General features: G+C 71.8%; 184 protein-coding genes, 1 other RNA gene, 2 pseudogenes, 1 CRISPR repeat array and 2 riboswitches (1 of these 190 only partly in view). Of the genes and pseudogenes, 104 read left to right on the forward strand and 83 right to left on the reverse strand.

The genetic code is table 11. The annotated features are described in order from the left end of the window. Positions 1-53 precede the first annotated feature (53 nt). From qcrB to ctaE, 4 genes are all read right to left on the reverse strand, one after another. A complete protein-coding gene (qcrB, locus tag F603_RS0109850; RefSeq protein WP_019545841.1) occupies positions 54-1,685 on the reverse strand; it encodes a cytochrome bc1 complex cytochrome b subunit in 1,632 nt (543 codons plus the stop codon). Then, positions 1,682-2,752, reverse strand: coding sequence for a cytochrome bc1 complex Rieske iron-sulfur subunit (gene qcrA / locus F603_RS0109855; protein ID WP_026328288.1), 1,071 nt, complete (start codon positions 2,750-2,752; stop codon positions 1,682-1,684). Before qcrA ends, qcrB begins: the two co-directional genes overlap by 4 nt. Next, positions 2,749-3,561, reverse strand: a complete 813-nt coding sequence (gene qcrC, locus F603_RS0109860; RefSeq protein ID WP_016906925.1) for a cytochrome bc1 complex diheme cytochrome c subunit — start codon at positions 3,559-3,561, stop codon at positions 2,749-2,751. The genes qcrA and qcrC overlap by 4 nt, the downstream gene beginning before the upstream one ends. Before the next feature lie 98 nt (positions 3,562-3,659). Continuing rightward, the gene (ctaE, locus tag F603_RS0109865; RefSeq protein ID WP_019545843.1) at positions 3,660-4,277 is read right to left on the reverse strand and encodes an aa3-type cytochrome oxidase subunit III; all 618 of its coding nucleotides are present in this window, start codon (positions 4,275-4,277) and stop codon (positions 3,660-3,662) included. Between the two features lie 186 nt (positions 4,278-4,463). Here ctaE and F603_RS0109870 point away from each other — a divergent pair, with 186 nt between their 5' ends. Further along, positions 4,464-4,877, forward strand: a complete 414-nt coding sequence (locus F603_RS0109870) for a response regulator transcription factor (RefSeq protein ID WP_019545844.1) — start codon at positions 4,464-4,466, stop codon at positions 4,875-4,877. A gap of 108 nt (positions 4,878-4,985) precedes the next feature. On the opposite strand, the gene F603_RS0109875 is transcribed toward F603_RS0109870, so the two are convergent. From F603_RS0109875 to ctaC, 4 genes are all read right to left on the reverse strand, one after another. After that, entirely contained in the window at positions 4,986-6,197 is a 1,212-nt protein-coding gene (locus F603_RS0109875; RefSeq protein WP_019545845.1) for an Ig-like domain-containing protein, read from the reverse strand. A 174-nt stretch (positions 6,198-6,371) separates the two neighbouring features. Further along, complete coding sequence (locus tag F603_RS0109880) at positions 6,372-6,770, reverse strand: cytochrome c oxidase subunit 4 (RefSeq protein ID WP_019545846.1); 399 nt, start codon at positions 6,768-6,770, stop codon at positions 6,372-6,374. Beyond that, the gene (gene ctaD / locus F603_RS0109885) at positions 6,767-8,494 is read right to left on the reverse strand and encodes an aa3-type cytochrome oxidase subunit I (RefSeq protein ID WP_019545847.1); all 1,728 of its coding nucleotides are present in this window, start codon (positions 8,492-8,494) and stop codon (positions 6,767-6,769) included. Before ctaD ends, F603_RS0109880 begins: the two co-directional genes overlap by 4 nt. Continuing rightward, positions 8,491-9,453, reverse strand: coding sequence for an aa3-type cytochrome oxidase subunit II (ctaC, locus tag F603_RS0109890; protein ID WP_019545848.1), 963 nt, complete (start codon positions 9,451-9,453; stop codon positions 8,491-8,493). The genes ctaD and ctaC overlap by 4 nt, the downstream gene beginning before the upstream one ends. Before the next feature lie 312 nt (positions 9,454-9,765). On the opposite strand from ctaC, the gene F603_RS0109895 reads away from it, so the two are divergent. Then, on the forward strand, positions 9,766-11,157 hold the full coding sequence (locus tag F603_RS0109895; protein ID WP_026328290.1) for a cysteine desulfurase/sulfurtransferase TusA family protein: 1,392 nt from the start codon (positions 9,766-9,768) through the stop codon (positions 11,155-11,157). A gap of 69 nt (positions 11,158-11,226) precedes the next feature. Here the strand turns inward: F603_RS0109895 and F603_RS0109900 are convergent, their stop codons facing one another. Next, a complete protein-coding gene (locus tag F603_RS0109900; protein ID WP_026328291.1) occupies positions 11,227-12,201 on the reverse strand; it encodes a carbohydrate kinase family protein in 975 nt (324 codons plus the stop codon). Positions 12,202-12,668: 467 nt separating this feature from the next. Here F603_RS0109900 and F603_RS0109905 point away from each other — a divergent pair, with 467 nt between their 5' ends. After that, positions 12,669-13,226, forward strand: coding sequence for a hypothetical protein (locus F603_RS0109905; protein ID WP_019545851.1), 558 nt, complete (start codon positions 12,669-12,671; stop codon positions 13,224-13,226). A gap of 142 nt (positions 13,227-13,368) precedes the next feature. Here F603_RS0109905 and F603_RS0109910 read toward each other — a convergent pair whose 3' ends face one another. Next, positions 13,369-13,722 carry a HesB/IscA family protein gene (locus tag F603_RS0109910; RefSeq protein ID WP_019545852.1) on the reverse strand — a complete coding sequence of 118 codons (354 nt, stop codon included), beginning with the start codon at positions 13,720-13,722 and terminating at the stop codon, positions 13,369-13,371. Between the two features lie 364 nt (positions 13,723-14,086). On the opposite strand from F603_RS0109910, the gene nadA reads away from it, so the two are divergent. Beyond that, on the forward strand, positions 14,087-15,268 hold the full coding sequence (gene nadA, locus F603_RS0109915; RefSeq protein WP_051096181.1) for a quinolinate synthase NadA: 1,182 nt from the start codon (positions 14,087-14,089) through the stop codon (positions 15,266-15,268). A gap of 55 nt (positions 15,269-15,323) precedes the next feature. Further along, on the forward strand, positions 15,324-16,223 hold the full coding sequence (locus tag F603_RS0109920) for a GNAT family N-acetyltransferase (RefSeq protein WP_019545854.1): 900 nt from the start codon (positions 15,324-15,326) through the stop codon (positions 16,221-16,223). A 58-nt stretch (positions 16,224-16,281) separates the two neighbouring features. Here F603_RS0109920 and F603_RS0109925 read toward each other — a convergent pair whose 3' ends face one another. The 5 genes from F603_RS0109925 to F603_RS0109945 form a co-directional block, all read right to left on the reverse strand. After that, the gene (locus tag F603_RS0109925) at positions 16,282-19,470 is read right to left on the reverse strand and encodes an efflux RND transporter permease subunit (protein WP_026328292.1); all 3,189 of its coding nucleotides are present in this window, start codon (positions 19,468-19,470) and stop codon (positions 16,282-16,284) included. A 172-nt stretch (positions 19,471-19,642) separates the two neighbouring features. Then, the gene (locus tag F603_RS0109930; protein WP_019545856.1) at positions 19,643-20,338 is read right to left on the reverse strand and encodes a response regulator transcription factor; all 696 of its coding nucleotides are present in this window, start codon (positions 20,336-20,338) and stop codon (positions 19,643-19,645) included. Positions 20,339-20,340: 2 nt separating this feature from the next. Continuing rightward, positions 20,341-21,597, reverse strand: coding sequence for a sensor histidine kinase (locus F603_RS0109935; RefSeq protein WP_019545857.1), 1,257 nt, complete (start codon positions 21,595-21,597; stop codon positions 20,341-20,343). Between the two features lie 64 nt (positions 21,598-21,661). Next, positions 21,662-21,940, reverse strand: a complete 279-nt coding sequence (pspAA, locus tag F603_RS0109940) for a PspA-associated protein PspAA (protein ID WP_016906909.1) — start codon at positions 21,938-21,940, stop codon at positions 21,662-21,664. Positions 21,941-22,058: 118 nt separating this feature from the next. After that, positions 22,059-22,832, reverse strand: a complete 774-nt coding sequence (locus tag F603_RS0109945) for a PspA/IM30 family protein (protein WP_211231056.1) — start codon at positions 22,830-22,832, stop codon at positions 22,059-22,061. Positions 22,833-23,095: 263 nt separating this feature from the next. Between F603_RS0109945 and F603_RS0109950 the strand changes: the two genes are divergently transcribed. Both F603_RS0109950 and F603_RS0109955 read left to right on the forward strand, forming a co-directional pair. After that, entirely contained in the window at positions 23,096-23,686 is a 591-nt protein-coding gene (locus F603_RS0109950) for a DUF3043 domain-containing protein (RefSeq protein ID WP_019545859.1), read from the forward strand. 56 nt (positions 23,687-23,742) lie between these two features. Then, positions 23,743-24,363 (forward strand): methyltransferase domain-containing protein, encoded by a 621-nt coding sequence (locus tag F603_RS0109955; protein ID WP_245600738.1) that lies wholly within the window; start codon positions 23,743-23,745, stop codon positions 24,361-24,363. Positions 24,364-24,402: 39 nt separating this feature from the next. On the opposite strand, the gene F603_RS0109960 is transcribed toward F603_RS0109955, so the two are convergent. Continuing rightward, the gene (locus F603_RS0109960) at positions 24,403-24,621 is read right to left on the reverse strand and encodes a hypothetical protein (protein ID WP_019545861.1); all 219 of its coding nucleotides are present in this window, start codon (positions 24,619-24,621) and stop codon (positions 24,403-24,405) included. Between the two features lie 136 nt (positions 24,622-24,757). Between F603_RS0109960 and F603_RS0109965 the strand changes: the two genes are divergently transcribed. The 9 genes from F603_RS0109965 to aceE all read left to right on the forward strand — a co-directional run bounded on the left by F603_RS0109965 (position 24,758) and on the right by aceE (position 38,456). After that, positions 24,758-25,966 (forward strand): bifunctional adenosylcobinamide kinase/adenosylcobinamide-phosphate guanylyltransferase, encoded by a 1,209-nt coding sequence (locus F603_RS0109965; RefSeq protein ID WP_019545862.1) that lies wholly within the window; start codon positions 24,758-24,760, stop codon positions 25,964-25,966. 100 nt (positions 25,967-26,066) lie between these two features. Then, the gene (locus F603_RS0109970) at positions 26,067-27,182 is read left to right on the forward strand and encodes a nicotinate-nucleotide--dimethylbenzimidazole phosphoribosyltransferase (RefSeq protein WP_019545863.1); all 1,116 of its coding nucleotides are present in this window, start codon (positions 26,067-26,069) and stop codon (positions 27,180-27,182) included. A gap of 25 nt (positions 27,183-27,207) precedes the next feature. Then, positions 27,208-28,011: an adenosylcobinamide-GDP ribazoletransferase gene (locus tag F603_RS0109975; RefSeq protein WP_019545864.1), complete on the forward strand. Its 804-nt coding sequence runs from the start codon at positions 27,208-27,210 to the stop codon at positions 28,009-28,011. 120 nt (positions 28,012-28,131) lie between these two features. Further along, a complete protein-coding gene (locus F603_RS0109980; protein ID WP_019545865.1) occupies positions 28,132-29,481 on the forward strand; it encodes a cytochrome P450 in 1,350 nt (449 codons plus the stop codon). Between the two features lie 160 nt (positions 29,482-29,641). Continuing rightward, positions 29,642-31,213, forward strand: a complete 1,572-nt coding sequence (locus F603_RS0109985; protein ID WP_026328294.1) for a leucyl aminopeptidase — start codon at positions 29,642-29,644, stop codon at positions 31,211-31,213. 222 nt (positions 31,214-31,435) lie between these two features. Then, positions 31,436-32,842: a dihydrolipoyl dehydrogenase gene (gene lpdA / locus F603_RS0109990; protein ID WP_078503620.1), complete on the forward strand. Its 1,407-nt coding sequence runs from the start codon at positions 31,436-31,438 to the stop codon at positions 32,840-32,842. A 51-nt stretch (positions 32,843-32,893) separates the two neighbouring features. Further along, the gene (gene sucB / locus F603_RS0109995) at positions 32,894-34,660 is read left to right on the forward strand and encodes a 2-oxoglutarate dehydrogenase, E2 component, dihydrolipoamide succinyltransferase (protein WP_019545868.1); all 1,767 of its coding nucleotides are present in this window, start codon (positions 32,894-32,896) and stop codon (positions 34,658-34,660) included. A gap of 209 nt (positions 34,661-34,869) precedes the next feature. Next, positions 34,870-35,505: a GntR family transcriptional regulator gene (locus tag F603_RS0110000; protein ID WP_019545869.1), complete on the forward strand. Its 636-nt coding sequence runs from the start codon at positions 34,870-34,872 to the stop codon at positions 35,503-35,505. A gap of 227 nt (positions 35,506-35,732) precedes the next feature. Beyond that, positions 35,733-38,456: a pyruvate dehydrogenase (acetyl-transferring), homodimeric type gene (aceE, locus tag F603_RS0110005; protein ID WP_019545870.1), complete on the forward strand. Its 2,724-nt coding sequence runs from the start codon at positions 35,733-35,735 to the stop codon at positions 38,454-38,456. A gap of 90 nt (positions 38,457-38,546) precedes the next feature. Here the strand turns inward: aceE and F603_RS33950 are convergent, their stop codons facing one another. Together F603_RS33950 and F603_RS0110015 are read right to left on the reverse strand one after the other, a co-directional pair. Beyond that, positions 38,547-38,657 (reverse strand): methionine/alanine import family NSS transporter small subunit, encoded by a 111-nt coding sequence (locus F603_RS33950; RefSeq protein WP_019545871.1) that lies wholly within the window; start codon positions 38,655-38,657, stop codon positions 38,547-38,549. After that, positions 38,657-40,207 (reverse strand): sodium-dependent transporter, encoded by a 1,551-nt coding sequence (locus tag F603_RS0110015; RefSeq protein ID WP_019545872.1) that lies wholly within the window; start codon positions 40,205-40,207, stop codon positions 38,657-38,659. Before F603_RS0110015 ends, F603_RS33950 begins: the two co-directional genes overlap by 1 nt. A 72-nt stretch (positions 40,208-40,279) precedes the next feature. On the opposite strand from F603_RS0110015, the gene F603_RS0110020 reads away from it, so the two are divergent. Next, positions 40,280-41,281 (forward strand): helix-turn-helix transcriptional regulator, encoded by a 1,002-nt coding sequence (locus F603_RS0110020; protein WP_019545873.1) that lies wholly within the window; start codon positions 40,280-40,282, stop codon positions 41,279-41,281. Positions 41,282-41,664: 383 nt separating this feature from the next. Here the strand turns inward: F603_RS0110020 and F603_RS0110025 are convergent, their stop codons facing one another. Continuing rightward, positions 41,665-42,591, reverse strand: coding sequence for an SDR family oxidoreductase (locus F603_RS0110025; protein WP_019545874.1), 927 nt, complete (start codon positions 42,589-42,591; stop codon positions 41,665-41,667). A gap of 180 nt (positions 42,592-42,771) precedes the next feature. On the opposite strand from F603_RS0110025, the gene F603_RS0110030 reads away from it, so the two are divergent. Then, positions 42,772-43,302 carry a DUF4240 domain-containing protein gene (locus F603_RS0110030; RefSeq protein WP_026328296.1) on the forward strand — a complete coding sequence of 177 codons (531 nt, stop codon included), beginning with the start codon at positions 42,772-42,774 and terminating at the stop codon, positions 43,300-43,302. 3 nt (positions 43,303-43,305) lie between these two features. On the opposite strand, the gene F603_RS0110035 is transcribed toward F603_RS0110030, so the two are convergent. Beyond that, positions 43,306-43,821, reverse strand: a complete 516-nt coding sequence (locus F603_RS0110035; protein ID WP_019545876.1) for a GNAT family N-acetyltransferase — start codon at positions 43,819-43,821, stop codon at positions 43,306-43,308. Positions 43,822-43,960: 139 nt separating this feature from the next. Between F603_RS0110035 and F603_RS0110040 the strand changes: the two genes are divergently transcribed. Both F603_RS0110040 and F603_RS0110045 read left to right on the forward strand, forming a co-directional pair. After that, the gene (locus tag F603_RS0110040; protein ID WP_019545877.1) at positions 43,961-44,857 is read left to right on the forward strand and encodes a TIGR01777 family oxidoreductase; all 897 of its coding nucleotides are present in this window, start codon (positions 43,961-43,963) and stop codon (positions 44,855-44,857) included. Between the two features lie 237 nt (positions 44,858-45,094). Next, a complete protein-coding gene (locus F603_RS0110045; protein WP_245600739.1) occupies positions 45,095-46,633 on the forward strand; it encodes an FAD-dependent oxidoreductase in 1,539 nt (512 codons plus the stop codon). Positions 46,634-47,356: 723 nt separating this feature from the next. Here the strand turns inward: F603_RS0110045 and F603_RS0110050 are convergent. Next, a complete protein-coding gene (locus F603_RS0110050) occupies positions 47,357-48,007 on the reverse strand; it encodes a hypothetical protein (RefSeq protein ID WP_078503621.1) in 651 nt (216 codons plus the stop codon). A 713-nt stretch (positions 48,008-48,720) separates the two neighbouring features. Between F603_RS0110050 and F603_RS0110055 the strand changes: the two genes are divergently transcribed. After that, positions 48,721-49,008, forward strand: a complete 288-nt coding sequence (locus F603_RS0110055) for a hypothetical protein (protein ID WP_019545880.1) — start codon at positions 48,721-48,723, stop codon at positions 49,006-49,008. A gap of 57 nt (positions 49,009-49,065) precedes the next feature. Here F603_RS0110055 and cobN read toward each other — a convergent pair whose 3' ends face one another. Further along, positions 49,066-52,698 (reverse strand): cobaltochelatase subunit CobN, encoded by a 3,633-nt coding sequence (cobN, locus tag F603_RS0110060; protein ID WP_019545881.1) that lies wholly within the window; start codon positions 52,696-52,698, stop codon positions 49,066-49,068. Positions 52,699-52,750: 52 nt separating this feature from the next. Next, positions 52,751-52,823: riboswitch (cobalamin riboswitch) on the reverse strand. Positions 52,824-52,961: 138 nt separating this feature from the next. On the opposite strand from cobN, the gene cobG reads away from it, so the two are divergent. Genes cobG through F603_RS0110075 form a run of 3 tightly spaced genes read left to right on the forward strand, consistent with a single transcriptional unit; the run spans position 52,962 to position 56,405 of the window. Next, on the forward strand, positions 52,962-54,203 hold the full coding sequence (gene cobG, locus F603_RS0110065; RefSeq protein ID WP_425426962.1) for a precorrin-3B synthase: 1,242 nt from the start codon (positions 52,962-52,964) through the stop codon (positions 54,201-54,203). Between the two features lie 52 nt (positions 54,204-54,255). Then, positions 54,256-54,882: a precorrin-8X methylmutase gene (locus tag F603_RS0110070; protein ID WP_019545883.1), complete on the forward strand. Its 627-nt coding sequence runs from the start codon at positions 54,256-54,258 to the stop codon at positions 54,880-54,882. After that, positions 54,879-56,405 (forward strand): precorrin-2 C(20)-methyltransferase, encoded by a 1,527-nt coding sequence (locus F603_RS0110075; protein WP_019545884.1) that lies wholly within the window; start codon positions 54,879-54,881, stop codon positions 56,403-56,405. Before F603_RS0110070 ends, F603_RS0110075 begins: the two co-directional genes overlap by 4 nt. A 6-nt stretch (positions 56,406-56,411) precedes the next feature. Here F603_RS0110075 and F603_RS0110080 read toward each other — a convergent pair whose 3' ends face one another. Continuing rightward, positions 56,412-57,176, reverse strand: coding sequence for a cobalt-precorrin-6A reductase (locus tag F603_RS0110080; protein WP_019545885.1), 765 nt, complete (start codon positions 57,174-57,176; stop codon positions 56,412-56,414). 11 nt (positions 57,177-57,187) lie between these two features. On the opposite strand from F603_RS0110080, the gene F603_RS0110085 reads away from it, so the two are divergent. Further along, complete coding sequence (locus tag F603_RS0110085; RefSeq protein ID WP_019545886.1) at positions 57,188-58,333, forward strand: cobalt-precorrin-5B (C(1))-methyltransferase; 1,146 nt, start codon at positions 57,188-57,190, stop codon at positions 58,331-58,333. A gap of 646 nt (positions 58,334-58,979) precedes the next feature. Here F603_RS0110085 and cobM read toward each other — a convergent pair. Together cobM and F603_RS0110095 are read right to left on the reverse strand one after the other, a co-directional pair. Continuing rightward, positions 58,980-59,750 carry a precorrin-4 C(11)-methyltransferase gene (cobM, locus tag F603_RS0110090; protein WP_016906879.1) on the reverse strand — a complete coding sequence of 257 codons (771 nt, stop codon included), beginning with the start codon at positions 59,748-59,750 and terminating at the stop codon, positions 58,980-58,982. Between the two features lie 126 nt (positions 59,751-59,876). After that, on the reverse strand, positions 59,877-61,187 hold the full coding sequence (locus tag F603_RS0110095; RefSeq protein WP_019545887.1) for a bifunctional cobalt-precorrin-7 (C(5))-methyltransferase/cobalt-precorrin-6B (C(15))-methyltransferase: 1,311 nt from the start codon (positions 61,185-61,187) through the stop codon (positions 59,877-59,879). Between the two features lie 304 nt (positions 61,188-61,491). Beyond that, a riboswitch (cobalamin riboswitch) is annotated at positions 61,492-61,673 on the forward strand. Between the two features lie 45 nt (positions 61,674-61,718). On the opposite strand from F603_RS0110095, the gene F603_RS0110100 reads away from it, so the two are divergent. The 6 genes from F603_RS0110100 to F603_RS0110130 all read left to right on the forward strand — a co-directional run bounded on the left by F603_RS0110100 (position 61,719) and on the right by F603_RS0110130 (position 68,370). After that, on the forward strand, positions 61,719-62,777 hold the full coding sequence (locus F603_RS0110100) for an ABC transporter substrate-binding protein (protein WP_469817447.1): 1,059 nt from the start codon (positions 61,719-61,721) through the stop codon (positions 62,775-62,777). 131 nt (positions 62,778-62,908) lie between these two features. Beyond that, positions 62,909-63,952, forward strand: coding sequence for a FecCD family ABC transporter permease (locus F603_RS0110105; RefSeq protein ID WP_245600740.1), 1,044 nt, complete (start codon positions 62,909-62,911; stop codon positions 63,950-63,952). Continuing rightward, positions 63,949-64,764 carry an ABC transporter ATP-binding protein gene (locus tag F603_RS31895; protein WP_019545890.1) on the forward strand — a complete coding sequence of 272 codons (816 nt, stop codon included), beginning with the start codon at positions 63,949-63,951 and terminating at the stop codon, positions 64,762-64,764. The genes F603_RS0110105 and F603_RS31895 overlap by 4 nt, the downstream gene beginning before the upstream one ends. Before the next feature lie 289 nt (positions 64,765-65,053). After that, entirely contained in the window at positions 65,054-65,329 is a 276-nt protein-coding gene (locus F603_RS0110120) for a hypothetical protein (RefSeq protein WP_019545892.1), read from the forward strand. Then, positions 65,316-65,957, forward strand: a complete 642-nt coding sequence (locus F603_RS0110125) for a DUF6879 family protein (RefSeq protein WP_019545893.1) — start codon at positions 65,316-65,318, stop codon at positions 65,955-65,957. Before F603_RS0110120 ends, F603_RS0110125 begins: the two co-directional genes overlap by 14 nt. Continuing rightward, the gene (locus F603_RS0110130) at positions 65,938-68,370 is read left to right on the forward strand and encodes an ATP-binding protein (RefSeq protein WP_019545894.1); all 2,433 of its coding nucleotides are present in this window, start codon (positions 65,938-65,940) and stop codon (positions 68,368-68,370) included. The genes F603_RS0110125 and F603_RS0110130 overlap by 20 nt, the downstream gene beginning before the upstream one ends. A 10-nt stretch (positions 68,371-68,380) precedes the next feature. Here F603_RS0110130 and F603_RS0110135 read toward each other — a convergent pair whose 3' ends face one another. Continuing rightward, positions 68,381-69,301, reverse strand: coding sequence for a methionyl-tRNA formyltransferase (locus F603_RS0110135; protein WP_019545895.1), 921 nt, complete (start codon positions 69,299-69,301; stop codon positions 68,381-68,383). Between the two features lie 107 nt (positions 69,302-69,408). Next, entirely contained in the window at positions 69,409-70,170 is a 762-nt protein-coding gene (locus F603_RS0110140) for an MBL fold metallo-hydrolase (RefSeq protein ID WP_245600741.1), read from the reverse strand. 407 nt (positions 70,171-70,577) lie between these two features. Here F603_RS0110140 and F603_RS0110145 point away from each other — a divergent pair, with 407 nt between their 5' ends. Further along, positions 70,578-71,192, forward strand: a complete 615-nt coding sequence (locus F603_RS0110145) for a hypothetical protein (protein WP_019545897.1) — start codon at positions 70,578-70,580, stop codon at positions 71,190-71,192. A gap of 434 nt (positions 71,193-71,626) precedes the next feature. Here the strand turns inward: F603_RS0110145 and F603_RS0110150 are convergent, their stop codons facing one another. From F603_RS0110150 to F603_RS0110160, 3 genes are all read right to left on the reverse strand, one after another. Next, positions 71,627-72,235, reverse strand: a complete 609-nt coding sequence (locus tag F603_RS0110150) for a class I SAM-dependent methyltransferase (protein WP_019545898.1) — start codon at positions 72,233-72,235, stop codon at positions 71,627-71,629. Positions 72,236-73,420: 1,185 nt separating this feature from the next. After that, a complete protein-coding gene (locus tag F603_RS0110155; protein ID WP_019545899.1) occupies positions 73,421-74,638 on the reverse strand; it encodes a threonine synthase in 1,218 nt (405 codons plus the stop codon). A gap of 70 nt (positions 74,639-74,708) precedes the next feature. Next, positions 74,709-75,896, reverse strand: a complete 1,188-nt coding sequence (locus F603_RS0110160; protein ID WP_019545900.1) for a macrolide family glycosyltransferase — start codon at positions 75,894-75,896, stop codon at positions 74,709-74,711. Between the two features lie 355 nt (positions 75,897-76,251). On the opposite strand from F603_RS0110160, the gene F603_RS0110165 reads away from it, so the two are divergent. The 3 genes from F603_RS0110165 to F603_RS0110175 are packed head-to-tail and all read left to right on the forward strand — an operon-like array spanning position 76,252 to position 79,821. Continuing rightward, positions 76,252-77,118 (forward strand): HalD/BesD family halogenase, encoded by an 867-nt coding sequence (locus F603_RS0110165; protein WP_019545901.1) that lies wholly within the window; start codon positions 76,252-76,254, stop codon positions 77,116-77,118. 34 nt (positions 77,119-77,152) lie between these two features. Then, positions 77,153-77,956, forward strand: a complete 804-nt coding sequence (locus tag F603_RS0110170) for a hypothetical protein (protein WP_019545902.1) — start codon at positions 77,153-77,155, stop codon at positions 77,954-77,956. Continuing rightward, positions 77,953-79,821 carry a choline/carnitine O-acyltransferase gene (locus tag F603_RS0110175; RefSeq protein ID WP_019545903.1) on the forward strand — a complete coding sequence of 623 codons (1,869 nt, stop codon included), beginning with the start codon at positions 77,953-77,955 and terminating at the stop codon, positions 79,819-79,821. Before F603_RS0110170 ends, F603_RS0110175 begins: the two co-directional genes overlap by 4 nt. Positions 79,822-79,987: 166 nt before the next feature. Here the strand turns inward: F603_RS0110175 and F603_RS0110180 are convergent, their stop codons facing one another. Beyond that, entirely contained in the window at positions 79,988-80,551 is a 564-nt protein-coding gene (locus F603_RS0110180; RefSeq protein WP_019545904.1) for a CGNR zinc finger domain-containing protein, read from the reverse strand. Between the two features lie 102 nt (positions 80,552-80,653). Between F603_RS0110180 and F603_RS0110185 the strand changes: the two genes are divergently transcribed. After that, positions 80,654-81,826: an epoxide hydrolase family protein gene (locus F603_RS0110185; RefSeq protein WP_019545905.1), complete on the forward strand. Its 1,173-nt coding sequence runs from the start codon at positions 80,654-80,656 to the stop codon at positions 81,824-81,826. A gap of 148 nt (positions 81,827-81,974) precedes the next feature. On the opposite strand, the gene F603_RS0110190 is transcribed toward F603_RS0110185, so the two are convergent. Further along, the gene (locus F603_RS0110190; protein ID WP_019545906.1) at positions 81,975-84,194 is read right to left on the reverse strand and encodes an NADP-dependent isocitrate dehydrogenase; all 2,220 of its coding nucleotides are present in this window, start codon (positions 84,192-84,194) and stop codon (positions 81,975-81,977) included. Positions 84,195-84,587: 393 nt separating this feature from the next. Between F603_RS0110190 and F603_RS0110195 the strand changes: the two genes are divergently transcribed. From F603_RS0110195 to F603_RS0110240, 10 genes are all read left to right on the forward strand, one after another. After that, on the forward strand, positions 84,588-86,837 hold the full coding sequence (locus tag F603_RS0110195) for a heavy metal translocating P-type ATPase (protein WP_019545907.1): 2,250 nt from the start codon (positions 84,588-84,590) through the stop codon (positions 86,835-86,837). Positions 86,838-87,110: 273 nt separating this feature from the next. Continuing rightward, positions 87,111-88,760, forward strand: a complete 1,650-nt coding sequence (locus tag F603_RS0110200; RefSeq protein ID WP_019545908.1) for an ABC transporter substrate-binding protein — start codon at positions 87,111-87,113, stop codon at positions 88,758-88,760. Continuing rightward, positions 88,757-89,710 carry an ABC transporter permease gene (locus tag F603_RS0110205; protein WP_019545909.1) on the forward strand — a complete coding sequence of 318 codons (954 nt, stop codon included), beginning with the start codon at positions 88,757-88,759 and terminating at the stop codon, positions 89,708-89,710. The genes F603_RS0110200 and F603_RS0110205 overlap by 4 nt, the downstream gene beginning before the upstream one ends. Then, positions 89,707-90,576, forward strand: a complete 870-nt coding sequence (locus F603_RS0110210) for an ABC transporter permease (RefSeq protein WP_019545910.1) — start codon at positions 89,707-89,709, stop codon at positions 90,574-90,576. The genes F603_RS0110205 and F603_RS0110210 overlap by 4 nt, the downstream gene beginning before the upstream one ends. After that, positions 90,573-91,553: an ABC transporter ATP-binding protein gene (locus tag F603_RS0110215; protein ID WP_019545911.1), complete on the forward strand. Its 981-nt coding sequence runs from the start codon at positions 90,573-90,575 to the stop codon at positions 91,551-91,553. The genes F603_RS0110210 and F603_RS0110215 overlap by 4 nt, the downstream gene beginning before the upstream one ends. Beyond that, entirely contained in the window at positions 91,550-92,557 is a 1,008-nt protein-coding gene (locus F603_RS0110220) for an ABC transporter ATP-binding protein (RefSeq protein WP_019545912.1), read from the forward strand. Before F603_RS0110215 ends, F603_RS0110220 begins: the two co-directional genes overlap by 4 nt. Before the next feature lie 36 nt (positions 92,558-92,593). Next, a complete protein-coding gene (locus tag F603_RS0110225; protein ID WP_019545913.1) occupies positions 92,594-94,381 on the forward strand; it encodes a gamma-glutamyltransferase family protein in 1,788 nt (595 codons plus the stop codon). A 277-nt stretch (positions 94,382-94,658) separates the two neighbouring features. Continuing rightward, positions 94,659-94,862: a cold-shock protein gene (locus tag F603_RS0110230; RefSeq protein ID WP_019545914.1), complete on the forward strand. Its 204-nt coding sequence runs from the start codon at positions 94,659-94,661 to the stop codon at positions 94,860-94,862. Between the two features lie 289 nt (positions 94,863-95,151). Then, positions 95,152-96,633, forward strand: coding sequence for a DEAD/DEAH box helicase (locus F603_RS0110235; RefSeq protein ID WP_019545915.1), 1,482 nt, complete (start codon positions 95,152-95,154; stop codon positions 96,631-96,633). A gap of 47 nt (positions 96,634-96,680) precedes the next feature. Further along, complete coding sequence (locus F603_RS0110240; protein ID WP_019545916.1) at positions 96,681-97,103, forward strand: GNAT family N-acetyltransferase; 423 nt, start codon at positions 96,681-96,683, stop codon at positions 97,101-97,103. Between the two features lie 76 nt (positions 97,104-97,179). Here F603_RS0110240 and F603_RS0110245 read toward each other — a convergent pair whose 3' ends face one another. Next, positions 97,180-98,622 carry a glyceraldehyde-3-phosphate dehydrogenase gene (locus F603_RS0110245; protein WP_019545917.1) on the reverse strand — a complete coding sequence of 481 codons (1,443 nt, stop codon included), beginning with the start codon at positions 98,620-98,622 and terminating at the stop codon, positions 97,180-97,182. A 630-nt stretch (positions 98,623-99,252) separates the two neighbouring features. Here F603_RS0110245 and F603_RS0110250 point away from each other — a divergent pair. Beyond that, positions 99,253-100,362: a tetratricopeptide repeat protein gene (locus F603_RS0110250; RefSeq protein ID WP_019545918.1), complete on the forward strand. Its 1,110-nt coding sequence runs from the start codon at positions 99,253-99,255 to the stop codon at positions 100,360-100,362. Continuing rightward, entirely contained in the window at positions 100,359-101,426 is a 1,068-nt protein-coding gene (locus F603_RS0110255; protein ID WP_019545919.1) for a polyprenyl synthetase family protein, read from the forward strand. Before F603_RS0110250 ends, F603_RS0110255 begins: the two co-directional genes overlap by 4 nt. A 420-nt stretch (positions 101,427-101,846) precedes the next feature. On the opposite strand, the gene F603_RS36380 is transcribed toward F603_RS0110255, so the two are convergent. Then, on the reverse strand, positions 101,847-101,993 hold the full coding sequence (locus tag F603_RS36380) for a hypothetical protein (RefSeq protein WP_019545920.1): 147 nt from the start codon (positions 101,991-101,993) through the stop codon (positions 101,847-101,849). 91 nt (positions 101,994-102,084) lie between these two features. After that, complete coding sequence (locus F603_RS0110265; RefSeq protein WP_026328300.1) at positions 102,085-102,996, reverse strand: bifunctional helix-turn-helix transcriptional regulator/GNAT family N-acetyltransferase; 912 nt, start codon at positions 102,994-102,996, stop codon at positions 102,085-102,087. Between the two features lie 942 nt (positions 102,997-103,938). Between F603_RS0110265 and F603_RS33970 the strand changes: the two genes are divergently transcribed. The 3 genes and pseudogenes from F603_RS33970 to F603_RS0110280 all read left to right on the forward strand — a co-directional run bounded on the left by F603_RS33970 (position 103,939) and on the right by F603_RS0110280 (position 107,169). Further along, positions 103,939-104,752 (forward strand): IS5 family transposase gene (locus F603_RS33970; RefSeq protein WP_425426963.1). Its coding sequence is split into 2 segments (ribosomal slippage): positions 103,939-104,291 and positions 104,290-104,752, totalling 816 coding nucleotides; the frame shifts between segments, so codons are not numbered across the junction. A 6-nt stretch (positions 104,753-104,758) separates the two neighbouring features. Then, positions 104,759-106,422 (forward strand): annotated as a pseudogene (locus F603_RS31900) (relaxase/mobilization nuclease domain-containing protein); the annotation flags it as partial. A 195-nt stretch (positions 106,423-106,617) separates the two neighbouring features. Continuing rightward, positions 106,618-107,169, forward strand: a complete 552-nt coding sequence (locus tag F603_RS0110280) for a hypothetical protein (RefSeq protein ID WP_019545925.1) — start codon at positions 106,618-106,620, stop codon at positions 107,167-107,169. Here F603_RS0110280 and F603_RS33445 read toward each other — a convergent pair. Together F603_RS33445 and glnA are read right to left on the reverse strand one after the other, a co-directional pair. Further along, entirely contained in the window at positions 107,166-107,354 is a 189-nt protein-coding gene (locus tag F603_RS33445; RefSeq protein ID WP_019545926.1) for a hypothetical protein, read from the reverse strand. The genes F603_RS0110280 and F603_RS33445 overlap by 4 nt on opposite strands. An 817-nt stretch (positions 107,355-108,171) precedes the next feature. Beyond that, entirely contained in the window at positions 108,172-109,587 is a 1,416-nt protein-coding gene (glnA, locus tag F603_RS0110290; RefSeq protein ID WP_019545927.1) for a type I glutamate--ammonia ligase, read from the reverse strand. Positions 109,588-109,787: 200 nt separating this feature from the next. On the opposite strand from glnA, the gene F603_RS0110295 reads away from it, so the two are divergent. Then, entirely contained in the window at positions 109,788-110,258 is a 471-nt protein-coding gene (locus tag F603_RS0110295; RefSeq protein ID WP_211231058.1) for an RDD family protein, read from the forward strand. A 147-nt stretch (positions 110,259-110,405) separates the two neighbouring features. Here F603_RS0110295 and F603_RS0110300 read toward each other — a convergent pair whose 3' ends face one another. The 4 genes from F603_RS0110300 to lipB all read right to left on the reverse strand — a co-directional run bounded on the left by F603_RS0110300 (position 110,406) and on the right by lipB (position 113,363). Continuing rightward, complete coding sequence (locus F603_RS0110300) at positions 110,406-111,095, reverse strand: DUF4191 domain-containing protein (protein ID WP_026328301.1); 690 nt, start codon at positions 111,093-111,095, stop codon at positions 110,406-110,408. 62 nt (positions 111,096-111,157) lie between these two features. Beyond that, positions 111,158-111,373, reverse strand: a complete 216-nt coding sequence (locus F603_RS0110305; RefSeq protein WP_019545930.1) for a hypothetical protein — start codon at positions 111,371-111,373, stop codon at positions 111,158-111,160. Between the two features lie 92 nt (positions 111,374-111,465). After that, positions 111,466-112,407, reverse strand: a complete 942-nt coding sequence (gene lipA / locus F603_RS0110310; RefSeq protein ID WP_019545931.1) for a lipoyl synthase — start codon at positions 112,405-112,407, stop codon at positions 111,466-111,468. Between the two features lie 98 nt (positions 112,408-112,505). Further along, positions 112,506-113,363, reverse strand: coding sequence for a lipoyl(octanoyl) transferase LipB (gene lipB, locus F603_RS0110315; RefSeq protein WP_019545932.1), 858 nt, complete (start codon positions 113,361-113,363; stop codon positions 112,506-112,508). A 532-nt stretch (positions 113,364-113,895) separates the two neighbouring features. On the opposite strand from lipB, the gene F603_RS0110320 reads away from it, so the two are divergent. After that, on the forward strand, positions 113,896-115,551 hold the full coding sequence (locus F603_RS0110320) for an NsdA family TPR-like regulatory protein (protein WP_019545933.1): 1,656 nt from the start codon (positions 113,896-113,898) through the stop codon (positions 115,549-115,551). Positions 115,552-116,472: 921 nt separating this feature from the next. Here the strand turns inward: F603_RS0110320 and F603_RS0110325 are convergent. The 3 genes from F603_RS0110325 to F603_RS0110335 all read right to left on the reverse strand — a co-directional run bounded on the left by F603_RS0110325 (position 116,473) and on the right by F603_RS0110335 (position 121,274). Continuing rightward, the gene (locus F603_RS0110325; RefSeq protein WP_019545934.1) at positions 116,473-119,625 is read right to left on the reverse strand and encodes an alpha-N-acetylglucosaminidase; all 3,153 of its coding nucleotides are present in this window, start codon (positions 119,623-119,625) and stop codon (positions 116,473-116,475) included. Positions 119,626-119,689: 64 nt separating this feature from the next. Then, positions 119,690-120,337: a LuxR C-terminal-related transcriptional regulator gene (locus F603_RS0110330; RefSeq protein ID WP_019545935.1), complete on the reverse strand. Its 648-nt coding sequence runs from the start codon at positions 120,335-120,337 to the stop codon at positions 119,690-119,692. 49 nt (positions 120,338-120,386) lie between these two features. Then, a complete protein-coding gene (locus F603_RS0110335) occupies positions 120,387-121,274 on the reverse strand; it encodes a Gfo/Idh/MocA family protein (protein WP_019545936.1) in 888 nt (295 codons plus the stop codon). 217 nt (positions 121,275-121,491) lie between these two features. Here F603_RS0110335 and F603_RS0110340 point away from each other — a divergent pair, with 217 nt between their 5' ends. Together F603_RS0110340 and F603_RS0110345 are read left to right on the forward strand one after the other, a co-directional pair. Next, positions 121,492-123,531 (forward strand): hypothetical protein, encoded by a 2,040-nt coding sequence (locus F603_RS0110340; RefSeq protein WP_019545937.1) that lies wholly within the window; start codon positions 121,492-121,494, stop codon positions 123,529-123,531. A gap of 141 nt (positions 123,532-123,672) precedes the next feature. Beyond that, the gene (locus F603_RS0110345; RefSeq protein WP_037955660.1) at positions 123,673-124,377 is read left to right on the forward strand and encodes a TetR/AcrR family transcriptional regulator; all 705 of its coding nucleotides are present in this window, start codon (positions 123,673-123,675) and stop codon (positions 124,375-124,377) included. Between the two features lie 379 nt (positions 124,378-124,756). On the opposite strand, the gene F603_RS0110350 is transcribed toward F603_RS0110345, so the two are convergent. After that, positions 124,757-125,104 carry a VOC family protein gene (locus tag F603_RS0110350; protein WP_019545939.1) on the reverse strand — a complete coding sequence of 116 codons (348 nt, stop codon included), beginning with the start codon at positions 125,102-125,104 and terminating at the stop codon, positions 124,757-124,759. Positions 125,105-125,217: 113 nt separating this feature from the next. Beyond that, entirely contained in the window at positions 125,218-125,997 is a 780-nt protein-coding gene (gene map, locus F603_RS0110355) for a type I methionyl aminopeptidase (protein ID WP_019545940.1), read from the reverse strand. A 66-nt stretch (positions 125,998-126,063) separates the two neighbouring features. On the opposite strand from map (F603_RS0110355), the gene F603_RS0110360 reads away from it, so the two are divergent. Both F603_RS0110360 and F603_RS0110365 read left to right on the forward strand, forming a co-directional pair. Beyond that, positions 126,064-126,363 carry a helix-turn-helix transcriptional regulator gene (locus tag F603_RS0110360; RefSeq protein WP_019545941.1) on the forward strand — a complete coding sequence of 100 codons (300 nt, stop codon included), beginning with the start codon at positions 126,064-126,066 and terminating at the stop codon, positions 126,361-126,363. Positions 126,364-126,433: 70 nt separating this feature from the next. Next, positions 126,434-127,681: a multidrug effflux MFS transporter gene (locus F603_RS0110365; RefSeq protein ID WP_051096166.1), complete on the forward strand. Its 1,248-nt coding sequence runs from the start codon at positions 126,434-126,436 to the stop codon at positions 127,679-127,681. Positions 127,682-130,021: 2,340 nt separating this feature from the next. On the opposite strand, the gene F603_RS0110370 is transcribed toward F603_RS0110365, so the two are convergent. From F603_RS0110370 to F603_RS0110390, 5 genes are all read right to left on the reverse strand, one after another. Further along, positions 130,022-131,065 carry a LacI family DNA-binding transcriptional regulator gene (locus F603_RS0110370; RefSeq protein ID WP_019545943.1) on the reverse strand — a complete coding sequence of 348 codons (1,044 nt, stop codon included), beginning with the start codon at positions 131,063-131,065 and terminating at the stop codon, positions 130,022-130,024. A 32-nt stretch (positions 131,066-131,097) separates the two neighbouring features. Further along, positions 131,098-132,756 (reverse strand): glycoside hydrolase family 13 protein, encoded by a 1,659-nt coding sequence (locus F603_RS0110375; protein ID WP_019545944.1) that lies wholly within the window; start codon positions 132,754-132,756, stop codon positions 131,098-131,100. 157 nt (positions 132,757-132,913) lie between these two features. Continuing rightward, positions 132,914-133,744, reverse strand: a complete 831-nt coding sequence (locus tag F603_RS0110380) for a sugar ABC transporter permease (protein WP_211231070.1) — start codon at positions 133,742-133,744, stop codon at positions 132,914-132,916. A 2-nt stretch (positions 133,745-133,746) separates the two neighbouring features. Beyond that, positions 133,747-134,625 carry a carbohydrate ABC transporter permease gene (locus tag F603_RS0110385; protein ID WP_051096184.1) on the reverse strand — a complete coding sequence of 293 codons (879 nt, stop codon included), beginning with the start codon at positions 134,623-134,625 and terminating at the stop codon, positions 133,747-133,749. A gap of 242 nt (positions 134,626-134,867) precedes the next feature. Further along, positions 134,868-136,136 (reverse strand): extracellular solute-binding protein, encoded by a 1,269-nt coding sequence (locus F603_RS0110390; RefSeq protein ID WP_026328306.1) that lies wholly within the window; start codon positions 136,134-136,136, stop codon positions 134,868-134,870. 286 nt (positions 136,137-136,422) lie between these two features. Here F603_RS0110390 and F603_RS0110395 point away from each other — a divergent pair, with 286 nt between their 5' ends. Beyond that, positions 136,423-137,433, forward strand: coding sequence for a LacI family DNA-binding transcriptional regulator (locus F603_RS0110395; RefSeq protein WP_211231060.1), 1,011 nt, complete (start codon positions 136,423-136,425; stop codon positions 137,431-137,433). Between the two features lie 110 nt (positions 137,434-137,543). After that, positions 137,544-138,518 carry a phosphatase PAP2 family protein gene (locus F603_RS0110400; protein ID WP_019545949.1) on the forward strand — a complete coding sequence of 325 codons (975 nt, stop codon included), beginning with the start codon at positions 137,544-137,546 and terminating at the stop codon, positions 138,516-138,518. A 23-nt stretch (positions 138,519-138,541) separates the two neighbouring features. On the opposite strand, the gene F603_RS0110405 is transcribed toward F603_RS0110400, so the two are convergent. Together F603_RS0110405 and F603_RS0110410 are read right to left on the reverse strand one after the other, a co-directional pair. Further along, positions 138,542-141,511, reverse strand: coding sequence for a bifunctional [glutamine synthetase] adenylyltransferase/[glutamine synthetase]-adenylyl-L-tyrosine phosphorylase (locus F603_RS0110405; RefSeq protein WP_019545950.1), 2,970 nt, complete (start codon positions 141,509-141,511; stop codon positions 138,542-138,544). Between the two features lie 156 nt (positions 141,512-141,667). Further along, positions 141,668-143,029, reverse strand: a complete 1,362-nt coding sequence (locus F603_RS0110410) for a glutamine synthetase family protein (RefSeq protein WP_019545951.1) — start codon at positions 143,027-143,029, stop codon at positions 141,668-141,670. Between the two features lie 398 nt (positions 143,030-143,427). Between F603_RS0110410 and F603_RS0110415 the strand changes: the two genes are divergently transcribed. Together F603_RS0110415 and F603_RS0110420 are read left to right on the forward strand one after the other, a co-directional pair. Continuing rightward, the gene (locus F603_RS0110415) at positions 143,428-144,612 is read left to right on the forward strand and encodes an LLM class flavin-dependent oxidoreductase (RefSeq protein WP_019545952.1); all 1,185 of its coding nucleotides are present in this window, start codon (positions 143,428-143,430) and stop codon (positions 144,610-144,612) included. Between the two features lie 73 nt (positions 144,613-144,685). After that, positions 144,686-145,411, forward strand: coding sequence for a CE1759 family FMN reductase (locus F603_RS0110420; protein ID WP_019545953.1), 726 nt, complete (start codon positions 144,686-144,688; stop codon positions 145,409-145,411). Positions 145,412-145,641: 230 nt separating this feature from the next. On the opposite strand, the gene F603_RS0110425 is transcribed toward F603_RS0110420, so the two are convergent. Then, complete coding sequence (locus tag F603_RS0110425) at positions 145,642-146,841, reverse strand: S8 family peptidase (RefSeq protein ID WP_019545954.1); 1,200 nt, start codon at positions 146,839-146,841, stop codon at positions 145,642-145,644. 106 nt (positions 146,842-146,947) lie between these two features. After that, positions 146,948-147,991 carry a LuxR C-terminal-related transcriptional regulator gene (locus F603_RS0110430; RefSeq protein WP_019545955.1) on the reverse strand — a complete coding sequence of 348 codons (1,044 nt, stop codon included), beginning with the start codon at positions 147,989-147,991 and terminating at the stop codon, positions 146,948-146,950. A 300-nt stretch (positions 147,992-148,291) separates the two neighbouring features. Between F603_RS0110430 and F603_RS0110435 the strand changes: the two genes are divergently transcribed. From F603_RS0110435 to F603_RS0110445, 3 genes are all read left to right on the forward strand, one after another. Then, positions 148,292-148,765 carry a DUF6153 family protein gene (locus F603_RS0110435; RefSeq protein WP_019545956.1) on the forward strand — a complete coding sequence of 158 codons (474 nt, stop codon included), beginning with the start codon at positions 148,292-148,294 and terminating at the stop codon, positions 148,763-148,765. Between the two features lie 267 nt (positions 148,766-149,032). Then, a complete protein-coding gene (locus tag F603_RS0110440) occupies positions 149,033-150,619 on the forward strand; it encodes a multicopper oxidase family protein (protein WP_019545957.1) in 1,587 nt (528 codons plus the stop codon). A gap of 120 nt (positions 150,620-150,739) precedes the next feature. After that, positions 150,740-152,506 carry an NAD+ synthase gene (locus F603_RS0110445; protein WP_019545958.1) on the forward strand — a complete coding sequence of 589 codons (1,767 nt, stop codon included), beginning with the start codon at positions 150,740-150,742 and terminating at the stop codon, positions 152,504-152,506. Positions 152,507-152,551: 45 nt separating this feature from the next. Here F603_RS0110445 and wrbA read toward each other — a convergent pair whose 3' ends face one another. Then, positions 152,552-153,160, reverse strand: a complete 609-nt coding sequence (gene wrbA, locus F603_RS0110450) for an NAD(P)H:quinone oxidoreductase type IV (protein WP_019545959.1) — start codon at positions 153,158-153,160, stop codon at positions 152,552-152,554. A 282-nt stretch (positions 153,161-153,442) separates the two neighbouring features. On the opposite strand from wrbA, the gene F603_RS0110455 reads away from it, so the two are divergent. Further along, positions 153,443-154,063, forward strand: coding sequence for a TetR family transcriptional regulator (locus F603_RS0110455; RefSeq protein WP_019545960.1), 621 nt, complete (start codon positions 153,443-153,445; stop codon positions 154,061-154,063). Positions 154,064-154,081: 18 nt separating this feature from the next. Here the strand turns inward: F603_RS0110455 and F603_RS0110460 are convergent, their stop codons facing one another. After that, on the reverse strand, positions 154,082-155,035 hold the full coding sequence (locus F603_RS0110460) for an endonuclease/exonuclease/phosphatase family protein (protein WP_425426967.1): 954 nt from the start codon (positions 155,033-155,035) through the stop codon (positions 154,082-154,084). A gap of 576 nt (positions 155,036-155,611) precedes the next feature. Between F603_RS0110460 and panB the strand changes: the two genes are divergently transcribed. The 3 genes from panB to F603_RS0110475 all read left to right on the forward strand — a co-directional run bounded on the left by panB (position 155,612) and on the right by F603_RS0110475 (position 158,475). After that, on the forward strand, positions 155,612-156,484 hold the full coding sequence (gene panB, locus F603_RS0110465; protein WP_019545962.1) for a 3-methyl-2-oxobutanoate hydroxymethyltransferase: 873 nt from the start codon (positions 155,612-155,614) through the stop codon (positions 156,482-156,484). 114 nt (positions 156,485-156,598) lie between these two features. Next, positions 156,599-157,612 carry an ATP-binding cassette domain-containing protein gene (locus tag F603_RS0110470; RefSeq protein ID WP_019545963.1) on the forward strand — a complete coding sequence of 338 codons (1,014 nt, stop codon included), beginning with the start codon at positions 156,599-156,601 and terminating at the stop codon, positions 157,610-157,612. Then, positions 157,609-158,475, forward strand: coding sequence for an ABC transporter permease (locus F603_RS0110475; RefSeq protein WP_019545964.1), 867 nt, complete (start codon positions 157,609-157,611; stop codon positions 158,473-158,475). The genes F603_RS0110470 and F603_RS0110475 overlap by 4 nt, the downstream gene beginning before the upstream one ends. 168 nt (positions 158,476-158,643) lie before the next feature. Here the strand turns inward: F603_RS0110475 and F603_RS0110480 are convergent, their stop codons facing one another. Beyond that, a complete protein-coding gene (locus F603_RS0110480; RefSeq protein WP_019545965.1) occupies positions 158,644-162,675 on the reverse strand; it encodes an AfsR/SARP family transcriptional regulator in 4,032 nt (1,343 codons plus the stop codon). A 438-nt stretch (positions 162,676-163,113) separates the two neighbouring features. Further along, positions 163,114-163,383: a CRISPR direct-repeat array (repeat unit 26 nt; unit sequence ACCACCCCCGCATGCGCGGGGACCAC). 864 nt (positions 163,384-164,247) lie between these two features. Here F603_RS0110480 and F603_RS0110485 point away from each other — a divergent pair. Beyond that, entirely contained in the window at positions 164,248-164,892 is a 645-nt protein-coding gene (locus F603_RS0110485) for a class I SAM-dependent DNA methyltransferase (protein ID WP_019545966.1), read from the forward strand. Between the two features lie 20 nt (positions 164,893-164,912). On the opposite strand, the gene F603_RS0110490 is transcribed toward F603_RS0110485, so the two are convergent. After that, positions 164,913-165,356 carry a PPC domain-containing DNA-binding protein gene (locus F603_RS0110490; protein ID WP_019545967.1) on the reverse strand — a complete coding sequence of 148 codons (444 nt, stop codon included), beginning with the start codon at positions 165,354-165,356 and terminating at the stop codon, positions 164,913-164,915. 555 nt (positions 165,357-165,911) lie between these two features. On the opposite strand from F603_RS0110490, the gene F603_RS0110495 reads away from it, so the two are divergent. After that, a complete protein-coding gene (locus F603_RS0110495; RefSeq protein WP_019545968.1) occupies positions 165,912-166,715 on the forward strand; it encodes a site-2 protease family protein in 804 nt (267 codons plus the stop codon). 4 nt (positions 166,716-166,719) lie between these two features. Here F603_RS0110495 and F603_RS0110500 read toward each other — a convergent pair whose 3' ends face one another. The 6 genes from F603_RS0110500 to npdG all read right to left on the reverse strand — a co-directional run bounded on the left by F603_RS0110500 (position 166,720) and on the right by npdG (position 170,136). After that, positions 166,720-166,941, reverse strand: a complete 222-nt coding sequence (locus F603_RS0110500) for a hypothetical protein (protein WP_019545969.1) — start codon at positions 166,939-166,941, stop codon at positions 166,720-166,722. A 146-nt stretch (positions 166,942-167,087) separates the two neighbouring features. Next, positions 167,088-167,462 (reverse strand): roadblock/LC7 domain-containing protein, encoded by a 375-nt coding sequence (locus tag F603_RS0110505; RefSeq protein ID WP_026328308.1) that lies wholly within the window; start codon positions 167,460-167,462, stop codon positions 167,088-167,090. A 37-nt stretch (positions 167,463-167,499) separates the two neighbouring features. Beyond that, positions 167,500-167,868 carry a roadblock/LC7 domain-containing protein gene (locus F603_RS0110510; RefSeq protein WP_019545971.1) on the reverse strand — a complete coding sequence of 123 codons (369 nt, stop codon included), beginning with the start codon at positions 167,866-167,868 and terminating at the stop codon, positions 167,500-167,502. A 112-nt stretch (positions 167,869-167,980) separates the two neighbouring features. Then, positions 167,981-168,802 (reverse strand): hypothetical protein, encoded by an 822-nt coding sequence (locus F603_RS0110515; RefSeq protein WP_019545972.1) that lies wholly within the window; start codon positions 168,800-168,802, stop codon positions 167,981-167,983. Beyond that, positions 168,799-169,182, reverse strand: a complete 384-nt coding sequence (locus tag F603_RS0110520) for a hypothetical protein (RefSeq protein ID WP_019545973.1) — start codon at positions 169,180-169,182, stop codon at positions 168,799-168,801. The genes F603_RS0110515 and F603_RS0110520 overlap by 4 nt, the downstream gene beginning before the upstream one ends. A 231-nt stretch (positions 169,183-169,413) precedes the next feature. After that, positions 169,414-170,136: an NADPH-dependent F420 reductase gene (npdG, locus tag F603_RS0110525; protein ID WP_019545974.1), complete on the reverse strand. Its 723-nt coding sequence runs from the start codon at positions 170,134-170,136 to the stop codon at positions 169,414-169,416. A 174-nt stretch (positions 170,137-170,310) separates the two neighbouring features. Between npdG and F603_RS0110530 the strand changes: the two genes are divergently transcribed. Together F603_RS0110530 and F603_RS0110535 are read left to right on the forward strand one after the other, a co-directional pair. Beyond that, complete coding sequence (locus F603_RS0110530) at positions 170,311-171,345, forward strand: hydroxyacid dehydrogenase (RefSeq protein WP_019545975.1); 1,035 nt, start codon at positions 170,311-170,313, stop codon at positions 171,343-171,345. Beyond that, on the forward strand, positions 171,342-173,231 hold the full coding sequence (locus tag F603_RS0110535; protein WP_019545976.1) for a DUF2264 domain-containing protein: 1,890 nt from the start codon (positions 171,342-171,344) through the stop codon (positions 173,229-173,231). The genes F603_RS0110530 and F603_RS0110535 overlap by 4 nt, the downstream gene beginning before the upstream one ends. Positions 173,232-173,234: 3 nt before the next feature. Here F603_RS0110535 and F603_RS0110540 read toward each other — a convergent pair whose 3' ends face one another. Continuing rightward, on the reverse strand, positions 173,235-173,486 hold the full coding sequence (locus F603_RS0110540) for a hypothetical protein (protein WP_019545977.1): 252 nt from the start codon (positions 173,484-173,486) through the stop codon (positions 173,235-173,237). 91 nt (positions 173,487-173,577) lie between these two features. Between F603_RS0110540 and map (F603_RS0110545) the strand changes: the two genes are divergently transcribed. From map (F603_RS0110545) to F603_RS0110555, 3 genes are all read left to right on the forward strand, one after another. Continuing rightward, positions 173,578-174,435: a type I methionyl aminopeptidase gene (map, locus tag F603_RS0110545; RefSeq protein WP_026328309.1), complete on the forward strand. Its 858-nt coding sequence runs from the start codon at positions 173,578-173,580 to the stop codon at positions 174,433-174,435. 126 nt (positions 174,436-174,561) lie between these two features. Next, a complete protein-coding gene (locus tag F603_RS0110550) occupies positions 174,562-175,257 on the forward strand; it encodes a biliverdin-producing heme oxygenase (RefSeq protein ID WP_019545979.1) in 696 nt (231 codons plus the stop codon). 28 nt (positions 175,258-175,285) lie between these two features. After that, on the forward strand, positions 175,286-175,666 hold the full coding sequence (locus F603_RS0110555) for a VOC family protein (RefSeq protein WP_019545980.1): 381 nt from the start codon (positions 175,286-175,288) through the stop codon (positions 175,664-175,666). Positions 175,667-175,859: 193 nt separating this feature from the next. Here the strand turns inward: F603_RS0110555 and F603_RS0110560 are convergent, their stop codons facing one another. Further along, the gene (locus tag F603_RS0110560) at positions 175,860-176,495 is read right to left on the reverse strand and encodes a TetR/AcrR family transcriptional regulator (RefSeq protein WP_019545981.1); all 636 of its coding nucleotides are present in this window, start codon (positions 176,493-176,495) and stop codon (positions 175,860-175,862) included. A 109-nt stretch (positions 176,496-176,604) separates the two neighbouring features. Between F603_RS0110560 and F603_RS0110565 the strand changes: the two genes are divergently transcribed. Continuing rightward, on the forward strand, positions 176,605-177,561 hold the full coding sequence (locus tag F603_RS0110565; RefSeq protein ID WP_019545982.1) for a zinc-binding dehydrogenase: 957 nt from the start codon (positions 176,605-176,607) through the stop codon (positions 177,559-177,561). A 142-nt stretch (positions 177,562-177,703) separates the two neighbouring features. On the opposite strand, the gene F603_RS0110570 is transcribed toward F603_RS0110565, so the two are convergent. Next, complete coding sequence (locus F603_RS0110570; RefSeq protein WP_019545983.1) at positions 177,704-178,489, reverse strand: class I SAM-dependent methyltransferase; 786 nt, start codon at positions 178,487-178,489, stop codon at positions 177,704-177,706. Positions 178,490-178,677: 188 nt separating this feature from the next. Here F603_RS0110570 and F603_RS0110575 point away from each other — a divergent pair, with 188 nt between their 5' ends. The 3 genes from F603_RS0110575 to F603_RS0110585 all read left to right on the forward strand — a co-directional run bounded on the left by F603_RS0110575 (position 178,678) and on the right by F603_RS0110585 (position 181,702). Continuing rightward, positions 178,678-179,916: a sensor histidine kinase gene (locus F603_RS0110575; RefSeq protein WP_019545984.1), complete on the forward strand. Its 1,239-nt coding sequence runs from the start codon at positions 178,678-178,680 to the stop codon at positions 179,914-179,916. Further along, entirely contained in the window at positions 179,913-180,554 is a 642-nt protein-coding gene (locus tag F603_RS0110580) for a response regulator (protein WP_019545985.1), read from the forward strand. The genes F603_RS0110575 and F603_RS0110580 overlap by 4 nt, the downstream gene beginning before the upstream one ends. Before the next feature lie 125 nt (positions 180,555-180,679). After that, complete coding sequence (locus F603_RS0110585; protein ID WP_026328310.1) at positions 180,680-181,702, forward strand: questin oxidase family protein; 1,023 nt, start codon at positions 180,680-180,682, stop codon at positions 181,700-181,702. A gap of 675 nt (positions 181,703-182,377) precedes the next feature. Here the strand turns inward: F603_RS0110585 and F603_RS0110590 are convergent. Next, positions 182,378-183,541: an L-talarate/galactarate dehydratase gene (locus F603_RS0110590; RefSeq protein ID WP_019545987.1), complete on the reverse strand. Its 1,164-nt coding sequence runs from the start codon at positions 183,539-183,541 to the stop codon at positions 182,378-182,380. 62 nt (positions 183,542-183,603) lie between these two features. Then, entirely contained in the window at positions 183,604-184,557 is a 954-nt protein-coding gene (kdgD, locus tag F603_RS0110595; RefSeq protein WP_019545988.1) for a 5-dehydro-4-deoxyglucarate dehydratase, read from the reverse strand. 135 nt (positions 184,558-184,692) lie between these two features. Between kdgD and F603_RS0110600 the strand changes: the two genes are divergently transcribed. The 3 genes from F603_RS0110600 to F603_RS0110610 all read left to right on the forward strand — a co-directional run bounded on the left by F603_RS0110600 (position 184,693) and on the right by F603_RS0110610 (position 188,367). Continuing rightward, a complete protein-coding gene (locus F603_RS0110600) occupies positions 184,693-185,568 on the forward strand; it encodes a LysR family transcriptional regulator (RefSeq protein WP_019545989.1) in 876 nt (291 codons plus the stop codon). A gap of 215 nt (positions 185,569-185,783) precedes the next feature. Further along, positions 185,784-187,166: an MFS transporter gene (locus F603_RS0110605; RefSeq protein WP_019545990.1), complete on the forward strand. Its 1,383-nt coding sequence runs from the start codon at positions 185,784-185,786 to the stop codon at positions 187,164-187,166. A 217-nt stretch (positions 187,167-187,383) separates the two neighbouring features. Then, positions 187,384-188,367, forward strand: coding sequence for an SCO2278 family lipoprotein (locus F603_RS0110610; RefSeq protein WP_019545991.1), 984 nt, complete (start codon positions 187,384-187,386; stop codon positions 188,365-188,367). Between the two features lie 6 nt (positions 188,368-188,373). Here the strand turns inward: F603_RS0110610 and F603_RS0110615 are convergent, their stop codons facing one another. Continuing rightward, complete coding sequence (locus tag F603_RS0110615) at positions 188,374-189,108, reverse strand: bifunctional DNA primase/polymerase (RefSeq protein ID WP_019545992.1); 735 nt, start codon at positions 189,106-189,108, stop codon at positions 188,374-188,376. A gap of 477 nt (positions 189,109-189,585) precedes the next feature. Here F603_RS0110615 and ddaH point away from each other — a divergent pair, with 477 nt between their 5' ends. Then, entirely contained in the window at positions 189,586-190,395 is an 810-nt protein-coding gene (ddaH, locus tag F603_RS0110620) for a dimethylargininase (protein WP_342665921.1), read from the forward strand. 34 nt (positions 190,396-190,429) lie between these two features. Here the strand turns inward: ddaH and F603_RS0110625 are convergent, their stop codons facing one another. The 3 genes from F603_RS0110625 to F603_RS0110635 are packed head-to-tail and all read right to left on the reverse strand — an operon-like array spanning position 190,430 to position 194,118. Further along, positions 190,430-191,425: a small ribosomal subunit Rsm22 family protein gene (locus F603_RS0110625; RefSeq protein WP_019545994.1), complete on the reverse strand. Its 996-nt coding sequence runs from the start codon at positions 191,423-191,425 to the stop codon at positions 190,430-190,432. Positions 191,426-191,479: 54 nt separating this feature from the next. After that, complete coding sequence (locus F603_RS0110630; protein ID WP_019545995.1) at positions 191,480-192,655, reverse strand: serine hydrolase domain-containing protein; 1,176 nt, start codon at positions 192,653-192,655, stop codon at positions 191,480-191,482. Further along, positions 192,628-194,118, reverse strand: coding sequence for a multidrug effflux MFS transporter (locus tag F603_RS0110635; protein ID WP_019545996.1), 1,491 nt, complete (start codon positions 194,116-194,118; stop codon positions 192,628-192,630). The genes F603_RS0110630 and F603_RS0110635 overlap by 28 nt, the downstream gene beginning before the upstream one ends. Positions 194,119-194,386: 268 nt before the next feature. On the opposite strand from F603_RS0110635, the gene F603_RS0110640 reads away from it, so the two are divergent. Continuing rightward, a complete protein-coding gene (locus F603_RS0110640) occupies positions 194,387-195,577 on the forward strand; it encodes a lactate 2-monooxygenase (RefSeq protein ID WP_019545997.1) in 1,191 nt (396 codons plus the stop codon). A 22-nt stretch (positions 195,578-195,599) separates the two neighbouring features. Here F603_RS0110640 and F603_RS0110645 read toward each other — a convergent pair whose 3' ends face one another. The 3 genes from F603_RS0110645 to F603_RS0110655 are packed head-to-tail and all read right to left on the reverse strand — an operon-like array spanning position 195,600 to position 197,058. Continuing rightward, positions 195,600-196,052 (reverse strand): hypothetical protein, encoded by a 453-nt coding sequence (locus tag F603_RS0110645; RefSeq protein WP_019545998.1) that lies wholly within the window; start codon positions 196,050-196,052, stop codon positions 195,600-195,602. After that, complete coding sequence (locus F603_RS0110650) at positions 196,049-196,351, reverse strand: hypothetical protein (RefSeq protein WP_019545999.1); 303 nt, start codon at positions 196,349-196,351, stop codon at positions 196,049-196,051. The genes F603_RS0110645 and F603_RS0110650 overlap by 4 nt, the downstream gene beginning before the upstream one ends. Positions 196,352-196,377: 26 nt before the next feature. Continuing rightward, positions 196,378-197,058 carry a DJ-1/PfpI family protein gene (locus tag F603_RS0110655; protein WP_019546000.1) on the reverse strand — a complete coding sequence of 227 codons (681 nt, stop codon included), beginning with the start codon at positions 197,056-197,058 and terminating at the stop codon, positions 196,378-196,380. Positions 197,059-197,281: 223 nt separating this feature from the next. Here F603_RS0110655 and F603_RS0110660 point away from each other — a divergent pair, with 223 nt between their 5' ends. Both F603_RS0110660 and rnpB read left to right on the forward strand, forming a co-directional pair. Beyond that, positions 197,282-198,220, forward strand: coding sequence for a GlxA family transcriptional regulator (locus F603_RS0110660; protein WP_019546001.1), 939 nt, complete (start codon positions 197,282-197,284; stop codon positions 198,218-198,220). A 60-nt stretch (positions 198,221-198,280) separates the two neighbouring features. Next, positions 198,281-198,692, forward strand: an RNA gene (gene rnpB, locus F603_RS33460) — RNase P RNA component class A. 1,348 nt (positions 198,693-200,040) lie between these two features. On the opposite strand, the gene F603_RS0110680 is transcribed toward rnpB, so the two are convergent. Then, on the reverse strand, positions 200,041-201,174 hold the full coding sequence (locus tag F603_RS0110680) for an RHS repeat-associated core domain-containing protein (RefSeq protein ID WP_019546005.1): 1,134 nt from the start codon (positions 201,172-201,174) through the stop codon (positions 200,041-200,043). A gap of 822 nt (positions 201,175-201,996) precedes the next feature. Next, positions 201,997-202,959, reverse strand: coding sequence for a transposase (locus F603_RS33985; protein WP_019546006.1), 963 nt, complete (start codon positions 202,957-202,959; stop codon positions 201,997-201,999). A gap of 172 nt (positions 202,960-203,131) precedes the next feature. Between F603_RS33985 and F603_RS0110690 the strand changes: the two genes are divergently transcribed. The 8 genes from F603_RS0110690 to F603_RS0110725 all read left to right on the forward strand — a co-directional run bounded on the left by F603_RS0110690 (position 203,132) and on the right by F603_RS0110725 (position 212,516). After that, a complete protein-coding gene (locus F603_RS0110690; RefSeq protein ID WP_019546007.1) occupies positions 203,132-204,730 on the forward strand; it encodes a peptide ABC transporter substrate-binding protein in 1,599 nt (532 codons plus the stop codon). Positions 204,731-204,800: 70 nt separating this feature from the next. Beyond that, positions 204,801-206,279: a M14 family zinc carboxypeptidase gene (locus tag F603_RS31925; protein ID WP_019546008.1), complete on the forward strand. Its 1,479-nt coding sequence runs from the start codon at positions 204,801-204,803 to the stop codon at positions 206,277-206,279. Next, entirely contained in the window at positions 206,276-207,202 is a 927-nt protein-coding gene (locus tag F603_RS0110700; RefSeq protein ID WP_019546009.1) for an ABC transporter permease, read from the forward strand. Before F603_RS31925 ends, F603_RS0110700 begins: the two co-directional genes overlap by 4 nt. Further along, positions 207,195-208,145 carry an ABC transporter permease gene (locus F603_RS0110705; protein WP_019546010.1) on the forward strand — a complete coding sequence of 317 codons (951 nt, stop codon included), beginning with the start codon at positions 207,195-207,197 and terminating at the stop codon, positions 208,143-208,145. Before F603_RS0110700 ends, F603_RS0110705 begins: the two co-directional genes overlap by 8 nt. Positions 208,146-208,147: 2 nt before the next feature. Further along, on the forward strand, positions 208,148-209,203 hold the full coding sequence (locus F603_RS0110710) for an ABC transporter ATP-binding protein (protein ID WP_019546011.1): 1,056 nt from the start codon (positions 208,148-208,150) through the stop codon (positions 209,201-209,203). Then, a complete protein-coding gene (locus tag F603_RS0110715) occupies positions 209,196-210,233 on the forward strand; it encodes an ABC transporter ATP-binding protein (protein ID WP_019546012.1) in 1,038 nt (345 codons plus the stop codon). Before F603_RS0110710 ends, F603_RS0110715 begins: the two co-directional genes overlap by 8 nt. Before the next feature lie 79 nt (positions 210,234-210,312). Next, positions 210,313-210,972, forward strand: a complete 660-nt coding sequence (locus F603_RS0110720; protein ID WP_019546013.1) for an FMN-binding negative transcriptional regulator — start codon at positions 210,313-210,315, stop codon at positions 210,970-210,972. Next, complete coding sequence (locus F603_RS0110725; protein ID WP_019546014.1) at positions 210,969-212,516, forward strand: amidohydrolase; 1,548 nt, start codon at positions 210,969-210,971, stop codon at positions 212,514-212,516. The genes F603_RS0110720 and F603_RS0110725 overlap by 4 nt, the downstream gene beginning before the upstream one ends. A gap of 282 nt (positions 212,517-212,798) precedes the next feature. Here the strand turns inward: F603_RS0110725 and F603_RS0110730 are convergent, their stop codons facing one another. Further along, entirely contained in the window at positions 212,799-213,707 is a 909-nt protein-coding gene (locus F603_RS0110730) for a LysR family transcriptional regulator (protein ID WP_019546015.1), read from the reverse strand. An 86-nt stretch (positions 213,708-213,793) separates the two neighbouring features. On the opposite strand from F603_RS0110730, the gene F603_RS0110735 reads away from it, so the two are divergent. Further along, positions 213,794-214,846, forward strand: a complete 1,053-nt coding sequence (locus F603_RS0110735; protein ID WP_019546016.1) for a YeiH family protein — start codon at positions 213,794-213,796, stop codon at positions 214,844-214,846. A gap of 281 nt (positions 214,847-215,127) precedes the next feature. After that, a pseudogene (locus F603_RS31930) lies at positions 215,128-215,556 on the forward strand (SAM-dependent methyltransferase); the annotation flags it as partial. A 111-nt stretch (positions 215,557-215,667) separates the two neighbouring features. Here F603_RS31930 and F603_RS0110745 read toward each other — a convergent pair. Further along, positions 215,668-217,353, reverse strand: a complete 1,686-nt coding sequence (locus tag F603_RS0110745; protein WP_019546018.1) for a glycerol-3-phosphate dehydrogenase/oxidase — start codon at positions 217,351-217,353, stop codon at positions 215,668-215,670. A gap of 203 nt (positions 217,354-217,556) precedes the next feature. On the opposite strand from F603_RS0110745, the gene F603_RS0110750 reads away from it, so the two are divergent. Beyond that, a complete protein-coding gene (locus tag F603_RS0110750; protein WP_019546019.1) occupies positions 217,557-218,339 on the forward strand; it encodes an IclR family transcriptional regulator in 783 nt (260 codons plus the stop codon). Positions 218,340-218,366: 27 nt separating this feature from the next. Here the strand turns inward: F603_RS0110750 and F603_RS0110755 are convergent, their stop codons facing one another. Continuing rightward, positions 218,367-219,908, reverse strand: a complete 1,542-nt coding sequence (locus F603_RS0110755; protein ID WP_019546020.1) for an FGGY family carbohydrate kinase — start codon at positions 219,906-219,908, stop codon at positions 218,367-218,369. Between the two features lie 245 nt (positions 219,909-220,153). Between F603_RS0110755 and F603_RS0110760 the strand changes: the two genes are divergently transcribed. Continuing rightward, positions 220,154-221,572, forward strand: a complete 1,419-nt coding sequence (locus tag F603_RS0110760; protein WP_019546021.1) for an FAD-binding oxidoreductase — start codon at positions 220,154-220,156, stop codon at positions 221,570-221,572. Between the two features lie 636 nt (positions 221,573-222,208). Here the strand turns inward: F603_RS0110760 and F603_RS0110770 are convergent. Continuing rightward, positions 222,209-222,898 (reverse strand): GntR family transcriptional regulator, encoded by a 690-nt coding sequence (locus tag F603_RS0110770; protein WP_158678632.1) that lies wholly within the window; start codon positions 222,896-222,898, stop codon positions 222,209-222,211. A gap of 222 nt (positions 222,899-223,120) precedes the next feature. Between F603_RS0110770 and F603_RS0110775 the strand changes: the two genes are divergently transcribed. From F603_RS0110775 to lhgO, 6 genes are all read left to right on the forward strand, one after another. Further along, positions 223,121-224,686, forward strand: coding sequence for a M24 family metallopeptidase (locus F603_RS0110775; RefSeq protein WP_158678633.1), 1,566 nt, complete (start codon positions 223,121-223,123; stop codon positions 224,684-224,686). Positions 224,687-224,693: 7 nt separating this feature from the next. Further along, the gene (locus F603_RS31935; RefSeq protein WP_019546025.1) at positions 224,694-226,358 is read left to right on the forward strand and encodes a thiamine pyrophosphate-dependent enzyme; all 1,665 of its coding nucleotides are present in this window, start codon (positions 224,694-224,696) and stop codon (positions 226,356-226,358) included. After that, complete coding sequence (locus F603_RS0110785; protein WP_026328316.1) at positions 226,355-227,686, forward strand: MFS transporter; 1,332 nt, start codon at positions 226,355-226,357, stop codon at positions 227,684-227,686. Before F603_RS31935 ends, F603_RS0110785 begins: the two co-directional genes overlap by 4 nt. After that, the gene (locus F603_RS0110790) at positions 227,686-228,831 is read left to right on the forward strand and encodes a Glu/Leu/Phe/Val family dehydrogenase (protein WP_019546027.1); all 1,146 of its coding nucleotides are present in this window, start codon (positions 227,686-227,688) and stop codon (positions 228,829-228,831) included. Before F603_RS0110785 ends, F603_RS0110790 begins: the two co-directional genes overlap by 1 nt. A 75-nt stretch (positions 228,832-228,906) precedes the next feature. Further along, positions 228,907-230,331 carry an NAD-dependent succinate-semialdehyde dehydrogenase gene (locus F603_RS0110795; RefSeq protein ID WP_019546028.1) on the forward strand — a complete coding sequence of 475 codons (1,425 nt, stop codon included), beginning with the start codon at positions 228,907-228,909 and terminating at the stop codon, positions 230,329-230,331. A 115-nt stretch (positions 230,332-230,446) separates the two neighbouring features. Further along, positions 230,447-230,686, forward strand: partial view of an L-2-hydroxyglutarate oxidase gene (lhgO, locus tag F603_RS0110800; protein WP_019546029.1) — the 5' portion only. It continues 981 nt past the right edge of the window; only the first 240 of its 1,221 coding nucleotides appear in the window; its start codon is at positions 230,447-230,449; the stop codon falls past the right edge of the window.

Consider the following 230,686-nt stretch of genomic DNA (forward strand, 5'->3'; position numbering starts at 1 on the left):
CGCAGGGCCCCGGAGACGAACTCCGGGGCCCTGCGCGGCGACAGCGGGAGATCTCAGTGGTGGCCGTGGCCGCTGGTGATCTCCTCGTACTCGGATGCGGACGGCTTGGGGATCTGCGCCTGCTCGCCGTAGTACCCCTTGGAGAGCCGCGCCCGCAGCTTCTCCACCCTGCCCACCTTGCGCTCGACGCCGTTGTCGTCGGTCTGCGGGCCGATCTCGCGCGGCTGGTACTGCTCGTGCGCGGTGAGCGTGTGCAGCTCGTCCTGCGTGAGCGGCTCGTGCACCTCGACGAACTCACCGTGCGGCAGCCGCTTGATGATGCCGGACTCGCGCCCGTGGAGCACCTTCTCCCGGTCCCTGCGCTGCAGTCCGAGACAGATGCGCCGGGTGCACCAGAACACGACGAGTGGGACGACGAAGAACCCGATGCGCACGAACCACGTGATCGAGTTGATCGAGAGGTGGAAGTGCGTCGCCCAGAGGTCGTTGCCGCCGCCGACGAGAAGGACGAAGTACCAACTGATCCACGCCGCACCGAAACCGGTACGGGTCGGCGCGTTCCGCGGGCGCTGCGCGATGTGGTGCTCCCGCTTGTCCCCGGTGACCCAGGACTCGATGAACGGGTAGACCGCGATCGCCGCCAGCACCATCGGGAAGATGATCAGCGGGACGAAGACCCCCAGTGCGAGCGTGTGCCCCCACAGGTTGATCTCCCAGCCGGGCATCGCCCGGATCAGCCCCTCCGAGAAGCCCATGTACCAGTCGGGTTGGGCGTTGGTGGAGACTTGATCCGGTCGATAAGGCCCCAGCACCCAGATCGGGTTGATCGTGAAGACCGCGGAGATCACCGCGATCACGCCGAAGACGAGGAAGAAGAACCCTCCGGCCTTCGCCATGTACACCGGCAGCAGCGGCATCCCGACGACGTTCCTGTTGTTCCGTCCGGGACCCGCGAACTGCGTGTGCTTGTGGTAGAAGACCAGGATCAGGTGGGCCACCAACAGCGCCAGCATGATGCCCGGTAGCAGGAGGACGTGCACCGCGAAGAATCGTGGAATGACGTCGTGGCCCGGGAACTCCCCGCCGAAGAGGAACATCGACAGGTAGCTGCCGACGATCGGCACCGAGAGGATCGCGCCCTCCATGAACCGGACGCCGGTGCCGGAGAGCAGGTCGTCGGGGAGCGAGTAACCGGTGAACCCGGTGAACATGCCGAGCACGAACAGCAGGAAGCCGAAGAGCCAGTTGATCTCGCGCGGCTTGCGGAACGCACCCGTGAAGAAGACGCGCATCATGTGCACGAACATCGCCGCGAGGAAGAGCAGCGCCGCCCAGTGGTGGATCTGCCGCATCAGCAGACCGCCGCGCACGTCGAAGCTGATGTCGAGCGTCGACGCGTACGCCTCCGACATCTTGATGCCCTGCATGGGCACGTAGCTGCCGTGGTACTCGATCTCGCCCATGCTCGGCGTGAAGAACAGCGTCAGGTAGACGCCGGTCAGGATGATGATGATGAAGCTGTAGAGCGCGACCTCGCCCAGCATGAAGGACCAGTGGTCCGGGAAGATCTTGCGCATGTTGGCCTTGGCGAGGGTGTAGATCCCCAGCCGGCCGTCCGCCCAGTCGGCGACCCGCTCGCCCGCGGGTGCCTTCTTCTTCTGTGCGGTATCCGTTGCGTTACTCATCCGCGCTCCCAGAAGGACGGGCCGACGGGCTCCTGGAAGTCGTCCTGCGCTTCGAGGTAGCCGTCCTTGTTGACGCTGATCTTCAGCTGCGGGAGCGGGTGTCCCGCGGGCCCGAAGAGCACTCGCGCACCGTCGGTCAGGTCGAAGGTCGACTGGTGGCAGGGGCACAACACGTGGTGGGTCTGCTGCTCGTAGAGGCTCACGGGGCAGCCGACGTGCGTGCAGATCTTGGAGTAGGCGACGATCCCCTCGTGGGACCAGTCGAGCTCCCGCTTGTCCTTGATGTCGTTCGGCTCCAGCCGGACGAGCATCAGCGAAGCCTTGGCGATCTCGCTGTGGAAGTCGTGGTCGTCCTCCTCCAAGCCCTCCGGCTTGGCGAAGGTGAGCGAACCGACCGAGATGTCCTCGGGACGCAGCGGCTGGTTGGTGTTCTCGTTCACCAGCAACTTGCCCTTGGACCACAGCGTGTGGCGCAGCTTGTTCTCAGGCAGCGGGCCGAGGTCCCGCAGCAGCACCACGCCGGAGAGCGGCACGAGGGCCACCGCGCCGAACATCGTGTTCCGGATCAGCTTGCGCCGTCCGAAGCCGGACTCCTTGGCGCCCTGGACGAAGTCGCTCTTGACCTTCGCCTCCATCTCGGGCTCGGCGGCGACCGAGTGCCGCTCGTCGATCATCTCCTGGTCGGACATGAGCGTACGAGCCCAGTGCACCGCACCGGCGCCGATGCAGAAGAGCGCGATGCCCAGCGTCACGCCGAGCGAGAGGTTGAGCGCGCTGACACGGCCGATCGGCCACACGTAAACGATCTTGTCGATCGGGAAGGCCACGTAGGACGCGATGAACGCGACGGTGGCCAGCATCGAGATGGCGAAGAGCAGCGCCACCGCCCGCTCGGACCGCTTGGCGGCCCCCTCGTCGATGTCCTGGATGCGGGGTTCGTGGGGCGGCAGTCCCGGGTCTGCGAACGGGTCGGGGGCGCCACCCCCGCCCGCGCGCTCTACACCGGAGCGGCGCTCCTCCGGCTGCTTGTCTTCTGACACGTTCTCGTCCGGTCCCTGGCTACTCATGACTTCTTGGCCTTTGCTGTCCGCGCGGCGACCCAGACAGCCACACCCACCAGCACACCCATGCCGAAGACCCAGGCGAACATGCCCTCGCTGACGGGGCCGAAGCCGCCGAGCGCGAAGCCACCCGGGCTCTCGGACTTCTCGCCGTTGGCTTCCTTGACGTAAGCGACGATGTCCTTCTTGTCCTTCTCCGGCAGCGCACCGTCGGTGAAGGAAGGCATGTTCTGCGGGCCCGTCTGCATGGCCTCGTAGATGTGCTTCGGTTCGACGCCCTCGAGGTTCGGCGCGGTCTTGCCGTGGGTCAGGGCACCGCCCTGGCCCGTGAAGTTGTGGCACTGCGCGCAGTTGGTGCGGAAGAGCTCACCGCCGTTGGCGACATCGGCACCGCTCGGGTCGTACTGCTCCTTGGTCGGCATGCTCGGGCCGCTGCCCAGCGAAGCGACGTACGAGGCGAGCTGGTCGATCTCGCTCTGCTCGTAGATCTTCGGCTTCGACGGTGCCTGCGCGCCCTGCTGCTGCATCGGCATACGACCGGTACCGACCTGGAAGTCGACGGCCGCCGCACCGACGCCGACGAGGCTGGGACCGTCGGTCGTGCCCTGGCCGCCGGTTCCGTGGCAGCTGGAGCAACCGACGTCGTAGAGCTTCTTGCCCTCCTCGATGGCGAGGGACTGACTCGACTCCTGGTCGGCCTTGGCCTCGCCCGAGGGGGCGAACGCGGTGTACAGCCCCCCGGTGACCGCCAGCGCGAAGAGTAGGACGACGAACGCCGCCAGCGGATGGCGCCGTCGTGCGGAGAGCTTTTTCACGGATTACCCCGGTGTCAGGATCTTCTGCGTCGATGCTTGCTTAAAGTCCATCTGTCGTGCGACACCGCGGAGACGCTGCGGAGCCGCCGCCCGATCAACTACTGGATCAGGTAAATCGTGGCGAAAAGGCCGATCCAGACCACATCGACGAAGTGCCAGTAGTAGGACACGACGATGGCCGCGGTGGCCTGCTGATGCGTGAACCGCCTCGCCGCGTAGGTGCGCCCCAGTACGAACAGAAACGCCATGAGGCCGCACGCCACGTGGATACCGTGGAAGCCGGTGGTGAGGTAGAACGCCGAGCCGTACGGGTCGGAGGAGATCGTCGTCCCCTCCATCACGAGCTCGGTGTACTCGAAGACCTGGCCTCCGATGAAGATGGCACCCATCACGAAGGTGACGATGAACCACGTCCTGAGCTTCTTCACGTCACCGCGCTCGGCAGCGAAGACGCCGAGCTGGCAGGCGAGCGAAGAGAGCACCAGGATCGTGGTGTTCGTCGCCGAGAAGGGAAGGTTCAGCTCACTTGCGTGCTCCTTCCAGAACTCGGCGCCGGTCACCGATCGCAGGGTGAAGTACATCGCGAAGAGGGCCGCGAAGAACATCAGCTCGGAACTCAGCCAGATGATGGTTCCGACACTGGTGAGGTTCGGCCGGTTGACCGACGGGTGCGCGTGCCCGGTTTCTACTGCTGTTGCTGTCGCCACGATCGACATTATGTCGGTCGCTTATCCCGCCCTCACTCCCGGGGTCCCGTTCGGTGTGTCCGTGCCTTGTGCGCTGCTCCGATAACGGCCGCACGCCCGCGTCAACCGGGTGTGCTAACCGGTGTTGACGGGGCGTCGGAGGGAGTAGCATCCGGGCCAGCCGGAGTGAACTCCCCCGACGGAAGCGGAGGAACGATGCAGCCGACCGCCACGGTGCTGGTCTACAGCGACGACGCCAACACCCGCGAGCAGGTGCGGCTTGCCGCCGGAAGGAAGCCGGCAGCCGACGCACCCACCATCGAGTACCTGGAGTGCGCCACCCTGCCCGCGCTGCTGAGCGCGCTGGAAGAAGGCGGCGTCGACGCCTGCGTCCTCGACGGCGAGACCTCCCCCGCAGGAGGCATGGGCGTCTGCCGCCAGATCAAGGACGAGATCTACGAGTGCCCGCCCGTGCTGCTGCTCATCGGCCGTCCGCAGGACGCCTGGCTTGCGACGTGGAGCCGCGCCGAGGCCGTCGTCTCGCACCCGCTCGACCCGGCCGCCGTCGCCTCGTCCCTCGCCGGGCTGCTCGGCCAGCCACGGCCGGGAGGGGCCCTGACCGGCGTCTGAGCCGGGCCCCTGGCCGCACGTACAGGGGCGCCGGGCCGTGTTACGGACGGCCCGGCGCCCCGTCGGTCTGCGCGGGCGGCAGCACCCGCTCCGTCGTTCCCCGCGCCCTCACACCTGCGGCCGCAGCCTCGCGGTTCCGCCCTGGGCGCCGCCCTGTTGGGCCTCGTTCTGCACAGCGCTGCCCTTGACCCAGTCCTTCCACTCCATGTTCCAGTCACCGAAGCCGTTGCCGAACGGGGCCATGTCCTCCCCCGCGGTGTTGACGTGCTCGACGAGGTCGCCCTGGCGGACGTTGTCGAAGAACCACCGGGCGTCCTCGGTGCTCATCCCGGTGCAGCCGTGGCTGACGTTGGAGACGCCCTGGTCCCCTGTCGACCACGGGGCTCCGTGCACGTACTCGCCGCTGTTGGTGAGCCGGGTCGCCCAGTGCACCGGCAGGTCGTACGAGTCGGAGCTGCCCGCGGCTATGCCTATGCTGCCGCTCGTCATCCGTACGAAGGATTCGCGGCCGAGCACGACCTTGATTCCGTTCCTCGTCTCGAAGCCGGACTTCCCTGTCGTTATCGGGAAGGACTTGACGACCTTGCCGTTCTTCTTGAACTTCATCTCCAGCGAGCCCGCGTCCGCGACGGCCTCGACGCGGTCGCCCGTGCTCATGGAGAGCGGCTTGGAGGAGCCGCCGTAGAGGCCCTTGCGGACCTTCAGGCCCTCCAGCGCGGAGTGGACGCGCACGGTGGCGTGCGCCGGCCAGTAGTCGCGGGGGCGGTAGTGCAGCTCCTTGCCGTCGACCCAGTGCCAGGCGCCCTCGGTCCACGGCTTCGTGCGCACCTTCAACGCGCGCTCCACCAGGTCGCGTTGGGCCGGGCTCTTCACCCGGTGGCTCAGCTCCGCCGTGATCGGCTGGCCGACCCCGTACCTCCCCTGCTTGGGTCCGAAGGCGACGGTGAGCTTTTTCCCCGCCGGCTTGGTCTCGAAGTGGAGGACGCGGCGCCCTGGTGCGCCCTCCCCGTTCTCCGTGCTGATGCTGACGGTGTACCGCACCCCGGCCGCCAGCGGGCTGGTGCTCCGCCAGCGCTGCCCGTCGGCGGAGAGCTCGCCCCGCAGAGCCCTGCCGGCCACGTCGGTGGCGAGGACGTCGGTGAGGGCGTCGCCGCCGTCCTTCGCCGTGACCTCCAGCGGCTTGTCCGGGTCGAGTGTGCCTCCGCTCCCCACCGCGTTGACGGCGACGCCGTCGCCCGCCTGGTAGGGACTCCCCGCGAGCGGGTCCTTGCCTCCGCCGGACGAGCAGGCGGCGAGCCCGGCGGCGGTGAGAGGGGCCATCAGCAGCGCGCAGCCGGTGGTTATCCGGCGCTTGGTTCTGTCCGAGCAGTGAGTCATACGGCCATGATGTGAGCGGTGGTCAGCTCCGGCCCGTCGGATGCCTGCAAACGGGTCGGCCCCCGGAGTGTCCGGGGGCCGACCCTTGCCAAAAGCCCTGCGGGGCTGCTCTGCGTGCTACTGGGTGCGGTTCACACCGTGGTAGTACTCGAAGACCCAGCCGAAGAGGCCGATCAGCAGCAGCGGCGCGGAGACGAAGACCAACCACCAGCCGATCGCGACGCCCAGGAAGGCGAAGGCGCCGCCGAGGCCGAGGGAGAGCGGCTGCCAGCTCTGCGGGCTGAAGAAGCCCAGTTCGCCGGCGTCGTCCGCGACGTCCGCCTCCTTGTTGTCCTGCGCTCCCGCGTCGACCCTGCGTGCGGTGAACACCAGGTAGAAGCCGATCATCAGCGCCAGGCCGAAGGCGAGGAAGAGAGCCGTCGTGCCGACGGGCTCCTTCGACCAGAGGCCGTAGGTGGCGGCTACCGCCAGGAGAAAGAGGGAGAGCCACAGGAAGAGCGTGCCCTGGATCTTCACTTCCCGGCCTCCTTGCTGCCGGCGAGGGCTTTGTCGTCCCCGGGCTCACCGAGCTCGTCGAGTGCGGCGATCTCGGGGTGGTGCAGGTCGAACGCCGGGGATTCGGAACGGATACGCGGCAGCGACGTGAAGTTGTGCCGCGGGGGCGGGCAGGAGGTCGCCCACTCCAGCGAACGCCCGTAGCCCCAGGGGTCGTCGACCTCGACCTTCTTCCCGTGCTTCGCCGTCTTCCAGACGTTGTAGAAGAACGGCAGCATCGAGAGGCCGAGCAGGAACGAACTGATCGTCGAGACGGTGTTGAGCGCGGTGAAGCCGTCGGCCGCGAGGTAGTCCGAGTACCGGCGCGGCATGCCCTCGGCACCCAGCCAGTGCTGGACGAGGAAGGTGCCGTGGAAGCCGACGAAGAGCGTCCAGAAAGTAATCTTGCCGAGGCGCTCGTCGAGCATCTTCCCCGTGAACTTCGGCCACCAGAAGTGGAATCCGGCGAACATCGCGAAGACGACGGTGCCGAAGACCACGTAGTGGAAGTGCGCGACGACGAAGTAGGAGTCCGAGACGTGGAAGTCGAGCGGGGGCGAGGCGAGGATGACGCCCGTGAGCCCGCCGAAGAGGAAGGTCACGAGGAAACCGACCGTCCAGAGCATCGGCGTCTCGAAACTCAGCGACCCCTTCCACATCGTGCCGATCCAGTTGAAGAACTTCACACCCGTCGGCACCGCGATGAGGAACGTCATGAAGGAGAAGAACGGTAGGAGTACTCCGCCTGTGACGTACATGTGGTGCGCCCAGACCGTCACCGAGAGGCCCGCGATCGCGATGGTCGCCGCAATCAGCCCGATGTAGCCGAACATCGGCTTCCGGCTGAAGACCGGGATCACTTCGGAGACGATGCCGAAGAACGGCAGGGCGATGATGTAGACCTCGGGATGCCCGAAGAACCAGAAGAGGTGCTGCCACAACAAGGCGCCGCCGTTGGAGGCGTCGAAGATGTTCGCCCCGAATTTTCTGTCCGCTTCCAGCGCGAAGAGCGCGGCGGCGAGCACCGGGAAGGCGAGCAGCACGAGCACACCGGTGAGCAGGACGTTCCAGGTGAAGATCGGCATTCGGAACATCGTCATGCCGGGGGCGCGCATGCAGATGATCGTGGTGATGAAGTTGACCGAACCGAGGATCGTACCGAAGCCGGAGAGCGCGAGGCCCATGATCCACATGTCGGCGCCCATACCGGGCGAGCGCACCGCGTCCGAGAGCGGCGAGTAGGCGAACCAGCCGAAGTCCGCCGCGCCTTGGGGGGTGAGGAAGCCGCCGACCGCGATGACCGAACCGAAGAGGTACAGCCAGTACGCGAACATGTTGAGCCGCGGGAAGGCGACGTCGGGCGACCCGATCTGCAGCGGCATGATCCAGTTGGCGAAGCCGTTGAAGAGCGGGGTGGCGAACATCAGCAGCATGATCGTGCCGTGCATGGTGAACGCCTGGTTGAACTGCTCGTTCGACATGATCTGCGTGCCGGGGCGAGCAAGTTCGGCGCGCATGAAGAGCGCCAGCACGCCGCCGACGCAGAAGAAGATGAACGACGTGACCAGGTAAAGGGTCCCGATCGTCTTGTGGTCCGTGGTGGTCAGCCAGGAGACCACGATGTTGCCGGGCCGCTTACGGGGTCGGGCTGGCGCGCCCTCGTCCGTCGCTGCGGCGGCACCCTGGGGTTCGTTGAGGATGCTCACGGGTTATTCGTCTCCGCATTCTTGGCATCGCCCGTGGTGGCGGTGCCCGCCGGGATGTAGCCGGTCTGGCCCTTGTCCGCCAGATCCTCCAGATGCTTCTGGTAGCGCTCCGGGGAGACGATCTTCACGTTGAAAAGCATCCTGGAGTGATCGGCGCCGCAGAGTTCGGAGCACTTGCCCTTGTAAGTGCCCTCCTTGTCGGGGGTGACCTCGAACCGGTTGACGTGGCCCGGGATGACGTCCTGCTTCATGAGGAAAGGCACCACCCAGAAGGAGTGGATGACATCACGGGAGGTCAGGACGAACTGGACCTTCTCGCCCTTGGGCAGCCAGAGTGTCGGGCCCGGGTCGTTGTTCTGGGGGTTCCGCTCGCCGGGGGTGCCGACGTCGTAGACGCCCTCGGCGCCCTCGGGGAAGCTCTTCACCATCCGGTCGGGGATGGCGTCGAGTTCCTTGTCCGAGGTGTTGTCGGACGACTTGTCGCCGTCCACGTCGGCAATGTAGTTGAAGCCCCAGCTCCACTGGTAGGCGACCACGTTGACGACGTGGTCCGGCTTGTCGGAGGTCTCGATGAGCTTGGACTCGTCGCGTGCCGTGAAGTAGAAGAGCACACCGACGATGAGGATGGGGACCACGGTGTACAACGCCTCGAGCGGCAGGTTGTACCGGGTCTGCGGAGGTACCTCCACCTTGGTGCGCGAGCGCCGGTGGAAGAAGGCGCTCCACAGGATCAGGCCCCAGACCAGCACGCCCACGGCGAGGGCCGCAAACCAGGAGCCCTGCCACAGCGAAAGGATGCGTGGCGCCTCCTCCGTGATCGGAGAGGGCATGCCGAGGCGGGGATAGTCCTTGTATGTGCAACCTGTCGCGGTCGCCAGGACCAGGCCCGCGGCCAACGCCAGGTGCAGCTTCCGCCGCATCGGGCGCCGCGACGAGCGGTCGGAGCCGTTGGGACTCACGTAGCGCCTTCCCGAGAGTCTCGCCCGCGTGGTTTGGGCTCGGTCCTCACAGGTGGTCGAGTGCCGGCCCAGGCGCAGGCAGGGTTTGGATGTTTATGCGGACCAAACCCTACTGGACGAGTTTTGGGGCCGTGCGGGGAGGGTGCTCAACGCGCCGCCCGCCACCCCAATGGGGTGGCGGGACTGGGACCTTGTGCGAACTGACGCCGCACCGGATGTCCCGCAAGGCCCCATCGTCCTGTCCCCGCAGGGTACTTGTGCGTCTTCGACGACTCCGTGCACACGCCGCACCGCGCGGAATATCGTGCCCGCGTGCCCTACTTCGACGCCGCCTCGGCCCTCCCGCTCCACCCCGTCGCACGCCAGGCCCTGCTCGCCGCACTCGACGAGGGATGGGCCGACCCGGCCCGCCCGCACCGCGAAGGCCGAAGGGCCAGACTCCTCCTCGACACCGCGCGCGAGACGGCGGCCGAGGCGATCGGCTGCCGGCCCGACGAACTCTCCTTCACCTCCTCGGGAACCCGAGCCGTCCACACCGGCATCGCCGGCGTGCTCGCCGGGCGGCGCAGGGCGGGTCGTCGGATGGTCGTCTCCGCCGTCGAGCACTCCTCGGTCCTCCACGCCGGCGAGGCACTCCAACAGGAGGGCGGGACCGTCGAGGAGGTGAGCGTGGATCGCGCAGGGCGGGTGGACGCGGGCGAGTTCGGCGCTGCCCTGCGCCCCGGTACGGCCCTGGCGTGCCTCCAGTCGGCCAACCACGAGGTGGGCACGGTGCAACCGGTGGCCGAAGTGGCCGAGGAGTGCGCACGCGCGGAGGTCCCGCTGCTGGTCGACGCGGCGCAGTCGCTGCCATGGGGCCGTGCGCCCGGTGGTTGGTCGGTGCTGACGGGCAGCGCGCACAAGTGGGGCGGGCCGCCCGGCGTCGGGCTGCTCGCGGTGCGCAAGGGGGTGCGGTTCTCGCCGCCCGGGCCCGCCGACGAGCGGGAGCGGGGCAGGGCGCCGGGGTTCGAGGATCTGCCGGCGATCGTTGCGGCCGCCGCCTCGTTGCGTGCCGTCCGCGAGCAGGCCGAGGCGGAGGCGGAGCGGCTGCGCGGACTCGTCGAGCGGGTGCGGGCGCGGGTTCCCCAACTCGTCCCCGACGCCGAGGTGGTGGGCGATGCGGTCCACCGGCTTCCGCACATCGTCACCTTCTCCTGTCTCTACGTCGAGGGCGAGGCCCTGCTCCACGCGCTCGACCGGCAGGACTTCAGCGTCTCCTCCGGTTCCTCCTGCACGTCGAGCACGCTGACCCCGAGCCACGTGCTCCGTGCGATGGGGGTGCTCTCGGAGGGCAACGTCCGCGTCTCGCTGCCGCCCGGTACCGCATCGGGCGACGTCGAGCGCTTCCTCGACGTCCTCCCCCGCGCCGTGCGGAGCGTACGGGAGCAGCTCGGCGTTTCCGACGCCGCTGCCGCACCCGCACTTTCGGGGGTGCGGGGGGACGCGGTCACGGTGGACGCGCTGGGGACGTACTGCCCCGTGCCGGTGATCGAGCTGGCGAAGGTGATCGGCGAAGTGCCGACGGGCGGCGTCGTGACCGTGCTCGCCGACGACGAGGCCGCGCGGCTGGACATCCCCGCCTGGTGCGAGATGACGGGGCACGAGTACCTCGGTAGCGAGGGGAACGGCTTCCGCGTCAGGCGCACGGGCCCGCGCGCGGAGTGAACTCCCCCGCGGCGCGGGCCTGTCGACGTGCGGGCCGCCGGGCCGCCGAGTGGCAGCGGCCCGGAGGCGTCACTTCAGCAGCGACTCGATCTCGGAGGCCGCGTCATGGCCGTACGCCTTGGTGAAGCGGTCGAGGAAGTGGGCGCGGTGGAGCTCGTACTCCTGGGTGCCCACGGTCTCGATCACCAGGGTGGCGAGCATGCAGCCGAGCTGCGCCGAGCGCTCCAGGGGCAGGCCCCAGGAGAGGCCGGAGAGGAAGCCGGCGCGGAAGGCGTCGCCGACGCCCGTCGGGTCGGCCTTGCGCTCCTCCTTGGGCGTGCCGACGACGATCGGCTCCTCGCCCTTGCGCTCGATCCTGACGCCCTTCGCCCCGAGGGTGACGACCCGGGTGCCGACCTTGTCCAGGATCTCGGCGTCGGTCCAGCCGGTCTTCGACTCGATGAGGCCCTTCTCGTACTCGTTGGAGAAGAGGTAGGTCGCGCCGTCGGTGAGGTTGCGGATCTCCTCGCCGTCCATGCGCGCGATCTGCTGCGAGAAGTCGGCGGCGAAGGGGATGTCGCGGGTGCGGCACTCCTCCGTGTGGCGCGCCATCGCCTCGGGGTCGTCGGCGCTGATGCAGACGAGGTCGAAGCCGCCGTTGCGTTCGGCGACGCCGGAGAGTTCGATGAGCCGTGCTTCGCTCATCGCGCCGGTGTAGAAGGAGCCGATCTGGTTCTGCTCGGAGTCGGTTGTGCAGACGAACCGAGCGGTGTGCAGCACCTCGGAGATGTGCACCGAGCTGGTGTCGACACCGTGGCGGTCGAGCCAGGCGCGGTAGTCCTCGAAGTCCTCGCCTGCGGCTCCGACGAGGATGGGGCGGGCGCCGAGTTGGCCCATACCGAAGGCGATGTTGGCTCCCACGCCGCCGCGCCGGATGTCGAGGCGATCGACGAGGAAGGAGAGCGACACCGTGTGGAGCTGGTCGGCGACCAGCTGGTCGGAGAATCGCCCGGGGAAGGTCATCAGGTGGTCGTTAGCGATGGAACCTGTGACTGCAATGCGCACGAAATCTGCTCCTGAGAGACGGATGGCGGCCGCAAACAACGCTACCCCCTCCCCTCACAGATTCGAACAGGGCGTAACTACCAGATAGTAGGGCCTTCCGGACCGGGTTTGGTCTGCGTAACGTCTCCGCCATGGAGCAAAAAACCAAAACCGTACATCTGGCCGGAGGGTCGGAGTCGCTTGAGCAACTCCTCGGTGATTGCGCTCAGATGGCGAGGGAGTGGCCCCGCGGCCCTGAGCCACCGCGGCTGGTCGCCGGGGCCGCAGCCGGAGCCGTCGGAGCCCCCTGGAGCCGGGCCTCCGCCGGCTCGGTCGGGGTCGTCGACGGCCTGTCGGGGTACGGCGTCTGACGTTCCGGAAGGCGCGCCGCCCCAACTGCCGGGAACCGCACGGCTTTCCGCTCCGTCCCACCTGCGTCGCCCCTTCGAGGGGGACGGAAAGAGCAAGCGAGGCCGAAGGAGCACGGCGTGCCTACGACAGACCACTCCCCCCAGCCTGCCAGCGACGACGAGCCCCAACCGGCCGCCGGGAGCCGGCAGTCCGGGCGCAGGCGCGGCCTCGTCGCGACGGCGGCCGCCGCGGTACTGCTCGCCGGCGGCGGCGGTTACTGGGCCGCCGCGGCGAACAATTCCTCCGAACCGCCGCAAGGAGCCTCCGGGTCCCAGGAGCAGACCGGAGCCGACGTCGGCCCGGGTGCGGGCGCAGGCAAGGGCAGCGAGGCGGGTGCGGACCGGAAGCCGGAGAAGGGGAAGCCGTGGCGGGCGGTCGACTCGTACCGCGTCGACGGACGGACGCTCACGGTCACCTTCACCGGCGGTGTCTGCGAAAAGTACCGGGCGCAGGCGAAGGAGACGGACGAGCGCGTCACCGTCGCAGTGAAGCCGGAGAAGCAGGACTCGAAGAAGGTCTGCATCAAGATGGCGAAGAAGCGCTCGGTGAAGGTCGCACTCGAAGGAGGGCTCGGTGAGCGCGAGGTGATCGACGCGCGCAGCGGGAACCCGCTGCCGCGGTCGGCCGCAGGCTGAGGGCCGCGGCCCGCCAGCTCCCCGGCGACTGGGGAAGCCGGGGTGGAAAGACGGCGAGGGCGGCGGGCTCCTGGTGGGGGGAGCCCGCCGCCCTCGTCGGTGACGGCTGCGGCCGGGTGGCTGCACCCGGCGTCGCGCTCGTTCAGTGGAAGGAGTCGCCGCAGGCGCAGGAGCCGGTGGCGTTGGGGTTGTCGATGGTGAAGCCCTGCTTCTCGATGGTGTCGACGAAGTCGATGGATGCGCCGCTGAGGTAGGGGGCGCTCATGCGGTCGGTGACGACCTTCACGCCACCGAAGTCCTTGACCACGTCGCCGTCGAGCGAGCGCTCGTCGAAGAAGAGCTGGTACCTCAGGCCGGAGCAGCCGCCGGGCTGCACCGCGACGCGCAGCGCGAGGTCGTCGCGCCCCTCCTGGTCGAGCAGGCTCTTGACCTTCTCCGCGGCGGCGTCGGACAGGATGATGCCCTCGCTTACAGCGGTCTCGTCCGAAACGGACATGCACTCTCTCCCGGGTTGTACGGACTGCTCTTTACCGTCAGTTGTCAACCGACGGTGCCCCGGATTCATTCCAGGCACGGCACGAGTTTCCGACGTTTTCTCGGAGCCCACGGGGTCCTGAGACGTTCTGCTGTTCTGCCGCTTCTTCATGCTCGCACACGAGACGGTGGCGCGGGAACGCGTCACTTCGACGCTAGGGGCATCGTCGAGGTGACGTGAAGCAGCTATCATGGATCGCGTCACTTAGACGAAAAGGGGCCATGTCACACACGCCCCTCCCGAGCCCTCAGAGTTGGCCCGCGAGACCCGTGCGGCCAGCAGACCTCACAGAGAAAGGGTGGGTGCCGTGAACACCGCCCAGCCCATGGACGTGACCCCGACCCCGCTCGCGCTGCTGCTCCTCGGGCGCGAGGCCGACCCGGCGAGCGAGCGCGGCGTCGACTGCCCCGGCGAACTGCCGGCCTCCTCCGATCCGGACCTCGTCGCCAGGGCGCGCGCCGCCAAGGAGAAGCTGGGCGAGAAGGTCTTCATCCTCGGCCACCACTACCAGCGCGACGAGGTCATCGAGTTCGCCGACGTGACGGGCGACTCCTTCAAGCTCGCCCGGGACGCGGCGGCGCGGCCCGACGCCGAGCACATCGTCTTCTGCGGCGTCCACTTCATGGCCGAGTCGGCCGACATCCTCACCTCCGACGCGCAGCAGGTCATCCTCCCCGACCTCGCGGCCGGCTGCTCGATGGCGGACATGGCCACCGCTGAGCAGGTCGCCGAGTGCTGGGACGCGCTCACCGACGCGGGCGTGGACGAGGCGACGGTGCCCGTCTCGTACATGAACTCCTCGGCCGACATCAAGGCGTTCACCGGGCGCCACGGCGGCACGATCTGCACCTCCTCCAACGCGCGCCGCGCCCTGGAGTGGGCCTTCGCACAGGTTCCCGAGGACGGCGAGGTTCCCTCGAAGGTGCTCTTCCTCCCCGATCAGCACCTCGGCCGGAACACCGCGGTCCGGGACCTCGGCATGTCCCTCGAGGACTGCGTCGTCTACAACCCGCACAAGCCCAACGGCGGCCTCGCACCAGAGGAGTTGCGCAATGCGCGGATGATCCTCTGGCGCGGCCACTGCTCGGTGCACGGACGCTTCTCGCTCGACTCCGTCGAGGACGTGCGCGCCCGCATCCCCGGCGTCAACGTCCTCGTCCACCCGGAGTGCAAGCACGAGGTCGTGGCTGCCGCCGACCTCGTCGGCTCGACGGAGTACATCATCAAGGCACTCGACGCGGCGCCCGCCGGCTCGAAGTGGGCGATCGGCACCGAGCTGAACCTGGTCCGCCGGCTCGCCAACCGGTACGCGGAGCAGGGCAAGGAGATCGTCTTCCTCGACCGCACCGTCTGCTTCTGCTCCACGATGAACAGGATCGACCTGCCGCACCTCGTCTGGGCGTTGGAGTCGCTCGTGGAGGGCCGGACGGTCAATCGGATCAGCGTGGACGAGCAGACCGAGCACTACGCCAAGCTCGCCCTGGAGCGGATGCTGGCACTGCCCTAGGAAGCTTCGTCACCTCGCATCGTCGGGATGCGGCCGCACCGCCTAATCTCGACGCATGCTGCTGCGCCCCGTCCAGGACAGTGAGGACGACGCGGAGTTGCTCCGCTCGCTCGCCGTCGCCGCACTCTCCCCGGGCAACGCGCTCGACGGGCAGCCGCCCACCGAAGCGGCCGCCCGCCGCCGGGCCGGGCGGTGGCGGGAGAGGGCGCGGCACCTCGTGCGCACCGATCCGGCGGGGAGTTGGATCGCCGAGGTGCACGAGGGCGGGCGCAGCCGCCCGGTGGGGGCCGCGCAGTCGGCGATCCGTGAGGGAACGTGGGGGCTGGCGCTCCTCGCCGTCGTGCCCCAGGCCCGGGGGCGGGGCGTCGGCAAGGCGCTGCTGGAGCGCACGAGGGAGTACGGGCGCGGATGCCTGCGCGGGATGGTCCGCTGCTCGCACCACCCGGCGGCGGCCCGCAGCTATGTGCGGGCCGGCTTCGCCCTCCACCCGACGGTGCGGCTGGAGGGGACGCTCACGGCGAGCGGACGCGCTGGGCTTCCCCCGCCGGACGGCGTCGTCGAGGGGAGCGGCGAGCACCGGGACCTGAGGGACTCCGTGGACCGGCTCGTGCGCGGCGGCGCGCACGGTGCGGACCACGAGCTGCTGCTGCGACAGAGCGCCCTCTTCGTCGCCGACGACTTCGCGGGGAGCGGGTACTGCTACGTCGACCCCGAGCGCGGCAAGGTGGAGCTGCTCGCGGCGACGTCGCGCAGGCTCGCCGTGCGGCTGCTCTCGGCGGCACTGCTCAGCCTGCCCGAAGGGTCCCGGGCGAGCGTCCACGGTCTCACCGCTGAGCAGCAGTGGGCCCTCGACGTCGGAGTCCGTGCCGAACTGCCGCTGGAGGCAACCGGGTTCGTCTGCGTGCGGGGGATGCGGCCGCCCTCCCCTTACGTTCCGTCGGACGCCTTCCTCTGAACGACGCGGCCCCGCCCCGGCGGTGCGCCGGAACGGGGCCGCATGGGCGTCCTGCGGACTAGGCGGAACCCGCACCCGCGGGCTGGGGCTCGCGCGGCTGCTCGCCGGGGCCGCCCTCCGGGCCGCCGTCGGACGGGCCCTGGCCCTCGCCGCCCTCGCCCGAGCCGGGCTCGGTCCCGGCGCGCTTCGCGGCCTTCTTCGCCGCCCTGCGCTCCTTGCGGAGCTCGACCATCGCGTAGAGCGTCGGCACGAGGAGCAGCGTGAGCAGCGTCGAGGTGATCAGGCCGCCGATCACCACCACGGCGAGCGGCTGCGAGATGAAGCCGCCGTCGCCCGTGACGGCGAGCGCCATCGGCGTCAGGGCGCAGATCGTGGCGAGCGCCGTCATGAGGATCGGCCGCAGCCGGTGCCTGCCGCCCTCGATCACGGCCTCGATCACGCCGTAGCCGCGGTCGCGGTACTGGTTGACGAGGTCGATCAGGACGATGGCGTTGGTGACGACGATGCCGATGAGCATCAGCATGCCGATCATCGCCGGCACGCCCATCGGCGTCCCGGTGGCGACCAGCAGCCCCACCGCACCCGTCGCCGCGAACGGGATCGACACCAGCAGGATCAACGGCTGGATCAGCGACCGGAACGTGGCGACGAGCAGCATGAAGACGATCGCGATCGCCGCGAGCATCGCGAGGCCGAGCGAGGCGAACGCCTCGTCCTGGTCCTGCGAGAGGCCGCCGATCTCCGCCGAGGCGCCGTTCGGGAGGTCCAACCCGTCGACGGCGGACTGGAGCTCCGTCGCGACCTCCCCGGTGTTCTCCGCCGTCGGCTTGGCGGTGATCGTCGCCGCGCGGGCGCCGTCGATCCGCGTCATCTGGACGGGGCCCTCGACCGTGCGCACCTCGGCGACGTCGCCGAGCTTCGCCTTGCCGACCGGCAGCTTCTTCAACTCGGCGACGGTCGTGGCCGGTTCGGCGGAGCGGACCATGATGTCCCGCTCGGTGTCCTCGAGCACGGCGGTGCCGGACTTGGTGCCGCCGATCGCCTGCGCGACGGCCTGGCCGAGCGCCGCGTCGTTGAGGCCGAACCGGGCAGCCGAGTCCTTCGCCGTGACCGAGACGCGCGGCACCGACTGCGCGAGGTCGCTGGTGACGTCGGTGACGCCGTCGAGGCCCGCGACCTCCTTGCGCACCTGCTCGGACGCCTTCGTGAGCGCGTCGCGCTCGCCCGCCTTGACGACGATGCTGAGGTCCTGGCCGCTGAAGCCGTCCCCGGCGGCGACCTTCGTCTCACCGGCCGAGGAGCCCAACTCGTCGAGCCCGTTGCGGATTTCGTCCTGGAGCGCGTCGGCGTCCGCGCCTTCGTCGAGCTTGACCTGGTAGGAGGCGTGGTTGGTGTCGGTGCCGCCGCCGAAGGCCGCCATGATGCCCGAGGAGCCGACGGTGACCTGGTACTCCTCCACGCCGTCGAGGCCCTCGAGGAGCTTCTCGATCTTCTTCGCCTGACGGTCGGCCGCGCCGAGGCTGGTGCCGGGCGCGAGCTCCTGGTCGACGGTGAGCTGCTGCTGCTCGCCCTGGTCGAAGAAGTTGGTCTTCAGCAGCGGAGCCATGCCGAACGTACCGAGCAACACGGCGACGGCGATCACCAGGCTGGTGACCCGGCGCCGGGTCGCGAAGCGCAGCACGGGCACGTAGATCCGCTGAAGCCTGCTCCTTGCCTCCTGCTCCTCCGCCTTGGCTTGCTGTTCCTCGGGGCTGAGCCCGCGGTGCGACGCGGGCACCCGCAGGAACCAGTACGAGAGCACGGGCACGACGGTGAGCGAGACCACCAGCGACGCGAGGAGCGCGACGGTGATGGTGAGCGAGAACCCGCCGAAGAGGGCCCCGACCATCCCGCCGACGAAAGCCATCGGCAGGAAGACGGCGACGGTGGTGAGCGTCGAGGAGGTGATGGCGCCCGAGACCTCCTTGACGGCGTCGAGGATGGCGCGCTGCCGTTCCTTGCCGTAGCCGAGGTGCCGCTTGATGTTCTCCAGGACGACGATCGAGTCGTCGACGACGCGGCCGATGGCGATCGTCAGCGCGCCCAGCGTCAGCATGTTGAGCGAGAGGTCCTGCGTCCACAGCACGATGAGCGTGAGCAGCACGGAGAGCGGGATCGAGACCGCCGTCACCAGGGTCGACCGCAGCGAGAGGAGGAAGATCAGGATGACCACGACGGCGAAGACGAGGCCGAGGAGCCCCTCCGTCGTCAGCGACTCGATCGACGTGGAGACCTGCGGACCCTGGTCGGCGACGACCGAGAGGTGCGCGCCTGCCCCCAACGCCTGCTGCAGCTCGGGGAGTTTCTCCTCGACGGACTCGGAGATGCCGACCGCGCTGCCGTCGGTGTCCATCGTCATCGCGACGGAGAGGCTGCGCTCGCCGTTGGTGCGGGTGAGCGAGGTGGCGGTGTCGGAGACCTGGCGGACCGAGGCGACGTCGCCGACCGCGACCGTGTCGCCGCCCTCGCCCGGGACCTGGAGCTGCTCGATCTCCTTGAGGGAGCCGAAGCCCGAACCGACCTGCACCGTACGGTTCTTGCCGTCCTCATCGAATGCGCCGGCCGGCACCGAGGCGCCGCCGGCCTCCAGGGCCTTGGAGAGGTCGGCGGGGGTGAGCTGCGCCCGCGCGAGCTTCGCGTCGTCGGGCGTGACGGCGACGACCTGGTCCTGCACGCCGTCGACGGTGACCTGCCCGACGCCGTCGATCTCCTTCAACTCCGGTACCACGGCGGTGTCCAGGGCTTTGCCGAGCGCCTGCTGGTCCTTGGTCTCGGAGGTGGCGGCGAGCACGACCGTCGGGATGTCGTCGGTGCCGCCCGAGACGACCTGCGGGTCGACACCCTCGGGGAGCTGCGCACGTGCCCGGTTGACGGCCTTCTCGATGTCGGAGGCGACCTGTTCCGAGCGGTCGCCGTAGTCGAACTGGGCCATCACGACGGCCGAGCCCTCGCTCGCCGTGGCGGTGACGCCCGTGACACCGTCGACGCCCTGGATGCCGTCCTCGAGCGGTTCGACGACCTGCTTCTCGACGACATCGGGCGAGGCGCCCTGGTACGGCGCGATCACCGACACCATGGGCAGGTCGATGGACGGCAGAAGCTGCTGCTTGAGCTGGGGGATGGCGATGGCGCCGAAGGCGACGGCGACCACGGCCATCAGCGCTATCAACCCCCGCTGTACAAGGCTGATTCTGGACAGCCAGGTCATGTGCGGCCGGCCCTCTCTCGGGGTTCGGGTTCGGTCCCGTGCGGCAACGGCACCGCACGCGGGCGCAGTTGAGCGCCCCCTATACCCTCCACCATCGCCGCGGCGGGACGGTCCGCCCCCGGTGCCCTTCTTGCCGCGGCCATGTACTACGAGCGCAGTACTGAGCTCCGCCCTACCGCCGCGGGCTGACGAGTCCGCTCTCGTACGCGGCGACGACAAGCTGCGCGCGGTCCCGTACGCTCAACTTGGCCATGGTGCGGTTGACATGGGTCTTCACCGTCAGCGGCGAGACCGTGAGGCGGGCGGCGATCTCGTCGTTGGAGAGGCCGCCCGCGACGAGGACGAGCACCTCCCGCTCCCGCACCGTGAGCGCCTGGAGCGACGCCGCGTTCCAGCGCTCCTCCCCTCCCTCCTCGACGTGCGGTGCCGCCGGGTGAGGGCTCTGCGAGAGGAAGCGCTCGATGAGCCCCTTCGTCGCCGACGGCGAGAGCAGCGCCTCGCCGCGCGCCGCCGTGCGTACGGCGGCGAGGAGTTCGGCGGGCTCGGCCCCCTTGCCGAGGAACCCCGACGCGCCGGCGCGCAGCGCCTGCACGACGTAGTCATCCGCCTCGAAGGTGGTGAGGACGACGACCTTCACCTCGGCCAGGTCCGGTTCCGCACTGATCTCCCGCGTCGCCGCGAAACCGTCGGTGCCCGGCATGCGGATGTCCATCAGGACGACGTCCGCGCCGCGCTCGCGCACCAGCGCCACCGCCTCGGCACCGTCGGCCGCCTCACCGACGACCTCCATGTCCTCCTCCGAGTCGACGAGGACGCGGAAGGCGCTGCGCAACAGCGCCTGGTCGTCGGCGAGTACGACGCGGATCATCGTCAGTGCACCTCCGGTGCGTGCGCGCCGCCCTCGAGCGGCAGCCGGACGTGGATGCGGAACCCGGTGTGCGGCAGCGGTCCCGTCCGGCAGCTTCCACCGAGCGCGGCCGCGCGCTCCCGCATCCCGACGAGCCCGTGCCCGCCGCCCTCCTCGCCCGCGCCCGCGGTGGCCGGCGCGCCCGCGCCGTCGTCCTCGACGGTGACCTCGACGGCTCCGTCGGCGGCTGCGATGCGGACCTCGGCGCGGGCGCCGGTGCCCGCGTGCTTCTGCACGTTGGTGAGCGCCTCCTGCACGACGCGGTACGCCGTGAGGTCGACGGCCGAGGGCAGGGTGCCGCTCTCGCCGCGGGACGCGGGCACCTCCGCCAGGTCGAGCTCGACGTCGACGTGGAGACCGGCGCGGCGGAACCCGTCGACGAGGTCGCCGAGGACGTCGAGCCCCGGCGTCGGCTCCGTCGGCGCGCGGCTCTCGCCGGACTGGCGCAACAGGCCCACCGTCGCCTGGAGTTCGCCGAGCGCGTGCCGGCTCGCCTCGCGTACCTGGGAGAGTGCCTGCTTCGCCTGGTCCGGGCGGCTCTCCATGACGTGCGAGGCGACGCCCGCCTGCACGTTGACGAGCGCGATGTGGTGCGCGACGACGTCGTGGAGCTCCCTGGCTATCCGCATCCGCTCCTCCGCGACCCGGTGCCGCGCCTCCTCCTCCCGCGTCCGCTCGGCCCGCTCGGCCCGCTCCCTGATCGCGTCGACGAACGCCCGCCGGCTGCGCACCGCGTCGCCCGCCGCGACCGCCAGCCCCGTCCAGGCGAGCATGCCGAGGTTCTCCTGCATGTACCAGGGACGCGGTCCGAAGAGCAGCGTCCCGACCGTGAGCACGCCGACCGTCCAGGCACCGACGCGCAGACTCGTCGCGCGGTCCGTGCGGTTGGCGACCGTGTAGAGCGAGACGGCGGCGGCGAGGAAGACCGGCGCGAGGTGCTCGGCGCCCGCATCGCTCCGCGCGTCGAGGACGAGCGCGAGGGTGGCGACGAGCGTGGTGACGCAGAGCACCCGGAGCGGGGCGCGGCGCCGCAGCAGCAGGGCGGCCGAGGCGAGCGCCGCGAGCACCACGGACGCTGCGCCCACCTCGCGCTCGCCGAACCGGGGCTTGCCGTCCGGGCCGTGGGGTTCCGTGGCCGCGCCGAGCAGGATCGCGACGAAGACCACCGCCGCGAGGAGCGCGTCCACGGCGAGCGGGTGCGCCCGCAGCCACCGGCGCACGGACTCAAGCGGTGCGCCTGCGCTCTGCGTAGTGGTCACGGAAGAGGCGTGCGGCGGGCGGCGGTCAGCCGGGGATGAGTCCGTCGTCGCTGAGCAGCTCGCGCACCTCGTCGAGGCTCGCCTCGGGGGACGGGAGGATCAGCTCGGACGGTTCGAGGGCGTCGTCGGGGAGCGGGGCGCCGAGGCGGCGCACGGCGTCGAGCAGCGCCTGGAGGGTACGGCGGAACCCCGGGCCGTCGCCCGTCTCCATCTCCTCCAGGAGTTCGTCGTCCAGCTTGTTGAGCTCGGCGAAGTGGCTGTCGTCCAGCTTCACCTGGCCCTCCCCCATGATCCGTACGATCACGTCGGGTCTCCTTCTCGCGCGGGGCCCTCGGGGCCTTGCCGGGTCGGTCCGCTGCGGCCTGCTCCGACCGCGCGGGAGGTGGACGGGGTGCGGCCCGGGAAGCGGGCCGCCCGGTGCCTCACTGCTTGTCGAACTTCGGGCTCTCCTGCTGGCCGCCCTCGATCGCCTGCTGCCCGCCGCCGCTGTCGCCGCCGGCGAGCTCGGACTTCATCCGCTGGAGTTCGAGTTCGACGTCCGAACCGCCGGAGATGCGGTCGAGCTCGGCGGAGAGGTCGTCCTTCGCCGTGCCCGTCTGGTCGTCGAGGGCGCCGGAGGCGAGGAGCTCGTCGATGGCTCCCGAACGGGCCTGCATCTGGGCCGTCTTGTCCTCGGCACGCTGGACGGCCATGCCGACGTCGCCCATCTCCTCGGAGATGCCGGAGAACGCCTCGCCGATCTGCGTCTGCGCCTGGGCCGCCGTGTAAGTGGCCTTGATCGTCTCCTTCTTGGTGCGGAAGGCGTCGACCTTCGCCTGGAGGCGCTGCGCGGCGAGGGTGAGCTTCTGCTCCTCGCCCTGGAGCGTCTCGTGCTGGGTCTGGAGGTCGGTCACCTGCTGCTGGAGGGCCGCACGACGGGAGAGCGCCTCCCGTGCCAGATCCTCGCGGCCGAGCGAGAGCGCCTTCTTCCCCTGCTCCTCCAGCTTCCCCGACTGCTGCTCCAACTGGCTCAGTTGGAGTTCGAGGCGCTTGCGCGAGGTGGCGACGTCGGCGACGCCGCGGCGGACCTTCTGAAGCAGCTCGAGCTGCTTCTGGTACGAGTAATCGAGCGTCTCGCGAGGGTCCTCGGCCCGATCCAGGGCCTTGTTGGCCTTCGAACGGAAGATCATCCCCATACGCTTCATGACACCGCTCATGGGCCTCTAGCGCCCCCTTCGTAACGACTCGACTGACCGACTCGACGCCTCAGCACATCTACTGGGACCCAAGGGTACGGGTCCGCTTTCCATTACCGCACCGTCCGGGCCCTGATCGGCTCCTCCTTGAGGACGATCAACCGCGTGCGCGTCAGGCGCGGGGAGTAGCCGCACCGCGCAGCGTCGGCTGCTGCACACGGTGTTGCCGGATCGTGCCCTTATGCAGTCGGGAGGCGTCGCGCGGCACACCGTACCCTTGTCGTGTGTTCCGAAGCCGTACGAAAGAAGGGCAGGTCTCGACGCCCGTCGACGCCGAGCCCACGCAGCCCCGTGACCCGGAGGCCCCGAAGGGTCGCCCCACGCCGAAGCGCAACGAGGCCCAGCCGCAGCGCAGGTCGTTGACGAAGGCGCCGGCCAACCGCAAGGACGCCGCACGCCGCCAGAAGGAGGCGCGCAGGACGGCCCTCGCCAAGCAGCGCGAGGCGCTCGCCAGCGGTGACGAACGGTACCTGCCCGTCCGCGACAAGGGCCCCGTGCGCCGGTTCGCACGGGACTTCGTCGACTCCCGCTGGACGGTCGCCGAGCTCTTCCTGCCGATCGCCGTGGTCATCCTCGTGCTGAGCATGATGCCGTCGATGCAGTTGAAGAACATCTCGCTGCTGCTGTGGCTCTTCGTGATCGTGCTGATCGTGATCGACTCGGTCGGCATCGCGATCCGCCTCAAGCGCCGGCTGCGCGAGAAGTACCCCGACGAGCCGAAGCGCGGCGCCGTAGCCTACGCGCTGATGCGGACCCTCCAGCTCCGCCGGATGCGCCTGCCCAAGCCGCAGGTCGCTCGCGGCGAACGGCCCTGATCCGGCAGGAGCTGGTCGCCCGGCAGCTCGACGCGCAGATCGCGGCCCACTTCGAGGTGGGTCGCAGGCTGCGGGTGCTCGACGTCGGGCTCGGCCACGGGACGCAGGCGCTCCGCCTGGCCCGTGCCGGACACCGGGTGACCGGCCTGGAGAGCGATCCGGAGCGGCTCGCGCAGGTGGAGAGTGCCGTATCGGCGGAGCCCGAGGGGATACGCGAGCGCTTCCGCACGCTCGCGGCCGGCGGTCAGGACACGGGCGCCCACTTCCTGCCCGGCACCTTCGACCTCGTCCTCTGCCACGACGCGCTGCCGCTGGAGGCCGACCCGTCGACCACGCTCGCGGGTCTGGCCCGGGTCCTCGACTCGGGCGGCCTGCTCTCGCTGGTGGTGGAGAACGCCCTCGCGGCGCCGATCCCGCACGCACGCGCCGGCCGGTGGGACGCCGCGCTCGCCGAATTCGACGGCCGGGACCGGCCGCTCCTCGGCGTCGCGGAGCTGGAGTCGCTGCTGGAGAGGATCGGCACCCCGGTGGAGAACTGGTTCGGGGTGGAGGTCTTCGCGGCGGAGGACGCCCCTGCCGACGACGAGCGGTTGCTCGCCGTCGAGGAACGCGCCGGGCGCACGGAGCCGTACCGCAGGCTCGCGGGACGGCTCCACCTCTGCGCGGTCCGCGGATGACGCACGGCCCGTGCCCGCACGCGGGCACGGGCCGGTCGGTCAGCCCTCGGCCGCCTGCTCGGCGTGGAGGCTCATCGGCCCGTAGACGGTCGTGCCGTCCTCCTCGAGCACCACTTGGTCGGCACCGCCCTCCACGAGGTCGCGCCACGCCTCACCGAGCCACGACTCGGCGTCGCCCTGGGTGGTGAACTCCTCGGGCTCCACGGCCGGTTCGACCTGAGTGCCGTCGGTCTTCTCGAACCGCCACGTCCATGCCATCGGTGCCTCCCCGCACTCTGCGATACGTGCTGTCCGCAGCCTAAGCGCTCCCCGGGGTACGGCGCCGGTACCCCGGGCGCGCAGCAGAAGAGGGGCCCGGCGCGCACGGCCCCGGCCGGCAGGGGACGATCGGGGCGTGGAACTCACACTCCTCGGCACCGCGGCTCCCGAGGGCCTGCCCCGCGTCGACTGCCCCTGCGCCAACTGCTCGACGGCCGTGGGGCCGGAGGCGAGGGCGGCGACCTCGCTGCTCGTCGACGGCACGCTGCTGCTCGACCTCACGCCGGGACCCGCGTTCGCCGCCGCGCGGGCCGGCCACTCGCTCACCGGCGTACGGCAGGTCCTGCTCTCGCACCCGCACGAAGGGCCCGCGCTCGGGGTGCCGGCCGGACTGCCGGCGCCGGTACGAGTGCCGGACGGGCAGGACCTCGCGCTGATCAGCGGCCACCGGGTACGGGCCCTCGCGCTCGACTCGCCCGGCACCGGCTACCTGGTGACGGGGCCCGAGGGCGCCCGGCTGCTCTACCTCCCGCCCGGTGCGGCTCCGGCCGCGCCGGCGGAGCAGGAGGTCGGCGAGTGCGAGACCGCGGTGCTCGACGTCGTGGGGCGGCCCGACGCGCTGGCACGGTTGCGCGAGGCGGGCCTCGTCGGTTCCTCCACGGACGTGCTCGCCGTCCACCTCGACGACACGGTGCCACCGGGGCGCGAACTCCGCCGGCGCCTCGCCGCTGCGGGGGCGCGCGCGGTGCCCGACGGCACGACCGTCACCGTCGGCGCGTACCCCTGGGACCCCGAATCGCCCGGGCTGCCGCGGCGGACGCTGGTCCTCGGCGGGGCGCGCTCGGGCAAGTCGGTCGAGGCCGAGCGACGGCTCGCGGCATGGCCGGACGTCGTCTACGTCGCCACCGCTGGGCGCAGGTCCGACGACACGGACTGGGCGAGCCGCATCGCCGCGCACCGGGAGCGCCGTCCTTCGAGTTGGCGCACCGAGGAGACGTACGACCTGGTGCCGTTGCTGGAGGCCGAGGGGCCGCCGCTGCTCGTCGACTGCCTCTCGCTGTGGCTGACGCGCACGATGGACGAGATCGGCGCCTGGGACGACTCGCTCTGGGCCAAGCGCGGCAAGGCCGAACTGGGCGCGCGCCGCGAGGAGTTGGTCGCCGCACTGCGCGCTACGCGGCGCACCGTCGTCAACGTCAGCAACGAGACGGGGCAGGGTGTCGTGCCCGCGAGCCCCTCGGGGCGGCGGTTCCGCGACGAGCTGGGGCGGCTCAACGCCGCTGTGGCGGGCGAGTCCGAGCACGTGCTGCTGGTGGTGGCCGGGCTCCCCACGGTCCTGCGCTGACGCGCCAACACCCGTACCGGCTCGGGTGGTTGGCCGCAGCGCGCGCCGAGGGGCGGCGGGGCGGAACACGGGAGGCGTGCAGCGGCTACGCTCACTCCCCATGAGCGACGGCACCAGTGACCACGGACTCCACCTCGACGAGTTCTCCGACCTCATCGAGCGCCCGGGCGGCGGCCTGCGGCGCGAGGCCGAGGAGCGGCGGGCGCGGACGGGGCTGCCGCCCGAGGCGCTCGGGCGCCTCGACGAGCTCGGCGAGTGGCTGAGCGCCGGGCAGTTGCGCGTCCCTCCCACCCCCGTCTCGCACCCGCGGCTCGTCGTCTTCGCCGGCGACCACGGGGTCGCGGAGCTCGACGTCTCGAAGCGGGCCGCGGGCACCGCCGTCGCGCTGGTGCGCGAGATGCTCGATGGGAACGCGCCGGCCGCCGTCCTCGCACGGCACGCGCAGGTGCCGCTCCGCGTCGTCGACACCTCGCTCGACTGCGACCCGTCGCAGCTTCCCTCCGAGGTCACGGCGCACCGGGTGCGCCGCTCCTCCGGCCGGTTCGACGTCGAGGACGCGCTCACCCCCGAGGAGGCCGAACTCGCCTTCCGCGCAGGGATGTCGGTCGCCGACGAGGAGGCCGACGCCGGCACCGACCTCGTCGTGCTCGGCGACGTCAGCGTGGGCGGCACCACCGCGGCCGGCACCCTGATCGCCGCGCTCTGCGGCACCGACGCCTCCGTGGTGACGGGCAGGGGCGGCGGCCGGATCGACGACCTGGCGTGGATGCGCAAGTGCGCCGCGATCAGGGACGGGCTGCGCCGTGCGCGCCCCGTCCTCGGGGACCAGTTGAAGCTCCTCGCGGCGATCGGCGGCGCCGACCTCACCGCGGCGACGGGGTTCCTCCTCCAGTGCGCGGTGCGGCGCACGCCCGTGGTGCTCGACGGCGTCGTCTCGGCGGCGTGCGCCCTCGTCGGGCAGCGGATCGCGTTCCGCGCGACCGACTGGTGGGTCGCGGGGCACGTCACCGACGAGCCCGCGCAGGCGAAGGCGCTCGACCGCGTCGCGCTCGACCCGGTGCTCGACCAGGGGTTGCGCGTCGGCGGAGGCGCGGGCGCGCTCCTCGCACTCCCCGTGGTGCGCGCCGCGGCGGCGCTCGCCGCCGAACTCCCCGAAGTGGAGGGCGCGTCGGACGCGGAGGAGCCCTCGGCGGGGGCAGCGCTCGACGCAACCTGACGCCCCCGACCGGTACCGTCCTGCCATGGACGACATACCGCCGCACCCGCAGCCTGCCCGTCTTCTCGACGGCGTCCGCTTCGCGTTCGGCACGCTCACGGTGCTGCCGGTGCGGGTCGAGCGCTGGGACCGCGAGGCGGCGCGCAAGGGCATGGTGTGCGCGCCCCTCGCCGGCCTCGTCGTGGGGCTCTTCGCCGCCGCCGTCGCCGGCGTGCTGCTGGTGCTCGGTGCGGGCGCGCTTCTCGCCGCCTTCGCCACCGTCGCGGTCGGCGCCGTCCTCACCAGGGGGCTGCACCTCGACGGACTCGCCGACGTCGCCGACGGGTTGGGGAGCGGCAAGCCGGCGGACGAGGCGCAGAAGATCATGAAGCGCTCGGACATCGGGCCGTTCGGCACCGTCACGCTCGTCCTCGTCCTCGGCGGGCAGGTGGCCGCGCTGAGCCAGATGTACGCGGCGGGTTGGGCGTACGGGGCGGCCGGGGGCGCCGTCGCCGCCGTGGTGGCGCGTACGGCGCTGACGCTGGCGACGCGCGGCGGGGTGGCGGCGGCACGGCCCGACGGGCTGGGGGCCGCGGTCGCCGAGACGGTCCCCGCACGGACCGCGTACGCGACGTCCGCAGTCGTCGCGCTCGCCGCGGCGGCGACGGGGGCGCTCTTCGGGTGGGCGCCGGTCGTGCAGTTCGCCGCCGCCGCGGTGCTCGGACTCGCGGCTGCCGAGGCGCTGTTGGCGCACTCCGGGCGGCGACTCGGCGGCGTGACGGGTGACGTGCTCGGTGCCGTGGCCGAGACGGCGGGGACGGCCGCACTCGTCGTCCTTGCGCTGGGATGACGCGCCCGCCGACAATCGTCCCGTTCCCTCCGCCGCGCATCCGCGGGGCGGCACAACTCCCTTCGCAGGTCAGCAGGTGAACACCGCACGGCACGTCCCGTCCACGACGTGAGGAGCCGCATGCCGCACGCTGTCCGGCCCCCGCAGCTTTCCGGTGCCCGCCCCTTCGTCGGGCACGCGGCGCCGTTCCTCCGCGACCCGTACGCCGTCCTCAGCCGCGGACAGGCCGAGCACGGCCGCGCGTTCAGCTTCCGCCTCGGCAACAGGCAGGCGACGGCGCTCCTCGGCTCCGAGTACAGCGGGTGGATGCTCAAGGCCCCGGACGACGACCTCTCGATCCGGGCCTCGTACCCCTTCTTCAAGCACATGTTCGGCCCCGACTTCTTCTTCTGGGCCGAGTTCGAGGAGTACAGGCGCCAGCGCGAGCTCGTCCTGCCGCGCTTCAGGGCCGGCCAACTCGACTCCTACCTCGGCCGGATGGAGACCGAGGCGCGGGCGCTGATGGCCCGGCTCGGGGGCGAGGGCGAGATGGAGCTCGTCGAGACGCTGGGCGAGACCGTCATGCACATCTCGGCGCACGCGTTCCTCGGTGCCGACGTCAACGAGCGGATCAGGGGGTTTTTCCCCACTTTCCGCCGGTTCTCCGAGGGCCTCGACCCCGTCCTGCCCGGCTGGGTACCCGCGCCGCACCTGCTGCGCAGCAGGCGGGCCCGCGACTCCCTCCGCCGCGACGTCCTCGCCCTCGTACGCCGGCGGCGCCAACACCCCTGGCAGGAGCCGGACTTCCTGCAAACTCTGGTCGACTCGCACTTCGAGGACGGGGAGCCGGTGCCCGACGCGGTCCTCGTCAACCTGATCCTCATGTTCCTCTGGGCCGGGCACGAGACGACGACGGGGCACCTCGCCTGGGCCCTCGTCGATCTGCTCGAACACCCGGCGCACCTCGCCCGCGTCCGCGCCGAACAGCGGGACGCGGGCCTCGGCGAGGGCGCGTCGGCGCCCCTCACCACGAAGGACCTGCACCGCCTGCCGCTCCTCGCGGCCGCGCTCAAGGAGACGCAGCGCCTCCACCCGGTGGCGCCGATGCTGATGCGCCGCGCACGGCGGGAGTTGACCGTCGACGGCTGGCTCATCCCCCACGGCTCGCTCGTCCTCGTCTCCCCCGCGCTCACGCACCGGCTGCCCGAGGAGTGGCGGCAGCCCGACGCCTACCGGCCCGAGCGCTTCCTCAAGGGCTCGGGCGAGCGCACCCCCGAACTGATCGGTTTCGGCGGCGGGTTGCACCGATGCCTCGGCGAACGCTTCGCGCACCTCGAGATGGAGGCGGTCCTCACCCTCCTCCTCCGCCACTACGAACTCGAGCTCCTCGACTCGCCCGTGCTCCCCGTGCCGGGCTCGACGACGAAGTGGCCGAAGAGCCCCTGCCGCGTGCGGTACCGCGCCAAGTCGGCGGCGGGCGCGGCGGTTTGAGCCGACGCGGAGCCGGTCCGGCGGCGCGGCGACCGCCGGCGCGCGAGCGGGGCGCCGCCAGGGGCTTACGATGCGGCTTCAGTCGGGGCATACGATGCCCAACAACCCCCAAGCCGTACGCAACGAGGGTACGGCCCGAAGGAAGAAGGTCACCGCCACCGTGTCTGCTCTGACTCTCAGCACCTCGTCACCCGCGACGCTGCGCGCGGACGCCGTCGTCGTCGGCGTCACCAAGGGCAGCCCCGAAGGCAGGCCGCCGGCCGTCGCGGCCGGAGGGGAGGCCGTCGACAAGGCGTTCGGCGGCAAGCTCGCGGCAACCCTCGAGACGCTCGGCGCGACGGGCGGAGAGGGCGAGACCACCAAGGTGCCCGCGCCGTCCGGGATGAAGGCCCCGCTGGTCCTCGCCGTCGGCCTCGGCGCCGCCCCGGCCAAGGGTTCCTCCTACGACGCCGAGACGCTCCGCCGCGCCGCCGGCGCCGCCGCCCGTGCGCTCGCCGGCTCGAAGAAGGCCGCGCTCGCGCTGCCCGTCGAGGGCGCCGAGTCCGTGGCGGCGCTCGCCGAGGGCGCGCTCCTGGGTGCGTACTCCTTCACCGACTACCGGGGCGACGACACGGCGAAGACCGGCAAGCCCGCGAAGTCGGCGAAGGCCGCCCAGGCCGAGACGGCGCGCAGCGCGCCGCTCGCCGAGGTGGCGATCCTCGGTGCGAAGCCGCGGGACAAGGCGCACAAGGCCGCGGCCGAGCGGGCCGAGGTCCTCGCCGACGCGGTCGCGCGCGCCCGCGATCTCATCAACACCCCCTCCAACGACCTCACTCCGGCCGCCTTCGTCGCCGAGGCGCAGGATGCGGCGAAGGAGCACGGCCTCAAGATCGAGGTGCTCGACGAGAAGGCGCTCGCCAAGGGCGGCTACGGCGGCATCCTCGGCGTCGGTGTCGGCTCCGAGCAGCCGCCGCGCCTCGTGCGCATCGCTTACGCGCCGGCGAAGGCGAAGAAGTCGCTCGCCCTCGTCGGCAAGGGCATCACCTACGACTCGGGCGGCATCTCGCTGAAGCCGGCCGGCCACAACGAGACGATGAAGAGCGACATGAGCGGCGCCGCCGCCGTCTTCGCCACCGTCGTCGCCGCCGCCAGGCTCCAGCTCGACGTCAAGGTCACCGGCTGGCTGGCGCTCGCCGAGAACATGCCGTCGGGCTCGGCGACACGTCCCGGCGACGTGCTGACGATGTACAGCGGCAAGACCGTCGAGGTCCTCAACACCGACGCGGAGGGCCGCCTCGTCCTCGGGGACGCGCTCACCCGCGCCTGCGAGGAGTCCCCCGACGCCGTCGTCGACATCGCGACCCTCACCGGCGCCATGGTCGTCGCGCTCGGCAACCGCACCTTCGGGATCATGGCCAACGACGACGCCTTCCGCAGCGCCGTCCAGGAGTCCGCCGACGAGGCGGGCGAGCCGTCGTGGCCGATGCCGCTCCCGTCCGAGCTGCGCGCAGCGATCGACTCCCCCGTCGCCGACATCAAGAACGTGGGCGACCGCATGGGCGGTGGCCTCCTCGCCGGCGTCTTCCTGCGGGAGTTCCTCTCCGAGGGGACGACCTGGGCCCATCTCGACATCGCGGGGCCGGCGTTCAACGAGTCGGCGCCGTTCGGCTACACGCCCAAGGGCGGCACCGGCTCCGGCGTCCGCACCATGCTGCGTCTCGCGGAGCGGACGGCGGACGGCGAGGTCCTCTGACGCACAGCGGGCTCCAGGGCGCCGACCGACCGCGGTCGGCGCCCTGACGCGTCTCGGCCAGTGGCTACTGCCGCCCGGCGTCCCGCATTCCGTCGACAAGTGCGAAGATGGGTTTCCGGCAGGACAGGGCCCACCGGCGCGGATCGCGCCGAGTCCAGGGCCGAGTACAGCAGCGGCCGCAATACAGCCGCCCGGTCGAAGGAGACCGGCACCGGCGCACCCATGCATGGAGGACGTGACGTGGCGAACGACGCCAGCACTGTTTTCGACCTAGTGATCCTCGGGGGCGGGAGCGGTGGCTATGCCGCCGCGCTGCGCGCCGCTCAGTTGGGGCTGGACGTCGCCCTGATCGAGAAGGACAAGCTCGGTGGCACCTGCCTGCACCGCGGCTGCATCCCCACCAAGGCCCTGCTGCACGCCGGCGAGGTCGCCGACTCCGCCCGCGAGGGCGCCGAGTTCGGCGTCAAGACCTCCTTCGAGGGCATCGAGATGGCCGGTGTCCACAAGTACAAGGACGGCGTGGTCTCCGGACTCCACAAGGGCCTTCAGGGGCTCGTCGCCTCCCGCAAGGTCACCTACGTCGAGGGGTCCGGGTACCTCTCCTCCCCCACCTCCGTCGACGTCAACGGCCAGCGCTTCGAGGGCCGGCACATCCTGCTCGCGACCGGCTCCGTGCCCAAGTCCCTGCCGGGGCTGGAGATCGACGGCGATCGCATCATCTCCTCCGACCACGCCCTCCAGCTCGACCGCGTGCCGAAGTCCGCCGTCGTCCTCGGAGGCGGCGTGATCGGCGTCGAGTTCGCCTCCGCGTGGACCTCCTTCGGCACGGAGGTCACCGTCGTCGAGGGCCTCAAGCACCTCGTCCCCGCCGAGGACGAGAACAGCTCGAAGCTGCTGGAGCGGGCGTTCCGCAAGCGCGGGATAAAGTCGAACCTCGGCACCTTCTTCGAGCGCGCCGAGTACACGCAGGACGGCGTCAAGGTGGTTCTCGCCGACGGCAAGGAGTTCGAGGCCGAGGTGCTGCTCGTCGCCATCGGACGCGGGCCCGTCTCGCAGGGGCTCGGCTACGAGGAGGCCGGCGTCGCGATCGACCGAGGCTTCGTCCAGGTCGACGAGTACTGCCGGACCAGCGTCCCGACCGTCTCCGCCGTCGGCGACCTCATTCCCACCCTCCAGCTTGCGCACGTCGGCTTCGCCGAGGGCATCCTCGTCGCCGAGCGGCTCGCCGGGCTCAACCCGGTGCCGATCGACTACGACGGTGTCCCGCGGGTCACCTACTGCAACCCCGAGGTCGCCTCGGTCGGCCTGAGCGAGGAGAAGGCCAAGGAGCGGTACGGTGCCGACAAGGTGGTGACCCTCAAGTACAACCTCGCGGGCAACGGCCGCAGCAAGATTCTGAAGACCACGGGCGAGGTGAAGCTCGTCCAGGTCCGTGACGGTGCCGTCGTCGGCGTCCACATGGTCGGTGACCGCATGGGCGAGCAGGTCGGCGAGGCCCAGTTGATCTACAACTGGGAAGCGCTGCCCTCCGAGGTGGCACAGCTCATCCACGCCCACCCCACGCAGACGGAAACACTCGGCGAAGCGCACCTCGCCCTCGCCGGCAAGCCGCTGCATTCGCACGACTGACCACGACCGGGCGCGTTCCATCCGCACATTTCGTTAGGAGCAACAGAAACCATGGCGGTTTCCGTAACCCTGCCGGCGCTCGGCGAGAGCGTCACCGAGGGCACCGTCACCCGCTGGCTGAAGGCCGAGGGTGAGCACGTCGAGGCCGACGAGCCGTTGCTCGAGGTCTCCACCGACAAGGTCGACACCGAGATCCCGTCCCCTGCCGCGGGGACGCTCTCCTCGATCAAGGTCGCCGAGGACGAGACGGTCGAGGTCGGCGCGGAACTCGCGTCGATCGACGACGGTTCGGGCGCCCCCGCGCCTGCCGCGGCACCCCAACAGGAGGCCCCGCAGCAGCAGGCGCCCGCGCAGCCGGCTCCCGCAGAGGCGCCGCAGCAGCAGGCTCCGGCTCAGCCGGCGCCTGCCCCGTCGGGCGGCGCGGCCGAGGGCACCGACGTGACGCTTCCGGCGCTCGGCGAGTCCGTGACCGAGGGCACCGTCACCCGCTGGCTGAAGCAGGTCGGCGAGGAGGTCGCGGCGGACGAGCCGCTGCTCGAGGTCTCCACCGACAAGGTCGACACCGAGATCCCCGCGCCCTCCTCCGGCACCCTGCTGGAGATCACGGTCAACGAGGACGAGACCGCCGAGGTCGGCGCGAAGCTCGCGGTCATCGGCGCCCCCGGCGCGGCCCCGGGCCCCGCTTCGGCACCCGAGGCTCCCGCGCCGACCACCCCGGCACCCGAACCGGCACCCGCACCCGCGGCCCCGGCGCCCGAACCGGCACCGGCGCCCCAGCCGGAGCCCGCCCCGGCACCGGCACCGGCTGCCCCCGCGCAGGCGCAGGCCCCGGCGCAGGCGCAGGCCCCGGCGCCGCAGGCGGCTCCGGCCGCCCCGGCCCCCGAGGCCGAGGGCGCGTACGTCACCCCGCTGGTGCGCAAGCTCGCCGCGGAGCACGGTGTCGACCTGACGCAGGTCAAGGGCACGGGCGTCGGCGGCCGTATCCGCAAGCAGGACGTCGTCGCGGCGGCCGAGGCGAAGCAGGCCCCGGCGGCCCAGGCTCCGGCGGCGGCTCCGGCCGGCGGCAAGAAGGCCCCCGTGATCGAGGCCTCCCCGCTGCGCGGGCAGACGGTGAAGATGCCGCGGATGCGCAAGGTCATCGGCGACAACATGATGAAGGCGCTCCACGGCCAGGCCCAGCTCACCACGGCGATCGAGGTGGACGTCACCAAGATCATGAAGCTGCGGGAGCAGGCGAAGGCGTCCTTCCAGTCGCGTGAGGGCGTGAAGCTCTCGCCGATGCCGTTCTTCGTCAAGGCCGCGGCCCAGGCGCTCAAGGCCCACCCGGCCGTGAACGCCCGGATCAACGAGGACGAGGGCACGATCACCTACTTCGACGTCGAGAACGTCGGCATCGCCGTCGACGCGGAGAAGGGCCTGATGACTCCGGTCGTCAAGGAGGCGGGCAACCTCAACCTCGCCGGCATCGCCAAGAAGACGGCGGAGCTCGCGGGCAAGGTCCGCTCGAACCAGATCTCCCCCGACGACATGTCGGGCGCGACCTTCACGGTGAGCAACACCGGTTCGCGCGGCGCCCTCTTCGACACGGTCATCGTCCCGCCGAACCAGGTCGGCATCCTCGGCATCGGTGCGACGGTCAAGCGCCCGGTCGTCGTCGACCACCCGGATCTCGGGGAGACGATCGCCATCCGGCACATGACCTACGTCACGCTCTCCTACGACCACCGCCTCGTGGACGGCGCCGACGCGGCGCGCTACCTCACGACGGTCAAGGAGATCCTGGAGGCCGGCGAGTTCGAGACCGAGCTCGGTCTCTGACATCCCCTCGCGCAGGCTCCGGCCTGCGTGAACGTCCGGCGCCCGCACCCGGCCACGTGCCGCGGCGGGCGCCGGCAGGCACCCCGCGCCGCGTCCGTCCGACGGCCGCGCGCACGGACCCCGCGCCCTCGCTCGGTTCACCGGGCGGGGGCGCTGCCGTGTCGCGGCGCCGTATCGTTCGGAACACCCATCCTCCAAGGAGCACGCCGATGACCCTGCCCGTCGTCCACTCGCTGCGCGAACAGATCCGCGAGCACCTCGTGGAGGGGATCGTCAGCGGCCGCTGGAAGCCGGGCGAGCGGATCGTGGAGCGACGGATCGCGGTGGAGCTCGAGGTGAGCCAGACGCCGGTGCGCGAGGCGCTCCGGGAGCTGGAGGCGCTGCGCCTGATCGAGTCGGCGCCCAACAAAGGGGTCCGCGTACGGGAGTTGTCACCGGCCGACCTGGAGGAGATCTACCCGGTACGGGCCGGCCTGGAGCGGATCGCGGCGGAGCTGGCCGCCCCGCGGATGGGCGGCGACGTCTCTGCCCTCCGCCCGCATGTGGAGGCGCTCTACGAGGCGGACCGGCTCATGGACGGCGAGGCGCAGGTGCGGCACACCGTCGCCTTCCACCGGGAGCTCGTGCGCGCCTCGGGGAACAGCGTCCTGCTGCACACCTGGGAGTCGCTGGGCATAGAGGTCTGGACTGCGCTGTCGATCCGGTGGCTCGGCACCGTGCAGAAGTCGTACGCGGAGGAGCACCAGGCGGTGCTCGACGCCGTCGAGCGCGGCGATGCGGACCTGGCGGAGCAGTTGAAGCTCCACGTCCTCGGTTGCGCGCCTGCTCCCCGACCGGAGGACTGAACCGCCAAGGCGCGAAAGGGAATTCACCGTACGAACCCCTCGCCCCTCTCGGCACTCGGTGCCCGTTTTCGCGGCACGGAATGCCGATTTCGCAGTACGGGCCGATTTTTCCTTCCGAAGCTTTGATCGATCATCGATCGCGGGCGTAGAGTCGCAGGTCGGGTTCCCCCTGTCCTGCCCCTTCAGGGAAATCCCGCACCGAACCCGCCGTCCGGAGGTGGCCACCCATGCCAGAGTCCGTCAACAAAGAAGTGGCGGCAGCCGCCCTCTCCCGGCAGAGCGAGCTCGACCAGCTCGCCGACCGGGACCCGCAGGAGACCGCCGAATGGCGCGCCTCGCTCGACGCGGTGGCCGCCCACGCGGGCGACGAGCGGGCCTCGTACATAGTCCGCCGCACGGTCGAGCACGCCGCCGCCAGTGGCCTGCGCGTCGCGCAGCCGCTGGAGAGCGAGTACATCAACACCGTCCCCACCGCCGCCGAGCCGGAGTTCCCCGGTGACGAGGCGATGGAGGCGCGGATCACCGCCTGGAACCGGTGGAACGCCGCCGCGATGGTGACCCGTGGGAGCAAGCTCGGCCTCGGCGGCCACATCGCGACCTTCGCCTCGGCCGCCTGGCTCTACGAGACCGGCTTCCAGCACTTCTTCCGCGGCAAGGAGTCCGACGGCTCGGGCGACCAGCTCTTCATCCAGGGCCACGCCTCACCCGGCATCTACGCCCGCGCCTTCCTCGACGGCCGCCTCACCGAGGACCACCTCGACCACTTCCGCCGCGAGGCCGGCGGCGAAGGACTCCCCTCCTACCCGCACCCGCGGCGGCTGCCCTGGCTGTGGGAGTTCCCCACCGTCTCCATGGGCATCGGGCCGATCTCGGCCGTCTATCAGGCGCGGTTCAACCGCTACCTCACGGGCCGCGGCATCAAGGACACCTCCGCCTCCCGCGTGTGGGCGTTCCTCGGCGACGGCGAGATGGACGAGCCCGAATCGACGGCCGCACTCGCGCTCGCCGGTCGGGAGCAGCTCGACAACCTCACCTTCGTGATCAACTGCAACCTCCAGCGGCTCGACGGTCCCGTGCGCGCGAACTTCAAGATCGTGCAGGAGATGGAGGCGCAGTTCAGGGCCGCCGGCTGGAACGTCGTCAAGGCGCTGTGGGGCACTGCCTGGGACGAGGTGCTCCAGCTCGACACCACGGGCGCCCTCGTACGCCGTCTCGGCGAGGTGCCGGACGCGCAGTTCCAGACGTACGCGACGCGCGACGCCGCGTACATCCGCGAGCACTTCTTCGGCGCCGACCCGGCGCTCGTCGAGCTCGGCAGGCTGCTCAGCGACGACAAGCTCATCGAGCTCTTCCACGCCTCGCGCGCGGGGCACGAACCGCGGAAGGTCTACGCCGCCTACCGTGCCGCCGTCGAGCACAAGGGTGCCCCGACGGTGATCCTGGCGCAGACGATCAAGGGCCACACGCTCGGCGCCGGATTCGAGTCCCGGAACGCCAACCACCAGATGAAGAAGCTCACGGGCGACGAGTTCCGCACGATGCGGGACCTGCTCCAACTTCCCATCCCCGACAGCAAGTTGGAGGGCGACCTCCCGCCGTACGTCCACCCGGGTGCCGACTCTCCCGAGGTGCGCTACCTCCAGGAGCGCCGTGCCGCGCTCGGCGGCCCCGCGCCGGCGCGCAAGGTGCACCAGGTGGGCCTGCCTGCGCCGGCCGAGAAGCCGTTCGAGGCGCTGCAGAAGGGCTCGGGCTCGCAGGAGATCGCCACCACGATGGCGTTCGTCCGCCTCGTCAAGGACCTGATGAAGGACAAGGAGACCGGTGCCCGCTGGGTGCCGATCGTCCCCGACGAGGCCCGCACCTTCGGCATGGAGTCGCTCTTCCCCTCCGCGGGCATCTACTCGCCGCTCGGGCAGACCTACGACCCGGTCGACCGCGATCAGTTGATGTACTACAAGGAGTCCGCGAACGGTCAGGTCCTCAACGAGGGGATCACCGAGGCCGGCTCGCTCGCCGACTTCACCGCCGCCGCCACCTCGTACGCGACGCACGGCGAGCCGATGATCCCGTTCTACATCTTCTACTCGATGTTCGGGTTCCAGCGGACCGGCGACCAGTTCTGGGCGCTCGCCGACCAGTTGGGCCGCGGCTTCGTCATCGGCGCGACCGCCGGACGCACCACCATGACCGGCGAGGGCCTCCAGCACGCCGACGGTCACTCGCACCTGCTCGCCTCGACCAACCCCGCGGCGCTCTCGTACGACCCGGCCTTCGCCTACGAGGTGGGCGCCATCGTCAAGGACGGCATTCGCCGGATGTACGGCCCGGACGCGGCGGCGCAGGAGGACGTCTTCTACTACCTCACGGTCTACAACGAGGCCAAGGTGCAGCCCGCGATGCCGGAGCGTCCCGGTGTCGAGGAGGGCATCGTCAAGGGCCTCTACCGGTTCCGGGACGCCGCCGAGCTGGAGGCCGCGCCGGCCGCCGGGGCGCCGGGCATCCAGCTCCTCGCGTCGGGCACCGCGATCCACTGGATTCTCGACGCGCAGCGCATCCTCGCGGAGGAGTGGGGCGTGGCCGCCGACGTGTGGTCCGCGCCGTCCTGGAGCGAGCTGCGGCGCGAGGCGATGGAGTGCGACGCGGCGGCCCTCCGCGGCGAGGAGCGGACGCCGTACGTCACCAGGACGCTCGCCGGAGCCCCCGGCCCCGTCCTCGCCGTCAGCGACTGGATGCGTGCTGTTCCCGACCAGATCAGCCAGTGGGTCGAGCAGGACTGGTCGTCGCTGGGCACGGACGGCTTCGGGCTCTCCGACACCCGTGAGGCCGCGCGGCGCCACTTCGGCGTCGACGCGCAGTCGGTGGTCGTCGCGGCGCTCTCGCGGCTCGCCCTGCGCGGCGAGGTGAAGCACGAGGCGGTCCGCCAGGCGGCGGAGAAGTACGGCCTCGCCTGAGGTCCGGACGGCAAGAGAGACGGCAAGAGAAGGGGCGGGCCCGCGGGCCCGCCCCTTCTTCGTTACGGCCGCCGCCGGCGGTGCTGCGGGTCAGTCCTCGGGCGGGTCCGGGTGGCCGCGCAGCTTGAGGATGGCCGCGACCATTCCGCCCCAGACCACGACGATGGCCACGACCATCATGACGATCGCGCTCGTCGACATCAGCGCTCCTCCTTCCCCGACTCGACCGCGGGCTCGGCGACTTCCTCATCGACGGGGTCCTCGGGCTCGGGCCCGTTGCGCCACGGGATCAGCGCCACGAGAACGCCGAGGATCAGCGCGCCGCCCGCGATCCCCCAGCCCGACCAGATGAGGAACGACGTCGGCATCCCGCCGTAGTTCTCGGAGAACTCCTGCCGCAGGCTGTCCACCATCATCCAGGCGAGGACGAGCGGCGTGACCACACCGAGGCAGATCCGCCACCACAGGCCGAGCCGCACCGCGGAGGTCGCGTCGGCGTTGGCCTGGAGCGGCTTGAGCTTCCGCAGCACCCAGCCGACGACGATGAGGAACGCGAGCGCCGCCAGGACGATGCCGTACTGGTTGATGAAGTGGTCGCACGCGTCGAGGATGTTGAGCCCCGCGTTGGTCGGGAAGACGGCGAGCGAGGCGACGGCGACGAGCCCGCCGACGATCGCCACGGCGGGGCCGCGGCGCATGCCGGTGCGGTCGCGCACCGAGGAGATGACCACCTCGACGATGCTCACCAGCGAGGTGAGCCCCGCGATGGCGAGCGAGAGGAAGAACAGGACGCCGAAGAGCCCCCCGAGCGGCATCTGCGAGATCACCGTGGGGAACGCGATGAAGGCGAGCCCGACCCCGGACTCCGCGACCTCGTTGACGCCGACGCCGCTCGCCTGCGCCATGAAGCCGAGCGTCGCGAAGACGCCGATACCGGCGAGGATCTCGAAGGAGCTGTTGGCGAACCCGGCGACGAGCGCCGAGCCCGTCAGGTCGGACTTCCGCCTCAGGTAGGACGCGTACGTCACCATGATCCCGAAGCCGATGGAGAGCGAGAAGAAGATCTGCCCGTAGGCGGCGACCCAGACGCTTCCGTCGGTGAGCGCGCCCCAGTCCGGGGTGAAGAGGGCGTCGAGGCCCTTCGCCGCTCCGTCGAGGGTGACGGCCCGCACCACCAGCACGACGAAGAAGAGCACGAGGAGCGGGATGAAGAAGATGTTCGCCTTCTCGATGCCCTTGCGCACCCCCAGCCCGAGGATGACGAGGACGACCGCCCACACGAAGAGCAGCGGCCAGAAGACGCCGCCCACGTAGGAGCTGATACCGGCGCCCGGGTCCGAGGACTGGAGGAAGTCACCCGCGAAGAATCCGGCCGGGTCCTCGCCCCAGGCACGGTCGACCGAGAAGAAGGTGTACCGGACCGCCCACGCGACGATCACCGCGTAGTAGCTGGCGATGACGAAGCAGATGAAGACCTGCCACCAGCCGATCGCCTGGGCGGGCTTGGTGAGCTGCCGGAAGGCGGCAGGGGGCGACTTCCGGTACCTGCGCCCGACGGTGTATTCGAGGATCAGCAGCGGGAGGCCCGCCGTCAGCAGCGCGATCAGGTACGGCAGCAGGAAGGCGCCGCCACCGTTGTTGTACGCCTCCCCCGGGAACCTCCAGATGTTCCCGAGCCCGATGGCGGACCCGATCGCGGCGAACAGGAAGCCCACACGGGAGCCCCACTGCTCGCGCGGTTGGTTGGACATAGTCGAAAACCTTTGTTCACACTCTGTTCGATCAACGAACGGTAGCAGCGTCCCCATCGGCAGAATGCCACCATGCGAGCATCCCGACTCCTCAAGATGGTGCTGCTGCTCCAGGCGCACCGCGAGCTGACCGCCGCCGAACTCGCGGACGAGCTGGAGGTGTCGGAGCGCACGGTCGCCAGGGACGTCCTGGCGCTCAACGAGGCCGGCGTCCCCGTTTACGCCGACCGTGGACGCGCGGGCGGCTACCGGCTGCTCGGCGGGTACCGTACGCGCCTCACCGGAATCCACCGCAACGAGGCCGAGGCGCTCTTCCTCTCCGGAGTCCCCGGCGCACTGCGGGAGATGGGTCTCGCGGACACGGCGTCCAGCGCCCGGCTGAAGGTCGCGGCCGCGCTCGACCCGCGGTTCGGCGACGTCCCCGGCACGACGGCGCAGCGCTTCCACCTCGACGCACCGGCCTGGTGGCACGAGCCCGAGGCACCCCCGCTGCTGCCGGAGCTCGCGGGGGCGGTGTGGGACGACCGCACGGTGCACGTCCGGTACCGCGGCAAGTCGGGCGAGGTCGAACGGACGCTGGAGCCGTACGGGCTCGTGCTCAAAGCGGGCGTCTGGTATGCGGCGGCGCGGGTGGCGGCCGAGGGCGGGGAGGCGCGGGACGGTCGGGAGGGGTGGCGGGTGTACCGGGTCGACCGGTTCGTCTCCGTCGAGGTGCTCGGCGAACGCTTCGCGCGCGAGGGGGAGTTCGACCTTCCCGCGTTCTGGCGGGAGCGCGCGGCGGCCTTCGCTCGGTCGCTGCTGCGGACAGAGGTGGAGGTGCGCCTCTCCCCCGCCGGCGTCCGGCAGCTTCCCGCCGTCACGGACCGCTCGGCAGCGGCGGAGGCGCTCGCCGCCGGGCACCTCGACGCGCACGGGTGGACGCGGACCGTGCTCGCCGTCGAGGGCGAGGACGTCGCATTCGCGCAGCTCCTCGGGCTCGGTGCGGAGTGCGAGGTGCTGGCGCCCGAGCGGCTGCGCGGACGGTTCGCGGAGGCGGCGCGGAAGAGCGCGCGCCTCTACGGGGGAGAGCGGTAGTCCGCGTCGGTCCGGTGCACCGTCGTGGGTTCTGTCCCGTTGTGGTGCGCGGCTCCGCAGGAGCCGACGGGGCGGCTTCGTGCGCGCCGACGTCCGACAGTCTGCGGGCAGTTCGCGACGCAGGCCACGAGCGCACCACCCCGACTTCCACCGGTGAAGGAGCACTGTGACTCGACGTCGAGAAAGCCGGGGCCGACGCGCCCGCCGAGCGTCCCGCCGACCCCCGGTCGATCGTCTTCCTGGAGGGCTACGCGGAGGCGCTGAGGCAGCGCGCCCTGTGGGGAAACCACAGAGCGACGGAGGCGCCACCGGTCGTCGAGCCATTCGCGCCGCCGGGCATCTGACGGGCCAACTCCCCGCCGTATGCGTGAAGTTGCGCGCACTCAGCGGTAGCCGGTCGGTTCGGCCGGTTTGCCTGCCTGCTGGACTTCGGCGTAGTAGCGCCAGAAGTCCGGTGCCGAGCCGTCCGCGTCGGTGAAGCCGTACTCACGGGCGAGGCCGCCGCTGGAGAGGGAGGCCCCGTTCCACCGCGCCACCTGCGGGTCGGCTGCGAGGGCGGCGACGGCGCGGCCGATCAGGGCGGGCGACTCGGACATCGCGAAGTGCGGGTCCTGCGCGCACCCTTCGCGCCAGTTCTCCTCGGTGACGCGGAAGGCGGTGTCGAGCATCGCCTCGGAGCGCAGCCAGCCGGGCGTGAGGCAGACCGCCGTGCCGCCGTACTCGGGGAGCTCCTCGGCGAGGTCGTGCGCGATCCGCAGCGGTGCCGTCTTGGCGAGGTCGTAGTAGAACGGCTTGCGGTAGGGACGGTTGGAGTCGGCCGTGCCGTCGGTGATTTCGACCAGGAGACCGCCGGGGCGGCTGACGAGCAGCGGGAGCGCGCAGGCCGCGGCGACGAGGTGCGTCTCGACGCCGAGCCTCAGCATGCGCAGCCCCGCCTCCAAGTCGTGCTCCCACATGCGTTTCTTCCACTCGACGAGGTGGTCACCTCCCCATGCGTTGGAGACGAGCACGTCGAGCCGGCCCCGCTCGGCGTCGATCCGCTCGACGACCGCGGCGACCTGCGCTGCGTCGAGGAGGTCGGCCTCGACGGCGACGCCTTCGCCACCCGCAGCGGTGACGAGTGCGGCCGTCTCCTCGATCGTCTCCGTCGGACGCCGCACCTCGCTCGTCCGGGAGCGGGTGGTGCGCCCCACGGCGTAGACCGCGGCGCCCGCCCTCCCCAGCTCGACGGCGATCGCCCGCCCCGCGCCGCGCGTCGCTCCCGCGACGAGTGCGGTGCAGCCGGCGAGCGGCCGGTGTTCCTCCGCCATCTGCGCTCCTCTCCTTGTGGCGTCGCCGCGGAAGCGGCGCCGTACGCCGACACCCTGCCGGGGATACCGGACACCTCCCGTCGGGTATGGCGGAGACCGCTTCCCGCGGATAACGAGACAGCCGCATCTGGCGCGCTCCGCGTGCACGGGGGCGCGGCAGCCTGGATGCTGAGGGGCGTGATGGACGAGACGGATTTCTGGGAGTTGATCGACGCCGCGCGCGAAGCCTCCGAGGGGGACCCGGAGGAACAGGCGGACGTGCTGATCGAGCAGCTCACCAGACGGGACCCGGAGGGCGTCGCCGACTTCGCGCGCCACTTCGACTCCCGCTTCCACCGCGCCTACCAGTGGGACGTGTGGGCCGCAGCGACCGTCCTGCTGGGGAGCGCAGGGGAGCCGGTCGACGACGAGACGTTCGACTCCTTCCGCTGCTGGCTCATCGGCCAGGGCAGGGAGGTCTTCGAGGCCGCGGCCCACGACGCCGACAGCCTCGCCGACCTCCTCACCGGCTTCGACCCGCAGTTCGACGGCGAGGGCGAGGACCTCGGCTACGCCGCGGACGAGGCGTACGAGCAGCTCACCGCGACCGTCCTGCCCGACCTCGGCCTGCCGGAACCGCCCGAGGAGCCGACGGGCACCCCGCTCGACCTCGACGACGACGAGGCGCTCGCCGACCGCCTCCCCCGTCTGTGGGACCGCGTCCGCGGGTAGGCGTCAGCGGAGCGTACGGCCCATCACGACGTCGTCGACGTACTCGCCTTCGAGGAGGAACTCCCCGGGCAGCAGGCCCTCTTCGCGAAACCCGGCCGCCTTGTAGAGCGCCCGCGCGGGGACGTTGTGCCCGAGCACCCGCAGTGTCATGCGGACCGCTCCCTGCCGGCGCGCGAGTGCGCACGCGCCCTCCAGCAGCGCCCGGCCGACGCCCCGGCCCCGCGCGCGCTCGTCGACGACGAGGCCGTTGATCTGCCGTACGTGCGCGTGCGCCGCGAGGCCGCTCGGCGGCTCGCAGCGCACGTAGCCGACGAGGCCCTCGCCCTCCAGCTCGGCCACGAGGTGGTGGGCCGGAGGCCGTTCGGGGCCGAAGAACGGCTCGTAAGGGGGCTGGGGACGGGGCTGGACCGAGTAGCGCGTGGACCAGGCGCGGCGGTCGAGCGCTCCCAGCAGTTGTTCGTCGCCTGGGCCTGCGGGGCGGATCGTCGGCGGGGGCGACGGAGACTGAGCGGACGCCATGGGCCGTACTGTGCCGTCCCGATCACCGCCCCGTCCACCCCGTTCCGGGTCAACAGGACCGCTGCGACCGGGTGTTGGCCCGCGGGAGAGCGGCTCGCCGGTCGGTGCGGCGCCGGGCGCGGGAAGGCAGGATGGGCGCATGCGTATCGCGATCACCGGGTCCACGGGGCTCATCGGTTCCGCGCTCACCGACTCCCTCTCCGCGGACGGGCACACCGTGGTGCGGCTCGTCCGGGAGGGGACGAAGCGGGTCGGGGGCGAGTCCTTCGTGTGGGACCCGAAGCGGCAGTACGTCGACGCGGAGGGGCTCGCGGGGTGCGACGCCGTGGTGCACCTGGCGGGGGCGGGGGTCGGGGACCGCAGATGGACGGCCGCCTACAAGAAGGAGCTGTGGGACAGCCGGGTGCTCGGCACGGCCGCGATCGCCGAGGCGGTCGCGGAGCTGCACACCCCGCCGCGGGTCCTCGTCTGCGGGAGCGCCGTCGGCTTCTACGGGGACACGGGCGACCGGCCCGTCGACGAGGAGTCGCCCGCGGGGCACGGGTTCCTCGCCGACATGTGCCAGGACTGGGAGGCGGCGGCCGGGGCCGCGCGCGACGCCGGCATCCGCACCGTGTACGCACGCACCGGGCTCGTCGTCTCCCGGCGCGGAGGCGCGTGGGGGCGGCTCTTCCCGCTCTTCAAGGCGGGGCTCGGCGGGCGCCTCGGCGACGGGAGGCAGTACTGGTCCCACATCGCCCTCCACGACCACCTCGCCGCGCTGCGGCGCCTCCTCGACGACGACGAGCTCTCCGGACCGTTCAACCTCACGGCGCCGGTGCCCGCCACCAACCGCGAGGCGACGGAGGCGATGGGCCGCGTGCTGCACCGGCCCACGCCGTTCGCCGTACCGGCGCCCGTGCTGAGGGCGGCGCTCGGGGAGTTCGCCGAGGACGTGCTCGGGAGCCAACGGGTGCTGCCCAACCGGTTGTTGGAGGCAGGATTCCGGTTCGCCTTCCCCGAGGTGGAGGACTCCGTCCGCGCGGCGCTCGCCTAGCCGCTGCGCACGGCGCCGTTTCGCACCCGCGCGCGCCGGGCGTGGCACTGTGTGCGACCGTCGTGCGACCGTGCCCTTCCCTGCGCGACTATCCGCGACCGCTCAGTTGCCTAGGGTGGTCGTGTACGGCGTGAACTCCGGTGTCAGCCGCATCAGTCGGGGCATCAGGACGTCAGCAGCACGCAGTTTCGAAGAGACCCGGGACACATCAGCCGCGGATCACCCACGGGAGGGACCGTGCTCAGCAGCAGCGCAGGCGCAGGCACAGGAGTGGCACAGGAGGCCGACGTGGTGGTCGTGGGCGCCGGGCTGTCGGGACTCGCCGCGGCCCACCGCCTCACCCGCGCGGGGCTCCGCGTCACGGTGGTCGAAGCCGGCGAGGCCGTCGGCGGGCGGATGAGCACGGACCACCTCGACGGGTACCGCCTCGACCGCGGCACCGGCATCCTCGACCCCGGCGCGGGCGCCGCCTTCGCTCAGCTCTCCGCGCTCGACGCGCTGGTGCTGCGCCCGTTCTCGTCGGGCGCCGTGCTCTGCGCCGAGGGCGCGGCGCACCGCCTCGGCGGAGGCCGCTCGGGGACGCGGCTGCCGCGGCAGGTCGGGACGGCACGGGACGACGGAGAGCGCGCGTACCAGGGGCGCACGAGGGGCGCACTCTGGACGGCACGGGCCTTCACCACCGCGCGCTCCAAGGCCGCCGTCTCCGGCGCGTTGGAGGTCGCCCGCCTCCACGCGACGCTCGCACGGCTCGCGTCGCTCCCGGCACGCGAGCTCGGCGCGCGCCCCGAACTCCCGCTCGCCGAGGCGCTGTCGAGCGCCGAGCGCAGGCGGCGGCCCGTGGGCGCGGCCCGCGTCCTGGCGCTGCCGTACGCCGCGCGCTTCCCGACCGCCGAAGCCCCCGACGGCTCCCGCCCGCACGGCGCCTACGGTCCCACGCGCACCGCCGACACCCTGCTGCGCGCCTTCCTCGCCTCGCTCCTCAGCGACCCGGACCTCACCACGTCGACCCGGGTCGCCGACGCCGCGCTGCGCTCCTTCGCCAGGGAGGGCCTCTGGATGCCGGCCGGCGGGCTCGCGGCCGTCCCCGAACTCCTCGCCGCCGCACTGCCGGAGGGGACGGTGCACACCGGGGTGCGTGTCCGCTCCGTCACCACCAACGCCGTCGTCACCGAGGAGCACGGCACCCTCGCATGCCGCGCGGTGCTCGTCGCCACCGAGGCGCGCTCGGCCGCCGCCCTCCTGCCGGGGCTGCGCACCCCGCCCTTCCACCCCGTGACGGTGCTGCACCACGCGGCGCCCGAGCCGCCGGCGCACGGCGCGGCGCTCCTCGTCGACGCCGAGGGCCCGACGCGCTCCCGCGCACCGCGCGGACCGGTGAGCCACACCTGGTCGGCCACGGCGGTCGATCCGTCGCGGGCGCTGCCCGGCCGCCACCTCGTCAGCTCGGTGGTGCTGGGCGACGCGGCGACGGAGCCGACAGGCGTGCTCGACAAAGCGGCGCGCCCCCAACTCTCCGCGCTCCACGGCCTGGACGCCGAGCACTGGGAGCTGCTCGCTTCCCACCACGACCCGCAGGCGGTCCCCGCGATGCCGGCGCCGCACGACCCGCACCGCCCGGTCCGCGTGCTCTCCGGCCTCTACGTCTGCGGGGACCACAGGGACACGGGCTCCGCGGCGGGTGCGCTCGCCTCGGCGGAGCGAGCCGGCCGGGAGATCCTGCGGGACTTCGGCGTCCCCGAGCCGGCGGCGGACGGAGCGCTGCACGCCGTGGCGTAGGCCGGGCGACGAGGGCGGCGCGGGACGCACGGAGCCGCGCTGCACCCACAGCGCCGACTGCTCTGCGTCCGGGGGAAGTTGACCGACCGAGTCGAGTGACTCGTCCGCGGGCGCGGGTATCGGAGCGTCGCAACCGTCCCGAGGCTTCCGGCCGCGTCAAGCACAGCGCGGCACACTGCCGGACGTCTCGGACGGCGGGACAGCGCACCCGTCCGGGGAGTCGGCAGGGCCCAACTTCCGTGAGTGCTCCTCGACTTGTGCCGCACGCCGGCGGGCACCGGGCGGGGCTCGGCCGGCGGTGAGCCAGCGGCTGCGCGATTTCGACCGCCCGGCACCGGTCGTCCGGGCGGCCGAGGACCGGCTCATGCCGCGTGAGAACCGTCCCGCCGATGGCCTCGAGGAGAAGGCTCGCCCGCGTTCGGTCGTAGCGCAAGCACGGCCTCCACCGGGGCTGCGGAACACACGGGAAACCGGCCCTGCCCGCGCCATCGGCACGCGTTCCGATACCGGGGCTTGTCACGAGCGTTGCGCACTGCTCGATCCAGCACCCTCCGGGCTGCTGGAGCCGAAGTGGACGGACCCGCCCACCGACGCGGACCGGCGGGCGCTGCCCCCGAACGCACCTGAGTCACGGCCGAGTCGGGCTGGACATGGGCAGCCGCCTCGACCGGCACCTGACCGCCCGCAAGGCGGCAGCCCTTCTCGGACAGCGTCCGGGAACCGTCAGCCGAGCGGCACGACCAGCAGAGGGACTCGGCGTATGTCGTCCAGGGTGAGCGCGAGGCCCGCCAGAGCGCAGGCGGCACGCATGACGATGCAGCCGTCGGCCTCGCCGGGTTCGAACTCCTCCAGCGGGACGTTGCCGGCAGCCTCGAACGCCGCACGCAGTTCGGCGGGCATGCCGGGAAGGTCCTCGTGCAGAACGAGGTCGTCGACGTTGACCCACTCGACCTGTTCTCCGTCGACTGCATAGGTGAGATGGGCGTCTGCGTTGATCGTGTACACACTTGTGGCCGCTGTCCGCCCATTGTCGGACAGCGCCTTCGTGTCCGCGTCGTCGCAGGTGAACCCGGAGTCGTCGTAGACGAAGGTCCACTCGCCGATGCGTCCTGCCAACAGTGCTGCAGAGGTCCCCGGTTCGATACCCAGAGCCGCGCACGGCAGTGACGTCCACTCGCCCGGTTTGCTGTCGGGCAGTGTGCAGGATTGGATCAACCCCGGCTTGGCGCCCAGCACTTCCAGCGCTTCCGCCGGTTCGATGCCGCATGCGACGTGCAGGATGTGGTTCGGATCAGCCGTGGCCAGATCAGTGATCCATATCGGCGTTCCTATCGAATCGAGCGTGCTCGGCGGAAAACCAGGCGTGGACATCATCGACCTCTTTCATTACGGCGCGTGTGGCTCCCCCCGCAGCGGTGCCGCAGGTGATGCAGGAAGAAGCCTGCGCCAGGCAGACCCCGAGCGGGCATACGACGCGGTTACCGTAGCCACCTTCCACCACGTCTCGCACATCCGGCGCTCCTTCCTTGAACGAGGGCTGGTGAGGTGGAAGAGGGCTTCGGTGCGTCCGCCGACGCCGCGGGCCCCGTCCGGCCGGGAACGCCGGCTTGCCGAGCGAGAACGCAGGCTTGCAGGCAGTACCGCTGGGCGAGGTCGACTTGTCTCCACCAGGGGGTCCGCACGCGGTCTCGCTCCACTCACGTCACGCCTTGCTGCCGGCAACAGCTCAGTGAGCCGCGGAAGCAACACCGGCCCGCCCGGTCGCCGATGCACGAGCGATCGTCGTCAGCCGTAGGAGTCGGACGCCGTTACCGGAACGCCCCTGAACCAGCCGCGTCGCGACCGCCGCGCACTCCCCCGCGCCAGGCGGACCAACCGCCCCTGCCGAATCGAACACCTCTCCCGAAACCGCGGATGACCAGCGGCTTCACGCCTCCGGTTGTCAGTGCGCGCGGGTACCATGGAGGGAGTGGACGACGGCGCAACTCCCCGCTTGGACAAGGGAGTTGACGCCGAGGCGGGCGGCTGACCGCCGCCCAGGACACCGCGTGCGCTCCGCGCCGCGGACGCTGAAGAGAGGGCCCCAGATGACCGCTGCCCCCACTCTCCCCCAGCCGCCTCTCCCCTTCCCCGACCTCCCGGCACCGATCCGCCGGCGGCTGCCCGCCGGCCGCCCCCGCCAGTGGTACGTCGACCACAACCGCGCGCTCAAGGCAATGCGGATCGCCATAGCCCTGCTCGACAGCGGCGTCTACACACCGCGGCAGGCACCCGACCGCATCGTGCGCGCCACCGCTGCCCGCATCGGCGTGCACCCGCCGTCGTCGACGACCTGCCGGATGGTGCGCAGCCTGCTGCCGTCCGCCCGCAACTGACCGCGCACAGCGGGCCGTCGGGCTGCGGGGCGTGCCGCGCAGCCCGACGGCTCTGGCTCAGTCGCCGCCCTCCAGTTCGCCCTCCGTCTCCAGGAAGGTCCGGCGGAGTTCGTCGAGGATCTCGGAGTCCGGCTCGGCCCACATGCCGCGGGACTCCGCCTCCAGCAGCCGTTCCGTGATGCCGTGGAGGGCCCAGGGGTTCGCCTCCTGGAGGAAGGCGCGGTTCTGCTCGTCGAGGACGTAGGTGCGGGCGAGCTTGTCGTACATCCAGTCGGCCACGACGCCCGTGGTGGCGTCGTAGCCGAAGAGGTAGTCGACGGTGGCGGCGAGCTCGAAGGCGCCCTTGTAGCCGTGCCGCCGCATCGCCTCCAGCCAGCGGGGGTTGACGACGCGGGCGCGGAAGACGCGGGAGGTCTCCTCCACCAGGTTGCGGGTGCGGACGGCCTCCGGGCGCGTCGAGTCGCCGATGTACGCCTCGGGGGCCGTGCCCTTGAGTGCGCGCACGGTGGCGACCATGCCGCCGTGGTACTGGAAGTAGTCGTCCGAGTCGGCGATGTCGTGCTCACGTGTGTCGGTGTTCTTCGCCGCCACCGCGATCCGCTTGTACGCGGCCTCCATCTCGGTGCGGGCCGACTTGCCTTCGAGTCCGCGGCCGTAGGCGTAGCCGCCCCAGACGGTGTAGACCTCGGCGAGGTCGGCGTCGGTGCGCCAGTCGCGGCTGTCGATGAGCTGGAGGAGTCCTGCGCCGTAGGTGCCGGGGCGGGAGCCGAAGATCCGCGTGGTGGCGCGGCGTTCGTCGCCGTGCTCGGCGAGGTCGGCCTGCGCGTGGGCGCGGACGTGGTTGTGCTCGAGCGGCTCGTCGAGCCCCGCGACGAGGCGTACGGCGTCGTCGAGGAGGCCCACCGTGTGCGGGAAGGCGTCGCGGAAGAACCCGCTGATCCGCAGCGTGACGTCGATCCGCGGGCGCCCCAACTCCTCGTGCGGCACGGGCTCCAGTCCTGTCACCCGCCGCGAGGCGTCGTCCCACACGGGGCGCACACCGAGCAGCGCCAGGGCCTCGGCGACGTCGTCGCCCGCGGTGCGCATCGCGCTGGTGCCCCACAGGGAGAGGCCGACGGAGACGGGCCAGTCGCCGTTGTCCCTGCGGTACCGCTCGGCGAGGGACTCGGCGAGCGCCTGTCCCGTCTCCCAAGCGAGGCGGCTGGGGACCGCCTTCGGGTCGACGGAGTAGAAGTTGCGGCCGGTCGGCAGGGTGTTGACGAGGCCGCGCAGCGGAGAGCCGGAGGGGCCCGCGGGGACGAAACCGCCGGCCAACGCGTGCACGGTGTGGTCGAGTTCGTCCGTGGTCCGCGCGAGCCTCGGGACCACCTCGCGGGCGCCGAAGGCGAGCACCTCGCGCAGGTCCTCCTCGCTGAAGGAGGCGTCCTCGGGGAGCTTCGCCACCGCGTCGGCCGCGGCCTCCGGCGTCCACCCGGCGCCCTCCATCGCCTCGACGAGGATGCGCGCCAGCTCCTCCGCGCGGTCGGCTCCCGTGCGGTCGGCGGCGGACTCGTCGAGGCCGAGCGCCTCGCGCAGGCCCGGCAACGCCTTCTCGCCGCCCCAGAGTTGACGCGCCCGCAGGATGGCGAGGACGAGGTTGACGCGCGGCTCGCCCTCGGGTGCGTCGCCGAGGACGTGCAGGCCGTCGCGGATCTGGGCGTCCTTGATCTCGCAGAGCCAGCCGTCGACGTGGAGGAGGAAGTCGTCGAAGCCGTCGTCGTCGGGGCGCTCCTCCATGCCGAGGTCGTGGTCGAGCTTGGCGGCCTGGATGAGCGTCCAGATCTGCGCGCGGATCGCGGGGAGCTTCGCCGGGTCCATCGCGGCGATGGTGGCGTGCTCGTCGAGGAGTTGCTCGAGGCGTGCGATGTCGCCGTAGGAGTCGGCGCGTGCCATCGGCGGGACGAGGTGGTCGACGAGGGTGGCGTGGACGCGCCGCTTCGCCTGGGTGCCCTCGCCCGGGTCGTTGACGAGGAAGGGGTAGACGAGCGGCAGGTCACCGAGGGCGGCGTCGGGTGCGCAGGCGGCGGAGAGGCCGGCGTTCTTCCCCGGCAGCCACTCCAGGTTGCCGTGCTTGCCGAGGTGGACCATGGCGTCGGCGCCGAAGCCGCCGTCCTCGCGGGAGGCCGCGATCCAGCGGTAGGCGGCGAGGTAGTGGTGCGAGGGCGGCAGGTCGGGGTCGTGGTAGAGGGCGATGGGGTTCTCGCCGAAGCCGCGCGGCGGCTGGATGAGGACGAGCAGGTTCCCGTGGCGCAGGGCCGCGAGGACGATGTCCCCGTCGCCCTGCGGGTCGCGGCTGTGGTCGACGAACATCTCGCCGGGCGGCGGGCCCCAGTGCTCCTCGACCGACTCCCGCAGCTCGGCGGGGAGTTCGGCGTACCAGCGGCGGTAGTCGGCCGCGGGGATGCGGACGGGGTTGCGCGCGAGCTGCTCCTCGGTGAGCCACTCCTGGTCGTGGCCGCCGGCCTCGATCAGGGCGCGGATCAGCTCGTCCCCTTCGCCCGACTCGACGCCGGGGATCGGCTCCCCGCCGAAGTCGTACCCCTCGCCGAGGAGCCGCCGCAGCAGGTGCACGGCGCTCGCCGGGGTGTCGAGGCCGACGGCGTTGCCGATCCGCGAGTGCTTCGTCGGGTAGGCGGAGAGGACGAGCGCCAGGCGCTTGTCGGCGTTGGGGATGTGCCGCAGCCTGGCGTGGCGCACGGCGGTGCCGGCGACGCGGGCGGCGCGCTCCGGGTCGGCCGCGTAGACGGGGAGGCCGTCCTCGTCGAGCTCCTTGAAGGAGAACGGGACGGTGATGAGACGGCCGTCGAACTCCGGTACGGCGACCTGGCTCGCGGCGTCGAGCGGCGAGACGCCCTCGTCGTTGCGCTCCCACTCGGCGCGGGTGCTGGTGAGGCAGAGCGCCTGGAGGATCGGCACGTCGAGCTGGGCGAGGGCGCCGGCGTCCCAGGCTTCGTCGTCGCCGCCGGCGGACGCCTCGGCGGGGCGGCTGCCGCCGGCTGCGAGGACGGTCGTGACGAGCACGTCGGCCGCGGTGAGCCGTTCGAGGAGTGCGGGTTCGGGCGCGCGCAGGGAGGCGACGTAGAGCGGCATCGGCCGCCCGCCCGCCGCCTCGATCGCCGTGCAGAGCGTCTCGACGAACGCGGTGTTGCCGCTCATGTGGTGCGCGCGGTAGTAGAGGACGGCGACCGTCGGCGCGTCCGCCCGGAGGTCGGTGCGCGGGGTGCGCTCCAGCGGGCCCCAAGTCGGCGCGGGTGCCGGCGGTTCGAAGCCGTGGCCGGTGAGGAGCACCGTGTCGGAGAGGAACCGTCCGAGCTGCTCCAGGTTGTGCGGCCCGCCGTGCGCGAGGTAGGCGTGCGCCTCGGCGGCGACGCCGATCGGGACCGTCGACGCCTCCATCAGTTGGGCGTCCGGGGCCTGTTCACCGGTGAGGACGACGACGGGGCGGTGCTGCGCGAGGAGCGCGTCCACGCCCTCCTGCCAGGCGCGCAGGCCCCCGAGGAGGCGGACGACGACGAGGTCGGTGCCGTCGAGGAGTTCGGGCAGCTCCGAGACGTCGATCCGCGACGGGTTGGCGTAGCGGTAGGTGCAGGGACCCCCGGCCGCACGGGCGCTGAGCAGGTCGGTGTCGGAGGTCGACAGCAGCAGGAGCATGCGCGGTATGGCCTTCCTCGGGGTCCTCGCCCCGGGCAGTGGAGGACGGCGGGAGTTCCTGACTCGCCCGGCGCTGGGCCGGGTTCACAGTGGCGGGACCGTGCCGGATTCACACCGGCTTCCTCCGCTGATGCCGTCGCTGGCTGACGGTGCGCCTCCGGGCGCACCGCGGCTCATCCTACGTGCTGCCGCGCAGGTCGGGGAGGGGCGGTGCACAGGCTGGCCCGGGGGTGCCCGCGGAAGGCGTGGGTATGCTCGCCGCCATGCCGCACCCCCCGACCGCTACCGAGGGCCCGCCGGGCGACGCCCGCGCAGGGCACGGCGACGCCTGCCCCGGGGCGCTCCGCACGCACCGCGCCGACGACGGCGAACTCGCCCGAGTGCGCCTCCCCGCAGGGGTGTTGACCGCCGCGCAGGCCGAGACGCTCGCCGAGGCGGCCGAGCGGTTCGGCGACGGTGTGCTCCATCTCACCTCGCGCGGCAACGTGCAGCTCAGGGGCCTCCCCCCGGACGGTGGGAGGCTGCTCGCCGGACCGCTCTCGGACGCCGGGCTACTGCCCTCGCCGGAGCACGAGCGGGTGCGCAACATCGTTGCCTCCCCGCTCAGCGGCCTCGACGGACGCGGCGGCGCCGACGTGCTGCCGTGGGCCGCGGAGCTCGACGCGCTGCTCTGCAACAGCCGTGCGGCGAGGGGTCTTTCGGGCCGCTTCCTCTTCGCCTTCGACGACGGGCGCGGGGACGCGCTCGCGCTGGAGCCGGATGTGGCGTTGGTCGCACTCGGTGACGGCACCGCGGCACTCTCGACCGGTGCGCGCCGCACGCTGCTCGTCCCCCCGGAAGAGGCCGCGGGCGCCGCGCTCTCGGCCGCGCTCTCCTTCCTCGAACTCGCCGCCGCGCAGGGCCCGGTGGCCGGCCGGGAGCGCGCCTGGCGCGTCGCCGAGTTGCCGGACGGACCCGAGCGTCTTTTGGAAGGGTTGCGCGAGCAAGGTCTGGGCAGGGTCTCCCCCGCACCCCCGCCGCACCCCGTACCGGGCGGCCCGGCGCCAGGGGCGCACCCCGGCGCCCTCGCCGTGGCGCTCCCGCTGGGCCAACCCGGCGTAGGGCAGTGGCGGTTGCTCGCGCGCACGGCGCGCGAGGCGGGGTCGGGCGAGCTGCGGCTCACGCCGTGGCGCGGCGTCGTGCTCCCCGGCGTGCCGCACGACTCGGCGGGTCCGCTCGCCGACGCCGGGCTGGTGACGGCGCCCGACTCGGCCTGGCCGCTGGTGAGCGCCTGCACCGGGCTGCCCGGCTGCGCCAAGGCGCACCGGGACGTACGCGGCGACGCGGCCGCCGCCGTCGAAGGCACCGCGCGGGGCCCCGCGGCACGCGCGGCCGAGCGTGCCGCGGACCACGCGGGGCTGCCCGTCCACTGGTCGGGCTGCTCGCGGCGGTGCGGCAGGCCGCGCGGCAGGCGCGTGGACGTCCTCGCGGAGCCCGACGGCTACCGCGTCGCGGTGCGGGAGTGACCGCACAGGACCCCGACCCACAAGCGAACCCGACGAGTTGAGTGAGAGCGCAGTGTACGAGTACGAGAAGGACGGTGCGGAGATCTACCGCCGTTCCTTTGCCACCATCCGCGCGGAGGCGGACCTGGACGCCCTCCCCGAGGACGTCTCCCGGGTCGCCGTCCGCATGATCCACGCCTGCGGCATGGTCGACCTCGTCCGCGACCTCGCCTACTCGCCGGACGCCGTCGCGAAGGCGCGCGCCGCGCTCCTCGGGGGCGCCCCCGTCCTGTGCGACACCGCGATGGTCGCCAGCGGCGTCACCCGGCGCCGACTGCCGGCCGGCAACGAGGTCCGCTGCACCCTCGCGGAGCCGGAAGTCCCGCGTCTCGCCGAGGAGTCGGGCACGACGCGCACCGCTGCGGCGCTGGAGCTGTGGCGGCCGCTGATGGAGGGCGCCGTGCTCGTCTTCGGCAACGCGCCCACGGCGCTCTTCCGCCTCCTGGAGATGGTCGACGAGGGGGCGCCGCGCCCCGCGTGCGTCATCGGCGCGCCCGTCGGCTTCATCGGTGCCGCCGAGTCGAAGGACGCGCTCGCCCAACACCCGTCGGGTCTGGAGCACTTGGTCGTACGGGGCCGCAGGGGCGGCAGCGCGATCGCGGCCGCCGCCGTCAACGCGATAGCGAGCGAGGACGAATGAGCAACCAGCGCAGCCGGCCGCACGGGCGCCTCTACGGTGTGGGGCTGGGCCCGGGCGACCCGTCGTTGATGACGGTCCGGGCCGTCCAGGTGGTCGCGGAGGCGGACGTCGTCGCCTACCACAGCGCGCCGCACGGGCGCTCGATCGCGCGCTCCATCGTCGAGGGGCACCTGCGCCCCGGGCACGTCGAGGAGCCGCTCGTCTACCCGGTCACCACCGGCACCACCGAGCATCCCGGCGGCTACCGGGGCGCCATGGAGGAGTTCTACGCCGAGTCCGCCGCCCGGCTCGCCGCCCACCTCGACGCGGGCCGCACCGTCGCCGTCGTCTCCGAGGGCGATCCGCTCTTCTACGGCTCGTACATGCACATGCACAAGCGCCTCGCCGACCGCTACCCGACGGAGGTGATCCCCGGGGTGACGTCGATGAGCGCCGCCGCCGCGCGGCTCGGGACACCGCTCGCCGAGGGCGAGGAGGTGCTGACCGTCCTGCCCGGCACGCTCGGCGAGGAAGAGCTGGCCGCGCGCCTCGCCGGCACCGACCCGGCCGTGGTGATGAAGCTGGGCCGGACCTTTCCGACGGTCCGCGCCGCGGCCGAACGGGCAGGCAGGCTCGGCGAGGTGCGGTACGCGGAGCGGGCCACGATGCCGGGCGAGCGGACGGGCCGGCTCGACGAGGTCGACCCGGAGTCGGTGCCGTACTTCGCCGTCGGCGTGGTACCGAGCCGGCGCACCGGGCCTCCGGCGCCGGTGGCGGAGGGCGAGGTCGTCGTCGTGGGCACGGGGCCGGCGGGGCCGCGGTGGCTCACACCCGAGTCGCGCGGTGAACTCGCCGCCGCGCAGGACCTCGTGGGGTACGCGACGTACCTGGCGCGCGTCCCCGAGCGCCCCGGGCAGGTGCGGCACGCCTCCGACAACCGCGTCGAGGCGGAGCGCGCGCAGCTCGCCCTCGACCTGGCGCGCCGCGGGCGCCGCGTCGCCGTCGTCTCCGGCGGCGACCCCGGCGTCTTCGCGATGGCGACCGCGGTGCTGGAAGCCGCGGGTGAGGAGCCGTACCGCGGGGTGAAGGTGCGCGTGGTGCCGGGGGTGACGGCCGCCAACGCGGCGGCCGCGGCGGCCGGCGCCCCGCTCGGCCACGACTACGCCGTCCTCTCGCTCTCCGACCGGCTCAAGCCCTGGGAGGTCATCGCGGAGCGCCTCTCCGCAGCGGCAGCGGCCGACTTGGCGCTCGCCCTCTACAACCCCGGCTCCCGCAGCCGCACTTGGCAGGTCGCCAAGGCGCGGGAGCTGCTCCTCGAACACCGGGCCCCCGACACGCCCGTGGTCCTCGCGCGGGACGTCGGCGGGCCCGACGAGGACGTGCGCACGGTGCCGCTCGCACGTCTCGACCCCGAGGAGGTCGACATGCGCACCCTGCTGCTCGTCGGCTCCTCGCAGACGCGGCGCGACGAGCGCCCGGACGCGGAAGGCCGGGGCTGGACGGTGTGGACGCCACGCCGCTACCCGGACGCCGCCGGCGGGTGAAGCGCGTCAACGCGGCAGGGAGCGCAGCCAGTCGAGCGCCGCGGCGCCGTCGGCGACGGCGTGCACGCCCTCGGGCGCGCGCGGTCGACGTACCACCACCACGGGTATGCGCGCCTCGCGCGCCGCGACGAGCTTCGGCGCGGTGGCGGCCCCGCCGCTGTCCTTCGTGACGAGCACGTCGATGCGGTGCTCGGCGAGGAGCCTGCGCTCGCCTTCCAGGGCGAACGGGCCGCGCTCCAGTACGGTGCGGAGGCGCCGCGGGGCCGGCGGCTCGGGCGGGTCGACCGAGCGCAGCAGGAACCAGAGTTGGTCGAGGGCCGCGAAGGCGGCGAGGCCCATGCGCCCCGTGGTGAGGAAGACCCTCCGACCCAGCTCGGGCAGGACGGCCGCCGCCTCGCCGAGGGAGCCGACCGGGTGCCAGTCGTCGCCCTCGCCCGGGGCCCAGCCGGGGCGGCGCAGCGCCAGCAGGGGAACATGGGCGCCGGCGGCGGCGAGCGCCGCGTGGGAACTGATCGTCTCGGCGAAGGGATGGGTGGCATCGATGAGCGCGTCGACACGGTGGCGGCGCAGCCAGTCCGTCATGCCGGCGACGCCGCCGAAGCCGCCCGTGCGCACCTCGCCCGGCGGCAGCCGCGGGGCCGCGACGCGGCCGGCGAGCGAGCTCGTCACCCGCAACCAGGGCTCCTCTGTGAGGAGTCCGGCGAGGGCGCGGGCCTCCGTCGTGCCTCCGAGGAGGAGCACGTGCCGGGGCGCGGGGGTGGCGCTGTCCATCGGAGCCTTCCGTGGGTGAGGTAACGGACGAGGGCGCGGACGGCGGCCGCGGCGCCCAACTCAAGCACACGGGGCTGAGGCCCGGCTGGACGACCGGCGCCTGCGCCACGGCCGCGGCGACCGCCGCCTACACCGCGCTCCTCGGCGGCGACTTCCCCGACCCCGTGCGCATCACCCTTCCCAAGGGCCACTCCCCCTCTTTCGCCCTCGCGGTCGAGGAGTTGGCGCCCGGTTCGGCGACGGCAGGCGTGGTCAAGGACGCGGGCGACGATCCCGACGTCACGCACGGCGCCCTCGTACGCGCCACCGTCCGTGCGGGCGACCCCGGTTCGGGCGTCGTCTTCAGGGCGGGGCCCGGCGTCGGCACCGTCACGCGACCGGGACTGCCGCTCGACGTGGGGGAGCCCGCGGTCAACCCCGTGCCGCGCCGACTGGTCGGCGAGCATCTCGCGGCCGTCTCCGCGGAGTTCGGGCACGGCCCGGAGCCGGACGCGGAGGTGACGCTCTCCGTCGACCGCGGCGAGGAGATCGCCCGGTCGACGTGGAATCCGCGGCTCGGCATCCTCGGCGGGCTCTCCATCCTCGGCACCACGGGCGTCGTCGTGCCGTACTCCTGCTCGGCGTGGATCGACTCGATCCGGCGGGGCATCGACGTCGCGAGGGCGGCCGGGCGTACGCACGTGGCGGGGTGCACGGGGGCGACCTCGGAGCGGACGGTCGTCGCCGAGTACGGGCTTCCCGAGGACGCGCTGCTCGACATGGGCGACTTCGCCGGCGCCGTCCTCAAGTACCTCAGGCGGCACCCCGTTCCGCGGCTCACCGTCTGCGGCGGCTTCGCCAAGCTCTCCAAGCTCGCGGCCGGGCACCTGGACCTGCACTCCGGACGCTCGCAGGTCGACAAGGGCTTCCTCGCCGAACTCGCCCGCGGCGCGGGCGCGTCGGAGGCGCTCGCCACCGCCGTCGCCGATGCCAACACGGGGCTGGGGGCGCTCCAACTCTGCGCGGAGGCCGGGGTTCCGCTGGGCGACCTCGTCGCCTGCGCGGCGCGGGAGACGGCGCTGGGCGTGCTGCGGGAAGCGCCCGTCGGGGTGGACGTGGTCTGCGTGGACCGGGCCGGTGGCATCGTCGGACGGGCCGATACGCGGAGGGCTCGGTAGGGGCTGGCCGGTGCGCGTCGTGGGGACGCGCGGGCGCGTTGTCGACGTGAGCGTCTCTGCGGGCTCTCCGACCCGACGCCCGCACCGACCCCGACGAGGAGACGCACCGCCAGCTCTCAACAAGAGCGACGGGAAACCGTACTCAGCCCAACCCCCGGCAAACACGCTTCGAGTCGACGCGAGCCGCAACCCTCGTCGCCGAGCACGCTCCGGACCACCGGCGCCCCCAATGCACGGATCGGGGTGCGCCGGGTGGCGTGCTGCGTTCCGTGCTGCTGGGCCTGTGCCCCGGCCGGAACGGAGCCGTGGACGGGCGGGTGTGCTGGGGGCTCCAGGGGCGCGGGGCTTCGAGTCTCGTGAGTCTGACCTGGGTGAACGCCGTGGTGGAGCCGGCTGGTTGGGAGTTATCCACAGGGGTCGCGCAGGGCGGTGACGTTGCGTACCTTCGTGGGCACGTGCAGCGAGCAGGCTGGGCGGGGCGCCGATGGGCGTCCGGGGCTTCACGGGGGTCGAGATGGGTGCAGGGGTTTTCGTCCGGCGCGCGCTGCGCGTTGTTCTCGGTGCGGGTCGAGCGGTGCTCGGGGGCTACCCGGCCGTGCCCCTCGCGCGGGCACGGTGGTGCTCTCGGTCCGGGCGGCTGCGCGGTTCAGGCGGGACGCGCCGTGGTGCCGTCGGCGGTGCGCTCCCGCTCGGTGGAGTAGAGGAAGCTGTCGGAGAAGTGCTCGGCCGCGAGCGCCCTGCCCACCATGATCACGGCGGTGCGCACCACCCCCGCCTGCCGCACCTGTTCCGCGAGGGTCGCCAACGGGCCGCGGAGCACCACCTCGTCGGGCCGGCTCGCCATCGCGACGACGGCCGCAGGGCAGTCGGGCCCGTAGTGCGGCAGGAGTTCGGCGACGACGCGGTCCGCATGCCGGGCGGCGAGGTGCACCACCAGCAGCGCGCCTGTCCTGCCGAGGTTCGCGAGCTCCTCGCCCTCCGGCATGGCGGTGGCGCGCTGCGCCACCCTCGTCAGCACGACGGTCTGGCCCACCGTCGGCACGGTCAACTCCCGGTTGAGCGCGGCGGCAGCAGCCGCGAAGGCCGGCACGCCCGGAACCATCTCGTAGGGCACCCCTTCGGCGTCGAGCCGGCGCATCTGCTCGGCGACGGCGCTGTAGACGGAGGGATCGCCCGAGTGCAGCCGCGCGGCGTCCCGGCCCTCGCGGTGCGCGCGGACGAGTTCCGCGGTGATCCGGTCGAGGTCGAGGCGGGCCGTGTCGACGAGCCTCGCACCGGGCGGGCACTCGTCGAGCAGCTCGGGGGGCACGAGGCTCCCGGCGTAGAGGCAGACGTCGCAGGAGGCGAGCGTCCGGGCGCCGCGCACGGTGATCAGGTCGGCGGCGCCGGGTCCCGCTCCGATGAAGTAGACGGTCATGGTGGTCTCGCTCCGCTCTGGTGTGGTTCCGCTTCCGGACGCGGGCGCGGCGGCCCACACCCGTACGAGGGCCGGGCGCCCGGCCCCGCTCGTCTTGCCGCACCGCTCAGTTGCAGGGCCGGCCGGTCAGGTCTTCCGCACGCTCCACTGCACGACGGGCATGGCCTGCCGCCAGCCGGTGAAGCCGCCCACGGGTACGGCCTGCGCCACGGCGAGCTTGGTGAGTTCGCCGCCGTACCGCCCCCGCGCGTCGGCGAGCAGCGCCTCCGACTCCAGCGTCACCGTGTTGGCGACGAGCCTCCCTCCCCGCCGCAGCGCCTGCCAGCAGGCGTCGAGCATCCCGGGGGCCGTGAGCCCGCCGCCGATGAAGACGGCGTCGGGCTGGGGCAGTTCGCCGAGGACCCGCGGCGCAGCCCCGGGTACCACGCTGAGCTCCGGCACCCCCAGCGCGGCGGCGTTGCGTCCTATCCGCGCGGCACGCACCGCGTCCCGCTCCACCGCGACCGCGCGGCAGCTCGGATGTGCGCGCATCCACTCGATGCCGATCGAGCCCGCACCTCCCCCGATGTCCCAGAGGAGTTGGCCCGGTTCGGGCGCGAGGGCGGCGAGCGTGACGGCGCGCACGTGGCGCTTGGTGAGCTGCCCGTCGTGCTCGTACGCCTCGTCGGGAAGCCCGGGCACGGTGCCGAGGGCCGCTGCGTCCGCATCCCTCCGGCACTCCAGGGCAACGATGTTGAGCGCGTCGCCCGGCTGCGCGGACCACGTCGCCGCAGTGCCCTCCGTACTCCGTTCACGTCCGCTGCCGAGCTGCTCCCACACCTGCATCCGGGTCGCTCCGAATCCGCGCTCGCACAGCAGACGCGCGACGGCCGCCGGGGTCCCCGCTCCCGAGCTGAGCACCAACACCCGCCGCCCGTCGTGGAGTACGGCGGCTATTCGCTCCAACGGCCGCCCGACGACACTGACGACCTCCGTCTGCTCGACGGGCCACCCCAGACGGGCGCACGCGTAGGAGAGCGAGGAAGGGTGCGGGAGCACCCGCAGCCGCTCAGGACCCACCGCCTCCGCGAGGGTGCGGCCGATCCCGTGGAACATCGGGTCGCCGCTGGCGAGCACCGCGAGGCCCCGATCGCCGTACTCGGCGAGGATCTTGGGGACGGCGGGCCGCAGCGGAGAGGGCCAGGGGACACGCTCACCGGCACACTCGTCGGGAAGCAGACCGAGCTGCCGCGCTCCCCCCACAAGGACGCCGGCCGCCCTCAATGCCTCCTGCGAGGCGGCAGAGAGCCCCTGCCAACCGTCGGCGCCGATGCCCACGACGTCGACCGTGGGGCCGCCGGGGTCCCCGTTCGGAGGTGCCGTGTCGACTGCTGCGGGCGCGGAATGCGCCGTCTCCGTTCCGGCGGTCTTCTGGGGGGTGTTCGGTGCAGGACTCACGTGCGGTTCCTGGTTCTCCTGCCGTCTCGTCGCGTCGCGCCGTCGGCGTCTGCTGGTCCAACGCCGATGGGCGCCGCGGCTGTTCGAGCCGGGAAGCACCGGCGCGGACCTGTGCGCTCGCGCCACCGCTTGCGGCGGCGCAAGGAAAAGCGCCTCCCGGCCCGGGGACTCTACTTCCCCACTGTCGGCTCCCCACGCCCGGCAGATCAGTGTGTGCCGCATCGCACACCGCCGAAAGCACGGCGCTACCACCTCTGTCGTCGCAGCTCACAGAGGTCTCACAGACGCGGCCCCGCAACCCCTGTGGTACGTTGCGGGCGCCAGTCACCCCGTTGGAACGGGCCAGGGAATCCGGTGCGAATCCGGAACTGACGCGCAGCGGTAAGGGATAGGGCGAGCACAAGGCCACTGGGGTCGCATCCCCGGGAAGGCGCTCCGCCCGTTCGAGTCCCGAGTCCGAAGACCTGCTGGCACCTCCGCCCCGCTCGGGACGGAGCGAACCGACCGGCTCCGCGAACGAGCCCGGAGAGGATGGGGTCTGCTGTGGCGCCGTATCGCCTCGCCCGCCGAAGCCGCCTACGTGCTTCCGCTCTTGTCACCGTGCTCGCCGTCGGCGTCGCGGGTTGCTCGGGTGCCTCCTCGACGGAGCAGAGCGACGGCAAGTCACCGGGGTATCCGCGTTCCCTGAAGAACTGCGGCGAGCGCATCACCGTCGAGGAACCTCCGCAGCGCGCCGTCTCCCTGGACCAGGGCACCACCGAGATCCTCCTCTCCCTCGGCCTCGGCGACCGCATGGTCGGCACCGCGACCTGGACCGATCCCGTGATGAAGGGCCTCGGAAAGGAGAACCGGAAGGTCGAGCGGCTCGCCGAGAACAATCCGTCCTTCGAGCGCGTCCTCGACAAGGAGCCCGACCTCGCCGTCGCGTCCTTCGAGTCGACCCTCGGCAAGGGCGGCGTCGCCACCCGCAAGGGCTTCCACGACCTCGGCGTACCCACCTACCTCTCCCCCAGCGACTGCACGAAGAACAACGAGGGCGACGGCGACGGCTCCCGGGAGAAGCCGCTCACTCTCTCCGACGTCTACGGCGAAGTCACGGACCTGGCCAGGATATTCGGGGAGGAGAAACGCGGCGAGAGGGTCGTCGGCGACCTCGAGCAACGCGTGAAGAAGGCGACCGACGGCGTCTCCGCCGCGGACACCACCCTCCTCTACTGGTTCGCCAACGCCGAGTCCCCCTACCTGGGCGGCTGCTGCGGCGCCCCCGGCATCATCACGGAAGCCGTCGGCGCGAAGAACGTCTTCGACACGACGCACGCCGAGTGGCCGCAGGTCGGCTGGGAGCGCGTCGCCGACAAGGACCCGGACGTCATCGTCCTCGGCGACCTGACACGCAAGAGCCAGACCGCCGAGACAGCGAAGGCGAAGATCAAGAAGTTGGAGAGCGACCCGGTGACCCGGGAGCTCACCGCGGTGAAGAAGAAGCGCTACATCGTTCTCACGGGCGCGGCGATGAACCCGTCGATCCGCACGGTCGAGGGGATCGAGCAAGTCGCCGACGGCCTGCGGTCGTTCGGGCTCGCCGAGTGAACGGCGCCGGCACCGCCGAGGAGGCCACGTCCGAGAGCCGCACGGGTCGTCGGGGACGGCGTCCGTCGGCTCCCCCGGACGCGGCGGCGGACGCGCAGGCGGAGAGCCCCGCGCCGCGGAAGGCGGGCCGCGTGACGGGGGCGAGCGGCACCGCGCTGCTGTGGAGCGCCGGGCTCGTCGTCCTCGCCCTTTCGATCGCCGTAGCGATCACCATCGGGCCCGCGAGGCTCGCGGTCACCGACGTCTGGCACGTGGTCGCCGCGCGGATCGGCGGCGGCGAAAGCGGACTCACCGCGATCCGCGAGGGCATCGTCTGGGACCTGCGGCTGCCGCGCACCCTCCTCGCTGCGGTCTGCGGTGCCGGACTCGGCGTCTGCGGCGCGGTCCTCCAGTCCCTGTTGCGGAACCCGCTCGCCGACCCGTTCGTGCTCGGCGTCTCCTCCGGCGCCTCCACCGGGGCGGTCACCGTCGTCGTACTCGGCTTCGGCGGCGGCGCGTTGGGGCTCTCCGGCGGGGCTTTCCTGGGCTCCCTCGTCGCCTTCGGGCTGGTGCTCCTCCTCGCCCACTCGGCCGGCGGCACCACTGATCGCGTCCTGCTCTCCGGGGTCGCGGCGATGCAGCTCTTCTCCGCGCTCACCTCGTTCATCGTCTTCACCTCGGCCGATGCGGAGCAGACCCGCGGTGTGCTCTTCTGGCTCCTCGGGTCGCTCGCCAGCGTGGGGTGGTCCGAAGTGGCGGTCTGCACCGCGGTGTTGCTCGTCGTGCTCGCCGTCTGCCTCAGCCGGGCCGCCGCCCTCGACGCCTTCACGTTCGGCGCCGAGGCCGCGGCCGCGCTGGGCGTCCCCGTCCAGCGGGTACGCCTGCTGCTGCTCGTCGCCACCTCGCTGCTGACGGCGGTGCTCGTCAGCTCGACCGGTGCGATCGGCTTCGTCGGGCTCGTCCTGCCGCACGCCGCACGCGCGCTCGTCGGCTCCGGCCATCGGAGGCTCCTCCCGACGACGGCTCTCGTCGGCGCCGTCTTCCTCGTCTGGGTGGACACCGCGGCCCGCACCCTGATCGACCCCCAGGAGCTTCCCGTCGGGGTCGTCACCTCACTCGTCGGGGTACCCGCCTTCGTCCTGATCCTGCACCGCACGGGACGCGGCAGGACCGAGCGGCGGGGGGCGGGCCGATGAGTCTCCGCGCAGAAGAGGTCTCCTGGGAGGCCGGCGGCCGCCTTCTCGTGCAGGGCGTGAGCCTCAGCCCCGAACAGGGCGAGACGATCGGGCTGCTCGGCCCCAACGGCTCGGGCAAGTCGAGCCTGCTCCGCATCCTCGCGGGCATCCGTCCCGCCTCCTCCGGGGTGGTCACCCTCGACGGCGTCGAACTCGCCGCGCTGCGGCGGAAGTCGGTGGCCCGCCGGGTCGCCGTCGTGGAGCAGCACGCCGACACCTCGGTCGACCTCGACGTCCTCGACGTCATCAGGCTCGGCCGCATACCGCACCGCGGCGCCTGGTCGTCCCCGCGCCCCGAGGACGACGCAGCCGTACGCGCAGCCGTCGCGCACACCCGGCTCGAACCGCACCTGCACCAGTCCTGGCACACTCTCTCCGGAGGTGAGCGCCAGCGGGTGCAGATCGCCCGCGCGCTGGCGCAGCAGCCCACCGAACTCCTCCTCGACGAGCCGACCAACCACCTCGACATCAAGCACCAGTTGGAGCTGCTCACCCTCATCGTCAACACGCCCGTCACCTCGATCGTGGCGCTGCACGACCTCAACCTCGCAGCGATGTACTGCGACCGACTGCTCGTCCTCCGCGAGGGCCGGGTCGCCGCCGCCGGCGCACCGGCCGAGGTCCTCACAGAGGAGCTGGTGCACGACGTCTACCGAGTTCGTGCCGCGATCACGCCCGAAGGCCCCGACGGACGCCCGGCGATCAGATTTCTGCGCGCCGAGGGCAGCAGCGGCACGGACACCGGCTGCACAAGAAAAGCGATATACCGATGAGATATGCCGTCGCCGGTAAGCGACTCGACGGGCATTGCCCTTCCCTGCCGCGACTCCTATAGTTGACAATCGCGGGCGCGGAGCCCAACCACCGTCGCGGCGCAGGCGGTTGCGCTCCTCCCTGACTCCCCTCGAAGTGGAAATTTGAACAGGCGAAGACCGTAGAGCGCTCCGGAATGTCCGTCAGCGACCCGTTCTCCGCAGTTTCCTGCGCCGCACGGACAGCGCGCACGACGGACCCGGCGCACCAAAAGCCGAACGTCGTCGGCGCGAAGGGGGTCGAACGCCTGTGAAACGCTCCTGGGAAGCAAACGCCTCGGCCGAGTTCCACCACCGCCTCGGACGATCACCAGCGGAACTGGAGATAACCGGCGGACGCGACGGATGCCCCGACATCTGGCAGTTGGACAACGGCGACATCGCCGTCATCGGCCGCGACATGACGCACGCATACGCACACCGGCTGCCGACGGACGTCGTCCTCGCAGAGGACGAACGACTCGTCGTCCTGCCGGCCGCCACCCTCAGCTCTGCGAAACCGGACATCCCCGATGCTCGACCTTGACCACACAGCAGGAACGGAACTTCCCCTCGGGGAATACCGGGATGATTTTCGTGCACGCCAATGGCAGATCCCGCACGAGGACTCCTGGAAACTCGAATGCGGGCAGCACTTCGCCGAGCCGGGTTTCCCGAGTTGGGACGCGTTCGCACGAGGCGCGTGGGAGAAATCACTGGCCCTTCTCGAAGAAGAGCGCGATTTCCTCGCGGAGTTCGGCGCGAGGGCACAGCGCGAGCGCATCTGCCTTTACCGCGTCCGCGTCGTCGATGAGCCGCTCACCCCGTACCTCCAGTGGGAACTCCACCTGCTGAGGTTGCGCGCCGAGTACGGGGAGCGAATCCGCGTGCTTTCCACTGCGCGCTCCGGGTCCGCACGCAGACTCGCCTCGAAAGAGTCGAAGGGACGGGAACTCCTGACCCTCGGAGCCCGCGCCCTCTACCGCATCCACTACGACCCATCGGGGAGACTCGCAGGCGCCACACGGTTCTCCGACACGTCCCTCGTCGCGGAAGCCACGGAGTGGATGAGCCGGCTCTACGACGAAGGCGAGGACGTGGCCCGGTACTTCCACCGATCCGTAGCGCCTCTCCCCCCACCGAGAGTCGGTCCCGATGGCCGGCGAAGAGCGTGAACCGCCGCCCCTCGCGGGGGACAGAGGGGAAGCCGAGCAGCCTCGGGGCTCGGTCTTCTCCGGTGCGGCAGCAGAGGTGGTACAAGCGCGCGACGTCAGCGGCGGGGTGCACTTCCACGCACGTCCGCAGTCGCCCGAGGCGCCGCGGCCCCGTCAACTCCCGGTGGGCGCCGGAGTTTTCGTCAACCGCGGAAGCGAACTGCACCGCCTCGACGGGCTGCTCCGCCCGGGCACAGGGACCGCACCGATCTGCGTCCTGGCCGGTACCGCCGGCGTCGGCAAGACCTCGCTCGCGCTCCACTGGGCGCACCGGGCAAGCGGACACTTCCCCGACGGTCAGCTCTACGTCAACCTGCGCGGCTACGCCCCCGGCGCGCCCGTGCAGCCGGCCCAGGCACTCACCGGATTCCTCACCGCCCTCGACGTCCCTTCCCGCGCCGTGCCCGCGGACCCCGAGGCCGCTGCCGGGCTCTACCGGTCGCTGCTCGCGGACAGGCGCGTGCTCGTCGTCCTGGACAACGCCGCCTCGACGGCACAGATCCGCCCGCTGCTGCCCGGCACACCGAGCTCCCTCGCCCTCGTGACGAGCCGCAGCCGGCTTTCGGGCCTCGCGGTGCGCGAAGGGGCGTTCCGGCTCACCCTCGACACGCTGAGGGAAGGGGAGGCCGTTGCGCTGCTGCGGACGGTCACGTCGGCACACCGGCGCGCGGACCGGCCGGAGAGCCTCGCGGAACTCGCCCGGCTCTGCGCCAGGTTGCCGCTGGCGCTCCGCATAGCGGCGGAACGCGCAGCGGCCCGGCCGCACCTGGGTATCGAGCACTTGGTCAGGGATCTCAGGGACGAGTCCGCGCTCTGGGAGGTACTCACCATCGGGGAAGACGAGGAGGAAGAGGCTGTGCGCACCGTCTTCGCCTGCTCCTACCGGGCCCTGCCGCCCGAGGCCGCGCGTCTCTTCCGTCTGCTGGGGACGCACCCGGGGCCGGAGTTCGGTACGGCGGCGGCCGCCGCCGTCGGCGGGGTGGGGAGCTCCCGTGCCGAGCAGCTCCTGGACACCCTCGTAGGCTCCCACCTCCTGGAGCAACGGGCCCCGGACCGCTACGAATTCCACGACCTGCTGCGCGCCTACGCCGCCGACCGGGCCCGCCTGGACGAGTCGCCACCGGAACGTGCGGCAGCCCTGCACAGGGCGCTCTCGTGGTACCTGCACACAGCCGACGCGGCCCAAGCCGTGCTCAACCCGCACGAGGCGCGCGTCACTCTTCTCCCGCCCGTGCCCGGCACCACCCCGGCCGCCTTCGCCGACCACACGGCGGCGTACGAGTGGTACCAACGCGAGCGCGCCAACCTGCTCGCCGCCGTCCGGGCCGCGGTCGCGTCCGGTGACGACCGCACGGCGTGGCAACTTCCCCTCGTCCTGCGCAGCATCCACATGTTGCACAACCCGTTCGAGGAATGGTTCACCCTGAGCGGCCTCGGGCTGGAGGCCGCCCGCCGCGAGGGCGACCGTAAGGCGGAAGCCGAGCTGCTGGAGAGCCTCGGCATGGCGCACACCCAGGCGCACCGCCTGGAAGAGGCGGCCGAGCACCACACGGCCGCCCTGCGGTTGCGACGCACGCTCGGTGAACGCAGCAACGTGGCACTTTCCCTCAACGACCTCGGGCTCACCCGGTTGCGCTCCCGCTCCCTGTGCGAGGCGGCGGACTGGTTCACGCAAGCCGAAGCGCTCTTCGAGGAACTGGGGGACGCGGGCTGGGTGGCGACGGTCCGCGGCAACCTCGCCGAAGTCCACTACGAACAGGGGCGATTGGACCGCGCGGAGCCCGCACTCCTCCGGACGCTGGAGGAGCACAGGCGCCGGAGCGCCCGCGGAGGCGAGGGGAACGTGCTGCGGCTGCTCAGCGCGGTGTTCAGGGAGAGCGGGCGGGAGGCCGAGGCCCTCGGTGCCGCGCGGAAAGCCGTCGGCATCGCGCGGCGCTCGCAGAACCGGATGTGGGAGGCGTACTGGCTGCTCGACCAGGCCGCGGCCCAACGCGCGCTCGGCGACACCGAAAGCGCGCTCGCCTCGCTCCACCGGTCGACCGCGCTCCACCACGACCTGGGCGACCAGGCACGCGAGGCCCGCGCCCGGCACGCCACCGGATCGCTACTGCGGTCCCTGGGCCGTCCGACGGAGGCCGCGGACCTCCACCGCCAGGCCGCCGGCGTCCACCGCGCAAACGGCGACCGCTGGCAACTCTCCCTGGCCCTCATCGGGTTGGCCGCGGCCTTGCGCGCGGGGCCGAGCGCCACGGACAGCGGCGGGCAGCCGCCGGACGAGGCGGCGGCCCACCTCGCGGAGGCGTCCCGGCTCTTGGCGACGTTCGACGACGCGCGGGCGGCGAAGGTATCGGCACGTCTCGAAGAGTGGCGGTGACGCCGCGCGCTCACGGCACTGGTTCGTACTCGGTGATCCACAGCGGCCCGTCCCCGCACTCCACACGCAGCGCCCGCCCGTCGCTGCGCTGCGGCTCCAGCGAGGTGCCGAGGAGACGGAGCCGGCGACCCGACACCTCTGCCAACGGACCTCTTGCACCGGGCACGCCGAGGCGGAAGGTGCGCACCTGATGGTGGACCCGGTGCGCGGGGCGGCTCCAGTCGACGTGGTGGAAGGAGTCCTCCATCCAACCGGCGTAGCTGGCGTCCCTCTCGCGCTGCGGCTCACCGGGCGCGCCCGCCGCCGCGAGCGGCAGCGCCTCGGCGAGCAACTCGGCGCCGAGTGCGTCGAGTTCGTCGAGGAGTCCGTCGGGATCGAACCGGTCGGGTAGGGGGACGCCGCCGCGCTGTACGAGGACCGGGCCCGTGTCGAATGTCTCGTCCATCCAGTGCACCGTGACGCCCGTTTCACGGTCCCCGTTGCGGATCGCCCAGTGGACGGGGATCGGTCCGCGGTAACGGGGCAGCAGCGAGGTGTGGATGTTGAGGGTGCCGAGCGTCGGTACCGCGAGGAGCGCCGGCGGGAGGCGCCAGGGGAAGCCGTTGCAGACGACGAGGTCGGGGCGGTAACCGGCGAGCGGGGCGGCGAGGTTGCCGGCCCTGCCGGGGAGGAACAGGTCGACACCGCGCGGGATCGCGGCGGTGAGGTCGGCGGCCGTCTCGGGGGCGCCCTCGCGGACGGGCGCCGCGGGACGCAGCGAGCGGGCGTAGACGTGTGCCAGGGGACGGTGGCCGGCCGCCGTGCACACCGCGTGGGTGCGCGCGAAGCTCTCGACGGAGTGCGAGAGGAGCACGATCCGCAGCGGAGCGCCGGCGTGCGCGTCCTGCCCTGCCGGCGCCGCGTCGGCGTGCCGAGGTCCCGTCTCCCTCATGCCCCGAGGCTCTCCGAGCGTCGGGGCGCCGGCAAGCCCCGTGCCCCGTGAGTGCGCAGATTAGCCTCGCACGGGCGGGAGTTGACGCCTTCGGTTGACGGTGGGGCTCACCCGACGCGTGCACGCATCCCCGGCACCGCGACGTCGACAGGGCCGCGGTAGTTCTCGCGCGCCAGGCGCACCGCCTCGCGCGCGTCCGTGCCCGGCCAGAGGTGGGTGAGGAGGAGGCGGCCGACGCCCGAGCGGCGAGCGAGACCGCCTGCGTGACACGCGCTCAGGAGTTCCCCGGCGTCCTCGGGCGGTACCTCGCGCAGGTGGGTCGCCTCGCAGAGGAGGAGGTCCACCCCCCTGGCGAGAGCGGTCAGTTGCTCGCTGGGCCCGGTGTCGCCGGTGAAGGCGAGGCTTGCCCCGCCAGTGGCTTCGAGGCGGACGCCGGCGTTCGGGCGGGAGTGGGGGAGGTCGAAGGTGGAGGCGAGGAGCGGGCCCGTGCGGAGGGTGTCGCCCGGCGCGAACTCCCGTAGGTCCAGCGCCGGTTCGAGGAGCCCGGGGCGGTCGAGGGCGAGTACGGCGTCAAGGGCTCCGACGGGCGCGTGGACGGGAAGCGGGGGCGCCGGTGGGTCCGTGAGCGCGCGGGCGCGCAGCAGCGGGTTGAGGTCCGCGCAGTGGTCGGGGTGGCCGTGGGTGACGTACACGGCGTCGACTGCGTGCGGGTGCGTGTGGCGCAGGAGTTCCGGCAGCACCCCGTAGCCGGGGTCGAGCAGCAGACGGAACCCACCGTGCTCGACGAGGTAGCCGCTGCATCCCTGCCCGGCCACCGGCCACGCACCGGAACCGCCGAGCACCGTCAACTCCATCGGATGCAACCTCACTTGAGACACGGCAACCCCCGGCGCGACGTCAGCATACGCCGGGGGCCTGCGACGGACGCCGACGGGACGTTCCCGAAGAGACAAGCGGTACCGTCCGCGTGCGCACCGACGAGACGCCCTGCGCATCCGCCCCCGACAGGCCGCCGACGACGCGGCCGACCGGGCCCTCCAGCCCAGCCACCGTCTCGGACTCGCCGACGCCGTATGTGCATCGTCCCCGGCCGAGCCGCAACCGATCCGGCCCGGTTGGCCGTCCACGGAGACGAAGCACCGTCACCGAGGCGCCACCGACCGATCGAGGTGATCGGTTGTCGCCTGCCTCGTCCTCGTGTTCGTTTCGGTGCCTCAGCCGGCACGAGTGGGGCGGCGTCACGGCAGGTCGGCGCCGTATGGAAGGGTAAGTGGGGATGACAAAGAACAGCAGGAAGAGCACGGCCGGTTGGATAGCCGGTGCCGCCGTGACGGCGGCACTCCTGGGCGTCACAGGGTGCTCGAGCGAACCCGAACCCGCGGACGGGAAGTCGCCGGCGAGCAGCCCGGCCGGCGAGCAGGGCTCCGACAAGGGCAAGGACGACGGTTCGGCATCCCAGCCCTCCGAGGTCCGTCAGTCCACGCCCCAGGAGGCGGTCGCCACATGGGTCACCGCGGTGATCAAGGGCAAGCCGCAGGAGGCGTGCCTGGTGATGGCGGAGCCTGACTCCGGGAAGGTCGGCAGCCCGTCGACGTGCGGCAGCAACTCGCCCGACGTGAAGAAGTTGAAGTCGGGCGTCATGAAGTTCGGGGAAGCGCTCTCCCCCAAGCCGGCTTCGAAGGACCCGAAGGTGGAGGTCGACAAGGTCCCGGCCTCCGGCGGCGAGACGGAGGTCCCCGCCGACAAGGTCACCATCGACGGCAAGCCCCTGAACGAGACCGTCGCGGCCAACTCCACCGGGGTCAAGGCCGACCAGATCGACGCCAAGACGAAGGTCTCCGAGATCAAGGGTGACTGGTACGTCACCGACTTCGACTTCAGCATCGGCTGACCGGACCGTGCGCGGTCCGGCGGTGGACGCCGCATCGGCGGCGCGTCCCACAGCCCCGGCTGTGCGCCGGCGCCCGCCCCGTCCGTAGGCGTCGCGGGGCGCCCTCTGCCCGCAGGGGGCGCCCCGCGAGCGGGACGTCCTCGGCACGGACCGGGTGCAGCCGCTGCCCCGGAGACCGCGCACCCCCGACTCGTCCGGTACTCATCCGCGTTGACCTGCCCAGCTCGGCCGTCCGCGAGCCACCGCCCCGCACGAGCGATCCGGCGGGCAGGGACCCCGCCACCGCGAGCAGTACGCCCCTCCGCAACAGGCCGACCGGACATGCGCAAGGCCACCCGCTTGCCGTCCGAACGCCGCACACGGAGGCCCCGGCGAAGGCGGGTCCGCCACGGAGCCGGACGGCAACCGCTGGACAGCGCCGCTCCCCGGCCGGCTCACTCGCGCACGGCGCGCACCACCGTGTCCAGCGCCTCGACACCGTCCTTCGGCATGCCCTCCTGCCGCACCGTCCGCCGCTCCACCGCCGCGTACTCGATCCGCGCGTGCTCCCTCCACGCCCCGGTCACCTGCTCGACGGAGGTGAGGACGGCCGCGTCCTGCGGCCCCCCGGTGCCGTGCTCGAGGTTGTCCACGTCGTGCCCGACGAGGAGGAGCGTCCCACCGACGCGTGCTGCCTCCGCCGCCGTGTGCAGGACCCGCGACTGCTCGGGTCCCGGCAGGTGGAGGTAGGAGAGGAGGACGAGGTCGTACGCCGCGGGCTCGGGTGCGAAGTCGCTGACGTCCGCGTGGTGCGTCGTGATCTCCACACCCTGGTGCACGGCGAGGCGGTCGGCGCGGTTGAGGGCGACGGCGGAGAAGTCGACCGCGTCGACGCGCCATCCGTGCTCGGCGAGCCAGACCGCGTTCCTGCCCTCGCCCGCCGCCAGGTCGAGCGCACGCCCCGGCGCCAACGGGGAAGCCTCGCGCACCACCCAGACGTTGGGGTCGGCGCTCCAGATCCACTCCGTCTCCGTGTAACGCCGGTCCCATTCCTCGGAGTCCATCGTTCTCCGCCCTCTCCGGCGCCGCTCGGGCGCGCTGCTCGTCACTCCGGCCGCCCGTCCACCGCACCGGCGGACGCGCCCGTCTGGCACGCCCCCGAGCGCGGCCCTGCGCCGACGCACCACAGCGGTGCACCGGTGCAACTGCCGGTCACGCCGATCCTGCCATCTACGCCCCGCGCGCCCACGCGTACGCGGACGCGCCGCGAATCCGGCTCGCGTCCCACCTCGCCTGCCCCTACGACGCCGATGCCCAGCCCCCAGCGACGGACGCCGCCACGAAGCCATGGCGAAAGCCGCCGAGAGCGCGCGACTTCCCTGCACATCACGGGTCGACACCCCGACAGTGCGGACACGACCGCAGGAGGAGCGTCCTCACCACGCACCGCACCGGCCGCCGAGCGCGCGCGGGCGGTCCCGTCCCCACTTCGAAGGGCACCCACCGGACCGGGCGCCCGACGCGCCGCCCCTTCCGCCGGCAGCCCACCGACCACGTCAGTACCGGGTTGCGACAACTCGGCACGACCGCAGAAGGAGCGCCCCGGCCGTCGAGCCCGCATCAGCGCTTCCGTCCGAACCACCGAAGACCACCCTCCGGGTCGGAACAGGCAGACAACCGACGCCCGCCCGCCAAAAAGACCGGCGGCGCCGGAAGGATCACGTCAGCACCGAGCAGCCCCGCATCAACTGAGCACGACCGCAGGACGAGCACCCCTCCTCCGAGCCCACACCGGCACTTCCGTCCGTACCTCGAAGACCACCCCCCGGCCCAGAACAAGCAGCCGCCCGACGCACGCCCGCGCGCCCGTCCGCCGCGCACCAGCCACGTCAGCACCGAGCCCGCAACGACCTGGCACGACCGCAGAAAGAGCACCCCTCACCACGCGCCCCATCCCGACCGTCGCACCACACCAGCGCGGCCACTCGAACCGCCGAGACGCCCCTCCGAACCGAAACAAGCAGCCCCGACACCCACCGGTCCACCAACGAACCGGCCGGCGCCAGACGGACCACCTCAGCACCGGCCCCGAACAGCTCGGCAGGACCGCAGCCTCCGCCCCGTCGAGCACCGGCCCGAACCACCGAAGACCATCCTCCGAGCCAGCACAACCGCCCCGAGCGAACGCCGGCCGCCTCCGCCCGGAGAACCGCCGACGCCGCGCCAGTACCGCGGCCCGCGAGCGGCCGTCACGCCAGCCCTTCCCTCCGCAGCTCCCCCGCCACCGCCTCCCACGTCGGCTCGACGGGACGCAGCGGGCGCTCCCCGACGCCGAGGTCCTTGAAGCCGCTCGACGTCGAGAGGCACACCACGGGACCGTCGAACTCCGTCACTGCGCGGAGCTGTCGGTAGCCCGCGAGCCCGGCCGCGGAGGACAGCTCGACCCACAGGCCGTCGGCGCCCAATTCGGCCTGGGCCGAGGCCATTTCGTCGTCGGTGACGAGCACGGCGTCACCGCCGCTCTCCCGCACGGCGCGCACCCCGCGGTGGCCGCCCGCCGTGCAGTTGACGCCGTACGCGCGGGAGGCGCCGGGCGGTACGACCGCAGCGGGCGCCCCGGAGCGGAGGGCGGCGGCGAGCGGCCCCCCGGCCGACGGCTCGCACGCGTACATCCGCGGCAGCCGGTCGGTCACGCCGAGGAGCCGCAGCTCCCGGAAGCCCTTCCAGACGCCGTAGAGGAGCTCGCCGTACCCGGTGGGCACGAACACGGCGGCGGGGACGCCGAGTTGGCCGTGGAGCTCGTAGGCGACGCTCTTGTAGCCCTCGGGCCCGAAGCCGTGGCCGGTGTGCGTGCGGGTCTGGTTGCTCACGGGATGGAGGCCGAGCCGCTCGCTGATCCGCGAGAGCAGCGGCCACCGCGCCTCGACGGGCACCGCGAGCACGACCGCACCGTAGGCCCGCAGGAACGAGGCGACGGCCGGCGGCGCCTCCGCGGAGGCGAGGACGACGCACCGCAGTCCTGATCGGGCCGCGAAGGCGGCGGCCGAGGCCCCGTGGTTGCCCGAGGAGGCGACCACCACGCCGGGCGCGCCCTCGTGGACGGCGGCGGACGCGGTGACCCGGTTGAGCCGGTCCTTGTGGCTCCACGTGGGGTTCTGCGACTCGTCCTTGAGCCAGACGCCGGCGCCGAGGTCGAGCAGCGGCGTCCCTCCCTCGCCCAGGCCGGGCGCGGTGAGCGGGGGCAGCAGCGGCGCCCACCGGTCGAGCCCGGGCGTCGGTGCGGCTGACGCGTCGAAGAGGTCGCGCGGGACCTCCTCGTAGGCGTAGTCCACCTCCACGGGGTAGACGACGTCGTCCGTCGCCGTACGGGGGCAGCCGCGCACCTGGGGAGGCCACAGCGGGTACGTGCACTCCGGGTCGCCGAGGGAGCGTTGGCAGCGGGCCGTGGAGCGGGTGTCGTGGGCCATGGCGGGAGTCTAGGCGCGGGCCCCGGCGCCGTACCGCCTCGCAGGGTAACGGCGCCGGAGTCCGCCCGGCTCAGTCGAGCAGCTCCTCGATGAGTTCCGCGGCCCTCGGCGTGCCGCCGGCAGCACGGGACTCGCGCTTCAACTCCTCGCACCTGCGGGCGACTTCGGGGTCGTCCGTGAGCGCGAGCAGCGCGGCGCGGAGCCGTTCGGGGGTGGCCTCCTCGGTGTCGATCCGCCGGGCCACGCCCAACTCGACGAGCCGGTCGGCGTTGACGGGCTGGTCGACGTCCTGCGGCACGGCGATCATCGGGGTGCCGGTGTAGAGACCCTCGGCGCTGCCGCCCATGCCGGCGTGCGTGACGAAGGCGTCGGCCTCCTCCAGGATCGCCAACTGCGGTACCCATTGCCGGACTTCGACGTTCGCCGGCACCTCACCGAGCTCCTCGGGCTCGACGTACTTCCCGATCTGGAGCACCACGTGCCAGCCGGGCAGCCCGCCGAAAGCGGCCACGCAGTTTCGGTAGAACTCCGGCTGCCTCGTGTAGGCGGAGCCGAGCGAGACGAGCAGCACCCGCTCCGCACCCTCGGGCCGCTGCCACTCCCCCTGCCCCGCACGGGCGGAGAAGCACGAGCCGACGAAGCTCACCCGCTCCTCGTCGACGCGCTCGGCGTTCGGCTGCATCGCACGGGGAATCATCGCGAGGACCCTCGGCGGGAGGCTCATGAACTCCTCCGTCCCGGTGGTCGCCGCGCCCGAATCCGCAAGCCAGGCAGCGAACTTGGCGAGGTAGGCGTCGGCGCCCGGAAGCTGCCACAGGTACGCGCCGACCTCCTCCGCGTACCCTTCCCAGGCGACGTAGGTCGGGGAGAGTTGGACCTGCGGGCGGCCCTGCACCTCGGCGAGGAGGCGGCCGACGTACCCGCCGATGTCGTAGAGGTAGACGTCGGCGGGGTTGTCCTCGTAGAAGGGGCGCAACTGCGGGAGGGCGTTCCTCGCGTCGTCGAGGAAGACCTCCATCGCGCCGATGGCGTCGTCGGGCCAGTCGTTGTCGGTGACGGGGAGGGTGGAGGCGAAGGGCACGAGCTCCGCGCCGGTCTCCTCGATCAGGTCGCGTACGACCGGGTCATTGGCGTAGGTGACGCGGTGGCCCCGCGCGACCAGCTCCCTGATCACCTCGAGGCTGGGCAGGACGTGGCTGACGGCCGGGACGCCGACCATCGCGATGTGGGCAGGACCCCGGGGGGTACGGGCGGTCATGGACGCTCACTCGTTTCGTGTCTCGACATTGACGGTGGGGGCGCACCGGCAGCGCCGACCGCCGCGCCGGCGGAGCCGGGGCGGTCGTGCGTGTTCTCGGTGCGTCGGCGGGGCGGCGAGGCCCGGCGCCGTCAGTGGTAGAGCGGGAGGAAGTCCATGGCGGCGACCGTACCCGAGCCGTGACCACGGAAGCCAACAGGTTTTTCCTCGCCCGCCGCGCACGCACACACGCACGGTGGGCGTCACCTGGCCGTGCGAGAAGTCACAGACAAGCGGTGAACACTGTGGGAGCTTCAACTACGTTACTCGCCAGTGAAGTTGAGGAAACCGAGCTGCCGTCCCGCGGAAGGAAGCCATGAGCACTGCCGAAGCAGCGACGCTCCAGCGAGTGGTCGACACCGGGCGCTACCCCCTCACCGAGCCGGACTCCCCCGCCCGCCGCCGCCTCGTCGAGCAGGCGAGGCGCGAGCTCGCCGAGAGCGGCTGCACCGTCCTGCGCGACTTCGTCCGCGCCGAGCTCCACGAGGAGCTGCGCGCCGAGTGCGCCGGTCTCGCGCCCCGGGCGCACTTCGACGTCGAGACGGTCAACGTCTACAACATCGCCGTGGACGACGACCTCCCCGCCGACCATCCGGGACGCATCCCCTTCCGCCGCGGCAACGCCTTCGTGCCGCGCGACCGCATTCCGCCCGAGGCCCTCGTCAGCCTCCTCTACGGAGACGCAACCTTCCGCACCTTCCTCGCCGAGTGCTTCGAGCTCCCCCGCCTCCACGAACTCGCCGACCCGCTCTCGGCGCTCGTCCTCAACGTCGTCGAACCCGGCATGGAGCATCCCTGGCACTTCGACACCAACGAGTTCACGGTCAGCATGCTCACCCAAGGAGCCTCGGACGGCGGGGAGTTCGAGTACTGTCCCGGCATACGCACCGCGCGGGACGAGCACTTCGACGACGTCAGGGACGTCTTGGAGGGGAACGGCGAGCGGCTCGTCCACCGGCTGCCGCTGCGTCCCGGAGACCTCCAACTCTTCAAGGGGCGCTTCTCCCTCCACCGGGTGAGCCCCGTCGCCGGGGCCACCGCCAGGCACTCTGCGATCTTCGCCTACAGCGAGCGCCCAGGGGTCGTCGGCAGCGTCGCCCGCACCAGGCAGCTCTTCGGGCGCGTGCTCCCCGAGCACCTCGACGCCGAACGCCGCGTGCGCGGCGACGAGTTGCTCGACTGACCCCCTTCCGCCCTCCCGTCAGGAGCGCAGCCCCGTGCACTTCGACCGAACAGGCAAGGTCTCGCTCGACCACATCTACGACCGCCCGGACCCCGTCGAGTTCTTCCGCGTCCTTCGCGAACTCGACTACTGCGTACCGCAGTCGGCGAAGCCGTACTTCGCCAAGCTCCTCACCGAGCACCGCGAGGCACACCCCGGCTCCGTGCCGCAGGTGCTCGACCTCGGATGCGGCTACGGCGTCAACGCGGCGATCCTCCAGTTCGACACCACCATGGACGAGCTCTACGACCGGTACACGGCCCCGGATACCCCTACCGGGCGTCCCCGACTGCTGTCTCGCGACCGCGACTTCACACGCGCGCGGCAGCCGGCCGAGCAGACCCGCTTCGTCGGCCTCGACACCGCGGGCGGGGCGCTCGCCTACGCCGTGGAGGCCGGTTTCCTCCACGACGCCGTCCACGCGGACCTGGAGTCGCACGACCCGACGCCGCAGCAGCGGGCCGCCCTGGCCGGCGCCGACCTCGTGATATCCACCGGCTGCCTCGGCTACGTCACCGAGCGCACCCTGGCCCGCGTCGTGCGGGCGCAGGGCGAACACCGACCGCCCATGGCCCACTTCGTCCTGCGGATGTTCCCGTTCGCCCCCGTCGAGCAGGCACTCGACGAGCTCGGGTACCGCACCACTCGCCTCCCCGGCGTCTTCCGCCAACGGCGTTTCGCCTCGCCCCGGGAGCAGGAACAGATGCTCGACACGATGACGGCGGCCGGCGTCTCGCCCGACGGCCTGGAGACAGAAGGCTGGCTCTACGCCGAACTCTTCCTCTCCCGCGCCGCATGACCACACCGGAGAACCAACCCACCCCGGAAGAGGACGAGTTGAACACACCCCAGGACGCACAGCGCCCGACCTTCGCGCATGAGGACCACCTCCCCAGGGTCCCGCTGCCGACCCTGGAGCAGAGCTGCGCCCGGTTCCTCGAATGGTGCGGCCCGCTCCTCACCGCAGACGAACGCGCCGCGACCGAGGCCGAGGTGGCGGCCTTCCTCGCACCCGGCAGCGCGGGACGCACCCTCCAGGCCGCGCTGGAGGAGTACGACGCGACACCGGGCGTGCACAGCTGGCTCGACACCTTCTGGCCGTACCGCTACCTCGGCCGCAGGGACCGCATCGCGCTCAACGCCAACTTCTTCTTCCTCTTCGAGGAGACCGGCGAGGCCCAACTGGAGCGCGCGGCCGGGCTCGTGGCCGCCGCGGTCGGCTACAAGCTCCGCGTCGACGAGGAGCAACTGCCGCCGGTCTCGCAGCGCGGGCAGCCGCAGACCATGGAGCAGCACAAGCACCTCTTCTCCACCACCCGCATCCCGGGCACCGAGCAGGACACCGTCCGCATGCCGTACACGCCCGAGTGGCCCGGTCCGTCGACGGCGCGCCACATCGTCGTCTTCCACCGCGGCGGCCTCTTCCGCCTCGACGTCCTCGGGCCCGACGGCACCCCGTACGCCCTAGACGACCTCCGCGCCGGACTCGACGCCGCACTCAAGGCCGGCACCGAACGCCCCGGTGCCGGAGGCCCGGGCGACACCCCGGCGGGCCACCTCACCACGATGGCGCGCGCCGAATGGGCCGCGGCACGGGAGCGCCTGCGCACCTGCGCACCCGGCAACGCGGAGATCCTCGACGACGTGGAAACCGCCCTCTTCTGCGTCAGCCTCGAGGAGTCGGCGCCCACCGACACGCAGCACGCCTGCGACGAACTCCTCTACGGCGACCGCGGCAACCGCTGGTTCGACAAGGCACTCACCTTCGTCGTCTTCGCCGACGGCACGGCCGGCATCAACGTCGAGCACTGCGAACTCGACGGCACCACCGTCCTCGCCCTCGTGGACGACCTCCTCGGCACCTCCGCCGAGGAGCACTCCCGGGCCTCCGGCGCCCGCAAGCAGGGCACACCGCCGCTGCGTCCGCTGACGCTGGTCCTCGACGAGCAGCTCAGCACCCAGGCCCGCAACGCGGCCGCCGCGTTCGAGGCGTACGGCGCCGCCACCGCCACCCGCGCCCTCGCCTTCGAGGACTTCGGCAGCACCACGGCGAAATCCCTCGGCTGCTCCCCCGACGCCTTCGTCCAACTCGCCTTCCAGCTCGCCCACTTGCGCGCCAGGGGCCGTCTCGGCGCCACGTACGAGTCGATCGCGACCCGGCAGTGGCAGTGGGGCCGCACCGAGGCGATGCGCGTCATCACCCCCGAGATCCGCCGGTTCGTGGCGGCCATGGACGACCCCACCGTCGACGACGCGGGCCGACGCGAGGCGTTCCACGCGGCCGCACGGGCACACACCGCCCGCGCCAAGCAGTGCCAATCCGGCGACGCACCCGAACAACACCTCTGGGAACTGGAGTTGATCGCCCACCGCCGCCCGGAACTCGGCGTCACGGAACAACCCTCGCTCTACCGCACCCCCGGCTGGCAGACGATGCGCAGCGACTACCTCTCCACCAGCTCGGCCCCCTCCGCACACATCCAGTACTTCGGCTTCGGCTCCACGAGCCCCCAGTGCATCGGAGTCGCCTACGTCCTCCTCCCCGACCGCTTCCACCTCTACCTGAGCACCCCGCAGACGGTCGCGGAACAAATGCACACCTTCGCGGACCGCCTCGGCGAGGCCCTCACCGAACTGCGGACGCTGCTGGGCGACGGGGGGTGAATGCGCTGCGTCCCGCCGGCGCGAAGGTGTCGGCGGGACGCAGGCCCGCGTTGCGAAGAGACATGCCGCGGAACCCGTCACACCTCGGCGCACCTCAGCCCGACAGGACGTCCCGGCGACCGACTTGGGCCTGTCACCGGTGATGGGGTGACCATTAACCCGCCGCTCAGTGGGTTTTGCGCTGGTTGGCGTGGAAGCGCGCTTTCTTCTGACGATTCCCGCACGTGTTCATGTCGCACCATTTGCGCGTGCGGCTTTGACTGGTGTCGAAGAAGGCAGCCTGGCAGGTCGGTGAGGCGCACAAGGCCAAGCGTCCGTCTCGTTCGCCCGCGATGATGCTGATCGCATCGGCTGCGATCACGCTGAGGGCATCTTCCACACCGGAAGACGAGTTGAGCCGCCATCGCCGCTTGCCCTCGGGCGTCAGGATGGCCGCGGCCCGACCCTGAGCGCTGCGGTCGTTGATGATGCCGACAGCAGACGCAGGGAGAGCATCCCGGACCGCTGCCGCTGTCACAGCGGCGTGAATCGACTCCCTCAACTCCCGAGCGAGGTCGAGCTGGGCAGTGGTGCAGGAGTCCACGGCCAAGCCGTTCGCCGCCAGCCAGTCGACGAGTCGGTGCGGCACGGGGATGCGCTCCACGGCGTTGCCATGACGCTCCGTCAGCGTCGCCGTGAAACTGGTCGCCAGCACGCTGCCGAGGCGGAAGTCGGGGAACTCAGCACGCATGGAACCACCTTAGCCGGTTGCTGCTGACAGGACGACATGCTAGAACCGCCTAAGCCGGTTCGTGCTAGTTCGCAGCCGGTCCCGCGATGGCCAGGAGGTCCGATGCCCCGCCCGACTCGCAACGTGCACGCCTGTGAAGCCCACGCAGCCGACGCCGACCTCGACGATCTCCGTGCGCGGCTGGCCGCGGCACGACTGCCGGAGGCCGAGACGGTCATCCCCGCCGCTCCAGGCCCTCGCCGATGGGAACAGGGCGTTCCTCTTGCCGACCTCGTCGATGTCGTGAACTACTGGCGCACCGGGTACAACTGGCGGTCGTTCGAAGAGCGCCTCGACCGGATCGGCCAGTTCCGCACGACCATCGACGGTCTGGGAATCCACTTCCTGCACCGCCGATCCCCGCGCGCAGAGGCAACTCCGCTGATCCTGACGCACGGCTGGCCGGGCAGCATCGCAGAGTTCGTCGATGTAGTGGACGAGTTGGCAGATCCGAAAGATGTGGACGTGCCGGCTTTCCACGTCGTGGTTCCGTCGCTGCCGGGCTTTGGTTACAGCGACAAGCCGGCAACCACCGGGTGGGGGACCGAGAAGATCGCGGCCGCGTGGGTGGAACTCATGGGGAGGCTCGGCTACACCAAGTTCGTCGCCCATGGCGGAGACTGGGGAGGAAATATCACCACGGTGCTCGGCGGCAGGTTCCCTGCGCACGTTCTCGGAATCCACACATTGTTCGCGGAAGCACCGCCCGGGTTGCCGACGGACGGGCTGACAGCGATGGAGCGCCAATGGACCCAGGAAACCCGGGACTTCTGGCGCCATCGCGCGGCGTACGCGAAGCAGCAGGCAACCCGACCGCAGACGATCGGCTACTCGCTCGTCGATTCACCGGTCGGGCTGCTTGCCTGGATTCTCGACAAGTTCGCCGAGTGGTCGGACACCGGAGACAGTCCGTTCGAGACGATTTCCAGAGACAGGATTCTTGACGACGTCACGCTCTACTGGCTGACGCGGACCGGCGCATCGGCGGCGCGCATCTACTACGAAAGCCACAACTCACTCGACCCCGAGCTTCGGGTCGAGGTCCCTTCGGCGATCAGTATGTATCCCCGCGACATCGAGAAAAGTCCCCGCCCTTGGGCACAGGAACGGTACCGACAGATCGTCCGGTGGAGATCGCCCGAACGCGGAGGCCATTTCCCGTCGCTGGAGGTCCCCGAGTATTTCGTCAGAGATCTGCAAGAGGGACTCGCGGCAGTACTGACCGCCAGTCGGTGAACGCGACCGGGTACCGGTACTGGAACCGGATCGGAAGTCGCAACACCCAGAGGATCAGCCGGTGCGGCAGGACAGACACCGGCTCCTCGACGGGAAAAGACCAACCGGCCGCACCCGCCAGGCGGATGCGGCCGGTGACGCGAGAGGCTCAGCTCAACCCGGCAAGCGCCTCGTTGAGCGTCTTCGACGGCCGCATGACGGCGCCGGCCTTGGCGTCGTCCGGGCGGTAGTAGCCGCCGAGGTCGGTCGGGGAGCCCTGGACGCCGACGAGTTCGCCGACGATGGTCTCCTCCTGGTCGCCGAGCTTCTCGGCGAGGCCGCTGAACGCCTCGGCGAGCTGCGTGTCCTCCGTCTGCTGCGCCAGCTCCCTGGCCCAGTAGAGGGCGAGGTAGAAGTGGCTGCCGCGGTTGTCGAGGCCGCCGACCCTGCGGCTCGGCGACTTGTTCTCGTGGAGGAAGGTGCCGGTGGCACGGTCCAGGGTGTCGGCGAGGATCTGGGCGCGCGCGTTCCCCGTCTTCTGCGCGAGGTGCTCGAAGCTCACCGCCAGCGCGAGGAACTCGCCGAGGCTGTCCCAGCGGAGGTAGTTCTCCTCGAGGAGCTGCTGGACGTGCTTGGGCGCCGAGCCGCCCGCACCCGTCTCGAAGAGGCCGCCGCCGTTGATGAGCGGGACCACCGAGAGCATCTTGGCGCTCGTGCCGAGCTCCAGGATCGGGAAGAGGTCGGTGAGGTAGTCGCGGAGCACGTTGCCGGTGACCGAGATGGTGTTCTCGCCGCGGCGGATGCGGTCGAGGGAGAACCGCGTCGCCTCGACCGGCGACATGATCTCGATCTGCAGGCCCTCCGTGTCGTGCTCGGGGAGGTAGGCGCGGACCTTCTCGATGAGGTTGGCGTCGTGCGCGCGGCCCTCGTCGAGCCAGAAGACGGCCGGGTCGCCGGTGGCGCGGGCGCGGGTGACGGCGAGCTTGACCCAGTCGCGGATCGGCACGTCCTTGGTCTGGCACATGCGGAAGATGTCGCCCTCGGCGACGGCCTGTTCGAGGACGAGCTCGCCTGCACCGTCGAGGACCCGTACCTGTCCCGTGGTCGGGATCTCGAAGGTCTTGTCGTGGCTGCCGTACTCCTCGGCCTTCTGCGCCATCAGGCCGACGTTGGGCACGGAGCCCATCGTCGACGGGTCGAAGGCGCCGTGGGCGCGGCAGTCGTCGATGACGACCTGGTAGACGTCCGCGTAGCTGCTGTCGGGGATGACGGCGAGGGCGTCCTGCTCCTGGTCGTCCTTGTTCCACATGTGCCCCGAGGTGCGGATCATCGCCGGCATGGAGGCGTCGACGATCACGTCGCTCGGCACGTGCAGGTTGCTGATGCCGCGGTGCGAGTCGACCATGGCGAGGTCCGGGCCCTCGGCGAGCTCCGCCTCGAAGGACGCCTTGATCTCGGCGCCCTCGGGGAGCGACTCCAGGCCCTTGAAGATGCCGCCGAGCCCGTCGTTCGGGCTGAGCCCCGCCGCGGCGAGCTTGTCACCGTGCGTGGCGAACGTCCTGGGGAAGAACGCGCGCACCGCGTGCCCGAAGATGATCGGGTCGGAGACCTTCATCATCGTCGCCTTGAGATGGACGGAGAAGAGCACGCCCTCCGCCTTGGCGCGTGCGACCTGCGCGGTGAGGAACTCGCGCAGCGCGGCGACGCGGAGCACGGCAGCGTCGACGACCTCGCCTGCGAGGACCGGGACGGCGGCGCGGAGCACCGTGGTGCTGCCGTCGTCGCCGACGAGTTCGATCCGGAGCGAGTCGTCCTTTGCCAGGACGGCGGACTTCTCGGTGGCGCGGAAGTCGTCGCCGTCCATGTGCGCGACGTTGGTCTTGGACTCCGGCGTCCACGCGCCCATGCGGTGCGGGTTCGCCCTGGCGTAGTTCTTCACCGAGGCGGGGGCGCGGCGGTCGGAGTTGCCCTCGCGCAGGACGGGGTTGACGGCGCTGCCCTTGACCTTGTCGTAGCGGGCGCGGATGTCGCGCTCCTCGTCGGTCTGCGGGTCGTCGGGGTAGTCGGGCAGCGCGTAGCCGTGCCCCTGGAGCTCGGCGACGGCCGCCTTGAGCTGCGGGATGGACGCCGAGATGTTCGGCAGCTTGATGATGTTGGCCTCGGGCGTCTTGGCCAGCTCTCCGAGCTGGGCGAGCGCGTCCTCGACCCGCTGGTCCTCGCGGAGCCACTCGGGGAACTGGGAGATGATCCGCCCGGAAAGGGAGATGTCCCTGCTCTCCACGGCAACGCCTGCGGTCGAGGCGTACGCCTCGATCACGGGGAGGAACGAGTACGTCGCCAGGGCCGGGGCCTCGTCGGTCTGCGTATAGATGATGGTCGAGTCAGTCACCGGTACTCCGCTTCGCGTCTACATCGTCTCGATATCAAGATATCTCCTACGCCGGGCCTTCCGGCCACCAGCCCCCGCCCGCACCCGGACCATCCTCCGCCGTCCCGCCTTCGGGCGCACGGGGAGGGAGCGCGGCGGGCGGGGCAGCACACAACTTCCGCACCGCCAAGGCGAGTTCACCGCCCCTCGCGCCATACCCCCGCCGGGTACGAAGCCGGGCCGTCCCGCCCTTGCATCGTATACCCCCGAGGGGTATACATGACTGCGACGGTTCCCACGCCGCTCGCCTGTCCACAAGACCCCAGGAGTCGCCATGGCCCCGCCCTGCCTCGGCCCCCGTCACGGTCCGGGGCCGACCGGCCCGGCACCCACCACCCCACGCGAGGAGTACCCATGACCAGCCCGACGACCAGCGCACCCTCCCGGGTCGAGCTCGCCATCGGAGGCATGACCTGCGCCTCGTGCGCGACCAGGGTGGAGAAGAAGCTCAACCGCATGGAGGGCGTCGAGGCGAGCGTCAACTACGCCACCGAGCAGGCCAGGGTCGTCTACGGGGAGGGGGTCTCCGTCGACGATCTGATCTCCACCGTCGAGGCGACGGGGTACACCGCACGCCGCCCCGAGAAGCGGGGCGCGGACGAGGGCGGCGAGGAGTCCGCGGCCGACGTGGAGTTGCGCACGCTCCGGCAGCGTCTGCTCACCGCCGTCGTGCTCGCGGTCCCCGTGATCGCGATGGCGATGATCCCTCCGCTCCAGTTCGAGTACTGGCAGTGGCTCTCGCTGACGCTCGCCGCCCCCGTCGTCGTCTACGGCGGCTGGCCCTTCCACCGCGCCGCCTGGACCAACGCGCGGCACGGTGCCGCGACCATGGACACCCTTGTCTCGGTGGGCACTTCGGCCGCGTTCCTCTGGTCGCTCTGGGCGCTCTTCTTCGGAACGGCCGGCATGCCGGGCATGACACACCCCTTCGAGCTGACGATCGCCAGGACCGACGGCGCGGGCAACATCTACCTGGAGGCGGCGGCCGGCGTCACCGCGTTCCTCCTCGCCGGCCGGTACTTCGAGGCACGCTCGAAGCGCAGGGCGGGGGACGCGCTCAGGACGCTCCTGGAGCTCGGTGCCAAGGAGGTCACCGTCCTGCGCGGGGGCCGCGAGGAGCGCGTCCCGACGGACCGGCTCGCCGTCGGTGACCGCTTCCTCGTGCGGCCGGGCGAGAAGATCGCCACGGACGGCACCGTCGTCGAGGGCGCCTCCGCCATCGACGCCTCGATGCTCACGGGCGAGTCGGTCCCCGTCGAGGTCGCCGAGGGCGACGCCGTCACGGGGGCGACGCTCAACGCGGGCGGACGCCTCGTCGTCGAGGCCACCAGGGTCGGCTCCGACACCCGGCTCGCCAGGATGGCCGAGCTGGTGGAGGAGGCGCAGAACGGCAAGGCGGCGGCGCAGCGCCTCGCCGACCGGATCTCCGCGGTCTTCGTCCCCGCCGTGATCGTGCTGGCACTCGGGACGTTCGGGGTCTGGCTCGGCACGGGCGCCGGGCTCACCGCGGCCTTCACGGCGGCGGTCGCCGTGCTGATCATCGCCTGCCCCTGCGCGCTCGGCCTCGCGACGCCCACGGCCCTCATGGTCGGCACGGGGCGCGGGGCGCAGCTCGGCATCCTCATCAAGGGGCCCGAGGTGCTGGAGTCCACCCGCAGGGTCGACACCGTCGTCCTCGACAAGACCGGCACCGTCACCACGGGACGGATGACCCTCGCGGGCGTGCACGCCGGGGAGGGCGCCGGCGAGGAGCAGTTGCTGCGGCTAGCGGGCGCGCTGGAGGACGCCTCCGAGCACCCCGTCGCGCGCGCCGTGGCCACCGGCGCGAAGGAGCGCACGGGCGCGCTCCCGACGCCCGAGCGGTTCGCCAACGTGCCGGGGCTCGGCGTGCAGGGCGTCGTCGAGGGGCACGCCGTCCTCGTCGGTCGGGAGCAGCTCCTCGCCGAGTGGGCGATCGAGGTGCCGGAGGCGCTCAGGGACGCCAAGTCGGCGGCGCAGCAGGCCGGTCGGACCGTCGTCGCGGTCGCCTGGGACGGCGAGGCGCGCGGCCTCCTGGAGGTCGCCGACGCGGTGAAGGAGACGAGCGCGGAGGCGATCGAGCGGCTGAAGGGCCTCGGGCTCACGCCTGTCCTGCTCACCGGCGACAACCGCGCCGTCGCGGAAGCCGTCGCGGCCGAGGTCGGCATCGACGAGGTGACCGCCGAGGTGCTGCCCGAGGAGAAGGTGGAGGTCGTCAAGCGCCTTCAGGAGCAGGGGCGTTCGGTCGCGATGGTCGGGGACGGCGTCAACGACGCCGCCGCGCTCGCCCAGGCCGACCTCGGGCTCGCGATGGGCACGGGCACCGACGCGGCGATCGAGGCGGGCGACCTCACCCTCGTCCGCGGCGACCTGCGCGCCGCCGCCGACGCCATCCGCCTCTCCCGGCGAACCCTGGGCACCATCAAGTCCAACCTGTTCTGGGCCTTCGCCTACAACGTCGCCGCGCTTCCGCTGGCGGCCGCGGGGCTGCTCAACCCGATGATCGCGGGCGCCGCCATGGCGTTCTCCTCGGTCTTCGTCGTCGGCAACTCCCTGCGGCTGCGCAGGTTCCGCGCGGCGGCCTGACCCCGCTCCCCTGCCTCCCTCCTGCCGCCCGCGCGGGAGGGAGGCGGCGTGTGAACAGTCGTATACGGCGGCGGTGCACGCCCGTGCCGCCCGGACGCGGCCACGCCCCGATACGGCGGCGCGAGGCCGAACTCCCCGTAACGCAGGGGCAATCCAGCAGGTCAGCCGCGTAGACCACCGCTGTCCCGACTCTTGTCATGCCGCCTTCCAGCGCATACGTTCGGCCGCACTCGATTGCCGAGGAGCCCCGAACTCACCGGGAGGTGGGCTCACTTGCGCCCCCCACCACGCCGTCGCCGACGCACGGCAGCCGTCGTCGCGGCCGCCCTGCTCGCCCTCCTCGGCTCGGCGTGCGCCCCGCTCAGTACCGCCGCGACCGAGGTCGGTCCCGTCCGCATGGCCGACGACCGGCCGGTCGCCGACGGCGGTACGCTCACCGTCGCCCTCAAGTCCGACCCGGACAAGCTCGATCCGAGCCTCGGCAGCACGCTCGTCGGCCGCTCCGTCTTCGCCTCGATGTGCGAGAAGCTCTACGACACCGACGCGCACAACCGCATACGCCCCCAACTCGCCGCCGGAATGCCCGAGGTGAGCCGCGGCGGCCGGCTGGTGACGATCCCCGTGCGCAAGGGCGTGCGCTTCAGCGACGGCACCCGGCTCGACGCCGAGGCCGTCCGCACCTCCCTGCTCCGCCACCGCGATCTTCCCGCCTCCGCACGCGCCAGCGAACTCGAACCCGTCACCGGTGTCGAGGCACGCGGCGACACCGTCCGCATCCACCTGAAGGAAAGCTACGAACCGCTCCTCGGCGCGCTCGCCGACCGCTCGGGCATGGTGATGTCGCCGCGGGCCCTGCGCGAGCACGGGAAGAACTTCGCCGCGCACCCGTCCTGCGTCGGTCCCTTCCGCTTCGTCGAGCGGGTGACGGGCGACCGGATCGTGCTGGAGCGGGACCCGCGCTACTACGACGCGAAGAAGGTCCGCCTCGACCGGGTCGTCTTCCGGACGATCGTCGACGGCAACGTCCGCCTCGCCAACGTCCGTTCCGGCGAAGCCCAGTTGAGCGACCAGACGGCGCCGCTCGAAGTGCAGAGCGCACTCACCGAGAAGGGCCTGCGCGTCTTCCACTCGCCGACGCTCGGCTACCAGGGCATCACCGTCAACCTCGCCAACACCCGCGGCGTCGGCGAGAAGCCGGGCGATCCGAAGGACGTCGGCGGTGCCCTCGCGGGCGACGCGAAGCTGCGCGAGGCGTTCGAACTCTCCCTCGACCGGGACCTCATCAACCAGATCGTCTTTCAGGGCATGTACGACACCGCCTGCGGACCCGTGGCTCCTTCCAGCCAACTCGGCACCCGCACCGACTGCTCCGGACGCGACCTCGACCGCGCACGCCGACTCGTGCGCGAGGCACGGTCCGAGGGGAGGGTGAAGGGCGAAGTGCCCGTCGAACTCACCATCTCCACCACCGCCGAGCACCTCCGCCTCGGGCAGGTCGTCCAAGCCATGGCCGGCGAGGCGGGGTTCGACGTCACCCTCCGCCCCACCGAGTTCGCCACCCTCCTCGAACACGCCGACCGCGGCGACTTCCAGGCCGCGGCGCTCGGCTGGTCGGGGCGGCTCGACCCGGCCGGCAACGTCGACGCGTTCGTCGGCAGCGGTGGCTCGGAGAACCGCTCGGCGTTCAGCGACCCGCGTATCGACCGCCTCGTGAGCGAGGGCAGCAGCACCTCGGACCCGGCGGAGCGCAAGGGCATCTACCGCCGACTCACCGCGGCCGCGGGCGAGGAGCGCCCCATCATCTACCTCTACCGCGAGCGCAACTACGTGGTCGCCTCCGAGGACGTGGCGGGCCTGCGCGTCTACGGGGACGGGCTGATCCGTCTCGACCGCGCCGGCTACGTCCGGGGAGGCGAGGAGTGACCCGCTACCTGCTGCGCAGGCTCGGCCAGTCCGGCGTGACGCTCGTCCTCGTCAGCATCGTCGTCTTCGTCGGCGTCCGTGCCATGCCGGGCGACACCGCGCGGGCCCTGGCGGGCGAGGAGACGACGCCCGAGGCGCTCGCCGCGATCCGCGCGGAGTACGGCCTCGACGACAACATCGCCGTCCAGTACGCGCGGTACGTCCAGCACGCGCTCACGGGCGACCTCGGCACCTCCGCCCGCACCGGACTGCCCGTCCTCGACGCGATCCTCGACGCGCTCCCCGTCACCCTCGAACTCGCCTTGTTCTCCCTGCTGTTCGCCGTGGTGCTCGGTATCGGCGCCGGCGTCGTGGCGGCCGTCAGAAGGGGGAAGCCGGCGGAGTGGGCGGCGAGCACCGTGGCGCTGCTCGGGCTCTCCGTGCCGAACTTCTGGCTCGGCATCGTGCTCATTCTCGGCTTCGCCATCGCCCTTCCGCTCTTCCCCGCTTCGGGGTTCGTTCCGTTCGGCACAGATCCGGCGGAGAACCTGCGGCGGATGGTCCTGCCCGCCGTCGTCCTCGGCACCGGGCTCGCCGCCGTCGTGATGCGGCAGACGCGCGCGGCGATGCTCGAATCGCTCTCCGCCGACTACGTGCGCACCGCGCGCGCCAAAGGGCTCTCGCCCTGGCAGGTGACGGGCGGACACGCGCTGCGCAACTCCCTGATCACCGTCGTCACCGTGCTCGGGCTCCAGCTCGGGCAGCTCATCTCGGGGGCCGTCGTCACCGAGCAGATCTTCGTCCTTCCCGGCTTCGGGAAGCTGATGATCGACGCCGTCTTCACGCGGGACTACGCCATGGTCCAGGGCGTCGTCCTCTTCACCGCGACCGCCTACATCCTCGTCAACCTCACCGTCGACCTCCTCTACTCCCTCATCGATCCCCGCATACGGCTGGGAGGCGCCCGGTGACCACGCAACTCGGCGCCGGCCGGGACACGCCGCTCCGGCGCCGACTGGCAGGCAACAGGCTCGCGTTGGCGGGCGGCACGGTCGCCGTCGTGTTCGTCCTCGCCGCCGCGGCCGCGCCGCTCCTCGCGCCGTACGATCCCGCGCGCGCCGACTTCCAGGCCGCCCTCCAGGGCCCCGGCTGGTCGCACTGGCTCGGCACCGACGACCTCGGGCGCGACCAGCTCTCCCGCGTCATCCACGGGGCACGCGCGTCGATGCAGGTCGGCGTCCTCGCCGTGGTCCTCGCCTTCCTCGCGGGCGTGCCGCTGGGGCTCGCCGCCGGCTACTACGAGCGGTTCACCGACTCCGTCGTCTCGCGCATCACGGACACGCTCCTCGCCTTCCCCTTCCTCGTGCTCGCCGTCGGCCTCGCCGCCGTACTCGGGCCCTCGCTGCTCAACGCCACCCTCGCCATCGGGGTCTCGCTCGTCCCCCAAGTGGTGCGCGTGGCAAGGGCGGAGACGCTGCGACTCAAGCATCTCGACTACGTGCAGGCGGCGTTGGCCTCGGGCGGCGGCCCCGGCACCGTCCTCTTCCGGCACATCCTGCCCAACGCGACGTCGGCGCTGCTGGTTCAGGCGACCGTCGGCATCCCGGCGGCCATCATCAGCGAAGCGCTGCTCAGCTTCCTCGGCCTCGGCGTCCAACCGCCCGACCCCTCGCTCGGGGTCATGCTCTCCGGCGCGCAGCCGTACATCGCCGCCGCACCGTGGATGGCGGTCTTCCCCGGCCTCGCCATCGTCGCCGCCACGCTCGCCTTCAACCTCCTCGGCGACGGCGTACGCGACGTACTCGACCCGAAAGGCCCCAAGGGAGGCGGCAGATGAACCAAACCGAGCCGGTGCTCCGGGTGCGGGACCTCACCGTCACCTTCGAGGGCGAGCGGACCGTGCACGCGGTCGACGGCGTCTCCTTCGACGTGCGGGCAGGCGAAGTCCTCGCCGTCGTCGGAGAGTCGGGGTGCGGGAAGTCCGTCACCTCGCTCGCCGTGCTGGGGCTGCTGCCGGAGGCCGCGAAGGTCACGGGCTCGGTGCTCCTCGACGGACGGGAGCTCGCCGGCGCGAGCGAAGCGGAGCTGCGTGCGGTGCGCGGCAGCGCGCTTTCGATGGTCTTCCAGGAGCCCATGACGTCGCTCAACCCCGTCCTGACCGTCGGGCGGCAGGTCACCGAAGTCCTGCGCAGACACCAGAAGTTGGGGCGGCGTGACGCGCGTGAGCGGGCCGTCGAGCTGCTCTCGCTCGTCGGGATACCCGCACCGCGCCGACGCGTCGACGAGTACCCGCACCAGCTCTCGGGCGGCATGCGCCAACGCGTCGTGATCGCCATCGCCGTCGCCTGCGATCCCGCCGTCCTCATCGCGGACGAGCCCACCACGGCGCTCGACGTCACCGTCCAGGCCGGCGTCCTCGACGTCCTCGACTCGCTCCGCACGAGGCTCGGCACGGCCGTCGTCCTCATCACGCACGACCTCGGCGTCGTGGCGCACACCGCCGACCGCGTCCTCGCGATGTACGCGGGGCGGCCCGTCGAACACGCCACCGTGGACGAGCTGTTCGCCTCGCCCCGCCACCCGTACACCCGCGGCCTCCTCGCCGCCGTACCGAGGCCGGGCGCGCCGCCGGAGGGCGGACGGCTCACGGAGATCCCCGGCATGGTCCCCGCCCTCACCGAACGTGCCGACCACTGCACGTTCGCACCCCGCTGCGGCCTGGCCGACGAGGAGTGCACCACGGCACGCCCGCACCTCGAAGGCGAGCGCCACCTCGCGGCCTGCTGGCACCCGGAACCGGAAGGGACGCCATGACCCACACACCATCGGCGCCCGTCGCCCCGTCCGCGCTCGAACTCGACGGACTCGTGAGGCACTTCGCCGTGCACGGCGGAACGGTCCGCGCCGTCGACGGCGTCAGCCTCGCCGTAGCGCGCGGCGAAGTCCTCGGGCTCGTGGGCGAGTCGGGCTCGGGCAAGTCGACCGTCGGTCAGTGCGCCGTGCGGCTGGACCGGCCGACGCGGGGCACGGTCCGCGTCGACGGGACGGACATCACGCGGCTCTCCCGGCGGGCGCTGCGTCCGCTGCGCCGCGGGTTCCACCTCGTCTTCCAGGACCCTTCCGCCTCCCTCGACCCGCGGATGACCGTCGGGCGCATCGTGGCGGAACCGCTGCGGCTCCACCGCCTCGCGCACGGTGAAGAGTTGCAGGACCGCGTCTCCGAACTCCTCCGACTCGTCGGACTGCGCCCCGAGTCGGCGCGGCGACGGCCGCACGAGCTCTCCGGCGGCCAGCGGCAGCGCGTCTCCCTCGCCCGTGCGCTCTCCGTCGAACCGCAACTCCTCGTCGCCGACGAGCCGACCTCGGCGCTGGACGTGTCGGTGCAGGCCGCCGTCCTCAACCTCTTCTCCGACCTTCAGCGGGAGCGCGGCTTCGGCTGCCTCTTCATCACGCACGACCTGTCCGCCGTCGAGTTCGTCGCCGACCGGATCGCGGTGATGTACCTCGGCGAGATCGTCGAACAGGCCCCGACCGCCGACCTGTTCGCCTCCCCGAGGCACCCCTACACCGCGGCGCTGCTCTCCGCCGTCCCCGTGCCCGACCCCGCCGTCGAGCGCGGCCGCCGGCGCGTCGTGCTCCAGGGCGACCCGCCGAGCCCGCTCGCGCCGCCCGCCGGCTGCCGCTTCCACGAGCGGTGCCCCGCGGCCGTCGACCGCTGCCGCGTCGAACCACCGGCCCTGCGCACGCTGCCGGGCCGGGTCCCGCGCCAGGTCGCCTGCCACCGCGTCGACGAGGACGGCACACCGCCGCAGCTCTAGCCCACCCGCAACTCCCCAACAGGAGGCCACGCACCCGTGTTCACCACCCGCCCCACCCTCCAGGGCACCTTCGGCATGGCCTCGTCCACCCACTGGCTCGCCTCGCAGACCGCCATGGCGATCCTGGAGGACGGCGGCAACGCCTACGACGCAGCCGTCGCCGCCGGCTTCGTCCTCCACGTCGCCGAACCGCACCTCAACGGCCCCGCAGGAGAGGTGCCTGCCCTCCTCGCACCCGCCGGCGGCCCCGTCCGCGTCCTCTGCGGCCAGGGCGTCGCGCCCCAGGGGGCGACCGTCGCGCACTACACCTCGCTCGGCCTCTCCCTCATCCCGGGGACAGGCCCGCTCGCCGCCGCGGTGCCCGGCGCCTTCGACGCCTGGATGCTCCTCCTCCGCGACCACGGAACCCGCAGCCTGCGCACCGTGCTCGACTACGCCGTCGGCTACGCGGAACGCGGCGTCCCCGCCGTCGAACGCATCGGTGAAACCGTCGCGACGGTACGGGAGTTGTTCACGACCGAGTGGACCGACTCCGCCTCCGTCTACCTCCCCCACGGCCGCCCGCCCGCACCCGGCGAGCTGCTCAAGAACCCGGCACTCGCGTCGACTTGGCGCCGCCTCCTCACCGAGGCCGAGGCCGCGGGTCCCGACCGCGAGGAACAGATCGAGGCCGCACGCCGCGTCTGGCGCGAGGGCTTCGTGGCGGAGGCGCTGCTCCGCGCCGCGGCACGCCCCACGCTCGACACCTCGGGCGAACGGCACACGGGCACGCTCACCGGGGACGACCTCGCGGCCTGGCGCGCCACGTACGAGGACCCCGCCACCCTCGACGCGGGCGACTGGACGATCTGCAAGCCGGGCCCCTGGTCCCAGGGGCCGAGCCTCCTCCAGCAACTCGCCCTTCTGCCCGAGGGCTTCGCCTACGACCCGGAGGACCCCGCCTGCGTCCACCGCCTCGTGGAGGGAACCAAGCTCGCGATGGCCGACCGGGAGGCGTGGTACGGAGACGCCTCGCAGGTCCCGCTCGACGCGCTCCTCTCCTCCGAGTACGCCGCGGCCCGCCGCGCCCTGATCGACGAGGCCGCCTCCGCGCAGCTCCGCCCCGGCACCCCCGTCCCCGGCACGGAACCGCGGCTGCCTCCCTGCACCGTCCCGGGCCCCGACCTCCCGGCCGAGGCGGCGGGCGCGGGCGAGCCGACGGTCGGCCGGAACGGCAGCACCCGCGGGGACACCTGCCACATCGACGTCGTCGACCGCTGGGGCAACATGATCAGCGCAACACCGAGCGGAGGCTGGCTCCACTCCAACCCCGTCGCACCCGAGCTGGGCTTCCCCCTCGGGACGAGGCTCCAAATGACCTGGCTGACACCCGGGTTGCCCGGCACCCTCACCCCGGGCAGGCGCCCCCGCACCACCCTCAGCCCCTCCCTCGCGCTGCGTGAGGGAGAGCCGGTGCTCGCCTTCGGGACCCCGGGCGGCGACCAGCAGGACCAGTGGCAGCTCACCTTCCTCCTCGGCGCCATGAGCCGACCCGCCGTCCGCGGAAGCCTCGACCTCCAGGGCGCCATCGACGCCCCGAACTGGCACACGGAGTCCTTCCCCGGCTCCTTCTACCCGCGCACCATGCGCCCGGCGTCCGTCACCGTCGAGGGGCGCATGCGCGGGGACGTCGTCGAGGGGCTGCGGGAGCGGGGCCACGAGGTCACCGTGGGCCCCGCGTGGTCGGAGGGGCGCCTCTGCGCCGTCGCGCGGGACCCGCGGACCGGGGTCCTGGCGGCGGCGGCCAATCCGCGCGGGATGCAGGGGTACGCGGTGGGGCGCTGAGGCCGCGGCTCCCGGCGCACCTGCCACCGCTTGTACGGAGCGTCGCTGCGTACCGCCGTTCCGTACACGGGAGTTATGGGGTTGAGCCCCGTCGTGCTACTGTCGAGGACAGTTGCAGTTTTGACTCCCATGGCTTGAAGTGCTTCATTCGAGGATTGCCCGGAGAAGGCGTCTTCGAGGAGCGAACTTTACATCCGGTACCTCCGGACGGGTTGATCATCGCGGCAACACGGAGCGCACAGTGCTCTCCGGTTACTGCCCCGAAGGAGAAAAAGTTTTGGCTACCGGCACCGTAAAGTGGTTCAACTCGGAAAAGGGCTTCGGCTTCATCGAGCAGGACGGCGGCGGCGCAGACGTCTTCGCCCACTACTCGAACATCAACGCCACCGGCTTCCGTGAGCTGCTTGAGGGCCAGAAGGTGACCTTCGACGTCACCCAGGGCCAGAAGGGTCCGCAGGCGGAGAACATCACTGCCGTCTGACGCCCCAGTTCGACGAGTGTGGCCCGCGCCCCAGGGTGCGGGCCATATTCTGTGCGGCGCACGCGGCGCCGCCCGCCCGGAGAGCCGGCATCGCCCGCCTCCCGGGCCCCATTCCCCCGCGGGCGCGGGCCGCCCGGCCACACCGAAGAGCCGGCCCGGCGAAGACGCCACCACCAAACCCCGCCCCGCTGGCCGCTGTTGTACCTCGGCTCGATCCTGCGAACCTCCGCACCGCGCACAGGCGCCCCCGGACTTCCTCGATACGCGCCGCATCGAGAAGGGTTCCGCATTGAACCAGCCGCCCCGCAAGAACGCCCGCTCCGCGCGCGGCGCCGGCCGAAACCGCCGCCCGCAGCAGGCAGTTGCCGACCGGCGCCCTGCGCAGGGGCGCCGACCCGCCCCGGCCTCCGGCGAGTTCGCGCCCCCCGAGACCCGCACCCCCGCGCTTCCGCCCGTCGCCTCCTTCTCCGAGCTCGACATACCGGCCGCTCTCCTCAAGACGCTCGCGCACCGCGGGATGGAGGCCCCGTTCCCCATCCAGGCGGCGACGCTGCCCAACTCCCTCACGGGCCGGGACGTGTTGGGACGCGGACGCACCGGCTCGGGGAAGACGCTCGCCTTCGGGCTCGCGCTGCTCGCCCGCACCGCGGGCCGACGCGCGGAGCCGCGGCGGCCGTTGGGCCTCGTGCTCGCGCCGACGCGTGAACTCGCCCACCAGATCGCCGAGGCGCTCGCGCCGTACGCCAAGTCGCTGAAGCTGCGCACGGCGACCGTCGTGGGCGGGCTGTCGATCAACCGGCAGGCCGACGCGCTCCGGGGCGGAGCCGAACTCGTCATCGCCACCCCCGGCCGCCTCAAGGACCTCGTCGACCGCGGCGACTGCGAGCTGGGGAGCGTCGCCGTCACCGTTCTCGACGAGGCCGACCAGATGTGTGACATGGGGTTCCTGCCCCAGGTCACCAGACTCCTCGACCAGGTCGACCCGGAGGGCCAGCGGATGCTCTTCTCCGCGACGCTCGACCGCAACGTCGACCGACTCGTCCGGCGCTACCTCGACGACCCCACGGTGCACTCCGTCGACCCCTCGGCCGGCGCCGTCACCACCATGGACCACCACCTGCTCCACGTCCGCGACGAGGAGAAGCGCACGGTGGCCACCGAGATCGCGGCGCGCGACGGCCGCGTCATCCTCTTCGTCGACACGAAGCGCTCCGCCGACCGCTTCGCCAAGCACCTGCTCAAGAGCGGGGTCCGCGCCGCCGCGCTCCACGGCGGCCGCTCGCAGCCGCAACGCAACCGCACGCTCGCGCAGTTCAAGAACTCCGAGGTGACCGCCCTCGTGGCGACCAACGTCGCGGCACGCGGTATCGACATCGCCGACCTCGACCTCGTCGTCAACATCGACCCGCCGACCGACCACAAGGACTACCTCCACCGCGCCGGCCGCACCGCGCGCGCCGGTGCCTCGGGCAACGTCGTCACCCTCCTCCTGCCGGAGCAGCGGCGGGAGATGACGCGCCTGATGTCGACGGCCGGCATCACGCCCCAGACGGCACGCGTCGCCCCCGGAGAGGACGCCCTCGCGCGCATCACCGGGGCACGCACGCCCAGCGGCGTCCCGGTGTCCGCGCCGGCCGCCCCCGCGCCGGCCGCACCGTCGGCTTCCGCTTCCGCGTCCGCGTCCGCGTCGAAGCCCCGCAACAGCCGCAGCAGGCGGGGGCGTTCGTCCCGCAGGCCGCACAGGCAGCCGCGGCAGAGCGCGGGAAGGTGACGTACTCGGCGGACGGGACGACGCGGCGGACACCAGGAGGGCGAGCCATGGACGACTACCGACTGCACACGGGCGTACCCTCCGTCGAGGTCTTCCGCCGCCTGCGCACCGACGCCGGCCTCTCCGACAAGGCGCCCGAGGCCGCCGCCCTCGCGCTGCCCCGAACCTGGTACGGCGTCGTCCTCCACCACGAGGGCGAGCCGATCGGCATGGGGCGGATCGTCGGCGACGGCGGCACCGCGTTCCAGATCGTCGACGTCTGCGTCCACCCCGCGCACCAGGGCAGAGGGCTCGGCAAGCGCATCATGGCCGCGCTCACCGAGGAGTTGGAACGGCGGGCGCCGGCGACGGCGTACGTCTCCCTCATCGCCGACGGCCCGGCCCGCTTCCTCTACGAGAAGTTCGGCTTCGCCGACACCGCGGTCCACGACTCCATCGGCATGTACCGGATGATGAGCGCCGAGCACTGACCCCGGTCCGGCGCCCGGCCGTGGCCAACTGCCCGCCTCCGGGCGGCGGTTGGCCACGGCCGTCCGTCGGGAGCGGTCAGACGACGGCCGGGTACGTCGGGTACTCCGCGTTGGAGACGTACTGCACGACGCGGACGACCTGGCACGAGTAGCCGAACTCGTTGTCGTACCAGAGGTAGAGGATGGCGTTGTCCCCCTCGACCTTGGTGGCCCCCGCGTCGACGATCGCGGCGTGGCGCGAGCCGATGAAGTCGCTGGAGACCGCGTCGGGCGCGCTGATGTAGTCGATCTGGCGCTTGAGCGGCGAGGTGAGCGAGACGTTGCGGAGGTAGCGGAGGACCTCCTCGCGCTCCGCCTCACGGCCGAGCTGCAAGTTGAGGATGGCGATCGAGACGTCCGGCACCGGGACGCGGATGGAGCTCCCGGTGATCCTCGCTTGCAGGTCCGGCAGCGCCTTCGCGACGGCGGAGGCGGCGCCGGTCTCCGTGAGCACCATGTTGAGCGGTGCCGAGCGGCCGCGTCGGTCGGAGTTGTGGTAATTGTCCAGCAGGTTCTGGTCGTTGGTGAACGAGTGCACCGTCTCCACGTGGCCGCGGAGCACGCCGTACTCGTCGGCCATCGCCTTCAGCGGCGGCACGATCGCGTTGGTGGTGCACGAGGCGCACGAGATGATCTGCTCGTCCTGCTTGATCATGTCGTGGTTGACCCCGTGGACGACGTTGGGCACGTCCCCCTTGCCCGGCGCCGTGAGGACGACCTTGTCGATGCCGGGGCGCAGGTGCTTCGACAGGCCCTCGCGGTCACGCCACTTGCCGGTGTTGTCGATGAGGACGGCGTCCTTGATGCCGTACGCCGTGTAGTCCACCGCCGTCGGGTCGTCCGAGTAGATCATCTCGATCGCGTTGCCGTTGGCGATGATCCGGCTGTTCGCCTCGTCGACGGTGATCGTTCCCTGGAACTGCCCGTGGATGGAGTCGCGGCGCAACAGCGAGGCACGCTTGACGATGTCCTGCTCACCGCCCTTGCGCACGACGATCGCGCGGAGTCGGAGCCCGTTGCCCGATCCGGCCTTCTCTATGAGCAGCCGCGCGATGAGCCGGCCGATGCGGCCGAAGCCGTAGAGCACGACGTCGCGGGACTCGCGGCGGTCGATCTTGTTGGCGCCCGTGGCGCCCGCGACATGTTCGGCGGTGAACTCCTCCACCGGGAGCCCGCGGTCGTCGTCCTTGTAGGTGGCGGCGAGCATGCCGATGTCGATCTGTGCGGGACCGAGGTCGAGCGTGGTGAGAGCCTGGAGGAACGGCAGCGTCTCGGTGACCGAGAGCTCCTCCCCGGCGATCTGCCGGGCCCACCGGTGGGTCTTGAGGATGCTGACCACCGACTTGTTCACCAGGGACCTGCTGTGCAGCAGGACGGTGACGTCCCGCTCCCGATGCAGCTTGCCGATGAGCGGGATCATCGACTCCGCGATCTCCTCGCGCTGCTTCCAGTTGGTGAACGCGTCCTCGTTGACAGTCACAGGATTTCTCTTTCGAGCTAGGGAGTGCTCATATGCTAACCCTCCGGTCCTCCTGGCTCGTACGCACCTGACGCCGGGCTCGATACGGCATCGGCAAACCTCCGCCAACCGGACAGCGTGCAGGGCGAGTTGCTCACAGGCAAGGGAACGGAAACCGGACTGCCAAGGGTCGTGAATCGGACGTAAAGAGTCGACAGGCCAGAAACCATCACGTTTCTCCATGAGGATGGCGCACGAGAGAGCACCAGAGCCAGGAGGTCGTATGGGAAACAGGCGAAATGCGGATCAACCCGAACCGCAACCGGTAAACCCTGTCAAAAGCCGGCGATGATCGGCTACGCCCGCTGTCAGTGCCACCTGGGCGAGTGGACCCCGCGGCAGCAGAAGAAGACCAAGAAGCGCTGACCAGCGCCCGGGCCCCGTACCCACCTCTCCCGCGGGGCCCCGTGCCTTCTGCGACCCATGACAGACCACCGTGCCGTCCCGTACGCCTCGCACATGAACGTGCACCACCCAAGTAGCCCTCAGGTATGACTCGTTGACCAGCGTCAGGGCTGATTCGGCGCTCCCCTGCGCGCCTTTAACGTCGATCCGGCAAGACGGACGCAGGCGAACGTGGCGGTGAAACAGATGACACAGGTGGCCCAGGAGCCCGTGACAGGCGCCAACGGCGTACAGGGCAAGGCGTTCGCTCCCGAGTACCAGGGCGCCCTCGGCTCGCTCTCGGTGAACTCGTCCCTCGACGACGTGCTGGCGAAGGGCATCGAAGAGTTGCGGGCTGCCGAAGAAGCCGGCGAGCAGGAGGAGATGGCGCGCTGCGGAGTCGCCGTCGCGGAGGCGTACCGGCGGTTGGGAAGGATCGCGGAAGCCGACCGGGCGTGGAAGGCGAGCTACCGGGCGGCCCGCTCGGCTGACGACGTCGGCGCCATGGCGTGGGCCGTGTGGAGCGGCGGCACGCTCGCGCGCCAGCGGGGCGCCTTCTCGCTCGCGTACCGACTGCTGGGCCTCGCAGCCGAGTTGGGCAAACAGGGGGACGACGTGGTGGCCCGCGGCTACTCGCTCGCCGGCCTCGCCGAGACCGGCCGCATCCAGGGCGACTACCAGGCCGTCGGCGAACTCCACGAGCAACTCCTCGCGGAGGCCCGCAGCCGCGGCGAGGCCCGCCACACGGTCTGGGCGCTGGAAGGCATCGCGCAGATGCACCGCAACACCGGCTCCTACGACACCGCGCTCGCCCTCTTCGAGGAGGCGGCGGAGACCGCCGGAACAGCCGACGACGTGCGGGGCCGCGCGTGGGCACTGCGCGGCATCGCCGACGTGGTGTCCGTACGCGACGGCGACGCCGAACGCGCCCTCGCCCTGCTCTCCGAGGCCGAACTCGACTGCCGCCGCATGAACCTGCCGAGCGCCCTGGCGTACAACCACAAGATGCGCGGCAACGTCCTCTACCGCGCCGGCCGTTACCCGGAGGCCCGCGACACGTACATCCACGCCCTCGACGAGTTCTCCTCGATGGACGAGCCGCGGGGTACGGCGCTCTCCCGGCTCGGACTCGCCAAGTCACTCGCCCGACTCGGCAGAGACCGGTCCGAGACCGCCGCCGAACTCGCCGCGCTCCGCGACGCGTTGGACCGCATCGGTCTGCGTCACGCTCGGGAGATGGTCGGCAAGGCCGCCGCCGAACTGGGCGTCGGCCCGCTGCCCGGAGAGCCGACGACCACCGCGGAGACCCCTCGATGAGCGCGCCCAGCACCGTACTCGACGGGGCCGGGACCACCTCGGCAGCCGAAGTCCTGCGACGGTGCCGGGAGTTGGTACGCCCCGCACTGGCCGCAGCCGTCGGCGAACTCCATCCCTGGACCGGCGAGATGGCCGCCTTCTCCCTCGGCTGGCGCGACGCGGACGGCACACCGGCACCCGACGCCTCCGAGGGCAAGGGTGTACGTCAGGCCCTCGCGGTGCTCGGCGCCGAGGCCGCCGGAGCACACGGCAGTGTCGCGGTGCCCGGAGCGGTCGCCGTCGAACTGATCCACACCTTCTCCCTCCTCCACGACGACGTCATGGACGGCGACGCCACACGGCGCCGCCGGGAGACCGTCTGGAAGGCGTACGGCACGGGCCCCGCCGTCCTGGCCGGGGACGCGCTCTTCGCCCTCGCGGTACAGACCCTGGCCGAGACGCCGACGGCCGCCACCGGCGCCGCAGTACGCCAACTCTCCACGACGCTCACCGAACTCGTCCGCGGCCAGGCGGAAGACCTCTCCTTCGAGGCACGCCCCTGGACGGGACCTGACGCGGTGCGCCCGGAGGAGTACCGCTCCATGGCGGAACGCAAGACCGGCGCGCTCCTCGGCTGTGCCACCGCGCTCGGCGCACTCCTCGGCGGCGCTTCCACGGAGACCGTCACCGCGCTCGACCGCGCCGGACGCCACCTCGGCCTCGCCTTCCAGGCCGTGGACGACCTCCTCGGCATCTGGGGCGACCCGTCCGTCACCGGCAAGCCCGTCCACAGCGACCTCCGCAACCGGAAGAAGACCCACCCCGTCCTCACCGCACTCGCCACCGACGACCGCGCCTCCCGCGAACTCGCCGCACTCCTGCACTCCCCCACGCCGCTCGACGACCAGTCCCTCCTCCACGCCTCCCGCCTGATCGACGAGTCCGGCGGCCGCGCCGCGGTCCTGGACGAGACCCGCGAGCAACTAGCCGCCGCCCACGCCTGCTTGCACGACGTCCCCCTGAGCCCGGTGACCGCACGGGAGTTGGAGACGCTGATGGGATTCCTGCTGCACCGGACGGTGTGACGACACCCGCACTCGATCAGAATGCGAGAAGCATCCGCCCGTTCGTACCTCTGATGTGCAAGGCCCGCCGACAGCGAACGGAAAGCGGAACCCATGGACACCACACCGCACTCCAACGCGCTCCTCCTCGGAAAACCTCTCCGAGGAGGAGCGCGCCGCCGTACGGGAGCGCACTGCGGAGTCGAAAACAGCCACCGGGCGAAGCCGTACCACCGACAAGGCGGCAGCCGACGAAAGAGACGCGCTCGCAAAGATCGCGGAAATGCCCCCACCCGACGGCTCTTGGGCCGAACGCGTCCACACACTCGTCACCACTACGGCACCCGGCCTGTCACCGAAACTCTGGTAAGGCCAGCCCGCCTACACCAAAAACGGCAAGGCCCTCTGCTTCTTCCGCAGCGCCCGAAAAGACCAGGCGCGCTACTCGACCCTCGGCTTGACCGAGGAGGCCGCTCTCGACGACGACACGGGCATGCGGCCGACGTGGTGCGCCCTGACCGAGTTGAGCCCGACGGCGGAGGCGAGGATCAGCGAACTGACCAGGTCGGCGGTGAGGTGAGGCGTCACCCCGCAACACGGCCGAGGCGCCGCCGTCCCGGTTCGCCCCGACGTCCCTCGGACACTCGCAACCACGCCCTATCCGGCTACGACCACCGACTCACGCTGCCCCATGGTGCTGTGTCGGGCCAGCAGTGAGCCGCTTCTCGAACCAATGGTGGGCGTAGGGCTCGTCGTTGAAGGCGGGGACCTCGGTGTATCCACTGCTGCGGTAGAGACAAGTGGCCGCTTCCAGGGCCTTGTTGGTGTCGAGCCGCACCACGTCGCTGCCGTCCCGTGCGGCGCGTTCCTCGAGCTCGGACAGCAGCCGCCGCGCCAGGCCGAGACCCCGGGCGCCGGGGCTGACCCACAGCCGCTTGATCTCGGCAGGTGCTCCGGTCGGAAGCTTGAGCCCAGCGCAGCCCACCGGCTCTCCGTGCAGCCGGGCGACGAGGAATAGGCCGCGGGGCGGGCGCAGTTCGGCCGGATCGGGCAGCAAGCTGCTTGCCGGGTCGAAACCGCCCTCGAACAGCTCCTGCAGCTCGGTGGCGTAGGCCCGCAGGCAGTACACAGCGTCCGGATGGTCGGGGTCGAGCACCTCCAGTGAGACGACCGAGGCGGTCAGCAGCCGTTCGACCTCTGCCATGGCCGAGGTGAGCCGGTCCCGCTGCCGGGCGTCGAGGGGGTCGAGGAGCGAGGCTGCGAGGGCATCGCTCCGGTCGTCGAGAAGCACACGCTCCGCCCGACCGGCATCGGTCAGCCGCACAGTACGCACCCGCCGATCGTCAGGGTGGGGCTCCACGACAACGAGACCGTCACGCTCAAGCGCCCGCAGAAGGCGGCTCACGTAGCCGGAGTCGAGGTCGAGCCGGGCTCGAACGCTGCGCACGTCGTGCGTGCCCTCGTCACCGATCTCCCAGAGCAGCCGCGCCTGCCCATAGGGACGCGCACCGCCCAGATAGCGATCGTGCAGCACGCCCACACGCTCGGCGACCGTCCGGTTGAAGCGCCGTACCTGCTCTACCTGCCCCATACTCTCTGACCTTAGTCAGGTAATTGCGAGGAGGCAAAGAAAGCCCCCGCCGTCAGCGGCCGGCGATACCGCGCGGGGCCACCGACCCACCGCGTCGCGGGGGCCTGACAGCGCGGGCTGCCCCCAGCTAGAGGAGGCAGCCCGTCGCTTCCGATTCACGTCAGGTAACGCACCGGCCGATGCGTGCGGGACCGGAGGTCCGGTGGGGAACGCCGTGAAGCGTTTTCGCCTGCGGCTCTCAGATGTCGAAGTACAGGTGGGAAGGAACTCTGACCTGCACAAGAGCAGGACGTTCGTAGGGTCGGTGCACATCGGGTGCACACGACACGACGTGCTCTCCACGACCCGGATGCAGGAGGTTCACCGCGCCGCTGGCTCGCTCGGCGGCAGCTCCTCGCGTGGCCCCGCCCTCCCAGTCTCCTGCAGTGAAGCAGCAAGAATCCGACAGACTTCAACTCGTTTTCCCTGTTCGCAGCCTTCATCTAGGCGCTCCAGTCGACGAAGCACCGCGATGTCCCGCCCTCAGCGCACGATGACACCCAGGGCCACGCGCGCGGAAACTCCGAGGACCACCACGGACAGGGTCATGCCTCGTAGCCCTTCCTGATGTACGCCGCGACCTCTTCCGCCTCAGCGGCCGTACATGCATGACCAGTGGCGATTCAAGATCACTGTGCGATTGCCGAAGTGGGCGGGGTGACGAGAGACCAGCTCGATCGCCTTCCCCCGCGGCAGTCCTTCCGGAAAGCCGTGTGCCAAGAGGTTCGTGCAGAAGGCTTCTACGGTGTCACTGCAACACCACTCGATCACGAGATCGCCGGAGTGGTGCGTGTGGCAGTTTGCAAAACCGTGCGGTTCCGCCGGCCTGTTGGCCAGGTCCGGGCAGCGCAGTATTCGGCTTGCAGGGTGTCTCAGATGGTGTGACGGTGCATCGTGGGGTGTGTGAGTGGTCGTTTTGCGTGGCTGGTGCCGGCCGAACTGTGGGATGTGGCAGAGCCGTTGATCGAGGGGCCTGCGGTGCGGCCGCAGGGGGGCGGTAAGGCTCGGTCGGATGATGAGGCGGTGTTCGCCGCGATCATCTTTGTGCTGGTCACGGGGTGTACGTGGCGCAAGCTGCCACCGGTCTTCGGTGTCTCGTGGCAAACGGTGCACCGCCGGTACGGACAGTGGACGAGGGCTGGGCTGTGGCGTCGGCTGCACCGGGCGGTCCTGGACAACCTCGGATCGAGAGGCATGCTCGACTGGTCACGAACGGTCGTGGATGCCGCCTCGGTCAGGGCAAGGAGAGGGGGCCCACACAGGGCCAAGTCCGGTCGACCTTGGCAAGAACGGCAGCACACTCCATCTCCTGACCGACGCATTCGGCCTCCCCGTAGCGGTCGCCGTCAGCGGCGCCAACACCCACGACAGCAACGCACTCCAGCCCCTGGTCCGCGCGATACCCGCCGTCACCTCCCGGCGAGGCCCACGACGACGCAAGCCGGCAAAACTGCACGCCGACAAAGGCTACGACTACACCCACCTGCGACGATGGCTCCGCGAACGAAACATCACCCCGCGCATCGCACGCAAGGGAATCGAACCCTCCGACCGACTCGGCCGCCACCGATGGGTCGTCGAACGCAGCTTCGCCTGGACCGGCAACTACCGCCGCCTGACCACACGATGGGAACGCAAAGCCAGCCACTTCCTCGGCTTCCTCACCCTCGCCGCCACCCTGATCTGCCACAAGCACTACCTCAAACACACCATCTGAGACACACTCTTAGGGCCCGGCATGTTCGAGGAACACATCTACCCGCGCCTGGTGGCCTCCTTCGATGGCATGTCACCCGACCCCGGCCGCAATCCGGACGCCACCCTCAAAGATCTGCAGCTCCTCCTCGACCAGCCCGTCCATGCCGTGCTCGCCTATCGGAGGCACGGCAAGCACGTGTGGCACTGCTCCGTGCGCGCCGCTCCCGGTGACCGCATCCTGAGTGACAAGGAGTGGGCGGACATCGCCCGCCGGGTCGTGGCCGCCACCGGCATCGACCCGGGTGAGGGGGCGAGTGGCTGCCGCTGGGCCGCCGTACGCCACGCGGACGACCACATCCACCTCATCGCCACAACTGTGAAAGAGGACGGAGGGCGACCAGATGACAACCGCTCCGCCAAACGCGCGCACGCCGAATGCCGCCTGCTGCAGAAGGAATTGGGCCTCCCCCTCGTCAACGCCGGCGGCGGCACCGCCGCCCAGCAGCCCACCAGTGCCGAGAAGCACAAAGCCAAACGGAAAAACAGGCGCGCACCCCACGGGGAAGAACTACGCGAGCGCGTCCGCCGTGCGGTGGCCGGCGCAGCCGATCAGGAGGAGTTCTTCGACCGGCTCGCCGCCTCCGGTCTAATCATCCGCCGACGGACCGCCCCCTCAGGTGACCTCCTCGGCTACACCGTCGTCCTGCCCGGGGACAGCAACAAGACGGGCAAGTCCGTCTCCTACTCCGGCGCCAAGCTGACCCCGGACCTGTCCCTGCACCGCATTCGGGAACGCTGCACCATCAACCATCACGCCAAGGCCGTCGTTGAGGGGCGTCCCGCCGGCCCCCCCCGGGTGAGCCGTGCGGCAGCGGCCCGGCGGAAGGCGACTCAGGCCGCCTGGTCGGCAGTGCTGGTCATCGACCAGGGCGACGACGGAATGGTCGCCGCGCAGATCGCGGCCGGAGGCGAGGTCCTCGACGCGCTCGCCAAGACCTCCGCCGCCCAGACCAGAGGCGAACTACGCGAAGCGGCATGGGCGTTCGAGCGGGCCTCCCGCTCCCACATCCGGGCCGTCCACGGCCACGACCGAGCACTGCGCCAAGCCGCACACGACCTCATCCACAGCGGACCCGCCCTCGGCCTCGGCGAAGACGGCGCCACCACAGCCATGGTCATCGACATGCTCTTCTTCTTGGTCACCGACGCAGCGAACTGGCACGGTAAACACCATCACGCCTAACAAGCCGCGGCAGCAGAGCAAGCCGCCGGTCACCTACGCACCGCCTACAACGGAGCCGCCGGGCACCCCATCGGCGCGCTCCAGCAACGGGGCCGCCACCCCCCCCATCCATCAGTCGAAAGCACGCCACCGCCGTGCGGGAGGCGGCGCCGGAATTGGCCGAGCGAGTACTTGCCGAGCCCAGCTGGCACGCACTGGCGGCGACCCTCGCCGACGCCAAAGCTGCCGGACATCACTCCGCCAGCCTGCTGAAGAAGGCAGTGGCACGACGGGAGTTGGACTCAGCCGAGTCCATCAGCGACGTACTGGTCTGGCGCCTGCGCCGCGCGGCTGATCTACCCGCCGACGCCACAACCCCGCCAACCCCGGGCAGTGCAGGGCCGTCGCGCAGGCATGTGTCCGCCCAGATCACAGCCCAGCGAAAAGAGCGGCGCAGGGGCCGGTGAGCTCAGGACCGAATCTACGAAGAGCAGACACAGAGGCGCTCTTGATGCACGAGCGCTACGCAGGTTCGGGCACCTCCCCCGCAAGCGAGCCAGCACCTGCACAACCCGCGCTGGTAGTGCCCCCGCTGGCTCGCCAGAGGTGCCCACCCAGCCCTCATAGGTGGGCTGTCAGCGGGCAACGGCATACTCACCGCTATGACGGCTGAGAAGATTGAGGGGCAGTTGCTCGACGGTGTGGTGCGCAACGCCTGGTATGAAGCGCTGCAGGAGGTGTGGCATAGGTATGAGGACCTGGTCCAGGAGCAGACTCACGAAGTGACAGTCATGGCCAAGGTCGCCGCGGAGCTGCAGCCGCGCATCGATGATGCCCTAGAGCACAGGTACCGCGTCGATGTGGAGTACAACCGGTGGCACGGCCCGAACGCCAGAGAGTTCCGGGTGAAGTACCTGCCGGATCCTAGCGGGGAGAATAAACGAGTTCGTCCCGATCTGATCGTGCATGACGGGACGGGCAACCATCTGCACAACCTGCTCGTCGTCGAGGCCAAGCAAGGGGCACAAATCAGGCCACGGGACCGGGAGGATGACTACCGCAAGCTTCTTGGCTTCTTGTCCGTCTATGACTACCGACAGGCGGTCTACCTGGAGTTCGACGGAAACGGTGGTCCCCCGCGCCTGGAATGGCTCCGGCAAGACGAGTGGCCCGACCCCGAGTACCGACCCGCAGAAGTCGTCGCCCTCTTCTAGCGGCTCGCCGCGGTGGCGAGAAGGCGGCTACGCACTCGGTGGGTGGCGCTGCCGGAGTTTTGAAGGTTCAGAGCCGAGTCGGCGAGGTCTGCGGCACTCTTCTCGATGTCGAGCTGCCCGCCGCGTTTGTGATCGCTGGCGACCACGGCAGCGAACTTCTCTTCCAGACGTTCAGCATCGCTCATCCGATCTTGCGCCTTGAGGCGCCGGCTGGAGCGGCGGCAGCCACGACCGCTGAGACGGTTCCAACGACGAGAGTGCGGCGGTACATGGGGTCCTTCTGCGGTGGGGCCGCCGTGGATGAGGAGCGGCCCCGTGGCACGAACCCTAAAGGCGACGGCGGACATCCCAGAGATGCCCTCCAGGACCTTCCGCGTTGCCGTATTGGGCCAGCGGACTCGCCCGGATCGCCACTTCCGGAGATGACGGCCGTCGCATGTTCCGGGCTTGCCGGTGAGGTCCTCCAGGGCTGAATTCAGGGCCTTCGCGTGGCTGTTGGAGCTGTGTCGATGGTCTGCCATCCACGCTTCAAGAGCCCTGTTACGCGCGGTGTCCATGGCCGCACCGTAGTCCGTTGCGCACGCAGCGGAAGGTAAATGGATCACCAAAACCCCCTAGGGGGGCTCATCGCGGTTCTGCGTCAGATCCCCTAACCAGGGGACGGGGAGTTATCTGTTTCGCACCGCAGCGGACTGCTGGAGTCACCCCGGAAGCCGGAGGTGAGGACGATGACGGGGTGTCAGGAAGTAGGCGAGCATCTGTACGCAGTGATGTGCATTGCGTCGAGGCTGGCATTCGCAGGAAACAGTGAGAGTCCACGGGCGTGGCTGGTAATGGCGGCGGTCCATATATGTCTAACCGTCAGCTTTTACGGACGCCCGGTGCACGACCGGTGCACGTGAGCGTGGAAACAGATGGTGACCCGCGGAAGACGCCGGAAGGCGTTTCCGCAGGTCACCATAGTCAAGCACTCTCGAAGGCCAGGTAGCCCGGACCCCCGATTTAGATGTCGAAGTAGAGCTCGAACTCATGCGGATGCGGCCGGAGTTGCATCGGGGCGATCTCGTTGGTGCGCTTGTAGTCGATCCAGGTTTCGATGAGGTCGGCGGTGAAGACGCCGCCGGCCTGGAGGTATTCGTTGTCGGCTTCGAGGGCGTCGAGGACCGCGGGGAGGGAGGTGGGGACCTGGGGGACGCCTGCGTGTTCCTCGGGGGCGAGTTCGTAGAGGTCCTTGTCGATCGGCTCGGGCGGCTCGATCTTGTTCTTGACGCCGTCGAGGCCCGCCATCAGGAGTGCTGCGAAGGCGAGGTACGGGTTGGACGACGGGTCGGGAGCGCGGAACTCGACGCGCTTCGCCTTCGGGTTGGAGCCCGTGATCGGGATGCGCATCGCGGCGGAGCGGTTGCGCTGCGAGTAGACGAGGTTGACCGGGGCCTCGAAGCCGGGGACCAGGCGGTGGTAGGAGTTCACCGTCGGGTTGGTGAAGGCGAGGAGCGAGGCGGCGTGCTTGAGGATGCCGCCGATGTAGTAGCGGGCGGTGTCCGAGAGGCCCGCGTAGCCCTGCTCGTCGTAGAAGAGCGGGGAGCCGTCGCTCCAGAGGGACTGGTGGACGTGCATGCCGGAGCCGTTGTCGCCGAAGATCGGCTTGGGCATGAAGGTCGCGGTCTTGCCGTTGCGCCAGACGGTGTTCTTCACGATGTACTTGAAGAGCATCAGGTCGTCGGCGGCGGCGAGCAGGGTGTTGAACTTGTAGTTGATCTCGGCCTGGCCCGCGGTGCCGACCTCGTGGTGCTGGCGCTCGATCTCCAGGCCGGCGTTGGTGAGTTCGGTGGAGATCTCGGCGCGCAGGTCGGCGAAGTGGTCGACCGGGGGCGCCGGGAAGTAGCCGCCCTTGTAGCGGACCTTGTAGCCGCGGTTGCCGCCGTCCTCGATGGCGCCGGTGTTCCAGGCGCCGGCCTCCGAATCGATGTGGTAGTAGCCGGCGTTGGCCTTGGTCTCGAAGCGGACGTCGTCGAAGACGTAGAACTCGGCCTCGGGGCCGAAGAACGCGGTGTCGGCAATGCCGGAGGAGGCGAGGTACGCCTCGGCCTTCTTCGCCACGTTCCGCGGGTCACGGCTGTACTGCTCACCGGTGATCGGGTCGTGGATGAAGAAGTTGATGTTCAGGTGCTTCTCTGTCCGGAACGGGTCGACGCGCGCCGTCCTCAGGTCCGGGACGAGGGCCATGTCGGACTCGTGGATCGCCTGGAAGCCGCGGATGGAGGACCCGTCGAACATGAGGTTCTCGGAGGGGTCGAACGTCGCGGCCGGCACCGTGAAGTGCTGCATGATGCCCGGCAGGTCGCAGAAACGGACGTCGATGTACTTCACGTCGTTGTCCGCGATGAACTTTTTGGCCTCGTCGGCGTTCTGGAACATCCAACTCCTCCTAGTCCCGCCGCGAGGGGACGGGAATTGCTCCGGGGCACGAGCCAGTGCGGTGGCGCGTTGCTGCTCGACCATAAGCAGAGGCCATTTCTCAAGCATGACCCATTTGTTTCGCTGATGTTAACCGGGCGGAGGGGGCTTCTCCGGCCGCCCGCGCGTGGGCGCATCGACCGCCGCGCTACCGTGAAGGGGTGGAGAACAGGGAAGCAATCGGGTCCTGGCTGTCCGGTCCGAGGGCCGCAGCACAGGAGATGGGCACGGACTTCGGGTACCCCGGAGAGCGCCTCGGACTACCGAAGTCGGGCACGGGTTCCCTCGCGCCGATGGGCCGCCGGTTCGCCGCGGTCTTCATCGACTGGGCGCTGGCCTTGGTGATCTCGTTCGGGCTGCTGGCCGGGCGCAACGTGCATGCGACCAACGACTGGGCGCTGCCGGTCTTCCTCGTGATGAGCGTGGTGCTGGTCGGGACGGTGGGGTGCACCATGGGCAAGCGACTGCTGGGGCTGCGCGTCGTCTCCGTCGACGGGCTGGGACGGCTGCCGCTGTGGCGGACGCTCGTGCGCACCGTGCTGCTCGGGCTCGCGATCCCCGCGCTGATCTGGGACCGCGACAACCGCGGCCTCCACGACAGGCTCTCAGGCGCCGTCCAGGTCCGTATCTGAGCCGCTCCCGCGGCGCGCCAACTTCCCGCGGTGTCCGCCGGCTTACCCGCACAGGCCGCGTGCGCCGTTTCGTATACGGACGCTCACACAGCGCACACCGCCCCGGCCCGCAGCAGCAGGCCGGGGCGCACATCCCCACGGGGAGGCTCAGCGGCCGCGCATGCCCTTCGGCATCCGCATGCCCTTGGGCATCGGCCCCTTCGGCACCGGCATGTTGCTCATCAGGTCCCCGAGCGCGCGCAGGCGGTCGTTGACCTCGGTGACCTGGCCGCCCTGGAGCGTACGCGGCAGCTTCAGCATCTTGGTGCGGAGCTTGCGGAGCGGGACCTGGCCCTCGTCGTTGCCGACGACGATGTCGTGGACGGGGACGTCGCCGACGACGCGGGCCATGCGCTTCTTCTCCGAACCCAGCAGGGAGCGCAGGCGGTTCGGGTTGCCCTCACCGATCAGGACGATGCCGGCCTTGCCGACGGCGCGGTGCACGACGTCCTGGCTGCGGTTCATCGCCACCGCCTGGTCGATGTGCCATCCCTTGCCCATGCGGTCGAGCACGGCGGCCGCGGCGCCCAACTGGCCTTCCATCTGCCCGAATGCGGCCTTCTCCGCGCGGCGTCCGAAGACGATCGCCGCCGCGAGCAACGCCAGCACGAAGCCGAGGATGCCGAGGTAGACGGGGTGGCCGACCAGGAAGCCGATCGCGAGGAGGACACCGAAGGTGACAAGCCCCACGCCGGCCAGAATCCAGCCGATCCACCGGTCCGTGCGCCGGGTCATCGTGTATGTCTGGGCGATCTGCTTGAGCCGCCCAGGTTCCGCTGATTTTTCCTTCCTCGCCATGGGAGGAAGTTTACGTGGAGTGCGCGCCGCCCGTTCCCTCGGGCCGGTGTACGCGCCGGACGTCAGGTGGCGTGGGTGCCGGCGCGGGGCGTCGAGGCGGCACGGAGCACACGTTCCGCCTCGTCCCTGCCGCGCGCCCGGCGGCGGTCCTCGAGGACGGCCGCCCAGGCGTTCCGCCTCGCCCGCTGCTGACCGCTGGCGAGCAGCAGCGCCTCCAGGCTCTCCAGTGCGCGCAACCCGGTCCGCAAGGTGATCCCCTCCAAATCGCCGTCGGGCATGAGCGATACGTAACGCCACTGTCACGCACAGGTGTTACCAGGGGATGTCCGCCGGGTCAAAACCGTCGGAACGCACTCCCCTGCGACGCGGCTCAGGCGACGCGGGTGGTCTCGCGGGCCTCGACGGCCTGCTTGTAGAGGCGGCCGGCCCGGTAGGAGGAGCGGACGAGCGGGCCCGACATCACGCCGGCGTAGCCGATCTCGGTCGCCTCCTGCTGGAGTTCGACGAACTCCTGCGGCTTCACCCAGCGCTCGACGGGGTGGTGCCGGGGCGACGGCCTGAGGTACTGCGTGATGGTGATCAACTCGCAGCCGGCCGAGTGGAGATCGCGCAGCGCCTCGCTGATCTCCTCGCGGGTCTCGCCCAGGCCGAGGATCAGGTTCGACTTGGTGACGAGGCCGTCCTCGCGTGCCCTGGTGAGCACTTCGAGGGAGCGCTCATACCGGAAGCCGGGGCGGATGCGCTTGAAGATCCGCGGCACCGTCTCGACGTTGTGGGCCAGCACCTCGGGACGCGAGGAGAAGACCTCGGCGAGCTGCTCGGGGACGGCGTTGAAGTCGGGGATGAGCAACTCGACGCCGGTGTCCGGCATCAGGGCGTGGATCTGGCGGACCGTCTCCGCGTAGAGCCAGGCGCCGCCGTCCTCCAGGTCGTCGCGGGCGACGCCGGTGATGGTGGCGTAGCGCAGCTCCATGGTGCGCACCGACTCGGCCACGCGGCGGGGCTCGTCACGGTCGAGCTCGGCCGGCCTGCCGGTGTCGATCTGGCAGAAGTCGCAGCGCCTGGTGCACTGCTCGCCTCCGATGAGGAAGGTCGCCTCGCGGTCCTCCCAGCACTCGAAGATGTTCGGGCAGCCCGCCTCCTGGCAGACCGTGTGCAGGCCCTCGCTCTTCACCAGGTTCTGGAGTGCGTTGTACTCGGGTCCCATCTTCGCCCGGGTCTTGATCCACTCGGGCTTGCGCTCGATCGGAGTCTCGCTGTTGCGGACCTCCAGGCGCAGCAGCTTTCGACCGTCGGGTGCGACAGCGGACACGTCCGGCTCCCTCAGTACTTTCGATTCCTCGACGGTTATCAGACTACGCCTGCGCTTCCCTGGCGCAGACCCCCGGTCTTCCGACGAGCGGCCGCTCCTCAGGCACGGGCGCCGAACTCGGCCTCCAGATGGCGCTCGACGACCGGGAGCACCTCCTCCACCGTGACGTCGCGGCCGAGCTCCTCGGCGAGCGACGCGACGCCCGCGTCCCTGATGCCGCAGGGGACGATGCGGTCGAACCAGGTGTTGTCCGGGTTGCAGTTGAGCGAGAAGCCGTGCATCGTCACGCCCTTGGAGATGCGGACGCCGATCGCGGCGAGCTTGCGGTCCTCGCCTCGCTGGCCGGCGTTGGAGGGCGCGTACTCGGGGCCGCGCAGGCGCGCGTCGTACTCCTGCTGCTCGACGCCTGCCGGCGGGGACGCGAGGCTTCCGCCGAGGTCGAGGGAGAGGCCGCCCGTCCCCGACGGCGCAGGAGGCGCCGGGTCGCCGAGGACCCAGACGCCGCTTCGGCCCTCGACCCGCGTCGTCTCCAGGCCGAACTCGGCGCAGGCGCTGATGAGCGCCTCCTCCAGCCGGCGCACGTAGGCGATCACGTCGATCGGCTGGCCGAGGCGCAGGATCGGGTAGCCGACGAGCTGTCCCGGGCCGTGCCAGGTGATCTTTCCGCCGCGGTCGATGTCGATGACGGGGGTGCCGTCGAGGGGGCGTTCGTCGTCGGTGGTCCGGCGGCCGGCCGTGTAGACCGGGGGGTGTTCCAGAAGCAGGCAGGTGTCCGGGATCTCGTCTGCGGCACGGGCCGTGTGCACCTCGCGCTGGAGCTCCCAGGCGCGGAGGTACTCGACCGCCTCGGCGCCGAATCCGACGCGGCGGAAGACGAGTCCGGCGGCCGGGTCCTGCGCGCCCTGCTGCGGCGCCGGTGCTCCGGTCGTCTCGGTACCGACCACGGACTGCGCCATCACGGCCTCCTCCTCATCGCGCTACGAGCGCCGGCGTGCGGCCGCGGGGCTGCTCCTCGGACCGCTGCCACTCTACGGGCGCGGCTCTCCGTCGCGGCAGGCGGCCTTTCCTCACACGTACGGATGAATACCGGACGAAGCCGCAGTTGCCCGGTGCGCAGACCGTTACATTCGCGCCGTTCCATGAGGGCGCCTCGGGCGTCTGCCGTAAGCCGCGAGGGCACCATGGGCGCCTTTCGCCGCCTGGTCGCCCCGCAGACGAGGAGGGGGTCGCGCGGTTCGCACTCCACGCTCGGCACGGTGTGCCGCAGCTCCTGGCTGCTGCCCGCTCGCACACCGAACTTCCGCTGATTTCCCGCCATTTCCCGCCACTTCTCGTCACCGAGTGCAGTCCGGGAGGACTTCGGTTGAGGCCCACACCAACTCCGCAGGCAGACACCGCCGGCGCGGCGGCACCTCCGGGTGTGCCGCCGGTCCGAGGACGCCCCCATCCCCGCAACCGAAGCCGGCGGTACCCCGCTAGGAGTTTCCGATGACCCTGGAACGACCTGAGGACTCCGCACCCCAGTCCTCCGCACAACGCGTCCCCAACCGCCAACTCGCCACCCTCATCGCCGAGGCGGGGTTCTCCAACGCAGGACTCGCCAGGAGGGTCGACCAACTCGGCCTGGAACACGGCCTCGACCTGCGCTACGACAAGACATCCGTCACCCGCTGGCTCCGCGGCCAGCAGCCGCGCGGCACGACGCCCGCGCTCATCGCCGAGGTCTTCACCCGCCGCCTGGGCCGCCGACTCACAGCCCAGGACCTGGGCTTGGACGCCTGCGCCCCCGTCTACGCGGGCCTGGAGTTCGCCGCCACCCCCGCCGAGGCGGTCGAGATCGTCAGCGGTCTGTGGCGGAAGGACTCGGGGAGCCACGCGGAGCTGCGCAAGATCGCCTTCACGCCCGCGGGCCTCGTGGTGCCGAGTCGGGACTGGCTGATCGGCCGCGCGGACGAGCGGGTGGCACACGGCCCGGACCCCGAGAACGGCGGCAAGGGCGGCAAGGGCGGCGAGCCCGGACAGCCCGGGCAGCAGGCCGCCGCGCCCCCGGCGCACCAGCGGAGCGGTCAACTCCCCGGCGGGCGCGGCCCCGTGGGGTACCCCCGCCGACCGGGGCAGCCCGTCCGCGTCCCCGCGCAGGCCCGCCCGGCTCCGCAGCCGGGGCTGCCGCGCTCCCCCTCCGGCTCCCCACTCGCCGGTGCGACGGGCGCGCGGCTCGACCGCGTCGAGCGCGGCCCTGGGCAGAAGGTCACCGGCGGCGACGTCGCCGCGCTCCGCGCCGTCTGCGAGCTCTTCCGCGCGCTCGACCACGCGTACGGCGGCGGCCACGCCCGGCAGGCCCTTGTGCGGTACCTGGAGCACGAGGCCGAGCCGATGCTCCGCGGCGTCTACGGCGAGCAGGTCGGCCGCCGGCTCTTCGCGGCCGCCGCCGATCTGACGAGGCTCGCGGGATGGACGTCGTACGACATCGCGGCGCACGGCCTGGCGCAGCGGTACTTCGTGCAGGCGCTGCGGCTCACGCAGGCCGCGGGGGATCGCGCGTACGGCAGCTTCGTACTCGTCACCATGAGCCGGCAGGCCGTCTACCTCGGACACGGCCGGGAGGCGGTGCAGTTGGCGCGCGTCGCGCAGCAGGGCGTGGGCACCTCGGCGTCGCCCGTTGTGCAGGCGCTGCTGCACTCGGCGGAGGCACGGGGGCACGCGGTCCTCGGCGAGGTGCGTGCGTGCACGGCGTCGCTGGCGCGTGCGGAGCGGGCGATGGAGGCGTCGCGTCCCGGCGAGGAGGCGCCGCAGTGGGCGCGCTCCTTCGACGAGGCGCAGCTCGCCGACGAGTTCGCGCACTCCCACCGCGACCTCCAGCAGTTCCGCCCCGCCGCCCAGCACGCGGAGCGCTCGCTCCAGCTCCGCGGCACAGGCTTCGCGCGCAGCCGCCTCTTCTGCCGGATCGTGCTCGCCACCGCCCGACTCGGCCTCGGCGAGGTCGACCAGGCGTGCGCCCTCGCCGCCGAGGCCGCGGGGCAGGCGGCCGAGATGCGTTCGGTCCGGGCGCACGAGTACGTACGCGACTTCGAGCGGCGCCTCGAACCGTACCGGGACGCGGCGCCTGTGAAGGGGTACCGCGAGAAGGTCGCGGCGATGGGCTGAGTACGGCCTGCGTCCCGGAACTCCGGTGGCCAACCGGCCCGTTGCCGTCCGTACCGGCCGTGCGCGTGCGCGACCGGTGCGGACGGCGGTCTGCTCCTGCCGGACGGGGGCGACTCGCTTGCTCACGACGCCGTTCCGATGCGGGCGGATCGCGGCCGCCCGCCCGGCGCCGCAACCGGCGCCCACGCCACAGAACTCGACGTGGCCGCGCCGCCGTCATGAAGCGGCCGGCCTCCCGGACGACGGACCGCGGCTTCCTGCTGTGCCAGCGGCGTCCGGCCCACAACTGCCGTGCGGGAAGACCGCTTCGGAGCCACACGCAGCGCCGACACGTAGCCCGGCGGCCGACACCGTCCCGGGACGCACAGGCGGCGACGACCGGGAGCCCGCCGCCGACAGGAACGTCGACCGGCGCGCAGGTCACAGAACTCGACGAGCCCACGCTGCCTTGAGCCGCCGTCGCCCGGCGCCCCCACCCGCCGAGCCACCGGCACCCGGACGACAACTCCCCGTACGAGAAGACTGCCCCGGCGCCCGCACGCGGTGGCGAACCGCAAGCCCGCCACCGCCCGCAACGTCAACCGGTACTCAGAGCGCAGAAGCCGACGAGACCACACTGCCCCGAGCCGCCGTCGCCCGGAGCCCCCACGCGCCAGGCCACCGGCACCGGACGACAACTCTCAGTCCGAGAAGACTGCTCCGACGCCCGCACGCGGCGGCGAACCGCAAGCCCACCACCGCCTGGAACATCAACCGGTACTCAGAGCGCAGAAGCCGACGAGACCGCGACCCGCCATGACGCCCCCGGCCGCCGCAGAGAAGCCGACGTCTGAGCGGCCCTTCCACCGGGGACAACCAACTCCCCCGCCCGGAGGGGCTGTTACGGAGCCCGAGCGACGCCGGACCAGCCCCGCCGCAACGTCAACCCGCGCGCAAGTCCCGGAACTCCACGAGGCCGCGCTGTCCCAAGCCGCCGTCGGTCGCTGTCATGAAGAGGCCGGCGTCCTGGGCGGAGGCGGCGGCGGGGAGGCTTACGGTCGCGACGGTGCGCCAGGTTCGGCCGTTGTCGCGCGAGAAGGCGCCGGTCCAGTCGCCTGCCTTGCGGGTGATTCGCAGCAGCACCGGGGCGTGGACTCCGGCGACGGCGCGGTAGGTGTCCAACTCGCCGTCGCCGTCGGCGTCGTGGGAGAAGACGACGCCGTGGCCCGGGGTCAGCGCGAGGTTGGCGAAGCCGGGCGACGTGGCGGAAGCGAGGTCGTTGCGGATGACGAGGCCGGCGCGGGCCCACTCGCTCGTGTTCTCCTGTGCATCGACGCGGACCTGCACCGAGCCGCCGTCGCGGAGCGCCCCGCTGCGGTAGACGGCGCCGAACTCGGCGGTCGCCTTCCACAGGTCCCGGCCGCCGCCGTCGACGGCGAGGCGCGCGCCCGCCTGCCCGAAGACGGCGTCGTTGGTGCTGACGGTGCGCAGCCCGTCGTCGAGCGGACCCGCCACGTACACCTCGCCCTCGGACCGCGCTTCGACGCGCTTCCCGCCGCGCGGCCCGTACAGGACGCGCAGCCCGTAACGCAGCGGTTGGAGCGGGCGGTCGAGTTTCTCGGGGGCCGTCAGGCGCCAGGTGACCTCGGCGCGGCCGGCGGGGGCCACCTCGGGGAAGGAGAGCGGGCCGCGGGGGTCCGCGTCGTCGAGTCCCGTGAGGGTGAAGTCGACGCGTCCGGTGGGCTCCAGGCCGTTCTCGTTGCGGAAGACGGCGGTCAACTCGCCGGTGGCGCCCGGCTCCAGGGCGCGCGGGTCCGAGGTGGCGCGGACGCTGCCCTGGTAGGGGGCTTTTGCGAGGGCGTCGCGGACCTTGGTGGCGAGGGTGTGCGCGTCGCCGACGGGGCGTTCGGGGTAGGTGGGCGCGTCGTTCACCCACTTCTCCTCGCGTGCGTACCAGTCGAAGGTCTTCGGTGAGCGCTCCTCGGCGAGTGCGTCGGCGAGTTCGTCGAGGTAGTCCCGCCACTGGGGGAGGTGGACGTCGGCGAGGAGGCCGTGCCAGTCGCGGTTGCCGTAGTTGGCGAGGCTGCCCTGGTCGGCCGTCTCGCGGCCGTCCCAGGTGGTGACGAGGGTGCGGGCCGTGCGTGCGAGGGCGGTGCGCTCCGCCGCGGTGCCCGCGGCGCGGGAGGCGTCGGCGATCCAGGGGCCGAGGAGGAAGCCGCGGTGGGCGCCCGCGGTCTCGTCGGCGAGTTGGAGGAGGCGGAGCCACAGGGTGCTCAACTCACGGAAGGCGGTGGTGTCCTTGCGGGCGTAGGCGGCGTCGAGTTGGGCGATCAGCGTCCAGGAACGGTTGGCGAGCGCCTGCCGTGCGAGGTCGGTGAGGTCGTACCGGTAGGTGTCGGTGGTGCGGACGCGCTCGGGGAGACCGAGGAGCGCGTCGAGGGCGGCGTCGAAGGCGGGCAGGTCGTAGCCGGGGGACTTGGTGGCGTAGTGGGAGCCGGAGCGGGCCTTGAGGTCGGGGCGGGCGGAGAAGACGCTGTCGTGCGGGCGGCCGTCGGTGGTCTCCAGGTGGTAGGCGGTGTCGCGGAGGGCGGCGAGGGCCTTCTCGCCGGAGCCCTGCGCGGCGCGGGCCGCGTCGGCGCCGTACCGGACGCGGGCGTACTCGCGGAACCAGTCGGTGCGGTCGATCGCCTCGCGGCGCCAGGCGAGTTCGCTGAAGAGCTCGAAGGCGGCCGGGTCGCGGTCGGCGGCCTCGGGCATGTAGGCGGTGCCGGCGAGTGCGCTGCCCTTCTTGTCCCGCCACTCGGCGAAACGGTCGGTCCACATGTGGCACTTGGCGCCGAGGGTGGTGCGGCCGCCGAAGTTGGGGATGGTGCCGAAGGCGTACGGGGTGCCGTTCCAGTCGCTCTCGCGGTCGCTCGTTCCCTCCAGGTCGGAGAGGCCGTCGACGATGAGGACCTGGTTCTTGCGGGAGATGCCCTGGAGGATTTCGGGGCGCGGGTTGTTCTGCCAGCCGAGGATCACCCAGACGGCGTCCGGCTTCGCCTTCCGCATCGCCTGCTCGACGCCGTGCGCGGCGTCGGCGACGGGGACGTCGCCCGGGTCTCCGCCCTCGTGGAGCAGGTCCATCTTGAAGTGGCCCGCGTCGCCGAGGAGTTCGCGCTGGTGGCGGTAGTAGGCGGCGGCTGCGGTGCGGAAGTGGGGGGTGCGCGGGTCGAGCCAGGCGGGGCGCTCCAGGCCGTGCCAGTCCCCTTGCGGGACGGTGCGGGCGCCCTGGTTGCGTTCGGCGAAGTCGCCGGGGACGGAGCCGAAGTAGCCGGGGAGGACGGGGTGCATGCCGAGTTCGCGCAGGCGTGAGGTGATGCGCCGGCCCAACTCGGTGCGGCGGCGCAGTTGGTGGGGGGTGAGGGGGCCGCCGTACGCGGAGAGGTTCTGGAGGAGCCACCACGGCTGGTGGCTGGGTGCGGGAATCCAGGCGCGCGCCTCGGCGTCGGAGTAGCCGAAGTCCTGGAGGAACCGGTGGTAGACGCCCTCGGCTCCGACGGTGACGAGGACCTCGTTGCAGCCGTGGAGCGCGAGGACGTCGAGGAAACGCTCCCACTGCGGCCAGTCCGCGTAGGCGCCGGCGTAGCCGTCGTGGGTGTCGTTGAGGGCGAACCTGTGGGGTACGGTCGCGCGTTGCTCGTACGGACTGCTCGGCGCGGGGAGGGTTTCCGGAAGGTCGAGCCGCGTCCCGGCCCAGGAGATGTGGGCGTGGCAGGTGTACTTGAGATACCAGTGGACGCCGGTGAGGATCGCCGCGGGGGTGGTGCCGGCGACGCGGATGTCGCCCTGGCTGCCCGTGACGCGGAAGCGGTCGTCGGTCCCTGCGTCGAGCAGGGTGAGGGTGAACTGCTCGGTGTGGTCGGGGAGTAGCCGTGCGAGGGCGGCGCCGGCGGGGTCCGGGGTCGCGCGGGAGCGGTCGGCTTCCCCGCCGCTGCCGCCTCCTCCGGCCGGGCCGCGTGCTGCGGCCGCCGCGGGGGGTCCGTACGCCGTCGCCGTGCCGGCGCCGAGGGCGCCTGCCGTGCCGAGAAGCCTGCGTCTGCTGATTCCACTCACCGTACGCCCCACTCGTTGAGACCTATATGTCTGCTCTGTCGTGAACGAGACGGTATCGGAGGGTTCAGCCTCGGTCGAGGTATGCGAGCACGGCGAGTACGCGCCTGTTGTCATCGTCCGAGGGCGCCAGATCGAGCTTCCCGAAGATGTTCGACGTGTGCTTGGCGACGGCGCGTTCGGTGACGAAGAGCTGCGCAGCGATGGCCGCGTTCGACCGGCCCTGCGCCATCAGCTCCAACACCTCGCGCTCGCGCGCCGTCAGGTGCCCCATCGGCTCGTCGGCCGCGCGGCGGGAGAGGAGCTGCTGGATCACCTGCGGGTCCATCGCCGTCCCGCCGGCCGCGACGCGGCGGACGGCGTCGATGAACTGGTCGGCGTCGAAGACGCGGTCCTTGAGGAGGTACCCGACCCCTCCGGCGCCGTCCGCCAACAGCTCGCGCGCGTACAACTGCTCGACGTGCTGCGAGAGCACCAGCACCGGCAGCCCCGGGCGCCGGCGTCGGGCCCGAAGCGCGCACTGGAGCCCCTCGTCGCTGAAGGAGGGCGGCAGCCGGACGTCGACGACGGCGACGTCCGGCTCCAACTCGGCGAACACGCGGTCCAGTTCGGGCCCGGTGCCGACGGCGGCCGCGATGTCGAAGTCGAAGGCGTCCAGCATGCGCACGAGGCCGTCGCGGAGGAGGAAGAGGTCTTCGGCGATCACTACGCGCATGGCGGAGGCTCCGGGTACGGGCGGCGCGGGGACACCGCACCGCTGCGGCTCAGCGGGCGAGTTCGGCCTCGGCGCGGACGAGGACCCGAGTGACGTCCTCGGCGAAGAACGCGTCGCACGGGTGGCGCGGACCGCCGCCCGCAGCCGCCAACAGGGCATCGACGGCGCGCAGGTACGCCTCCCCTGCGCCGTCCTGCGACTCGGGGAGCGCGACGTGCCCGGCCGCACCGTGGAGTTCGACCTGCGCCCCGTGGTCGCCGGGCGGCAGGGAGTGGCTGAGGAGCGAGGAGCCGACGGCGCCGCTCGCGTGCACCGTCGAGAGCTGCACCGCGTCCCCCGGGCCCGCCATCGCGCGGACCTCCTCGACCGCGCCGAGCACCGGGACCAGCACCGAGAGCGCGTGCGGCCCCAGGTCCCAGAGGGCGCCCTTCTCGTACCGCCACGGCGAGGTCTCGTACGGGACGCCGACGCCGCCGAAGAGGTCGGAGAGCCAGTCCGCGCGTCCGGCCATCCAGCCCTGGCGCGCGGCTTGTCGGTCGATCCACGCGGCGGAGGCGCCGAACCGGAGCGTGAAGAAGACGACGGAAGCCGCGCCCGAACCGCGGAGCGCACCGGTCACCGCCGCGGCACCCTCGGACGTCGTCGCCACCGGCTTGTCGAGGAGCAGGTGACAGCCGGCCGCAGCGGCGCGCGCCGCCAACGGCGCCTGGACGTCGGGCGGCAGGGCGACGGCGACGGCGTCGCAGTCGGTGAAGAGCGCGTCGGGCGTGGCGTACGCACGGGCTTCGAGCGCGGTGGCGAGCTCCTCGGCGGCGTCCGGGCGCCGTCCCCATACGCCGACGAGGTCGACGTCCGGGTGGGCGGCGAGCGCGGGGCCGTGGGTGCGGGCCGCCCATGCCCCGGTCCCGAGGAGGCCGAAGCGTATGCGGTCCGTCACACGGCACCTCCGGCGGCGGCTGCCCCGGATGTGCTCCCCGACGTGAACGCCGTTGCGACGGCGTGGAGTTGGCGCATGGACGGAAGCGTATCCGCTCCCCCGCGCGCTGCCCAGGCGCGGGCGGGCAGGGTCTCAACGGCCCGCCGAACGGCCCTCGTTGTTCGTGTCTCGCCCGGGCCGCGGGTGACCCCTGGCGGGTTCGCTCGTTCAGCCGGGTGTGGCCCTTCCGGAAGCACAGTCCGCAGACTCGCCCGCCCCCTGGACCCCGTCCTCGGCGCCGCTCGACACCGAGGAAGCCGAATCGGTCCTGCGGGAGCACTACCCGCGGTTGGTGCGGTTCGCCTACGTACAGTCGGCGCCTGCGCTCGGCCGCCAGCGCCGAGTTCTCGCCGCCCACTCGGCGGTGCAGCGCGCACTCCCCAAGGGCAGGCTTCCGGTCGAGGCGGCACCGCTGCCCGCGCAGCGCGGCGCCCCCGACAGCGCCGCGGCGCCCGACCCGGCGTACGCCGCGCTCCGCCTCCGGGTGCTCACCACCGTCCTCGCGGACGAGCGCCGCCGCCTCGGGCGGCTGCGCCGCCTGCTCCCCGCCGCGCTGCCGGCCCTCCCTCGCGTCTGGGGACTGCGCCTGCGGACCCGCCCCGGCAGCGCCGACGAACTCGCACTGGAGCAGGCGCTCGGCGAGCTCTCGCGGCAGGCGCGCGCCGCGTACGCGCTCTCCCGCCTGGAGGGGCTCTCCGCCGGCGACGTCGAACGCACCCTGCGCGCCGCGGGCGTCGAGGAGCCGGCGCGTGCGCAGCGCGAAGCCGAAGGCGTCCCCGAACCCGCCGGCAGCCGGGACCGGCACCTGCTCCTCGCGCCCGAGTTCGACGCGTGCACGCTGCAGGCGCGGCCGACGGACCTCGTCCGGCGCCGGCAGCACACGCGCGCCGCTCTCGCCGCGCTCGCTGCACTCGCCGCCTGCGGCGCGCTGCTCGGCCTCCCCGGGGACGGCTGGGGCCCCGAAGGGGCCGCTGCCCCGCCGTACTCCCGCAACCCCGCGTCCGAACGGGCCCTCGACCCGGCCGCGTTGACGGTCTCGGCGCCCGACGCCTGGGAGGAGTCGAGCCGTCGCGACCTCTCCGTGTGGCCGGCGCGGGGCGAGCGGGTGCGGGACGAGGCGCTGCTGCGCCGTGCCCTCGCCGTGTGGGCGCGTCCCGGGCCCGAGGTCCGCGTCGCCACCGTCCGGGGGACCTCGGCCGCGCCCCCGGCCGGCGCCCCCAAGCTCCTCTACGCCGGCGAGGTCGACGGCGCCTCCGTCGTCCTCCTCTACGACGGCCTCCGCGTCGCGCGGTACGCGGAGCCGGCCGGCGCCGACGGCGGTCCCGCCGCCCTCGACCTCGTCCGTACGGACGGCGCCGACGCCACCTCTTCCGCCGCGCTGGTGCTGGGCCGCAGCGACAGCAACGTCCGCTACCTGACGGCCCCTTGGGTCTCCTCCGCCGCCACGGTCGACCTGCGCTCCCCGACGGCCGTGGAGCGCCCCCTCGGGCTCGACGACGGCGTCACACGCACACTCACCTCGCCGACGGCGGGTGCGAAGACCAGGGACGAGGGCGACTGCCGAAGCTGGCCCGGCCTCGTCCTCCACGAGAAGGGCGGTGCCCCCGCTTTCTTCACGGACCTCGGCGAACTCACCCCCGTACGCCTCACGTCCGGCCCGCCACCGAGGCCCGACGGCACCCCCGCCGCGACGGCGGACGCCGCGCGCACCGCGAGCCCCGGGAGCCCGGGGCGGCGCGCGCTGGCGCAGAGCGTCTGCCGGCTCACGGGTCTCGTGGGCGGCGGCGTGCGTTCCGTCAACACCTGGGCGTTCGCGTACCAGCAGCTTCCGGGCGGCGCCGGCACGGGGACCTGGCTCTGCACCCGCGCGGAGACCTGGCGGGGCCGGGGCACGCAGGCGATGGTGCAGTTTCGTCCTCCGCACCGGCCGGACGAGGACGGTCCGGAGGACGCCGCGGTGACGGCGCGCGCGTCGGACTCGCCCGCGTGCGGGCCGCGGCAGCGGCAGGTCGTCGGCGGCGTGCTGTGGAAGTCGCCGGCCGGCGAGTCCTATGTCCTCGCGGCGGGGAGCGCGGGCGTCACCGGTATCGAGGCGCGCGGGGGCGTGCGTGCCACTGTCCCGGGCCGCACGGCGGAGCTTCGCACCGAGCCGCGCTCCCGGGTGAAGTTGACCGCACGCCTCCACGACGGCGACGAGCTGCGCGCGCTCGGCTCCTGACGTACGCCCCAAGTGCGCATGTGCGCAACGGAATCGGGCGCGCGCCCACGGCGCCCGGGCCCGCGTCGCAAGCCCCCTCACAGGAGGGGCGGACGCGCCTGCCCCTGACCGGCGGCGGCCGGCGCTGGTTAGGGTTGACCCATGACAACCGGGGTGCGGCGCCGGATGGGTGTCGAGGAGCGCAGGCAGCAACTGATCGAGGTGGCGCTGGAGCTCTTCAGCCACCGCTCCCCCGAGAAGGTGTCGATCGACGACATCGCGACGGCGGCGGGGATCTCGCGCCCGCTCGTCTACCACTACTTCCCCGGCAAGCACAGCCTCTACGAGGAGGCGGTCAGAAGAGCGGCGGACGAGCTCACGGCCCGCTTCTCCGAGCCGGCCGAAGGACCCCTCGGCGCCCGCCTGTTGCGGGTGATGGGCCGCTACTTCGACTTCGTCGAGGAGCACGGCCCCGGCTTCTCCGCGCTGCTGCGCGGCGGTTCGGCGGCCGGCTCGCCGCACGCCAACGCGGTCATCGACGAGGTGCGCAGGACCGCTTACGAGCAGGTCCTCCACCACCTCGGCATCGAGGGCCCGGGGCCGCGCCTGGCCCTGGTGATCAGATCGTGGGTCGGCCTCGCCGAGACGACGGCGCTGAGCTGGCTCGACGGCCGCGAAATCCCCCGCGCCGAGCTGGAGTTGCAGCTCGTCCACGACTTCGTCGCGCTCGCCGCCGTCGCCGCGGTCTCGGACGAGGAGACCCGCGTGCACGTCCGCCGCATCGCCGAGCACGAACCGCCGGACGGACCGATCGGCGACCTCTTCGTCCGCCTCGGGGAACTGGCGGCGCCCGAACAGGAGGCGTGAACCGGGGGTGGCCGAAAGCCCGTTGGGGCTCTCCGGCCGGGGCGGGTGGCGTGGCGACGGCCCGGCCCTGTCGCCGGCCTGCGGTGCAGGCCCGCCCCGGTGCGCTTGCGCGCACCGGTCGGCCTCGGCAGCGTAACGGCGCTTGGGACACCCGGAGTTGCTGCCGTCGGCCACCCGGCAGCGAGGGTGCCGCCGCTTCCTCGGAGCCGAGCGGCACCTGTCTGCCGAGCCGGTCCCGAAGCGCGGCAACTCCCCGCCGTACGGGTCGTCCTGGTCGAGACCGGCGCGGACGACCGCACCGTCCCGGCGGCGTCCGACGGCGAGAGCGCCGGTCACCCCGACGAGCGTCCGCTGCCACCCCGTTCGCCCCGAGCGCGCGTCAACGGTGGCTCAACACGTTGACCACCCGCCCGTCGGGGTCACGCACGAAGAAACGGCGCACGCCCCACTCCTCGTCCTGCAACGGGTGCACGATCTCCGCGCCGCCGGCGCGCACGGCCGCGTAGGCCGCGTCCACGTCGTCCACCTCGACGCTCATGTCGGGGACGACCGGCGCGGTCCTGTCGTCGGTCATGAAGCTGACCTGGGCCGCCGGTTGAGAGGGAGAGGCGAGCGTCACGATCCATCCGTGGTTCATGACCTCCTCGAACCCGAGCAGGCCGTAGAACTCCCGGCTCTCCTCCACGGCTTCCGACCGGACATTGGGAACGACACGGCGCACGGTCATCGACACCTCCATGCGAGAACGGAACTCCGAACCCTTGAGGGGTACTACGTCGCGGCGGTCGCCGCACGCACTTTCCGCCTCAAGGGCCGTGCGTCGCACAGTCCCCGGCCCCGTTACTGCGCCCGCCCGGGCAAGGTGAGGATCTCGGCTCCGTCCTCGGTGACGGCGATCGTGTGCTCGCTGTGCGCTGTTCGGCAGCCCGTCGCGCTGCGGAGCGTCCATCCGTCGGCGTCGGTGACGAGTTCGGCGGTGTCCGCCATCACCCACGGCTCCAGTGCCAGCAGCAGCCCGGGGCGCAGCTCGTACCCGCGGCCGGGGCGGCCCGTGTTGGGGACGTGCGGGTCCTGGTGCATCGTCGAGCCGATGCCGTGGCCGCCGAACTGGGTGTTGATCGGGTACCCCGCCGCGCTGAGGACCGTGCCGATGGCGTGGGAGAGGTCGCCGATGCGCGCTCCGGGTCCGGCGGCGGCGATGCCTGCGGCAAGCGCGCGTTCGGTCGCACTGATCATCTCGACGCTCTCCGAAGGCTTCTCGTCGCCCACGAGGAAGCTGATGGCGGCGTCCGCAGCAACTCCGTCCTTGGAGACGGCGAGGTCGAGTGTGAGCAGATCGCCCTCGGCGAGCGTGTAGTCGCGCGGCCGGCCGTGGAGGACGGCGTCGTTGACGGCCGTGCAGATGTAGTGGCCGAACGCGCCGCGGCCGAAGGAGGGTGCGTAGTCGACGTAGCAGGACTGCGCGCCCGCCTCGTCGATCATGGCCTTGGTCCACCGGTCGATGTCGAGCAGGCTCGTGCCGACCTCGCTGCGGTCCCTCAACGTGTGCAGGATGTGCCCCACCAGAGCACCGGTCACCCGTGCTCGGGTCAGTTGGGTGGGGTTCAGGATCTCGATCATGCGGCGACCTCTTCGTGCGACCAATAACTATACCGTCCTTACTTTACCGGTACTAGAATCGGGGCCATGGTCAGGTTGCCGCTCACTCCCGAAGAGGTCGAGCGCGGACAGCGCCTCGGCGCCCTCCTCCGTCGAGCGAGGGGAGAACGCTCGATGCTCGACACCGCGTTGGAGGCAGGCGTCTCGCCGGAGACCTACCGGAAGATCGAGTCGGGCCGCGTGGCCACCCCCGCCTTCCCCACCATCGCGGCGATCGCCGACGTCCTCAGCCTCTCCCTCGACGCGGTGTGGGCCGAGATCAACCGGCCGGAACCCGCGCTCGGACAGGGCTCAAGTCGCCGCGCACGTAAGCAGTTGGCCTCGTAGGTCCAGGTCCGGGGCCTCGTCGGCAGGGCTGCCGAAGAGCGTTCGCTGCCACTGCGGCTAGCGTGCTTGCATGGTTACCACACGCATCGATGCCGGCTCCCCGGAGCGGCGCTCGCCCGCGCGCTCGATGGGACTGCTTGCCGTACTCGGCGCCCTCACGGCCGTGGGGCCGCTCGCCATCGACATGTACGTCCCCGGCTTCCCCTCCATGGGCGCCTCCCTGCACACCGGCAGCTCCTCGGTGCAGCTCACCATGACGGCCTTCCTCGCCGGACTCGTCGCGGGGCAGCTCGTGTTCGGCCCGATGAGCGACAGCCTCGGGCGAAGGCGGCTGCTGCTCTGCGGCTGCGTCGGCTTCGCCGTGCTCTCCGCCGCCTGCGCGTTCGCGCCCACCGCGCAAGTGCTCGTCGCCGCGCGGTTCTTCCAGGGCGCGGCCGGCGCCATCGGCATGGTGCTCGCACGTGCCGTCCTCACGGACCTCTTCGCCGGTCCGGAACTGCCGCGGTACTTCGCGGTGCTCTCCCAGATCCTCGGCGTCGCGCCGATCGCCGCACCGGTGCTCGGCGGTGCCGTCCTCTCGGTTGCCGAGTGGCGTGCGATCTTCGTCTTCCTCGCGGCGGTCGGCGTCGCGCTGCTCCTCGCCGTCGTGTGGCGGGTGCCGGAGACGCTGCCGACGGAACGCCGCAGGAACGAAGGGATAGCCGCGACGTTCCGCGCGATGGGGCGGCTCGCGGGGAACCGCGCCTACCTCGGGTACGTGCTGGTCCTCGGGTTCAGCTCAGGGGCGATGTTCAGCTACGTGGGAGGGTCGAGCTTCGTCTTCGAGAAGGTGCACGGGGTCACCTCGGGGCTCTACTCGCTGATCTTCGCGAGCAACGCGCTCGGCCTCCTGCTCTCCGGGGGCGTCTTCGGCAGGCTCTCGCGGAGGTTCTCGGTCAACTCGCTGCTCTCCTGGGCCGTCGCGGTGTCGATCGCGGCGGCGCTCGCCCAGTTGGTGCTGGTGCTCACGCTCGGGGAGACGCTCGCCGGTACCTGGCTCACGCTCTTCGTCACACTCTTCGGCGTCGGGACGATCTTCCCCGCGTCGATGAGCCTCGGCCAGTCGGTCGGACGGGACGCGCCCGGCGCCGCCTCCGCCCTCCTCGGCGGCGTGCAGTTCCTCCTCGGCGCCGTGGGTTCACCGCTCGTCGGATTCTTCGGCGAGGGCAGCTCGACGCCGATGGCCGCCGTGATGCTCGGCGCCCTCTGCCTCGCGGCACTCGCCCTCCTCACGCTCGCCCGGCCGTGGAGGCTGAGCGGGGAGACGGCGCCGCACTGAACGGTCAACCTGCCCTTACCGTCCGGGCGTTGCGGCTGCTCTGCGCTTCGGAGTCGGTCGCGGCCCCGTCCGGCTCCGGCCGCGGTGAGCGGCGCAGCCTTGCGGGGAGCAGCGGTGCGTCAACCTGTCGGGCCTTGCCTCTCGCCTCGGGTGAGGCGCCTCGCGGGCGGCCTTCGGTGCCGTCGGGTGGGCGTCGCCGTTGGGGCCACCGGGCGAGCGGCCCGGACGGCGTGCGCCATGGCGCGCGGCGCCTGACGACGCGCGCCGTCGGGCGAGCGTCGCCAAGTCGGGGGCATGCCTTGCAGGTTCAGCCGAACTGTGTGGCCCAGCGGGATTCGCCAAGCGCCCCTCCCCGTCCGGCAAGCACCAATGCGCTGCCATCACCGCCGAACGAACACCGCCGGCCGAGTCTCCGGGAAGTCAGCGACAACATTCGGGCGACGGAGCCACCCTCCACCCGCGGTCGCTCACCCCACCGGCGCGAGCGACCGCCACGAGCCCAAGCTTGCGCGGAGATCTGCCGCCGCCTCGACGGCCTGCCGCTCGCAACCGAACTCGCCGCCGCACGATGGCACTCCCTCACATCGCGCCAGTTCGCCGACCGGCTCGACGGCACGGGATGGGCGGGCAGGTCCGTGCTCACCTGCCCGCGAGTGTCGTGCGCGGAAGGATTGCCGGCTTGCGGCGGGCCGGAATCGGTCGGGTGAGTGCTGGTTGCGTGTTGGCCTACGGGCGGAGTGGCGCTATTGGTTACGTGCCGTACTTGCCGCGTTCTGCTGCCCGTTCGTGATCGATCTTCCCGAGGAGTTGCTCGTTCTCGTCGTCGGGGTTGCTGGTCGCCTTGGGGCTGTGCTCGCCGGGGTTGGGTGGGAGGGGTGCTGTGGTGATGCGGCACGGCTAACGGGAGTGCGCCGACGGTAAGTTGGGGTCGCGGATGTATGTGGGGTGGTGGGTGGGTCGGGGTGCGGCTGGGTGTGACTCGGTGATCTGTTAGAGGTGCGTGTGGAGTGAAGCAAAATTTGGTTACTCGCTCGTAGGAGTGCAGGTCGGGAAGTGTGGTCCCCGCGCATGCGGGGGTGGTCCTAGGCACGTCGTCATCCTCGGGGGTAGTAGGCGGTGGTCCCCGCGCATGCGGGGGTGGTCCTGGAGATGAGCGCCGGTTCCGGCCGGTACGACAGTGGTCCCCGCGCATGCGGGGGTGGTCCTGGAGATGAGCGCCGGTTCCGGCCGGTACGACAGTGGTCCCCGCGCATGCGGGGGTGGTCCGGCGCGGATCGCCGCTGCCGCCACGGTCGGCGGGTGGTCCCCGCGCATGCGGGGATGGTCCGCTCGACGCCACGCGGCAGGGAGACGGGCTCCCGTGGTCCCCGCGCATGCGGGGATGGTCCGGTGTGGCCTGCGTCGAGGGGGATGCCGGGGTCGTGGTCCCCGCGCATGCGGGGATGGTCCGCGCCTCCCACGGCGGGATCTTCTCCAACTTCGGTGGTCCCCGCGCATGCGGGGATGGTCCGATTGACAGCGACCTGCGGCTGTCCCGGGCGGAGTGGTCCCCGCGCATGCGGGGATGGTTCCGGCCTGCGCACGGACCGCCTCCGCCCGCCGCCAAGGTCCCCGCGCATGCAGGGACGGTCCAATTCTGGTAGGAATCCGAGCAGAAGGCATCCCCGCCCCGAGCCCGCGACCGCCCGTGTCGAACCGTCAACCCCAGCCGCTCACTTGACGCAATCCGACGGACAGCCCAAGTACCCGGGTGGACGCACCACGTGCGCAGCACCCCTCGTTCGGAAGGCTGCCGGACCGGCAGCAGCCGATGGATTCGCAGGCAGCCCCAGGGAACGTTGTCCTCCGCTTTCTGTTGCGCTCACCTGGCCACTCTCCCGCCGTCGGCGTCCCGTGCGGGGAGAGGGGCCGGCACGACGAAGCGGTGCGGCACACCTTTTACGACCTGGGGAGTACCAGGGTTGTCTCCCCGACCGCACCGAGATACCACCCGTCGACCCGCGGCTGCCCGCACCGCTCCCCTCAGCGCAACGCGTCTGCGGCACCGTGCGGCCACGTCATGGTTTCCCCGGATGCATCCCTGCTCCCTCTCCTCGGCGCTGCCCGAGTCAGGCGCCGGGTGCACACGGAACCGGCCCGCCCGGACGGGGCGCGCGGACTCCGCAGGGGCGGAGCCGCCGTCCGGGCGGGCCGGAGCACGGGGAACGTAACAGCTTGCAGAAAGGTGCGGAAGGGGTTTCACAGGGCTTGTCTGGTCCCGACCGGCCGCGCTCCGGAGGGAGTTGGACATGCGGAGACGGCGCGCCGGCCACGCTCGGCCGACGCGCCCCTGCGGCGCCCTCAGCCGCCCGGCGACGCCTGCGCCGTCGAGCCGCGTACGACGAGCTCGGGTTGGAAGACGAACTCCGTGCGCTGCACGGGCGTTCCGCCCAGCTCCTCCAGCAGCGCGTTGACAGCGGCGGCGGCCATCGCGCGCACCGGCTGGCGGACGGTGGTGAGCGGAGGGTCGGTGAAGGGGTTGAGCTCCGAGTCGTCGTAGCCGACGACCGAGACGTCCTCCGGCACGCGCAGGCCGCGCCCCCGCACCGCGCGCACCGCGCCGAGCGCCATGAGGTCGCTGCCGCAGACGATGCCGGTGCAGCCTTCGTCGAGGAGCGCGCCTGCCGCCGCGTGCCCGCCCTCGACGGTGAACAGGGTGTGCTGCACGAAGGGTCTCGCGCCCACCGCGTCCGTGCCGAGCGCCTCGGCGAACCCGGCTGCCTTCCGGCGGGCCGGCACGAACCGGTCGGGGCCGACGGCGAGTCCGATCCGCTCGTGGCCCAACTGCCGCAGGTGGCGCACGGCCATCACGGCGGCCGCGTGGTCGTCGGGCGAGACGAAGGGGGCTTCGATCCGCTCGTTGTAGCCGTTGACGAGGACGAACGGGACGCCGCGGCCCGCGAGTCGGGCGTACCTCGCCGGGTCGGCCGTGAGGTCGGCGTGGAGTCCGGAGAGGAAGATGACGCCGCTGACGCCGCGCTCCACGAGCTGCTCGACGAGCTCGTCCTCCGTCGCGCCGCCCGGCATCTGGGTGCCGAGCACCGGGGTGTAGCCGTACCCGGAGAGGGAGGCTTCGATCACCTGCGCGAAGGCCGGGAAGATCGGGTTGGTCAGCTCCGGGATCACCAGCCCGACGAGTCCCGCGCTGCGCCGGCGCAGGCGCACGGGGCGCTCGTAACCGAGCACGTCGAGCGCTGCGAGGACCCGCTGTCGAGTCCCGGCCGCCACACCGGACTTGCCGTTGAGGACGCGGCTGACCGTCGCCTCGCTCACCTTCGCCTGTGCCGCTATGTCGGAGAGCCTCGCCGTGCCCTGCGCCTCCCGCTCGCCGACGGCGGCGCCCACCGGGACGCCGCCGTCCGCATCCGGTCGGGGACTCACGCTCCGGTCCCCTCGGTGGCCTCGGCCTGCCACCACACGACCGTGTCGCCGGGGAGCTCGCCGCCGGCGTACGGCGCACTCGCGAGCAGCACGCGCCCGCGCGCGGGCTCCCAGGCGACGGGCTCCGCGCGCGTGTTGGCCGCGCAGACGAGGCCGCCGCGGCGGAAGGCGAGGACGCCGTCGGGCGCGTCGAGCCACTCCAGGGGGGCGCCGGCGCCGAGGTCGTCGTGGTCGCGGCGGAGGCGGAGGGCCGCGCGGTAGAACTCCAGGGTCGACTCGGGGTCGCCCGTCTGCACCGCGACCGAGAGCGCCCCCCATCCGTCGGGCTGGGGCAGCCAGCTTCCGTCGGGGCCGAAGCCGTAGGAGGGGCCGTGCTCCTCCCACGGGATCGGGACGCGGCAGCCGTCGCGGAGCCCGTCCTGGCCGTTGTCGCGGAAGAACGACGGGTCCTGCCGTGCCTCGTCGGGGAGTTCGAGCACCTCGGGGAGGCCGAGCTCCTCGCCCTGGTAGACGTAGGCGGAACCGGGGAGCGCCAGCATCAGCAGCGTGGCCGCGCGGGCGCGGCGCAGGCCGCCGCCGAGGCGGGTGCGGTGGCGTACGACGTCGTGGTTGGAGAGCACCCAGGTCGCCGGGGCGCCGACGGCGCCGAGCGAGGTGAGGGACTCGTCGATCGCCGCGCGGAGCTGCCCGGCGTCCCAATCGGTGCTGAGGTAGTGGAAGTTGAACGCCTGGTGGAGTTCGTCGGCCCGGACGTAGAGCGCGGTGCGCTCCGGGCTCGGCGCCCACGCCTCGGCGACGCCGATCCGCGGCCCCGGGTACTCGTCGAGGACGCGGCGCCAGTCGCGGTAGATCTCGTGCACGCCGTCCTGGTCGAAGAAGGGGAGCTGCTGCGTGCCGAGGAGCTGCAACTGCCCCGCGCTGCCCATGTCGGGGAGCCCTTCCGCCTTGACGAGGCCGTGCGCGACGTCGATCCGGAAGCCGTCGACTCCGGTGTCGAGCCAGAAGCGGAGCACCGAGCGGAACTCGTCGTGGACGGCGGGGTGCTGCCAGTTGAAGTCGGGCTGCTCCGGCGCGAAGAGGTGGAGATACCACTCCCCCGGGGTGCCGTCGGGGTCCTCCGTCCGTGTCCACGCGGGGCCGCCGAAGATCGACTCCCAGTCGTTCGGGGGGAGTTCGCCGTGCTCGCCGCGGCCGGCGCGGAAGTGGTAGCGGTCTCGCAGCGGGGAGCCGGGGCCCTCGCGGAGCGCCCTGCGGAACCACTCGTGGCGGTCGGAGGAGTGGTTGGGGACGAGGTCCACGATGACGCGGAGGCCGAGTGCGTGCGCCTCGTCGACGAGCGCCTCCGCGTCGGGAAGCGAGCCGAACATCGGGTCGATGGCGCGGTAGTCGGCGACGTCGTAGCCGCCGTCCGCCTGGGGCGAGGCGTAGAACGGGCTGAGCCAGACGGCGTCGACGCCGAGCTCGGCGAGGTACGGGAGGCGGGCGCGGATGCCGGGGAGGTCGCCCATGCCGTCGCCGTCCGCGTCGGCGAAGGAGCGGGGGTAGACCTGGTAGATCACGGCGTCGCGCCACCAGTCGGCGCTGCGGGCGTGGTCGTCGGCGGATGCGGGCTGCGGGCGGTCGGCGCGGAGGGCGCTCTCGGCGTGCTGCGTCATGTCGTCCCTGGGTGGAGTCGGATGGGTGTCAGGACCGCCCTCGGGGGCGGGTCGCGTCCCGGGGCGAGGCGCCGGCCTCGGCGGGGAGGCGAGGCCGGCGCCCGGCGGGTGGCCGCGCGGGACGGGCCCGCGGCGGCGGTCGAGGAGAGTGCGCTCTTCAGGACTTCGTCGCACCTGCGGTGAGCCCGGAGACGAGGTGCCGCTGCGCGAAACCGAAGACGACGGCGGCCGGTACGGCGATGATCACTGCGGCGGCCGTCATCGAACCCCAGTCGGAGCCGTAGCGGTTGACGAAGGTCTGGAGGCCCCCGGCGAGGGTCAGGTTCTCCTCGCCCGTCATGAAGGCCGTGGCGTACGCGACTTCGGCCCAGGCGGTGACGAAGGAGTAGAAGCCCGTGACGGCTATGCCGGGCTTGGCGAGCGGAAGCACCAGTCGCCAGAAGGTCCCGAAGGGGGTGAGGCCGTCGACTCTGCCCGACTCGTCGATGTCGATCGGGATGGTGTCGAAGAAGCCCTTCATCATCCAGGCGCAGAACGGCACCGCGATGGTGAGGTAGGTGATGATCAGGCCGACCGGCTGGTTGAGGAGGCCGAGGGTGGCCATCGTGTTGTAGAGCGGGACGATGAGGACGGCCATCGGGAACATCTGGGTGATCAGCAGCACCCACATCAGGGGCCGCATCCCGGGGAACCGGAAGCGGCTGATCGCGTAGCCGGTCGTGGCGGCGATGAAGACGCCGATCAGCGTGGTGCCGAGGACGACGACGAGCGAGTTGCCGAACCAGGTCAGGAAGTAGGTGTCCTGCACCACGTGCGTGTAGTTGGCGAGGGTGAACTCCTTCACCAGCGCCGTGGAGAACGCCTCGCTCTTCGGCTTGAAGGAGGTGACCAGCAGCCAGAGCGGCGGGAAGAGCGCCACGACGGTGCCGAGTACCAGCCCCGTGTGGAGCCCGAACGAGGCGAGCGGGGAGCGCTTGCGCGTCTGCATCGTCACCACACCTCTCCCTGGCGGCGCAACGCCCGCCGGTAGACCATCGTGAAGAGGACGAGCAGCAGGAGGATCAGCACGCCCCAGGTCGCCGAAGTGGCGAAGTCCCGGGGGCTGTTGACGAAGGAGAGCCGGTACGCGTAGGTCACCAGGATCTCCGTGGAGTCCTCCGGGCCGCCCTTGGTGAGCAGGAAGATCACGGGGAACATGTTGAACGTCCAGATGGTGCTGAGCAGGATCACGGTGCTGCTCACCGCACGCACGCCGGGGAGCGTGATGTTGCGGAACCGCTGCCACGGGCCCGCGCCGTCCATCTCCGCTGCCTCGTAGAGCTCGCCCGGTATCGACTGGAGGGCCCCGAGCATCGCGACGATCATGAAAGGCACGCCGAGCCAGACGTTCACCGCGATCACCGCGAGCTTCGCCCAGGTCGGGTCGCCGAGCCACGGGACCGCCTCGATGCCTCCGCCGTCGAGCACCTTGTTGAGGAGCCCGTCGCGCTCGTTGAAGAGCATCCGCCAGGCGAAGACGGAGACGAACGCGGGGATGCCCCAGGGCACGATCATCGCGACGCGGTAGAAGGAGCGGCCGTGCACCTTGCGGTTGAGCATGTTGGCGAGGGTGAGGCCGAGCCCGAAGGTGAGCGCCACGCAGCCGACCGTCCAGAACGCCGTCCAGCCGAGGCGGCTCCAGAAGACCGAGTCGCCGAGGACCGCCGCGTAGTTGTCGAGGCCGACGAAGGAGTAGGTCGCCGGGATGTGGTTGACGCCGATGTCGCGCGCGACGTTGGCCTCGTCCGCGTCGGTGAGCGAGAGCCAGACGCCGCGCCCGAGCGGGTAACCGATGATCAACCCGATGACGAGGACGACGGGCGCCACCATCGTCCACGCGTACCAGTGCCGGGAGAACGCGCGGCGCAGCGGCCCCGGCGCGCCCGCGTCGCGCCGCTGCGGGCGGCTGCTGCCCGCTCCGGCGCCCGATCCCGCGCGCTGCCGCGGTGGTTGCTTGCCTCTCGCCGCCTCGTGCCCGCGGCCGGGGACGGGACCCGCCTCGGTCCCGTCCGCCGGCCCCGGCACCGACCGGCTGCTCTGCGCCGCCATGTCAGCTCGGCCCGTCCCCTCGGTTACTTGTAGTCCTTGAGCAGCTTGCGGAACTCGTCGCCCGTCTTCTTCGCCGCCTCCTGCGGCGTCCTGCCGCCGCCGAGGACACCGTCGACGCCGACCCGGATCGGCTCGAAGAGGGAGTTGCCCTCGGCGATCCACGGGCGCTGCTTCGCCTTGTCGACGGCGGGCTTGAAGAACTCGACCATCTCGTTCTTCCGCACGGCCTCGTCCTCGTAGACCGAGGTGCGGGTGGGCAGCAGGCTCAGCTCCTTGGTGGTGCGCTTCTGCACCTCGGCCGAGCTCATGTACTTGACGAACTCCTGCGCCGCGCGCATGTTCCCCGTGCCCGCGTAGATGCCGAGGTTCCAGCCGCCCTGCGGGGAGCCTTGCGCCTGGGAGCCGCCGGGGACGGCCGCGACGCCGAGGTTGTCCTTGTCGTCCTCGAACTCGGCGCCCTGCCGGGCCCCTGCGATGTCCCAAGGGCCGTCGATGATCATCGCGACCTTGCCCGACTGGAACGCCTTGAGGCCGTTCTCCTGGCCGTCGCTGGAGTCGGTGAGCGCGGCTTTGGAGTCGACGAGGTCCTTCATCGTGGCGAAGGCCCGCTCGCCCGGCTTCTCGTCGACGGTGACCTTCTTCGCCTTGGTGTCGAGCAGGTCGCCGCCCTCGGCGTAGAGGTAGGGGAGGTACCAGTACGGGTCGTCGCCGCGGAGGTAGAGCGCGGTGGCGCCCGTCTCGTCCTTGATCTTCTTCGCGTTCTTCTTCAACTCGGCGAAGGTCTTGGGGACTTCGACGCCGGCCTCCTTCAGCAGCCTCTTGTTGTAGAAGAGCCCGAGGGTGTCGGTGACCTGGGGCGCGGCGTAGGTCTTGCCCTCGTACCTGCCGCTGCCCGCGGCGGTGGTGAGGTAGTCGGACTCCTTCTCCAGCGCGGGGGTGTCGTCGAGCGGCGCGAGGTAGCCGAGGTGGGCGAAGTCGGCGACCCAGGCGACCTCGGTGCGCATGACGTCGGGGGCGCCGGAGTTGCCGCCTGCGGCGTTCTTGAACTTCTGGTTGGCGTCGCCGAAGTTGACGTGCACGTACTTGACGTTCACCTCCGGGTGCTTCTTCTCGAAGTCCTCGGCGATCTTCTTGTACGTGCCCTTCTCGGCGTCGTTGGACGTGTCCCAGTAGGTGACCGTCCCCGAGATCTCGCCGCCGGCGTTGTCCTGCTCGTCGCCTCCCCCGCCGCAAGCCGTTGCCGCAACCGCCAGTGCCACCAGGGCCGCCGAGGCGCCTATGCCACGCCGCATCTCCTGATCCCTCCCGAAGTAAGCGCCCGTCACGTCGTCAAAGCCGCGGGCTGCGAAGGAAGTTAACAGCGTTGCAACAGCCGCGAAAGACCTTGCCGCAATTTTCTGCAAGACACCGGGGCACCCGTCGCACAGGCGCGTACGCCCCCCGGAGTACGGGCGCGTACGACCGCACGGGCGCGCACGACCACACCGACCGTCGGGACACAAACGGCATCCGGAAGCATTGCGGCAAGTTCGCACACCAGGTGGGCGCCTGCACAAAGAGACCGGTACAGTCCCGTACGTGACCACACGGCTAGCTGACATCGCGGCACAGGCGGGGGTCAGCGAAGCCACCGTCAGCAGAGTGCTCAACGGCCGCCCCGGGGTGGCCGAGCCCACCCGCGAGTCCGTGCTCGCCTCGCTCGACGTCCTCGGGTACGAGCGCCCCGTCAGGCTGCGCAGGCGCAGCGCCGGGCTCGTCGGGCTGATCACGCCGGAGCTGGAGAACCCCATATTCCCGGCGTTCGCGCAGGTGATCGCGCAGGCGCTCACGCGGCAGGGCTACACTCCCGTCCTCGCCACCCAGACCCCGGGCGGCTCCACGGAGGACGAGCTCACCGGCATGCTCGTCGACCGCGGCGTCGCGGGCATCATCTTCGTCTCCGGGCTCCACGCCGACACGACGCAGGACACCGGAAGGTACGAGCAACTCCGCGGCCAGGGCGTCCCGTTCGTCCTGATGAACGGCTACTCCCCCCGCATACACGCCCCTTCCGTCTCGCCGGACGACGCCGCCGCGATGCGCCTCGCCGTGAGCCACCTCGTCTCGCTCGGGCACCGTCGGATAGGGCTCGCGCTCGGGCCGAAACGGTTCGTCCCCGTGCAGCGGAAGATCGAGGGGTTCGAGCGCACCGTCGTGGAACAGCTCGGCGAGGACCCGGGACCGCTGGTACGGCACTCGCTCTTCACCCTGGAGGGCGGCCAGGCCGCGACCTCCGCGCTCCTCGACGAGGAGTGCACGGCGATCGTCTGCGCCAGCGACATGATGGCGCTCGGCGCCATCAGGGCAGCGCGGCAGCGGGCGTTGGCCGTTCCGCACGAGGTCTCCGTCATCGGTTTCGACGACTCCCCGCTCATACCGTTCACCGATCCGCCGCTGACCACCATCCGCCAGCCCGTCGCCGCGATGGGCCAGGCAGCGGTCCGCGCCCTGCTGGAGGAGATCGCCGGAACCCCGGCCCCGCACAGCGAGTTCGTCTTCCACCCCGAGCTGGTCGTCAGGGGATCGACGGCGTCGGCACCCTCTGTCTGAAGTGGGAGAAGGGTGCCTCGGCACCCTCTGCCCAAGGGTGGAGAACGCCCGATTCGAACCCGACTTCAGGATGATCGGCTGATGGCCGCTGTCTGGCAGACTGATGGCTTATGGGGGCACCGACACCGAGGACCGCAAAGGCAGGCCAGGCCGGCTCCGTACCCGGAGCCGAAAGCGGAGAGGACGCGGCCGGGGCGACCCGTACGCCCGCGGAGGAACCCGCCCTCCTCAGCCCTGAGGACGGCCCGACCCCCGCAACCACGGCCGCGCCGGCGCCGCCCGAACCCGGCCACGCGGAGCCGCCCCCGGAGCGGCCGGGCGCAGCAGACCGCGCCCGCGCCGCACTCGGCCGCATGCGCACCCCGCGGCATCCCCGGATCTGGTTCGAGGTCCTGCTGATCGCCGTCAGCTACTGGGTCTACTCCCTCATCCGCAACGCCGTTCCCGAGCAGCGCTCCGCCGCCCTGCGGAACGCCGACTGGATCTGGGAGACGGAGCGGACGCTCGGCATCGCCGTCGAGCAGTCCGTCAACCATGCGGTCAACGGCGTCACCTGGCTCATCGTCTCGATGAACTACTACTACGCGACACTGCACTTCGTCATCACGATCGGCGTCCTCGTCTGGCTCTACCGCCGCCACCCCGGCCGGTACGCGGCGACGCGTCTCGTCCTCTTCGCCACGACCGCGGTGGCACTCGCCGGCTACTACCTCTACCCGCTGGCACCCCCGCGGCTCATGCCGGGCGGCGGTTTCATCGACACCGTGCAGGTCCACGAGACCTGGGGGTCGATGGCGTCGGGGAACCTGGCGGAGATGTCCAACCAGTACGCGGCGATGCCCTCGATGCACATAGGCTGGTCGGCCTGGTGCGGGATCACCCTCGCGATGCTCGCCCGGCCGCTGTGGGCGAAGGTACTCGGCGTGCTCTACCCGCTCACCACCCTCCTGGTGATCGTCGCCACCGCCAACCACTTCTGGCTCGACGCCGTCGGCGGTCTCCTCTGCCTCGCGTTCGGCTTCGCCGTCTCCCTCGCCTGGTACCGACGCCTCGCCTACCGGTTTCCCCGCACGGCACCCGCCTGAGCGGGCCCGGAACGCCTCCGGGATCAGTCCTCGTCGTAGAAGAGGCGCTCCATCACGCCGCGGGCGCGGCGCGTGATGCGGCGGTAGTCGTCGAGCAACTCGCCGACGCGGCCCGGCTCGTAGCCGAGGTAGCGGGCGACGCCGCCGAGTTCGCGCGGGTCCGAAGGGAAGGTGTCGCTCGGGGTGCCGCGCACGAGCATCGCCGCGTTGCGCACCCGCGTCGCCAGCATCCAGGCCTCGTCGAGGGTCTCGGCGTCCTCGCCGTCGAGCAGTTCGGCGGCGCGTGCCGCTGCGAGGGCCCTCCGGGTGCGGGTGGTGCGCAGCTCGGGCACTTCGGCGGCGTGCCGTAGCTGGAGAAGCTGGACCGTCCATTCGACGTCGGTGAGGCCGCCGCGTCCCAACTTGGTGTGGGTGGTGGGGTCGGCGCCCCGCGGCAGCCGTTCGTTCTCCATTCGGGCCTTGAGCCTGCGCACCTCGCGCAGGCCGTCCTCGCCGAGCCCGCCGGCCGGGTACCGCAGCGGGTCGACGAGCTCGACGAACCGCTCGCCGAGCCCCCTGTCGCCCGCGATCGGCTCGGCACGCAGCAGCGCCTGGCTCTCCCACACCTGTGCCCACCTGCGGTAGTACGCGGCGTAGGAGGTGAGCGAGCGGGCGAGGGTGCCCGACTTGCCCTCCGGGCGCAGGTCGGTGTCGAGCACCAACGGCGGGTCGGTCGACGGCAGCTCCAGCAGCCGGCGCATCTCGGTGGCGACGGCGAACGCCGCCTTGCCCGCCTCGTGTTCGCTGACGCCCTCGCGCGGCTCGTGGACGAAGAGGATGTCGGCGTCCGAGCCGTAACCCATCTCGTGCCCGCCGAACCTGCCCATCGCGATCACGGCGAACCGTGTCGGCAATTCGTCGCCCCACGCCGCCCGCACGGCCGCACGGAGCGCACCGGCGAGGGCCGCCGCGTTGATGTCGGTGAGGGAGTCGCCGAGCCGGTCGAGGCCGACGGCCGGGTCGCCGGGCGCGAGGTGCTCGGTGCCGTACGCGCCGATGATGTCGGCAGCCGCGGTGCGGAACAGCTCGCGCCTGCGCACCCCGCGCACGGCGGCGACCGCCTGTTCGCTCCCGTCGGCCCGACCCACGGCGGCGAGGGCCTCCTGTTCGAGGGAGGCGAGGGAGCGGGGACGGAGCCCGTCGTCGTCGCCGAGGAGCGCGACCGCCTCGGGAGCGCGCAGCAGCAGGTCGGGGGCGAGACGCCCGGCCGAGAGCACCCTGGCGAGGTTCTCGGCCGCCGCGCCCTCGTCCCGCAGCAGACGGAGGTACCAGGGGGTCTTGCCGAGTGCGTCGGAGACCTTGCGGAAGTTGAGGAGGCCGGCGTCCGGGTCGGCCGAGTCGGCGAACCAGCCGAGCAGGACGGGCAGCAGCGTCCGCTGGATCGCGGCCTTGCGGCTGACCCCCGAGGCGAGGGCCTCCAGGTGGCGCAGGGCCGCGGCCGGGTCGGCGTAGCCGAGCGCTTCGAGGCGCTCGCGCGCCGCCGAGGTGGAGAGCCGCACTTCGCCGACGTCGAGTTGGGCGACGGCGTCGAGCAGCGGACGGTAGAAGAGCTTCTCGTGGAGGCGGCGCACGGCGGCGGCGTACCGGCGCCAGCTCTTGTGGAGCTCGGTGACGGGCTCGCTGCGGAAGCCGAGGGAGCGGCCGAGGCGGCGCTGGTCGGACTCCGGCTCCGGCATGAGGTGGGTGCGGCGCATCTGGTGGAGCTGGATGCGGTGCTCCAGGGTGCGCAGGAAGCGGTAGGCGGCGTCGAGTTCGGAGGCGTCCTGGCGGCCGACGTAGCCGCCCTCGGCGAGCGCGGCGAGGGCGTCGAGCGTCGTGGGGCTGCGCAGCGAGGTGTCGGTGCGGCCGTGCACGAGTTGCAGCAGTTGGACGGCGAACTCGACGTCCCGCAGCCCGCCGGGGCCGAGCTTCAGCTCCCGATCGAGCTGCGCGCGGGGGATGTTGGCGACGACGCGGCGCCGCATCTGCTGCACGTCGCCGACGAAGTTCTCCCGCTCGGCCGCCTGCCAGACCATCGGTCCGACGGCGTCCAGGTACTCGTGGCCCAGCTCGGCGTCGCCCGCGACCGGGCGGGCCTTCAGCAGCGCCTGGAACTCCCAGGTCTTCGCCCACCTTTGGTAGTAGACGAGGTGGCTGCTGAGGGTGCGCACGAGCGGGCCGTTCCTGCCCTCGGGACGGAGGTTGGCGTCGACCTCCCAGATGGTGCCCTCTGCCGTGGTGTCCGAGCAGATCCGCATCATGCGCGAGGCGAGCCGCGTCGCCGCCTGGAGCGCGGCGTCCTCCTCGGCGCCGTCTACGGGCTCGGCGACGAAGACGACGTCGACGTCGGAGACGTAGTTGAGTTCGCGCCCGCCGCACTTTCCCAGCCCGATGACGGCGAGCCGGCAGGCGGCCGCGTCCTCGGGCGCCTCGGCGGAGGCGAGCCGCAGGGCCGCGCGGAGCGTGGCGGTGGCGAGGTCGGCGAGTTCGGCTGCGGTCTCCGCGAGGTCGCTCGTGCCGCACAGGTCGCGGGCGGCGATGGTGAGGACGCAGCGGCGGTAGAGGGCGCGCAGGCGGTCGGGGTCGGTTGCGGCGGCGAGTTCGGAGCCGAACTCCTCGACGCCGGGGTTGAGGTCGACCGACTCGTAGACCGCCAGCGTCTTCCAGTCGAGCGGATGGCTCGCGAGGTGGTCGCCGAGTGCGTCGGAGGCTCCGAGGACGCCGAGAAGACGGTCGCGGAGCGGCTTGGCGGTGCGCAACGTGCCGAGGAACGTGCGGAGTTCGGCGTCGTCCACGGCTTCCAGCGCCTCGGTGAGGCGGACGAGCCCGAGGAGGGCGAGGTCGGGGTCGGCGGTGGCACCGAGCGCGTCGAGGAGCGGGGCGTCCCGGGAGAGGTCGACGAGCGCCGGCGCGTCCAGCAGCCGCTGCGCCGCGGCCGGGTCGGAGAACCCCCGCCGCACCAACTGCCCGAACATACTGTCCCGTCGCCCGAACTGCGGCACATCAGCCTCCCGGTTCCGCCGTACTCGCCCGCCCCTATTCTCGCCGAGCGGGGGACGGGGCGGGCCGCGGGGCGCGGCGGACGTGAGGCACCCGGGGGCCGGAGTCCCGCCGGCCCCCGGTGCGGCGGCTCAGAGCACCGGCAGGCTCTTCCGCAGCTCGTACGGGGTGACCTCGGAGCGGTACTCCTCCCACTCCTGCTTCTTGTTGCGGAGGAAGAAGTCGAAGACGTGCTCCCCGAGGGTTTCGGCGACGAGTTCGCTCCGCTCCATCAGCGTGATCGCCTCGCCGAGGTTCTGCGGGAGCGGTTCGATGCCCATCGCGCGGCGCTCGCCGTCGGAGAGTGCCCAGACGTCGTCGTCGGCGCCCGGGGGGAGTTCGTCGCCCTCCTCGACGCCCTTCAGCCCTGCGGCGAGGGTCACGGCGTAGGCGAGGTAGGGGTTGCAGCCCGCGTCGAGGGAGCGGACCTCGATCCGGGTGGAGCCCGTCTTGCCGGGCTTGTACATGGGGACGCGGATGAGCGCGGAGCGGTTGTTGTGGCCCCAGCAGATGTACGCGGGCGACTCGCCGCCCTCGCCGGCTGTGCGCTGGGCGCCGCCCCAGATCCGCTTGTAGGAGTTGACCCACTGGTTGGTGACGGCGGAGATCTCGCTGGCGTGGCGCAGCAGCCCGGCGATGAACGAGCGGCCCACCTTGGAGAGTTGGTAGGGAGCACCGGACTCGTAGAAGGCGTTGCGGTCGCCCTCGAAGAGCGAGAGGTGGGTGTGCATGCCGGAGCCCGGGTACTCGGAGAACGGCTTGGGCATGAAGGTGGCCTGCACGCCCTGCTCCAGCGCCACCTGCTTCATCACGAGCCGGAAGGTCATGATGTTGTCGGCGGTGGAGAGCGCGTCCGCGTACCGCAGGTCGATCTCCTGCTGGCCGGGGGCGCCCTCGTGGTGGGAGAACTCCACCGAGATGCCCATCGACTCCAGCATCGTGATGGCCTGGCGGCGGAAGTCCATGCCGACGTTCTGCGGAGTGTGGTCGAAGTAGCCCGAGGAGTCGGCGGGGACGGGACGGGTGCCGTCGACGGGCTTGTTCTTCAGCAGAAAGAACTCGATCTCCGGATGCGTGTAGAAGGTGAAGCCGAGATCTGAGGCCTTGGCGAGGGTGCGCTTGAGGACGAACCTGGGGTCGGCGAAGGAGGGCGAGCCGTCGGGCATGAGGATGTCGCAGAACATCCGGGCCGTGCCGGGGGCCTCCGCGCGCCACGGCAGTATCTGGAAGCTGCCCGGGTCCGGCTTGGCGATCATGTCGGACTCGTAGACGCGGGCGAAGCCCTCGATCGCGGAGCCGTCGAAGCCCATGCCCTCGTCGAACGCCTGCTCAAGCTCGGCGGGGGCGACAGCGACGGACTTCAGGAAGCCGAGGACGTCGGTGAACCAGAGCCGCACGAAGCGGATGTCGCGCTCTTCGAGCGTGCGGAGCACGAATTCCTGCTGCTTATCCATATCCACCCATCCTCGCTGGTACCGCCGTGCGCTGCCACGCCCGCCGCGTGGGCGGCCCCGGGGCCTGAGCATCCCACCGCGCTGTTGCGCCCGGGTTGCACGTCCGTACCGGTACGTACCCGTCCGTCCCCCGGTACGCGCACCGGCGGGGCGCGCACACCGCTGGGCCCATGGTGCACCGAACCGGCACACGGGCCCGCATCGACCCCTCGGCTGCGGGTACCCGGAGGGGGCCGGCGACCCTGCGCCTCCCGCCCTCGCGGGGTGCGGGAATGCCGTGGGAGGCTGCAGCATTGAGGGGATAGTTGAATTGCGAACAATCAAGGGCACGCCCCCGCCCGGCAAGGGCAGGGCCGCCGCGCCGAGAGCGGTGCCCGCGACGGCGAAGGACGGATGACATGCAGTTCGGGATCTTCAGCGTCGGCGACGTCACGCCCGACCCGACCGACGGCACGACGCCCACCGAGCACGAGCGGATCAAGGCCGTCCTCCGGATCGCGCTCAAGGCGGAGGAGGTGGGCCTCGACGTCTTCGCGACGGGCGAGCACCACAACCCGCCCTTCGTCCCCTCCTCCCCCACCACGATGCTCGGCTGGATCGCGGCACGTACCGAGCGCCTCATCCTCTCCACCGCCACCACGCTGATCACCACCAACGACCCGGTGAAGATCGCCGAGGACTTCGCGATGCTCCAGCACGTCGCCGACGGACGCACCGACGTCATGATGGGCCGCGGCAACACGGGTCCCGTCTATCCCTGGTTCGGCAAGGACATCCGCCAGGGCATCCCTCTCGCGATCGAGAACTACGCCCTCCTCCACCAGCTCTGGCGCGAGGACGTCGTCGACTGGCAGGGCAGGTTCCGCACACCGCTCCAGAGCTTCACCTCGACGCCCCGCCCCCTCGACGGCGTCCCCCCGTTCGTCTGGCACGGCTCGATCCGCAGCCCCGAGATCGCCGAGCAGGCCGCCTACTACGGGGACGGCTTCTTCGCCAACAACATCTTCTGGCCGAAGGACCACTTCAAGCGGCTCATCGGCCTCTACCGCCAGCGGTACGCGCACTACGGGCACGGCACAGCCGAGCAGGCGATCGTCGGCCTCGGCGGGCAGGCGTTCATGCGGAAGAACTCGCAGGACGCCGTCCGCGAGTTCCGCCCGTACTTCGACAACGCACCCGTGTACGGGCACGGTCCGACGATGGAGGAGTTCACGGCCGAGACGCCGCTGACCGTCGGAAGCCCGCAGCAGGTGATCGAGCGGACGCTCTCCTTCCGGGAGGCGTTCGGCGACTACCAGCGCCAGCTCTTCCTCATGGACCACGCCGGGCTGCCGCTCAAGACCGTTCTGGAGCAGCTCGACCTCCTCGGCGAGGAGGTCGTGCCCGTGCTCCGCAGGGAGTTCGCCGCACGGCGCCCCACGGGCGTCCCGGAGGCGCCGACGCACGAGGACCTGCGCGCACGCAAGCGCGAGAAGGAAGCAGCGCGCAACCGCGAGGAGGACGCGGCGCAGCGCGAGGACGAAGCAGCACGCGTCGGCGCGGGCGTCGGCGAGCCCGGCGAGGACGCGGAGAAGAGCGCCTGAACCGGCGTATGCACGCGCAGAGTTCGGGCGCGCAGACCCCACGCCGCCCGCACCGGACCAGGGAGGAACCCGCATGAGCACCGCACCCGTCAAGCTGGCAGTCGTCTCGGCAGGACTCAGCGAGCCCTCCTCGACCCGGCTGCTCGCCGACCGCCTCGCCGCAGCCGCGTCGCGCGGCCTGGAGACGGCCGGGCGCGAGCCCCAGGTGCAGCACGTCGAACTCCGCGACCTGGCAACGGAGATCGCGCAGAACTTCGTCACCGGTTTCGCCGGCCGGGAGCTGAAGCAGGCCCTCGACGACGTCGCGGAGGCCGAAGGGCTGATCGCCGTGACACCGGTCTTCAGCGCGTCCTACAGCGGCCTGTTCAAGTCGTTCTTCGACGTCATGGAGAACACGGCACTCACGGGGAAGCCGGTACTGATGGGCGCGACCGGCGGTACCCCGCGCCACTCCCTCGTGCTGGAGCACGCGCTCCGGCCGCTCTTCTCCTATCTGCGCGCCGTCGTCGTCCCCACCGCCGTCTACGCGGCGACGGACGACTGGGGCTCGGTCGACGACGGCCTCACCCCCTCCCTCCCCGGCCGGATCGAGCGCGCGGGTGCCGAACTCGCCCGGCTCACCCAGGCGTGCAGCCCGGCCGTGGCCGTCGCCGAGCCGGAGGCCACCGCCGAGGACGAGGAGGCCGTGGGCGAGCAGGCGCCGCATCTGAAGGTCGTCGCGCAGGCGCCGTCGGGCGACCCGTACGAGGATGTCGTCCCGTTCGCGCAGCAGTTGGCGGCGCTGCGTCCGGAGGAGTGAGCGCCTGCCTCCCGCGGTACTGACGCGGAGGGCACGGGCTGGGAACATGGGCAGACAGCAGCCGCGGCCCGGTATGTGGGGTACCGGACCGCGGCTGTGCTGCTGGTCGGCCGTGGCCGAGCCGGCGCCGGGAGGGCCCGGACTCCCCTGCCGGGGAAGGGGGGGAAGGTCCGGGTCCCTCGGGCCCCGCCGCGTAAGGCGGCGGGCCGCGCCGGTTCACAAGTGGTGCGTCACTCCACGACGTTGAGGAGCACGTTCGGCGAACCCGGTCCCGGGTCGCCGACGACACCCTCGGAGCCGCCCTCCACCAGCGCGGAGCTCACGTCGGCCGGGGAGGCGTCGGTGTGTCCTGCGAGGTAGAGCGCAGCGGCACCGACGACGTGGGGGGTCGCCATGGAGGTGCCGGATATCGTGTCGGTGCCGCTGTCGCTGTCGTTCCAGGCACCGGTGATGTCGACGCCGGGCGCGTAGATGTCCAGGATCTCCCCGTAGTTGGAGAAGGACGCCTGCGCGTCGGTGTCGTCGGTGGCGCCGACCGTGATCGCGTCCTCGACCCGGGCGGGCGAGCTGTTCCCGGCGTCGGTGCCTTCGTTACCGGCGGCCACACCGTAGGTCACGCCGGAGTCGATCGAGTTCTGGACGGCCTCGTCCAGGGCCTCGTCGACGCCGCCGCCGAGGGACATGTTGGCGACGGCCGGGCCGCTCGCGTTCTCGGTGACCCAGTCGATGCCGTCGACGACTCCGGCGGTGGTGCCCGAGCCGTTGTCGTCGAGCACGCGAACGGCGACGACGTCGGCGCTCTTGGCGACGCCGTGCGCCTCACCGGCGACGGTGCTCGCCACGTGGGTGCCGTGGCCGTTGCCGTCGTCGGCGTCGTCGTCACCGTCGACGGCGTCGTAGCCGCTGGAGGCGCGGTCGCCGAAGTCCTCGTGGGTGGTGCGGACACCGGTGTCGATGATGTACGCGGTGACGCCCTCACCCGCGGAGTCCGGGTAGTTGTAGGTGTCGTCGAGGTCGAGTTCGGGCGTGTCGATGCGGTCCAGGCCCCAGGAGGGCGGGTTGTCCTGCGACGCCGTCATCGTGTGCTTCTGGTTGGCGAAGACCTTGTCGACGGCCGGGTCGGCGGCGAGCTCCTTCGCGTCCTGCTCGGACATGCTCGCGGCGTATCCGTTGAGGGCGTGGCTGAAGGTCTTGCTCACCTTGCCGCCGTGCTCGGTGACGACGGACTTGCCGTCGGCCGAAGCAGCCTTCGCCGCACTCTCCTTGAGGGTGACGATGTAGCTGCCGTCGATCGCCGTCGACGAGCTGGCGCCGAGGATCTTGCCCTCCGCGGGGGCCGCGGTGGCCGGGAGAGCGGAGACCGTACCGATGGCTGCTGCCGCCACGGCGGCCGAGATGCCAAGGGCAACCTTCTTGCGCGTCACTGCCATTGCGAGGGTTCCTCCTCGTGTGGGGGGTGCGCTCTGGGGAGCGCGAGAGAGAGCTAAGCGCATTGACGCGGCCTGAACAAGGCCCCCCTTACTTCGGGCGAACCGGTCATTCCCCCTGGTTTACGAGCAGTTCGCCGGTCGGCTGGGCCACCCAACCCAACTCCGCTGCCCTGGCACCGAGTTGAAACCGCGTCGAGACGCCGAGACGCTGCATCAGCGCATGCAACCGGCGCTGGAACGTCCGGTAGCTCACCCCCAGGTGACGCGCCATCACCTGATCCGTCATCCCCGTGGTGAGCAGCGCGAGGAGCCTCGCCTCCTGCGACGAGGGGCCGCCCACGGCCCGGTGCGGACGACCCGAGAGGTACGCCGAAAGCGGCTGGGCACGAGCCCAGAGCACCTCGAAGAACTCGCAGAGCGCCTCCAGCAGCCCGGAGGGGTGGACGAGGACGCTGCTCGCCAGCTCGTGCGGCGTGCCGCGGAGCGGGATCAGCGCCCTGCGGTCGTCCGCTATCAGGATCTTCATGGGCGCCTTCGCCATCACCCGTGCGTCCTCGCCGAGTTCGGCGGCGGCCTCGATGTCGGTGTCGAGGCGGTGGAAGGTGGCGAGCCCGTCCGTGTCGTAGATCACCCGGTAGCCGAGGCCGCGGCGGAGCATCTGCTGCTGCACCGGCATCATCCCCGTCTTCGGGTCGAAGCGGTCCGGGTCGCTGTTGGCGTACGGGGGGCGGTCGATGCCGCGGATCTGCCGGCGCGCGCTCCGCTGCAACTGGTCGACCTGACGGATCACCGCCGCCCTGCCCGTGACGATCTCCACAAGGTCGGCGGGGTCGCGACCTGCACCGTTGGCTCTGAATCTGGCGGCGAGATGCTGAATATGGCGCCGTGCGCGGTGGATCTCCTCCTCCCGTGCGAGCAACGTCGATTCGAAAGCGGCCTCGGGCGCGACGGGCAAGAACCGTTCCTCGCCCCCGCGTTCGGCCGGGAACCGCCCCACCAGGTTGCGTTTCTCCAGGGACACCAGCGCCTCCCGACACTCGGTCGCCCCCAGATCGAGGGTGGCGCGCATCTCGGCGACGGTGGCGGCGCCGTCCACCAGCGCCTCGTACACCTGCTGCTGGAGGGGATCGAGATCGAGGGCATCCAACATAGGCCGCATCCTCGGCAAGTGGCGAGTTCGCGTCAATGTCACAAGCTCGCCAGGCAGGGAACAGAGCCACGCAAGACGGACGGCACCGGGCGAATCACCTTACGGGGCAAGGGAGTCGGGGCACGTCCGCCTGGTCCGCCGAGGGGGTTCGCACAGGCAGGAGACATGTCTCCCGCAGCACAGCCCCCGTGCCGGGGCACCACCGCCCCTGCGTACGCGCACGCGCGGGCACGGATACGCTGGACGGCCCGGTGCGGCCTTCCCTCCGCAGGGCGCCGGGCACACGGCAGCAGGTGGACCATGAGGACGAGGAACGCGCAGAAGCAGCACGGCTCGGCAGCCGACCGCTGCGGACGGCTGCTGCTCTTCGCCGCGCTCGTCCTCGGCATCGCGCTCATGCACACCCTCGGCCACCCGTCGGGCGGCGGCGAGGCGCACCACACGGCGGCCACTCAGCACACGCCCGCAGCCGCCCAGCACACGTCCGTCGAGCAGGACGGCACACCCCGGGACCCCCAACTCGCCCCGGCCGCCCACCTGTCGGCCCCCGGCACGCATGACGAGGACGGCGGCACCGACCCGCTCTCCGTCTGCCTCGCGGTGCTCGGAGCCCTCGCGGCGGCCGGCCTGCTGGGCGCCGCCCTCGCCAGGGGACGTGCTCCCCGCCTCCCGGCGGCCGCGTGCCTCGTCACCCCGGGACGCGCCCCGCCCCCGCCTCCGGAACCGCCGCCCCACGCGATACGCCTCGCCCAACTCTCGGTGCTGCGCGCATAGGAGCGCCCGACCGCACTGCACCGGCCGCGCACACGCCCGGCCGGCCCACGGCGCACGTCCACGGCCGCGACCACCGCTCGCGACCGGGCGCGCGGTCCGCCGCCGCGCCCGCACTCCGTTCGCCGCCAGGCCGGTCGACGTACGCCTGCCTGCCGGTACGACGTCCCGCAGCGGACCGGAGTCCGCCGGTCCGGACGTGCAGCAGTGCGGTCCTCGGTCCCCCGACCACCGCCTGGAGCCCAGGCACCCACACCGAGGCACGCAACCATGCGCAATCCGCACAGCAACCACCCCGCACCAACCCGCCGCACGCTGCTCGGAGCCGGCACGGCGCTCGCCGCAGGCGGCCTCCTCACCGCCTGCGGAGACGGCGACGACCACGCACAGCACGCCGACCGGAGCGCCCAACCGGTGCGCGACGACGGCGGGTTCGTCTCGCCCGACGGGCCCGAGGTACGTGCGGCAGAGGCGAAGCGGGCGGGCCGCGCCGCCGGGACCGTCGAAAAGGTCCGGCTCACCGCGGCCCGCGACCGTGTCGACCTCGGCGGCACCACCGTCGACACCTGGACGTACGGAGGCGAACTCCCGGGCAGGGAGGTGCGCCTCACCGCAGGGAGCACCCTCGCGCTCACCCTCGCCAACCACCTCCCCGCCCCGACCTCCCTCCACTGGCACGGACTCGCCCTCCGCAACGACATGGACGGCGTCCCGGGACTGACGCAGCGCTCCATCCGCGCCGGCGGCGCGTTCACCCACCGCTTCACCGTCCCGCACCCGGGCACCTACTGGTTCCACCCGCACACCGGCGTGCAGCAGGACCGCGGCCTCTACGCGCCGTTGATCGTCGAGGACCCCAGGGAGCCGCTCTCCTACGACCGCGAGTGGACCGTCGTCCTCGACGACTGGCTCGACGGCGTCGACGGCTCCACCCCCGAAGCCGTCCTCGAAGAACTCGGCGACGGCATGGACCACTCGGGAGGCCACGGCGGCCACACGATGTCCGGCTCCGACGACGGCAGCGCGCCACCGTCCCGCGCGGCCATGGGCGCCGAGAGCGCACTCCTCGGCGGTGACGCGGGCGACGTCTCCTACCCTCACTACCTCCTCAACGGCCGCCTACCGGACGCCCCTTCGACGATGCACGCGAAGCCGGGCGACCGCATCCGCATCCGACTCGTCAACGCGGGCGGCGACACGGCCTTCCGCGTCGCCCTCGGCGGGCACACGATGACCGTCACCCACACCGACGGCTTCCCCGTGCGCCACCGCAGGACCGCGTCGCTGCTGCTCGGCATGGGCGAGCGGTACGACGTCCTCGTCACGGCCGGCGACGGCGCCTTCCCGCTCACCGCGCTCGCCGAGGGCAAGGGACGCTCGGCGCTCGGCGTCCTGCGCACCGGGGGCGGGGCGCCGCCGCCCGCGAAGGCGCGTCCGGCGGAGCTGGCGAAGCGGCCGCTCACGGCCGAGGGGCTGCGCGCAGCCGAGGACGCCGCGCTCCCCCGCAAGGTGCCCGACCGCCGGCTGACGCTGCGGCTCACGGGCTCGATGGCGAAGTACGACTGGTCGCTCAACGGCGAGAGCTACGACCCTCAGCGCCGGTACCCGCTCCGGGCCGGCGAACGCGTCCGCCTCTCCTTCGTCAACGCGACGCACATGTGGCACCCCATGCACCTGCACGGCCACACCTTCGCGCTGACGGGCGGCGGCCCGCGCAAGGACACGGCGATCGTGCTCCCCGGCAGGCGGCTCGACGTCGACTTCGAAGCGGACAACCCCGGACTGTGGATGACCCACTGCCACAACGTCTACCACGGTGAGGCCGGCATGATGACCGTCCTCGGTTACCGCAAGTAGCCCGCGCGGCCCGCCGGTTGGGAGGTGTCAGCACGCCCTCCCGGCCGGCGTGCCCCGCCTGCGCCGGGGATCGCGTCAGCCCGACGATTAGACGGAGGGCCGACGCTTACACTGGAGGACGTGGCTCATCTACGACTCGCCCTGAACCAGATCGACGCGACCGTCGGCGACCTCGAAGGCAACACCGAGTCGGTGCTGCACTGGACCCGGCACTCCGTCGCGCAGGGGGCGCACCTCGTCGCGTTCCCCGAGATGATGCTGACCGGCTACCCGGTCGAGGATCTCGCGCTGCGCGCCTCGTTCGTCGAGGCGAGCCGCTCCGCGCTCGTCGCGCTCGCCAGGCGGCTCGCGGAGGAGGGCCTCGGCGAGACCCCCGTCGTCGTCGGGTACCTCGACCGCAGCGAGGAGACCACCTACCGCCTCGGGCAGCCCGTCGGCGCCCCGCAGAACGCCGCCGCCGTCCTCCACCGCGGCGAGCCCGTCCTCGCCTTCGCCAAGCACCATCTCCCCAACTACGGCGTCTTCGACGAGTTCCGGTACTTCGTTTCCGGTCACACGCTGCCGATGGTCCGGGTGCACGGCGTCGACGTGGCCCTCGCCATCTGCGAGGACCTCTGGCAGGAAGGCGGCAGGGTCCCGGCGGCCCGCGAGGCCGGCGCGGGGCTGCTGCTCTCCGTCAACGCCTCGCCGTACGAGCGGGACAAGGACGACACCCGCCTGGAGCTGGTGCGCAAGCGCGCGCAGGAGGCGGGCTGCACCACCGCGTACCTCGCGATGATCGGCGGCCAGGACGAGCTCGTCTTCGACGGCGACTCCCTCGTCTGCGACCGCGAGGGCGAAGTCCTCGCCAGAGCCCCGCAGTTCGAGCAGGGCTGCGTCGTCCTCGACCTCGACCTCCCCGCAGCCGCGCCCGAGCCGCCCTCGGGCACCGTCGACGACGGGCTGCGGATCGCGCACCGCACCCTCTCGGCCGAGCCGCTGCCCGCGCGCGAGCCCGAGGTCGTCGGCGCACAGGCCCCGCGGCTCGACGAGGAGGAGGAGATCTACACCGCGCTCGTCGTCGGGCTGCGCGCCTACGTCGCGAAGAACGGCTTCCGCTCGGTGCTCATCGGCCTCTCCGGCGGCATCGACTCGGCGCTGACGGCGGCGCTCGCCTGCGACGCCGTCGGCCCCGAGAACGTGCACGGCATCTCCATGCCGTCCCGCTACTCCTCCGAGCACTCCCGTTCCGACGCCGCGGCCCTCGCCGAACGCACGGGGCTCCACTACCGCTCCGTACCGATCGGCCCGATGTTCGACGCATACATGGAGTCGCTCGGCCTCACGGGCACGGCGGAGGAGAACCTCCAGGCGCGGCTGCGGGGCACCGCGCTGATGGCCGTCTCCAACCAGGAGGGGCACATCGTCCTCGCGCCCGGCAACAAGTCCGAGCTGGCGGTGGGGTATTCGACCCTCTACGGCGACGCGGTGGGCGCGTACGGCCCGATCAAGGACGTCTACAAGACCACCGTCTTCGCGCTCGCGCACTGGCGGAACCGCATCGCGGCCGAGCGGGGCCAGACGCCGCCGATCCCCGAGAACACGCTGACCAAGCCGCCCAGCGCCGAACTGCGCCCGGGCCAGGTGGACACCGACACGCTCCCCGACTACGACGTGCTCGACCGCATCCTCGCGCTCTACGTCGACCACGACGAGGACCGCTCCGAGATCGTCGCGCGCGGCTTCGACCGCGGGGTGGTCGAGAAGGTCCTGGGGATGACCGACGCCGCCGAGTACAAGCGGCGGCAGTACCCGCCGGGGACCAAGATCTCCTCGAAGGGGTTCGGCAAGGACCGTCGGCTGCCCATCACCAACAGGTGGCGGGGAAGGGCGGGTTCGGCGGGCTGACCGGCGCTCGGGTCCGGTGCGCACCGGACCCGAGCGCGTGCACCGTCAGGCGGGGGCGTCGCCGAGGAGGCGCGCGGTGATCGTCGCGAGCCGCTGGCCCTGGTAGCGGGCCGCGGTGAGGGTCTCCTCCTCGGGGGCGCCGCCGCCCGAGGGGTGGGAGGTGCCGTAGGGGTTGCCGCCGGCGGCGAAGATCAACGGGTCGCTGTAGCCGGGCGAGACGATGAGCGAGCCCCAGTGGTGCATGGTGTTGTAGAGCGCGAGCAGCGTCGACTCGTTGCCGCCGTGCCTGTTGGCGGCGCTGACGAACCCGGTGACCGGCTTGTCGACGAAGGCGCCCCGCCCCCACATGCCGCCCGTGCCGTCGAGGAACTGCTTGAGCTGCGCGGCGACGTTGCCGTAGCGCGTGGGCGTGCCGAACGCGTAGGCGTCGGCCCACTCCAGGTCGTCGAGGGTCGCCAGCTCGATGTCCTTCGTGGCGTCGGCGTGCGCGCGCCAGTCGGGGTTGGAGTCGATCGCGGACTCCGGCGCCAGTTCGGGCACCCGGCGCAGGCGCACCTCGGCGCCGGTCTTCTCCGCGCCCTCGGCGACGGCCTGGGCGAGCCGGTGGACGTTTCCGGTGGCCGAGTAGTAGATGACGGCGACCTTGGGGGCCATGGCGATCCTCCGTGACGGGACAGAGCGGACGGTACGGAAGTTGTTTCCGTTTCAACCATTGAAGCGGATAGCCATCCGCTTTGGCAAGCGCCGCCGTGCGTCCTGCCGGTTGCGCCCAACTTCCCCTCAAGACCAGGTAGTTATCACAGCGGTAAGAAAGCGGCGACGGGGCACGAGGGAGTCCGTCAGGGCGCGAGACCGCCCCTCGGCTATGCTCCCCGGGCGCCACGGCACGGCGGGCAGGCCCGAGCGGCGGCGGACGAGCAGCACAGGAGGAAGGCAGTGACGGGAGACGGCCCGGCAGCGCCCGGCAGCGGCCCCCGTCGCGAACTGCCGCAGGCCGACGGCAGGTCCGCCGAACGCGCCGACGCCGCACGCAACCGCCGCCGCCTCCTCGACGCCGCCTCGCGCATCGTCGCCGAGCAGGGCCCCGACGCCGTCACCATGAACGCCGTCGCGCGCGCGACCGGGACCGGCGTCGGCACCGTATACCGCCGGTTCGGCAGCGTCGCGCAGTTGCTGCTCGCACTCCTCGACGAGCGGGAGCGGCAATTGCAGGAGGCGTTCCTCAGCGGCCCGCCCCCGCTCGGCCCCGACGCTCCCCCCGAGAAGCGGCTCCGCGCCTTCCTCCATGCCGTCGTCGACCACACCGTCGAGCAGCAACCGCTGCTGCTCGCCGCCGAGGCCGCCTCACCAGGCGCGCGCTACGCCGGCGCCCCGTACCGCACGATGCACACTCACGTCGCCGCGCTCCTCGCCGAGGTCCGCCCGGGCAGCGACGCACCGCTCCTCGCCCACCTGCTCCTCGCCCCGCTCGCGCCCTCGCTCGTCCACCACCTCGTGCGGGAGCAGGGCAGGACACCGCGAGAGCTCAAGTCCGGCATCGACCAACTCCTGGGCTGAGCAGGCGCGTCGGTACCGTCAGAGGGTGATGCTCGCGGCGATCGGCAGGTGGTCGCTCCCCGCCGCGTCCAGGGTCCACGCGGATTCGGGCTCGACGCCCTTGACCATGATCTGGTCGATCCTCGCCATCGGGAAGGCGGCGGGCCAACTGAAGCCGAACCCGTCGCCCGCCGCGCCCTGCGCCGAGCGCATCTGCGAGGTGATGGGGGCGAGCGCGCGGTCGTTCATCGTGCCGTTGAGGTCGCCGAGGAGGACGACCCTGCCCGCCTTCTCGTGGGAGATCGCCCTGCCGAGCGCCTGTGCGCTGCCGTCCCGCTGCCCCGCCGTGAATCCGGACCTGAACTCCACGCGCACCGAGGGGAGATGGGCCGCATAGACGGCGAGCTTGCCCTGCGGCGTGTGGACGGTGGCGCGGAGCGCCCGCGGCCACCCCATCTCGATGTCGACCTCGCGGACGTCCGTCATCGGGTACTTGCTCCACAGGCCGACGGTGCCGATGAGCTTGTGGTGCGGGTAGGCGCTGCGCAACCCCTTCTCGTACGCGTCGGCACGGGCGTCCGACACCTCCTCCAGCGCGAGGACGTCGGCACCGGAGGCGGCGAGGCTGCGTACGGTCCCCGCGGGGTCGAGGTTCTCCGCATCGACGTTGTGCGTCGCCACCGTGACGTCCCCTCCGGCGCCCGAACCTCCCCCGACGAGGCCGCCGAAGAGCCCGACCCAGGCGACGACGGGGAGGACGAGCGCCGCGAGCGCGGTCGCCGAGCGCCGCAGCAGGGCCCAGACGAAGAGCACGGGGACGAGGAGGCCGCCCCACGGCAGGAACGTCTCCCACAGCGAGCCGAGGTTGCCGATGGCGTTGGGGATGCGTGCGTGCCAGAAGAAGGCGAGCGCGAGGAGCACGGCGACCACCGCGGGCACCAGGCCGCGCCGCCAGATCCCCGGGCTGCGCCACCTGCCCCGCAGCCGGCTCATGCGTCCGCCGCCGCTCGAGGCCGACCGGTCGGCCTCGCCGCCTGCCTGGACCATGTACGCACGTGCCATCCGCCGTCCTCGCCTGCCTGTTCGCGTCTGCCGATCTTCGCCGAACCAGGGCGAAACGGAAACCACCGCCGCACACGGAAAGCCCCGACGAACCGGGCGCTCCGGACTCCACTGATGCGGTGCGGGGCCGTCGACACGGTCGCCATCCACCGGTTCGCCCCAACGTTCCCGTACGCCTGGATCGGCATACACCGTGAACGACGTGCCGCACCGTCGTGAGGTTCCGCTTCTCGCGTGATCTTCCTCCGCGGTGACGGAACGCGCATCTCCGAGGGGTCCGGCGGCCGTCGCACCGGACTTCCGTCCGGGCTCACCGCGTGTCAGCATGGCAGCGGCCGACCTCGACTCCGAAGGGGCCGCCGACGGTGCATCGCCGTACCGCAGCCCCGCCCGGGGCGGCAGGCGGACGGCTGGCACAGGCACCCGAGGCTCCTCCGCCGCCGAGCGCGGGCCGCATCCGGGGACGCCGTCAGGGCGCCTCGAGACGACAACACAGGAGCCGGCGTCATGACGCACCCACAGCACACCTCTGCCTCCGCACCCCCGTCGCGCGAGCGCCCCGCGCTTTACGGCGGCACCCGCAGCCGCCGCAACACCGTGCGCGACGTCGCCGTCGCCAAGGAGCGCGGCGAGAAGTGGCCGATGCTCACCGCCTACGACGCGATGACCGCCTCCGTCTTCGACGAGGCCGGCATCCCCGTGCTCCTCGTCGGCGATTCCATGGGCAACTGCCACCTCGGCTACGAGACCACCGTGCCCGTGACGATGGACGAGATCGCGATGCTCTCCGCTGCCGTCGTGCGCGGGACGCAGCGCGCGCTCGTCGTGGCCGACCTGCCGTTCGGCGCCTACCAGGAGGGTTCGGTGCAGGCGCTGCGGAACGCGACGCGACTGGTGAAGGAGGCCGGCGTCGGCGCGGTGAAGCTGGAGGGCGGGGAGCGGTCGGCCGAGCAGGTCGCGCTGCTGGTGGAGTCCGGGATTCCGGTGATGGCGCACATCGGGCTGACTCCGCAGTCGGTCCACGCGATGGGCTACCGCGTGCAGGGCCGCGGGGAGGAGGCGGCGCAGCAGCTCCTGCGGGACGCCAAGGCCGTGCAGGACGCGGGCGCCTTCGCCGTGGTGCTGGAGATGGTCCCCGCCGAGGTCGCCGGCGAGGCGACGCGCTCCCTGCACATCCCCACCGTCGGCATCGGCGCGGGCCCCGACTGCGACGCGCAGGTGCTCGTCTGGACGGACATGGCCGGCCTCACCGGCGGACGGGTCCCGCGGTTCACCAAGCAGTACGCGCAACTTCGGGACGTCCTGGGGCAGGCGGCGCGGGAGTACGGTGCCGAGGTCGCGGGCGGGGCCTTCCCCGCGGCCGAGCACACCTTCTCGTAGGCGCGGCGGTCGACAGGCCAAGGACAGGTGACCGACAGATGACCGACAGAACCGCTCTACGCCTGTAGGTGAACTGTCGGTCGTCTGTCGGTGGTCGCTGACATCTTTGATGGCATGACGCGACAGCACACCACCGGACCGGGCCGCGGCTCCCACGCCGTCGAGGTACGCGGCCTGGTCAAACACTTCGGGGAAACCAAGGCGGTCGACGGCATCGACCTGGACGTCGACGAGGGCACCGTCCTGGGCGTCCTCGGCCCCAACGGCGCGGGCAAGACCACCTTGGTCCGCATGCTCTCGACCCTCCTCCAGCCCGACGCGGGCACGGCCACGGTCGCCGGTTACGACGTGGTGCGCCAGCCCCGCCAACTGCGCCGCACCATCGGCCTCACCGGCCAGTACGCCTCCGTCGACGAGAAGCTCTCCGGCCGCGAGAACCTCTACATGATCGCCCGGCTCCTCGACCTCCCGCGCCCGGAGGCCCGGCGACGCGCCGACGAACTGCTGGAGCGGTTCTCGCTCACCGAGGCGGCGAAGCGCCCCGCCAGCAAGTACTCGGGCGGCATGCGCCGCAGGCTCGACCTCGCCGCCTCGATGATCGGCCGCCCCCGTGTCCTCTACCTCGACGAGCCGACCACAGGTCTCGACCCCCGCACCCGCAACGAGGTCTGGGAAGAGGTGCAGTCGATCGTCGCCGAGGGCAACACCGTCCTCCTCACCACCCAGTACATGGAGGAGGCCGAGCAGCTCGCCGACGAACTCACGGTGATCGACCGCGGCAAGGTGATCGCGGAGGGACGGGTGCCCGAGCTGAAGGCGAAGGTCGGCGGCCGCACCATGGAGATCCGCCCCACCGACCACGGCGACCTCCACCGCATCGCCGGCGCGCTGGCCGAGGCCCAGTTGGACGGCGTGGGAGGCGCCTCGGCTGACGAGGAGGCCGGAATCGTCAGCGTCCCCATCCTCAGCGACGAGCAACTCACCGAGGTCGTCGCGCTCCTCGGCACGCGCGGCTTCGCGCTCACCGACCTCGGCACCCATCTGCCCAGCCTGGACGAGGTGTTCCTCGCGCTCACCGGCCAGAAGGCCACGCACCAGGAGTCCGCGCCCGAGGAGGTCGCCGCATGAGCACCGAGACAGTACAGACCCGGACGGAGCCGAAGGAGCCGGTACCCGTGCCGCGCCAGGCTCCGCCGTCGCCCACCGACGACGGCCGGATCGGACTCCGCGCCAACCTCCGGCACATCGGCGCCCTGGTCCGGCGGAACGCCCTGCAGATCAAGCAGGACCCGGAGTCGATGATGGACGTGCTCCTGATGCCCATCATCTTCACCCTGCTCTTCGTCTACGTCTTCGGCGGAGCCATCGGAGCCGGCGGCGACCGGGACGGCTACACCAACTACCTGGTCCCCGGCATGATGGCGATGATGAGCATGAACATCGCCATGGCGGTCGGCACCGGCATCAACGAGGACTTCCGCAAGGGCGTCATGGACCGCTTCCGCTCCATGCCGATCGCCCGCTCCTCGGTGCTCCTCGCCAAGATCATGGTGGAGATCGCCAGGATGCTCATCTCCATCGTGGTGCTCCTCGCCGTCGGTTTCCTCGTGGGATTCGACGTGGAGGGGCGGTGGCTCGGACTGCTCGGCGGGATCGGACTCACCGTGCTCTTCGGTGCGTCGCTGCTGTGGATCTTCATGCTCCTGGGGCTCACCGTGCGGACGGCCCAGGCGGTCCAGGGTGTCTCCTTCCTGGTGCTGATGCCGCTCCAGTTCGGTTCCTCGATCTTCGTCCCGACGGACACGATGCCCGGCTGGCTGGAGTCGTTCACCGACGTCAACCCACTGACCCAACTCGCGGACGCATCCCGGGGACTGGTGCTCGGGCAGGGCGCGGTCGGCTCCCCCGTCCTCTGGACGATCGTGTGGTCGGCCGGCCTGACGCTCGTCACGGCGCCGTTGGCGATCTCGAAGTTCCGCAAGAAGGTCTGACGGGCTCGGCCCCCGGCGCGGCACCTTCGCTCCGGGGCTCGCACCGTCGGACGGCGGGGGTCCGGGCGGGGCGGAGTCGGTGCACGGCCGTGCCGGGCTGCTGCCCGCGCCTTCAACGGTAGGGAGCCCAGGAGCGGTTGACCGGGACAGCGGAGGAGGCGACGGATCTCAGATGAGCTCCGTCGCCTCCGCGAGGCTCAGCTCCCGCCCCTGCACGAACGCCGCCTCGAAGGCTGCGTCGCCCTCCTCGTGGCCCATCGCGGCGCGCAGGGCCTTCCGGGCCGTGGCCTCGGCGGTGCGCCGTACCGCTTCCCTGCCGGGCTCGGAGGGTGCCGGCAGGTGGAGGAGCCCGGGCAGCTCCCGGGCGTAGGCGCCGAGGAGGCGGGCGGCGAGTTCGGGATCACCGAGCGCTGCGTGCGACCAGGCGGCGATAGGGAGCTGGTTGGCACCGAGGCTGGGACTGATGAGTTCGGCGAAGGCGCCGCGGATGTTCGGCAGCGCGTCCCGCAGCGTCACCAGAGCCCGCGCGTGCTGGCCCGACGCGGCGTAGCCCCAGGCGAGCAGGGTCTGCACCATGCCGCGGAAGACGGCGGAAGGTCGGCTGCGCAGCTCCTCCTCCATCGTCGTCAGCAGTGCGACGGCTTCTTCCACGGGACCGAAGCGGAGCAGATAGATGGCGTACTGCACGCCGATGAAGTGCCAGTCGTCGCCGTGCGACCTGCTGCTTTCGTCCAAGGCGTCGCAGAGCAGGGCCGCGCCCTCGGCCACGTCGTCCGGGTCGCCCGTCTCGATCAGCGCGGCGCCCAACCGTGAGCGGAAGTTGGGGAGTTGACCCTCGATACCGAGGCGCTGCGCACACTCTATCGCCGCGCGGAAGTCCTCCGCCGCCGCGACGTACTCACCGCGAAGGTTGCGCACTTCACCGCGGCCCGAGCGGGCCTCGGCCACACCCCAGGCGTCCCCCTCGGCGACGAAGAGTGCGAGGCACTCCTCGGAGTCCCGTACCGCCTGCTCCGTCCCTCCCGGCTGCTCGTTGGCCATCCTTGCCCGCATGTGCAGGGCGAAGGCGAGATGCCAGTCGTCACCGCGCTCCCGGCACCGCTCGATCGTGGCGTCGAGGACCTCGGAGAGCTCGGCGACCCGTCCCGACAACACCCAGGCGAAGATCCACATCATCCCGGGCAGCCGACAGACCTGCGGTTGCCCCGGCTCGTACGTCGCGACGACGCGCGCGAGCGCCTCCTGGAACTCCGCAGTCTCGGCGCGGGAGGGCGCGTCCTCGTCGGCGAGCGTCATCAGCCGGACGGCGCGGCGGGCCTCCTGGAGCAGCTCCGGACCGAGCGGCGGCGGGGAGTTGACGGGCTCGGACACGTCTGCGGCGGGGACGACGGGTGCGGCGAACGGGTCGGGGCCGAGGTCGGCCGTCGCCCGGGCCCAGGCGCAGGCGTCGGTCGAGTGGTTGCGCAGCCGCCAGAACCAGATCATCGACAGGGTGAGGCAGAGCGCCTCCTCCTCGTCCCCCGCGCCGATGGCGCGGGCGAGCGCCGTCCTGACGTTGTCGTGGTCGCTCTCCAACTCGTCGAGTGCACGCCGCTGTTGCGGTCCTCGCAGCAGTCGGTCAGCCGCCCGTGCCGCCTCCCGGAACGCGACGAGGTGCCGGCGTTCGGTCGCGGCGCGCTCGCCCGCCTCGTCGAGCCGCTCGGCGGCGTACTCGCCGACGGTCTCCAGGAGCCGGTACCGCGTCTCGTCGTCGCCCGTGGCGAGTTCGGGGATGACCAGTGACTTGTCGACGAGCGAGGCGAGCAGCGCCGGCACGTCGGCCGAGTCGACGTCGTGCTCGCCCGTTCCCCCGCACACCTCCTCGGCGCGGGCGAGCGTGCTTCCGCCGGAGAAGACCGAGAGCCGCCGCAGGACTGCGCGTTCCTCGTCGGCGAGGAGCTCCCACGACCAGTCGACGACGGCGCGCAGCGTCTGCTGCCGGGGCAGCACGGTGCGGCTGCCGCTGGTGAGGAGGCGGAAGCGGTCGTCGAGCCGGTCGGCGAGCTGGCGGGGCGTGAGCGAGCGCAGCCGTGCGGCGGCGAGTTCGATCGCGAGCGGCAGGCCGTCGAGGCGGCGGCAGATCTCCGCGCACGCCTCGGGGTCCTCGGCGAGGTCGAAGCCCGGACGTGCCGCGGCACCGCGATCGGCGAGGAGCCGCAGCGCCGAGGCGTCCGGAAGCGGCAGCAGCGGGCGGACCACCTCACCCGGCACGCCCAGCGGCTCCCTACTCGTCGCCAGGACCGTCACGCCCGGGCACTCGACGAGCAGCCGCTCCACCAACTCGGCCGCCGCGTCGATCACATGCTCGCAGTTGTCGAGGACGAGCAGCATGGTCCGCGGCGCGCACCGCTCGGCGAGCTGCGTCAGCGCGTCGGTCGCCTGCTCCGCAGCCCGCAACCCCTCCGCCGCGACGCTCCCGCGGATCTGCGTCTCGCGCCCCCCGAGCGCGGTGAGGACCGCCTCGGGGACGGTCGCGGCCTCGCGCACGGGAGCGAGCTCGGCGACCCAGACACCGTCCGGCCACCGGGCCCCGTCCGCGGGCGAGGGCGAGGGCGAGGGCGAGGGCGTCGCCGCCGTACCACCCGCGCCCGCCAGGGCTGCCTCCGGGCACACCGACTCCGCCGCCTCCTGCGAAAGCCGCGTCTTCCCCGCCCCACCGGGCCCCGTGAGCGTGACGAGCCGCGCAGCGGCCAACTCCCGCCCCAACGCAGCCACTTCCTCCTCCCGCCCGACGAACGAGGTCAGCCGTGCCCGCAGATTGCCCGACCGCCTGGCAACACGAAGAGCGGCGGGCCCGGAGAGCCCCGCACGACGACTCGGGGGCTCACTCGCGTCGACGGGGCGTTGGGGGGCGCCTTGCGGTGCGTTCTCGGGTTCGTGGCGGTTGCCCGCGTCGGTGGGGTGGGTGTGCGCGGGTGGGCGGTGGCTCGCGTCGGTGGGGTGGCTGCCGTTGCTTGAGGGGGAGTTCGCCGTTTCCGGACGGCTGGTGCCGGCAGGGGCGGCTCGGACGGGCGGCGGTTGGCTTGCGTCGGCGGGGCGGCCGTTCGTGTGCGGCGGAGCGCTTGCGTCGGTGGGGCGGCCGTTCGTGTGCGGCGGCTTGCTCACGTCGGTGGGGGCGCTTGCGTCGGTGGGGTGTTTCCCGTCGTGCGACGGTCCGTGTGCCGCGCCGGGGCGGCTGCCCCGGCCGGCGGAGTGCCCCTCGCCGTCCGACGATTGGCCGGCGTCGACAGGGTGATCGCCCACGTGCGGCGACTGAGTTGCGGCAGCAGGGCGGCCGTTCGCGCGCGGCGGCTCGCACGCGTCGACGGGGTGGCCCTCGTCGCCCGACGGTCCGTCCGCCGCCGCGGGACGGCTATCCCGGCCGACGAAGTCGCTTTCGCCGTCCGGCGCTCGTCTCTCATCGGCACGGCGGCCGCTCACGTGCGGCGGCTGACTTGCGTCGGCGGGGCGGTCACCCACGTCCGACGACCCGATCGCACCGGCGGGGTGACGGAGCAACTCGGCATGAAGTGCGCGGAGTTCGGGTCCCGGGTCGGCCCCCAACCGCTCGACGAGCACGGTGCGGATCGCCTCGTATGCGGCGAGGGCCTCGGCCTGTCGGCCGGCGTCCCGCAGGGCGCGCAGGTAGAGAGCCTGCACGGGTTCGTCGAGCGGGTGGTCGGTGGCGAGCTCACGGGCAGCGGGAAGGATCGACTCCGCACGACCGAGGGCGAGTTCGGCCTCCAGGAGGTGCCGTCGGGCCACGAGGAGACGGGTACGGGCGGACCGGGCTTCGGACGAGGAGCCGCCGCCGGGGAGGTCGGCGAGCGGTTCGCCGCGCCACAGCGCCAGTGCGTCCACGAGGAGGCCGGCGGCCTTCTCCGGGTCGCCGTCCTTGAGGGCGCCGGCGCCCTCCGCCGCGAGGCGCTCGAAGCGGTGGAGGTCGACGTCGTCCCGTTCGGCCGCCAGCCGGTACCCGCCCGCCTCGCGCACGACCGCCTCCCACCCCAGCACCCGCCGCAACCGTCCGACGAGCGCCTGCACCGCGGCCGGAGCATCAGCAGGCGGGTCCTCCCCCGCGCCCCAGACCTCCGCCACGAGCTCCCCCGTACGCACCGCTCGCCCGCCGGCCACCGCGAGCACGGTGAGCAGTGCACGCAGCCGCGCACCACCGAGCGGCATCTCGGTGCCGTCGGGGCGATGAACCCTGGTACTCCCCAGGACGCGAAAGGTGTACTGCACCGCTCCATCGTGCCAGCCCCTCTCCCCGCACGGGACGCCGACGGCGGGAGAGTGCCCAGGTGAGCGCAACAGAAAGCGGAGGACAACGTTCCCTCACCCCGCCAGCGAATCCATCGGCTGCTGCCGGTCCGACAGCCTTCCGAACGAGGGGTTCCGCGCACGTGGTGCGTCCACCCGGATACTCGGGCTGTCCGTCGGATTGCGTCAAGTGAGCGGCTGGGGTTGACGGTTCGACAGCGCTGGGTGCGGGCTCGGGGCGGGGCGCCTTCTGCTCGGTTTCCTACGGGAATTGGGCCGGTCCCCTGCATGCACGGGAATCACGTCGCTCTCGCCGCACTGTGCGACCTGGTGGGACGGCCATCCCCGCACGCGCGGGGGACCACCCCCGCATGCGCGGGGACCACGTATCCCGTTCAGCGTCACGCCGTAGCCCTGCGGGACCACCCCCGCATGCGCGAGGACCACTTGCCGCGCTCTTCAAGTCCCTGTGGAAGAAGAGGACCACCCCCGCATGCGCGGGGACCACAACGTAGCCGAGATCGAGCAGATAGCGGCCGAGGCACCACCCCCGCATGCGCGGGGACCACGCTAGCGCGGCCGACTCGTGCACCCATAGCGTCGGACCACCCCCGCATGCGCGGGGATCACACTTCCCGACCTGCACTCCTACGAGCCAGTAACCGAATTCTGCTTCACCTCGCACCCGCTCCCAACAGATCAGCGAGTCGCACTCAGCCACACACGCCGACTCGCCCCCGCATACATCCAGGCCCGCAACCTACCGCCCATACACCCTCGTTGACCTTGCCCCATCACAACATCACCCCTGCCACGCAACCCGGCGAGCACAGGCCCCAGGCGACCAGCGAATCCCGGCGACGAGGTCGCGCAGTGCGTCGGGGCAGTCAATGACGAACGGGCAGTCGAGCGCGGCGAGTACGGCAGGCAGCCAGTCGTGTCGCTCCGTGCGTGGGCCGACGCGCAACCAGCGCTCAGCCGCCCGGTCCGGCCTGCCGCGGACTCGTGCTCCTCCACGCGCGCGATGCCGGCGGGAAGGGGCGCGGATCTGCTCGACCGTCCCGTGGCGGCGCAAGGTCACCGTCCTTCGCGGCCGGTGGACCGGATCGAGACCGGTCGGCGGTGGCGGACCGCGTCGGTGAGGGAGCGGCCGCCCGTCGCGCTCGGCGGCCACCGCCCCTCAGCCGGGCCCCCGGAAGCAACCAACTACCGCACCGTCTTCGACCAGCCGTCCGGACATCCCGCAGCAGCCCGCTTCGAGGACTACACAAACCGAGACGGCGAACACCAAAAATGCCACGTCACGCCTCATCACTCGAAAATCCCCCATCAACCCACAAGCCGCCTAAATCAATCCTCGATCCCTCACTTCAATGTGTCTCTCCCCACCCTCACCCCTCATCCCGCGTCCCCCCGCCCCCCATGGGTAGCGGCTTGGAAACCACGAGCCCGCGAAGCGCCGGCAGCGACGCGGGGAGCGAAGGGAGAGACCAGGTGGCGAAGAGCCAGGAGTCCGTTCAGCAGGCGCACCGGCTCGAGGGGGACGTCGGGCGCATCGCCGAGTACTACGGCGACTGGGCGGCGTCCTACGACGCGGACCTGAGCGAGTCGGGCTACCAGGGCCCCCGGAACATCGGCGAGCTGTATGCGGCTCTGACCGGCTCGTACCGCTGGCTCCAGCGCGAGGGCACCACGGTGCTCGACGCCGGCTGCGGGACCGGGCTCGCCGGTGTGGTGCTCAGGGAGAAGGGCGCAACCGTCGACGGGTTCGATCTGAGCGGGGCGATGGTGGAGCAGGCCCGGACGACGGGCGCGTACCGTGCGCTCGCCGGTGGCGTGGACCTCAACGCGGGGCTGGTCGAGTACGAGGACAACTCCTACGACGTCACCGCGTCCTGCGGCGTCTTCACGCTCGGCCACGTCTCCCCCGAGGGGCTGCGCTCGCTGCTGCGTGTGACGGCGCCCGGCGGCCTGGTGCTGGTGAGCACCTTCCGGGACTACCTCGACGGGACCGACTTCGTCGCCGTGACCGAACGCCTGGCGGCAGAAGGCGAGTTGCAGGTGGTGGAGCGCCGGAGGGACCTCGCCTACACCTCCGAGGGCCCCGCCGACTACTGGGCGTTCGAAGTCCTCCGCTGACCGGGTGCGCGAGGCCCTCGTCACATCTCGCCGGGTGCGATGAACGCCATACCGGTCTCCGGGTCCACGGCGCGGTGGAGGTGCGCGGGGGTCTCGGTGAGCACCGCCTCCAGTTTGGGGAAGACGATGAGGCGTTCCAGGTGGCCGCCGAGCGTCGTGGAGTCCTTGCGGCCGAGGACGGCGCGCGCGTGGAGTTCGGACCTGCCTCCGTTGTCGACGATGTCGCCGATGAGGGCGAGGACCTCGTGCTGCCCGCTGAAGTGGCTGTGGCGGTACCGCGAGAGCACGGGCTCGTAGTAGCCGAGACGTACCTCGCGGCAGCCTCCGGCCGCGCGGACCGCGGCGCCCGCGAGGTGGTTGTCGGCGGCGAAGGAGGCGATCGACGTGACCGCCTCCTCGCCCTTGTCCAGCAGGAGGACGTAGGTACGCAGTCCCCCGGCCTGGTGCAGCAGCCTGCTCTCCATCCGTCCGCCCTGCTCGTGGACGCCGGCGCGCGGCGTCGGCGTAGGTGCTCGGCCGCCTCCCAAGCTAGGCCCGCGCCGTCGCCCCCGCACGCCGGGGAAGTACGCCGCGCACACCGGCGCGCGCAACGGCCGTACCGGACGGCCGGGTTGGGCCCGCGCCGGCGCTACGACGTTCGGGGCGCGTGCACCGACGAACGAGCCGACGGCGCTGCCCGCGCCCCGGACACGGGGCAGGCACCGGACACGGCGGCACCCCGACACAGAGCAGAAAACGCAGCGCTGCCCGCGCACGGCCGCCCGTACCGGCGGAGGAAGCCCGTAGCCCTGCCCGCGCCCCGGCACGTGCACCCCGACGCACGGATACGGGCACCCCGTCCCCCGGACAAGACCCGCAAGACCGGGCGCACGTCGCGCTTCCCCCGCACGCTGCACGATTCCCCATCTCCCGGCGGCAGACGGGACCTGCCGCGCCAACCCGCAAGAGCCCCCACACACCGGGGCGCCGACCGGTGCCGAGTTCCGCGCGCCCCTCGGCTCCCGATACCGTCTGCCCCCATGACCAGCACCGCAACCCATCCCGAGCACCACCGCATCAGCCCGGTCTTCCTCGGCCTGCTGGGGATCATGGCCGTCTCGGGCTGGGCCGCATGGGCCGGGATCGCGGGCGTCACGGGCGTCGCGGTCTTCTTCTTCGTCGTCTCCGGGTGGGTCGTCTCGCTCTCGCTCCACGAGTACGCGCACGCGAGGATCGCGCTGCGCGCCGGCGACACCTCGGTGGGCGCCAAGGGCTACTTGACGCTCAACCCGATGCGGTACACGCACGCGCTGCTCAGCGTCGTCCTGCCCGTCCTCTTCGTCATCCTCGGCGGGATCGGGCTGCCGGGCGGCGCCGTCTACATCGACAGGGGGCGCATCCCCGGACGGCTGCGGCACAGTCTCATCTCGCTCGCCGGACCGCTCACCAACGCCTTCCTCGCGCTGGTGCTCACGGCGCCGTTCTGGCTCAAGGGGGTGGGGGACGTGCCTGTCGCCTTCCGCTGTGCGCTGGCGTTCCTCGCGCTGCTCCAGGTCACGGCTGCGCTGCTCAACCTGCTGCCGGTGCCGGGGCTCGACGGGTACGGGGTCGTCGAACCCTGGCTCCCCGCCGGTGTGCGGCGGCAGCTCGAGCCGTTCGCGCCGTTCGGGCTGCTGATCGTCTTCGGCTGCCTGTGGGTTCCCGAGGTGAACGGCGTCTTCTGGGACGGCATCAACACCCTCCTCGGCTCCCTCGGCGTCTCCGACCTGGAGAGCTACCTCGGCCTCGAGTACTTCAGGTTCTGGCAGGGCGAGCCGGACGGCGCCTCGCTGCTGGTGCCCTGAGGCGCTACTCGCCGGCGGGCGCTTCCTCGGCGGTCCGCGCCGCGCGGCTGCGGCGGTGGTAGTACCACGCCATGTTGGAGGTCAGCCCGGCGAGCAGCACCCACAGGACGCCGACCCAGCTTCCGTTGGCGAAGGAGACCACGGCGGCGACGACCGCGAGCAGGCACAGGACGGAGGCGTAGCGGGCGAGGCCGCCGCGGGGGAGGCGGTCGGTGAGGGCGGACATGGCGGGCGCTCCAGACGGACGGGGCGGGCGGTGCCCGCACCGGATGCTTGTGTGACGGGGCCATTCTCCCCCACCCCGCCCGGCACCCTCCTCCGGCCGTCCGCACCGCACCGCCGCGGGCGGGCGGTGCGGCGGCACGCGGCCGGTCAGACCTCCAAGTCGGCCTCGATCCGCGAGAGATGGTGGCGGGCGAGGGCGAGATTGGCGCGTCTGCGGTCGAGCACGAGGTAGAGGAAGAGGCCGCTGCCGCTCTTCCCCGTGGTGGGGCGGATGAGGTGGTACTGGTCGGTGAGGGTGATGAGGATGTCCTCGATCGCCCCTTGGAGGCCGAGCATCTCCATCGTCCGGAGTTTGGCTCTGACGACGTCGGTGTTGCCCGCGGCCGCGACGTCGAGGTCGAGCGCCTTCTTGTCGCCGAGCGTGGCGAGCGCCATACCGCTCGTGTAGTCGACGAGGGCGACTCCGGTGGCGCCCTCGATCGTCGTCATCGCCTCGTTGAGGGATGCGTCCATCTTTGCCATGGCTTCCTGAACCTTTCCTGTGCGCGCTGGTGGTGTGTCACTCGTCGACGAGTGCGCCGACCCGCTCGGCCGTCCTGCGGGCACAGAGCTGGAGGCGGCCGACGTTGGTCCCGGCCCCGGCGATCGCGGTGACGACGGCGGAGCGCCCGGCGCGGTAGGCGGCGACATAGCCCTGCTCGCCCCGGGTGAGCGACTCCTCGAAGCCGCCGCGGCCCGCCGCGTCGGTGAGGCGGGTCGCCAGGCCGACGGCCGCAGCGGTGAGCGCGGCGAGCCCGTCGGGGTCGAGGTCCGCGAGGTCGTGCGCGACGACGAGCCCGTCGGCTCCGGCGACGAGGCTGCCGTGGAGCTGGCGCACCTCGGCCCTCAGCTCCTGGAGCTCCGCGACGATCTGCGGTTCGACGGTCATGGGTTTCCTCTCGGTGCTCTTCTTGCGCAGCCTTCTGCGCGGTCCCGTGAGGCCGGTGCGTCCGTGCTGCCTCATGGCTGCGCGGGGTCGGCCGGCGGCTGGCGGTGCCGGGTCACAGTCGTTCCTCCAAGGCGTTGCGCAGCCGGAGCAGCAGGGAGATCTCGGGGTCGGCGGCTTCGTGGACGGCGGCGGGGAGCGGGGGCCGCGGGTGCGGCAGTCCCGGGGACGCGGGGTGCGCGGTACGCCGTGGCGCGCTGCGTACCGGGCCGAGGAGGCCGGCCGTGTGGAGGCTTCGTGCCTGGAGGAGGACGGCGCAGACGGACACCCGCAGGCCGTGGGCGAGTTGGTAGGGGGTGCGTCGGCCGTCGGCCGCGTCCAGGAGGGCGCGGTCCCGCGGTGCGGCGGCGGGCGAATACGCACGCGACAGCAGGGGCGTCGTGTCCGGGTCGGGCCACGGGAGGAGTCGGCGCAGCCAGGCGCGGCGGCGGGCGACGGCGGCGAGAAGCTCGGGCGCGGGCGTCGCGCGGACGTCGCCGAGCCAGTGGGCGACGTCGGGGACGAACTCGGTCCGCTCGTGGGGCCGCGGGAGCGCGCAGTACGCCGCGTCGAGGACCGCTTGGAGGTGGCAGAGCTCCAACTCGCCGCGGCCGAGGAGGCGTTCGGCGAGCAGGAAGGCGCCGACGTCCCGTCCTCCCGCGGCGCGCACCGCCTCCTGCCAGCGCGCGCTCGATATGTGTCCGCTGAGGCGCGCCCCGAGTCCGGGGACCTCGGGCGCCTCGACGCACGCGATCTCGCCTGCGTCGAGGTAGAAGCGGCCGCGCGGGGTGAGCAGGACTCCGGTGGCGCGCTCGGAGGTGTACCGGAGGAGCGGGGCGCCGGGTAACCGGCTCTCGCCGTCGGGCTGCCGGGCAGCGGGGAGCGCGCGGGGGCTCACGCGGCGACCAGCCCGGCGGCGAGGGCGCGGAGGCGGAGCCGGGCGACGGCGAGGTTGGCCCGTTCGCGGTCGAGCCAGAGGTGCAGGCAGGTGCGGCTGTCGAAGGCGGTGCCGACGAAGCGGAGCAGGTGGTAGCCGCCCGCGGCCGTGATGATGACGTCCTCTATCTGGGGGTGTCCGCCGGCCGCGTCGCCGAACGTGGTGTTGACCGCGACGGCTTGGGCGACCTCGGTGGTGTCGGCAGCGACGGCGTCGTGGTCGCCGCGGGGTGCGCGTCCTGCGGAGCCGAGGGAGAGGCCGCTGGTCCAGTCGGTGAGCCCGGCGCCGAGGACGCCCGGTATCTCCATCGCCTCGGCGAGGACCTCGTCGATACCGGGCACCGCTGCTCCCTTCCGCCGCGCTTCCCCTGCACGCCCCGGAGGGTCCGCGCCGCCGGACGACGGGCAGCGTGCGGCGCTCGTCGCCGCGTGTGTGGGGCCTGGTACGGAAGGTAAGGGAGGAAAGAGGTCTGGCACATGCCAATCGCGCATGCGGAGGGGAGTTGACGGGTTTCCCTCCGGCGCCGCGCCGTGTCGCGTACCATCTGCCGCCCGGCGCCGGGGAGTTGGCCGTCAGATGTCGGTGAGCCGGACGCCCGCGTGCGCGCGGTAGCGGCGGTTGACCGAGATCAGGTTGGCGACGAGCGACTCCACCTGGTGCGCGTTGCGCAGCCGCCCGGCGAAGACGCCCCGCATGCCCGGGATGCGGTTGGCGAGGGCCTGGACGACCTCGCAGTCGGCGCGGACCTCGCCGAGGACCATCACGTCCGTCTCGATCTCCGCCACCTCGGGGTCGGAGAGGAGCACGGCCGAGAGATGGTGGAAGGCGGCGGTGACCCGGGAGTCGGGCAGCAGTGCGGCAGCCTGCTCGGCGGCGCTGCCCTCCTCGGGCGTGAGCGCATAGGCGCCCTTCTTGTCGAACCCGAGCGGGTTGACGCAGTCGACGACGAGCTTCCCGCTCAGCTCCTCGCGGAGCGCCTCGAGCGTCGCCGCGTGCCCCTCCCAGGGGACGGCCACGATCACGACGTCGCTCCGCCGGGCGCACTCCGCGTTGTCGACGCCCTGCACCCCGTGGCCCAGCTCGCCGGCGGCGCCCTCGGCCCGCTCCGCCGACCGGGAGCCGACGACGACCTGCTGCCCCTGCCGGGCCAACCGGTAGGCGAGGCCCCGCCCTTGGTCGCCCGTGCCGCCGAGCACGCCGACGGTGAGCCCGGAGACGTCGGGGAGCTCCCACGGGTCCTTGCGGGGCTTCGAGGAGGAGTCGGCCTGCTGTGCGCGGGAATCGGATGAAGTCATGGTCGCGATCCTGCCACCCGGCGCCGGGACGGCGCGGGACGGTGCAGTGGAGAGGCAGGTGAGAGCGGTCACCCGTGCCCTTCCGCGCTTCCCGCTGCGTGCCGACTCCGCGTCTTCCCGGGGCTGTTCCGGGGAAGCACTCCGGGAGTACACACGCCGAGCCCCAGGAGAGAAATGCCCCCGGCACGCCGCCCCTCCCCGCCGGCCGACGCGCCCCGCGCCGTCCTGGCGATGTCCGACGACACCGCCGCAGCCCTGCTCGGCCCCGAAGCCCGGGACCGCCTCGCGCGCCTCACCCGCCTCGCCCCGGGTCCACCGCTCGACGACTTCGCCACCGAGCACGCACACCGCGCCCTCGCCGACGCCGAACTCCTCGTCACGGGCTGGGGATGCCCCCCGCTCGACGCAGCCGCGCTCGACGCGGCGCCGCGGCTGCGCGCCGTCGTGCACACGGCGGGCACCGTGCGGCACCACCTCACGACGGCCTGCTGGGAGCGCGGCGTCGAGGTCTCCTCGGCGGCCGCGGCCAACGCGCTCCCCGTCGCCGAGTACACGCTCGCCGCGATCCTCCAGGCCAACAAGCGCGTGCTCGAGGCGGCCCGCGAGTACCGCGCCGCGCGCTCCCGCACGCCGCTGCGGCCGGAACCGCACCTCGGCAACTACCGCAGGACCGTGGGCATCGTCAGCGCCTCACTCGTCGGACGGCGGGTGATGGAACTGCTCGGCGCCCACGACCTGGAGGTGCTCCTCCACGACCCGTACGTCGACGCCGACGAGGCCGCGGCGATCGGCGCCCGCCTCGCGACGCTCCCCCAACTCTTCGCCGCCAGCGACGTGGTGAGCCTCCACGCCCCGCTGCTCCCGGCCACCCGCGGGCTCGTCGACGCGGAGCTCCTCGCCGCCATGCCGCCGCACGCCACGTTGATCAACACCGCACGCGGCGGCGTCGTGGACCAGGAGGCCCTCACGGAAGCGCTCCTCGCCGGGCGGATACGCGCCGTCCTCGACGTCACCGAGCCCGAGGTCCTGCCGCCCGACCACCCGCTGTGGGAGTGCGAGCACGTCCTCCTCACCCCGCACCTCGCCGGCTCCCTCGGCAACGAACTGCACCGCCTCGCGGACGCGGCCCTCGACGAAGTCGCCCGCTGGGCGGCGGGCGAGGGGTTCGCACACCCCGTAGGGCGCGAGGCACTGGCGGTCCGGGCATGACGCTCCGACTCCCCACCGAGGACCGCGCGTTGAGCCCGTACACCGGCTGGACGAGGGCGCACTGGGAGGCGCTCGCCGACGGCCTCCTCCGCTCGGCGCTGCGCTGGGCGAGCCCCCGCGGCGCCCTCCTCGACCTGCCGGGCCCCGCCTCCGTCTCCGGGGTCCGCTCCGACGGTCTCGAGGGGTACGCGCGCACCTTCCTCGCCGCCGCCTTCCGCGTCGCGGGCGCGCACGGCGCCGACCCGCACGGCCACCTCCCCCGCTACGCCGAGGGCCTCGCCGCCGGCACCCGCACGCCCGGCCGGGACGACGCCGAGTCGTGGCCGCTCGTCCTCGACCACACGGTGCAGGGGCAGCCCATGGTCGAGTCCGCGTCCGTCGCCCTCGGACTGCGGCTCACCCGGCCCTGGCTCTGGGACCGGCTCGACGAGCGGGTGCAGGACCGCGCCGAGGAGTGGCTGCGCGGCGCCCTGCGGCACACGCCGGCCGGCAACAACTGGTACCTCTTCCCCTTCACCGTCGCCGGCTTCCTCGAGGACGCGGGACGCGGCGACGCGGAGACTTCACGCGCCCGCACCCGCGCCCTGGAGCTCCTCGACGGCTGGTACCGGCACGACGGCTGGTACACCGACGGGGAAGCCCCCGCCTACGACCACTACAACGGCTGGGCGCTCCACTTCTACCCGCTGCTCGACGCCCGACTCACAGGCGACACCGCCCTGTCGGCCACGTACGGGCCCCGGCTCCGCACCCACCTGGCGGACGCGGCGCTCCTCTTCGGCGGCGACGGCGCCCCGATCCACTTCGGCCGCTCCCTCACGTACCGCTTCGCCGCCGGAGCGGCCGTCGCGCTCGGCGCGGTCACCGGGCACACGCCGCTCGCCCCCGGCAGGTCGCGCCGCCTGCTGAGCGGCGCGGCACGGTACTTCCTCGACCGCGGCGCCCTCGACAACGACGGCCTCCTCACGCTCGGTTGGCGCGGCCCGCACCCACCGACCGTCCAGCGCTACTCGGGGCCCGCCTCCCCGTACTGGGCGTCGAAGGCGTTCGCCGCCCTCCTGGCGCCGGAGGACCACCCGTTGTGGACGGCCCGCGAGGAGGCGGCGCCGAGCGAGCGCGGCGACCGGGTCGCGGCGCTCGGCGGCACCGGGCTGCTCGTCCAGTCGACCGCAGCGGACGGGCTCGTACGCCTCCACAACCACGGAAGCCACCGGCTCCCGCCGCACGAGGGCGAGACGCCCGCCGCGGCCGACCCCCTCTACACCCGCCTCTCCTACTCGACCCGCACGGGCCCCACTTCGGCGGGCAACCTCCCCGACAACCACTTCTCGCTCGCCCTCCCCGGCTGCGCCCACAGCTCCCGGGCGCGCATACGGCCGCTCGGCGGGGCCGCGGCGGACGACTGGGGCTGGGCCGCCTCCTGGCACGTGCCCGCCTTCCCCGCCGGGGCGCCGCACGCGCCCGGGCTGCGGGTGGAGAGCGTCGTCCTCGCCCGTGGGGCCGAGGAGCTGCGCGTCCACCGGGTCGTCGGGGCGCCGGAGGGGACCGCCGTGCGGCTCACCGGGTGGGCGGTCGGCGAGGACGGTGAACACCTGCCGCTCCGCTCCGAGTTGCGGGGCCTCGCCGGGTGGCCGGACGCGGATTCCGAGTGGGTGCGGGCGCCGGCCGGTACCGCGTTCACGCGGTGGGCGCGGGTACCCGTCCTCTCCGGCACCGTGGACGGCGGCGGCCTCTTCGCCGCCGTCGCCTCGCTCAGCACCGGCGCCGGAGCGCGCAGCACCGTCGCGCTGCTTCCCTCCGAGCCGGGGAAGGTGCGGGTGCGCTGGGGCGACGGGATGCGCGCCCTGGTGTCCTTCGACCCGCCCGGGGTGCGGGTCACGCCGTAGCGCCTACCGCGTCGTTCCCTCCTCGCCCTCCGGGCCGCCCTCGGGAGCGTCCTGCCAGCGGGGGTCGTTCTCCCACTCGGCGTTCCGCTCCTGGGCGATCTCCCGTGCGTGCCCGGCCTCTTCGCGGCTGGCGTAGGGCCCGAGCCGGTTCTTCGCCGGGCACTCGGGGCCCTCCTCGACCTTGCCGTGTTCGAGGCAGTAGTACCACTCGCCGGGCTTGCCCCGGCCCTTGGACCTGCGTGAGAAGAGCGCCATACCGCCATCGTCCCGCACCGCCTCCGGGCACACCAAGCGGCCGCCCACACGGATGTGCCACGCGGCGGCGGCTCTGCCTAGACTCGCCGGCATGTCCGGACAGTCACCCCTCACCCCTGGCACGCTCTCGCCCCGCCGGAGTGTGCCCTCGTCCATCCCGCGCCCGGCGTACGTCGACAAGGACGCACCTGCGCCGTACACCGGGCCCGCCGTGCAGGACTCCGAGACCGTCGAGCGGATGCGGATCGCCGGCGGCATCGCGGCCCGCGCCATGGAGGAGGCGGCGAAGCACATCGCCCCAGGCGTCCCCACCGACCGGCTGGACGAGGTGGCGCACACCTACATGTGCGACCACGGCGCCTACCCGTCGACGCTCGGCTACCGCCACTTCCCCAAGTCGCTGTGCACCTCACTCAACGAGGTGATCTGCCACGGCATCCCGGACTCGACGGTCATCGGCGAGGGTGACATCGTCAATCTCGACGTCACCGCCTTCATCGGCGGCGTGCACGGCGACACCAACGCCACCTACCTCTGCGGCGACGTCGACGAGGAGTCGCGGCTGCTCGTCGAGCGGACCCGCGAGGCGCTCAACCGCGCCATCAAGGCGGTGAAGCCGGGGCGACGGATCAACGTGATCGGCCGGGTCATCGAGTCGTACGCCAAGCGCTTCGGCTACGGCGTCGTCCGCGACTTCACCGGGCACGGCATCAACACCTCCTTCCACTCGGGGCTCGTCATCCCGCACTACGACGACCCGCGCGCCGACACCGTCATCGAGCCGGGTATGACCTTCACCATCGAGCCGATGCTCACCCTCGGCACCCACGAGTGGGAAATGTGGGACGACGGCTGGACGGTCGTCACCAAGGACCGCAGGAACACCGCGCAGTTCGAGCACACGCTGGTGGTCACCGACTCCGGCGCCGAGGTGCTCACGGTGGTGTGAGGCCGGCGTACGCGACGGGTTTCCCGACCACCTGTCGGGAAACCGTTGACGGGGACCGCGCCTCCACAGGAAGATGCAGGTCCACGGGCGGCCCGTGCCGCCGCGCTCCTCGCCCCGGAGGTTCCGTTGGCCGCGACCGAGCACGTCGTCCCCTCGTCCCCGTTCTCCGACCTCGTCCGCAGCGAGACGCGGCAGCAGCACGGCACGGTGCAGAGCTCCCCTTTCATGGCGGACCTGCTCGGCGGTCGCCTCGGCCTCGACGCCTTCACCCGCTACACCGGGCAACTGTGGTTCGTCTACCGCGCGTTGGAGGAGTCCACGCAGATGCTCCGGGACGACCCGGTGGCCGGCCCGTTCCTCCGCGACGAGCTTCTGCGCACCTCGGCCCTCGAACGCGACCTCGCCCACCTGCTCGGCGGCGCCGAGCACCTCGACGCGCTCGCGCCGCTCCCCGCGACCTCCGCCTACGCCGCCCGGATCGCCGAGGTCGCCCGCGAGTGGCCCGGCGGCTACGTCGCCCACCACTACACCCGCTACCTCGGCGACCTCTCGGGCGGCCAGGTCATCCGCTCCCTCGCCGAGAAGACGTGGGGCCTCGCGCACAAGTCTGACGGCGTCCGCTTCTACGTCTTCGACGCCATCGACAACCCGGCGGCCTTCAAGCGCACCTACCGCGCGCTCCTCGACGCCGTCCCCGTCGACGATCTGGAGAAGCAGCGCATCGCCGCCGAGTGCCGCCGCGCCTACGCCCTCAACGCCGCCCTCTTCGACGCACTGGGCCGCGAGTTCAACTGCCCGGTGGCGTCGCCGCAGACCGGCTGACGTGCCCGGTTCGTCCTAGCATCGGCGCATGCTCACACTCGGCTTCCCGGTCGTCGGCGTCACCGACCTCGCCCGCGCCACCGGCTTCTGGACCTCCGCGCTGGACCTGGTCGCCTCCACCGAATGGGAGAGCGACACCTGGCGGACCCTCGACCACGCCGACGGCTCCGGGCACGCCCTCGGCCTGATGCACAGCGAGTCCCCACCCGAGCCCCGCCCCCGCCTCCACCTCGACCTGTTCACCGCCACGGCAGCGGAACAGCAGGCCGAGGTCGCCCGCCTCCTCACCCTCGGCGCGACCAAGCCCGACTGGGACCTCTACCCGGCCGACCCGGACTTCGTCGTCCTCGCCGACCCGGACGGCAACGTCTTCTGCGTCGTGGACCTGAGCCGGGCGCCGAGCGGTTGAGGGGGCGCAGGTCCAAGTCGCCGCTTGCGGCGCGGGGTTGCCGGTGCCGTGCCACGGTGCGGACGGGCTCGCGGAGGAGGCGGGCGAAGACGGTGCCGCCCGTCCGCCGAACGGGCAGCGCGTGCCGGCCGGTTGGCGTCGTCGGGCGTCGACGCGGGGCGCCGTCGTCGAGTGGCCCTCGACGGGCCGGCGGTCACCCCTGCGTGCGCGGTGCCGCGACCGTCAGCGGGGCCGGCGGCGGTAGCGGAGAGTGTGCGGGGGACGCCCGGAAAGCTTCGAGCATGAACGCCGCGAAGCGCCGGGACGCGGCGACGCGGGCCGCCGCCGACGGGGCGTGGATGCCCCTGTTGGCCATGAGCGCCAGGACCACGTCGTCCACGGCGAGGTCGCGGCGCAGTCGCCCGGACTCCTTGGCGCGGGCGACCAGTCGCGCGAGCGAGGCCAACGCCTGTGCGCGGTCGGCGGCGAAGTCGGCCGCGTCGGGGAAGGTCCTCATGAGGGCTTCGGTGAAGCCCCGGTCGCGGGCGTGCACCTCGCAGAGGTTCTCGACCACGAGGCGGAAGCCGTGCCACGGGTCGGGGTCTTCGAGCCCCTCCTCGACGATGGCGTTGCACGCGCGCATCTGTGCGCCGAACGCCTCGGTGACGAGCGCCTGCTTGGTCGGGAAGCGGCGGTAGAGCGTGGCGGGCCCGACCCCTGCGCTGCGGGCGACCTTCCGCATCGGCACGTCGAGGCCCTCTTCGGCGAAGAGCGCGCGGGCCGCGTCGAGGAGGCGCTCGCGGTTGTCCAGGGCGTCGGAGCGCAGAGAGTGAGGCAAACGGTCCGGCATGCTCTCACTTTAGCCAAGTGGACGCCGGCGTCCACTAGCGTCCTCGGGTACCTGCCCAACCGCTCCTGCACGCCTCGACGTTCAGGTGCGATCGGCCCGAGGAGACAACATGAAGGCAGTATCCCTCCAGGAATTCGGAGAACCCGGCGGTCTGGCAGTCGTCGATCTGCCACGGCCCGTCCCCGGGAAAGGCGAAGTGCTGCTCGCGCCGGAAGCGATCGGCGTCGGCGGTGTCGACGCCGTGGTCCGGCGCTGGGGCCTCTCCTCGTACGGCTTCGAAAGGGGCCACGTCCCCGGCAGCGAGGTGGCAGGCACCGTGACCGGGGTCGGCGAGGGTGTGGACGCCTCCTGGATCGGGAAGCGCGTCTGGGCGTTCACCGGGTTGGGAGGCGGCTACGTCGAGGAGGCGGCCGTCCCCACCGAGCAGGTGGTCCCGCTTCCCGCCGGGCTCTCCGCCGCCGACGCGGTGACGCTCGGGGGCTCCGGCGTGGTGGCCCATTTCGCCCTCGTCCGCGCGCACTTCGCGCCGGGCGAGGCGGTGCTGGTGCGCGGTGCGGCGGGCGGCATCGGGGTGATGGCCGTCCAGCTCGCGGCCGGTGGCGGGGCCGGCGACGTGGCGGTGACGACGTCCTCGGCCGAGCGCGGCGAGCGCCTGCGCGGGCTCGGCGCCACGCACGTACTGGACAGGTCGGGTGAAGGGGAAGAGCCCGACGGCTACGACGTCGTCGTCGATGTCGTGGCCGGCCCCGGGATGCCCTCCTTCTTCCGGCGCCTCAGGCCGAACGGACGCCTGGTGGCGGTCGGCGTCGTCGGCGGCGAGCTTCCGGCGGAGTTCGGCACGGAGCTGAGCAAGGCGTTCCGCAAGTCGCTGTCGCTCGCGACCTTCAGCCTCGACACGGTGCCGCGGGCCGAGCAACGCGCCGTGCGTGATGCCCAGTTCGCGGCGGCGGTCCGCGGCGAGCTGCACCCCGTCGTCCACGAGCTGCTGCCGCTGGAGCGAGCGGCGGAGGCGCACCGGAAGATGGACGCCGGGGAGGTGTTCGGCAGAATCGTGCTCACCCCGTAGCTCCGCCTCGTTCCGGCAGGACGGGCACGGTCGGCCTCCTGACGGCGCGACCGGAAGTTGCGTCCCGGCGGACGGCATGGAGCACGAGCCCGCCACCGCACGACCGAGGTACCGCCGACCGGCGCCCGCACCGCGGACTTCGTCACCCCTCTCCGTCCGCCCCGTGCGTGACGCGGATCTTGGACTGGCCGTGCGGAAGGGCCTCCCAGTCGTCCATGAAGCGTGCCGCCAGGCCGTGTGCGGCGGCGAGGTCGGTGAGCGTCTCGGTGCGGTAGTAGAAGTCCTCGCGCAGCACGTGGTGTTCCTCGCCCTCCGTCCGGTCGAAGGTGAAGTCGAACCAGCCGCCGGGCGCCAGGACGCGGCCAACGTGGGCGAAGCACTCCTCGATCACCGACAGCGGCGAGTGCGAGAAGACGCTGTGCGCGTGCACCACGTCGAACCGGCCCTCCGGCAGGAAGGCGAGCGTGAGGTCGCGCACCGGCGTCAGCGTGGGCAGGCGGTCCTGGAGCCCCTGCGTCCGGACCGTCTCCTGGGCGGCGAAGAGGATGTCGGGAGAGATGTCGACGCCGTGGTAGTGGCCGGGCTCCAGGTAGTCGATGAACCGCCAGCCCGCCCGCAGGTTGCCGCAGCCGATCTCCAACATCCGGTGCCCGGGGAGCAGTCCGTGGCCGAGCAGGTAGTCGAACTGCATGCGGCCCAGCGCCAGCCAGCGCTCCCGACTGTGGCTGCCCACGGCCGCGTCCGCGTCACGGCGGGTGTCCGAGCGCATCACCGAGCGGTAGTAGGCGACATGGTCGGGCGAGCGGTAGCGCAGCCACGCGTCGCGGGCGGTGCGGCGCAGGTGCCGCGGCACCCGGCCGGGGTTGCGCACCGCGTAGGACAGGCGGTGGCCGAGGGAGGCGCGGTTGGACGTGAGGTTCCTGGACATGGCGGTGCTCTTCTCCTTGGGGGCGACACCCTGGAGTCTCGTCGCCGCAGCGGCCCGTGTGCGTCGGATGTGCGGCTGCCGCGGAGGGCCGTCTCGGGCCATGCCGATGTCAACCGATCGGATGATGTGCCGTGCGCTGCGCGCTTGTATACGTGGGAGGCAAGGTCGTACGAGGCAGTGGGGACGCGGTGGAGCAGGACGGCACGGACCCCGACGAGCGCTGGCTGACCGCCGCTCTGCACGCCGCTTTCCTGCTGCTGCTCGGCGGTGCCGTCACCCGCCTGTTGACCCACGGTCCCGTCGACGGCTTCCGCACCGCATGGGTCCTCGCCCTCTTCCTCGCCTTCGGGGCCCTCTACCTGTTCGGGCGGCTGCGTACCCCCGGGCCACGGCACGGCGAGCGCCCCTCCGTCCGCCACCTGGTCTGGCTCGGCTCGGTGCTCGCGCTCTGGCTGGCGCTGCTCGCCTTGGAACCGAGCGCCACCTGGTGCACCATGCCGCTGCTCTTCACCGGCCTCCACCGGCTGCCGGTGCGGCTCGCGGTGCCGCTCGCCGCCGCGCTCGTCGTCCTCGTGGTCGTCTCCGAAGTGCGCGTCTCCACGGGCGAGTTCAACCCGAACCTGGTGATCGCCCCCGTGGCGCTCGGCACCGTCGCCACGGCCGTCCTCGTCCACAGCCGGCGGCAGACCACCCGACAACGCCTGCTCATCGACGACTTGGTGCGCGCCCGCGGCGAACTCGCCGCCACCGAACGGCATGCGGGCATCCTCGCCGAGCGCCAGCGGCTCTCCGCGGAGATCCACGACATCCTCGCGCAGAGCCTCTCCAGCCAGCAGATGCTCCTCCAGGCCGCACAGCGTCACTGGCACACCGCGCCGGACACCGCGCACGCGCACGTCGAGGCCGCCGCCGCGGCCTCGGAACGCGCGCTCACCGAGGTCCGCCGGTTCGTCCGCGACCTCTCCCCGCTCGACCTCGCCGAGGGCTCCCTCGTGCAGGCGCTCCGCGGCCTCGCCGAACCGGACGGCGCAGCGGGCCCGGCCGTCGAGTTCCGCCTGGACGCCCCGCCCGGCGCCCCCGGTCCGCTGCCGGGGACCGTCGAGGCGACGCTGCTGCGCGTCACCCAGCAGGCGTTGGCCAACGCGCGGGAGCACGCAGGTGCGGACCGCGTGGTGGTCACCCTGACCTGTCCGGACGACGAGGACCGGGTCACCGTCGACATCGCCGACGACGGACGCGGCTTCGACCTGCGACGGCAGCCGCCCCGCGGCAGGTCCTCCGGCCACCGGGGCCAGGGGCTCCCGGCGATGCGGACGCGGGCCCGGCAGGCGGGCGGGGAGCTCACCGTCGAGTCGGCGCCCGAGGAAGGGACCGTGGTGACGATCTCCGTGCCGGGCGCCGAGAACCCCGGACCGGAGACGTCATGACCGCTGCCTCCCCGGCCGTCCGGGTACTGCTCTGCGACGACCACGCCGTCGTCCGCGCCGGGTTGCGCGCCCTGCTCTCCAGCACCGAGGGCATCGACGTCGTCGGGGAGGCCGGCAGCGGCTCGGAGGCCCTCGACATGGCCGCGGCGCTCCGCCCCGACGTGGTGCTCATGGACCTCCAGCTGGGCGCCGACATGGACGGCGTGACCGCCACCCACCGACTGACCTCGGCCGACGAGGCACCACCGCGGGTGCTCGTCCTCACCATGTTCGACACCGACGCCGACATCGCGCGCGCCGTCGCCGCGGGCGCCACCGGTTACCTGCTCAAGGCCGAGCCCCCGGACCGGCTCTTCGCCGCGATCCGGGACGCCGCCGCCGGACGCACCGTACTGTCGGGATCGATCGCCGATCAGGTGGTCTCCCGTCTGCGCGCCCCCGGGCCCGCTCTCACCGCCCGGGAGCGCGACATCCTCGGCCGGCTCGCCGAGGGCCTCGGCAACCGGGAGATCGCCCGGGCCCTGTTCCTCAGCGAGGCCACGGTCAAGACCCACCTCGGACGGATCTACGCCAAGCTGGACGTACGCACCCGGGCGGGCGCGGTGTCGGCGGCGGCCCGCCACCGGCTGCTGCCATGAGGGCAACGCCCCTCGTGCGGGAGGGAGTCCGCCCGCCCTAGGTCCGAAGCCCCGCTCCGCACGGACGCGGGGCCGGGACGGCGGACCGATCCCAACCGCCCCCTGCGGACGTACCGTCCCAAGACATGGAAACTCAACACCTCTCGGGCGAAGGCCCGTTGGACGAGGCACTGGAGCGCATCCACCTCTCGGGGCCCGAGCGCGACAACTGGCTCAGCAACCACGCACCGATGGCCGTGGAGTCGCTCGCCGAGCGCGGCCACAGCGGCACGATCCACCGGTGGCTCGACGACTACCGCGACAAGCTGGAGGAGTTCCCCACACCCCACGAACCCGTCACCGACGACAACTGGCAAGAGGCGCTGGGCGATCCGCGCAGGATCGCCGACTGGACGGAGTACTTCTCGCACCGGCTCGCCGAGCAGCCCTGGCGCGAGGTGCTCGCGCTCTGGTGGCCGAGGCTGCTCGACGGGCTCGCCGGCGCCGCCACCCACACGGTGATCCGAGTCGGTCACGCCGTACGCTCCCTCCTCGCCCAGCCGCAAAGCCCCCCGCGCCAGGTCGAGTTGGCGCACGCGCTCGGCTACTGGGCGGCACGCCACCTGCCGCTCGGCGACCCCGCTCCCGCTCCGGGCGCCGCCTCCGCTGCCGAGGCGCTGGCCACGGTGCCCCGTATCGGAGAGCAGGCAGGCGGCTACCTCGACCGGCTGGCACAGGTCGAGCACCTGCCCGTCTGGGGAAGCGACGTCGACGACGCCGAGGAGGCACGGCGGCGCCTCGGCGAGCTCGTGACCGCCGCCGTACACCGGTACGCGACGCACGCGCACGGCAGCCCGGTGATGCTCGTCCACTCGGCGACGGCCCCCAACGCCGTGCTCCGCACCCTGCCCGCCCTCCCCCGCCCGCTGTGGGTGCCGAGCCTCCGCGCTGCGTGGGCCGCCTCGGCAGCCGTCCAGGCGATGTACGCGCCCCCTGCGGCGGCACCGTTCGCCCCACCCGGCGCCGTCGAGCCGGAGGAGGTCTTCGCGTTGGCGCAGGACCACGGCGACGAGCACGTCATCAAGTTCGCCGACACCGCACTCGACGTCGGCGGCGCCCAGGCGCTCACCGCAGCGTTGCGCGCGGTGGAGCTGACGCCGCGGGAATGACGGACCGGACTTCCCCTGTACGACGCCTGTTCAGCCGAAGCGGTGTCGTCGGGTGCCCCGCCGGATCTCCGACGGGGCAGCTCGGCACGTGAGCGGGGCGCCCCGGACCCCGCCTCGTTCGCCGCATGCTGCGGTGCCCGTGCTGGAGCCGGCGTCCATCGACTGACGCAGCGGCACAACACAGGCCGCGTGAGCGCGAGTTCTCCGCGCCATCGTCCTCGAGTGCGCCCTGCCCCGATGCGCGCGGCGGAGCAGCATCAGGCGACTGACGCGGCAGTCGACCTCCCCCGCACACCGTCGGGTTCGCCGCCTCGGTGTCCTGGCGCCGTCGTACCGCGCCGCCTTGCGGCGAACGGTGCGGCGTGGAGGTGGCCCGCCGCGCCCCACGCAGCGACCGGCCCGCAACGGGTGCACGAGCCGCACGCAAAGCACGACGGGCCGCGAACCAAGCGACCGACCTGATCGGATGCGAACTCCAACTGCCCTCACTCAGGCCCGACTTGCGCACGAGCCACGAGCCACGAGGCAAAACCGACCCCGCGCGACCGGGACTCCCGCACGGCGACGAGTCCATCGCACCGGAGACGCCTGGGCACACGCGGCCGCACGCGCACCCGGCTCCCGAGCGACGGAGCCCTGACCCACCGAGCACAGCCGCACATGGGGCAGCGCCCGTCACTCCCCGAACGTCGCGCTCTCCACCGTCCAAGCGCGGGCCTGCTCGCTGAGGGTGATGCCGAGTCCGGGGCGTGCGGGGACGAGCATGCGGCCGTCGCGGGTCTCCAGGCGTTCGTTGAAGAGGGGGTCGAGCCAGTCGAAGTGCTCCACCCAGGGCTCGTGCGGGTAGGCGGCGGCGAGGTGGAGGTGGATCTCCATCGCGAAGTGCGGAGCGAGCAGGAGACCGGCGTCCTCGGCGAGCGCGGCGAGTTTGAGGAACCGTGTGATACCGCCGATGCGCGGGGCGTCGGGTTGGATCACGTCAGCGGCGCCCGCGCGGATCAGCTCGCGGTGCTCGGCGACGCTGGCGAGCATCTCGCCCGTCGCCACGGGGGTGTCGAGCGCCGTCGCCAGTGCGGCGTGGCCGTGCGCGTCGTAGGCGTCCAACGGCTCCTCGATCCAGACGAGTTGGCTCTCCTCGAGGCGGCGGCCCATGCGCATCGCCGTCGGCCTGTCCCACTGCTGGTTGGCGTCGACCATCAGCGGCACGTCGTCGCCGAGGTGCTCGCGGACGGCGGCGACGCGGGCGAGGTCGGCGCGCCGGTCGGGGTTGCCGACCTTGATCTTGATGCCGCCGATGCCGTCGGCGAGGGAGCGATCGGCGTTCTCCAGGAGCTGGTCGAGCGGGGTGTGCAGGAAGCCGCCCGAGGTGTTGTAGCAGCGGACCGCGTCTCGGTGCGCGCCGAGGAGCTTGGCGAGCGGCAGGTCCGCACGTTTCGCCTTCAGGTCCCAGAGCGCGACGTCGAAGGCGGCGATCGCCTGCGTGGCGAGCCCACTGCGGCCGACGGAGGCACCGGCCCAGACGAGCTTGGTCCACAGCCGGTCGATGTCGTTCGGGTCCTCGCCGAGCAGATCGGGGGCGACCTGGCGGGCGTGCGCGAACTGCCCCGGCCCGCCTGCCCTCTTGGAGTAGGAGAAGCCGATGCCGGAGTGCCCCTCCTCGGTGGTGACCTCCGCGAAGAGGAAGGCGACCTCGGTCATCGGACGCTGCCGCCCGGTGAGCACCTTCGCGTCGCTCACCGGCACGGAGAGCGGAAGCAGGACGGAGGAGAGCGCAACGGAGCGGATGCGATCCGAGGCGGGCTGCGCCCTTCCGGGTGCGGAGGCGTTGGCAGTAACCACTGTGTCCCCTTCGGCAGTTGGCGGCGGAAGCCTCTAGGACGCCCCGGACGGGCGGCCGTTGGTCAGTCGTGGCGGCTCTCCGCGACAGCGGCGGGCTCGGCGCGGGCCACGAGGTCGGCGAGCGCGGCGAGTTCGGCGTCGTCGAGCTCGGTGAGCGGTGGCCGCACGGGGCCGGCCGGGCGGCCGACGACGCGCATCCCCGCCTTGATGAGGCTTACGGCGTAGCCGGACCTGCGGCGGCGGATGTCGCAGAGCGGGAGGACGAACTCGTTGAGCCGGCGGTAGACCTCCGCGGTGTCCTCGGCCCGCACGGCCGCGTAGAAGTCCATCGCGTACCGCGGCAGGAAGTTGAAGAACGCGGACGAGTAGGTGGTGAGCCCCATCCGCAGGTACGGCAGCGCGAAGACCTCGGCGGTCGGCAAGCCGCCGACGTACGTGAGACGGTCGCCGAGGCGGGCATAGATGCGGGTCATCAACTCGACGTCCCCCACACCGTCCTTGAGCCCGACGAGGTTGGGGCACTCCTGCGCGAGCCGCTCCACCGCCGCGGGTTCGAGGACGGCGTTGGCCCTGCTGTAGACGACGACGCCGAGCCGCGTCGCCTCGCAGACGGCGCGGACGTGGGCGGCGAGGCCCTCCTGTGTCGACTCGGTGAGATAGGGCGGGAAGAGCAACACGGCGTCCGCGCCCGCGCGTTCGGCACGCCGAGCGAGGTCGACGGCGGTGGCGGTGCCGTACCCGGCCGGCGCGACCACGGGGAGGCCCGCGGGGGTCTCCGCGACGGCGGCGGAGACGACACGCTCCACCTCGTCGGGGGTGAGCGAGAAGAACTCGCCCGTGCCGCCCGCGGCGAAGAGTCCGGCCGGCGCGTAGGAGGCGAGGTGGGCGAGGTGGGCGCGGTAGGCGGACTCGTCGAAGGCGCCGTCCTCGCTCAGATGCGTGACGGGGAAGGAGAGCAGCCCGGAACCGAGCGCTGCTGCCGTCTCCTCGGGCTCTGGCGGTGCGTGATGCGGCATGGCTTCCAGACTCCTCCGTGTCGGACGGCGGCCCGAGGTCTGCGGGCACCCCTCCGTCTTCTGCTCCGAGGCTAGGATCGCCAACGATCCACGTCCAACACCGAGTTGGCATCCTTTGATACCCGGGAAGCATCATTGTTCACGCTCACCCAGCTCACCGACTTCGTGGCCGTCGCCGAGGAGTTGCACTTCGGCCGCGCCGCCGAGCGCCTCAACATGACGCAGCCGCCGCTGAGTCGGCAGATCCAGGTGCTCGAGTCCGAGCTGCGCGTCCGCCTCTTCGACCGCACCAACCGCACCGTGCGCCTCACCCCCGCCGGCCGCTCCTTCCTCCACGAGGCGCGCCGCATACTCCGCCAGGCCGAGCACGCCGCGCTCTCGGCCCGGCAGGTCTCGGCCGGCCGGGCCGGCGGCGTCGCCGTCGGCTTCACGGCTGCCGGCGCCTACGGGATGCTGGGCCACGTGCTGCGTACGGCACGTACCGCGCTTCCCCAAGTCGAGGTGGTGCTCCGCGAGATGGTTACGCGCGACCAGCTCGACGCGCTCACCGACCGCAGCCTCGACCTCGGCCTCGTCCGCCCGCCCGTCACCGAGCCCGAGCTGGCGTCGCGGCCCGCCATGCGGGAGCGTCTCCTCGCCGCCGTCCCCGTCGACGACCCGCTCGCGGCCGGCCGAGGCGCCCTGGAGATGGCGGACTTCGACGGGCGGCCCCTGCTGATGTACTCACCCGTGGAGGCCCGCTACTTCCACGAGCTCCTCATCTCCCTCTTCCGCAGGGCCGGCGTCACGCCCGTCTTCACGCAGTACCTCAGCCAGGTGCACAGCCTCCTCGCCCTCGTCGACGGAGGCTGGGGCACCGCGCTCGTGCCGGAGGCGGCGACGCGGCTGCGGTATGCAGGCGTCGCCTTCCGGGAGCTGGCGCTCGACGACCCGGCACCCGTCGAACTCTCCCTGGCCTGGCGGAGGAAGAACGACAACCCCGCGCTCCACGCCCTCCTCGAGGAGCTCTGAACCCTCAACAGGGCGGGCGAACGAGGCGAGTTGAACGGGGCGGCACACAACACCGACCCGCTCCCGCCCCGTTCGATACCTTCCGAGTATCGGAACATACAAAACTCGATATGGACGGGAATCACGACGCTCTCTACGGTCGGCTGCTACACCGGCCGTGTGGCCCGCACCACACGGCCGAGGTGCCCTCCCCTCCCACCCAAGGAGCGAGTCGCATGAGAGCTCCCGACCGGCAGGGCGAGTCGGTCACCACCGCGAAAGCCAAGCCGGGCCGGCTGCGGTACGCGATCCTCGCCATGCTCTTCGTCGTCACCACCGTCAACTTCGCCGACCGCTCCACGCTCTCCATCGCGGGCGACGCGATGCAGGACGACCTCGGCATCAGCTCCAGCGAACTCGGCGTCCTCTTCTCCGCCTTCTCCTGGTCCTACCTCGTCGCCCAACTGCCGGGCGGCTGGCTGCTCGACCGCTACGGCTCGAAGAAGGTCTACGGCACCGCGATCTTCCTCTGGTCGGTCTTCACCATGCTCCAGGGGGCCATCGGCTTCTTCGCGGGGGCCGCCGTCGTCCTCCTCTTCGTCCTGCGGTTCGCCGTCGGGATCGCGGAGGCGCCGTCCTTCCCCGGCAACTCCCGTATCGTCGCCGCCTGGTTCCCCACGGCGGAGCGCGGCACGGCGGCGGCGCTCTTCAACTCGGCGCAGTACTTCGCCACTTTCGCCTTCGCGCCCCTGATGGGGTGGCTCGTGGTGACGCTCGGCTGGGAGCACGTCTTCAGCGTCGTGGGCGGGCTCGGCGTCGTCCTCGCCCTCGTGTGGACGAAGGTCGTCCATCCGCCGCGGAGCCATCCGCGCCTGGGAGAGGCCGAGTTGACGCACCTGCGCGAGGGCGGCGCGCTCGTCGACATGGACCAGCCGACCGCCGACGGGCAGCCGGACGGAGCCACAAGCGCGCGCCGCAACGTGCGCTACGTCGGCAAACTGCTGCGAAACCGCACCATGCTCGGCGTCTTCACGGGGCAGTTCTTCATCAACACCATCACGTGGTTCTTCCTCACCTGGTTCCCCGTCTACCTGGTGCAGGAGCGCGGCATGACGATCCTGGAGGCCGGGTTCGTCTCCTCGCTGCCGGCGCTGTGCGGCTTCGCCGGCGGCGTCCTCGGCGGATTCCTCTCCGACTGGCTGGGACGGCGGGGCATGTCGCTCACGGCCGCGCGCAAGACACCGATCGTCGCCGGGCTGCTGCTCTCCACGTCGATACTGGTCTGCAACTACGTGACCGCCGACTGGCTCGTCGTCGCCATCATGTCGCTCTCCTTCTTCGGCAAAGGCCTGGGCGCGCTCGGCTGGGCGGTCATGGCCGACATCTCGCCCCGGCAGATAGCCGGCCTCGCCGGCGGCGTCTTCAACGCCTTCGGTGCGCTCGCCGGCATCGTCACCCCGATCGTGATCGGCTACCTGATCGACGCCACGGGCTCGTTCGACCTGGCGCTCCTCTTCGTGGGAGCGTGCGCCGCCATGGCCGTCGTCAGCTACCTCGTCATCGTCCGGAAGATCGAGCGGATGGACCTCGACGACATCGACGAATCCGAGGCCGTCTGAAAGGAGTCGACCGACCGCGGCCCGCGCCTCCGGCCCCGGCGCGACGGCACCGCGCAGTCGGCGCCCCTCGCGAGCAGGCATCCGTCAACTCGCCCAGGCCGCACACCCGTTCCTTTGCCTCTCGCTCTCCGCAGAGGTGGCAGGCGGCACTTCGCCTGCTGACGGTAAGGTCTGCTTGCCGAAGCTGCGGGGAACAGCGGGGAGGAAGAGGACGACGATGGGTGCGCTGAAGCGGTACCGGGGCGTACAGGGGGCGACGGTGGCCGCCCTGCTCGCCGCCGCCCTGTCGGGATGCGTGACGGTGCACGGCGAGACGGCGACGGTTCCGGCGGCCGACCGCGCCGAGGCGAAGAAGGCCCTGGCGAAGTTCACCGCGGCGAACAACCGCGCCAACTCCCGCCTCGACACCGGCCTCAACGCCACGATAGAGACCGGCGCCCTCGGCGCCATCGACCAGGCGGGCCTGCGCGCCCGCAAGGGAGCGGGCCAGGACCGCTCGGACGCGTACAAGCCGCTCCGGCTCACCGACGCGCGCTTCCTCATCCCCGAACAGGCGGGCTGGCCCAAGTTCTTCGTCGCCGACACCAAGAGCAACCGGCAGGACGACACCCGCTGGCTCTTCGTCTTCCAGCGCAACAGCCACGGCGGCCCCTGGAAGGCGTCCTACCTCGCCGTCGTCGCCGACAAGCAACTGCCGCGGTTCGCGCGCGACGCCGACGGCCGCGCCAAGGCCGTCGCCCCCGGAGGCACGGGACTCGCCACCGACCCGGCGAAGCTCGGCAAGACCTACACCCGCTACCTGGAGGACGGCTCGGGCGACCTCTTCGCCCCGGGACCCTTCACCGACCGGACGCGGACCGAGCGCGACAAGCAGCTCAAGGAGACGAACGTACGCAACGAGTACGTCGACCAACCCGCCGTCGCCCCGCAGTACCCCACCTTCGGCCTGCGCACCAAGGACGGCGGCGCCCTCGTCTTCTTCGCGACGCACCACCACCACAAGCAGACGCTCCCCCGCGGCTACACCCCGCAGATCAAGGACCCGCTCGTCAAAGCCCTGTTGACGGGGAAGCCCCAGCAGTCGGTGACGTTCCAGCGCATGGCGCAGCAGGCGGTGCAGGTGCCGGCGGCCGACGACACCGAGGGCGAGGTCGAGTTCCTCAGCCGCATCCAGGGGCTGACCAAAGCCAAAGGGGAGTGAGCCTGCTCACCGCACGGGCCAGGCGGCCGTCTCCTCGACCGAGTGCGCGGCGCAGGCGTCGGTGAGCGCCTCCAGCAGCGTCAACGGCTCGGGCAGCGCCCCGCCGGGCTCGGGCTCGCGCAGCCAGCGGACCTCGTTGTCCGCCTCGTCCGCGTGCGCGGTCGCGAGCTTCGCCGGCGGCAGGAGGACGTAGCTTCCCCTGGTGTGCCAACGCAGGCCCGGGTGCTCTTCCTTGGTCTCGGGGTGGCAGTCGAGTTCGCAGGGCCACCACTCGTCCTCGTCCTCGGGGGTGCGGGTGGCGGTGAAGAAGAGCATCCGCTCCCCTCCCGAGAGCGCGACGGGGCCGAGCGCGACGCCCTCCCGCTCCAGCCGACGCAGCGCGGCGCGGCCCGCCTCGACCGGGACGTCGAGCACGTCGTGGACGCGGCCCGTGGGGGTGACGAAGTTGGCGAGCGGCTCCTGAGCCGCCCAACGCTCCACCCGTCCCGCGTCGGCGGTCGCCTGCGTCTGCCACCCGAAGGAGACGGGGTGCCGGCCCGGCGTCGGACAGCCGATCCGCACGCAGCTACAGCCGTACCCCTCGGGATGGGCCGCGAGAGCGAGGGGGAACCCGGACGCTGCGGCGCCGAGGAGGAGGCGCGTCCGCTCCCTCGCCTCGTCGGCCGCGGCGTCCTCGCGGCCGTGCTTCCCCGCGCGCACCCTGCGGCGCATCCACTGCCCGAACCTGCTGTGACTCTCCATCTACCGCCTCACTCCGCGACCGGGACCCGGGATTTACGAGGGTACGCAGGCTGGCGCAGGCGCACCGAGAAATCCGCAGATCACCGAAGACCCGCCGCTATCCTCCCTCTTCGCCGGACGGCGACCCGAGGGGGGTGCACACACCGACTGCCGGGCGCCCGCGGCCGGCAACCGCAGACTTTTGGGAGGGAACGCGGCCCCGACCGCAAAACTTCCCGGACGGCCGCGTCCGCTCCGACGTCCGTGCGACGGCGCCGTGTTCCGCGTCGGGCTCACCGTTTTCCGCAACTCCGCGTCCGTATCTCGGCGAACCCGGCGCGCCCGGAGGGTGGTCTGACGCAGGATGTCCCCGTCCGGTGCACTCACCAGCGAGGAGGCTTGCGCTTGTCCACCCCGTCGTCTTCCGCTTCGCTCACGTCGTCGCCCACCCCCGCGACGTCCCTCACCCCCTTCCCGGCTCCCGCGCCTTCGCCCGAACTGATCAGGGGGTACTCACCACGGCGCTATCTGATGTGCCCGCCCGAGCACTTCCGCGTCGCCTACGCCATCAACCCGTGGATGGACCCGGGCAAACCCGTGGACACCGCGCTTGCGGTGGCGCAGTGGGAGGCGCTGCGGGAGCGCTACCGTGCGCTCGGCCACACCGTCGACGAGCTCGCCCCGCGGCGCGAACTGCCCGACATGGTCTTCGCCGCCAACGGCGCGACGGTGCTCGGCGGTCGCGTGCTCGGGGCGCGCTTCGCGCACCGGGAGCGCGCGGAAGAGGCGGACGCGCACCACGACTGGTACACCACGCACGGCTTCACCGAAGTGCGCCCGGCGGAGCACACCAACGAGGGGGAGGGCGACTTCACGCCCACCGCCTCCTGGCTCCTCGCCGCCCGCGGCTTCCGCAGCGACCCGCTCGCGGTGCAGGAGGCGCAGGAGTACTTCGGCCGCCCGGCGATCGGCCTCCACCTCGTCGACCCGGCCTTCTACCATCTCGACACCGCGCTCTGCGTCCTCGCGGGCGACGAGATCATGTACTACCCCGGCGCCTTCTCACCCGGCAGCCGCGCCGTCCTGCGGCGGCTCTTCCCCGACGCCCTCCTCGCCACGGCCGAGGACGCCCGCGCCTTCGGTCTCAACGCCGTGAGCGACGGCCACCACGTCCTCCTCCCCCAGGAGGCGTCAGGACTCGTCGAACCGCTGCGCCTGCGCGGCTACGAGCCCGTCCCCGTGCACCTCTCCGAGCTGCTCAAGGGCGGCGGCAGCGTGAAGTGCTGCACCGCCGAGATCAGGGGGTGAACTCCGGTGCCGGGCCCCGCGGTGGGGGCCCGGCTCACCGGTACGGCCAGGCGTCGCCCCAGGAGGCGCGGCGCGCGGCCCGGTAGGCGTCGCCGTGGCGCTTGGTCACCGTGGTGCGGCGCGCCCCGTCCTCCGGCGTGCACAGGTCGAGGAGGACCTGGCCCTTGGGGAACTGCGGGCGGCGGATGATCCGAGCCGGTCCCGGCTCCTCGGCGAGCTCCGGGACGACGGCGGCGACGTAGCTGAACTTTTCGTCCTCGTAGGGCAGTTCGCCCCCCTTGACCCGCCGGTGGATCGAAGAACGGGGCACGCGGACGCCGAAGTGGCACCAGTCCTCGCCCGGGACGAGCGGACAGCGGCCGCTGTGCGGACACGGGGCCACCACCCGCAGCCCGGCCGCGACGAGCCGGTCGCGGGCATCGATGATCCGCAGGTAGCCGTCGGGCGTGCCCGGCTCGACGAGGACGACGGCGCGGCCGGCGCCGGCCGCGGCATCCACCACGGCCGCGCGGTCACCGTCGGACAACTCCCCGAGCACGTACGAGACGGTGACGAGCTGCGCGTCCGGCAGCCGCTCCCCCGGCACCTCGCCCCGGCGCCACTCGGCACCCCGCACGGCACCCGAGCGGGAGTCCGCGGCGAGCCGGCCGCCCAACTCCAGCGCGGGCCCGGCCCAGTCGAGCACCCGCGTGGAGCGCGGCTCCGGCGTCCCCGAGGACTCGCCCCAGACCGCGGCGGCGCCCCATACGGCCGCGCCCGTGCCCCCGCCGACGTCGAGGTGGTCGGCCGGCACCCAGCCGGGGACCCGCGCCGCCAGCTCCCCGAGCGCCGCGGCGACGGCCCCGAACGTCGCCGGCATCCGGTACGCGGCGTAGGCGGCGGCGTCGGCGGCGTCCCGTAGCAGCGGCGTGCCCGAGCGGGTGCGTCCCCTGTAGTGGGACATGAGCCGCTCGACGGCGCCCGCCGCCTGCCGCGGCGAGAGCCCGTCGAGCTGTGCGGCGAGCGCGGCGCGGAGTTCTTCCTCGATCACCGGAGCATCGTAGTCAGCGCCGCATGCGCCGCCCGCGCCCGCCCGGCGTACGCCTCACGACCGGACCGCGCGCGCCAGCAGCGTCCCCAGTCGGGCGCGCGGGGCGCTGTCGGGGCCGCGTCGGACGGGATGGACGGTGTTGGCGAGGACGACGAGGAAGGTGTCGGTCTCCGGGTCGAGGACGGCGCTCGTCCCCGTGAACCCGGTGTGCCCCGCGGCACGCCCCCCGCTGAGCGGGCCCGCCAACTCGCCCATGAACCACGGCTGGTCGATGCGGAACCCCAGCCCGGGCGGCGCCAGTAGCTGCGCCACGGAGGAGGGCGCGAGGATACGCGCCGCACCGTACGCGCCTCCGCTCAGCAGCGTCCGGCACACGACCGCGACGTCGCACGCGCCGGCGAAGAGCCCGGCGTGCCCGGCGACGCCACCGAGCGCGTGCGCGTTCTCGTCGTGGACCACGCCGTGCAGCAGGCCGCGGTCGACCTTGGCCCACGGGCGGCGCTGGTCCTCGGTCGCGGCGATGCGGCGCCGCAGGGTGCGCGGCGGGCGGAAGCGGGTGTCGGTGAGGCCGAGCGGCCGCGTGATGCCGTCGGCGACGAGGGCGTCGAGCGTGCGCGATGTCACAGAGGCGAGGACCTCCTGGGCGAGGAGGAGGTTGAGGTCGGAGTAGCGGTACGGGGCGGTGCCCGGCTGCTCCAGCGGCGCCTCGTCCCGGACGCGGCTGCGGCGGCGCTGGGGAGGCAGGTCGTAAAGCGGGAGTTCGGGGCGCAGGCCCGAGGTGTGGGTGAGGAGGTGCCGCAGCGTGGCACCGCATGCGGCGGCCGAGCCGTCGGCGGGGGACGGGGTCGAGGCGTCGAGGTAGGCGGCGATGGGCGCGTCGAGGTCGAGGGTTCCCCGCTCCTGCTGCTGGAGCACGGCGATCGCCGTGTACAGCTTGGTGAGCGAGGCGAGGTCGAAGACGGTGTCCGTACGCATCGGGAGCCGGCGCCCCGCCGGCAGCTCGACGCCCCGCCCCGCCTCCGGGTCCCACGCGGAGTACCGCAGCGCCCACCCCGCGGCGTGCTCCAGCGCGACGTACTGCCCGCGCCCCGCCACGACGACGACCCCGGGGGCCCAGTCCCCCGCGAGCCCCTCCGCCTCCTCGGCGAGCGCCGCGAGGACGGTGCCGTTGAGCCCCGCGCGCTCCGGTGCGCTCGCCCGCCTCAGCCGCGCGTACGCCACGGCCTGCACAGTCCGAGGAAGGCCGCGGCGGCCACCCCGAGCGACGAGAGCTGCACCAGCGCCATCGGCAGCGCCGTCTCCTCCCCCGCGACGCCGACGAGCGGCGAGACGCAGGCGCCGACGAGGAACTGAGCCGTACCGAGCAGCGCGGACGCAGAACCCGCGGCGTGCGGCGTGCGCATCAGGCCCTGCGAGTTGGCGTTCGGCATCACCAGCCCCATGCCCGACATCAGCACGCACAGGCCCACGGCGAGCGGCACGAGACCGACCGTCCCGAAGACCCCCGAGACCATCACCAGCAGCCCGATCGCCGCGCACCCCGTGAGGCAGAGCCCGAAGGCGAGCACCCGGTCGAGCGGCACCCGCCCGACGAGGAGCCGCCCGTTGATCTGCCCGAAGAGGATCAGCCCGACGGAGTTCCCCATGAACAGGAGGCTGAACGTCTGCGGCGAAGCGCCGTAGATCTCCTGCACGACGAAGGGCGAGGCCGAGACGTACGAGAAGAGCGCGCCGAAGGCGAAGCTCCCGGCGAGGAGGTAGCCGGAGAAGACGCGGTCGGCGAGGAGGGCGCGCATCGTGCGGAGCGCGTCGGCGAGGCCACCGGTATGCCGGGCCGAAGGCGGCAGCGTCTCGGGGAGCCAGCGGAGCACCACGAGGACGAGCGCGAACCCGACCGCGGTGAGGACGACGAAGATCCCGCGCCAGTCGGTGACGCGGAGCACCTGCCCGCCGAGCACGGGGGCGAGGATCGGCGCGACCCCGGAGATGAGCATGAGGGTCGAGAAGAACCGCGCCATCGACAGGCCGTCGAAGGTGTCGCGGACGACGGCGCGCGCGATGACGATGCCCGCGGCGCCGCTCAGCCCCTGGAGCAGCCGGAACCCGAAGAGGACTTCGACCGTGGGTGCGAAGACGCAGGCGAGCGAGGCGACGACGTACCCCGTCATGCCGATCAGCAGAGGTCTTCGGCGCCCGAACCTGTCGCTCATCGGGCCGACGACGAGCTGCCCCACCGCGAGGCCGATCAGGCAGGCGGTGAGCGTGAGTTGGACCTGCGAGGCGGCAGTGCCGAGCCCGGCGCCGATCTCGGGGAGCGCCGGGAGGTACATGTCCATCGAGAGTGCGGGCAGGGCCGTCAGGCAGCCGAGGACGAAGGTCGCGAGCAGGCCGACCCTGCGCCCGGCACGCTTCGCTCCCCCGGCGCCGCCGCCCGTCGGCTCCTCGTCGCGCACCGGGGCGGCGGCCTCGCCCGTACGGCCCTCTGCCGGCGCGGTGCCGCTCCCGTGCGGTGCCCGCGCGGATATGTACTCCGGCTCGTCCGCCAACGCGCCGCCGGCCGCACCGCGTTGGGCGCCGGGTGGGGGCGTTCCACCCGCCGATGGTTCCCCACCGCCGCGCGCGACGTCCGCCGGCGCGGCGGGGCGGTGCTCGGCGGAGGGCTCGGGGCTGCGGGGCGGGCGGGCGTCGGTCATGCACCTCTCCTGAAGTTTTTACGGCACCGCACAGTCTCCCAGAGTCCGTCGGACACGGCTCGGTCGCTTCCGCCGGGAGGGTGTCCACCGGCCAACACCGTGCGGGGAAGGCGGAATCGGGAGTCGCCGCAGCGCACGGCCGCCTCCCTCCGCCGTCGCAGCCCGCCGAGGGGCGACCGGTGCCCGGCCCGTCCGTACCCGGTAGTAGGTTCGGGTTCGGCGCACGGACGCGGCGCCGTCCACGCAAGGGAGCGAGCGAGGAGCCGAGTTGAGCGAGTCCACAGACCAAGGCGCAGCCGCAGGACCGGGGTTCGGGAACTACCAGAACGAGATCTACCTCAACGGCCTCGTCGGCGAGGTCCCGCCCTTCACCACCGACCTCACCGCGCTCGGCGCCTCCGCCTCCACCCGACTCGACAGCGGCGCCTACGGCTACCTCGCGGGCTCCGCCGGCTCGGGCGCCACCCACCGCGCCAACCGCGCCGCCTTCGAGCGCCGCCGGCTCGTTCCCCACATGCTCGCCGACGCCGGCGACCGTGACCTGTCGACCACCGTCCTCGGAACCCGCGTACCGGCGCCCGTGCTGCTCGCGCCGCTCGGCGTCCAGTCGATCATCCACCCGCAGGGCGAACTCGCCACCGCACGGGCCGCGTCGGCGCTCGGCGTGCCCGTGGTGCTCTCCACGCACTCCTCCCACACCCTGGAGGAGGTCGCCGAGGCGGACGGCGAGGGCCGGCGCTGGTTCCAGCTCTACTGGCCCAACGACGACGACGTCTGCGCCAGCATCCTCCAACGTGCTGCCGCCTCCGGCTACTCCGCGCTCGTCGTCACGCTCGACACCTGGACGCTCGCCTGGCGCCCGCAGGACCTCGACCAGTCCTACCTCCCGTTCCTCCGCGGCGTCGGGACGGCGATCCCCTTCTCCGACCCGGCGTTCCGCGCGCTGCTCGCCGAGCCGCCCGAGGAGAACCCCGAGGCGGCGGTGCTCACCTGGGTGTCGATGTTCACCGGCCGCGACCGCTCCTGGGACCGGCTGCCCTTCCTCCGCGAGCACTGGGACGGGCCGATCGTCCTCAAGGGCGTCCTGCACCCGGACGACGCGCGCCGTGCCGTCGACGCGGGGATGGACGGCGTCGTCGTCTCCAACCACGGCGGGCGCCAAGTCGACGGCGCCGTCGCCGCGTTGGACGCGCTGCCCGAGGTCGTCCGCGCCGTCGGCGACCGCACCGAAGTGCTCTTCGACTCCGGCGTGCGCACCGGCTCCGACGTCCTCAAGGCGCTCGCGCTCGGCGCCCGCGCGGTCCTCTACGGCCGCCCCTACGCGTACGGCCTCGCACACGCGGGCGAGGACGGCGTCCGCCACGTGCTCCGCAGCCTCCTCGCCGACCTCGACCTCACCCTGGGCCTCTCCGGCCACCGCACCCCGCGCGAGCTGACGCCCTCCGACCTGTGGTGCTGACGCCGGTGGACCGCGCCGGTGTTCAGGCCCCGGTCGTCGACCCGGGCCTGACGATCATGAGCACGGTGACGGCCGCCCACACCAGGTTGAACACCCCGGTGAGCATCGCGAGCCGGCCGGCGCCCACCGCCCGTCCGCCCTCCTCCGCCGCGGCGAGAGCCGCCGACTGCTGCGGCAGCACCGCGGCGCCGAGGAGCACGGCGGCCACCGCGGTGAGCGCGATCGAGGCGAGCAGCCACGGGTCGCCCAGCACCCCCATCTGCCGTGCCGTCGCGAGGCCGAAGACCGGCACCGAGACGCCGACCACCGCGTAGACGCGGCATATCCGGTGCAGCAGCCGCAGGCCCGGCACCGCGTCCCCCTCCGGCTGCGTGCCGCGGCGCAGCACGGCGGGGAACATGCTCGCCGCAACCGCGACGGGCCCGACGGCGAGGACGGCCGCGACGACGTGGACCGAGAGGAGCAGCTTCGTCACGGCGCCTCCCTGCGGCGGCCGGCGACCCTGGAGGCCGGCAGGCGGCCCGCCCTGGAGGTGCCGCTCAACTCGTCACCGTCGACGCGGAGTGCGAAGACCAGGTCGAGCCGCATCGGCTTGCGGATCGACTGCCGCCAGGTGATCCGCTCCCCGTCCACAGCGAGGTCCCGCAGCGGCACCTCCTCGCCCGCGCCGTACGCGACTCCTCTCAACTCCCCTCCCACGGTGCGCAGTTCGACGACCGCCTCGATGCTGCCGATCGGCGTGGCGATCGTCAGGTCCCAGGTTCCCTCGTACACGTCTCCTCCTCCCGGCATCCGGCTGCTCACCAGGCCGCCGGCTCGACGCCGCGGTCCCGCCACACCACACCCCGGCGCTCGTACGCGAAGAGCTCCTCCACCGCGTGGGCCACCTTCGGCCCGACCTCCCGGTCGAGCAGGTGGAGGGCGAGGTCGAGCCCGGAGGTGACGCCGGCCGCGGTGACGACATCGCCGTCGTCGACGACCCGCGCGTCCACCGCGCGCGCCCCCGTCGCAGCGAGGAGTTCGCGTCCGAGGTGGTGCGTCGTCGCGGGCCGCCCCTCCAGCAGGCCGGCGAGCGCGAGGACGAGGGAGCCGCCGCAGACACTGGAGACGAGCACGTCCTCGCGCGCCACCGCCTCGCCGAGCAGCCCGGGGAGCCCGGTCCGCAACGTCCGGCCGATCAGCTCGGGGACCGACGCCCCCTCGGCCGACTCGGCGCCCCCGTCCGGCACTTCGCCCGGATCGCCTATCCGGCCCGAAGCACCGGGCACGACGAGGAGACCGGCACGACCGGGATCGAGCGCCGCCTCGGCGTCGAGCGCGAAGGCACCCGTTCCGCTCGGCACCCTGCGGGGCCCCTCCGCCGACACCAGCTCCACCGTCACGGCGCCGCCCGCGGCGATCGCGCCGCCCTGGAAGACCTCGTACGGGGCGACGACGTCCAGGGGATCGAAGCCGTCGAAGAGAACAATCTGGACATGCACGCGGGTTCGCTCCTTGCCGCAGGGATGGGGAGACGCCCACCGGCCGCAAGCACCGAGGGCGCCACCGACGCTAGTCCGACGGCAGCCCCGCCCCCAGTGGCGTTGACGACAGCCTCCAACGGAAAAACGACAGCGCCCCGTAACCGCCCTGACCAGCAAAGCCCTCCTCGCGGCGGACTCCGCGCAAGCTCGCACTTTTGCCAGCGGCAGCTACCTTGGCCCCGTGCACACCATCGCCGTCCTCGCCCTCGACCACGTCATACCGTTCGACCTCGGCACCCCCATCGAGGTCTTCACCCGCACCCGCCTCCCCGACGGGCGCCCCGGCTACCGCCTCCGCGTCTGCGCCGAGCACCCCGACATCGACGCCGGCGCCTTCGCGCTCCGCGCGCCCTGGGGCCTCGACGCCGTCCGCACCGCCGACACCGTCATCGTCCCCGGCACGGCGGAGCCCTTGGCCCCGCTTCCGCCCGCCGTCGCCGAGACGCTCCGCACCGCGGCCGGGGACGGCAGCCGCATCGCCTCCATCTGCTCCGGCACCTTTCAACTCGCCGCCGCCGGCCTCCTCGACGGCCTCCGCGCCACGACCCACTGGGCCGCCGCCGACCACCTCGCCGCCCTCCACCCGTCGGTCGACGTCGACCCCGACGTCCTCTACGTCGACAACGGGCAGATCCTCACCTCCGCGGGTGCAGCCGCCGGACTCGACCTCTGCCTCCACATGATCCGCAGCGACTACGGCTCCGCAGTCGCGGCCGACGCCGCACGGCTCTCCGTCATGCCGCTCGAACGCGAGGGCGGGCAGGCGCAGTTCATCGTCCAGCCGCACCCCGCCACCCCGCGCGGCTCGCTCCTCGAACCGCTCCTCGCCTGGCTCCAGGAGAACCTCTCGAGCGACCTCACCCTCGACGACCTCGCCGCCCACGCGGGAACGAGCACCCGCACCCTGATCCGCCGCTTCCGCGACCAGACGGGCACCACCCCGCTCCAGTGGCTCCACCGCGCCCGCATCCGCCAGGCCCAGCACCTGCTGGAGACCACCGACCATCCCGTCGAGCGCATAGGCACCCAGGTCGGCTTCGGCTCGGCCACCGCGTTCCGCGACCGCTTCCGCCGCGTCACGGGCGTCAGCCCGCAGGCGTACCGCCGCACCTTCAGCTAAGGCTCGGGGCACCCGGGACGACGACCCCCGCGCCGCGGGTACCATGGCCGGCACGGCGGACGAGCCGGCCGGGCGGTCGCGTCGGACCCACCTCGCGTGGGCCCGCCGAGGAACGTCCGGGCTCCACAGGGCAGGATGGTGGGTAACGCCCACCCGGGGTGACCCGCGGGAAAGTGCCACAGAAAACAGACCGCCGGGGCCGTACCCGTACGGCACCCGGTAAGGGTGAAACGGTGGTGTAAGAGACCACCAGCGCCCAGGGCAACCTGGGCGGCTAGGTAAACCCCATCCGGAGCAAGGTCAAGAGGGGCCGCACACGCGACCCTGCGTGGATGCACGAGGGCTGCCCGCCCGAGTCCACGGGTAGACCGCACGAGGCCGGTGGCAACACCGACCCCAGAGGGATGACCGCCTCCCCCGCCACCGCAAGGCGACGGGGAGACAGAACCCGGCGTACAGGCCGACTCGTCCGCCTTCACCTGGGCTTTCTCCCTGGGAAAGGTCCGGCGCTACGCTCAACCACCTTCCTTCGCCCGCCCAGAGATACCGGGCAGGCGGCTCGGTGACCCTAGGGTGTGCCGTAGCCCTGCTGCACGCAGAACCTACGACCTACGCATGACGAGCACGTTCGGGCTCATGCTGCCGAGTGCTGCGGGGTGACCCAGGATGTCGTTTTCCCAGATCAGAACACGTATCCCGGTCCCGCTGTTCGTGCACCGTGGTGCCCCGTCCAAAGGCGTCCGCGCTCCCCTATGAGCGGAGGGTCGTCGTTGAGGGCCGGACTGTGACCCGCAGGTCGGCCGGAGAGCTGCCTTGTAAAGGTCACACAAAACCTATCCGGTGGTCGGCCTCGCCCGGCGTCAGCAACCTGAAGAAGGGCACGTACGAGCCGCGCAAGAATCGGGGGCGCGCCTTCCGGGCGTACACGAACGAATACCCGTGACTCTGGACGCCGGCGCACATGGACGAGTGGTCGGCCAACCTGGCCTCAGGGAAAGGCCTGGCACCTTCAACGGTTCGCGGCTACCAGGGCACGTTGCGACTGTTCTCGGAGTACCTCATCGACCCCCGGTACGACTGGGCGTTGGCCTGCGAGGAAAGGTTCGGGACGTTCCCCGTGGCGATCTGCCACGAGTAGAACACCATCCCGCACCTGCAGGACTACGAAGGCGATCCCGAAGCCCGGCCGTTCACGCGTGAGGGACTGCAGATGTTCTTCGACCACGCGGACGACCAGGTCGAGCGGGCGCTGCGGAACGGGCGAAAGGGGGGCGCTGGCCCCTATCGGAATGCCACCTTGTTCAAGGTCTGAAAAAACTCACTGCACGATACGGCTTCCTGACCCCGCTGGCCGGATACGAGTCACCGTGATCAGAATGAAACACGCACGCTGATCCCGATATCGACGACCTCATTACTTTATGTTTCTGTCTGCGTGAGCTACCTGCGTCGGTACCACAGCCAAATCAGTACAAGCGCGATCCCCGTAATGAGGAATCCCCACGTGTTCACTGCCGAGCTTCGGTCTGCCCACTTGCCAGAAAGCAGAATACTGATCTCAAGCATCGCGGTCAGTTCCGGGACTTATACAGAGTGAGAGGTCCCGTCACAAGAAACAGGATCGCAAAAGGCGTCACTACCGTGAGGCCACGACCATTGGCAATGTCGGAAACAACGAAGACAGCCAGTGAGGCGCCACAGAAGACCTGCAGAATACCGGTGATGCGATATATGCGCTTTGTGGCATCCATGTTTGTTCTCCATCAGAGTGTGCCGGGTGGCGGGGGTGGCTGCGGCCACCCCCACCAGGTAGTGCTGACTTATCGGTTGTAGTTCTCCGATACGTAAGTTCCAGCAGCCGCCCCGATCATGGCGCAGAAGGGCAGGGCAGGCCCGGCCAGGGAACCCCCAACGGGCGCAGAGATGGCCGCTGCTCCGGCTTCACAAACTGCTGAAACTCCTATGCCTGTAAGGAGTCCAGCAAAGTTCGCGTTGGCCAGGTCCATGCTGCCTGTCAGTGCCCCTCCTACGATATTGACAACATTCGCCCCGTTGAAGATCCCGTTCAGGCTGATGGTCCCGTCGGGGTCGATTTGGTTGACGGGGTCGCCGTTGGCGTAGAGGTAGGGGTTGGTTTCCTGGCCCGAGGGGTCGGGTTGGGTGAAGCGGCCGATGCGGGGGTCGTAGTAGCGGGCGCCCATGTGGTACATCGCGGTGGGGTCTTGGTAGGTGCCCGCAAAGCGGTAGGGCTGTTGTGCGCCCTCGGTTTCGGTGGGTTCGGTGACGCCGCGGGGGCTGTAGTAGTACGAGGCCGTCTTGTTACCTGTCTCGTCGACCATGGCGACAGTGGAGCCGAGTGCGTCGGTGAGGTAGTAGTAGCTCTTCCCGCCCCGTGTCATGGAGTTGAGCGTGCCCGGTGCTTCACGGATGAATCCCGTGTCCTCACCGTTGGTGCTGGTGGCGGCCAGGCCGACGGGGCCGTGGTGGAAGAAGGTGTCGCCGACTTTGACGCGTTCGCTGTTGTCGGTGGAGGCGTACTCGGCGTCGTACTTCGTCCCGTTCACGGTGGTCGAGGTGAGTTGGGAGAAGTCCGACCAGGCACTGTTCGTCCTCGTCGTCTCCGGTGTGGAGGCGCCGGCGGTCTCATTCCCCGCCTTGTCGTAGGACCAGCCGGTGGTGTCATCGTTCTTCTGGATCAGTTCGGAGGCGTCGTTGTACTTGTAGGTCGTGCCGCGCGGGCAGCCCTCGGTGATGCCCTGGGAAGTCAGATTCCCCGCGGCGTCGTAGCAGTACTGCCAGGAGTTGTTGGTCGCGCTGCCCTTGGTCTCCTTCGCGAAGGAGAAACGGCCCGCACTGTCATAGGTGTGCGTGCGCTCCAGGCCCTCGACGGCGTCGGTGACGGTGCGGATCTTCGTCCCGTCGGTGGCCTTGCCACCCGCACTAGACCCTTCCAAGACAGCAAAGCAGCAGGTCCGAAGGGCGACTACACGCCAACTGGACAGAACCCGGCGTACAGGCCGACTCGTCCGCCGCTGCCTGCCACCTCCCGGAAAGGGCCTCTGACCTGAACCGGAGGCCCTTCCTCGGCTTTCACGCCCTCGCCGCTTCCTCCGGCTGAAGCTCCTCGGACAGAGCTGAGAGTCCCTGAAAAGTTCCAAGCGGACTCCGCCTCCAGCATCGGTGGGGAGGGGCCTGGCGCTACACCCGTCCGCCCTCCTGCGCCCAGCGAAAGGTCGTCGTTGGGGGCCGGACCGTGACCTGCTGGTCGGCCGGGGACCTGCCTTGTGGGCTGGGCACAAACCGTACCCCGGTGGTCAGCCTTCCCGACGTCAGTGGCTCGGAGCGTGGGCCACTGAAGCCACAACCACAGCCGGCGTCATTCGCGGCAGCGAAAGCCCCTCCTTCGGCAGTCAACACGATCGAGAGGGCCCACCCCCGGCGCAGAAGAGAAGCTCCGTCGCAAGGCAAACCCGAAAGAGAACAACACGGCGGTGACGGCGCGTCAGGTGATCGGTTGCCTCACCGCCCACGGCAGATCGCACTGCCTGCCGCGGGCGAGTGCCTTGCGTGGCGTCTCCTCTTCTGTCCGCACGGGCCGCACCGCGTGAACCACCGTGGCCCGCCGTTGCTCCCCGGTCGCGGCCCTGACGATCGCATCTGCGACGGCCTCCGGCGTCACAAGGTGTGCGGCCTCTTCCGGTGCGATGCCCGGTTGCTGAGCCACCGTCTCGACAGCCGGCCGCAAGGGCGGACAGGCGGTCGGCCCCACGAGGGCTTCACCGGGGCTCCGCGGGAGAAGCCGCCGGCTCGCTGCGGTGGCGACGCCTGCGGGCCGCCGTGGTGATCTCCGCACACCACGCACGGTCCTCGGGGGCGGTCGCGGCGAGCAGGCGCTCCCAGACGTCCGCGTCGCTCCACGCCGTGAAGCGGCGGTGCGCGGTGGCGGGAGAGACGCCGAAGTAGCCGGGGAGTTGCTGCCAGCCGCAGCCCGCAGTCAGCACGAACACCACGGCGGCGAGGAGGGCGCGTTCGCCGTTCCGTGAGGAAGGGAGCAGCGGCGCGGCTGCCTCCCAGAGCGAGTCCGGCACCAGCCGTTGGGCAAGCGCCTGCCCCAGCGCCACCGAGCGCGACTGCTCGGAGGCGAGCGGGGTCGCGTGCGAGGCCTCGGCGGGGCCGTCGATCCGCCAAGGCGCTTCCGACACCGCGGGGCCGCCGGGAGGGACGGCGGAGGGGTCTTGCCCCGCGACGTCCGGGTGTTCTGCGCCTCGGTATGCCTTCCAGCTCGCCAGGAGTTGGCGGTGGGCGCCCTGGACCCAGCGCATGTAGTCGATCATGTTCTGCAAGCGGCGGCGCGGGCCCTCCTCCTCGTCGTCGAGGAGTTCGAGGGCCTTCTCGCCCAACTGCCGCTGCTCTTCCAGGAATCGGCGTTCACCCGCAAGGAAGCTGCCCCAGACGTCGTCCTCCATCCGGAAGTAACGGCTGCGTTCGCCGGGTATCGCATGCCGTTTGACGAAGCCCGCTTCGACGAGTCTGCGGGTGGCCAGGGAGATGGAGCCCGCGCTCACCTTCAACGCCTTGGCCAACTGCGCGGAGGAGACGTACGGTTCGTCGGTCACGATGAGGTAGCCGATGATCCGGCCGTCCATCCGGGCGCTGCCCACCGCCTCCCACAGCAGCCCCATCTCCTCCACGAACGACGCGCGCCCCCAGCCGTGTTCGGCCTCGCCGTTCCGCCCCATGCGACCCTCCACTCTCCGACTCTCAGCCTGAACTTTCGTCTCAGATTAAAAGTTTTAGACGTTTTCATTGACAGGCTCTTCACGCCGGGCTCAGTATCCCCGGTACGCGTCATCGGCACCACCGAAGTGGAGCCCGCCCCAGGCTCGTTCCGTCGTCTCCCCTGGAGCCGTCTTGCGTCGATTCAACCTGCTCAAAACCGGTGCCGTAGCGTCTCTCGCCACCGCCATCGGCGCGGCCGGATGCGCCGGCCAGGACAGCGGCGTCCGCACGCCCGAGGGCGGCTACTCCGTCGCCACCACCGAACCCGACCATCTCACTCCCGGCCGCACGGTAACGTCGATGGACCCGATCCACGCGCTCTTCGCCCCTCTCGTCACGGTCCGCGACTCGGGAAAGCTCGGGTACGTCCAGGCCAAGTCCGTGACCTCGCGCGACTCTCGGCACTGGACGATACGGCTGCGAGAGGGCTGGACCTTCCACAACGGAGAACCCGTGACCGCGCGCAGCTACGCCGATTCCTGGAATCACGCCGCCTACGGGCCCAACGCCTGGTCCACGAACGGCCAACTCGCCGGGATCGAAGGCTATGCGGCGCTGAACCCGACCAAGGGGAAGGCGAAGCCGGCCCGGCGCACACTCTCCGGCCTGCGCGTCGCTGACCGCTACACGTTGAAGGTCACGCTCCGCGCGCCGGACAGCCAGTTTCCGTACCAACTCACCGACAACCAGGGCGCGTTCTTCCCCCTGCCGAAGGCCGCCTTCAGCGACCCGCGCGCGTACGACCGCAGGCCCGCAGGCAACGGGCCGTTCCGGATGACGGCCGCCTGGAAGCGGAACCGGGGCGCCGCTCTCGTCGCCTACCGCGGCTACCGCGGGCCGAAGCCCGCGGCCAGCGGCCTGACGTTCAAGAGCTACACCGACATGAGCACCGCTTACACCGACGCGTTGGCCGGGAACACCGACGTGCTCGCCGTGCCACCCGACAAGTTCGGCCAGGTGCGGCGGGACTTCCCCGACCGGGTGCACCGCTACGAGGCACCCTCGATGGAACTGCTCAGCCTGCCGCTGTACGACAAGCGGTTCCGTGACCCCCGCCTACGCCGCGCGCTTTCGCTCGCGATCAACAGAAAGGCCGTCAACAAGGCGATGTACGGCGGCATGAACACGCCGGCCACCTCGCTCGTCCCGCCCGTCGCCGTCGGCGCCGAGACGGGCGTGTGCGACGACTGCCGCTACGATCCGCGGCGGGCCCGCGCGCTGCTGAAGAGGGCAGGCGGCTGGCGCGGACCGCTCGTGCTCACCTACCCGGGCGGCCTCGGCCTGGACGAGGTGTACCGGGCGTTGGCCAACCAGTTGCGGCAGAACCTCGGCATCGACGGCGCCCGCGCACAGCCCACCGCCGACTGGGCTGAGTTCTCCGACAAGGTCTACGGCAAGAAGCTCCCCGGCCCCTTCTACGGTCACTGGGGCGCGCTCTATCCGAGCATGCAGAACACGCTGCGCGGCATCTTCACCAAGTCGGGCGGCTGCTGGACGTGCAGCTTCTACAGCCACCCGGACGTCGACAAGCTGCTGGCACGCGCCGACTCGAGCACCGACTCCCGTCACGCCGCCGCGCTCTACAACGCGTCGCAGCGCCGCATCCTCGAGGACTTCCCCACCATCCCGCTGTTCTACGGCAGCTACGTCTACGCCACGACGGAACGGATCACCGGCGCCGCCATCGGCCCCTTCGGACTGCGGCTGGAACGGATCGAGATCGGCACCTGACCACATCTCCCGTGCTCCGGCGCCTTCTTCACACCTCCCGACTCCCCAGAGAAAGCGAGAGCCCAGCGCCATGGCGACCGTCACCTCCCGAACCGGGCCGCAGGAAGCGGACGGACCGCACTCCTGGGTCGAGCAGGTGGGCTCCGTGCCCGCCACGGCCCGCTACCCGGACGTCGACAGCCTGCTGGCCGGCTTTCGAGCCCTGGCCGCGCGCCATCCCCGGCTGATCACCGAACACCGCATCGGCACCTCGCGCCTGGGCGAGCCGTTGCTCTGCTTCACCGTCTCGGAACACGAGGAGGGCCTGCCCGAGCCCACACGCTCGGGCGCCGGGGGCGAGGACTACGTGATCGTCGGGGGTGTGCACCCCAACGAGCCGGTGGGCGGCGTCACCATCCTGCACCTGGCCACCCGGCTGTGCGAGGACACGGCGCTGCGCGAACGGTTCGGCGCCGCCTGGCACTTGGTGCCCTGTTCCGACCCCGACGGCGCCCGGCTCAACGAGGGCTGGTTCGGCGACCCAGAGGACAAGTACCTGTACGGGCGGCACTTCTATCGGCCGCGCGGCGAGGAACAGGTCGAGTGGACCTTCCCGTTCGCCTACCGGGACGCCTACTTCGACGAGGTGCTGCCCGAGACCCTTGCGCTGATGCGGCTGCTGGACTCCACCAAGCCGCGCTTCCTCACCACCTTGCACAACTGCGAGGCGGGGGGCGCCTATTACTACCTCAACCGCCCTGCGCCCGCGCTCTACCCACAGCTCACGGCGATCCCCGCCGCCGCGGGAATCCCGCTCGCCACCGGGGAGCCGGAGGCCGCGCACACCCCGCTCTACGCCCCCGGCATTCACGGCGCCATCGACATGCGCGCCGCCTACGACTATCTGGAGAGCCACGGTGGCGACCCGGCGGCCGTCCTCGCCGGAGCCTCCAGTTGCGCCTACGCCGAGCCCTACGGCACCTTCTACTTCGTCGCCGAGGTCCCGCAGTGGACGCATCCCGACGCCGCCGACGACTCGCCCGTGCCCGAGAGCTACCGCGAGGTGCTGCGGCGGCGCGCCGCTCAGCTGAGGGAAAGCGGGGCGTTCTTGGAGCACATCCTGGAGAACGCCGCACCGCACCTGACGATTGCCTCACCGTTCCTGCGGGCTGCCCGCTCCTTCGTGCCCGGACTGCGGGGACTCAGCGAGACCGAGACCAGCCGCGCCGACAGCCTCTCCGAGCGCCCGGCCACGGTCGCCGAGCGCTACTCCTGTCTCCAGTCCGGACACAGCCTCCGCATGCGCTTCGGCGGGATGCTGCTGCGTGCGCTGGAGGCCGAGACCGTCGCGGGCACCGCACCCCGCGAAGTGCGCGCTCTGCAGCGCACGTTGCTGGAGCGCTACGACGCCTGGGCCGCTGAGGCCGCACCCGTCATGGGCAACTCGCTGCCGATCGCGACGCTCTCCGGGATGCAGTACGCGGCGCTGCTCGCCGCCGCCGACCACGCGCGTACGGAGCGACCCCCCTCCGAGAGCTCCGAGAGGCGCACCGGGCGGAAACCACGATGACCACGCTGTTGCTCCGCCGCCTGCTGGAGGCCGTCCTCGTCTTCTTCGGCGTCACCCTGATCATCTACGTCATGGTGTACGCGCTGCCGGGCGACCCCGTGCGCGCGATGGCCGGAGACCGCCCGCTCACCCCGAGCGTCGTCGCGGCGCTGCGGGAGCAGCACCACCTGGACGATCCCGTGCTCGTGCAGTACGGGCAGTACCTGGCCGGACTCTTCCACGGCGACCTGGGCGCCGACTTCTCGGGCGTCCCCGTGGCCGAGCAGATGGCCGACCGGTGGCCCGTGACCGTGCGCCTCGCGTTGACCGCGTGGGGGATCGAGGCGGTCGCCGGGATCGCGCTCGGAGTGTTCGCCGCGCTGCGGCGCGGCACGTGGCCGGACCGCGCGGTGCTGGCGTTCACGACCGCGGCCGTCTCCGTACCGGTCTTCGTGCTCGGCTACACCGCGCAGGTCCTCCTCGGAGTGCGGCTTGGCTGGTTCCCCGTCGCGGGCGACAGCGCGGGGTGGCCTTCGGCGTACGTGCTGCCCGCACTCGTCGTCGCCGCGTTCGGGCTGGCGTCCGTCTCCCGGCTGGTGCGGGCCGAGGTCATCGACAACCTGAGCGCCGACTACGTGCGCACCGCCGCCGCCAAGGGCCTCTCGAAGCGCCGCACCCTGCTGGTACACGTACTGCGCAACTCGCTGTTGCCCGCCGTCACTTACCTCGCCGTCGACCTCGGACTGCTGCTCGGCGGCACGGTCATCGTGGAGGGCGTCTTCAACCTCCCCGGCGTGGGCCAGCTCCTGTTCCAGGCCGTGCAGGCGCACACAGGACCCACCGTGGTCGGTGTGGCCACCTCCCTGATCCTGGTCTTCCTCACCGTCAGCGTGCTGGTCGACCTGCTCAACAGCCTCCTGGACCCGAGGATTCGCCGTGACTGAACCGACAGGGGCGACGAGGGGCGGCGGTGGCACGGCTCCCGCCTCCGACGACCCCCCAAGCGACACCTCGCCCGCCGACGCGTCCGCCGTGCCCTTCGCCGAGCGGTCGGCCTGGCAACTCCTGCGCCGCAGCACCGTCTTCGTCGTCTCCGGCGGCGCAATTGCGGTGCTGCTCGTGATGGCCGTACGTCCCGCCCTCTTCGCGGGATGGTTCGGACACGGCGATCCCCGCTCCTGCAACCTGGACCACAGCGCCCAGGGCCCGGCCCCCGGGCACCCCTTCGGCTTCGACACCCAAGGCTGCGACCTGTACGCCAACGTCGTGCACGGAGCCGGCGCTTCGATGGGCATCGGCCTCCTCGCGACCGGATGCAGCCTCGCGCTCGCGCTGCTCCTCGGCTGCCTGTCCGGGATGGCGGGCCGCGTGGTGGACAGCGTGATCGCCCGGCTCACGGACGTCTTCCTCGGCTTCCCGTTCCTGCTCGGCGCGATCGTCGTGCTCAGCAGCGTCACCACGCGCGACATCCCGACCGTCGCCGGAGTCCTCGCGCTCTTCGGCTGGCCGCCGATGACCCGGGTGGTGCGCGCTTCCGTCCGCTCGGCGAGGGAGGCCGACCACGTGGTGATGGCACGCAGCATGGGCGCGGGCACCGGCTGGGTGGTCCGTCGGCACATCCTCCCGCACATCCTCACCCCCGTGATCGTGCTGGCCTCCATCACGGTGGGCAGCGTCGTGGTCGCCGAGGCCGGACTCACCTTCCTCGGCGTCGGGATGCAGGCGCCCGCCATCTCCTGGGGACTCCAACTGGCCACGGCGCAGAACTCGTTCGAGGCCCACCCCCACCTGCTGCTCTTTCCCGGGCTGTTCCTGTCCCTCACGGTGTTCGCGCTCATCGCCTTCGGCGACTCGGTCCGCGACGCCCTCAACCCGAGGACCCGGTGACCATGGCCGACCACGAAAACGGCGACGCACGAGCAGCCCGGAGCGCCTCACGGCCCCGCGACGACGGCGGCCCGGGACCCGTGTTGGAGGTCGAGGAGCTGAGCGTCGAGCTGCTGCGCCCGGGAGCCGCCGCCCAACTGGTCGTGGAGCAGGTGTCATTCACTCTCCACGAAGGGGAAACCCTGGCGCTGATAGGCGAGTCGGGGTCCGGCAAGAGCCTGACCGCGATGGCCGTACTCGGGCTGCTGCCGGAGAACGTGCGCGCACACGGCAGCGTCCGCTACCGCGGCACCGACCTCCTCACGCTGTCCGACGACGCGCTGCGCGCCCGCCGCGGCAAGCACTTGGCGACCGTCTTCCAGGACTCGCTCTCCGCACTCAACCCGACCCTCACCGTCGGCTTTCAGATCGCCGAAGTGCTCCGCGTGCACCGGGGGTTGAGCCGCCGCGCCGCACGCGCGGCCGCCGTCGACCTGCTCGGCCGGGTGCGGATTCCGGACCCCGCGCGGCGCTACGGCGACCACCCCCACCAGTTCTCCGGCGGCATGCGGCAGCGCGCCATGATCGCGATGGCCGTCGCGCTCGGCCCTGACGTGCTCATCGCCGACGAGCCGACCACCGCGCTCGACGTCACCGTGCAGGCGCAGATCATGGAGCTGCTGGAGGAGTTGTGCGCTGAGCACCGTTCGGCCCTGCTGCTCATCACCCACGACCTCGGACTCGCCGCAGGCACGGCGGACCGGGTGGCCCTGATGTATGCGGGCAGGATCGTCGAACAGGCCCCTGCGGTGCGGCTGTACGAGCGCCCGGCGCACCCGTACACCCGCGGCCTGCTGAACGCCGTGCCCTCGCTCGACGCACCCGTCGGAGGACTGGTTCCGGTACCGGGTACCCCACCGGCGCCCGGCGCCTTCCCCGATGGCTGCGTCTTCCATCCGCGCTGCCCCTCTGCGCGCGACCGCTGCGCCACCCAACGGCCCGCCCTGGAGCCCGGCGCCGACGGCCGTACAGCGGCCTGCCACTACCCCCTGGACCCGCAGGAGGCGCCCCGTGCCTGAGACCACCGACTCCGCCGCGCACGCGCCGAAACCCGTGCAGCACACCGGCGTTCCCGTCCTCCAGGCCAGGAACCTGGTCAAGCACTATCCCGGGCGCGGCGGGAGGATCGGCCACCGTTCCGCCGCCGTCCGGGCCGTGGACGGTGTCGACCTCGCACTCGCCGAACGCTCCACGCTCGGCCTGGTGGGCGAGTCGGGCTGCGGAAAGTCCACGCTGGTACGGCTGTTGATGGCGCTGGAGCGCCCCACCGCGGGCGAAGTGCTGCTGGACGGCGAGGAGTTGCTCGCGCTGCCGACCACCGAGCGACGCCGTCGAAGGCGCGGCATCCAGATGGTGATGCAGGACCCCTACGGCAGCCTCGATCCCCGGATGACCGCCGAGCAACTGGTGCGTGAGCCGCTGGACATCCACCGCGATCCGGCCGACGCGCGCGCCCGCTCTCGCAAGGCGCACGAGGCGATGGAGCTGGTCGGCCTCGACCCCGCGCACGCCGGGCGCCGCGCGCACCAGTTCTCCGGCGGCCAGCGGCAGCGACTCGGCATCGCGCGTGCGCTGGTGCTACGGCCCCGGGTACTCGTCTGCGACGAGCCGGTGTCCGCGCTCGACGTCTCGGTGCAGGCCCAGGTCGTCAACCTCCTGCGGGATCTGCAGCGGGAGTTCGGCCTCACGCTCGTCTTCATCGCGCACGACCTGGCGGTGGTACGACAGCTCGCCGACGAGGTCGCGGTGATGTACCTCGGCCGGATCGTCGAACACACCGACCGCGACACCCTGTTCGAGCACCCCGCACACCCCTACACCCGGGCGCTGCTCTCCTCCGTACCCGACCCCGACCCGCGCAGGCGGGGGCGCGGTTCCCGCCTCGTACTGGCGGGCGACCCGCCGAGTCCCAGCAACCCACCGGGCGGCTGTCCGTTCCACACCCGCTGCTGGAAGACGCGGGAGACCTGCCGCACCGAGACCCCTGCTCCCGCGCCCCGTACCGGCACGCACGACTCCCTCGTCGCCTGCCACTTCCCCGAGGCATGAGCCCCTGACGCTGCTCGCCCGCCCCGCACCGACCGAAGAGCCACCATCACCGTTTTGTGAACTGCTGCCGGGAGCCCGCATGTTGCAACAGAAGATCTTCCAGGTGGAAGACCCCGCCGCCGTCCGCGAGGTGATCGCCGCCAACTCCTGGGCCACGCTGGTCAGCCATCCTGCCGACGGCGAACCCGTCGTCTCCCACCTGCCGGTGCTCGCGGAGCCGCCGGACGCCGCCGAGCCCGCAGCGGGAGAGGCGGGCACCGACCGTATCTCCGTCACCGGACATCTGGCGCGTACGGATGCCGACTCGCACCGGCTCGGCGACCTCCCTGCGGTGCTCATCGTGCAGGGACCGCACGGCTACGTCTCGCCCGTCTGGTACGAGGAGACACCACACGTGCCGACGTGGAACTTCGTCGTCGTCCACCTCTACGGCCGCCCCGAGGTGCTCGGGCCCGAGGAGACCTACCAGGTCCTGACGGAGACCGTGGACCACTTCGAGTCCCGCTTCCCCGAGCCCTGGAAGCTCTCCCAGGCCAGTGCCTACGCAACGCGAATCGCCCCCGGCGTCACCGGATTCCGGCTCGTCGCCGACCGCGTCGTGGCGAAGGCGAAGCTGAGCCAGGACGAGAGCGCCGAGGTCGCGGACCGAGTGGCCGACGCCCTCGAGAGGCCCGACCAGCCCTGGTCCAACCCCGCACTCGCCCGTGCCATGCGCAGCAGCCTCCGGAGGCCGTCATGACCGACCCGCAGAAGAACGCACCGCCGCAGAGCACCACCCCCGTCTCTCGCACCCACGAGTACGGCCCCGCTCCGCGCCTGCTGCGTCGCGTCCGCTTCCCCGGCCGTCCCGACCTGTACGACGTGCAGCTCGACGACGGCAGGATCGCCGGGGTCCGTGCGAGCGCCCCGCCCGCGGTCGGCACCCTCGACGAGGAACGCGCCCCCGACCTCGACGGCCGTGTACTGATACCAGGGCTGCGGGACGCCCATGTGCACCTCGCCCAATGGGCCGTGGCGAGGCGGCGGTTGGACGTCTCCGGCACCGCGTCCGCGCAGGAGGCCGTGCAGGTGGTACGACGGAGCTCCGCCGCCCTGCCGCCCGGCGAACTGGTCACCGGCTACGGCTTCCGCGACGGCCTCTGGTCCGACACCCCGCACAAGCACCTGCTCGACGCCCTGCCCCAAGCCCGTCCGGCGCTGCTCATCAGCGCCGACCTGCACACCGCGTGGCTCAACTCGGCGGCGCTCGCCCTCCTCGGCCAAGGCGGGCATCCGACCGGGGTGCTGCGCGAGGACGCCGCCATGCGCGCCGTCGCACAGCTCTCCAGCGTGCCCGCCGAAACGCTGGACGGCTGGGTGGAGGACGCGTGCGCCGCCGCGGCACGCCGCGGAGTGACCGGCCTCATCGACTTCGAAGCCACCGACAACGTCACCGACTGGGAGCGCCGCGCGGCGACGGCCCCGCCACCGCTGCGGGTGGCCGCCGCGATATACCCCGAGTACCTGGAAGCGGCCGTCGCCCGCGGCCTGCGCACCGGCACCCCACTCGCACCGTTCGTCGAAACAGGACCGTTGAAGGTCTTCACCGACGGCTCGCTCAACACCCGTACCGCGCTGTGCCACACCCCGTACCCGGGCATGGACCCGGCCGCTCCCGAAGCGCACGGGCTGGCGAGGACGGTGGGCGACGACCTCGTCGCCATGCTGCGGACCGCATCCCGGCACGGCCTGGTGCCGGCGGTACACGCCATCGGTGACCGTGCCAACCAACTCGCGCTGGACGCCTTCGCCGAAGTGGGCTGCCCCGGCCGTATCGAGCACGGTCAACTCGTGCGCGCAGCGGACTTCGTACGGTTCGCCCAACTGGGCCTCACCGTAGGCGTGCAGCCCTCGCACGCGGTCGACGACCGCGACGTCGCAGACGAGCACTGGGCGGGCCGGACGGCCCGTGCCTTCGCCTACGCCGCCCTGCTCGACGAAGGAGCCCGGTTGGAGCTCGGCTCCGACGCACCCGTGGCACCCCTCGACCCCTGGCTCAGCATCGCCAACGCGGTCGCGCGCACCAACGACGAGCGACCGTCCTGGCATCCCGAACAGCGGCTCACCCCGGCCCAGGCGCTCGCCGCCTCCACGGGAGCACACCCGGGGATATCGACCGGCGCCCCAGCGGACCTGGCGATCCTGGACGCCGATCCCCTCACGGCCGAGCACACCGCTCTTCGCCGATTTCCTGTGCACGCAACCCTGTTGGCAGGCTCCTGGACCCACAGGGAGAGTTCCTGACCTTCGCGTCGGCGGGGAAGCGGGGCTCAGGCGTCAGCTCCTTCTCCTGGGCAGCGCTGTCGGCGTGCAGAGGCGGGCGGGACCGCTCGGGCGCCCTGCAGGGACGCGGCAGCTCATCCCCTGGGCGAGCAGTTCCGATGTGTTCGGTGAGCCGATGCGGTCAGCAGCGTCCGTCCGACTGCACTGCCGTCCGCTCACGCCTCGGACCAGGCGGCTGGATCGCCTCCCCGCAAGCCGACCAGCCTGCGGCTGCGTCGGGAGTCCGGCCGACGCAATTCCCGCTCAGCTCCCTGAACCCCGCGAAACAGCCTCCAGGAACTCCCGCACGGCGCGCGGCGGCGCCTTTCCGGCCCAGACGGCGGTGAGCGGACGGGAGATCCGGAAGTCCCGGACGGGGATGCGCACGAGACGGCCGGCGCGCACGTCGTCGGACACCGCGAGAGAGCTCAGCGCGCCCGGGGCGACGCCGCCCATGACGGCGCTGCGGACGCCGAGAGTCGTCGACAGCACGGCCACGGGCTCGGCTGCCAGCGGGAAGCCCGCGTCGGAGAGGGCGTCTTCCAGGGCCTGACGGGTGCCGCTGCCGAGTTCGCGCAGCACCAGGCCGGTATTCGCCAGCTCGCGGGCCGATACGGGTGCGCTGGTCACCCACCGATGACCGCGCTGCACCACGAGGTCGATCGTGTCGTGAGCGACGACGACCGAACCGAGATCTGCGGGGGTGGTCGGTGTCTCGATGAACCCGAGGTCAGCGGTCCCGTCGCGGACGGCCTCGACAACGGCGCTGCTGTTCGCCGCCGTGAGCTGACCGATCGGGCCGTCCTCACCGAGAGCACCCCGCCATCGGGCGATCCATTCCGGCAGGAGGTGCTCGGCGATCGTCAGGCTCGCCGCAATGCGCATCGTCTTGCTGCGGTCGGTGCGGAGTGACACGACGGCGTTCGAGAACTCGTCGGCTGCCGCCAACAGCGCCGTCGCCCAGCCCACGACCAGTTCGCCTGCGGGGGTCAGACGGGAGCCGCGGGCGGAGCGCACGAGCAGCCGCACGCGCAGCTCCCTCTCCAGGCTCCGGATGCGCAGGGACACGGCCTGCTGGCTCACGCCCAGTCGCACGCCCGCCGCCGAGATGCTGCTCTCCTCGGCGACGACCGCGAGAGCGCGCAGTGCCTCCAGGTCGGGCTCGTTGCTCATCGTCCTCCTCCGGACACAACCGTAGCTTGTGGCCCGCACGTCATCTGCCTCTACTCGTGCACAACGCTCGGCGCAACGGTGGATGCATGACTCATACGCAGTTCGGCGCGACCGAACCCCGGGAGCGTGCTCAGCTCGTCCGTTCTCTCCTGCCGGGGCTGGTGCTCTGCCTCGTCGCGGCCGGGGCGTCCTACGGGCTCAGCCTGCTGCTGCCGGGCGTCAGCCCGCTGATCATCGCGATCGTGCTCGGTGTGCTCCTGGCCAACGTCGTGCGCATGCCGGCCGCCGCCGCAGCCGGCATCGACTTCTCCGCGAAGAAACTCCTGCGCGTGGGCATCGTCTTCCTCGGGCTCCAGCTCGTGCTCACGGACATCCGCGACCTGGGTGTCCCGATCCTGCTCGTCGTCGCGTGCATCGTCACCGGCGGACTGCTCGGCACCGTTCTCTTGGGGAGGCTGCTACGGGTTCCGCCCAGGCTTTCGTTGCTCATCGCGTGCGGGTTCTCCATCTGCGGCGCTGCGGCCGTGGCGGGGGCGGCGGGAGTGACCGACCCGGACGACGAGGCGGAGGAGGACACGGTCACCGCGGTCGCGCTCGTAGTGATCTTCGGGACGCTGATGATCCCGCTCGTGCCGCTGGCCGCAAACCTGCTCGGTCTCGGCGGGGAGAGCGCCGGGATGTGGGCCGGAGGGGCCGTTCATGAGATCGCTCAGGTCGTCGCCACCGGAGGCATCATCGGCGGCGGCGCGCTCACCGTCGCGGTCGTCGTCAAGCTCGCCCGCGTGCTGCTGCTCGCTCCCGTCGTTGCCACGCTCAGCGTTCGGCAACGCCGCCTAAGCCGTACCGCCGACCCCGGCCGGCAGGCTTCGCGCGCGAAGTTGCCGCCGATCGTCCCGCTGTTCGTGGTCGGCTTCGTCGCCATGGTGCTCCTGCGCTCGTTCGTTCCCCTGCCGGAGGCCGTGCTGACGACGGGTGGGCTGCTGCAGACCGGTCTGCTCGCGGCCGCCATGTTCGGGCTCGGCTGCGGCGTCAAGATCCGAAAGCTCATTGAGGTGGGAGTCAAGCCCTTCGTCCTGGCGGCGCTCTCCACCCTCCTCGTGGCCGCCCTCGCCTACGTCGGGATCGTCCTCGCGAGTTGAGCGACGCGGAGCCCCAACCGTGCGGCTCGGAGGCGGATGGTCGGCCACGGTCCCATGGCGGGCTCGGCCTGCCCGTGTTCTGCTCCGGGGCGCGGCGCCACGCCCGGTCCGCGCTTCGTCGAGCGGGAACAAGCAGGCGTCGCACGGGAGTTGGCCGACCCGCTACCGGGTCACCACTGCTCGGCGGACACCCGGGGTCGTTTACCGGTCGAGGTGAGCCCTGACGCCCGGGGAGATCTCTCCGGGCGGCCGGATCAACGGTCTGGCAGGGGGAAGGGGCAACCGCCTGCATGGAGGCGGACGTGCGTACCGAGGACGTCCTCACCGCCCCGCAGGTCACCGGCACCCTCGGCCTGTTCGAGCCGACCGCGGTGTCCATGGTCGCCCTCCTGCATTTCCTCACCGACGACCAAGCCACCGCCCTGGTGCGACGGACCGCAGACGGCCTCGCCCCCGGCAGCTTCCTCGTCCTCGCCCACAGCTCGTCCGACTTCGCCAGCCCGGAGGCCGTGCAGACGTTCGACTCCGCGTACGGCGAGGGCGCCGCCACCCCTGCACTCCGCTCCCGACGGGAGATCGACCCGTTCTTCGACGGCCTCGACCTCCTCGCCCCCGGACTGGCGGTGGCGCACCGCTGGCGCAACGAGGAGCTCTCCGACCTCCCCGACGAGCAGGTCAGCGTGTACGCCGGCGTCGCACGCAAACCGTGAGAACGGAGCAAGGACAGTCCCTCCCCGCGGGGTGTCCCCTCCCGGCGCACCGAGACCTCCTGCCTGGCTGCCGGGAAAGCGCCGAGCGCTCGGCGCGGACTCAGCGGGTCCTCAGGCCGTAGCGCCCGCAACGAGTCCGAGCGCCTCCCGCTCCCGGTGCACGTCAGCGACGAATTGCTCCACCTGCCGGTCGACCTCGTGCGAAGGAACGCGACGCTCGGCCGCCAGCAGCTTCCCCACTCGGTCTGCGAGGGAGGCGGCCGCCCGGGAGTCGAGGAACCGTGCAGGGATGCGGCGTTCCAGTACGTCGGTCACGGTCTGTGCCATCTCGTGGCGGATCGCGTAGACCGCCTCTGCCCAGAGGTACGGGAGGCTCGGCACCATCGGCTCGGCGAGCGCGGGATCTGCCGCGATGAGGTCCTCGACGAATCGGGCCTCCGTCCCGTACCGGCCGCCGAGGTGGCCGAAGCGGCCACCGGTCGCCTCGACCGCCTCGGCGTCGAAGTCCGCACCGCCGACGAGCGGCAGGCGTGCCGTTCGGCAGGAGCGGCGGACGTTCAGCAGGTCGCAGACCTTGTCCGTCGCGATCTCAGCCATCGTGCGTGCCACCGTGAGCTTGCCGCCCGCCACGGTGACCACACCGTCCTTCACGGTGACTTCGTGCTCGCGGCTCAACTCGGAGGTGTCTCCGCCGCCGGTGTCGATGAGCGGGCGCAGACCGGCCCAGGTGCCGGTGATGTCCTCGACCGCGACGTCCGTCTCCAGCGCGGCGTTCAGGGACTCCAGGAGGGTTTCCGCTTCGTCCCGTGTGCAGCGCGGGTCGTCGAGATCGTCGGTGTACGGCGAGTCGGTCGTCCCGATGTAGCAGTGGTCGCCCCAGCGCACGACGAATCCCTTGCCGCCGCTGCCGCGCGCGCCCCCGAGCATCGGGAAGGTGAGAGTGGACTGGCTGCGCACCTTTTCCCAGGGCACGACGATGTGCACGCCCTTGGCAGGGCGAATCCGGTGATGGTGGTCCGCCTCCGCGAGGGCGCTGACGGCGTCGCTCCACACGCCTCCGGCGTTCACGACGGCCTTCGCCCGCACCCGGATGTCCTCACTCGTCCCGTCGGCTCCCGTGGCGCGGACGGTGGCGGTGTGCCGGCCTTCGGACGAGTCGAGTGCGACGACTTCGGCTCGGTTGGCGACGTGAGCACCGAAGAGAGCAGCGGTCCGCGCGACGGCGAGCGTCAGCCGGCTGTCGTCGGTGCGGCAGTCGAAGTACAGCAGGCCGCCCAGCAACCCCTCCGGCTTGAGGGTGGGGCACTGGGTGAGCACCTGCTCGCGGGAGATGCGGCGGTGGCGCCGGCCGATCCGCCAGCCCCCCAGCGCGTCGTAAGCGACGAGGCCCGCGCGCAGCGTACGGGCGAGGGCGGGACTGAAGACGCCGTTCGAACGGTAGATCGGGAAGAGGAACGGCAGCCGGCTGACGAGGTGCGGGGCACGCTCGTACATGCGCTGGCGTTCGAGCAGGGAGTGGTAGACGAGGCGGATCTCCTTCTGCTCGATGTACCGCAGCCCACCGTGGATCATCTTGGAGGAGGCCGAGGAGGTCCCGGCGGCGAAGTCGGTACGTTCCACGAGGCCGACGGTGAGTCCGCGGGTGACGGCGTCGAGCGCGACGCTCACTCCGGTGATGCCGCCGCCGATCACGAGGACGTCCAGCGTCTTGTCGCGCAACGAGGAGAGCGCTGCTTCGCGGTCGAAGGCGACGGGTGCGGTCTGGTTCGCGACGGTACTGCGCGGGGCACGGGACATCGTGGCGGCCACCTCATATGGCGTGTGTGCCGGTCGAAGCGCGATCGGCGGTGCGTTTCGTACTCACTCGGCATCCTGCGGCGACGACTCCGGGACGTCCAACGCATTGACGTATCGTGTCAAAAAGGGCCCGCCTTCTTCGCCCCTCGCGACGTCTCAGGCCGGCCCCGTACCAGGAAATCCGAGTGGGTCTAGGAGCGATCGTGACTGACCAGGAGAAGGTTCCCGCGGTCCTGCACGGTGCCTTCTGCGTCCTTCAGGCCGTGGGCGAGGCGGGGCCCGCCGGCGCGAACGTCGCCGAAGTACAGGTCCGCACCGGCCTCAACCAGCGCACCGCGTACCGGCACCTCTCCTCTCTCAGGGCTCTCGGGATGGTCACCCAGGCGGGTGAGCGCAGCCGCTACCGGCTGGGTCCGACGATCGCCGGCTTGGCCCAGAACACGTCCGACCAGCGGGAGTTTCTGCGCCGCGCGCAGATGTTCTGCGAGGAGCTGGCGGAGGGGTCCAGGGAGCCGGTCCATGCGACCGTGTGCGACCAGGGCACCGCGGTCACGGTCGCGACGGCGAGCCGCTCCTCGCCGGTTTCGGAGAAGTCGCCGCCGATCGTGCCGGGCTCGCGGCGTCCGCTGCACGCCAGTGCGAGCGGCAAGGTGTTCATCGCCTACAACCGGTCGGCGCTCGAGGCGTACAGCGTGCGGCCGCTCGAGCGGTTCACCGAGCACACCCTCACGGACCTCCGCGACCTTGAGCGCGAGTGCCTGCGCGTCCGGCGGCAGGGCTTCGCCGAGGACCGGCAGGAGTACGCCCTCGGGATCACGTGCGTCGCAGTGCCCGTGATAGGCGTCGGCGGCCGTGCGGTCGGGGCGCTGACCGTTTCGACGAAGAGCGCGGTGATGAGCGGGCCCCGGCGGGCCGAGCTGCTGCGGGCGCTCAAGCCCGCGGCGAAGGGGTTCTCGGCGGCGATCGGTGGCGAGAGCGGGGCTTGAGGGCGCCACGGCGGGTGGCCACCCGGGTCAGTCCTGCGGCCCCCGCGCGGGCGTCGACGGCAACTGCGCGCTTCGCCAGCCGAGTGCCCGTGAGACAGCATCCTGCCAGGCACTCCGGCGGATGTTCCGCTCCTCCGGGCTCATGCGCGGGGTGAACTCCCGGCCCTCGCTCTTCGTGGCGACCGCCGCTTCTTCGTCGGCCCAGACGCCGCAGGCGATGCCCGCGCACCATGCAGCTCCGCGCGCAGTGACGTACTCGGCGTCCGCGGCCCGGACGACGGGGATCTGGAGCAGGTCGGCCTGCGACTGGAGCAGCGCGTCGGAGCGGCTGAGGCCGCCGTCCACCACGACGACGGTCGGGTTGGTGCGTGCGTTGCGGGCTATCGTCTCGATGATGTCGACGACGGTGTGGGCGGTGCCGTCGACCGTCGCACGCACCACGTCCGCCGCGGTCGTGCCCCGGTTGAAGCCGATCACCATCCCGCGTGCCGTCGAGTCCCAGTAGGGAGCGGCGAAGCCCGCGAGCGCCGGGACACTGACCAGCCCGGAGTCCGCCTTTCCCGCGGAGTAGACCGAGTCGATCCGGTCGGCCGAGGGCAGGACGCCCAGCTCGTTCACCATCCAGTCGACGCCGCTGCCGGTGACGAAGGAACCCCCTTCGAGCATGTGGGCGCGCGACCCCGCAGTGGTCCACGCGATGCGGCAGTCGAGGCCCTCGCCGGCGTCCACGGGATCGGGTCCGACGTGGAAGTCGATGAAGCTTCCGGTGCCGTGGGTGCACTTCACCGCGCCGACTTGGAACGCGCCGTGGCCGTACAGTGCGGCCTGCTGGTCGCCCAGGACGCCTGTGATCGGGATGTCCGCACCGATGAGGTCGGCGCGCGTGGTGCCGTAGTCGGCGTCCTCGGGGAGTACCTGCGGGAGCGCGGTGCCGGGGATGTCGAGGTGGTCGAGGAGTGCGGACCACCACCGGCCCGTACGGAGGTCGTAGAGACCCGTCGAGCCCGCGCACGAGGTGGAGGTCGCGAAGACCCCGCCCTCGGTGCCACCGGTCAGGTTCCAGATGATCCAGGTCTCGGGTGTCCCCGCACGCAGGCGTCCCTGCTCGGCGAGGTCGCGCAGGGCGGGGTCCCGGGCGAGCAGTGCGTCGAGGTGGAGGCCGAGGTGCGCGGGGCCGAGCACCAGGCCCGTGGCGGTTTTCGCCTTCCCGGCCCACTCCGCGGAGAGCTCGTCGGCGCGGGCCGCGGCACGGGTGTCCTGCCAGTTGACGACCGGCGCGACGGGCTGCCCGGTCTGTGCGTCCCAGAGCACGGTGGTGGTGCGCTGTACCGCGATCGCGAGCGTGGCGATGTCGCGTTCTTCGTCCCGGGCGGTGGCGACGACGTCGCTGAGCACGGACCGCGACGTTTCCCAGAGCTCCACCGCGTCCTGCTCGACCCGTCCGTCCGGGTACGTCGTGGTCGTGAGGGGAAGCGCGCTGTTTGCGACGACGCGGGACCGGTCGTCGAAGAGTGCGGCCCTGGTACTGGTGGTGCCCTCGTCAAGCACGAGGACGTGGCGCGCGCTCATGTTTTCCTCCACCGCGTTGTGGTCCGAATCCGTGGTTTGTACCGCGGGTTCTTCGCCATGGTCGGAGCGTCGCGCCAGGGTGCAAGGAAATTGTCACGCCGTGACAATGGGGGCTTCTTCGGAGGCCCGTTTTGACGCCGGATGTCAAACGCGTTGACGGTCCGTGGAGCCGCGCGACGAAGGTGAGAAAGCGGCAGGCACTCAGCCGCCGCCCGGGCAATCGACGACGGACCCAAGGAGCAGCAATGATCACCGGTGCCATCGCAACCATCCCGCAGGAGGCGCTGGACGAACTGCGCGCCACTGTCGACGGGTCCATCCTCGTCTCGGCTCCCGAGGAGATCCGCGCCATGTCGGCGGACGCCTCGGTCCGCAGCAAGAAGGCCGAGGCGAACGACGCCCCGATGGCGACCGCCGCGCTGGTCGTCCGCCCCACCACCACCGAGCAGGTGTCGCGAGTGATGGGCTGGGCGACCGCGCACGGCGTCCCCGTGACGCCTCGTGGTCTCGGGTCGGGCACGGTCGGTGCCGGCATCCCGGTGCGCGGAGGCGTCGTGCTCGACATGGCGCGCTTCGACAGTGTCGGCGAGGTCGACGTGACCAACCGAACGGTCACGGTCGGCGCGGGCGTCCGTCTGTCCGAACTCGACGAGGCGATCAAGGACTCGGGCCTGACCATCGGCCACTACCCGCAGTCGTACTACCTCGCCTCCGTGGGCGGCTGCATCACCATGCGCGGATCGGGCACGTTCTCGTCGCTGTACGGAAACATCGAGGACCGCATGGGGGACATCGAGGTGGTCCTGCCCAGCGGCGAGGTCGTCCAGACCCGTTCGCTGCCGCGTGCCTCGCTCGGTCCCGACCTCAAGCAGCTTTTCATCGGCTCCGAGGGCATGTTCGGCGTGATCACGCATGTCACCCTCAAGCTGGTCCCCCAGCCCCAGTCCCGTCGCTTCAACTCCGTCCGCTACGACACCTTCGAGCAAGCCCTGGAGACCGTACGCCGCTCCCTGCTCGACGGCGTCCACCCGGCGGTCGTGCGCGTCTACGACCCGGTCGAGGCGTCCGCCAAGCACGCGAAGTTCGCCGGCACCCCCGGCTGGCTGCTCATCCTCGCGTTCGACGGCGCCCCCGACCTCGTCGAAGCCGAGGAAAAGATCGTCCTCGGACATGTGGAGGAGCACGGCGGCGAGGTCCTCGGCCCCGAGCCCGGTGTGAACTGGGAGCAGCGCCGCTTCGACTACTCGTGGTCGACCGACGCCGTCGACAGGAAGGGCGGTGTCGCCGAGGCGATCGAGGTCACCGCGGCCTGGTCGGAACTGCCGAGGCTGTACGAGCGCCTCAAGAAGGCCGCGGCGCCGCACATGAGCGAGTTCATGGCGCACGTCAGCCACGTCTACGACCAGGGCGCCGCGCTGTACGCCATCGTTCGCGGCGATTTCGGCTCGGACGAGGAGGCCCTGGACGCGTACGACGCCGTGTGGCGCTCCGTGATCGAAGAGAGCCTGCGCTCCGGCGCGATCATCGGGCACCACCACGGGGTGGGCCTTGAGCGCGCACCGTGGATGCAGGACGCGCTGGGCTCCGGTCTCGACCTCATGCGCACCCTCCAGAAGTCCCTCGACCCGGCCGGGATCATGAACCCCGGCAAGGCGAGCCTCTGACCGGTGGTCCGGGCCCCGGCGCTGTTCTCGCGACCCGGGGCCTGCGGCCTCCGCGCCCCGGGACGACGCCCTCCTCGCCGGTGACTCGCGGCCGGCAGGGAGGGTCGGCAACAGATCGGCGCGATGCCGAGGCAGGCGGCCCTTGGTCGCGTCGACGGGGCCGGTTGCCGTTGCTCACCACGCTGGTGCGGGCCGGGAGCGTGGACCGTCGGTGAAACCCCGGGGCAGGCAACGGGCCGGTGAACACCTCGCGCCAGGCCGACGTTGTCAAGATCGTCCTCGACGATGTCCTCACGTCGCAGGTGGTCGCCTCCGTCAGGACGTCCCCAACCGACCGGCCGAACGTCTCATCATCGCCCCTCGGACGAACAGACCGTCGTCGTGTTCGGCACGAACACCGCCGCACAACTCACGCACGTGCTGCGTCAATGCACCCGCCTGGCCACCACGACCGAGATCCTGCCGAAGTCCCGCCCACTGCCGCAGACCTGACGTGCATGCCGGGGATCGGCGCCAACCGTTCAACCTGACAAGGCCCTCCGCGCACGGGCGGTCTCCACGGCCAGGCGCCGGGCGCGCCGGGAAAGTCGAGACCGGGACGCCTGCGTCAGCACAGGATGCGACCCTGCTTCGTCGTCAGCGGTGGCGGGCGGGGAAGTGGTGGGCGAATCCGGAGATGTGCTGACGCATCAACTCCCCTACGTGCTGGGCATCGCGCTCGATGAAGGCCTCGACGATCGCGCAGTGTTCGTGGAACTCCTTCTCGCTGGTGTCCAGGCGGCGCCAGCCTTGCACGATGGCGAGGCAGAGGATGTCGTCATAGCTGGCGAGCAGGCGGATGACCTCCTCGTTGCCGCAGTCGGCGGCGAGCTCGGCGTGCAACTCGCGGTTGGCCGTGGACAGTTCGGCATGCGCGCCTTGCGAGACGAGCTTCTTCGTCTCGTCGATCAGGGTACGGAGCCTTCGATGCCGTTGCTCGTCGGCGACCGTGCACGCCTTCTCGGCCGCTCTCGACGCGAGGACAGAGCGGATCTCGAAAATGTCGCGGGCTTCCTGGTCCGACAGGCGGCGCACGCGCCATGTCCGGAAGCTGTCGCTGCTCACCAGTCCGCTGCGTGCGAGGAGGCGCAGCGCCTCGCGGACCGGCGTCTTCGACATGTCCATCCGGTCGGTGATCTCGGCCTCGACGAGGGCCGCCCCCGGGAGCAGGTCACCGTTGAGGATCTCCTTCTTGAGCTGTTGCTCCGCGAGGGTGGCGAGGGGAACTCGGGAGGAACGTCGGGGGTGCTTCGCGGTGGAGTCCCGTGGTTCCGACTGCTGGGGCAAGGTCGCAACCTCTCTCATCTCGGCCATTGACAGCGTCCGAGGCACATCATAGCGTCCAGCGCACCGAATCATATACCGTTTGATGCACCGTTTAGCGCATCGTTGGTGTGCTGTGGGGAGTTGGCTATGCGACTGGTCTCTGACCCCGAAGCGCTGGTGGAGCGCGGTCTTCACGCCGGAAAGAAGATGCTGGGGCCACATCTGCGGCGGGATGCACAACCCATGACCACACCTCTCGCGGTAGAGGAAACGGACCGTGCGGACGAAGACGGTTCACAGAGCGCGGACATGGCCGCCGAAAAGGAGTCGACCACCTGGCTGGTGCGCCACATGGAGCGTGGCGCGATCGAGGCGTCCGAAGTGCAGCGGCCCGTGGTCTTCCACGATCCTTATATGACGCTCGACGAGCACCTCGGCGAGGTGGAGCCCACCCTCGGCTCGGCTGTGGCGCGGCTGGCCGGCGGCCGGCCCGTGGAGGTCGGACCGGACCTCGTCCTGGCCCGCTACGATCACCTCGCCGAGCGAGTGGACCTGCGTTTGTCCCCCCTCCCCGCACGGCAGGCGACATCGGGCCCGAAGACTGTCCGGACCATTGGCCGCGAAGCGGTCGTGGCCCGATTTGCCGAGGCGCTGGAACAGCTCCGACCTGCGGCGAACCGACTGATCGCCGGCTCGCCGAGGTTGGCCCCCTTGGCGAGTGCCGCACAGCCGTGGGCCGTGGACTCCCGGTTCGCGGACCTCGATGCGCTCATGGCGGAGCACGCCGTGGACGCCGTGCTCGCCACCTCACCGATCAACATCGAGGAACTGACGGCGCAGCCCGAGCGGGGCGGAGCAGCACTGTGCCGACAGGGAGACTCCGAAGTCCGGCTCTACGGCACAGTCGACGCGGCCCTGGACGCGTTGTCCGGCCTCGGCGCAGGCAGGGTCCTGATCGAGCAGCACCATCTGCCGATCGGGCAGGCCATGGCACTGCGGCGAGCGGGACTCACTTTGGTACCGGGCTCCGACGCCTTGTCGAAGTGGCGCGAGCGACGTGATCACCAGTACCTCCCGGCTCTCGTCCTCGTCACCAGTGCCAGCGCCTATGCGCTCGAGCGGGCGGTCAGTCGGACCCGCGAGCGGATCAAGGCCGGAGAGGCCGTGTCCGAACTGGACACGCAGCGCGCGTATCTCGACGAGGCACGCGCCTTCGCCGCCGGTCTCGGACTTCCCGGCTGCATCCAAGAGTTCTTCTCCAACTGCCATGCGGGCACCCGCACTCTGCACCCGTCCCTTGCGTCGTCGCACGCGCTGAACGCCGATACCACCTCGCTCAAGCTCGACGCCGGGCTGGCGGTCGTCGTTGACGGGCTCACGCTCGCCACCTCGGATGTCGCACGAACCTACGTGGGGGACGACGACGCCGAGGCCGCCTACCGCCTCTTCCAACGGGTCGTCAGGGAGACCATCACCGACGTCATCCGACCCGGGGTGGGCTTCGCGGACATCCACCGTCACGTTGTCGACCGCCTCCTCGGCGAACGCGCCTCGCTGGAGCAGGCCGGCCACTGGCCGGCCGGGGTCGACCTGCCGGTCAGATACGCGATGCGCAACGTCGGGCACCTGATGGGGCGCCAGGAGTCGTTCTCCTCCGAGTTCCGGCCCGGCGACCGGGAGGTCCTGCGCGTGGGCGACTACGGAGCATGCGAGATCCAGTGGCCCCTGGGCGCACACGCCATCGGTGCGGAGGACATGTGGCTCCTCACCCCGACCGGCACCGTCCTCCTCACCGACCGAGAAAGCTGACACCACCATGAACAGCGAAACCGCGCCGCGTCCCGGCGGCCACGCCGTCGTCGAGCAGCTCCTGGAGCACGGCGTCGACCGGGCGTTCGGCGTCCCCGGCGAGAGTTACCTCGCCGTACTCGACGGCCTCTACGAACACCGCGAGGCCATCGACATGGTCGTCACCCGCCAGGAGGGGGGCGCCGCCATGATGGCGGCCGCCCACGGCAGGCTGACCGGCCGTCCGGGTGTATGCCTGGTCACTCGCGGCCCGGGGGCGACGAACGCCAGCATCGGCGTCCACGTCGCCTCGCAGGACGCCAGTCCGATGGTGCTCTTCGTCGGCCAGGTTCCCCGCTCCCGTCGCGGAACCCGGGCCTTCCAAGAGATCGACTACGCGGCCATGTTCGGCACGGTGGCCAAGGAGGTCGTCGAGATCGACCTGCCCGAGCGCGTTCCCGAGTTGGTGGCCCGCGCCCTGACCACGGCGGTGGCGGGCGAGCCCGGACCGGTGGTCGTGGTGCTGCCGGAGGATGTGCTGACCGAGCGGACCACCGCGCCGGTCATACCCCACCGACCGTCCGCGCGCTCGCAGCCGTACCCGGCCGACACCGAGCGCGCGGTGGAACTCCTCACCACCGCACGGTCCCCCGTCGTCATCGTCGGACGGTGCGGCTGGAGCGAGGCGGGGCTGGAGCGTCTACGGACCTTCGCCGAGAGTTCTGCGATACCGGTGGCCACGACCGTCCGCTGCCAGGACCTGATCGACAACAGCTCCCCTGCCTATGTCGGAACACTCGGGCTGCGCACCACGCCTGGTTTGGACCGGCGGCTCGAAGGAGCCGACCTCGTGGTGCTCCTCGGCACCCGGCCCGACGCACTGTCAGCGGCGGAGCTGCCGCTGAAGGGCGGGAGCGGAAGCGCCGAAGGTCCGGCAGTGGTGCACGTCTACCCGGAACCCACGGTTCTCGCGCACACCTTCCCCTCCGAACTCGCCATCGCCGCCTCGCCCGAGGCGTTCCTGGAGACGCTGCCGGAGAATCTCGAGCGCTCTTCGGAACGCGAGGAGTGGTGCGCGGCCCTGCGCCGGCGCCTGGTCGAGGGGTACGACATGGGCGCCGCCGACGAGCAGGCTGCGGCGTTCATGCGGGTCTTCGACAAGCACGCCCCCACGGACGCCGTCCTGACCATGGGGGCCGGGAACTACACGGCCTGGGCACAGCGGCACCACCGCTACACCGTCTACCCCTCGCAAGTAGCCACCCAGAGCGGCGCGATGGGGTACGGCGTCCCCGCGGCCGTCGCCGCCGCCTTCGCCCAACCGGACCGGAAGGTGGTCGCGTTCGCCGGTGACGGCTGCTTTCTGATGACCGGCCAGGAGCTCGCGACGATGGCCCGCTATCGCTTGGACGTCCTCACCGTCGTCGTCAACAACTCCCGGTACGGAACCATCCGCGACCACCAGGAACGGCACTATCCGGGACGCGTGAGCGGTACCGGGCTCACCAATCCGGATTTCGTCCAACTTGCACAGTCCTTCGGGGCGGCCGCTGCCCGGGTGGGCACTGCTGAGGAATTCTCCGACGCCCTCGCCAAGCTGCTCGATACTCCCGGACCCTCGTTGATCGAGATCGAATTCGACATGCCGGCCACACGGCCGTCTCCACCTTCCCACGCAGGAGCACCGGCATGAGCCACAGCACACGCACAAGGCCAGACCCCGGCCCCGTGTCAACGGGCCCCGGGAAGGTGGCCGCAGGGGCGGCGATCGGGCAATTCGTCGAGTGGTACGACTACGGCATATACGGCTTCCTCGCCGTTCCGATCGCCGGTCAATTCTTCGCTTCCTCCGACCCCACGACGGCGCTCCTCTCCACCTTTGCCGTGTTCGCCGTCCCCTTCGTCGCCCGTCCCTTCGGTGGCGTACTGTGCGGCTACCTCGCCGACAAGTTCGGCCGCCAACGGGTGTTGGTCGGCGTGCTGCTCATGATCTCTGCGGCCACCGTCCTCATGGGCCTGCTTCCCGGGCAGGCGACGATCGGCGTCGCCGCCCCGCTGCTACTGGTGCTGCTGCGGCTGGTGCAAGGACTCTCGGCAGGCGGCGAAGTCGTCAACGCGATGTCCTTCGTGGCCGAGCACGCACCCCCGCGCCGACGAGCGTTCCTCATGAGCTGGGGCCAGTCCGGGGCCTTTGCCGCCATGCTGGTCGGGAACCTCGCCGGATTGACACTGGCTTCCGCACTCGACAGCGATCAGGTCGATTCCTGGGGCTGGCGGCTCCCCTTCCTGCTGGCACTGCCACTCGCGATCATCGGCATGTACATGCGCCGCCGCCTCGACGAGTCACCGGCATTCCGCGCGATGCAAGAAGCAGCCGCCGAGGAACGCACCCCGCTGCGCACCGCGCTGACCGCACCCGGAGTACGGCGCGCGATCCTCCTCTGCGCCGCACTGTGCCTGCTCAACAGCAGTGGTTACTACGCCCTGTTCACCTACATGCCCACCTATTTGACGGTCGACCTCGGACACTCCCAGTTGCAGGCCTTCGCGGCGACAGGGGCCGCGATCATCGTGCTGCTTCTCGTCATTCCTCCGGCGGCAGCACTGTCCGACCGCATCGGGCGGCGCCCGATGCTCATCGGCTCCTCGGTCGCCATGACAGTCGTGGCCGTACCCGCCTTCTTCGCACTGCAGTCCGGGATCGGCTGGATGATGCTCGGCCTCGCCTCCCTCGGTATCTGCTTCGCCGGATACACGGGTGCTATTCATGCGGCTCTTGCCGAGCTCTTCACGACCCGAATACGGGTCACCGCCTACGCCGTCGGCTACAACTTCTCGACCGCCATATTCGGCGGGGCCGCACCGTTCCTGATGGTCTCCCTCATCGATCTCACAGGCAGTGAACTGATCCCTGCCTACTACGTCGCCCTCACCGCGCTGGGAACAGCGGCGTCCGCGTACGCGATGCGGGAGACCAGTGGAATCGAACTCAACGAGCTCAACAAAGGAGTGCAAGAATAATGCAGGACCTCTTCCCGGGTATCGACGAGTGGGGCCCCGAGAAAGTCGTCGCGGTCTCCGACGCCAGAACAGGGATGAAGGGCGTACTTGTCATCGACAACACCGCTCGCGGGATAGGCAAGGGCGGGACCCGGATGTCCCCCACGCTCACCGTCGGAGAGGTCGCTCGACTCGCTCGTGTGATGACCTGGAAGTGGGCGGCCACCGACCTGTTCTTCGGCGGCGCCAAGGCCGGAATCCTCGGCGACCCGGCCGGAGCGGACAAGGAACAGGTCGTCAGGGCCTTCGCCCGGAAGCTCTCGAACGAGGTGCCCGAGGAGTACGTCTTCGGTCTCGACATGGGACTGACCGAGAACGACGCCGCCCTCATCCAGGACGAACTGGGTTTCCGAGGCGCCGCCGTGGGCCTGCCGGCGGTTCTCGGCGGAATGCCGTACGACGAACTCGGCGTCACCGGTCACGGGGTGGCCGAAGCCGTCGCCACCAGCCTGGAAATCGACGGCGTTGCGCTCTCCGGGGCTCGGGTGGCGGTCCAGGGGTTCGGCGCGGTCGGCGCCGCAACAGCCGAACGCCTGGCGAAGCTGGGGGCGACCGTCGTCGCCATCTCCACCTCACAGGGTGCCCTGCACGATCCCGACGGCATCGACGTACCCGCCTTGCTCCGGCTGCGCGCCACGCACGGGGACGCCTGCGTCCAGCACTACGACTCCCCCACGCTGCCCCTCGGCACGGAACTCACCACCGACGCCGACGTCCTGGTCCCCGCCGCCCGCCAAGACGTGATCGATCTCGACCTGGTCGAGCAGGTCAAGGCCCGGTTCATCGTCGAGGGCGCCAACCTTCCCGTCACCCAAGGAGCACTGCGGGCCCTCCATGAGCAAGGGGTCCGGATCGTCCCGGACTTCATCGCCAACGCCGGCGGCACCATCGCCGCCTCCTTCTCCATGGACGCACGGCAGTCGGCCTTCCGTCCCGACACCGACGCGGTCTTTGCGACCACCTCCGACAAGATCCGCGCCAACGTCCTCAGCGTCACCGAGAAGTCCCGGGCGGAGGAGCTCCTTCCGCACGACGCGGCACGCGCACTGGCCCAGGACCGCGTGCGCCGGGCCATGGAGGTACGTGGCGGAAACAAGCGGACCTGAAACCAGCTCAGGCAAGTCGGCCCGCCCAAGGCGACGTCGTGGCCGGCAACGATCCTCATCGGAAGCAGGAACACAGTGACTCATCCGCGAATCGCACTTCTCATCGACGGGGAGGAGGTCCACGACACCGGGCAGAGCGTGCCCGTCGTCAACCCCGCCGATGAAGCCGTGCTCGGACAACTGCCCTACGTCGACCACTCGTTGCTCGGTCGGGCCGCCTCCGCGACCGGTGCGGGCTTCGCGCAGTGGCGGACGACACCAGCACGACAACGGGCCCGCGCGCTCGCGGACGCCGCGGACATCCTGGAGGCGCAGCTCGACGAGAACAGCCGGCTGCTCACCCTCGAACAGGGAAAGCCGCTCCGCGAGGCGAAGGCGGAATGGCGTGCCACGATCGATGTGCTCCGCTGGTTCGCCGAAGAGGCCCGACGCACCTACGGCCGGGTGATCCCGGACGGCCCCGGCACGCAGCACCTGGTCGTCAGTCAACCGGTCGGACCGGTACTCGCACTCACCCCCTGGAACGTCCCGGCCCTCGCCGCTGGGCGCAAGCTGGCCCCGGCGCTTGCTGCCGGGTGCTCGGTCGTCCTCAAAGGTGCCGCGGAGACTCCGTCGGCGGGCTACGCGCTCGTCTCCGCGCTGCACGCCGCCGGGGTGCCGCGCAGGGCGGTGCAGCTCGTCTTCGGCGAGCCCGCCCAGGTCTCCGAATACCTGATCGGCGCCCCGGCGATTCGCAAGGTGTCCTTCACCGGTTCCACGAGGGTCGGACGCATCATCGCCGGTCTGGCAGCCCAGGGACTCAAGCGGTCGACGCTCGAACTCGGCGGCCACGCACCGGTGTTGGTGTTTCCCGACGTCGACGCACAGGTAGCCGCCAGGGAAGCAGCCGCATGGAAGTTCCGCAGCGGCGGCCAGATCTGTGCCTCGCCGACCCGCTTCCTGGTGCACGAGGCCGTACTCGACGAATTCACCGCGGCGTTCGCCGAAGCAGCGGCGGAGATCCACGTCGGCGACGGCCTCGACCCCGACACTGCCATGGGCCCCCTCATCACTCGCCAACGACTCGAGGACGTCGACGAGTTGGTCACCGATGCCGTCGAGCACGGCGCCTCGCTGCTCACTGGCGGCCCCGATCCGCGGACGAAGGGCTTCTTCTACCGGCCGACCGTCCTCAGCGGCGTCAGCGAAGACGCCCGGATCATGCGGGAGGAGCCGTTCGGTCCGGTCGCACCGATCACCTCGTTCACCGACTACGACGACGCCCTCGCCCAGGCCAACGCGGTACCGGTCGGCCTGGCCGGATACGTGGTAACCGACTCCCGTCGGACCGCCCGCGCCGCGGCGGAAGACCTGAAGGTGGGGGTCGTGGGCATCAACGACTACAACTGCTCCCGCTGCGAGGTCCCCTTCGGGGGCGTGAAGGACACCGGTTGGGGCCAGGAAGGCGGCCTGGAAGGCATCGAGCCCTACCTGGTCCACAAGGCCGTCCTCAACGCCTGACCTCCGCAACAGTGTTGCTGGTGGTGCCTCGCCGCGCACGGCGGCGGAGCACCACCAGCCCCGTTCACACCGCCGAGGTCGGCTCACCCGGCCCCGCACAGCTAAGGACATCGTCATGTCACACACCACGGCCGCGGTCATCGGCGGCGGCATCATCGGACTCGCGGTCGCTCGAGAGCTGCACCATGCCCTTCCCGACGCCGACATCACCGTCTTCGAGAAGGAAGCCGGCGTCGCCACGCAGCAGACCGGCCACAACAGCGGTGTGGTGCACGCCGGTCTGTACTACGAACCCGGCAGCCTCAAGGCACGTCTCTGCCGACGGGGCGTGGAGCTGCTCGCGGAGTACGCCGAC

This window comes from Streptomyces sulphureus DSM 40104, assembly GCF_000381025.1.
GTDB lineage: Bacteria > Actinomycetota > Actinomycetes > Streptomycetales > Streptomycetaceae > Streptomyces > Streptomyces sulphureus.

Bases quoted from the DNA above. Each gene is read 5' to 3' on its own strand.
- F603_RS31935 (WP_019546025.1), top strand. From the start codon at position 224,694: ATGAACAGCGAAACCGCGCCGCGTCCCGGCGGCCACGCCGTCGTCGAG.
- ctaE (WP_019545843.1), bottom strand. From the start codon at position 4,277: ATGTCGATCGTGGCGACAGCAACAGCAGTAGAAACCGGGCACGCGCAC.
- F603_RS0110410 (WP_019545951.1), bottom strand. From the start codon at position 143,029: ATGGATAAGCAGCAGGAATTCGTGCTCCGCACGCTCGAAGAGCGCGAC.
- F603_RS0110775 (WP_158678633.1), top strand. From the start codon at position 223,121: ATGACCACACCTCTCGCGGTAGAGGAAACGGACCGTGCGGACGAAGAC.
- F603_RS0110430 (WP_019545955.1), bottom strand. From the start codon at position 147,991: ATGTTGGATGCCCTCGATCTCGATCCCCTCCAGCAGCAGGTGTACGAG.
- F603_RS0109975 (WP_019545864.1), top strand. From the start codon at position 27,208: ATGGACGACATACCGCCGCACCCGCAGCCTGCCCGTCTTCTCGACGGC.
- F603_RS0110035 (WP_019545876.1), bottom strand. From the start codon at position 43,821: ATGGCGTCCGCTCAGTCTCCGTCGCCCCCGCCGACGATCCGCCCCGCA.
- F603_RS0110755 (WP_019546020.1), bottom strand. From the start codon at position 219,908: ATGAGCGCGCGCCACGTCCTCGTGCTTGACGAGGGCACCACCAGTACC.
- F603_RS0110185 (WP_019545905.1), top strand. From the start codon at position 80,654: ATGCCCCGCCCGACTCGCAACGTGCACGCCTGTGAAGCCCACGCAGCC.
- F603_RS0109920 (WP_019545854.1), top strand. From the start codon at position 15,324: ATGCTGCTGCGCCCCGTCCAGGACAGTGAGGACGACGCGGAGTTGCTC.
- F603_RS0110475 (WP_019545964.1), top strand. From the start codon at position 157,609: ATGAGCACCGAGACAGTACAGACCCGGACGGAGCCGAAGGAGCCGGTA.
- F603_RS0110000 (WP_019545869.1), top strand. From the start codon at position 34,870: ATGACCCTGCCCGTCGTCCACTCGCTGCGCGAACAGATCCGCGAGCAC.
- F603_RS0110420 (WP_019545953.1), top strand. From the start codon at position 144,686: ATGAGCACCGCACCCGTCAAGCTGGCAGTCGTCTCGGCAGGACTCAGC.
- F603_RS33445 (WP_019545926.1), bottom strand. From the start codon at position 107,354: ATGAGCGATGCTGAACGTCTGGAAGAGAAGTTCGCTGCCGTGGTCGCC.
- F603_RS0110635 (WP_019545996.1), bottom strand. From the start codon at position 194,118: ATGACCGACGCCCGCCCGCCCCGCAGCCCCGAGCCCTCCGCCGAGCAC.
- F603_RS0110305 (WP_019545930.1), bottom strand. From the start codon at position 111,373: ATGCCCGACGGCGATTTGGAGGGGATCACCTTGCGGACCGGGTTGCGC.
- F603_RS0110495 (WP_019545968.1), top strand. From the start codon at position 165,912: ATGACCAGCACCGCAACCCATCCCGAGCACCACCGCATCAGCCCGGTC.
- F603_RS0110220 (WP_019545912.1), top strand. From the start codon at position 91,550: ATGACCCACACACCATCGGCGCCCGTCGCCCCGTCCGCGCTCGAACTC.
- F603_RS0110790 (WP_019546027.1), top strand. From the start codon at position 227,686: ATGCAGGACCTCTTCCCGGGTATCGACGAGTGGGGCCCCGAGAAAGTC.
- F603_RS0110555 (WP_019545980.1), top strand. From the start codon at position 175,286: ATGCTCACACTCGGCTTCCCGGTCGTCGGCGTCACCGACCTCGCCCGC.
- F603_RS0110435 (WP_019545956.1), top strand. From the start codon at position 148,292: ATGAGGACGAGGAACGCGCAGAAGCAGCACGGCTCGGCAGCCGACCGC.
- F603_RS0110280 (WP_019545925.1), top strand. From the start codon at position 106,618: ATGACGGCTGAGAAGATTGAGGGGCAGTTGCTCGACGGTGTGGTGCGC.
- F603_RS0110615 (WP_019545992.1), bottom strand. From the start codon at position 189,108: ATGGAGAGTCACAGCAGGTTCGGGCAGTGGATGCGCCGCAGGGTGCGC.
- F603_RS0110470 (WP_019545963.1), top strand. From the start codon at position 156,599: ATGACGCGACAGCACACCACCGGACCGGGCCGCGGCTCCCACGCCGTC.
- F603_RS0110365 (WP_051096166.1), top strand. From the start codon at position 126,434: ATGGTTACCACACGCATCGATGCCGGCTCCCCGGAGCGGCGCTCGCCC.
- cobN (WP_019545881.1), bottom strand. From the start codon at position 52,698: ATGCTCCTGCTGCTGTCGACCTCCGACACCGACCTGCTCAGCGCCCGT.
- F603_RS0110265 (WP_026328300.1), bottom strand. From the start codon at position 102,996: ATGGGGCAGGTAGAGCAGGTACGGCGCTTCAACCGGACGGTCGCCGAG.
- F603_RS0110155 (WP_019545899.1), bottom strand. From the start codon at position 74,638: ATGGCCCACGACACCCGCTCCACGGCCCGCTGCCAACGCTCCCTCGGC.
- aceE (WP_019545870.1), top strand. From the start codon at position 35,733: ATGCCAGAGTCCGTCAACAAAGAAGTGGCGGCAGCCGCCCTCTCCCGG.
- F603_RS0109970 (WP_019545863.1), top strand. From the start codon at position 26,067: ATGAGCGACGGCACCAGTGACCACGGACTCCACCTCGACGAGTTCTCC.
- F603_RS0110725 (WP_019546014.1), top strand. From the start codon at position 210,969: ATGACCGACCCGCAGAAGAACGCACCGCCGCAGAGCACCACCCCCGTC.
- F603_RS0110175 (WP_019545903.1), top strand. From the start codon at position 77,953: ATGACCACACCGGAGAACCAACCCACCCCGGAAGAGGACGAGTTGAAC.
- F603_RS0110560 (WP_019545981.1), bottom strand. From the start codon at position 176,495: ATGCCGGACCGTTTGCCTCACTCTCTGCGCTCCGACGCCCTGGACAAC.
- F603_RS0110100 (WP_469817447.1), top strand. From the start codon at position 61,719: ATGGGGTCTGCTGTGGCGCCGTATCGCCTCGCCCGCCGAAGCCGCCTA.
- kdgD (WP_019545988.1), bottom strand. From the start codon at position 184,557: ATGCCGCATCACGCACCGCCAGAGCCCGAGGAGACGGCAGCAGCGCTC.
- F603_RS0110710 (WP_019546011.1), top strand. From the start codon at position 208,148: ATGGCCGACCACGAAAACGGCGACGCACGAGCAGCCCGGAGCGCCTCA.
- wrbA (WP_019545959.1), bottom strand. From the start codon at position 153,160: ATGGCCCCCAAGGTCGCCGTCATCTACTACTCGGCCACCGGAAACGTC.
- glnA (WP_019545927.1), bottom strand. From the start codon at position 109,587: ATGTTCCAGAACGCCGACGAGGCCAAAAAGTTCATCGCGGACAACGAC.
- F603_RS0110390 (WP_026328306.1), bottom strand. From the start codon at position 136,136: ATGCGGCGTGGCATAGGCGCCTCGGCGGCCCTGGTGGCACTGGCGGTT.
- F603_RS0110460 (WP_425426967.1), bottom strand. From the start codon at position 155,035: ATGAGCCGGCTGCGGGGCAGGTGGCGCAGCCCGGGGATCTGGCGGCGC.
- F603_RS0110565 (WP_019545982.1), top strand. From the start codon at position 176,605: ATGAAGGCAGTATCCCTCCAGGAATTCGGAGAACCCGGCGGTCTGGCA.
- F603_RS0109910 (WP_019545852.1), bottom strand. From the start codon at position 13,722: ATGTCCGTTTCGGACGAGACCGCTGTAAGCGAGGGCATCATCCTGTCC.
- F603_RS0110385 (WP_051096184.1), bottom strand. From the start codon at position 134,625: ATGGTGGCGCCCGTCGTCCTCGTCATCGGGTTGATCATCGGTTACCCG.
- F603_RS0109960 (WP_019545861.1), bottom strand. From the start codon at position 24,621: ATGGCATGGACGTGGCGGTTCGAGAAGACCGACGGCACTCAGGTCGAA.
- F603_RS0110785 (WP_026328316.1), top strand. From the start codon at position 226,355: ATGAGCCACAGCACACGCACAAGGCCAGACCCCGGCCCCGTGTCAACG.
- F603_RS33985 (WP_019546006.1), bottom strand. From the start codon at position 202,959: ATGGGGCGGAACGGCGAGGCCGAACACGGCTGGGGGCGCGCGTCGTTC.
- F603_RS0110015 (WP_019545872.1), bottom strand. From the start codon at position 40,207: ATGTCCAACCAACCGCGCGAGCAGTGGGGCTCCCGTGTGGGCTTCCTG.
- F603_RS0110510 (WP_019545971.1), bottom strand. From the start codon at position 167,868: ATGACCGTCGAACCGCAGATCGTCGCGGAGCTCCAGGAGCTGAGGGCC.
- F603_RS0110500 (WP_019545969.1), bottom strand. From the start codon at position 166,941: ATGTCCGCCCTCACCGACCGCCTCCCCCGCGGCGGCCTCGCCCGCTAC.
- F603_RS0110490 (WP_019545967.1), bottom strand. From the start codon at position 165,356: ATGGAGAGCAGGCTGCTGCACCAGGCCGGGGGACTGCGTACCTACGTC.
- F603_RS0110540 (WP_019545977.1), bottom strand. From the start codon at position 173,486: ATGGCGCTCTTCTCACGCAGGTCCAAGGGCCGGGGCAAGCCCGGCGAG.
- F603_RS0110330 (WP_019545935.1), bottom strand. From the start codon at position 120,337: ATGCGCGTAGTGATCGCCGAAGACCTCTTCCTCCTCCGCGACGGCCTC.
- F603_RS0110580 (WP_019545985.1), top strand. From the start codon at position 179,913: ATGACCGCTGCCTCCCCGGCCGTCCGGGTACTGCTCTGCGACGACCAC.
- F603_RS0109980 (WP_019545865.1), top strand. From the start codon at position 28,132: ATGCCGCACGCTGTCCGGCCCCCGCAGCTTTCCGGTGCCCGCCCCTTC.
- F603_RS0110080 (WP_019545885.1), bottom strand. From the start codon at position 57,176: ATGGACAGCGCCACCCCCGCGCCCCGGCACGTGCTCCTCCTCGGAGGC.
- sucB (WP_019545868.1), top strand. From the start codon at position 32,894: ATGGCGGTTTCCGTAACCCTGCCGGCGCTCGGCGAGAGCGTCACCGAG.
- map (WP_026328309.1), top strand. From the start codon at position 173,578: ATGTCCGGACAGTCACCCCTCACCCCTGGCACGCTCTCGCCCCGCCGG.
- F603_RS0110720 (WP_019546013.1), top strand. From the start codon at position 210,313: ATGTTGCAACAGAAGATCTTCCAGGTGGAAGACCCCGCCGCCGTCCGC.
- F603_RS0110020 (WP_019545873.1), top strand. From the start codon at position 40,280: ATGCGAGCATCCCGACTCCTCAAGATGGTGCTGCTGCTCCAGGCGCAC.
- F603_RS0110745 (WP_019546018.1), bottom strand. From the start codon at position 217,353: ATGTCCCGTGCCCCGCGCAGTACCGTCGCGAACCAGACCGCACCCGTC.
- F603_RS0110040 (WP_019545877.1), top strand. From the start codon at position 43,961: ATGCGTATCGCGATCACCGGGTCCACGGGGCTCATCGGTTCCGCGCTC.
- F603_RS0110535 (WP_019545976.1), top strand. From the start codon at position 171,342: ATGACGCTCCGACTCCCCACCGAGGACCGCGCGTTGAGCCCGTACACC.
- F603_RS0110345 (WP_037955660.1), top strand. From the start codon at position 123,673: ATGACAACCGGGGTGCGGCGCCGGATGGGTGTCGAGGAGCGCAGGCAG.
- F603_RS0110160 (WP_019545900.1), bottom strand. From the start codon at position 75,896: ATGACCGCCCGTACCCCCCGGGGTCCTGCCCACATCGCGATGGTCGGC.
- F603_RS31925 (WP_019546008.1), top strand. From the start codon at position 204,801: ATGGCGACCGTCACCTCCCGAACCGGGCCGCAGGAAGCGGACGGACCG.
- F603_RS0110055 (WP_019545880.1), top strand. From the start codon at position 48,721: ATGACCGCTGCCCCCACTCTCCCCCAGCCGCCTCTCCCCTTCCCCGAC.
- F603_RS0110585 (WP_026328310.1), top strand. From the start codon at position 180,680: ATGGAAACTCAACACCTCTCGGGCGAAGGCCCGTTGGACGAGGCACTG.
- lipB (WP_019545932.1), bottom strand. From the start codon at position 113,363: ATGGCGCAGTCCGTGGTCGGTACCGAGACGACCGGAGCACCGGCGCCG.
- qcrA (WP_026328288.1), bottom strand. From the start codon at position 2,752: ATGAGTAGCCAGGGACCGGACGAGAACGTGTCAGAAGACAAGCAGCCG.
- lpdA (WP_078503620.1), top strand. From the start codon at position 31,436: ATGCATGGAGGACGTGACGTGGCGAACGACGCCAGCACTGTTTTCGAC.
- F603_RS0110240 (WP_019545916.1), top strand. From the start codon at position 96,681: ATGGACGACTACCGACTGCACACGGGCGTACCCTCCGTCGAGGTCTTC.
- F603_RS0110610 (WP_019545991.1), top strand. From the start codon at position 187,384: ATGGGTGCGCTGAAGCGGTACCGGGGCGTACAGGGGGCGACGGTGGCC.
- F603_RS0110730 (WP_019546015.1), bottom strand. From the start codon at position 213,707: ATGAGCAACGAGCCCGACCTGGAGGCACTGCGCGCTCTCGCGGTCGTC.
- F603_RS0110150 (WP_019545898.1), bottom strand. From the start codon at position 72,235: ATGGACTCCGAGGAATGGGACCGGCGTTACACGGAGACGGAGTGGATC.
- panB (WP_019545962.1), top strand. From the start codon at position 155,612: ATGACGCACCCACAGCACACCTCTGCCTCCGCACCCCCGTCGCGCGAG.
- F603_RS0109870 (WP_019545844.1), top strand. From the start codon at position 4,464: ATGCAGCCGACCGCCACGGTGCTGGTCTACAGCGACGACGCCAACACC.
- F603_RS0110760 (WP_019546021.1), top strand. From the start codon at position 220,154: ATGATCACCGGTGCCATCGCAACCATCCCGCAGGAGGCGCTGGACGAA.
- F603_RS0110400 (WP_019545949.1), top strand. From the start codon at position 137,544: ATGGGGGCACCGACACCGAGGACCGCAAAGGCAGGCCAGGCCGGCTCC.
- F603_RS0110300 (WP_026328301.1), bottom strand. From the start codon at position 111,095: ATGGCGAGGAAGGAAAAATCAGCGGAACCTGGGCGGCTCAAGCAGATC.
- F603_RS0110075 (WP_019545884.1), top strand. From the start codon at position 54,879: ATGAGCAACCAGCGCAGCCGGCCGCACGGGCGCCTCTACGGTGTGGGG.
- F603_RS0110360 (WP_019545941.1), top strand. From the start codon at position 126,064: ATGGTCAGGTTGCCGCTCACTCCCGAAGAGGTCGAGCGCGGACAGCGC.
- F603_RS0109945 (WP_211231056.1), bottom strand. From the start codon at position 22,832: ATGAGCGGTGTCATGAAGCGTATGGGGATGATCTTCCGTTCGAAGGCC.
- F603_RS0110030 (WP_026328296.1), top strand. From the start codon at position 42,772: ATGGACGAGACGGATTTCTGGGAGTTGATCGACGCCGCGCGCGAAGCC.
- F603_RS0109875 (WP_019545845.1), bottom strand. From the start codon at position 6,197: ATGGCCCCTCTCACCGCCGCCGGGCTCGCCGCCTGCTCGTCCGGCGGA.
- cobM (WP_016906879.1), bottom strand. From the start codon at position 59,750: ATGACCGTCTACTTCATCGGAGCGGGACCCGGCGCCGCCGACCTGATC.
- F603_RS31895 (WP_019545890.1), top strand. From the start codon at position 63,949: ATGAGTCTCCGCGCAGAAGAGGTCTCCTGGGAGGCCGGCGGCCGCCTT.
- F603_RS0110735 (WP_019546016.1), top strand. From the start codon at position 213,794: ATGACTCATACGCAGTTCGGCGCGACCGAACCCCGGGAGCGTGCTCAG.
- F603_RS0110530 (WP_019545975.1), top strand. From the start codon at position 170,311: ATGCCCCCGGCACGCCGCCCCTCCCCGCCGGCCGACGCGCCCCGCGCC.
- F603_RS0110570 (WP_019545983.1), bottom strand. From the start codon at position 178,489: ATGTCCAGGAACCTCACGTCCAACCGCGCCTCCCTCGGCCACCGCCTG.
- qcrB (WP_019545841.1), bottom strand. From the start codon at position 1,685: ATGAGTAACGCAACGGATACCGCACAGAAGAAGAAGGCACCCGCGGGC.
- F603_RS0110215 (WP_019545911.1), top strand. From the start codon at position 90,573: ATGAACCAAACCGAGCCGGTGCTCCGGGTGCGGGACCTCACCGTCACC.
- F603_RS0110195 (WP_019545907.1), top strand. From the start codon at position 84,588: ATGACCAGCCCGACGACCAGCGCACCCTCCCGGGTCGAGCTCGCCATC.
- F603_RS0110255 (WP_019545919.1), top strand. From the start codon at position 100,359: ATGAGCGCGCCCAGCACCGTACTCGACGGGGCCGGGACCACCTCGGCA.
- F603_RS0110025 (WP_019545874.1), bottom strand. From the start codon at position 42,591: ATGGCGGAGGAACACCGGCCGCTCGCCGGCTGCACCGCACTCGTCGCG.
- F603_RS0110320 (WP_019545933.1), top strand. From the start codon at position 113,896: ATGACCCTGGAACGACCTGAGGACTCCGCACCCCAGTCCTCCGCACAA.
- F603_RS0110440 (WP_019545957.1), top strand. From the start codon at position 149,033: ATGCGCAATCCGCACAGCAACCACCCCGCACCAACCCGCCGCACGCTG.
- F603_RS0110250 (WP_019545918.1), top strand. From the start codon at position 99,253: ATGACACAGGTGGCCCAGGAGCCCGTGACAGGCGCCAACGGCGTACAG.
- F603_RS33950 (WP_019545871.1), bottom strand. From the start codon at position 38,657: ATGTCGACGAGCGCGATCGTCATGATGGTCGTGGCCATCGTCGTGGTC.
- F603_RS0109925 (WP_026328292.1), bottom strand. From the start codon at position 19,470: ATGACCTGGCTGTCCAGAATCAGCCTTGTACAGCGGGGGTTGATAGCG.
- F603_RS0110380 (WP_211231070.1), bottom strand. From the start codon at position 133,744: ATGCAGACGCGCAAGCGCTCCCCGCTCGCCTCGTTCGGGCTCCACACG.
- F603_RS0110350 (WP_019545939.1), bottom strand. From the start codon at position 125,104: ATGACCGTGCGCCGTGTCGTTCCCAATGTCCGGTCGGAAGCCGTGGAG.
- npdG (WP_019545974.1), bottom strand. From the start codon at position 170,136: ATGACTTCATCCGATTCCCGCGCACAGCAGGCCGACTCCTCCTCGAAG.
- F603_RS0110145 (WP_019545897.1), top strand. From the start codon at position 70,578: ATGACAAAGAACAGCAGGAAGAGCACGGCCGGTTGGATAGCCGGTGCC.
- F603_RS0110050 (WP_078503621.1), bottom strand. From the start codon at position 48,007: ATGATGTCCACGCCTGGTTTTCCGCCGAGCACGCTCGATTCGATAGGA.
- F603_RS0110425 (WP_019545954.1), bottom strand. From the start codon at position 146,841: ATGGCAGTGACGCGCAAGAAGGTTGCCCTTGGCATCTCGGCCGCCGTG.
- F603_RS0110605 (WP_019545990.1), top strand. From the start codon at position 185,784: ATGAGAGCTCCCGACCGGCAGGGCGAGTCGGTCACCACCGCGAAAGCC.
- F603_RS0110375 (WP_019545944.1), bottom strand. From the start codon at position 132,756: ATGACGCAGCACGCCGAGAGCGCCCTCCGCGCCGACCGCCCGCAGCCC.
- cobG (WP_425426962.1), top strand. From the start codon at position 52,962: ATGCCGCACCCCCCGACCGCTACCGAGGGCCCGCCGGGCGACGCCCGC.
- F603_RS0110125 (WP_019545893.1), top strand. From the start codon at position 65,316: ATGCTCGACCTTGACCACACAGCAGGAACGGAACTTCCCCTCGGGGAA.
- F603_RS0110415 (WP_019545952.1), top strand. From the start codon at position 143,428: ATGCAGTTCGGGATCTTCAGCGTCGGCGACGTCACGCCCGACCCGACC.
- F603_RS0109930 (WP_019545856.1), bottom strand. From the start codon at position 20,338: ATGATCCGCGTCGTACTCGCCGACGACCAGGCGCTGTTGCGCAGCGCC.
- F603_RS0110130 (WP_019545894.1), top strand. From the start codon at position 65,938: ATGGCCGGCGAAGAGCGTGAACCGCCGCCCCTCGCGGGGGACAGAGGG.
- F603_RS0110135 (WP_019545895.1), bottom strand. From the start codon at position 69,301: ATGAGGGAGACGGGACCTCGGCACGCCGACGCGGCGCCGGCAGGGCAG.
- F603_RS0110480 (WP_019545965.1), bottom strand. From the start codon at position 162,675: ATGCCGCTCGGTGGTGCGCGGCTGCGTGCACTGCTCACCGTGCTCGCG.
- F603_RS0110180 (WP_019545904.1), bottom strand. From the start codon at position 80,551: ATGCGTGCTGAGTTCCCCGACTTCCGCCTCGGCAGCGTGCTGGCGACC.
- nadA (WP_051096181.1), top strand. From the start codon at position 14,087: ATGGACGTGACCCCGACCCCGCTCGCGCTGCTGCTCCTCGGGCGCGAG.
- F603_RS0110505 (WP_026328308.1), bottom strand. From the start codon at position 167,462: ATGGCAAAGATGGACGCATCCCTCAACGAGGCGATGACGACGATCGAG.
- F603_RS0110700 (WP_019546009.1), top strand. From the start codon at position 206,276: ATGACCACGCTGTTGCTCCGCCGCCTGCTGGAGGCCGTCCTCGTCTTC.
- F603_RS0110165 (WP_019545901.1), top strand. From the start codon at position 76,252: ATGAGCACTGCCGAAGCAGCGACGCTCCAGCGAGTGGTCGACACCGGG.
- F603_RS0110405 (WP_019545950.1), bottom strand. From the start codon at position 141,511: ATGTTCGGGCAGTTGGTGCGGCGGGGGTTCTCCGACCCGGCCGCGGCG.
- map (WP_019545940.1), bottom strand. From the start codon at position 125,997: ATGATCGAGATCCTGAACCCCACCCAACTGACCCGAGCACGGGTGACC.